Consider the following 161,783-nt stretch of genomic DNA (forward strand, 5'->3'; position numbering starts at 1 on the left):
ACCTGGCGATGATCCCGCCACCGCCGACCACCACCCTGCCGCGGTGGCAACAACGGCTCGATCACCGCCCAGGCCTTATCCGTCAACTCACCACGACCAACCACACCCGCAATCCAACCGAACCGCAGCTAGATCACTTACAGGACACGCCCTAGGCGACTTCCGGCTCGACGCCGACGAAGGCCGCCCGCAGTCTGCGGATCCGGGCCCAGAACTCGGCCTCCCGACCGGGCTGGAGAACACCTAGATACCCGCCCGGGACGACGCGGCCGACGAATGGACCGGAAGTCCACACCCGCCAGCCGCCCGTCGCGTCGTCACCCGAGGCGGACGCGGGATCGTCGGTCCCGCGTATCGCCGCGATCGGGCATGAAAGCCGTGTTCTGGCAGGCCCGCGGTAGGCATTCAGCAATTGGAGGTCGCCCAGCAGTAGATCCAGGGCGTACTCCCAGCTTTCGGGCGAATCGCGATAGCCCGCGACAGGGGTGAGCCCGGTGCGGCCGAACACCCGGCCGATGGCGGACGCGCCCGCCTTGGCGGTCTTTTCCGGTGAGAGCCGCTGCGGGGCACACGCGTCCACGACGATCAGCGCGCCCGGGGAGACGCCCAGCCGTTGAGCGGTTTCCAAGGCGACGAAGGCGCCCATTCCGAAACCGATGATCACAGAGCGGGAAAACCAGGCCCTCGGTGTCGCGCCGGCCACGAGAGTGGCGAGTTCTTCGAGGGACGACGCAGGCGTGTCCGCGAGTCGATCCCCGTGGCCGGGATACTCGACGCCCCAGACGTCCGCGCCCGCCGCCCCGGCGAGCGGACCGAAGGTCTGAAGTGTGCCGCCGGCGGGCGGAAACAGCAGGTGGCCGGGGCCGCGACTGTCTGATGTGGACAGTGGAATGAATGCGGCCTTCATGATCCGAAAGATACGCGCCGTTAACCCGAATGGGGTAACGGTTCGGCTTCGACCAAGATCAATTCACCCACCAGGGGGAGCTTTCTTCGAGAAGGGCGCCCGGCTGTGTCGTATCTGGCGCTCCCCGTTCGACGTCTTGTTAAGAGCCGGAAGGAGAAAGCGATGAACACCACGACACTGGCCTCGACCACGCGGCTGAACCCGGTGGGCCGCACCCTGCCGGTTCTGCTGGCGATGGAGGACGACGCGGAGGACGTCGGCCGCCTGGCCCCGGACGACCGCCTGACCTGCCACGTGCACGGCCGCTGGATCCACCAGTGCGTCGCTTCGCCGCTGCACGTCAACCCGATCACCCGGCACCGCTGGTGTCGTTCGTGCGCGACCGCGTTGACCGTTTCCGTCGACGAACTATCCGGCGACGTCACGATGTCCTGTCCTCGCTGCGGCCACGGCGAAAGCGCCGCCTCGGCCAAGCTGATCGCCGCGTGCCGGGCCAGCCTGGCCGCCGCTCGCCGTCACTCCGGCGCACGGGCCGCCTGACCGGCCCAGTCGAGGACACGCTTGATGACCAGTTCGCGGTCGTCCGGGCGGAAATAGAGGTAGTGTCCGGCGTCCGGCAGGATTTCGACGTCGGCATGGGGGAGCAGGCTTTCGAGTCTCGCGGCGGCGGCGGCCGAATCGTGTACGGCGCTGCGGCCGCCGAACAGGGCGAGGGTGGGAATTTCGATGGACCGCAGCGCCTCCTCACTGGGGAGGACTTGGAACGGCACCCGCGCGCGGTAGCACCGGATTCCCGCCAGTACCAGTTGGGCGGCGGGCTGGTCGAGGATGTCCTCCCCGGCGGACCACGTCACGAAACGCCGCCACAGGCGGTCGCCGTCGAGTAATGCCGCCGGCAAGCCGTAGCGGAACACTTTCCGGGCGAACGGTGCCGAAACGGTGGTCGCGTCCAGCAGTGTGATGGACGCGAGCCTGCCGGGTGCGTGGATCGCCTGGTTGGCCGCGTGCCAGCCGCCGGTCGAACCGCCGACGAGATGCACCGAGGGCAGCTCAAGGCTTTCGAAAACGTCGTCGATAGCGCTCGCGCGGTCACGGATGTCCTTGAACGGTGCCCTTTGCACGCTTCGGCCCGCCTCGCCGAGCGTGTCGATCGCGTAGACCGCGTGCCGGACCGCCATAGCGGGAAGCAGCGCCGCGAAACAGGCGGAAGTCGCCAACAACCCCGGCAGGAGGGCGATCGGCGGGCCCTCACCGCCGTAGCGGTAGACCCGCGTGCTGCCATGCCGGGTCTCGACGTCGAAGACTTGGGCCGGCTCCGGGCACTCGGCCATGGCGCGGTCGTAGGCGGCGAAATAACGCTTCTCGGCCGCCGGATTTCTGAAACCTCCGATTTTCGTCATGCTCCGGACGTTAGAACGGAGCCGCGTTCCCGGTCTTGAACGAAAGTAAGCTGGCGGCATGGGCGGTTGGGGTCTCGTGACACCGCGGCAGGACCTCCTTCGCGCACCCGGCGAGCGGATCCTCCGGTGGCCGCATCCCCGCCTCGCCGCTCACGTGTCGAGCTACGTCGCGCACGACCTTCCCGACGCCGGCGCGAACTCCTGGCAGGTCACCCCGCTGTCCGTGCTCACCTGGATGATCGACTTCGAAGCCCCGGATCGCGGTCCGGAGATCCCGGATTCACCCGTACTGGGATTGCGTGACGGGCCGCTGCGTCTCGAGCAATCCGGCGCTTCGCGCGGGATCCTCGTCACGCTGACCCCGCGCGGTTCGTACGCGTTGTTCGGGATCCCGTTGCGGGAGTTGACGAACGCGGCGGTCGCGGCGTCCGACCTGCTGCCGGCCGAGCTGTTGACCGAACAGTTGGCCGAGGCTCCGGACTGGCCGGAGCGCTTCCGGCTGCTGGACGAGTACCTGGCGGCGAGGCTCGCCCACGGTCCCGGACTGGCGGCCCCGGTCCGATACGCGTGGGACCGGCTGTCCGCCGGGCCGGTCCGGGTCGACGCCCTCGCCCGCGAGATCGGCTGGAGCAGGCAGCATCTCAACGCCCGGTTCCGTGAACAGATCGGGCTGAATCCCCGCACGGTCGGGCGGATCGCCCGGCTCAATCGCGTGCTGGCGCTGATGAACCGGGAGCCATCTCTTTCGTGGGCGGAGGTCGCGTACTCGGGCGGGTACAGCGATCAGGCGCATCTCGTCCGTGAGTTCCGGGCGTTGACCGCATGCAGCCCGACGGAGGCCGGGAAACCGGGGCTGTTCGTGTGGGCAGGACCGCTCTCCCCTCGAAAAAAGTGAAAGCGCGTGGAATTCCCCGAACCGGCGCTCCAGACAACGAGCGTTCACTCGATCGGCGGAGGTAGGTTGCGGGCATGACCCTGGTTTCGACGCCTGCCGAGGCTGCCACGCGGATCACCGGACGAGCCGTCGCAGAGCAGAGGAGTCTCTCCAGCGGAGTGACCGAAATGGTGCTGGACAGCGGCGACACGGTGGTCGTCAAACGGGGGCATGCCCGGACCGCGACGGCCGCGGAGGCGGCGGGGCTGCGTTGGCTGGGTACGCCCGGCGCCGTGCGTGTGCCCGAGGTCCGTGGTCACGACGGCGAATGGCTGGTCACGGAACTGGTCGGTGGTGGTCGGCCGACACATCACGCGGCGGAGCGGCTGGGGAGGGGGCTCGCGGCGTTGCACGCGGCCGGAGCGCCCGCGTTCGGCGCCGCGCCGCCGGACGGGCCTGTCGACGCGTGGATCGGCTTGGCCCCGATGGTGAACACGCCGGGGGAGGACTGGCCGCGGTGGTATGCCGAGCACCGGGTCCTGCCCTATGTCCGCCGTGCGGTCGACGAAGGCACTTTGAACGCTGACGAAACCGCTGTCATCGAGCAAGCCTGCGCGCGGCTCCCGGAGGTCGCCGGTCCGGCCGAACCTCCGGCCCGCCTGCACGGCGATCTGTGGAACGGCAACGTGCTGTGGGGTGCGGTCGAGGCCTCGCTCATCGACCCGGCCGCGCATGGCGGCCATCGCGAGACCGATCTGGCCATGCTGCAGTTGTTCGGCTGCCCGCTGTTCGACCGGGTGCTGGCCGCCTACCAGGAAGTCGCCCCGCTCGCCGACGGCTGGACCGACCGGATCGGTGCGCACCAGCTGTTCCCGCTCCTCGTTCACACCGTCCTTTTCGGACGGTCCTATGCCGGGCAGGCGGTCGCGGCGGCGAAGGCTGTCGGCCGGTAGCGACGGCCGGCCGGTACGTCTCGAGCTCGTTTCGCCTCACTTGCTCGATCGCGCGAGCCGGTCGAGCCATTCGGCGAGCATCGCGTGCTCGGCCGGGGTCAGGACGTCTCCATGTTCCTTCTCCAGTGCGGCTTTGAGCGCGATCGCACGGCTCGGGACGGCTGAATCCACTTTCGCGCTGTCGGTGGTGATCGCGGCGATCACGTGTTCGCGCGCGGCGATGATCAAGTCCGGATCGCGGTGCCCCGGAGGGCTCGCGAGGAAGGAGAGGATCACGCCCATCCCGGTCGCGTGCACCAGTTGCGCGGCTTGCTCGACAGGGACGCGCAGCCTGCCGGCCTCGGCGATGCGTTCGACGATGCGGCGGAGCATCGCGTCCGCCTCCTGGCGTGCCTCGCGGACACGGGGCTCGCCGTACATGAGCAGGTAGAAAGCCGGCTGGTGCAGGCCGAACTCGACGTGCAGGTCCCAGCCTCGCCGGAGGTCGCGTACCGGGTCGTCGGTTTCGCCGAGGGCGTGTTTCCCCTCCAGGTAGCTCTTGAAGCCATACGTCGCGACCGCGTCGAGAAGGCCGTCCTTGTCGCCGAAGGTTCGGTAGAGCGTCGGCGCCTGAACTCCGGCGGCGGCGCTGACCGCACGCGTCGACAACGCGTCCCGTCCGCCTTCCCGCAGGAGTTCCGCCGCCGCGCGGACCAACCGGTCTTTCGTCGTCAACGTCATGTATCGACGATAACACCGATCCGGTAGCGATGGTTCGTTATCGATGATACGGTGATCGGGTTAGCAACGGAAACGCTTGATGGGAGCACGTCATGACACGGGTAGCGATCGTCACCGGCGGGTCGCGGGGCATCGGCAGGCAGAGCGCCGAACGGCTGGCGTCCGACGGATTCGCGGTCGTCGTCGCATACGGCGGCAACAAGGACGAGGCGCAGGCCGCGGTGGAGGCGATCACCGACGGTGGAGGTCAGGCGATCGCGGCGCAGGCCGACGTCGCCGACGAGCAGGCTGTCGCCGCCGTGTTCGACACGGCGGAGAAGACCTTCGGCGGTGTCGACGTCGTGGTCCACGCCGCGGGCACCATGTATCTCGCGCCGGTGGCGGAACTGGATCTCGAGCGGCTGGACAGCTTGCACCGCACCAACATCCGCGGCACCTTCGTGGTCGATCAGCAGGCAGCCCGCCGCGTTCGTGACGGCGGCGCGATCATCAACTTCTCCACGTCGGTGCTCGGTCTCGCCCTCCCGGGGTACGCCGCCTATGCCGCCACGAAGGGCGCGGTCGAGGCGATCACCCTCGTCCTCGCCCGTGAACTGCGCGGCCGCGACATCACCGTGAACGCGGTCGCCCCCGGCCCGACCGCCACAGCACTGTTCCTGGACGGCAAGGACGAGGAGACCATCGTGAGGATGGCGGCGCAGCCCCCGCTCGAACGCCTTGGCACCCCGTCCGACATCGCCGAGGTCGTCTCGTTCCTCGCCGGCCCGGCCCGCTGGGTCAACGGCCAGGTGCTTCGCGCCAACGGCGGCATCGTGTGAGCTGATCTGCTACGACCGCTCACGACTCCCGTGGTTCCGTGTCGTCCACCCCGATCCCGCGAAGGTCGGCCGAGCTGAACACCGCGTCCGACCGCTCTCCGAGCAGAATGCCGAGCACCAGGTCCATCGTGTCGACGGAGGACTCCCGCAGCTTGTCGCACAGGTCGCGGCTCCGGCCCATCGATGCGAGCACAGGGCCGTCCTGCCCGGCCCGCTCCAGGACTTTGAGGAGCAATCCGCCTTCGAGGAAAGTCTGGCGCCTTGATCTCCAGGTGGTTCCGGGCCGCGCTTGAGAACAGCATGAACACGGCGGAGCCGCCGGTCCTGTCGGAGATGCCGTCCCAGGTCGGTTTCGAGTCCGAAGAGCGACTCCGGCCCCTTGACCACCGGCGAACCGTAGTGACGAAGCGGACGGGCCCGCCAACGAAATACGGGCCCGTCCAGTCCTTTATGGACAGAAGATCAGACGACGGTGCCTTCGGAGTCGTCGTCGGAGTCGGTCTCTTCGATCTTCCACTTCAGCTGGAACTCGACCTCTTCCTCGCCGTCACCGCGTTCGTGCTCGATCGAGAACTGCGCGCGGGCGGGGACGCGGAACCGTTCCCCGGCGATCTGGATGCGGAACGAGGTCTCGGACTCGAGCGCGTCGGCGAGGCGGCGCAGTTTCGCGACGACGTCGGCGGTGGAGTAGACGCGTTCGACGTCTCGGGGAGCGGTTCCGGTCACGGTTTCCTCCAGGGTCCGACACCCTGGCCGGGTGTCCGTGGCGTCATTCAATCGTGTGATCATCGCGTCCGGTCGGCGGGGTCACAGTGACCGGGCGAGGCGGAAGCCGACGTCGTCGACACGGAACGTCGGGTGACTGCGGCGCCGCACCGAAGCCCGGCAGCTCCAGTGCTCGTCGAACCAGCCGCCGCCCCGCAGGACCCGGTATTCGCCGTACACCTCGGCGTCGTACACGTCCCAGCACCATTCCCAGACATTGCCCAGCATGTCGTGCAGTCCCCACGCGTTGGGCGCCTTCCCGCCGACTTCGTGCGCGGACTCCGCCGAGTTCTCGCGGTACCAGGCGATCTCGTCGAGTGGTCCGTAGCGAGGGCCGGTCGTGCCGGCGCGGCAGGCGTGTTCCCATTCCGCCTCGGTGGGCAGGCGGTAGCCGTTCGCGGTCCGGTCGCAGGTCGACGAATCCAGCTCATAAGCGGGGGTGAGGCCTTCGCGCTGGGACAGGGTGTTACAGAGTCGGAGGGCGTCCGTCCACGAGATGTCGACGAGGGGAAGCCGGCCGGGCTCGCGGGTGACCGGAACCGGCGCGAGCAGGAACGACGCGACATCGACAGCCCAGCTCCGCTGCGTGCGCCGGTCCGAAAGCGTTACCTCGCCCGCCGGCACAGTGATCATCTCCATGGTCTGGCCGATGTTACCCAGGCCGAGGCCGCCGGTACGCCATGATGGGCGGGTGCCTCTGCTCATCGAGCCCGCCCTGCCCGCCGGTACGTTCCGGTCGATGCCGCAGCCGTGCCTGATCGTCGACGACAGGCTGGTGTTGCGACCTTGGTGCGCTGACGACGCGGAGGACGTCGAAGCCGCCTTCGCGTGTCCGGCCATCCAGCGCTGGCACGTCCGCCGTGTCGACGGAGCGGACGAGGCCCGCGAGTGGATCGCGGGCTGGGAACAGCGCTGGACGGACGAGACGGACGCGAGCTGGGCGGTGGTCGACGCGCGCGAAGACCGGCCGGTCGGGCAGGTCGGTCTCCGCGCCCTCTCGCTTTTCGAGGCTTCCGCACAGCTGTCCTACTGGGTTCTTCCCGCCGCCCGCGGCGCGGGGATCGCGGGCAGCGCGGTGGCGGCGTTGACGCGGTGGGCGTTCGAAACCGTCCGGTTGCACCGGTTGTTCCTTCTGCATTCCACCGCGAACGCCGCCTCCTGCAACGTCGCGGGCAAGGCCGGATACCGCCTCGAAGGCACCTTGCGTTCTTCGATGCTGCACGCGGACGGATGGCACGACGTCCACCTGCACGCGCGGCTCAGGAGCGGATCAGCACCTTCCTCCCCAGGACGAGCAGAAGCGGAACAAGGGCGATCGCCGCGCTGATCCAGATGGCGTGCCGATAGTCCCCGGTCGACTCCGTGACGAGACCGGCGAGCACCGGTCCCAGGAACGCGCCGGTGTTGAGCGCGACCGTCGCGAACGAACCACCGAGCGTCGGAGCTCCTGGAGCCACGTGCATCACCCGCGCCACGAGCGCGGAACCGCAACCGAACGACAGTCCACCTTGGACGATCGTCACGAGGAACAGGGCGACGGGCTGCGCGCCGGTCACCGCCAGCACCGCCCAGCCGACCGGAAGGACGCACAACGCGAGTACCAGGCCGCTCCGGAGTTCGCCGTCGCCCGTGCGGCCCGCCACCGTGACGCCGAGGAAAGCGCCGACACCGAAGGCCGCCAGCAACCCGGAAACCGCCCCGGCCGGAAGGCGGGCGACATCCGTCGCGATGACCGCGAGGAACGCGAACGTCGCGAAGGTCGCGCCATTGACCAGGGCGGCAAGGACCATCGCGTGTCGGACCGGAGGCGTTTTCAGCTCCCGTGCTTCGCGCTTGATCGAGATTTCCCGCGGGCCTGCCGCGTCGGCGGGTGCGGAGCGGAACACCAGAACCAGCGCGGGAAGGCATAGCGCGGCGACCGCCCAGAACGCGGAACGCCAGCCCGCGAGCTCACCCAGCACGGCTCCGGCAGGTACACCGGCGACACACGACAGCGTGATCCCCGCCAACAGGACCGCGGTCGCCCGCGTCTGCTTTCCCTTTGGTGCCAAAGCGATCGCGACGGGCATGGCCACGGCGAGGAATCCCGCGTTGACGACCGCCGCGACGACCCGGGTGCCGAACAGCAGCGGAAAACTCGTCGTCACGGCGCCGATGACGTGCACCACGACGAAGGCGGTCAGAAACCCGGCCAAGGCCCGGCGGCGAGGCCAGCGCGCGCTGAGTACGGCCATGGCCGGGGCGCCGACGATCATTCCGACGGCGTAGGCCGAGGTCAGCGCGGCGGCCGCGCCCACCGGGACGGACAGTTCACCGGCGATTCCCGGCACGAGACCGGAAGCCATGAATTCGGAGGTGCCTTGCGCGAAGACGGCAAGGCCGAGGACATAGACGAACAGGGGCAACGGACGACTCCCATGGAGAAAGTGAGCAGGAGGAAGCCGTGCGCGAGACAGGGAGAAACCCGGCCGGACGCACGGAACAGCGCTCCGGTCACCGGGAAGCGAGAGGGCCGATGCCTAACGGCCGGATACGACGACTCGCCGCCGGTCGACCGGCGGCGGGGTTCTGTCCGACTCGGGGCTCGTCACGGGAGCGCACATTACACACGGTCGTCGGCGGGTCTCAACCCCGTTGCCGGTCACCGACGAAAACGAGGCCGCGTTCCGCGCACCGGAACGCTTTCGTTGCCCACTCGAATGAACCCGAGTAATGCGTTCTGACCTGCGGTTTTCGTGATTGTTTCGGTACTGGGAACCGACCTTCGATTCGGTTAACCTCGACTTCATGATTCCCACAGTTGTCTGGGGTACAGGCAACATCGGCCGCGCCTCCATCCGGGCCGTCGACGCGCATCCGGCGCTGGAACTCACCGGTGTGCTCGTGCACGATCCCGCGAAGGTCGGTCGCGACGCGGCCGCACTCGCGGGAGTCGACGGCGATTCGGGTGTGGCGGCGACCGATGACGTCGAAGCGGTTCTGGCGGCCGGGCCGCGCGCGGTGGTGTACGCGGCGTCCGGCGACATCCGGCCCGCCGACGCGCTGGCCGACATCGTCCGCGCGATCCGGGCGGGAGCGGTGGTGGTGACCCCCGCGCTCTACGCGCTGTACGACCAGCGCAACGCGCCGGAGGAGCTGCGGGAGCCGATCCTCGCGGCGATCGCGGAAGGCGGCGGTTCGCTGTTCGTCTCCGGCGTGGATCCGGGATGGGGCAACGACATCCTGCCGTTGCTGATCAGCGGGCTCGGCACCACCGTGGACGCGGTCCGCTGCCAGGAGATCTTCGACTACTCCACCTACGACCAGCCGGATTCCGTCCGCTACCTGGTCGGGATGGGGCAGCCGATGGACTATCAGCCGCCGATGCTGGCCCCTTCGGTGCCCACGATGGTGTGGGGCGGGCAAGTGCGGCTGATCGCCCGCGGCCTCGGGGTCGAGCTGGACGAGATCCGCGAGACGCTCGACCGCCGTCCGCTCGAGGAAACCGTGACCACGCGGGCGATGGGCGAGTTCGAAGCGGGCACGCAGGGCGCGGTCCGGTTCGAGGTGCAGGGGATCGTGGACGGCGACCCCCGCATCGTCATCGAGCACGTCACCCGCATCCACGCGTCGTGCGCGCCGGACTGGCCGATGCCGCCCAGCGGCGACGGGGCGCACCGGGTGATCATCGAAGGCCGCCCCAGGATCGAAGTCTCGGTCGAGGCCACCGACGAGGGCGAGAACCGGTCCGCCGGCGGCAACGCGACCGCGGTCGGCAGGCTGGTCGGCGCCATCGACTGGCTCGTGGACGCCAAACCAGGCCTCTACGACGCATTGGACGTCCCCTTGCGACCGGCGACCGGCAAGCTCGGAAGGAGCGCGCGATGATCATCGACATTCCCGAGGGCAAGGACCCGATCGGCTACGTGTGGGGCGAGATGGTGCCCGGTATCGGCGTCGCGGCCTCGAATCTGTCCCTGGCGGTCTACTCGCACACCACGCTGGGGCTCCGCGAGTTCGAGGCGGCCCGGTTGCGGATCGCGCAGATCAACGGCTGCGTCTTCTGCCTGGACTGGCGGACCGAACGCGACGGGGTGAAGGTCGAGGAGGAGTTCGCCGACGCGGTGACCGAGTGGCGCACCACCGGCGCGTTCGACGAGCGGACCCGGCTGGCCGCCGAATACGCCGAACGCTACGCGCTCGATCATCACGGCATCGACGACGAATTCTGGAAGCGAATGGGCGAGCACTACAGCCAGAAGGAAATCGTCGAACTGAGCATGAGCATCGGTTCCTGGCTCGCATTCGGACGGCTGAATCGCGTTTTGGGAATCGACACCGTCTGTGTTCTGCCGAAGTTTTAGGCCGTGAGAAGTACATGAAGGACCCCTTCCTGTACCTAGGCGCAAGGATGGGGTCCTTCATGTACTAGGGAAGGGGCCCTTCACGGGCCTGCGATCCCGGCCCACTCACGGACCGGCCGGCGTCACAGATCGGTGGCGACGATCTTTTCGATATTCCGTTCCGCCAAGGCGGTGATGGTGACGAACGGGTTCACCGAGGTGTTGCCCGGGATCAGCGCGCCGTCGATCACGTACAGGCCCGGATATCCGTGGAGCCTGCCGTAGTTGTCGGTCGCCTTGCCGAGCACCGCGCCACCGAGCGGGTGGTAGGTGAGGTGGTCGCCCCAGATCTTGTACACGCCGAAGAGGTCGGTGCGGTAGATCGTGCCTTCCTTGGAATTGATCTTGTCGAAGATCGTCTTGGCCATGTTGATCGACGGTTGTTTCCAGGCGGTCTGCCAGTTGAGGTCGACCTTGTTCGCGGCCGCGTTCCACGAGAACGTCGCCCGGTTGGGGTTCTTGGTGATCGACAGATAGAACGACGCGTAGGTCTCGATGCCGGTCGGCAGGGGGGCGACCTCGGCGAAGGCGCCGCCCGCGGCCCAGTTGTCGATACCGGCGGTGGGGATGGACGACTGCAGTGCCCCGGTGGCGTCCCACATGTGGTTGGCCCGGCCGCACATGACGTTCCCGTTGTCGCCCCAGCCCTTTCCGACCTCGTTGTGGAGGTTGGGCAGCGCGCCGGTGGCCTTGAGTTTGACCAGGAGTTTGCTCGTGCCGACACTGCCGGCGGCGAAGAACACCTTGTCCGCTGTCACGGACTTGGTCGCGGTCACCGTGCCGCCGGTGTTCAGCTGCTCCATCACCACGGTGTATCCGCCGCCGGACGCGGGAGTGACCGAGGTGACGCGGTGCAGGGCCGAGATCGTCACGCGACCGGTGGCCTTGATCCGCGGGAGATAGGTCTGCTGCAACGATTTCTTGCCCGCGTTGTTGCCGTAGAGGATCTCCCCGGCCAACGCGGACCTCGGAACCGTGCCCGCCTGCTCCTTCTTCATGTAGTCCCAGTCGTAGACGTCCGGGACGAACAGGAACGGGAACCCGGAACGCTGCGCGTGTTTCCGGCCGACCCGCGCGTACTGGTAGCACTCGGCCGTTTCGAACCAGTTCGGATCGATGGTGGCGACGCCGAGGCCCGCGTTGGCGCGTGGGTAGTAGACGCCGTACATCTCGTCGGCGTTGACCGTGGGCAGGACCGCGCTGAAGTTCTCGCGCTTCGGCGTGACGGCCATCCCGCCGTTGACCAGCGAGCCCCCGCCGACGCCGCGGCCCTGGTAGACGGTGATACCGCTGAACTCCTCGGCGTCGAGGATGCCGGTGTGGCGCGGGACGTCCTTGTCCAGCGGGAAGCCGAGGAAGTTACTCAGCGGCTGCTTCGTCCGCGTGCGCAGCCAGAAGGACCGGTAGTCCGGGGTGGTGGTGTTGGCGAAGATCTTGCCGTCCGTACCCGGGGTGTCCCATGCCATGCCGAGTTCGACGAGGTGGACGTCGACGCCGGCTTCGGCCAGCCGGAGGGCGGCGACGCAGCCGCCGTAGCCGGACCCGATGACGAGCGCCGGGATGCGAGCGGCGTCGGCGATCGAGCTTTTCGCGTAAGCGGTCCCGCCGAGGGCCGCGGCTCCCAAGATAGAACCAGTTCCAGTGATAAAGATGCGGCGGGATAACTGTCCGGAAGCGCTTCTCCACATGGTTTCGTCGCTCACGTGATCTTCCTCACCGTTGAGGGATTTAGAACAAGTTATACCTGTGGCTATGTCGGGTGGCAATAATGGTGGGACTTCTTTCCGTGTACTTGGGGCAGGCAGGCGGGCATCGCGACGGCGGATGGGCCACTATGTACTGCTGTGGAGTCCACTCGAGTTGATCGCTGGCTGTGGGCCGTCCGGCTGACCAAGACGCGTCCGGACGCCGCGGCGGCGTGCCGCGGCGGCCATGTCCGCGTGAACGGCAAACCGGCCAAACCCGCGACCACGGTCGTGGCCGGTGACGAGGTCCGTGCACGGGTCAACGACACGACGCGGATCTTGGAAGTGACCCGGGTGATCCAGAAACGGGTCGGTGCCGCCGACGCCGCGACCTGTTTCCTCGACCGGACGCCCCCGCCGCCACCCGAGGCCACGGTGCCGGTCGCGCGACGGGAGCGGGGTGCGGGACGTCCGACCAAACGGGAACGCCGCGTGCTCGATCGCTTCCGTTCGGGAGACTAGGGACCGCGGCTCGTTCACATACATGGACGTTATTCACATCCGTTGACGGGCGACATGGACGTGAACTATAAAGACGGGGTCCGGGTGTACACGCCGCAACACCTTCCGTCAGTCCGTCACGGAGGTTTCGGGTGTCCCGAAAAAGTCCTCTTCGTCGTGCCGTCCTCCCGGCGGTCGCCGCCGTGGTCGCCATCGCCGCAATCCTGCAGGTGCCGCCCGAAGTGGCGGACGCGGCGCCGGGGCCCGGCGCGCTGACCGGCCTCGACCTCGGCGCCGTCGGTCGCCGCGCGCCGGTCGCGGGGCTCTACGACTGGTCCAAGGCCGGGTACCGGGGTGGCGCCGCGCTTCCCGGCTCCGGTGAAGTGAATCCGAACGCCACCTGCCAGGTCACCGCGGCGGAACTGGCGAGCCAGTACAACGTCAAGCCCGACGACGGCGTCGACGACACGAACGGGATCCAGGCGGCGATCGACGGGATCAAGAGCGCGTGCTCGCCGTCCGGGAGCTACACCAAGCTGAGCACGATCACCTTCCCGGCAGGGCGGTTCGATGTCACGCACGAGATCCACGTCGACGCCGACTACCTGATCCTGCGTGGAGCGGGCAAGGACGCCACCAAGTTCGTCTACAAACCCGACGCGAACACCCTCTATGACTCCCTCACCCCGGACGGTTCCGACTGGGACGAGGACGGGATGACCTCCGGCGCGGGCAAGGGCGGCTGGCTGTGGCCGGGCCGCGGGCTGTTCCGCGTCCAGTCCAGGGGAGTGCACACGTCCTACGCGAGCGACTACGCCTCGGCGCCCGCCAACCGCAAGGACATCTTCGAGGGCACGATCAACGTCCATTGGAAGGCAGGCGTGAAGCTGCGGGGCAAGCCGGGGGACACCGCGTTCGCCGCGCGAATGGGGGACAAGGTCGTCCACCTGGCGAGCAGCGGTGCCCTGACCTCGCTCGCCGCCGGGAACCTGGTCAACATCCGGGCGGCCAACTCCCAGAAGTTCTACGCGCAGCAGCAGGCCACCCCGACCACGTTCCCGCTGCTGAACATGCACATGCGCCAGCAGATCTTCACGGTCGCGGCACTCGACACCACGGCACGCACCGTCACCCTGGACAAACCGCTCGAGTACGACGTGCCGGTGAACTCCACTTCGGACGGTTCGGCCCCGATCGACGGCGCCACGTACGACTCGAAGGCGGCACCGCTGGTCGACCCGGTGGTCGGCGTCGGTTTCGAGAACCTCGGGTTCACGCAGGACATGCCGGGCTTGAATCCCGCCGAGGCGAACAACAACTACGGCAACATGGCGCCCGCCGCGGAGATGCACGGGATCGTGTTCAAGTGGGCGGCGAACTCCTGGGTCCGCGGCATCCGCGCGGATATGACCGGTTCGCATCCCATCGTCACCGAGGAGGCCAAGAACCTCCAGATCGTGGACAACGAACTCAACGGCTCATGGAACAAGGGCAAGGGTGGCAACGGCTACTTCCGCGGCTCACGGGTCTGGGATTCGCTGTACGCCGGGAACACTTCGACCCTGTTGCGGCACTTCACTTTCCAGTGGTCCGCCTCGGGCAACGTCGTGATCGGCAACTCCTTCGACTCCGACCTGAACCTCCACGGAGGCTGGGAGCGCAACAACCTCTTCGAACTGAACACGGTCAAGGTCCCGTACGCGCACCGTTCGGGGAACTGCCGGGCCAACTGCGGTGAAGAGGGCGGAGGCGGTCCCGACGACTCGAACTGGTTCCCGATCTGGTGGGGCGCGGGCAAGAAAGCCGTCAAATGGTCGGGTGCCACCGGCTATCGCAACGTGTTCTTCAACAACGCCATGACCAAGCAGCTCGCGGACAACGGCCCGTATAGCGACTTCTACGCCGACCGGCACCGCATCCATGTCTTCGGCTGGGACGGCGCCGCGTACAAGCACCTCGACGTCGGCGGCACCCCGATCGCCGACTGGGCGAAGAACGAGCAGCGGGACTACACCGGAGGGCACGGGGTCGATGCGACCAAGACCGACGCCGCGTCGTCGCTGTTCCTGAAGTCCGTCGACGGGACTCCGCCGTCCTCGACGACGGGTCAGACCTCCACCACGACCACGCCGACCACGACCAGCCAGACTCCCGGTGCTTGCCTGAACGCGACGTTCACCCGTAAGTCGGTGTGGGACAGCGGGTACGGCGGCGGTTTCACCGTCACCAACAGCTGCTCGGCCGTGGTGGGTTCGTGGGCGGTCGAGTTCGACCTGCCCGCCGGGACGACGATCACCGGTTCCTGGAGTTCGGTGCTGACCAAGACCGGGCAGCACTACCGGTTCGGGAACGCGACCCACAACGGAAGCGTCAAACCCGGAGGCACGGCGACGTTCGGCTTCAACGCCGCCGGTCAGGGGCTCCCGGTCGCGTGCACGATCGCCGGAACGAAATGCGGAGGCACGGAATGACGAGGAAACGACTGCTCGCCGCGATCGCGGCCACGGCGTCGGCGGCGGGCCTGCTCGGCGCCGTCGTCACCGCCGAGGCCGCCGCGCCCAGCCTGTCCGCCGCGTTCACCCAGAGCTCGGTCTGGGACAGCGGATACGGCGGCAAGTACACGCTGACCAACTCGGGGGACGCGAACAGTACACAGTGGACGATCGAATTCGATCTCCCCGCCGGCACCGCGATCACCACGTCGTGGAGTTCGGTGCTCACCCGCACCGGACAGCACTACAAGGTCACCAACGCGGGTTTCAACGGCACGGTCAAACCCGGTGGGTCGGCGAGCTTCGGCTTCAACACCTCCGGACTGGGCCTCCCGACCGGGTGCACGATCAACGGCAGCCCGTGCGGGGGAGGGGCGCCGACCACCACCACGGCGCCGACCACCACGACCACGAGCAAACCGCCGACGACCACCACCACGGTCCCATCGGGTGACGTTGTCGACGTGGGCACCGCGGCCGAGTTGCAGGCCGCGCTGGCCGCCGCGAGCCCCGGGCAGACCATCCGGCTGGCGGCCGGAACCTATCGGGGTTCGTTCGTCGCCACAAAGCCGGGGACGGCGGCCGCGCCGATCACGGTGACCGGACCGTCGACCGCGGTCCTGATCAACGATGGCCCGTCGGGGGAGGCGCCACCCTGTCCGGCTCCGACCGCGGGCTGGGACTCCGGGTACGGGTTCTGGCTCTACGGCGCGCCGTACTGGCAGCTCAAGGGCTTCACCGTGCAGGAGTCGAAGAAGGGCATCGTCGCCGACAACTCGCAGCACACGGTGATCGAGGGGGTGCGGGTGCACCGGATCGACGAGGAGGCCGTGCACTTCCGCCGTTCCTCGGCCGACAGCGTCATCCGCGACTCGACGATCAGCCACACCGGTCTCGTCCAGGCCGGCTACGGCGAGGGCGTCTACCTCGGCTCGGCGAACTCGAACTGGGCGTGCCACGGGAACTCCGGCGGAGTCGACCGTAGCGACCGGATCCAGGTGCTCGGCAATCACATCGGACCGTATGTCGCCGCGGAGGCCATCGATGTCAAGGAGGGCACCGCGGACGGCGTCATCCGGGGCAACACCTTCGACGGCCAAGGGGTTTCCGGGCAGAACTCGGCCGATTCCTGGGTCGACGTCAAGGGAACCGGGTACGTGATCGAGGGCAACACCGGCACCTTCGCCTCGCCGGGGACGTTCGCGAACGGCTACGAGACGCACAACCCCGGCACCACCCCGTCGTTCCCGAACGGCTGCGGGAACGTGTGGCGGAACAACAAGTCCGACCTCGGCGGCGTCGGCCAGTACGCCATCAAGATCACGTCGACGTCGAAGTGCTCGGAACGGCCCAACGTCGTCTACGCGTCCAACACCGTGTCGAGGGCGGTGAACGGGCTGACCAACGTCCCCGTCACGCCCTGACGGACGCCGGTGGCGGGAGCGGCGCGGCTCCCGCCACCGGCCGGTCAGTCCCGGACCGCGGTGATCGCGACGGTGGCGTAGCGCACGGTGAACCGGCCGCCCATCCTGTCGATCGCCGCTCCGACTTCGGCGAGGATTTCTTCTCGCACAACGGGTTCGACCCAGGTGAGCGAGCCGAATGTCGGGAGTTGATCGAGCCACTCGTCACGGGTGTAGACCCGTTCCCAGTCGTGACGACTTCGCGTCGGCTCGCCGAATCCGCTTGGTTCGCGCAGGCCGTCGGCGACCTTCGCGATGAGCGGTCCGTACGGGTCCGAAGGCTGCTTCGGCACGGTTTTGAGGTCGATCGGCGAATCCGGCACGAGCCGCCGGTACGCGTCCGCCAAGGCGTCGGCGACCTGGTCCGGTGGTTCGGGCACGTGCCAGAACGCGGCGAAGAGCCCACCGGGCCGCAGCACTTCGGCGGCCTTGACCGCGCCCGCGACCGGGTCGACCCAGTGCCAGGCCTGCCCGGAGACGAGCAGGTCGAACCGGCGTTCGGCGGGCTCCCAGGCTTCGAACGTCGCGACCTCGACGTCGATCCCGCTCCGGCGGGCGAATTCGGCCATCCGCGGGTCCGGTTCGATGGCCAGCACGTGACAGCCGGCCGCTTCGAACTGGCGCGCTTCGATCCCGGTGCCCGCGCCGACGTCGAGGACCTCGCGGCCGGGAGCGGCGCCGATGAAGTGGTCGATGAGTTCCGGGGGATAAGCGGGCCGGGTCCGGTCGTAGCGGTCGACGTCCACCCCGAAGGATTCCGCGGCCCGGCGATAGTGGTGGGGCTCCTGCCCCGAAGGTAGAGTGGGCATGCGCCCACCTTAAGTGGGCACTTGCCCACTCGTCAACGCAAGGGAGCCGTATGCCGACCGGGGTAGCCCTGCGCGCCGTCCGCGCGCAGCTGTTCGACGCCGCCGAGCGCGTCCTGCTTCGGGACGGGCCGAGTGGGCTCACCAGCCGCGCCGTGACCACGGAGGCGGACTGCGCGAAAGGTGTGCTGCACCGGCATTTCGACGACTTCGACGCGTTCCTCGCCGAGTTCGTGCTGGACCGGATCGAGAAGCTGGACGACAAGGGGCTTCGAGAGGCCGTCGGTATCGGAACGGTCGTGGACAACCTCACCGCGGCGCTCACAGCGGTGTTCGAGTCGGTCGCGGTCGCGATCGTCCCACTCGTGATCTTCCGCGACGAACTTCGCGCCCGATTGCGCCGCGAGTGGCCGGCCGGGGTCCCGGTGCTGACACAGGCCGCCGAGATGATCGCCGCCTACCTCGAGGCGGAGCGCGCGCAGGGCAGGATCGCCGAGCGTGCCGACGTCGAGACGCTCGCGGCCACGCTCATCGGTGCCGCACATCTGCTCTTCGCCGATCGCACGGGTGCCGCGCCGGAGACGGCGCAGGTGCGGAAGACCGTGGAAGCCGTGATCGGGACTTGACGAAGGCTAAGCCTGTGCCGCGAAAGCCACTTTCAGGACATCAGGCGTCCCGAAAGTGGCTTTCGCGACACGCTCCGGCGGCACCTTAGCCGACTGCTCCCGCTGACGTTGCGAAAGCCACTTTCGCAACGTTGAAGGTTGCGAAAGTGGCTTTCGCAACGCGCCACAAATGTCTTACCGCGCCAAAAAGCGGCGAGTCCTCAATGGACTCGCCGCCTGGCTCAGCGGATCAGGACTGCGCGGCGGTGACGGTGTGCCGCAGCAGCAGCGACGTCGTGACCGGACCGACGCCGCCGGGGACCGGCGTGATCGAACCCGCGATCTCCTCGACGGCCGCCTGGTCGACGTCGCCGACGAGCCCGCCTTCGGGAGTCGGGTTCGTGCCGACGTCGATCACCACGGCACCGGGCTTGACGTGGTCCGCGCCGACGAAGTGCGCGCGGCCGACGGCCACGACCAGGACGTCCGCGGCCTTGGTGACCGCCGCGAGGTCCTTGGTGCGGGAGTGGCAGACGGTGACCGTCGCGTTCTCGGCGAGCAGCAGCAGCGCGGCGGGCTTGCCGACCACGGTGGAACGGCCCACGACGGCGACCTGGGCACCGGGCAGGGCGACCTGCTCGCGCTTCAGGATCTCCAGCACCGCCGCGGCGGTGGCGGGGGCGTAGGTCGGGAGGCCGGCGGTGAGCCTGCCGAGGCTGACCGGGTTGGCACCGTCGACATCCTTGAGCGGATCGATGTGCGCGCCGACGTCGTCGAGCGTCACGCCTTCGGGCAGCGGGGTCTGGCAGATGATGCCGTGGACCGACGGGTCCGCGGACAGCTTGTCGAGTTCGCGGGTGACGTCCTCGCCGGAAGGCTTTTCGAGCTGGACCACCCGGCAGTCGACGCCGACCTTCTTCGCGGCGCGCTCGATCGAGCGCACGTACCAGGCGGTGGCGTCGTCGTCGGTCGGCACGAGCACGGCCAGCGTCGGGGCGGTGCCCGATTCGCGCAGCTTGGCGGCGGTCTCGGTGACCTCGGCGGTGATGGCGGCGGCGATCGCGCGCCCGTCGATCAGCGTCATCGGGCGATCCTCTCGCGAACCTCGGCGACGAGCGCGTCGGCGCGCCCGGCGGCGGAGACGTGCTCGGCGAGCCGGGCTTCGGTCTCCTTGCGCAGCTGCTCGTCGGACATCGACGCGAGGTTGACCTCGACGTTGACCACGGCCGATTCGAGCGCGGATTTGGCGGACGAGGCGGCGACCGCGATGTCGGAGATGACGTTGGTGTTGGCGCCTTCGAGGATCGAGGCGGCGACGGCGAGGACCTCGGCGGCGAGGGCGGCGGTGCGCAGCGGGACGTCGGCGGCGCCGACCAGTGCGGCCTGGATCGCGGCCGAACGGGCCTGCTTCTCCTCGTCGGTGGCCTTCGGGAGCTTGTAGGCCGAGACGACCGCGTCGAAGGCGGCGGCGCCGCCGTCGGCGAGGCCGAGCGCGCGACGGCGGAGGTCTTCGGCCTTGCCCAGCGCCTCGGTCATGGCGGCCTCGTGCTCGGCGTATTTCGGCTTGCCGATGGTCAGGTTGCACACCATGGAGACCAGGGCGGCACCGACCGCGGCGTTCATCGCGGCACCCGCGCCACCGCCGGGCGTCGAGGCCTTCGAAGCCAGCTCGTCGAGCCACTGACCGACCGGTTGAGCCTCCACGCGATGTTCCCTTCCCGCTGGTTTTGCCGTCGCGGGGAAGCCTACCCGGGGGTTCCCGGACAGCCCGAAGGCCACCTTCGCGGCGATCGACATCGACGAAGGTGGCCTTCGGCCAGCGGGATCAGGACCGCTGGTACTCCTCCCAAGTGAGCTTCGGCGTGACGGCGGGGCCGTCGTCGGAACCACGGCCGGCGAGGCCGTTGTAGCCGAGGTAGTAGTCGCCGGCCTGGTGCTGCGCACCGGAGGACAGGTCCGGATCGGACAGTGCGATGGCGTGGATGTGGTAGGCGAAACCCTGGGCCGGGGTCCGGACCCAAGCCGCGAAGCCCACCTGACGCAGCTTCCGTGCGACGTCGGTCCGCGTCGTCGACGACATGCCCTCGACACCGATGTCGAGCGCGCCGCCACCGTCGTGCGTCCCGGCCGAAGCGCCGACGCCGCCGGGGTTATACGAGCCCTGCGTGATGGTGAGCTGCCTGCCGAGCAGAGCCTCGGCCTTCACCAGCATCGCCTTGGTCCGGGTGTTCATCGTCTTGCCGTGGTAGGTCAGACGGCTACCCGCCGAGACCACCGCGGTGACGGTGTACCGGCCCTCGCCCAGCTTCTCGAGCGAGGTCTTGCCCGGCAGGCCGGAGGCGTCGATCCCGGTGTAGCCCAGCGACTTCTGGTAGCTGGAGTACCCGTTGATCGTCGAGGTGCCGAAGTGGCCGTCGACGTACTGCTGATCGAGCAATCCCTTGGCGGCCAGCGCCTGTTCCACCAGCAGCACACTGTCCTTGGCGCCAGGGGTCAACGCGCTGTCAGCGCGGCGCGGGTCGATCTGCGCGGCCTTGAGCACCGCTTCCATGCTGGCCGTGGGCAACGCGGTCACGGCCACTTCGGCGCCGGCCGGTGCGGCCACGCCGAAGGAGAGCGCGGTCGCTGTCGCGAGCACGGCTACCTTGGTCAACAATTCCTGCCTCCTGAACGGACTCGGTTGTCCGGTCAGCATGGGCAGCGCGAATACAAGGGCCGTACAAACGACCTTTGCCTTGTCGCCCGGTCGGGTGTCGCTTCGGCGAAATCGGGGAACGACCTGATAAGACTTCCGGTGGACGCCGAAAGGTCGAGACCCACATGGTGCTACGTACCCCGCCACCCTCAAGGGCTCATCTCAGACTGCTCGCGGCGGCGGACGCGTCCCCGCCGGGCCGGCGGCGGGACCGATACGGCGAGATCGCCGACCGGCGGCTGGCCGCGATCCTCGCCGCGGAAGACGTGGCGGAGGAACACGGGCTGAGCGCGCACGTCCGGACGACCTGTTACGTCCATCGCCGCTGGGTGCACCAGTGCGTTTCCGATCCGATGCACATCCTGGTCGTCACCGGCCACCGGTGGTGCCGCCGCTGCGATCGCACGGTGGACGTCGAGGTCGACGAGACCTTCCCGGGCTCGGTCGAACTCTTCTGCGACGGCTGCGGTGTCCCGCCGGACACGGCCGCGAACCGCGAGGTGCTCATGGCCTGCCGAGCCAGCCTGGCCGCCATGCACGGCGGGGAAGCCTCGACGCTCTACGTCGTCCCGGACCGCTGAACGGCACCCGATCGCCTCGTCCGATGACGCCGAACGGCCGTGTCCCATGCGGCCGTGCGGAGCAGTCAGTGGTTTGGACCATCACTGTTACCGAAGCGTGATCTGGACATATCGCACGGACGGCTACTTTGTTGTGGCGCGCAACGAATTGCTTCGCCCGTGGATTTCCAACGCCGGAGGTGTCACGACGTGGATCGGATCTTTGTGCAGCCCCAACGGCGGAAAAGGGTTCGTGGCGCGCTCGCCGCCGCCCTTTCCGCCCTCCTGATCACCGCCGGTCTCGGCGGTGCCACCGCCGCGGCCGCCGACTACAGCCAGAGTGCAGCGTCCTTGAACGCGAGTCAGGCGCAGTTCTCCTTCACGCCGGCGACGCCCGCGCGCTACGTCGACATCCACTACACCGGCGTTCCCGGCGTGGGCCAGCAGAACGTCCGCATGACCGACAACGGGGGCACGTGGCGGCACACCGTCGGCTCGCTCACGGCGGGCACGGTGCTCGACTACTGGTTCACGTACGAGAAGAACGGGCCGCAGTACGACACCCCGCATTTCGGTTACACCCATGGCGGAAGTGGCACGACCGTCGCCTCGCCGACGTTCGACCCGCCGGGCGGCAGTTATCCGAGCGCCCGCTCGGTGACGTTGTCGTCCGCGACCGCGGGCGCGACCATCCGGTACACAGTGGACGGTTCCACGCCGACCGCTTCGTCCACTCCGTACACCGGGCCGATCACGGTTTCCGCGTCCTCGACGATCTCCGCTATCGCGGTCAAGTCGGGCTCGGCGAATTCGCCGGTGACGTCGGCGAGCTACACGATCGGATCGACACAGGCGACCTGCCCGACGCAGGCCGAGGTCCCGGACTTCGGCCCGAACGTGCGGATCTTCGACCCCGGCATGTCGGCGGCGTCGATCCAGAGCAGGCTGGACGCGGACTTCAACGCGCAGAAGGACACGCTGACCGCGCAGTTCACCGAGCGCCGGTACGCGCACCTGTTCAAGCCCGGTGTGTACAACGGCATCCACGACAACGTCGGCTACTACACCTCCGTCGCGGGCCTCGGGCAGAACCCGGGCGACGTCGTGATCAACGGTGACGTGACCGTCGACGCCTTCAACGAGTCGGACAAGGGGGTGGCGCTGCAGAACTTCTGGCGCTCGGCGGAAAACCTCGCCGTGGTCCCGAGTAGCGGCTCCACTCGCTGGGCCGTCGCACAGGCCGCGCCGTTCCGCCGCATGGACATCCGCGGCGGGCTCCAGCTCTACCCGGCCAGCTACGGATTCGCCAGCGGTGGCTACACCGCCGACACCAAGGTCTCCGGGCAGACCGCTTCGATCTCGCAACAGCAGTGGTACACCCGCGACAGCAGCTACGGCAGCTGGGACGGCGGGGTCTGGAACATGGTCTTCTCCGGGACGAACGGCGCCCCCGCCAACACCTTCCCGAACCCGCCGGAGACGACGCTGGCCACCACGCCGGTGTCCCGCGACGTCCCGTATCTCTACCTCGACGGCTCCGGCAAGTATCGGGTCTTCCTGCCTTCGTTGCGCACCAACGCTTCCGGGCCGAGCTGGGCCAATGGCGGCACGCAGGGCAGTTCGCTGCCGATGAGCCAGTTCTACGTCGTGAAGGCGGGGGACACGGCGTCGTCGATCAACACGGCGCTCTCCCAGGGCTGCAACCTGTTCTTCACGCCGGGCGTCTACCACCTCGACCAGACGCTCAACGTGACGAAGGCGAACACCGTCGTCCTCGGTGTCGGCTACTCGACGCTGGTGCCCGACAACGGCGTCGAAGCGATGCGGGTCGCCGACGTGGACGGGGTCCGGATCAAGGGGCTGCTGTTCGACGCCGGAACGACCAACTCGCAGTCGCTGCTCACGGTCGGCCAGGCGGGTTCCACCGCGAACCACTCGGCCAACCCGACGACGCTGCAGGACGTGTTCTTCCGGATCGGCGGTCAGATCGCGGGGAAGGCGACGAACAGCCTGATCGTCAACAGCCGCGACACCATCATCGACCACATCTGGGCTTGGCGTGCCGACCACGGCAACGCGGGCACCTACGGCTGGACGGTCAACACCGGCGACACCGGGGTGGTCGTCAACGGCGACAACGTGCTGGCGACCGGTCTGTTCGTCGAGCACTACCAGAAGTATCAGGTGATCTGGAACGGCCAGAACGGCAGGACGATCTTCTTCCAGAACGAGATCCCTTACGACGTCCCGGATCAGGCGGGCTGGAAGAGTCCCAACGGGCTCAACGGGTACGCCGCCTACAAGGTGGGGGACAACGTGACCACGCACGAGGCGTGGGGCCTTGGCAGCTACTGCTTCTTCAACGACAACCCGTCGGTGAACCTGTATCACGCGTTCGAGGTGCCGAACCGCTCCGGCGTCCGGTTCCACAACATGGTGACGGTCTCGCTGAACTACAAGGGGACCATCACCCACGTCATCAACGACACCGGTGCGGTGACGCCACCGGGTACGACGCCGAGCAATCTGGTGAGCTACCCGTAACGCTTACCGAGGGCTGAAGGGCGCTTTCCCCGCGCGACATGCGAGGAAAGCGCCCTTCATACTTGCGTATAACGCCCTATACTACTCGGCAGTGAGCACCTGCTTCACCTCGCCGCTAGGCTCGGAGCCATGACCAGCAGTGATGCCTCCGCCGTCGTCAAAGAACTGCGTCACCTTTTCCGTTCCGGCGTCACGAAACCGGTGGAATGGCGCCGAGCGCAGCTCACGGGCCTGCGGAAGCTTCTGTCCGAGCGGGCCGACGTCTTCCTCGACGCGCTCTATGCCGATCTGCGCAAGAACACCGCCGAAGCCAAGCGCGCGGAGATCGCGCTCGTGCGCAACGAGATCGACCACACGCTGGAGAACCTCGACTCCTGGCTGGCTCCGGAGCCGGCCGAGCTCCCGTACCCGCTGCGGCCGGGGAACGGCCGCGTCGTGCGTGAACCGCTCGGGGTCGCGTTGATCATCGGGCCGTGGAACTACCCACTTCAGCTGGTGCTCGCGCCGCTGGTCGGAGCGCTGGCGGCGGGAAACTGCGCGGTCGTGAAGCCGAGCGAGCTGTCCCCGAACACGTCGGCCGCGATCGCCGAGCATCTGCCGGACTACGTCGAGGGCGTCCGCGTCGTCGAGGGCGCGATCCCCGAGACGACGGCGCTGCTGGAGCAGAAGTTCGACACGATCTTCTACACCGGGAACGGGACGGTCGGCCGGATCGTCATGGCCGCGGCGGCGAAGCATCTCACGCCGGTCACGCTGGAGCTGGGCGGGAAGAGCCCGGCGATCGTCGAGCCGGGCGCGGATCTCGCCGTGACCGCGCAGCGGCTCGCGTACGGCAAGTTCGCCAACGCGGGTCAGACTTGCGTCGCGCCCGACTACGTCCTCGCGATCGGCGACACCGGCCCGAAGCTGGCCGAGCAGCTGGCGGAGACCGTCGAAGCGATGTTCGGCGAGGACCCCGCCACCAGCGACTCCTACGGTCGCATCATCTCGACCCGGCACTACGACCGGCTCGCCGCGCTGCTGGACGACGGAACCGCGGTCGTCGGCGGCCAGACCGACCGCGACGAGAAGTACATCGCGCCCACCGTGCTCACCGGCGTTTCCCCGGACGCCCCGGTGATGCGGGACGAGATCTTCGGCCCGATCCTGCCGATCATCGAGGTGCCCGACGTCGACGCGGCGCTGGCGTTCGTCAACGAACGCGACAAGCCGCTGGCGTTGTACGCCTTCACCGAATCGGACGAAACGAAGCGCAGGATCGAGGGGGAGACGTCGTCGGGCGGCTTGGTGTTCGGCGCGGCGATCATCCATCTCGCGGCGCCGGAGTTGCCGTTCGGCGGGGTGGGGGAGAGCGGGATGGGCCGCTATCACGGCCGCTATTCGATCGACAACTTCAGCCACGTGAAGGCCGTGCTGGACAAGCCCCTCGCGGGCTGATCAGCGGCCCTCGCGGCTGCCTTCGTAGGCCCGCTCGCGGAGCCTGGCGAGCCAGCCGGGCCGCGGCTCCCACCCCCGTGGAGGATGCAGCATCGGATCGAAGGCGGGGCGGGAGGAGTCTTCGTCCACCTCGTGCAAGCTCAGCGTCGCGCAGGGCTTCCGATGCCCGTTCGCGCGGACGGTCTCGACGAGGTAGGACACCGGCCCTTCCGTCACCAGGCGCCTCAAGGCGTCGAGTGATGCTTCGGCGTGTCGCGGCGTCTCCGCGCGGGCCGAAAGCCAGACCAGTTCGCCTTTCGTGCGATAGGGCAGCAGGGTGCTGTAGCGCCCGGTGGTCCAGGCCCGCGACGGCCGCGGCAGTACCCGGCCGACCAGACCGGCACCCGAGCTCGTCAGCGTGAGATCCCAAGGATCACCGTCGGCGGAAGGAATCCGGACCGCCAGCCCCAGCGCGTCTGGCAGCCGTCCCGGGAGGCCTGCCCCCTTGGACATCCGCACGGTGACGGCCACCGGCTCGTCCGGCAGGGCGAGGTCATCGCACCTCAGGCCGTGAAATTCACCTTTGAGCAGTAGCCCATCCGGGTGGAAGGCTCTCGCGCCACGCAGGGCCGCGAGGGCGTGGAAGCCGGCACGGAAAAGCTTGCCGCCCGGCCCGGCCTGCGTTGCGGCGTTCTCAGCCACGATTCCGACCTCCTTGTGACGTGCGTGCTTCGCCGTGACTACCCCGGCCAGGCCGGGTTACACCTGAATTCCCACGAATTCATGAGCTCTGGATCCCTGGTGTAAACGGCATTCGCCCGGGTACTCGACGCGATGTTCGCACAGTTCCCCAGTCACCCGGATCGGAGGAAATCATGACTGCATCGCCGGCCACGGTTCGGCGGGCTCCGCGCCAGCTCATCGCTCTCGGCGTGAGCGCGGTCTTCCTGCTCGTCGGCATCCTCGGTTTCATCCCCGGCATCACGACGAACTACGAACAGCTGAGCGGCGCCGGTCACGAGTCCGGCGCGTTGCTGCTTGGCGTGTTCCAGGTGTCGATCCTGCACAACATCGTCCATCTGGCGTTCGGCGTCGCGGGCATCCTGCTGGCCCGGAAGGTGAGCGGCGCGAAGGCGTTCCTCGTCGGTGGCGGGGTGATCTACCTCGTGCTCTGGCTGTACGGGCTGCTGATCGACCACGGCTCGGCGGCCAATTTCGTGCCGGTCAACAGTGCCGACAACTGGCTGCACCTCGGGCTCGCCGTCGGGATGATCGCACTCGGCCTCATTCCGCTTTCCGGTTCGAAGGCGTCGATCGCCGACTCGCGCTAGCTCTGTTTCTTCCCTGAATTCTTCGGAGGTTGTCAGTGTTCCGTCATACCAAATCGCTCCAATTCGAGGCCAAGCCGGAAAAGCCGGACGCCTTGTACGCCCGCAAGCTGCAGGAACTCATCGGTGGCGCCTACGGTGAAATGACCGTCACCATGCAGTACCTGTTCCAGGGCTGGAATTGCCGCATCGAGGGCAAGTACAAGGATTTGATCATGGATACGGCGACCGAGGAGATCGGTCACGTCGAAATGCTCGCGACGATGGTCGCCCGGCTGCTCGAAGGGGCGCCCGCCACCACGGTGGCCGAGGCCGCGAAGGATCCGGCCACCGCGGCGATCCTCGGCGGGATGGATCCCCAGCAGGCGATCATCTCCGGTGGCGGCGCCACGCCGAGCGACAGCCAGGGCTACCCCTGGAACGGCCGCTATGTCGTGGCGTCGGGCAACCTGCTGGCCGATTTCCGGGCGAACGTCGCCGCGGAGGCGCAGGGCCGGTTGCAGACGGCCAGGTTGTACAACATGACCGACGACCCGGGCGTGAAGGCGATGCTGCAGTTCAACCTCGCGAGGGACACGGTGCACCAGAAGCAGTGGCTCGCCGCGATCGAGGAACTCAAGGCCGACGGCCTGGAAAGCGACATCGCGCCGACGGCGTTGTTCGACGAGGAGAACCAGGAGCACAACAACACCATTTGGCATCTGTCCGACGGCCCGGACGGTTCGAAGGGTGGCTGGAGCTTCGGCGAGGACGGGATCGAGTACCTGATGGATCCGGAGGCCCTCGGCGGACCTGGCACCGCTCCGAAGCCCGACCCGGCGCTCTACGGCACTTACGCGCCGGTCCAGGACGCGATCGGGACGGTCAAGGGCAAGGCCAAGGATGCGAAGAAGAAGGCCACCAAGTCGAGCAAGAGCTAGGAGAATCGATGGAGCCCTTCCCCGGTACCGCCGGGGAAGGGCTCTTCTCTTATGTGCGGGCGTCAGGCAAAGGTGTCACGTCAGGTGGTCGGTCCGTGAAGGAGGCCTTCACGGACCGGGGTTGACCTTCACCCGGTTGTCGGTTGTCCCCTGTGTCGAGGGGGTACCTCGGAAGCTAGTGAGGGGCTCCTTCACTACCTTCAGGGTAGGCAAGGAGGCCTTCACGGACTGGTGAGTGTCTCCACGGCCGGCCTGACGCCACCTTGGCCTTACTCCTCTTGTGTGCGGGAGTCAGTCGGTGGTCTTCGTCTCGACCGCGGCCGCTTCGTCGTCGTCCATCGCCGCGGTGTCGCGCGGTGGGAGGAACGGCTCGTCGTCGGCGGGGCGTCCGGAGGCACGCTCCTTGCCACGGGTGAGTTCCGCGTCCAGTTCGGCGCCGAGCAGGACGGCGATGTTCGAGATCCACAGCGAGATCAAGAACACGATGACCCCGGCGAGCGAACCGTAGACCTTGTTGTACGAACCGAAATTGCTCACGTAGAAGGCGAATCCCGCGGTGGCGGCGGCCCAGAGCAGCACGGCCACGAGGCCGCCGGGCGTGAGCCAACGGAACTTCGGCTGCCGCACGTTGGGACTCACCCAGTAGAGCATCGCGAACGCCAGCCCCGCCAGCAGCGCGATCACCGGCCATTTCGCGATGTCCCAGACGAGGACACCCGTCGAACCGAGACCGATCAGATCACCGAGGTAGCGCGCGACCCCGCCGGTCGCCACCACACCGGCGGCACACAAGGCGAGGACGATCAGCACGGCGACGGTGAGCCCGACCCGCAGCGGCACGGTCTTCCAGATCGGGCGGCCTTCGGGCATCGAATAGATGACGTTGGACGCGCGCATGAACGCGCCGATGTAACCGGACGCCGACCACAACGCGCCCACGAAGCCGATGATCGCCGCCGGTCCGGCCAGTCCGCCGGATTTGGACAGCTCCTCGATCGCGCCGACCAGGATGTCCCGGCCCTGACCGGGTGCGACCCGGCCGACGTTGTCGATCAGGGTCTGGGTCGCGGACGGTTCCGAGGAGGCCGAGGATCGCGGTCAGGACCAGCAGCCCCGGGAAGAGCGAGAGGACGCCGTAGTAGGTGAGGGCGGCCGCCCAGTCCAGCATGTTGTCGTGGTTGAACTGGGCGAACGTCCGTTTGAGCACCGCGAACCACGATCGGCGGGACAACTCCGTGGGACCGTCCGGGTTTTCCGTTGTGGCAGCCAAGGGAACCTCCTGAAGGGGATTCCCTCGCTTACCCGGGAGCGCCGGGGCGAAACAGCGGTCAGACCGCAATGCCATCCAGCTCAAGTTGGTCAACCGCTTTGTCGGTCGCCGGTCGTGGGGATGTCGTGAAGGGCCCCTTTGAGACGATCACCGTCTCAAAGGGGCCCTTCAGGACATGAGAGTTCGGCGCCGGGTCGGCGTACGGCGGGTGGGTCGGGATCGCAGGTCCGTGAGGGACTCCTTCCCTACCCTGAGAGTAGGGAAGGGGCCCTTCACCTCCACTCACGACTCACCACGCCACCTTTGCTCTACCCCTCACTAGGTCAGACCGGGCGAGGACGCGGCTGTGGTGGAGGCGGGACGGTCTTCGCGAGGACGATGTCCGCCAGCCGGATCGTCACGAGCCCGCGTTTGGTCTCCACCGCGCATTCCGCGTCGTCACGGGAGCGCAGGTAGCCGAGGGCGTCGGTGAACCCGCCTTCGATCCGGTACCGCACGACGACCCTCGTGCCGACCGGGACGTCCGGGAGGGTCACCGGTCCAGGTGCGCGGTGAGCTCGTCGTCGCTCGGCTCGACCAGGTGGGTGCCGTCCGGCCAGACGATGGTGGGGATCCGGCGCTCACCGTTCTGCAGCGCCCGCACGGTTTCCTCGGCGACAGTGTCCGCTTCGACGTCGATGTAGTCGTACTCGACGCCCTTCGCGTCCAGGAGGGCACGGCTGCGTTTGACGTCAGGGCACCAGTCGGCGCCGTACACGGTGAGGTCGCTCATGGATCACAGCATGCCAGGTCGCGGTCCGGCGGCGTGGTCGGCGAGGGCCGAACGGTCGGCGAGCCCGGTCTTGGCGAGCAGGCTCGCGACGTGCTTCTCGACCGTGCGGGGCGAGATGTGCAGCCGGGCGCCGATGTCCTTGTTGCCCATGCGCTCGGCGAGCAGTACCAGCACCTCGTATTCGCGGACGGTGACGCCGGACGCGCGCAGCTCACCGGGCACCCGGTCGACACCGGACCGGCGCTGCCGCACGGGTGCGCCGAGCTTGCGCAGCAGGCGACGGCAGGCGGCCGCGACCGCCTGGATGTCCCTGCCGTGGAAGTACTCCTCGGCCTCGTTGAGCCAGCCCGCCGGATCTCCCCAGCCGTCGGCGGCGGCCGGTTCGGCGATCAGCCTGAGCCCGAGGTGCCGGGCGAGGGGATAGGGCGCGGACGTCTCGAGTGCGGAGGCCACCGACCGTTCGGCTTCCGTCGTGTCACCGCGCCTGCCGTGCTCGACGGCGTGCGCGAATTCGACGAACTGCCGGTTCCATCGCATCCCGCTCACGGCGGAGCCCGCTTCCGGGCAGGGAGCGCCGCCGAGGGTGTCGACGAGCGTCCTGAGCCCGTGCTGTCCGGCGAGGTGAAACCGGCTCGGCCGCCGGTCCTCCAGCTCGATGACTTCGTCGAGTTCACGGCGTGCCCGCTCGAAGTCCTCCTCGAGGAGCGAACAGAAGACGCGTGCCAGCCCGATGCTCAGCACCATCTCCTGCGCGTTCTCACCGCCGCTTTGCCGGAAGTCGTCGAGCGCCCGCTCCATCGCCGGGCGGTCGGCGCGGTGCCCGGCCGACATCGCCCTGGTCATCTGCGCGTACTGCAGCAACGCGGTCAACCGGAGCCTGCCGAGCACGGCGAGGTTCTCCTCCAGCAGCGCGTGCGCGGTGTCGAACTCGCAGCGCAGGATCGCGTGCATGGTACGCACGGAATCGACCGCGCAGTGCAGCGTGATCGACCCGGTCCGCTGGGCGTCCGCGCGGGCGAGCAGCAGGGTCCGCTCGTCGCCGTTCATCAGCACGCGATGCCCGCCGAGCCTGACCAGTGCCTGAGTGCGGAGGTGGTGCAGGTGGTTGTCCTCGGCGGTTCGCCGCGCGAGCTGCATGTACTGCTCGGATTCGGTGAGGTCCCGCGACAGCGCGAGCATGCCGAGCACCTGCAGCGCCTGGCAGACGACGAACGGCTGCTCGGTCTCCTCGGCCACTTTCCACGCCTGACGCGCGAGCCGTTCCGCCGTGCCGGTCCGGCCGGGGACGTCGAGCCAGAGGTTCGCTTCGACGGCGTCGAGCGCGGCCTGCTGAGCGGGCGAGATCGCCGAACCGAGGGGAGCACGGGCGCGTTCGATCTGGCCGAGGCATTCGTCGTGCCGTCCGGCGATGTAGGCGGCCCAGGCGAGCTGGGTGTGCAGTTTGGCGGCCCGTTCGAGCGTGCCGATCTCGACGAAGCCCGCCGAAAGCTCGACGGCCCGGTCGAATTGGCCGGTTTGCCCGAGCGCGTACAGCAGTGTCTCCAGCACCTCGGCCCGATCACCCGCGTCGGCACCGGCGAGCAGGTCGACGGCTTTGGTGAGCATCGTGACCGCGGAATCCGCGGCACCGGCGTCGAGGGCGCGGCGACCGGTCCGCGCGAACAGGTGGCCCGCGGCCCGTTCGTCCATCGCGGTCAGCCGGAGCGACGCGACGAGCGCGCACAGATCGCCCGGCAGACCCGGGTACAGCTTCTCGACGGCGTCGGCGGCTTGACGGGCGAGTGCCGCCTTGCGGGCCGGTGACTGGCGTGCCAGCAACGCTTCCGCGGTCAGCGGATGACGGAAGGCGTACCAGCCCGGAGTCGTCTCGTCGGTGGTCACCAGGTTCGCCGAGACCGCGGCGCTCAGGTGGTTGTGCAGGGTCCGGTCGTTCGTGCCGATGACCGTCTGCACCACCGTCAGCGGGAAGCGGCGGCCGATGATCGCGGCGACCGACAGCAGTTCGCCCGCCTGCTCGCCGAGTTGCTCCATCCGGACGCCGATACTGGTGACCAGGGCGGCGGGTACGCGGGCGCGGAGTTCACCGATGACCCGCCAGCCGTCCCGGCCCTCGACCAGAAGACCCTCGTTCACCATGCCGTGAAGCAGTTCCTCGACGATGAAGGGCAGGCCGGCGCTGTTGCGCCACAACAGTTCCGCCGCGGGCGACGGCAGTTTACCGGGCTCGGTCTCCAGACAGGCCGCCGCGAGAGCGCGGGTGTCGGCGAGACCGAGCCTGCCGAGTTCGACGACGGCGCAGCTCATCCGCTGGGCACCGGAGGTCGCGAGGCGAAGGGCGTCGGAAGGTTCGTTGCGGAGCGTGCCGACGAACAGGGTCTGTGCCGCGGGCAGGTTGTCGACGAGGTATTCGAGGATGAACAGCGTTTCGGCGTCGGCGTCCTGGAGGTCGTCGAGGACCAGGAGCGCGCCGCGGTCGCGGCTGGTGACGGCCAGCAGCCGGAACACCGCTTCGGCGAGCACCAGCAGGGAGCCTGATTCCCGCGGCCGGTCACCTTGGCCCCAGTCGGGAACGAGCTGGGCGAGCACCGGGACGAACGGGTCGAGTTCGGCCGCCTCCGGCGGTCCGCCGCCGCGGAAATGCGACAACAGCGCCTGGGTCAGCGGCCGGAACGGGACGAGCGGACCGATCGAACCGGCCCTGCCCTGCAGAACCGGGATGTCGGCGGCGACCGCTCGCGACGCGGCTTCGGTGGCGAGGCGGGATTTGCCGATGCCACCTTCGCCGACGAGAAAGACCGCGCCGCCGCGGCCCGCGATGGCGCGATCGAGAGCTTCGGAAAGCTCGGTCAGTTCGGCATCGCGGCCGATCACCCGCGACGAACGGATCCCCACCAACGCGACTATAGCGAGCGGATTCCGCAGTCATGGGGAAAAGCGATCACGAAGGCGGGCGGCGCGAGCCCGCCTTCGTGAGCTTTTGTGGATCTGGTCGGCGGAGCTGTGACAGGCTCACGACGCGACCGAACGCGTGAACCCGCCCGGCCGACGTTGATCGCGGTCGCGGGTTCACCTACGGATGTAGCAAACCTCAGATCCAGCCGCCGGTGAAGACGCTGACGACGGACGGCGAACCGGGGTCCGTGGAAAGGGTGGCGAGCGGGTTGGCGCTCAGCCGCGGCTTGCTGCCCGCCAGCGCGTGGTTGCGCGAGCCGACCTCGAGGGCGCGCGGCAGGTTCACGGCGCCGAGGGCGTCTTCGGTGGCGGGCAGATCTCTTTCGTACATTCGGTTCTTCTCCTCATTCTCGGTTTACCGGCGGAACAACGGTGGCCGCGGGATGCGGCCGGTCGGGGCGGAGCAGGAGCGCGGACGGGACCCGGTCGCCGAATCCCAGCCGCAGCAGGCCGTAGCCGATCCCCGACAGGCCGCTCAGCAGTCCTGGCGAGGGGACCGCGCCGGGAGTCCCGCAGCGGGTACCGCGCTGATCGATGGCGGCGAGCAGATGACCGGTCCGGCGGCGCACCGCGGCGGCGGCGCCAGTGTGCCCGTTCTCCGCCAGCACGCACAACACGTCCAGCACTCCGGACTCGCCGTGGCAGAGGCTGAGATCTTTCAGCGGTGCCCCGTCGGCCAGCCGTTTGATCGTCCGGTCCAGGCCACGGGCGTATCCGGGATCCGGCAGGTGCGCGGCCTGCCCGAGTGCCTCGCCCGCGAGACCTTCGCACCAGCCGCCGGTGCTTTCCGCCCGATCGTCCGCCTTTCCGGGTGGTTCTTCGCCGGAACGGTCGTGTGCCCGGAGGACCCAGTCGATCCCGGCCGGACCGCGGGCGAAACCGGTCTCTTGTGGACGTTCGCGCTCGAGCAGCTGCCCGGCGTAGCGGTCCGCCCGCTTCAGGGCCGCTTCCAGTCCTGTTTGGACATACACCGAGCGCATCGACGCGACGCCGCCCGCCAGGCCCGTCGTGAATCCGGACGGCGTTTCGGGGGTGGCCTCGGGCATCAGATCGACGGCCTGCTCGATGAGGTCGCCCGCGGGAAGGCCGACCAGGGTGCTGAGCCGCGCGATCGTGTACGCGACGCCGCCGAGCCCGAGAAGCCCGCCGCAGCCGGCGGTGGCGGCCAGTCCGGGATCGGCGCGAAGAGTGGCGAAAAGACCGGGGAGCGGGCTGATCGCATACGCGGCCAGATCGCGGTACCGCGCGATCCCGGTCAGCTCGGCGAGCTGGGCGAGGAACAGCGCGACACCGCAATAGCCTTCGCCGAGTCCCGCCCCCATCGGCAGCACGGTCCAATAGCGGTCGTCGACGAGTTCGATGCCGAGCCAGTTCGAGCGGTGCTCGTCGGAGAAGGCGTTGGCGACGATGTGGTCGGCGATCCCGCAGGCGGTGAGCAGCAGGCGTTCCGGGTCGGGCGCCTGGTTCGGCACCGCCGTTTCCGCGGTCTCGCCGCCGCCGTGGTGGTCGCCGGTCGCCGTGCTGATCGCGAGGGTGGCCGAGATCAGCCATTCCTGGTCGCGCTGGTCGAGCGGATCCATGTCGGCGACCTTGGCCAGCACGGTGTCCAGCGACGCCCGGTCGACCACTCCGTCGACGCTGTCACCGCGCGAATCCAGCAGTGACGTCGAGCCGGGGTTCGAGGTGAACATCGGCACGTCGCCCGCCCACAGGTCGGCCCGCTCGTGCGGGACGAGCCGGAGCAGTTTCTCCTCATCCGCCGAGTCCGCTTCGAGCAGGTCGAACGCGTGGTCGCGGTCGGCGGCGTCACGCAGGAGGTCGGGGTGGGTTGTCTCGTCGAGCAGACGGAAGTAGAAGTTCGTCGGCCGGATGAGTACCCGGATGGGATCCTCGGCGCAGTGCCGGAGAAGCTCGGCGAGTTCGTCCCGTCCGGTGGAGATCGCGTCGTAGCCGAGCCGGAACCCGGCCAGCAGTGCCGCGCTGTGCTCGGCGGGGGTGACGTCACGGCCGCCGAGACGCGGAAGGTTGTTCCCGCCCGCGAGTTCGCCGGGGACCCTGATCAGCCGCATTCGGTCGGTGCCCGGATCGGCCCAATCGATCCGGTCGGTCGGCAGCTTGCCACCGTGGCCCGCCAGGCCGGAGATGTCGACGGCGCCGTGCTCACCCGCGAAGAGCTGGGGGAGCAGCAGCGTGCGCTGCACAGACCGCGCGAGCATCGCCGCGGCTGGGTCGCCATCCGCCGAATCGGATGGCGAGGGCTGGAACAGCGTCTCGATGTCGATCAGCACCGGCTGGTCGCCGCAGGCGATGATGTTCTCGTAGTGGACGTCGGTGGCGTCGAGTGCGTGCAGGAGCGCCAGGAGGATGCCCTGACGGCGGTAGAACCGGTCGACGTCGGCGATGTCGGCGCACGGCCGATGCTCGACGAACCGGAGCCAGCCGTACCCGTCACGCTGGAGTGCGTCGGCGGTCCGCAGGTGGAGACCGGGCAGTCGTTTGTTGAGCTGTTCGACGACGTCGGTGAACCGTTCGTGCAGGATCAGCGGGCGGGGTTTGTAGATCACCTTGGCGCCGCTGGAGAAGCCGAGCAGTTTGACCGAACGCCCGCGTGCGTGCGCGTCCCCGATCCCGCCCGCGACCTCGACGAGCGTGCCGAGCTCGCCGTCCACGACCGAGCAGGGCAACGCGGCGGCATCGGCAGAGAAGCGGGCCAGTGTTTCGGCGTGGGCTTCGGCGGCGTGGAGGCAGGCCTGGGCGAGGAGCCGGGCCAGTACCGGGTATTCGCCGAACAACCGGACGAGGCCGGCCGGTGTGGACTGCTGGCGCACGAAGTCCGAGAAGCGCTCTTCGGGTGTCTCGCCCTGAAGGATCCCGGCCTTGCGGGCGTGGTGGAGTTCCAGCACGAGCGTGCGGACCGAGAGCTTGAGCAGATGCTGGTCGAGTTGGGCCGCGAAACCCCGGCGGAGTGCTTCGACGTCGGCGTCCGCGAGATCGTCCGGGACCGCCTCACGAGTGGCGGCGTCGACGAACGACCTGAAGACCCCGGCGAACGCGGCACGCCAGTCACCGACTGGGGGACGCTCCGGCAGAAGCGCGGTGACGGTGTGTTCGGCGAAGTCCGCCCATACGGGCTTGGTCGTCGCTGCGCGTTCGCGCGGGGTCTGGCCGTGCACCCACCACTTCAGCGGCAGGGACGTCGCCGGGAGCTGGGGCGTCACGGCAGTCATGCTTTCAGTTCGGCGCGGGCCGCACATGGGGGCGACGCACCCACATTCAGCGCACGCACGAAGATGCCCGGAGAGTGACGGCCGGGCTCACCCGCGGTCAGCCACCCGTCGCGCCGGAATATGGGGGCCCTGCACCCATGCGCGGGCCCGGTCCCGGCCGCACGATGGTCGGGTGGAACGGGTCTCGCGGTGGCCGAGGGGAGTGCCGTGAGTGTCGGTCGCGGGCCGGTTGCTGGGGGTCCGGCCCGCGCCACCCCAAACCCGCACTCAGTTCCGGCGGGGGATCTTCTTGGCTTCCTTGGCACGGTTTCCGGACTGAGCGACGAGCAGCGGGCCCAGCTCGCCTCACTGCTGCGGGTGCTCCTCGGCGAGGGTCAGGCGCGCTGAACCCGGCCTCACGAGCTCAGTCGAGCCGCACGGGCGGGCTCCTTGGCCTGAGAAGCGTAGTGGGCGGTGACGATCGCGCCCGACATGGCCAGGATCAGGCCCGCGACCGTGAACGTGGCGAAGCCGTCGCGGACGCGGTCGTCGAGGAAGACCAGGCCGATGATCGAGGACAACGCCGTATTCGTGGTGAACATGATCGCGTTGACCGCCGTCGCCCCGCCCTTCTGCAGGGCGAGGGCGAACGCGACCGCCGCGGCCGAGCCGTTGAGGATCATCGCCCACACGGCCGGTTCCACCAGAATCGCCCAGCCGGACGAAGGTAGGTCCAGGGTGCGGGCGGAGACGCCGACCACGCTGAACCCGACCCCCGTCGCGAAGCCGAGCACCTGCGCGGCCCAGGGGCGATCGAAGCGCCGGAAGTACCAGGCGATCGACCCCACGACCAGCGCCATCGCGGGCAGAACCCAGCGCCACTCCGCCGGAAGCAGCTTGGCCGGACCCGGCTGCGCCGACAAGCCCAGCAGGATCAGACCGACCGCTCCGACGCTCAGAGCGGCCCAGCCCGCCGCGGCAAGGCGGGTGCCCATGAACGCGGAAATCGCGGCCGTCACGCCGACGCTGAACGCGAGCACCGACTGGACCAGGAACAACGGCAGCCGTTGCAACGCGGCCGCCGCACAGGCGAAGCCGACCAGGTCGACGCCGATGCCCGCGAAGTAAATCCATTGGCGCCGCAAGTGCACCAGGTCCAGTGCGCTGCCGCCGTACGCGCCCGCGCGGCGGACCCCGATCGACTCCAGCACCGAACCGCTACCCGAGGCCACCGCCGCCAGCAGCGCGAGGACGTATCCGACGATCACCCCCGCAGTCTGTCAGCCACGCCCTGGGACCCTTACCGGTCACCCGACATGGGGTGGGTCTTCACACGGTGTCCAGCACGCGGTGGCAGCGGGTCGGCGAGCTCCACCAATGGTAGGAATGCCTGGTGACCGAACCGAATTTGATCGAAGCAGCCGCCGAAGAGGCAGTCACGCTCACCAGTGAACTGATCCGCATCGACACGACCAACACGGGTGATCCCGACACGCTCGTCGGTGAACGCGCCGCGGCGGAGTACGTCGCCGAGAAGCTCACCGACGCGGGCTACGAGATCACCTATGTCGAGTCGGGCGGCAAGAACCGACACAACGTGATCGTCCGGTTGCCGGGCGCGGACCCGGCGCGCGGCGCGCTCCTGATCCACGGTCACCTCGACGCCGTCCCGGCCGACGCCTCGGAGTGGTCGGTCCACCCGTTCTCGGGCGCGATCCAGGACGACTACGTCTGGGGCCGCGGCGCCGTCGACATGAAGGACATGTGCGCGATGGCGCTCGCGCTGGCCCGTCACTACAAGCTCAACGGCATCGTCCCGCCGCGCGACCTCGTCTTCGCGTTCCTCGCCGACGAAGAAGCGGGCGGCAAGTACGGCGCGCAGTGGCTGGTCGAGAACCGGCCCGAGCTGTTCGAGGGCGTCACCGAGGCGATCAGCGAGGTCGGCGGCTTCTCGATCACGCTGAAGGACAACGTCCGCGCGTACCTCATCGAGACGGCCGAAAAGGGCATTCGCTGGATGAAGCTGCGGGTGCGCGGCACCGCCGGCCACGGTTCGATGATCCACCGCGACAACGCCGTCACCAAGCTGTCCGAGGCCGTCGCCAGGCTCGGCAACCACCGCTTCCCGCTGGTGATGACCGACTCCGTGCGCGAGTTCCTCGACGGCGTCACCGAGATCACCGGATGGGACTTCCCCGAGGACGACATCGAGGGTTCCGTCGCGAAACTCGGCAACATCTCCCGGATGATCGGCGCGACCCTGCGCGACACGGCGAATCCGACGATGCTCACCGCCGGGTACAAGTCGAACGTCATCCCCTCGGTCGCGGAGGCCTCGGTCGACTGCCGGATCCTTCCCGGGCGTCTTGAGGCGTTCAACGCCGAACTGGAGGAGATCCTCGGCCCGGACATCGAGAAGGAGTGGATGGAGCTGCCGCCGGTCGAGACGACCTTCGACGGCGCTCTCGTCGACGCGATGACCAACGCGGTCCTCGCCGAGGACCCGGGTGCCCGCACGCTCCCGTACATGCTCTCCGGTGGCACGGACGCGAAGTCGTTCCAGTCGCTCGGTATCCGCAACTTCGGGTTCGCGCCGTTGCGGCTGCCCGCGGACCTCGATTTCTCCGCGCTGTTCCACGGGGTCGACGAACGTGTCCCGGTCGAGGCGCTGAAGTTCGGCGTGCGCGTGCTCGACCGCTTCCTCCGCTCGGCCTGATGCCCGGTCTGCTGGCAGCCGACGGCACACCCCTGCACTTCGAGCGCTGGGGTGATCCGTCGGCGCCGGTGACCGTGGTGCTCCTTCACGGGTACGCCCTCGACAGGCGGAGCTGGCGCGGTATCGCGCCGGTGCTGGCCGAGGCGTCCGAATCCGCGGAGGAACCTGTCGCCGTGTTGGCCTACGACCAGCGCGGCCACGGCGAATCCGGTGAGGTCCGGGCCGCGTCGGCCACCATGGGGCAGCTCGCCGACGATCTGGCCGAGGTGCTGGAGAAGGTGATCCCCAATGGCCGGATCGTCCTGGTCGGCCATGACATGGGCGGCCTCGCGATCCTGTCGCTCGCCCAGCGGCATCCGGACGTCTTCGCCGCGCGGGTGGCGGGAATCGGGCTGCTCGCCATGTCCGCGGGCGGAGTCACCCCGGACGCGATCTGGCCGAACGCGCTCGGGAAACTCGGCAGGGACTTGGAGATGGTGTTCGGGTCGAAGCTGATCGGCCTGGTGCGGGAGCATACGAGCAAGGCCGTGACCGCCGGGCTGCGATGGTGGCTCTTCGGGGACGACCCGGTGCCCGCAGACGTCGAACTGACCGTGCGGATGATCCGCGGCAACTGGCCGCAGACTGTGTCCGCGTTCCGGCCCGCCTTGGACGCCTACACGCGGGAATCGGCGTTGTCGCAGGTCGGCGCGGTGCCGGTAACCGCGATCGTGGGGGAGCGCGACAAGCTGGTGCCCACGGCGGACGTCGAGGAACTGGCGGGTGCAGTGGAGAACGGCACGTCCGTGGTGCTGCCCGGCGTCGGGCACGTGGTGCCGCTCGAGGCGGCTCCGCAGGTGGTGCCACGCCTGCTCGCCCTGGTGACCGAAGCGCGCCGACAAGCCTGACGTTCTTGACAATTTCTCTTTTCGGTGGCACCTTCTTGCCATGTTCTCCGTTGCGGTGATCGAGGACGCGGAAGCGGCCGAAGTGTCGCTGGATCCCGTCCGGGCCCGGCTGCTCGCCGAACTCGCCGAACCGGCGTCGGCCACGATGCTGGCCGCGCGGATCGACCTGCCGAGACAGAAGGTGAACTACCACCTTCGCGCGCTGGAGAAGCACGGGCTGGTCGAGCTCGTCGAGGAACGGCGCAAGGGGAACGTCACCGAGCGCATGATGCGCGCGACGGCGTCTTCGTACGTCATTTCACCGACGGCGCTTTCAGCCGTGCAGCCCGATCCCGCCCAGTCGCCGGACCGGCTGTCCGCGCGCTGGCTGCTCGCCGTGGCAGGCAGACTGGTGCGCGACGTCGGCCTCCTGATCACCGGTTCGACCAAGGCGCGCAAACGGGTCGCGACCTTCGCGATCGATGGCGAGGTGCGGTTCTCGTCGGCCGCGGACAGGGCCGCGTTCGCCGAAGAGCTCACCGTCGCGATCACGAACCTGGTGAGCAAGTACCACGACGAAGGCGCCGAACAGGGCCGCGACCACCGGATCGTCGTCGCCGTCCACCCGAGCGTCAAAACCGAGCCCGAGGAGCGCTGAATGGGTCACGAATTCGAGCTCACCGACCGCCTCGAGGTCGACGCGACACCGGAACAGGTCTGGGACGCCATCGCCACCGGGCCCGGGATCACGTCGTGGTTCATGGGGCGCAATGAGGTCGACGGAGGCGTCGGCGGCACCGTGAAGACCGCTTTCGGCGGCTACGAACCCACGTCGGCGATCACGGCGTGGGACCCGCTGGAACGGCTCGTCTACGGCACGGAACCCGCGCCGGACGGACGATTCGTCGCCTACGAATTCCTCATCGAGGGCCGTTCCGGCGGCAGTACCGTGCTGCGGACCGTGACGAGCGGCTTCCTGCCGGGCGACGACTGGGAAGACGAGTTCGAGGCGATGACCGCCGGCGGCGAGCTGTTCTTCCGCACCCTGGTCGAGTACCTCAACGGTTTCGCGGGCAGGCGGGCGGTGCCGGTCACGGTGTTCGGGCCGATGATCGGGGACTGGGACAGCGCGTGGCTGAAGCTGGGCCGGGAACTGGGCCTGGCCGGGCGGCCGGAAACGGGGGACAAGGTCCGCCTTTCCACCGGTGCGGTGTCCACTGTGGACGGCGAGGTCTATTGCGCGAACGGCCAGACGGTCGGGATCCGGATCGGAGACGCGCTCCTCAGGTTCGTCCGCGGCTTCGCCGGCCCGATGGTCACGATGCATCACCTGTTCGGCGACGTCGACTCCGTGGAACAGGACGCGCTTTGGGCAGGCTGGCTCGGCCGGGTGTTCAAGAGCTGAAGGGGTCTTTCACCGCATCTCACGCGGTGAAGGACGCTATCCGACAGCTGGATATCCCTTTGATGCTTATCTGTCGGTTCGACAGGGGTTGTGAGTGGCGGTTCGGTTCTACTGAGGGGTAGGGCGATCGTGGCGTGTTGCGAAAGCCACTTTCGCAACGTCGGTGGACCAGCGGTTAGGTGACTTTGCCGGGACCCTGGCATCGTATGCGGGGAAGTCCCCTTCAGCTCAGGTGATGAGGCCGGGCAGCGGGGTGGCGGTGCGCTTGCGGCGCAACCACACCCTCCTGGTCCCATCGGAGTAGAGCCGGACGGTCGAGAGCTCCCAACCGGCGAATTCGGCGTGGATCGACAGCTGCGTCGCCGCCGCCCGCCGGGAAACACCGGGAGGCAGTTGCAGCCGCCGGTACTCCCAATCCCCTTCGACCACCGCCTCGTCCACAACTGTCATGGCGTGATCACCTGGATCCCTTCTCCGATAGCCGAGCCGACGACCACGCGGCCGCTCTGCTCGTCGACGGTGACCGAATCTGGCTGCCGCACGGTGGGGAACCGGTGTTTCTCGATCGGCTCCCCGCCGCGGACGTCGAAGCCCACGACCTCGTTGCGTCCCGTGAGCGTGACCCACACGAGGCCGCGCGGGCGGTCGTAGGCGAGGCCGTACGCCCCGCCGGGAACGGGATAGCGCTGGCGCAGCAGCAACGGCGTCGTGGAGAACGCCAGCAGCGCGCCCGCGCGCGCGTCGGTGACGAAAACGCGGCCGAGATCGTCGGTGACGGCGTTGGCCGCGCCGTCACCGGCACGAAGACCCTCGCCGATCTTGCCTTCGGTGAGGTCGACGGCGAACAAGGCGGTACGCAGCTTGTCGAGCACGACCACGCCGTCGCCGGTGTTCAGCACGTCGTCGGCGCTGTAGATCTGGCCGGTGATGGTCTTCGGGCCCGCGTTCTTCGACAGCACCTCGACGACCTTGCGGTCGCGGACGGAGACCAGCGTCGCGTCGCCGTCGGCGAGACCGGCCGACGGCTGTCCCGCGACCGGAACCGTCTCCAGCGCGCCACCGGGCAGGGAGACCTTCGCCAGCAGGCTCTTGCCGGGAACGCTGGCGAGCACCTGGGACCCCGACACCGTGAGCCGCTCCGCCGGACCGGGCAAGGCCACGGTCGTCTTCGGGGCGTCCAGAGCGGCGAGATCGTAGATGCGCAGGGAGGGCGGCTCCGAGACCGCGACGACCAGCGTCTTGCTCGCCTCGTCGGTCGCCAACGCCTTCACACCCGGCCCGGCGAACACCGAACCGGTGGGCTTGATGGTCACCGCGGGGGAGACCGCGGCGGTGGCCGCGACGGGGTTCTGCACGATCTGCAAGGTGTCGTTCGGTGTGTCATCCGTACTGCAGGACGAGAGCACCAGGGCGCCAGCGAGCGGGATCGCGATCCGGGAAACGGCGGACAGCCGACCCACCTTGGTGCCTCCACCTGCTAATCGTCGGACGGACCTGTCCAGCATCCTCCAGGAACTCCACCACGTCACGTCTGCGTCACCCAACAGTCACCTAATCCAGTATCCGAGACGGCTCACAGGCCGCGTTCCGGGTATCCGACCTCGATCGCGCTGACGTCGTCGAGCGCCGAGCGGATGGCGGGCGGGAGCATGATGTCCTCGGCCGTGAGCGAGCCGGTCAGCTGACCGGTGTCACGGGCCCCGACCACGGGCGCGACCACCCCGGGCCGGTCTCGGACCCAGGCCAGCGCGACGGCCAGCGGTGAGGTCCCGAGGCCGTCGGCGGCCGTCGCGACCGCCTGCACGATCCGGGCCGCGCGTTCGGTCCGGTGATGTTCGACATAGCCCGCGAAAACACTCGAAGCGCCGCGCGAATCGGCGGGTGTCCCGCTGCGGTACTTGCCGGTGAGCACGCCCCGGCCGAGCGGCGCCCACGGCAGGAGCCCGATGCCGTGGTGTTCCGCGGCCGGGACGACCTCGCGATCGACGCCGCGCTCCAGCAGCGAGTACTCGACCTGCGTCGACACCAGCGGGGCGGCGGCGGAACTGCGGGCCGCGGCGGTCGCCAGCTGCCAGCCGGAGTAGTTGGAGACGCCGACGTAGCGGGCCTTGCCGCTGGTCACGGCGTACTCGAGGGCGCCGAGGGTCTCGTCGACCGGCACTGTGGTGTCCCAGGCGTGCAGTTGCCAGAGGTCGATGTGGTCGGTGCCGAGCCGTCGCAGCGAACCTTCGAGCGCGCTCAGCAGGGCACCGCGTGAGGCGCCGCCGCCGAACGGGCCATCGGTGCGGCGGGCGACGGCCTTGGTGGCGAGCACGATGTCGTCGCGCGGGACGAGGTCGCCGAGCAGGGCACCGAGTACGCGTTCGCTCTCGCCTTCGCCGTAGATGTCGGCGGTGTCGACCAGGGTGCCCCCGGCGTCGACGAACGCGACCAGCTGGCTCGCCGCCTCCTCCGAGTCGGTGTCGCCACCCCACGTCATGGTCCCGAGGGCCATCCGCGAGACCCGAAGTCCCGACCGGCCGAGCTGTCGCTTTTCCACGACGGGCGAGCCTAGCCGGAAGGCAAGTGGGTGACGCGGAGCAGGTCAGCGTGTCGTGATCGAGTACCACCGTGCGGGTCATCGCCGTGTCAACACCCTGAACGGAGGAGTGACACTCCGATGGATACATTCACGCCGTGCGACTCGGACTGAACTTGGGCTATTGGGGCGCGGGAAACGACGCGGCCAACCTGGCATTGGCGAAGAAGGCGGACGAACTCGACTACGCGGTCGTCTGGGCCGCGGAGGCGTACGGTTCGGACGCGCCGACGGTGCTGGCGTGGGTGGCGGCGCAGACGTCACGGATCGACGTGGGCAGCGCGGTGCTGCAGATCCCCGCGCGGACACCGGCGATGACCGCGATGACCGCCGCGACCCTGGACACGCTTTCGGCCGGCCGGTTCCGCCTCGGCCTCGGCGTTTCCGGCCCGCAGGTGTCCGAAGGCTGGCACGGGGTGAAGTTCGCGTCGCCGCTCGGCCGCACCCGCGAATACGTCGAGATCGTCCGCAAGGCGCTGAGCCGCGACCGGGTCCGCTACGACGGCGACCACTTCCAGCTGCCCCTGCCCGACGGGCCCGGCAAGGCGCTGACCCTGACCGTGCACCCCGTACGCGAAGAGATCCCCGTGTACCTGGCCGCCATCGGCCCGAAGAACCTCGAACTGACCGGCGAGATCGCGAACGGCTGGCTGCCGGTGTTCTACTCGCCCGAGCACGCCGGTGAGCAGCTGAAGCTGATCCAGGCGGGGGCCGACAAGGCCGCGCGCTCGCTCGACGGCTTCGACGTCGTCCCCACCGTCCCGCTCGTGGTCGGGGACGACTGGGAGGCCTGCGCCGACGCGGTCCGCGGCTACGCGGCGCTGTACATCGGCGGGATGGGCAGCCGGGAGAAGAACTTCTACAACCAGCTCGCCTGCCGGATGGGCTTCGAACGCGAAGCGGCCGACGTCCAGCAGAAGTACCTGGGCAAGGACTACGCGGGCGCCATGGCGGCCGTCCCGCTCGAGTTCATCGACGCGACGTCGCTGCTGGGCCCCAAGGAGCGGATCGCCGACCGGATGCGGGCCTTCGCCGAGTCCGGCGTCACCACGCTGACCGTCGCCCCGTCCATGCCGGATCCGGAGGGCTCCGCACGCGCCCTCGAGATCGCGGCCGAAGCGATCGAACTGGCCGGTGTCGCCTGATGGGATGGTTCGAAGCACTGGTCCTCGGTCTCGTCCAAGGTCTCACGGAATTCCTGCCGATCTCCTCCAGCGCGCACCTGCGGATCACCGCGGCGCTCGCCGGCTGGGACGACCCGGGCGCCGCGTTCACCGCGGTGACCCAGATCGGCACCGAACTCGCGGTCATCCTGTACTTCTCGAACAAGATCGGGAAAATCCTCCGCGCCTGGTTCTTCTCGATCTACAAGAAGGACTGGCGCCGCGACCCCGACGCCCGGCTGGGCTGGCTGATCATCGTCGGCTCGATGCCGATCGTCGTACTGGGCCTGCTGCTGCAGGACGCCATCGACGAAACCTTTCGTGACCTGCGGATCACCGCGACCACGCTGATCGTGTTCGGGCTCATCCTGCTGGTGGCCGACCGCATCGGGAAACAGCAGCGCACGCTCGACCACCTGACCGTGCCGCACGGCCTCGGCTTCGGGTTCGCGCAGGCGCTGGCGTTGATCCCGGGCGTCTCCCGCTCCGGCGGCACCACCAGCGCCGGGCTGCTCCTCGGCTACACACGCGCGGAGGCGGCGGAGTACTCCTTCCTGCTGGCGCTGCCGGCGGTGTTCGGCTCTGGCCTGTACAAGCTGACCGACATCGGCAAGGACGGCGCCCCGGCACAGTGGGGGCCGACGATCCTGGCGACGTTGGTCGCGTTCGGCGTCGGCTACGCCGTCATCGCCTGGCTGATGTCGTACATCAAGACCAAGAGCTTCGTGCCGTTCGTGATCTACCGGCTCGTGCTCGGTGCCCTGCTCTTCGTGCTGATCTTCACCGGTGTCCTGGACCCAGGCGCCGGCCCGCACCTGTAACCCCCGACGCGATTCGGCACCTGCTTGCGGTCGTTGCCAGGCACGGTCCGTGAAGGCCCCCTTCCTTGCGCCAGGCGCAAGGAAGGGGGCCTTCATGTACTCGGGAAGGTGTGAAGGACCCCTTACCTCGGCTGAGCCGAGGTAAGGGGTCCTTCACACGCCGCCGTTGTGGCTGGTGGTGCTGCTGGGGCTCGTGATGGCTTTCACGGACCGGCCGCTACCCGGCTCACCCCAGCAGGTACCCAAACACCCTTGGCCAGAACCGTCCTCACCCACTCACGAGGTTTCGTAGCGGGGCAAAGCACGACACGTAGGGTGGGCCACGTGAGTACTGTGATCCTTCTGCGCCACGGCAAGTCCACGGCGAACGGTTCGGGTGTCCTGGCCGGGCGCACGCCCAAGGTCGGCCTGGACGACACCGGCCGGGCACAGGCGGCCGCGCTCGTCGAGCGCCTGGCGCCGGTGCCGCTCGCCGAGCTGGTGGTCTCGCCGATGCTCCGCTGCCGCCAGACGGTCGCGAAGCTGGCCGAGGCACGCGGTCTGGACAAGCTCAAAGAGCCCGGTTTGTCCGAAGTGGACTACGGCGAATGGACCGGTCGCGCGCTCAAGGATCTGTTCAAGGAACCTCTGTGGCGGGTCGTGCAGGCGCATCCCTCGGCCGCGGTCTTTCCCGGCGGCGAAGGGCTCGCCGAGATGCAGGCCCGGTCGGTCGCGGCCGTCCGCGCGCATGACGCCAGGATCACCGCGAAACACGGGGAAGACGCGGTGTGGCTCTTATGCAGTCATGGCGATGTGATCAAGGCGATCCTCGCCGACGCGCTCGGCCAGCATCTCGATTCCTTCCAGCGGATCGTGGTCGATCCGGCGTCGGTTTCGGTCGTCCGGTACACCGAGACTCGTCCGTTCGTGTTGCGCGTCAACGACAACGGCGGCGACCTGGCCGGTATCGCACCACCGGAACCCAAGGCCAAAGCCAAGCGGGGCAAGGGAAAGCGGAGCTCCGACGCGGTGGTGGGCGGTACCACCGGAGCGTGACCACGCCGTCGGTGGCGTCACCGCCACGGACGGCATCCACCGGCCCCTCGCTGCCCGTAAGGTGGCCAGACCAGCAGATTCGACGACCCGGGAGCAACACCGATGATTTCGCAGGACAACCCGTTCGCCGCGCCGAGTGAGCTGCCCTACGCCCTTCCTCCGTTCGACCGGATCGCCGACGAGCACTTCCTTCCCGCCTTCGAAGCGGGCTTGGCCGAGCACGCCGCCGAAATCGACGAGATCGCGAACTCGGCCGAGCCGCCGACCTTCGAGAACACCATCGTCGCGCTCGAAAAGTCCGGCAGGTTGCTGTCTCGCGTGTCCAGCGTCTTCTTCAACCTCGCCGGATCCAACGCGAACGACGAGATCCAGCGCGTGCAGGCCGAGATGGCGCCGCGGCTGGCCGCGCACGCCGACGCCATCAACCTGAACCCGGCGCTGTTCGCCCGGATCAACACCCTGTTCGAGCGCAGGCATGAACTCGGTCTCGACCCCGAGTCGCTTCGCCTGCTGGAGCGTCACCACACGGACGTGCGCCGTGCCGGCGCCGGGCTTCCCGAAGCCGAGCAGAAGCGCCTGCGTGAGCTGAACGAGCAGCTTTCGACCTTGTCGACCAAGTTCCAGCAGAACCTGCTCAAGGACACCAACGAACTCGCCGTGGTCGTCGACGACGTCGCGGAGCTCGCGGGACTGGGTGAGGCCGAGATCGCCACGGCCGCCGAGACCGCCGGCGAGGAGGGCAAGTACGTCCTCAAGCTGACCCTGCCGACGGCGCAGGCCGCGTTGGCCTCGCTGGAGGACCGCGCCTTGCGCGAGCGGATCTTCACCGCGTCGGTGTCCCGCGGCAACCGGGGCAACGAGTCGGACAACAACGAGATCGTGGCTCAGCTGGTCCGCTTGCGCGCGGAGCGGGCCGCGGTGCTGGGCTTCCCCGACCACGCTTCGTACGTCATCGAAGACGAGACCGCGAAGACCGCCGAGGCCGCGGTGGGCCTGCTGGAACGCCTCGCCCCGGTCGCGAGCGCCAACGCCAAGGCCGAAGCCGAAGAGCTGCAGCGCTACCTCGAAGCCGACATCCCGGGCGCGGTCCTGCGGCCGTGGGACTGGGCGTTCTACGCCGAACGCGTCCGCAAGGACCGGTTCGACGTCGACACCGCGGCGTTGCGCCCGTACTTCGAACTGAACCGGGTGCTGACCGACGGAGTCTTCTTCGCCGCGTCCAAGCTGTACGGCTTGAGCTTCACCGAGCGGGAGGACCTGCCGAAGTACCACCCCGAGGTCCGGATCTTCGAGGTCTTCGACGCGGACGGCACGGAACTCGGCCTGTTCCTGCTCGACTACTACGCCCGCGACTCGAAGCGCGGCGGCGCCTGGATGAACAACTTCGTCGACCAGACGAAACTCCTGGGCACCAAGACGGTCGTGGTGAACGTGCTCAACGTCGCCAAACCGCCGTCCGGTGAGCCGACCCTGCTGACCTTCGACGAGGTCGACACCGCGTTCCACGAGTTCGGGCACGCACTGCACTCGCTGCTTTCCGACGTCGAGTACCCGATGTTCTCCGGCACGAACGTGCCGCGTGACTTCGTCGAGTACCCGTCGCAGGTCAACGAGATGTGGATGCTGTGGCCCGAGGTGCTGGCCAACTACGCGAAGCACCACGTGACCGGTGAGCCGCTTCCGCAGGAGCAGATCGACAAGCTCCTGGCGTCGCAGCAGTACGGTGAAGGCTTCTCGACCACCGAGTACCTCGCGGCAGCCCTCCTCGACCAGGCGTGGCACGCGCTCGGCACCGAGGACCACGTGGAGGACGTCCAGCGGTTCGAATCCGAGGCGCTGACGAAGGCGGGTGTCGCGCTGGAGGCCGTGCCGCCGCGCTACCGCACCACCTACTTCGCGCACATCTTCAGCGGCGGCTACAGCGCCGGGTACTACTCCTACATCTGGAGTGAGGTCCTCGACGCCGACACCGTCCAGTGGTTCCGCGAGAACGGCGGGCTCATCAGGGAAAACGGTGACCACTTCCGCCGTGAACTGCTCGGCCGGGGCGGCAGCGTCGACCCGATGGCCGCCTTCCGCGCGTTCCGCGGCCGCGACCCGGAGATCGAGCCGCTGCTGAAGCGCCGCGGCCTCGCCGGGGCCTGATCCCTGACGGTTTCCCTGCCCGGACACCCCCAGCGCCCAGGCAGGGAAACCGCGTCAGGCGGCGAGTTCGGCGACGGCCGCGGCCACGTCGTCCACCTCTTGTTCCGTGTTGTAGTAGTGCGGGCTCAGCCGCAGGCACCAGTCGACGTCCTTGTCCCCGAAGTCGAACTGCGCGAACTCCCGGTAGCTGAGCGCCGAGTTGATCCGCCGGGCGTCCATCGCCGCCTTGAACGGCACAGCCTCCCAGTCCTTGATCGAGAACGTCACCAGTGCGCCCAGTCGCGAGCCGCGGTCGAGCACCTCGACGCCCGCGATGGCGCCGAGTCCGTCCCGCAGCCTCGCCGCGAGTGCGGGGGTGCGCCGTGAGATCGCCTCCAGGCCGACCGCGCGGGCGTACCTCGCGGCCGCGGCGCAGCCGAGCACCGTGGCGTACGGGAATTCCCATTCCTCGAACCGGGAGGCCGAAGCCGCGGGTTCGTAGTCGCCGGGCGCGCTCCAGCGGGCGCCGTGCATGTCGATGAACAGCGGCTCGTGTCCTGCTTCGAGGAACCTGTCGGAGACGAACAAGAATCCCGAACCACGAGGACCGCGCAGGAACTTGCGGCACGTCGAGGTGAGCAGGTCGGCGCCGATCTCCTCCACGTCGATGGGGTACTGACCGACCGACTGACAGGCGTCGACGAGATACAGCAGACCGAGTTCCCGGCAGTGCCGCCCGATCTCGGCGACCGGCTGGACCAGCCCCGAATTGGTCGGAATGTGCGTGGCGGCGACCAGTTTCGGCTTCTTCGCGCGCATCAGGGCCGCCATGGCCTCGACGTCGACACCGCCTTCCGGCGTGTCCGGCGCGTGCACGACCTCGACGCCGAAGCGCTTCCGCAGTGACAGGAACGCGATCTGGTTGGAGATGAAGTCGTTGCGGGTGGTGAGCACGACGTCGCCGGGTTCGAACCGGATCGAGGACAGCGCCGTGGAATAGGCGTGGGTGGCGCTCGCCGCGAAGGCGATGTTGCGCGGCCGCGCGTTGATGAGTGCGGCGATTTCACGGTAGAAGCCGTCGACCTCGGTCGCACGGGAGGCCGCGGCCTCGTAACCGCCGATCTCGGCTTCGAGATTCAGGTGATCGAGCATCGCCGCGAGCACCGGCTTCGCCAGCAGTCCGCAGCCCGCGTTGTTGAAATGGACGACCTTGTCGCTGCCCGGCGTGTCGGCCCGCAGTGCCGGAATGTCCAGTAGTGATTCCGTGCGATGTCCAGTAGCACTATCATGTTCCTTCATGTCGGATAGTAGCACTTCCGCGCTCGTGCTCCAGTTGCGTTCGCTGATCCGCGCCGCGGCAGCGGGGGACCGGCTGCCCAGTAGCCGCGAGCTCATCGAGCGCTACCGGGTCGGCCCGGTGACGGTCTCGCGCGCGATCGCCCTGCTCGCCGCCGAGGGCGCTGTGGTGACGCGCCCCGGCAGCGGGACGTACGTGGCAACGAAGCCGTCGACAGCGGGCGAACCACTCGATACGGCGTGGCAGACCGTCGCGCTGACCGATCGCAGCGTCGACACCAGATCCCTCACCGGCACCCTCGGCCCGCCGCCGGACGGCGCGATCCTCCTCGACGGCGGTTATCCGCACCGGTCGCTGCAGGCGACCCGGTTCCTGGGCGCGGCACTCGCCAGGGCGGGCCGCCGTCCGGACGCCTGGGATCGTGCACCCGCCGCCGGGCTGACCGCGCTGAGGTCGGTGTTCGCGGGACCGGCCGGCGCGTCCCCGGACGACGTCCTGATCACCGCCGGCGGGCAGAGCGGGCTCTCCATGGCGTTCCGGGCGATCGCGGCGCCGGGAAGCCCGATACTCGTCGAATCACCGACCTATCCGGGAGCACTCGCCGCCGCGCGGGCGGCGGGACTCCGCCCGGTGCCGGTGCCGATCGACGACGACGGGGTCCGCCCGGACCTGCTGGCCGAGGCCTTCGCGATGACCGGAGCCCGGCTTTTCTACTGTCAGCCAACCTTTCACAACCCGACCGGCACCGTGCTCGCCCCCGAACGCCGGACCCCCGTGCTGGAGGTGGCTCGTGCGGCGGGCGCGTTCGTACTGGAGGACGACTTCGCCCGGCATCTCTCGCACGGGACCACGGCGCCGCGTCCGCTGATCACCGACGACCGCCACGGCACGGTCGTCCACCTGACGTCGGTGACGAAAGCCGCCGCACCGAGCCTCCGGATCGGCGCGCTGATCGCACGGGGACCGGTCCTCGACCGGATGAAGGCGATCCGGCGGGTCGACGACTTCTTCGTCTCCCGCCCGCTGCAGGAGGCGGCCCTCGAACTGCTCAGCGCGCCTTCCTGGGAACGTCACGTGCGGAAACTCGGTGCGGAATTGCGGGAGCGATGCGGAAAGGCCGCCGCGGCGCTGGCCGGGGAGTGTCCTGAGTGGACTGTCACGCGGATTCCCGAGGGTGGGCTGCATCTGTGGGTGCGGCTGCCGGCGGGGAGTGACGCGAACGCGCTCGCCCGCACCGCGAGAGAGCGAGGAGTCGTGATCGGGACAGGGGAGCGGTTCTTCGCCACCGAGCCGTCCGGACCGTTCCTTCGGCTGGGCTTCGCCGCCGCTGCCGACATCGCCGAACTCATCGAGGGCATCCGACGGCTCAAGCAAAGTGTATAACGACCTATACTGCGCGGCTTAGGTCAAAACCGCTTCAAGCAGCAGAAGAACACCACCGCCGGGGACGACATGGCGCGTGGTCTTCTCGGGGATCGTTGCCGGAGCGGCTCCTGCCGGACTCGTGTCCGGCAGGAGCGACGATCATCGTCGCGGACCCCGGCGGCCCGCCCGCGCGAGGATGTCGGCGCCTGCCGGGACCGCTTGGACGGCCTCGTCGAAACTCTCCTTGGGCAGCAAGGTGTTCCCGGCCACGGTCACCGTCTCGGGCGGGGTGTCGTAGCCGTCGGGCAGGACGTCCCAGAAGTTGCCGACGAAGGCGACGTTCTCCATCGGCGGACCCACCTGGAGGACGATCGGAGTGTCGGCTCGGTGGACGATGTTGCCGAGGACCGTGATCCACGCCGCGCCGTAGTCGGCGTAGAGGCCGAAGTTGTACGAGGTGAGGACGTCGCGGATCACGTTGCCGCGGACCATCGCCCCGCCGGCGAACGACGAGCCTTGCGGTGCCGAGAGGTAGATGCCGCCGCCGTCCATCAGCTTCCCCATGCTGCGTTCGACGAGGTTCGAGATCACCTGGGTGCCGCCGGCTCGCTCGCCGCCGGTGATCACGATGCCGTTGTGCGGGACGTCGTGGATCTCGTTGTGGGCCACGGTGGTTTCTTCGGACTCGACGACGAGGACGGCGGGGGAGCCGCGGTACTCGGTGGCGATGTGGTGGACGAGGTTGTCCTCGACGGAGACCCGGGTGCTCGTGTGGACGGCGATCCCGCTCCCCGAGATCTCGTCGAAGACGTTCGCGCGGATCTCGATGTCGGTGCCGTCCTCGATCAGGAGTGCCCCGGCGCCGAGCCGGGTGAAGTGATTGCCCTCCAGTGTGACCCGGCGGGCCGAGGTGAGGCTGACGTTGGCGGGCAACTGAACCGGCTCCGCGGGCACGTGGACGTAGCCCACGTCCGCGCCGAGGTCGATCTTCTGGAATTCGCCCCGCTCGTAACGGGCGTTGCCGTGATAGTGCAGGTAACCACCGGTTTTGGTGGGACCGGACCAGGTCGCGTCGGTGAAGGTGAAGCCGCGCAGTACGAGGTCGTGCACGCTCTGTCCGCTGACGAGTGTCTCCAGCGCCGGGGCGACGACTCGGGTCTTGCCGATCTCCTCACCGGGGCGTGGACGGTAGTGGAGGACGTGGCCAGTCGGGTCGGCGCTGACGGCGAAGGTTCCCGGGTCGGTCAGGAAGGCCACGTTGTTCTCGAGTACGGAAGGTGCGGCGAGGCCGTCCCAGGTGCCGTCTCCGCCGGCGCCGTACCACTTGGAGTCGTAGAGGGACTTGGCGTCGTCGAAGGCGGGTTGGGCCATGGTGATCGTGGACGAGGCCGCGTCACCGGAGATCGACGCGACCGCGAGCCTGGCCTCGGACCATGGGTAGACGCCGGGGTACCCGAACTCCAGTCCGGACGGGTCCGGCCACGCCTGTGGCTCCGTGCTGTCTGTGACGTAACCGGTGGCTGTTTTCGTCACGCTCCCCGGAAGGCCGTCCTTGCGGGCCGCTCGTGTGGCGGGGCGGCCGTCGGCGGTGAGACGTCGCGGTGCCAGGTCGCCGATGGGTGCTGTCCAGACGCCGTCGTCGCCCGCGGTCCAGCCGGTGATCACCCGGCCACCGCTCACTTCGACCTCCGCCTGATCAGGGGTTCCGTAGCCATGGACCTGGTAGATCACGCGGAATCCGTTCCTGCCGGAATCGTCGAGCGCGTCGTCGAAGGCAAGGGGTTCTTCGAGGTGATGGACGCCTGCCGTGAAGGTGACGATGACGTCGCCGGTCATCTCGGCGGTGACGGCGCGGACGGCCTCTTGCGCTGCTTTCGGAGTGGCGAAAGGCTTATCGGCAGTGCCGGACCAGTCGTCTCTGCCGTCGGTGGATACGAAGAACCTGATTTCAGGCATGCTGAAGCGCTCCTGCGAGAGGTTTATGGGATATACTGAGGTTTATCAGCTAAACACGTTCGAGTGATGAGAGTCAAGGAGTAGCCCGGTGGCGGAAGACGACACGCAGCCGGATCCGGAGCGCGCGATCGAGCTGCTGTGGGGCGCCGCCGAGCCGGAGCGGCCCGGCTTGAGTCTCGGCCGGATCGTCGCCGCGGCCGTCGAAGTCGCGGATGCCGAGGGGCTCGCCGCACTGTCGATGCGCAAGGTCGCGGAACGGTTCGGCACCACCACCATGTCGCTCTACCGGTACGTACCCGGCAAAGCGGAGCTGGTGGAACTCATGCGTGACGCGGTGTACGGCGAGTTCCCGATGGAGCCCTCGGACGGGCTCGGCTGGCGAGCGGGCCTGGAACGCTGGGCGCGGCGGGCATGGGAGAGGTATCGCCGGCACCCATGGCTGGTCCACAGCGCCGGAACCCGTCGCCTGCCAGGGCCGAACATCATGGCCGGATACGACCACGCGCTCGATGTGGCGTCTCGGAGCGGCCTGGCGCCGGCGCAGGTGATCGCGGTGGTGAACCTGGTGGGTGGATTCGTCGAGTCCGTCGCGCGTCAAGCGGGGGAGACCGCCGAACTCCAGCGGCGCACAGGTGTGTCCCATGAGCGCTGGTGGAGCGAGCGCGAGTCCCTCTTCGAGCGCCTGGACGGCTATCCGGCGCTGGAGCGACTGTGGAAGGCCGGGGGAATGGACGTGCCGCTCGACCCCTTCGACTTCGGATTGCGGCGCACCCTCGACGGCGTCCAGGCGCTCGTCGACGGTCAGGGGAGTGAGGTAATGCGTGACGAAACCAGGGGAGGGGAGTGTGTCATCTGCGGTAATCCGCTGGACGGGGGAGGGCGGGGCAGGCCGCGAGACTACTGCTCACGGGCTTGCCAGCAGCGCGCTTACCGCAGGCGGCAGGCTCAGCTGGACTGACCTGGTCGGTTCGAGTGTATAACGACCTATTCAGCACGACAGTAGGCAAGATCAACTTCAACTACGAGATCAAAACCCGCATAGAGCGAGCCGGGGCTTGTCTGGGTGGAGGATTCGGGACAGTGAGTGTCCCGAATCCTCCACCGCCACATCGGAACGTTGTCAGGGAACGAGGATCGCCCTGCCCCGGATGCGCCCCGCGTCGAGGTCGTCGAGCGCGGTTTGGAACTCCTCGAGGGGGTAGCGCGCGGTGTGGAGTTTCACGCGGCCCTGTGCGGCGAGGACCATGAGTTCGCAGAGGTCGGTGTAGGAGCCGACGAGGTTGCCGATCAGGTTGATCTCGGCGGAGATGACGTCGATGGTGGGGACGTCGATGTTCTCGCCGTAGCCGACGACGTGGTAGTCGCCCGCGCGGCGCAGCATGGCGAGGCCGTCCGTCGTGGCGCCGCCTTCGCCGACGAAGTCGATCACGGTTTCGGCGCCTTCGCCGCCGGTGAGGTCGAGGACCTGGTCGATCTGGGTGCCGTCGGCGATGACGCCGTGGCCGCCGGCGAAGGTGACGGCGAGTTCGAGGGCGTCGGGGTTGCGGTCGACGACGATGAGCTCGGCGGCGGTGAGGGCTTTGAGGACCTGGATGCCGATGTGGCCGAGGCCGCCGGCGCCGATGACGACGCAGCGGTCGCCGGGCCGGAGCCTGCGGGAGGCTTTCGCCGCGGCGTGGTACGCGGTGAGGCCCGCGTCGGCGAGGGCGGCGACGTCGGCGGGTTCGAGGGAGTCGTCGATGCGGACGACGCTGCGGGCGGAGGTCTTGAGGTACTCCGCGTAGCCGCCGGCGGTGTCGATGCCGGGGAACTGCGACTGGGCGCAGTGGACGTCGTCGCCGGAGCGGCAGGCGCGGCAGAGGCCGCAGGTGATGAGGGGGTGGACGATGACCTTGTCGCCTTCGGCCACGTTCGTCACCGCGCTGCCGACGGCGTGTACCCAGCCGGCGTTTTCGTGGCCGATCGTGTACGGCAGGGTGACGCCGGATTTCTCGGCCCATTGGCCTTCGAGGATGTGGAGGTCGGTGCGGCAGACGCCGGCGCCGCCGATGCGGACGATGACGTCGTAGGGGCCGGTCGGTTCGGGTTCGGCGACCTCGGTCAGCTGGAGCTTTTCGTGGTAACCGATGACCTGGATCGCTTTCACGATGCGTGGACCTCCTGGGTTCGGGGTGTCTGGTCGGCGGCGGATTCCGGGTACCGGGTGCGGAGCAGGCCACGGCAGAAGTGGGCGTTGCCGTCGATCGAGATGCGGACGGAGCGGGCGAAGCGCAGCCGTAGTGGGACTTCTTCGCGGGGGTAGGGCTTTCCGTGGTCGTCGACGAGGACAGGCGCTTCCGGTGCGGTGCCGAGTCCGAGTGCGGCTCGCCGGCGCAGGAGTGCGTGGGTGGTGCGATGGTCGGGAAGGTCGCCGAGCGTGATGTCGTGGAGCCCGTCCTCGGTCAGCTCACGGTTTTCGCGCAGGAGCCGGGTGAGGGCGCGTTCCATGGCCGCGGTGCAGGCTTTGCGGCGGAAGGTGAGCCGGAGTTCGTCGAGGTCCTGTTCGGCTTCGTCGCCGAAGGTGCCGCGGTATCCGGCGTCGGCGGCGAGGCCGCGGTTGATGAGGTCGGAGTCGTGGTGGTCGTCGAGGACGACGTGGACCCGGGATACGCCGTCGAGCGCGGTGAGGACGTCTTTGGCGTCGGAGGCCATGAGGTAGGCGAAGTTCGGTGAGCAGAACGACGTCGGGAGCCTCAGGTGGACGGTGACCTCGGTTCCGTCGACGGTGAGGGAGCGGACGAAGCCGAGGTCGGTGATGGGTTCGTCGAGTTCGGGGTCGAAGACGGCGTGGAGTGCGGTGTAGGCGTCGTGTTCGCGCATGTCAGGCCACCGAGACGGCTTGGGTTTCGATGCGCCGGACCTGGAGTTCCTCGGGCACCGGGAGGTCGTACATCGCGGCGGCGTTGAGGCCGAGGATCTTGCGTTTCTGGTCGGTGGTCAGTGGCGCGTACTCGGTCATGTCCTCGGGGATCTGGAAGTCGACGAACCGTTCGACCAGCCATTTCGGGGTCCAGAGCGCGTAGTCGCTGGAGAACTGGATGCGGTCTTCGTCGAGCCAGTAGAGGAGTTCGCCGATGATCTGGGCGAAGTAGCGCGGGCGGGTGTGGATGAAGGGCATCGCGACGGCGAGGCCGGCGTGGACGTTGGGTTCCTGGGTGGCGATCCAGCAGAAGTCTTCGAGCCGGGGGAGTCCGCAGTGTTCGACGACGAAGTTGAGGTCGGTGTAGTCGGTGGCGACCTTGTCGACGTCGGCGACGTCGAAGGCGTCGCGGTCGAGGGGGCGGATGGTGGGGCCCTTGTGGATGTGGATGTTGCGGATGCCGAGTTCGAGGCAGGTTTCCAGGTAGCGGCGGCACCAGGGGTCGTCGAGTTTGTAGCCGCGGGAGTCGTCCCGCCATTCCGCGGTGTAGAGCTTGACGCCTTTGAGGCCGAAGCGTTCGGCGTCGCGGCGGAGCTGGTCGAGACCTGCCTGTTCGAGGCGTGGGTCGAAGCAGTGGTTGTAGGTGAGTTTGTCGGGGTGTTGCTTGGTGAGGGCGAAGGCTTCTTCGGTCTGGCCGAAGCCGGTTTTGTAGAAGGCGCCGAGGTGGGCGGGCTGGAAGATGGCGTGGTCGACGTAGCCGTCTTCGAAGAGGTCCTTCATCAGGCGTTCGCCGCCGTAGTAGAGGTAGTCCTCGTAGGGCCAGAGCTCGGATTCGGGGCTGAGGTTGCGGTGGTAGTCGTAGAAGCAGTCGATGAACTGTTTGCCGTGGATGTTGGCCTGGTTCTCCGGCCGGGCGTCCCAGAGCGCGACGTGCGCGTCCACGATGAAGTAGCTCTCGCCGTCCTTGGTGTACATGGGTTTCCTCCGCGTTCGTGACCGCCGTTGGCACGTTGAGGGTGAACGGTAGGGGTGTCGGCGCAGGTCAGGGAGGCGCTCGGTGTCTCAGTTTGAGACACCGACGGTCCTGTGTGCCGGTGGCCGTGGACGTACGCTTGGCGGAAGTCCGAACGCACTGTGGCGTCCCGGGAGGTCGATGTGGAGAGCGCGAACGCGGTCATCGCGCCGCGGTTGCGGGCGTCTTGGCAGCGCAGCGCCCGGTACGGCGCGCCCGAGGACGAGGTGCGGCCGGTGTTCACCGGTTCGCTGGACACCGGTTCGCTGTTGTACGAGTGCGGCAACGAGGTGCTGCGGGGGTTGCAGGCGACGCTGGCGAACGAGCCGGTCAGCCTGATGATCACCGACAGTGAGGGGCTGGTGCTGAGCAGGTTGTGCACGGACGCGTCGATCGTGCGGTCGTTGGATCGGGTCCACCTGGCGCCGGGGTTCTACTTCGCGGAGAGCAACGCGGGGACGAACGGGCTGGGGTTGGCGCTGGCCGATCGCGCGCCGACGCTGGTGCGGGCGGCGGAGCACTACTGCACGGGTTTGCGGGGGTATACGTGTGCGGCGGTGCCGGTGCTGGATCCGTTGACCGGTGCGCTGGCCGGGAGTGTGAACCTGACGACGTGGTCGGATCAGTCTTCGGAGTTGCTGCTGGCGTTGGCGCAGGCTGCGGCCGGGAACACGGCGGCGTTGATGCTGGCGCGGGCGTCGGGGCGGACTCCGCGGCCGGCGCCGCGTGGTGAGGTGTTCCGGGTGCACTCCGACCGGTTCGATCCGGCTGATGCCCCGAGTCTGTCGCCGGGCTGGTCGGATGCGCTCGATGAGGTGCGTTCGGCGTTGAGCCGCGGGCGGGTGGCCGCTGTCGTCGGTGAGACCGGGGCGGGGAAGACGGCGCTCGCGTCGGCCGCGCGGCGGGCGTTGCGGCCGAGGGATCGGGTGCTGAACGCGCGCCCGCCCGCGCCGGACGACGTCGACACGTGGCTGACGTTGTGGACTCCTGAGCTGGTCAAGGACGGGACGTGTGTGATCGTCTCGGGGGTGGACACGCTTCCGGCGTGGGCGGCCGCCGAGTTGGCCGGGTTGTTCGCCGAGGCTCGGCGGGAGGGGGAGCCGCCACCGTTCGTGCTCACCGCGGCGGACGCCGGTGCGCTTCCGGAGGCGTTGGCCCCGCTGGTGGAGGTCGTGGTCGAGGTGCCGCCGTTGCGGTTCCGGCCGGATGACGTGCTCCCGCTGGCGCATCATTTCGCGCGCCGTGACCGGGGTCGTGAGGTCGTGTTCACCCCGGCCGCGGTGCGGGCGCTGGCAGCCTGCGATTGGCCGGAGAACGCCAAGCAGCTGCGCCGGGTGGTGCGGGAGGCGGCGTCACGGTCGGACGTGGTCGACACGCAGCATCTGCCGGCGGAGGTGTTCTCCGGAGTGGGGCATCGGTTGAGCCGGTTGCAGGCGATGGAGCGGGACGAGATCGTGCGTTGTCTCGCCGAGCCGGGGTCCACTGTGGTCGGGGCGGCGGAGAAGCTCGGGATGGGCCGGGCGACGCTGTACCGGAAGATGAACCAGTACGGCATCACGGCGCGGCAGTTCCGGTCCGGGTCGTGAGTGGCGATTCGGGTTAGAACCCGAATCGCCACTCACGACCCCCGGTACCGACCACGCCACCTTTGCACTGGCTCTCACTGGAGTGCGGCGAGCCTGGCGAACCCGTCGGAGCCGTGGCCGGTGTCGATCGCTTGCTGTACTTGGGCTCGGGCCGCGGCGAGGACGCCGTTGTCGAGGCCTTGGGCGCGGATCGCGTCGAGGATGTGGTCCATGGTCGCCGCGGTGGCTTCGAGGGTGCCCGCGTCTCCGGCGTAGTTTTCGGCGGCGACTTGCCCGGCGAGCAGGTCGATCATGTCGGGGAAGAAGCCGAGCAGTGCTTTCGCGTGTGCGGCGATGTCGGTGGCGCCGATGTTCTCTGCTTTGGCGAGCGCGATCATATGGATCACGCCGCTCATGGCGGTCCAGAGCATGTCCTGCAGGGCCGCGTCGAACGCGGCGGCGCGGCCGGGTGAGTCGCCGACGTACTGGGCGTTCTCGCCGAGTGCGGCCAGTGTGGGGCGGTGTGTTTCGTAGACGTCGGCGGGTCCGCTGAAGAACAGGGCGGCGTTCGGGCCGCCGATCGCGTCGGTGGTCGCCATGATGACGCCGTCGAGGTAGTCGAAGCCGTGTTCGGTGGCCCACGTCGCCATCACGCGGGCTTGCCGTGGTGATCCGCCGCTGAGGTTCACGAGCGTGCGGCCTTTGAGTGCGTCGGCGTCGAGGATCGACTGCGCCACGGCGTAGTCGCGCACGCAGACGATCACGAGCGGGCTTGCCGCGATCGCCTCCGCCGCGGTCGTGGTGACGGTGGCGTCGAGGCCGTTTTCCTTGCCAGGGGTGCGATTCCAGACGGTGGTGGGGTGGTCGGCGGCGGTGAACGCGGTGGCGAGGGCGTGTCCCATGGGGCCGAGTCCGAGGACGGTCACGGTGGTCATGGCGGCTAAGCTAAACCTTGACATTGACGTGAGAGTCAAGTCTGGAGTGCGGATGCGGATCGGGGAACTCGCGCGGCGGACCGGCGTCAGTGAGCGCGCGCTGCGGTACTACGAGGAGCAGGGTCTGCTCGCTCCGGAGCGGCGGCCGAGCGGTTATCGCGTGTACGGGGACGTCGACGTGGCGGCGGTGCGGCGGATCAGGATCCTGCTCGGGGCCGGGCTGAACACCGCGCAGATCCTGGAGATCCTGCCGTGCATCGTCGACGAGGACGGCTGGTTGACCCCGGATTGCCCCGAGCTGGTCGATGCCTTGCGGCAGCAGCGTGACCGGATCGACGCGGCGATCGGCGAGCTGGAGACCACCCGCGGGAATCTCGACACGATCATCGGCAGCGAAAAGGCGGCCACGTCCCGGGGGACGCGGCCGCCTTCGTGAAGCAGATCAGGCTCAGATGAGGCCGAGCTTCTTCACCGCGTCGCGCTCTTCGGCCAGCTCGTTGACCGAAGCGTCGATGCGGGCGCGCGAGAAGTCGTCGATCTCCAGGCCTTGGACGATCTTGTACTCGCCGTTCGCGGCGGTGACCGGGAACGAGGAGATCAGGCCCTCCGGCACGCCGTAGGAGCCGTCGGACACGACCGCCGCCGAGGTCCAGTCACCCTCGGGGGTGCCGTTGACCCAGGTGTAGACGTGGTCGATCGCGGCGGAGGCGGCAGACGCCGCGGAGGACAGGCCGCGGGCCTCGATGATCGCCGCGCCGCGCTTGGCGACGGTCGGGATGAAGTCGTCGGCCAGCCACTGCTGGTCGGTGATGACCTCGGTCGCGGGCTTGCCGGACACCTCGGCGTGCGCGATCGACGGGTACTGGGTCGCGGAGTGGTTGCCCCAGATCGCGACCTTCTTCAGTTCGGTCACCGGCACGCCCAGCTTCTTCGACAGCTGCGCGAGGGCGCGGTTGTGGTCGAGGCGGGTCATCGCGGTGAAGCGGTCGGCCGGGACGTCGGGCGCGTGCGCCTGGGCGATGAGGGCGTTGGTGTTGGCCGGGTTGCCGACCACGAGGACCTTGATGTCGCTCGCCGCGCCGGCGTTGATGGCCTCACCCTGCGGCTTGAAGATGCCACCGTTGGCCTCGAGCAGGTCGCCGCGCTCCATGCCCTTGGCGCGGGGACGGGCGCCGACCAGCAGGGCGACGTTCGCGCCCTCGAAGGCCTGCTTCGGGTCGTCGAAGATGTCGATGCCCGACAGCAGCGGGAACGCGCCGTCTTCGAGTTCCATCGCGGTGCCCTCAGCCGCCTTGACCGCCTGCGGGATCTCCAGGAGCCGCAGCTTCACCGGGGTGTCCGGGCCGAGCAGCTGACCGGACGCGATGCGGAAGAGCAGCGCGTAGCCGATCTGGCCGGCCGCACCGGTGACGGTGACGTTGACAGGGGCTTGGGTCATTGCGGTTCTCCAGCTTGAGGCGACATCGACTTGTACCGCGATGCTAGTCCTGTCCCGAGTCGCCGTTCGGGTGCGTCCAGTCACTGTTTTCTTGATCGATGCCGACGCCGGGTGATCAGGCCCACGCTCTCCGGGCGTCGAGGTGGTGGGTGGGTGGCCGCGGGCGCCGTCGCTGTCTCACCGGGATCGTCAACGCCGAACCCGCGAAAGCCTTTTTCATATCGTGCGAATCGAATGGTGTTTTCTGGTCCGAGTGGCGTTCTCGCGCGCTCCGGAAAACGGTTACAGGCCATAATGTCATTTCATGAACCGATTGCCGTTGCGAATTGCGTCCGATCGGCGGGCGGCATCGTGAAGATCGTTTCGCTAACATGAGTCCGCCCAGTTCCCCGCCCCGTGTGAAAGTTTTCGGGAAGGACCCCATGCTCAATGCAGTGGTTGCCGCCGTATCGCTTTTCTCGTCGATAATAACGCCGAACAGCATGTCGCCGCCGCCGGTACCCCCGCCCGACCGGGTCGTCATCGACGTGGTCACCGTGAATGGTTCCGGCTGCCCGCCGGGTTCGTCGGCGGTCGCCGTCGCCAGGGACAACAGTTCCTTCACGGTCACCTACAGCGAATACACCGCCCAGGTCGGCGTGGGCGCGAAGCCGACCGACTTCCGGAAGAACTGCCAGCTCAACCTCAATATCCACATTCCGCAGGGATTCACCTACGGCATCGCCAGCGCCGATTACCGCGGTTTCGCTTCGCTCGAATCCGGCGCCAGGGGGCTCCAGCGGGCGAATTACTACTTCCAGGGAAATTCGCCGACCGCGCAGGTGAGCCACCCCGTCAATGGGCCGTTGTCGGACAACTGGCAATTCCGTGACGAGGCCGAAGGTGGCGTCATCATCTACAAGCCGTGCGGTGAGGACCGGAATCTCAACGTGAACACGGAGCTGAGGGTCGGCGCGGGTTCGTCGGATCCGAAGAAGACCACCAGTTTCATCACGATGGATTCGACCGACGGCGCGTTCAAGACCACCTACCACTTCTCGTGGAAGACCTGCCCGGCCTCCTGACCGCTCCACCAGGGTGACGGCCTGCTTCCCGGTCCGGAAGAAGGCCGTCGACCCCTGCTTGTTCAGGACCTTGGCCGCTCTGAACGACGACTCCACAGCTCGTCGCCGGCCCTGCCCGGTGGCGAGTCTTCTCGACGACCCCATTTTCGGCGGTCACCCCTGTGTCCGGTGACCGAATCCGTTTTCGTCCCGATCGGCGGGCGGGCCGGGAAAGAACGTCTCGCTGACCTCGAATCCGCCCAGTTCCGCCGTGTGGAAGCTTTGGGAAGGATCCCATGCTCAACGTGCTGGTCGCTGCCGTGACCCTGTTGTCCTCGGTCGTCACGCCGAACGCCTGGGTGCCGCCTCCGTTGCCGTCCGACAAGATAGTCATCGACGTCGTGACGGTCAACGGAACCGGCTGCAGACCGGGTACCGCGGCTGTTTCCGTGTCTCCGGACAACACCGCGTTCACGGTGACCTACAGCGAGTACACCGCCCAGGTCGGTGTCGGTGCGAAGCCGACCGATCTGCGCAAGAACTGCCAGCTCAACCTCTATGTCCACGTGCCGCAGGGCTTCACCTACGGCATCGCGGGCACCGACTACCGCGGGTTCGCTTCGTTGGCCGCGGGAGCGACCGGGCTGGAGCGAGCCAACTACTACTTCCAGGGCAATTCCCCGACGTCCTTCGTGAACCACAGCCTGAAGGGCCCGTTCGAGGACAACTGGCAGTTCACCGACGAGATCGAAGTCGGCGCCATCGTCTACAAACCTTGTGGTGAGGACCGGAACTTCAACATCAACACGGAATTGCGGGCCGCGGTCGGCACTTCCGATCCGAAGAAGACCACCAGCTTCGTCACCATGGACTCGACCGACGGCGCCATCAAGACCACCTACCACTTCTCCTGGAAGTCCTGTCCCAAACCGAAGAACTGATCACGAGCCACGAGCTCTTATGTCGTGAAGGGCCCCTTTGAGACGATCATTGTCTCAAAGGGGCCCTTCACGACACCCCACGGACCGAGCATCCTCACGACTTCCCGGACGGCGCCGGATCGGTGGCCTCGACCCCGAACACGCGGCCCAGCGCGATCACCGTCTCGTCGAGATGTCCGAGACTGGTGAGTACCGAACGAGCCTGCGGATCGTCGATCCGGTCGGCCACCGGCGTGCCGTCGTCGCGGATCAGCGTGCCGCGGGCGAGTCCGCCCGGATCACCCATGGCCTTCCTCAGCACCGAGGTGTTCTCCCGGATCCGCCCGGTGTACAGCAGCAACCGATCCGCCTCGTTGAGCAGCAGCCCTGGCTGTGATCGCGCCGCGACGTGCCGGGCGCGGAAGGCGATGGTCTCCACCGTCGTGAGCACATGCCAGCCGTAGTCGCGGCGGCTGCTGAGATTCACCGGATGGGTGAGCGGCTCGATCGTCGTGCGGACCTTGTCCACCGCCCGGTCGAGATCGCGCGACTTCTCGATGACGCTCACGTTCTCGGCACCGGAGAGCAGGCCCGCGGCCTTCTCGACGAACTCGTCCAGCTCTTCCAGCAACGCCGAGACGTCGTCCAGCATCACCGCCCGCGTGCGCACCGGCACGATCACCACCGCCGCCAGTACTCCGGCCGCCGCGCCCACGGCGGTCTCCGCGACCCGGATCCAGAGCACCTCGATGCTGAACGTGCCCAGCAGGCTGTACAGCAGCCCGAGCATGCTGGTGATGAAGAACGCCATGATCACCTGCGACACCCGCGCCATGTAGACCATGCCGAACACGCACACCAGGATCAGCGCCAGCGTCGCCGGCACACTGCCCGACACGAGCAGCGTCAGCACCAGCCCGCCGACGATCCCGATCAGCGTGCCGCCGAGCCGCCGGACGCCCTTGACGAAGGTCGCCCCCGCCGTGGACGAGCCGATGAACACCACGAAGACCGTCAACACCGCCCAGTACCACCGCTGGCTCGACACCAGCTCACCGCCGAGCACGGCGAGTCCGCCGCCCACCACGGCCTGGATGGCGCTGCGCGTCTGGTTGTCGTAGGCGAACGCCGCCGACTTCCCCTCGTCGGGATCTTCAGGGTCGTCGGCGGCATCGGAGACGTCGTGCTCGGCGACCCGCTGTGCCCGCACATCGGCCAGCGCGAGTTCGGCGAGCGCGCGGCGGACGCCGTCGCCGGGTGCGGCGTGTTCGTCGATCCGGCTGCCTTCCACCAGCATCTTGCTGAACTCTTCGGTCTCGCTGATCAGCGGCAGTTCACGGGGATCGCGTTCGATCAGCGACCGGAACCGCCGCATCCGTGCGATCAGATCGTCCCGGACGTCCTCGTCGAGATCTTCGGCACAGGTGCGCTGGACCGTGATCGTCAGCCATTGCACCGCCAGTTCGACCTCGATCGCCCGGCGGCGGAGCCGGTTCGCCGATTCCGCGCCGGTCACCTCCGGCGCGGTGTCCTCGATGAGCAGCACGGATTCGTGCATCCGGGCGTTCGTCCTGCGGAGCCGCTTGCGGGTGCGTTCGCTGCCGCCCACCGTGAGGTGATCCTCGGCCGCCATCACCACCGCGGCGAGCCTGGCCCGGAACGCCCGCCGGATCCGGAGGAACTCCGCGTCGGTGTCCCTGCGCACCAGGACGAACCGGACCACCGCGTTGGCCGCGATCCCGATGGTCAGCGCCAGCAGCAGCGCCGGAACCTGCTTCAAATGCGTCTGCAGGAACATCGCGAAGAAGAACAGGAAGAACGACAGCGAGCCCAGTGCGATCCCGCGCGAACCGAACCGCTGGGCGTAGACCGCGACGAAGATCAGCAGCACGAACACGACGCTGTCCAGCGGCGGCACCGCCGATCCCACACTGGCCGCGGTGAGTGACGCCGCACCGAGCAGCAGTCCCAGTACCAGCGTCACCGCCTGCTTCCCGGGGGTCTCGTCGTTGACGGTGAAGGCGGAGGTCATCGCGGCGATGGCGGCGACGAGGGTGACCGTGAGCGGCTGGTGGAACGGCAGGATGGCCAGCACCGCGACGACGATGCTGAGGACGGCCGAGAAGCCGAGCCGGAGCCGGACCAGGCCGGGATCGGAGGCGACCAGACGGTCGGTCGTGGCCTGGGTGATGCGGGTGATCATCGGGCGAGCAGCTCTCCTTGGGCGAGGGTGACCCGCCGGGCGGTGGACGAGGTGACGCGAAGACGGTATCGGGCGTGTCGTGCCGGCTCGGCGAGGGCGAACGGCCGCGTCTGGCGGCGCCATCGGAACGTCTCGCCCTCACGCTGGTCCAGCAGCGTCCAGCGCTCGCCGTCGTCGGATCCCTCCAGCACCCACGAACGCGGATCACCCCGGCGGCTTCCCGAGGTCAGCGTGTACATGACGACGTCGCGAGAAGCGTCCTCGACGGGGAACTCGATGACGGGTTCGCGCCCGGGGAAGGTGATCTCGGTCTTGGTGGTGTCGTCGAACAGTGGTCCGTCGCCCGCCGTGATGTCCGTGAGCGGTCGCGGGTCGGCGGGCTCGACGAGGGAGTGGCCCCAGTCCGACGGCCGCTCGCCCATCGTGAACTCCAGTTTCGCGCCCTCGGCCAGCGCGGAATGCGGGAGCGTGGTGCTCTCGTGCGGCCGTCCGTCGATCGTCAGCCCTTGGACGTACACGGTGTCGTCGGTGTTGCCGGGCGCCTCGACGACCAGGTCCTTCCCGTTCTCGAGGTGGACGGTCGCCTTCGTGAACAGCGGCGCGCCGATCGCGTACTCGGGGCTGCCCATCGCCAGCGGGTAGAACCCGAGTGCGGCGAAGACGTACCAAGCGGACATCTCGCCGTTGTCCTCGTCGCCGGGGTAGCCCTGGCCGAGGTCGCTCCCGACGTAGAGCCGCCGCAGGACCTCCCGCACGATCCGCTGCGTCTTCGGGGGCGCGCCCGCGTGGTTGTAGATCCAGGGAATGTGGTGCGAAGGCTGGTTGGAATGCCCGTACTGTCCCATCCGGACGTCGCGCGCCTCGGTCATCTCGTGGATCAGCCCACCATAGGAACCCGGTTTGCGGCCGGTCTCCGGCGTCGCGAAGAACGTGTCCAGTTTGGACTCGAGTGCCTCCGCCCCGCCGTGCAGTGCCGCGAGGCCGGCGCCGTCGTGGGGTACGGAGAAGGCGGTGTTCCAGGAGTTCGTCTCGGTGAAGTCGCCGCCCCACGCTTCGGGGTCGTAGCCCTCGGCGGCGAAGTGGCGGCTGCCGTCCCGGTTGCGGCCCTGGAAGAACCCGATCAGGTGGTCGAAGTGGTTCGCGTACTGCTGCGAGCGCTGGCGGAAGTAGGCGGCGTCGTCGTCGTGTCCGAGTGCCTCGGCGAAATTGGCCAGGCCGAAGTCGTTGACGCAGCCCTCCAGAGCCCACGACAGTCCCTCGTGGACCGACGTCGGCGTGAACCCGAGGAAGATCGACTCGTGCAGGCCCTTCCGGCCGACGCTCTGCCCGCGCGGCGTCACCGTCGCGTTCTTCAGTGCCGCTTCGTAGGCGGCCTCGACGTCGAATCCGCGCACGCCTTTGAGGTACGCGTCGGCGAACGCCACGTCGGAACTGGTGCCGGTCATGAGGTTGGCGTAGCCGGGGGAGGACCAGCGTGAGATCCAGCCGCCTTCGCGGTACTGCTGGACGAACCCGTCGATCATCCGCCCGCACCGGCCGGGGGTGAGCAGCGCGTACGCGGGCCAGGTGGTGCGATAGGTGTCCCAGAAGCCGTTGTTGACGTACATCTCGCCGTCCACGACCTTCGCGCCGGTCCGGGTGCGCGTGCTGGGCCAGAGGCGGCGGACGACCGGGCTCGCGTGGCGGACGCCCTTCGGGGTGTCTTCGTGCGCGGAGTTCGGATACAGGAACAGGCGGTAGAGATTGGAGTAGAACGTCGTGCGCTGCTCCTCGGTCGCTCCCTCGATCTCGACCCGGTCCAGCACCTCGGCCCACCGCGCGCGGGCTTGATCGCGGACCTGCTCGAAGGTCGTTCCGGCGGGGATCTCCCGGTCGAGGTTCCGCTTGGCCTGCGCGAGGCTGATCAGCGACGTCGCGATCCGCATCGTCACCTCGCCGGCCGCGAACTCCAGGAACCCGGTCACCGTGCGCCACACCGGGCGCCGGATCCTCCCGCCGTTTTCGGCGTGGACGTCGAACTCGGCGTGGACGAACATCCGCCGCGCCCCGGCCGACAACCGGCTGCGCACCCAGGTGTGACCGGTGAGGACACCGTTCGCCGGGTCGAGCCGCAGCCCTCCCCGGTTGCGGGCGTTGTCGAACAGCAGCCAGCCGCGGTCACCCGGGAAGGTGAACCGGAACAGCGCCGCGTGATCCGCCGGGGCGATGTCGGTGGTGATCCCGTTGGCGAACCGGACACCGTAGTGATGCGGCCGGTCGATCTCGTCGTCGTGGGAGAACGCGAGCGCGCGGCGGGCCCGGTCGGACTCGACCGGGCCGATCCCCGGCATCACCTGGAAGGTGTGCCGGTCGCCCATCCACGGGCTCGGCTGATGCGACAGCGCGAACGCCTGCAGCGCGGGACGGTTCGCGGCGTCGTTGTGCCGGTGGTAGCTGTAGATCCAGTTGGTGGCGCTCGCGTCGGTGACCGGGGTCCAGAAGTTGAAGCCGTGCGGGACGGCGGTCGCGGGGAAGTTGTTGCCCCGCGAGAACTTGTCGCTGGAATGTGTGCCGCGGGTGGTGCGGACGTGGTCCACCGGCTCGCGGATCTCGATGACGCGGTCGGTGATCCGGACGTCGTCCACCCAGCCCGCGCTCTCGCCGTCCGGGGGTTCGCTGATCAGGACGATCCGGGCGATCCGTCGTCCGGCGAACTCACCCAGCCTGCGGCGCACGAGGTTCCACTGGTCCACGTACAGCGTCTTGTCCATGCCCTGCCCGGCGGCGGTGAACCCGGTGGACGTCCCGTCGGTGAACTCGACGTCCAGGGCCACGAAGGTGCCGCTGTAGTCCGTCCCCGCTTCGGGGAAGACCACATAGGACAGTTCGGTGTCGCCGGTGACCTCGATGTCCACTTCGAACAGGGTGGCGCGCAGCGTGTTCTCGTAGCGGAGGGCGTGCGCGCCGGTGAACCCGACGCCGCTCTTCGCGGTCGGTGACGACCGCGGCCCGGTGCCGACGCTCAAGGCCGGATCCACCGGCTGCGGATCACCCGTTTCGAAGGAGGAGGAGAACCCGGTGATCGTCACCAGGCCACCGTAACTCGCACGCGTGAGCCCGGCTCGGTGTGCCGCGTGCAGAGGACTACACGCGTGAGGAGAGGAACTCCTCGAAGGTGCCCGCGCCGGTCGCGTTCTCCGGGGTCAGGTTGCCGCCCGCCCGGAACGCCCGCGCCGCCTTGCCAGGCAGCCACAGCGGCACGATCGGCTTCCGGCGCCCCACCGACCGCTGGTACGCCTCCGCCAGGTCACGGGCGCTCCGCACCTCGGGACCACCCATATCCGGCACCCTTCCCGACGGCACACCGGACGTCAGCTCGACCAGCCGGTCCGCGACGTCGCCGGTGCTGACCGGCTGGAACCGGAATCCCGACGGCATGAACGTCACCGGCAGCCGCCGCTGCGCCGACGACGCCCGCGCGACGAGCTCGTGGAACTGCGTCGCGCGCAGCACCGTCCACGGCAGACCGGACTCCTCGATCACCTTCTCCGAGGCCAGCTTCTCGTCGTAGTAGAAGAACCGGATCACGTCGATGCCGACGATCGAGATGTACACCAGATGCGGGCCGCCCGCGCGCCGCGCAGCCTCGACCAGGTTCCGGGTCACCAGCTCGTCCCCGCGACCCAGCGTCGACGCGCAATGGATGATCGCCGAGACACCGTCGACAGCCTCGGCGAGACCGGCACCGGTCTTCAGATCGCACCGCGCCCACTCGTTCGGTTCCGCCGCGGGACGCGGCCGCCGGCTCATGATCCGGACCGGCCGGTCTCCGGCGACCAGCCGCCGCACCACCTCACGGCCGAGGTCGCCGGTACCGCCGGTCACCAGAATCGGGTTCGTCACCTTGATCCTCCGTTCACGAGAGCTTCCACCCTCAAGAACCGGCCGGCCACCCGGAATGTGACAACTGCCCCGACAGGAACGTCAGTTTGTCCGGATTCCCGACCGCGCGGAGCCCCGAGATCCGGTCGTCCACCACCTCGAACCCGAGGACGCCGTACAGGACGTCACCGGCCGTCGCGACCACCGCCGGACCGCCGTTGACCTCGAGGATCTCGATCGACACCTGTCCGACGCCGGCGAACATCCCGGCGTACAACCGTGCGACCTTGGCCGCGCCGTGCACCGGACGCCGGGCGGCGGTGACGTTGCCGCCGCCGTCGGACCACGCCGTGACATCGGCGGTCAGCAAGCTCTCCAAAGCGGGCAGATCGCCGTCCCGCGCCGCCGACAGGAAGCTCTCGACGAGCTTCTCGAGGTGTCGCGGGTTCGGCGCCCGTCGCTCGTCCGACCGGTTCAAGGCCCGTCGCGCCCGGCTGTGCAGCTGGCGTGAGTTGACCTCGGACACGTCGAGGATCTCGGCGATCTCACGATGGCTGTATGCGAAAGCCTCCTTCAACACGAACACCGCCCGCTCGACCGGGCTGAGCTGTTCCAGCAACACCAGCATCGCCAGCGACACCGAATCCCGCTGCTCCGCCGTCTCCAGCGGACCGAGCGCGTCATCCGAGGTCAGGACCGGTTCGGGCAGCCACGGCCCGATATACCGCTCTCGCTGTGCCCTGGCCGAGGTCAGCCGGTTCAGGCAGAGGTTGGTGACCACTTTCGCCAGCCACGCCCGCGGCGACGCGATCGACCCGCGTTCGGCGCCCGCCCACTTCGGATAGGCGTCCTGAACGGCGTCTTCCGCCTCCGCCGCCGAACCGAGCAGGCGATAGGCGAGACCGAACATGGCAGGGCGCAGCCGCTCGAATTCTGTGGCGTTGTCCATCTTCCCCTACGAATCCCGCTGAATCCACTGTGGACGCCCAGGCGCGTGGGTCCCGCTCACCGGGAATTCCGTACCTGATCGGCGCTGACGTCGGCTGTGACTGTATCGGTACGAAGAGAACGTCTGCGTCACCACCGAGAGAGGGGTCTGGAGTGACGTCACGTTCGTCGCGTTCGCGTACCTCATTGTGCGCCGCGACCGCCATCACAGTATTAGCGCTGGTCACAGTGCCCCAAGCCGGAGCGGCACCGGCACCGGGCGCCGTGCACACCACACCGGACAGATCCGGAAAGGACATCGATGTCCGCGACACGGCGAGAACCAGCCCGCGCGTCCTCGGCGCGCACGACCGGCTCTCGGCGTCACGGGCGAATTCCGTCGCGAAGGCACGCGCGGAACTGGGCAACCAGGCCGTGCTCGACTTCGACGAGCTGACCGGCACACCCCGCGTCCTCGCTCGCACCGACGGGTTCCTCACCGGACCGAGCGGGAAATCACCCCGCGACATCGTGCTGAACTACCTGCGGGAGAAAGAAGGCCTCGTCGGTCTCAGCGCGGGAGACACCGCGAAGCTGAACCTGCGCAAGGACTACGTCGACGTCGAAGGCACCCATCACCTGTCGTTCACCCAGTCCGTCGGCGGGGTTCCGGTGTTCGGCAACGGCTTGAAAGCGCACGTGGCCAAGGACGGCAGGCTGATCCAGCTGGACGGGGCGCCCGTACGTGATCTTCCCGCGTCGCTGGGCGTGGCCACGCTGGCCGCCCCCGCACCGGACTCCGAAAAGGTCGCTTTCCTGACCGGCGACGGGCTCCGGCCCGCCTGGTACACGCTGGCCAAACCCGCCGTGGACAAGATGTTCCAGGAGGTGACCGACGCCGGCACCGGCAAGCTGCTCTACCGCAAGAACCTGGTGAACCACGCCAACGACGCCAACGACGCTGCCGGAGCCAAAGGCCTCGCCTGGGAAGCCCAGCCGGGCCCGCAGAAGCAGGTCGACCTGACCCAGAAGGGCTGGCTGCCCGCCGACGCCAAGACGCTGGACGGCAACGTCGCGCATGTCGCCGCCGACGTCAACGGCGACCTGAAGTTCCAGCCGCAGGAGGAGATCGGGCCGAACACCGACGGCACCTACCGCTACCGGTTCACCGACTTCACCGGCGTCGTCGGCCCGCCGTGCTCGACGGCGAGGCCGTGTTCCTGGGACCCGAAGACGCCGGGCTCGTGGGCGAAGAACCGCGAACAGAACGCCGTGCAGGCACTGGCCTACGTCGGGAGCTTCCACGACCACCTCGCCTCCTTCCCGATCGGCTTCACCCGCGAGGCGGGCAACTTCGAGAAGGTCGACGGCGACGCCGTCCAGGTCCACACCCTGCTGGGCGCGCAGGAACCGGGCTACTACGACAACGCGTTCATGGGCACCCCGCCGGACGGGCAGCCGCCGACGATGGGGATGTTCCTGTTCCACGACCCCCGGGACCCCACCGACCCGTTCCTCGCGGCGAACTCCGCCGACGACGCCACGATCATCCACCACGAGTACGGCCACGGCCTGTCCAACCGGCTGGTCGTCGACGCGCAGGGCAACTCCACGCTGAACTCCTTCCAGTCCGGGGCGATGGGTGAGGCTTGGAGCGACTGGTACGCCTTCGACTACCTCGTCGGGCGTAACGCGATCAAGGACACCTCGGCGCCCGGTGAACTCCTCGGCGGCGACTACGTGAGCAACGGCGTCCCCCTCGCCCGCACCCAGCCGCTGGACTGCCCGGTCGGCGCCGGTGCGCCACAGTGTCCCGGTACACCAGGGGCGGGGCCCGGCGGTTACACCTACGGCGACCTCGGCCGGATCGTCGGCTTCCCGGAGGTGCACGCCGACGGTGAGGTCTGGGCGAGCGCGCTGTGGGATCTCCGCTCCGCGCTCGGTGTGCAGCTGACGCGGGCGCTGGTCACCCGCGCGATGGAGCTTTCGCCCGCGTCGCCGTCGTTCCTCGACATGCGGAACGCGATCCTGCAGGCCGACACGGTGATCAACGGCGGCCGCGCACACGCCGAACTGTGGAAGACCTTCGCCGCGCGCGGCATGGGCTACTTCGCCGCGTCGATCACCGGCGCCGACACCGCACCGGCCGAGGACTTCTCCACTCCGCCGCCCGCCGGTACCCCGACCGGGACCGTGACCGGCAAGGTCACCGAACGCGAAAGCGGCGCCCCGATCGGCGGCGTCGCCGTCCGGTTCAGCGGGCACGACTCCGGATTCGGCGGCTCGCTGTCCGCGGTCACCGACACCGGCGGCGGCTACACCATCTCCGGCGTGCTCCCCGGTACCTATCCGAAGGTCTACGCCTCCGGAGGCGGCGCCGACAGCGAGACCCGCGCGGTCTCGGTGCGGTCGGGGACCACCAAGGTCGACTGGTCACTGCGGTTCAACTGGGCCTCCACCGACGCGGGTGCCGGTGTCACCGCGTTCAACGGCGAGGACTTCACGCCGTACGGCTGCGGTCCCGGTGACCTGGTGAAGTCGTCGGTGCTCGGCGGTGGTGGCTGGTCGACCGACAAGGTCGTCCGGGCCGACGGCACCGTCGAGACGCGATTCGTCACGATCAAACTCGGCAAACCGGTCAATGTCAGCGCCATCGAGATCGACCCGTCCAATGTCTGCGGCGACGACCCGCCCGCCGCGGCCAAGGACGTCACCGTCGAGACCTCGGTGGACGGCACGACGTGGGTGAAGGCGGGCACCGGCGACTTCGAACCCGCCGACCTGAACAAGCTCACCGCGCTCCAGCTCGCGCCGGGCAGCGCGACCGGGGTGCTGTTCGTGCGGCTGACCGTTTCGTCCAACCAGCTGTCGTTCTACCCGGGCAGGGCCTGCTCGCCGCAGCCCACGACGGCAGGCTGCCTGTACATGGACGTGCAGAAACTGGCGGTGCGGGGCGCTCCCGCCTGACACGCCCCGAGCGTGGAGGATTCAAGACGTTGAGCGTCCTGAATCCTCCACGCTCGACCCACTGCAGGCACTACCCCGGAAGACCTCAGCAGAAGACTTCGTCGAGCAGCTTGAGCAGCGCCGGGTTGGGGTCGCCCCCGGTCGGCGCGCTCGTGGCCGAGAGCTCCAGCCGCTTCTTGGTGTCCGGTGTGGTCAGCAGCTGCGAGGAGTAGCCGGGGATGCCGCCGCCATGTCCCCACACCTTGCTGCCGCACGGCAGGGTTTGCACCTGAAGGCCGAGGCCGTACTCGGGGCTGACCGTGGTGGTCTTGCTGAGCTCCCGCTGTTGCGCGGGCTTGAGCAGCTTGCCGCTCGCGAGCGCCACGACGAACGTGTCCAGATCACGCGTGGTGGAGATGATCTCGCCGGCGGCCCACGCGACCGACGGGTTGATGCGGGTGACGTCGTTCGGCTTGCCCGCCACGGTCACGTAACCGTGGGCGTGCGGGCCCCTGATCTCGACGTTGTCGCCAGGGACCTCGGTGCCGTCGAGGTGCAACGGCTTCAGGATCCTCTGCTCGACCGCCTTCCCGTACGGCTTGCCGGTCAGCTTCTCCACCAGCAGACCCGCGACCACGTAGTTGGTGTTGGAGTAGCTCCACCGGGTGCCGGGGTCGAAGTCGAGTGGCTTGTCGGTGGCGATCTTGAGCAGCTGCTCTGGCGCCCAGTGTTTGTAGCGGATCTGCTCGAATTCGTCCGGGTCGAGCGGTAACGCGCTGGTGTAGTTGTAGAGGCCGCTCGTGTGCTGCAGGACCTGGCGGACCGTGATGCGGCCGTCGATCCGGCCGGGCAGGTAACGGACGACCGGCGCGTCCAGGTCGAGCTTGCCTTCGCCCGCGATCTGCAACAGCACTGTCGACACGAACGTCTTGGTGATGCTGCCGACGCGGAACCGGCCGTTCTCCGGCACCGGGCGATTCGAACCCAACTCCGCCTTACCCGAGCGAGCGGTGAACCGCTGGACGCCGTCGGTCACCCTGGCCTGCACGCCGAGCGCTCCGTTCACGGTGATCTGGTCCAGTGCCTCCTGCACGACCGCGCGGTCGGCGCTGGTGTCGGCGAGCGCGGTACCCGTGGTGGCGATCAACCCGGCGACGGTGAGCGCGGCCACGAGCCGGGTTCTCAGCAAAGGCCGCGACGATTTTCTTTGCACCATAAGAAAAATCTCCCCTGTAAGCGCGAATGCTCTCCCCAGCCGACGCTAGCGTCCGGCGCTCCTTACCCGCAGTAGCGGGAAACACATCCCACTCGAACAGAGCAGCGATGGTAAGATCACGGTATCGGGGTAGAAATGTGCTGTCCGATCGGCACACGCACACGCGGTATCGAATGAACCGTCACTCCTTCCTAGTGAAGGAGTTTTTCTTTGCGTACCCACGTTCAAAGCCGGTCCTTGGTCGAAGCGTGGCCGGCGCTGGCCGGGCTCTCGGCCGTATTCCTGTTCGAGATGCTCGACAACTCGATCCTCAACGTCGCGTTGCCGACCATCGGCCGCGAACTCTCCGCCTCGACGACCACCCTGCAATGGGTGACCGGCGTGTATTCCGTCGTGTTCGGCGGGCTGATGCCTGCCTTCGGTGCGCTGGCCGACCGGATCGGACGGCGCAAGGTCATGCTCGCCGGGCTCGTACTGCTCGGCGTGGCGAGCCTGGCCACGATGTTCGTCACCGTCGCGTGGCAGCTCATCGCCGTCCGGGCCGTCATGGGTGTCGCGGCCGCGATGACGACACCGGGATCGCTCGCCCTCGTGTTCCGCCTGTTCGACGACGACGTGTTGCGCGTTCGCGCGACCACACTGATCTCGACCGTGGGCCTGGTCGGCCTCGCCATCGGCCCCACCGCCGGTGGCCTCGTGCTCGGTTTCGCGCCGTGGCAAGCATTGCTGCTGGTGAACGTGCCCGTCGCGGCGCTCGCGTTCCTCGGCATCCGGGCGGGTATCCCGGTAGATGACCCCGCCGGCCTGCACCGCGATCCGTTCGACCTCGCCGGCGCCGCGCTGGGGACCACGACGATCATCCTCACTCTTCTCGCTCCCACGTTCTTCGTCGAAGCCGGCACCGCCTCCGCGCCGCCCTGGGGCGTCGCCGCGGCCGCGCTCGTCACCGGAACCTGCTTCGTCTTCCGCCAGAAGACCGCACGGCATCCACTGCTGGATCTGAAGCTCATCGCCCGGCCACTCGTCTCCAGCGGCCTGGCGCTCAAAGCCGCGGCCGGACTCGCGACCGCCGGCCTCAGCTACCTCGTGACGCTGCACCTGCAGTTCGGTCTCGGCTGGGCGCCCGCCCAAGCGGCGATCGGGATGCTGCCCCAGGTCGTCGTGCTGATCGCCGGCGGCACCCTCGTCACCCCGCTGATCACCCGCGTCGGGCTCACCAAGGCCGCTTGGCTCAGCGCCTGCGCGGTCGTGTGCGGGCTCGCCGTCTACACCGCGTTCGGCGGGCTCGGCTACGTCTGGATCGCCGTCGCTCTCGCCCTCGTCGCGGCGGGTATGCGCGTGGTCGGTGTCGTGGCGGGCACCAACGTGATGCGTGGCCTGCCGTCGAACCGGACCGCCGTCGGAGCCGCACTCGTCGACACCGCCGGCGAGGTCACCATCGGGATCGGCATCGCGCTCAGCGGCACCATCCTGGCGCTGGTCTTCCCCGGTGCGCTGACGACGGCTCAGCAATCGGCCGACTTCCAGCACGCGATCACCTACGCCGGTCTCGCACTCACCCTGCTTTCCGCGGCTCTCGTCGGCTTCGGCATCCTCCGCGGCCGCAAGTAGATGACGAATTGCGACACGCCCTAAGTACGTGAAGGCCCCCTTCACGGCGCTAGACGCAATGAAGGGGGCCTTCACGTACTTACCGGAGGACTACAGCTTCGCGCACTGCCCGGCGGCCGGGCCGCGGACGGTGTTCTGCAGGTCGTAGTCCGTCGGAGCGGGGGAGTTGGCCGCGCACGCCAGAGGTCCGCCGACCGTGCTCGCGGTCAGCACCGGCCCCTTGTTGCCCGTCAACGCCACCGGCCCGCCGATCTCGGTCAGTTCGATCGAGACCGGACCGGTCGCCCCGGAGATCGCCACCGGACCGTTCACCTTGGTCCGGTCCAGCACGATCTGCGCCGCACCGTTCGCGGTCAGCGGACCGGAGATCGTCCCGCCGCGGACGATCAGGCTCGCGCCCGCCGCCACCGACACCGGACCGGACACCGTCGCACCGTCCACACAGGTCACCCCGTCCCGCACGATCAGCGGACCCTTGCGCTCGCCCGTGATCGTCTGCGTGCACGCCGCGTCGGGTTTGCCCAGCACCTCGAACTCCGACAGCGACGCCTCCCCGCCCGTGGTCGCGGTGACCTCGAGCCGGTAGTGGGCGTAGTGCGCCGGGTTCGCGATCTTGAACGCCCTGGTCTGCTGACGCCACGAGAACTTCTGGTCGGTCCGCTGATCCGCGACCGCCCACGTCTTCCCGTCGTAGGAACCCTTCAGCACCCAGCTCTTCGCGTCACCCGCGCCCTTGCCCGAAGTCAGCGTGTAGAACGAACCCGCCTCATTCGTCGAGGGCACCTGATACTGGATCGGCGCCTTCACCTTCGCCTCGGTCCGCGACGTGTTGTCGAAGAACGCAGCGTCCCCACCGGAGACCGGCTTGGTCAGATCGTGCACCGGCGTCGGCACCGCGTCGCCCTTGGTGATCGACTTCGGCGCGTCGTCCGGGCCGGTACCCCACGACGACGGGTTCGGGCCCATGTCGAAGTCGAGCGTCCCGCCTCCTCCGATCGCCGAATGCGCCAGCGACGTCGAGGTCTGCGGCTTGCCGTTCACCTTCAGGCCCTGCACGTAGACGTTCTTAGCGCTGTTCTTCGGTGCGTTGACCACGATCTTCTTGCCGCCCGGCAGGTTCACGGTCGCCTTGGTGAACAGCGGCGAGCCGATCGCGTAGTCCGAGCTGCCGACCTGCAGCGGGTAGAAGCCCAGCATGCCGAACAGCCACCACGCCGACTGCTCACCGTTGTCCTCGTCACCGCCGTAGCCCTGGCCCAGCTCACTGCCGACATACAGCCGGGACAGCGCTTCGCGGACCTTCGCCTGCGTCTTCGACGGCTGCCCCGCGTAGTCGTACATGTAGAGCGTGTGGTGCGCGGCCTGGTTGGAATGCGCGTACATGCCCATCCGCACGTCCCGCGCCTCGGTCATCTCGTGGATGACCCCGGGGTAGGTGCCGAACTTGAGCCCCTGTTCGGGTTTGGCGAAGAACTCGTCCAATTTGGACGCCAGCCCCGCCTTGCCGCCGTAGAGGTTCGCCAGGCCCTGCCCGTCCTGCGGGACCGAGAACCGCATGCCGTACGCGTTGGTCTCGGTGTAGTCGATACCCCAGACCTCCGGGTCGAACTCCTCCTTGCTCCGGGTGAACTTGCCCGCCGCGTCACGGCCCTGGAAGAAGCCGACACTCGGGTCGAACACGTTCACGTACTGCGTGGCCCGCTCGGTGAAGTACCCGTAGTTGTCCAAGTACTCCTGCTTGCGCGGGTCGTTCGCCGGAGCCTCGTCGTAGAGCTTCTTCGACATGTTCGCGATCGCGTTGTCGTTGACGTAGCCCTCGATCGCCCACGAGAACCCGTGGTCCGCGGTGTTCGGCGCGTACCCGAGGAACGTGCCCTCGTCGATGCCCTTGCGGCCGACCGCGCCGTTCGGCGGGGTCACCGTGGCGTTCTTGATCGCCGAGTCGTAGGCCGACTGGACGTCGAAACCCTTGACTCCCTTGAGATAAGCGTCCGCGAAGGCAGCGTCCGAACTCGTCCCGGTCATCAGATCCGCGTAACCGGGGGAGGACCAGCGCGAGATCCAGCCACCGTCGCGGTACTGCTGCACGAAACCGTCCACCAGCTTGCCGGTGGTCTCCGGGCTGAGCAGCGAGTACGCCGACCACACCGTGCGATAGGTGTCCCAGAACCCGTTGTTGACGAAGAACTCGCCGTCGACCAGTTTCGCCCCGGTCTGCGTCGGAGTGTCCTGGCCGGTCTTCGGCGACACCGGGCTCGCGTACTTCTTCACCGGTTTCTCGACCGTGCCGACGTTCTCGAAGCCCGAGTTCGGGTACAGGAACAGGCGGTACAGGTTGGAGTACAGCGTGATCAGCTGATCCTTCGACGCGCCCTCGACCTCGACGACCTTGAGCTTCTCGTCCCACGCCTTCTGCGCGGTGTCGGCGACCGACTCGAGCGTCGCGTTCGGGGCGAGCTCCTGCTCCATGTTCTTCTTCGCCTGATCGACGCTGATCAGCGAGGTCGCGATCCGCATGTTCACCGTCTTGTCGGCACCCGCGTCGAACTTCAGATAGCCGAGGACGTTGTCCCGCTTCTGGTCACCCGAACCGGTCGACAACTTCGAGCCGGCGGTCACCGGCTTGTCGAAGGTGGCGTAGACGAACATCCGGGTCGCACCGGCGGACAGCCCGCTCTTCACGTCGCTGTACCCGGTGATCGCCCGGCCTGCCGGGTCGAGGGTGAGCCCGCCGTTGTTGTTGACGTTGTCGAAGATCAGGTTCGAGTCCGCGCCGGGGAACTTGAAGCGGTACAGCGCCGCGTGATCGGTCGGCGCCACCTCGGTCTTGATCCCGTTCTCGAAGTCGACGCCGTAGTAGTGCGCCCGCGCGGTCTCGTTCGAGTGCTTGAACGGCAGCTTCCGCGCCTCACGGTCGGGATTCGGCACCCCGGACGCGGTCGAGGGCAGGAACTGGAAGGTCTGCCGGTCCGCCATCCACGGACTCGGCGCGTGGCTCGCGGAGAACGCCTGCAGCGCCGGGAGGTTCTGCTCGTTGTTGCGCGAGTGATAGGAGTACATCCAGCTCAACGTGCCCGCGTCGGTCGTCGGGATCCAGAAGTTGAACCCGTGCGGCACGGCGGTCGCGGGCATGTTGTTGCCCCGCGAGAACGACCCGTTCGACAGCGAGCCGCGCGTGGTCAGCACGTTGTCGGACGGGCGAAGGCTCGCCGGCGGCGTCGGCGTCGCCGAGACCTTGATGTCGTCCAGCCAGCCCTGCAGCGAACCCGGCCCGTCGGCGTTGTCGTAGCCGACCAGGACCCGGTCGATCGTCTTGCCCTTCGCGACCACGCCGATCTGCGAGCGCACCAGATTCCACTGGTTGGTGTAGAGCACCTTGCTCGCGCCCTGGCCCTGCGGCGAGAGCCCGAAACCGTACTGGTCGACCGCGCCGAGCTGGCTCAGGTACGTGCCGTCGGTGAATGCCAGGTCCACCGCGACGTTCGTGCTCGGGTACTTGAGGTCGCCGCGGATGAACTCCGGCTGCACCTTGTACGACAGCTCCGAGGTCGCCGCCACCGGGATGTCGACGTCGAAGATCTTGTTGTACGACCAGCCGTGCCCCTGCGCCTTGTGGCTGCCGGAGTAGCGGAACGCCCGCAGGCCGGTGAAGCCCACCCGGTTCTTGCTGGTGTAGCCGCTGCCCGGACCGCTGTCGGCGAAGCTGCGCATGTTCGGCAGCGCCGGCGGGGCCGGGTCCTCGTTGGCCAGCAGCAGCTCCGAAAGCTGCATGATCGGGCCGCCGTTGTTCTTGGTGACATCGAGCCGGAAGTACTTGTACGCGGCACTCCCGGCCGCGAGGCGGTACTCCTTCGTCTGGAACGGCTCGCTGAACTTCTGCCCGGTCTGCTTGTCCAGCTCGGTCCAGGTCCGGCCGTCGGCGGAACCCTGCAGCGTCCAGTCCTGCGGGTTGCGGTTGTCGAAGTCGTTCGCCGAGGACAGCGCGTACCGCGTGATCGACGTCGGCTCGGACAGCGTGACCTGCGCCCAGCCGGTCGGCGTCCAGGCCAGCCACTTGGTGTCGGTCGAGCCGTCGACGAGGTTCGAAACCCCCTCGTTGGGGGTGTTCTCGCTGTTGGCGGAGGTCTCGGTGACCTTGCCGCGGATGTCACCGGGGATGGTGGTGGCGTTCGCGCCGTCGACGCCGAAGGCCTTCGGCTTGCCCGACGGGTCGATGTCGACGGTGTCGCTCCACGTCGGCTCCGGTTCACCCGGCTCGAACGAGGAGTAGAAGTCCGGTGGGGCCTCTTCGGCCGCGGCGGTGGCGGGGAGGGCTACCAGCCCGGACGCCACGACCGTGGCACTCAGAAGGCTGCAGACCCAAGGTCTGACGCTTCGGGGCATCGTTGCACCAATGCTTTCTCGCAGGGGGACCGGTGACGCCAAGAGAGAAAAACTCGGTTGTGACATCGATGTCAAGACACCCGGACAAACCTGACCCGAAGTGGACAACCCGGATGTCTCCAAACCTGGTGGACAACGGACGGGAGCGGGGCCAGGGTGAATGAGCCAACTGAAGCCGATCCGGAAACTGGGGTGGGGAAATGCGGCGGTTGTCCATGCTCGGCGTGGCAGCGCTCGTCACGGCGGGCTCGATACTCACGGCTCCGGCGGCCACCGCCGGCGAAACGACCTTCCGCCCGGTGCGCACCTGCGCCGATCTCGTGCGGACCTACGACCTTCCCGGCGCGGTCACGCACGTCGAGACCGCGACCGTGGCGACGGCGACGGCGACCGAACCGGAGAACTGCGACGTCCGCGGCTACGTCGAACCGGCGGTGCGGTTCCAGCTCCGGCTGCCGACCAAGACCTACGCGGGCCGGTACCTGCAGTTCGGCTGCGGCGGGTTCTGCGGGGCGGTCAACACGCCGCCGTTCGCCGACTGCGGCCTCCCGCACGGCGGTGACGTCGCGGTCGCGGCCACCGACGACGGTCATGTCGGCAAGACCCCTTCGGTGGTCGACGACGGCAAGTGGGCCGAGAACGACCAGGCCGCCCGTGACGACTTCGCATTCCGTGCGCCGCACGTGGTCTCGAAGGCGTCCAAGCGACTGATCGCGGCGTTCTACGGCGCTCCGCCGAAGAAGTCCTACTTCAGCGGCTGCTCCGACGGCGGCCGCGAGGCGCTCCTGCTGGCCCAGCGCTACCCTCACGACTTCGACGGCATCGTCGCCGGCGCGCCCGCCGGATACTGGGGCCCGCTGCTCGGCGTCTACCAGACCTGGCTCGCGAAGGCGAACACCGGCGCCGACGGCAAGCCGATCCTGACCGCCGACAAACTCCCGGCCCTGCACGCCGCCGCACTGTCCACATGCGACAAGTCCGACGGCCTCGGCGACGGTGCCATCGACGACCCGCGCACCTGCCGCTTCGACCCGGCCACCATCGCCTGCCCGCCGGGCACCGACAACGCAGGCTGCCTCACCGCGGCACAGGTCCAGGCGACCAAGAAGATCTACGCGCCGCCGACCGACGAACGCGGCCGCAAGCTGTACCCGGGCGGCCAGACCGTCGGCTCCGAGCTCTCCTGGTACGGCTGGATCATCCCGTCACCGGAAACCGGCGGCGTCCCCTTCGCACAGGCGCTCGCCGACAACTACCTGAAGTACATGGCCTACCCGATCGGGACACCGCATTCGTCCGTCGAGAAATTCGCCTTCACCGCACGCGAATTCGACCGGCTGACCCCGGAAGGCATCCGCTCCAACGCGATGTCGACGGACCTGCGCGAATTCCGCCGTGCGGGCGGGAAACTCGTGATCTGGCACGGCTGGGCCGACCAGGCGATCCCCGCCGCGGGCAGCATCGACTACTACCAGCGGCTCACCCGCGCCAACGGCGGCCCCGCGGCGACGCAGAGCTGGGCGCGGCTGTTCATGGTGCCCGGCCTGTACCACTGCGCGACCGGCGACAAACTGACCGAGTACGACCCGCTGAAGGAACTGGTGTCCTGGGTCGAACGCGGCACCGCACCGGACCGCACCATCGCCACCGGCCGCGACGCGGACGGCAAGGTCTTCCGCACCCGGCCGGTGTTCCCGTACCCGCTGCAGGCCAAGTACGACGGCACCGGAAGCGTCGACGACGCCGCGAACTTCGTGCCGGTCCCGCCATCGCGGCCTTCGCAGGACATCGTGCACTGGGCCGGGAACGACCTGTACGGGAAGGCGGGTCCTGTCGCTCCTTAGCAGTCCCAGCAGCCGCGAAGGCAGCGCGTGAAGGCCCCCTTCCCTCGGCTGAGCCGAGGAAAGGGGGCCATCATGTACTTGGGGTGGGCACCTAGAGAGAACTCGCCAGAGCGACTCACAACCTCCCGAGGAAACGCTCACCGGTCCGGCACGACACCGCTCAATAACCGGTCAGGAAAGAACGCCGTCCAGCAGGCGGACCCGCCGGTCCGCGATCCGGTGCACGTCGTCGTCGTGCGTCGCCACGATGACCGCGGCGCCCTCCTCGGCGCATCGCCGCAGCAGCCGCAGCACCCGCGGCGTGCTCCCGGCGTCCAGATGCGCTGTGGGTTCGTCGGTGAGCAGGACCCGCGGCCGCCCGCTGACCGCCCTGGCGAGCGCGACCCGCTGCTGCTGCCCGAACGAGACCTCGAGCGGGTAGCGGTCGCCGAGTTCACCGATCCCGAGTTCCTCCAGCAGTCCCGAAACCCGCGCGTGGATGTCCTTCGCGCTGGGTTTGGGGACGTCGGAGCGGAGCCGCAAGGGCAGCGCCACGTTCTCCGCGATCGTCAGTTCGTTCGCGAGGCCGAGTGCTTGCGGCAGGACGGCGCACGTATGCCACGGCGGCGCGCCCGCTATCGGGATGCCGTCCAGCAGGACACTGCCGGAATCAGGCGAGTCGAAGCCGCACAGCAGCGCCAGCAGCGCGCTCTTGCCGGAACCGGACCGGCCGGAGACGGTGACCAGTTCGCCCGCGGCCACGCGCAGTTCGAGCCCGCGCAGGACTTCGACGTCGCCGCTGGGATGGGGGAACCGGCGGCGTAACCCGACGGCCTCGAGGGCGGGTTCCGCCATCACGGCACGACCTCCCGTTCTTCGACTTTTTCCAGTCTGCCCTTGTGCATCCGGGCGACCCGGCTGCCGAGTTCGATGAGCCGGTCGTCGTGCGAGGCGACGATGACGGCGAAATCCTGGCCCGCCAGGTACTTCAGGGTGTCGAGCACCCGGTCGGCGGACCCTTCGTCCAATTGGGACGTCGGCTCGTCGGCGAGGACGACGGTGGAGCGGCGAGCCAGGGTGCAGCCGAACGCGAGCCGCTGCTGCTGCCCGCCCGACAGTGCCGAGATCCGCCAGCTGCCGGTCCCGCCGAGACCGAGCTGATCGAGGATGTCGTCGGGCAGGCATTCGGTCCCCGCCGACTCCGCCGCCGCGCGGAGATTGTCGGCGACGTTCAGGTACGCGAGCAGGTTGTCGGTCGGGTTCTGGAACACCAGGCCGAGGTGGTTTCGCCGTAGCGCTCGCCGTTCGCGATGCCGAAGCTTGCCGGTTTCGGTGCCCTGGAAGGAGATCGTGCCCCGCACGGGCTGCTCGAACAGGCCGAGCGTCCGCAGCAGGGTGGACTTGCCGGAGCCGGACGGCCCCGCCAGCACGGTGATCCCGCGCGCGGGGATGTCGATGGTGACGTCGTCGACACCGGTGACGGTGCCCGCCGGGGTCTGGTAGTCGACGCCGATCCCGCGCAGCCGGAAGATGGGTTTCTCAGGCACGGATCAACTCCGCGGTCCGGGCGGTGCGCACCGAGCGCATCGCGATCCAGCCCGCCAGCGCCACGACGAGCACACCGACGGCGAGAACGGTCAAAGCGAGCGGGGTCGGGTCCGGCAGCGCCGACTGCGGCGGGAGAAAGGTCGCCGGATCGAAGCGTGGCACCGAAAGCCCCGCGACCGACACACCGCAGACGACACCGATGACCACGGCGAGCCCGCTGAGCGCGCCCAGTTCCATCAGATGACTCGCCAGCAGGGCACGCGGCCGCATCCCCATCCGCAGCACCAGCGCCCCGGCCAGCGCGTTCTGGCGTCGGCGGACTTCGACCGCGACCAGCAGCGACAGCACCGCCACCACCCCGAGCACGGCACCGAGCAGGGCCATGAACGAGAACGTCCAGGACACGACGTAGAACGGGAGCGCGTCGAGTGCGGACTCACGGGTGACGCGGTTGACCGCCGTCGCCACCCCCACGGAGCTCAGCGCCTCGGTCACCTGGGTCATCGACGAGCTGGACAGCACGCTCCACTTGGGCACGCCGCGCAGCTGCGTGGCGCCGAGCGAATCCCGGGAGATCACGTACCCGGCCTTGGTGCCGATGATCGGGAACATCGGCAGTTCGCCGATCTCCCTGGCGTCCCCGAGGCCGGCGGGCAGCGCGGTCTTCCGGGCGGCGTCGCTGCCGAGCCTGATCGCCGGGACACCGGCGCCGGCGCTGGACAGGCCACTCAGCAACCGGTCGACCTCGGCGCCGTCGAGCGGGCCGAGCGTGGCGGCGCGCCGGAACGTCCGCGGGTCCACGACCAGCACGACATTGCCGGTGCCGGTCAGTTCGCCGACGATCGTGGTGCTGTCGGCGACCGAGGCAGGCAGCCGGACCTGTCCGGTGCCGACGACGCTTTCGGTGTCGACCCTCGTCTCCGCCCCGACGAAAATGGCCGACTTCGTTTGCAGCGCCTCTTCCTGGCCGCGGGCGATACCGATCCCGGTCGCCAGTGTCCCGATCGCCAGCGTGCCGATCACGAGCACGCCGGTAACCGGCGCGCGGGCGCTGGCGAGCCGTCGGATGGCCAGTTGCAGCGCCGGCCGGGACCACAGCCGCGCGCGATGCGACGCGTGCAAGGCGAGCCAGGCCAGCCGTGCGGCGACGAGCCCGACGGTGAGCACGACGAACACCGGGTACGTGAGCGCCAGCGGGTCGACCTGGGGGAGCGGGTTGCCGATCCGGGATCCCTTGCTGTAGTCGACCAGCCGGTTCCAGCCGAGCAGGGCGACCCCGGCGGTGAGCAGTTCCCACGGGAAGAACGCCAGGAACTTCACCCGCCGGCGACCTCCCGAGCGGACGCGGCCGAGTTCGAACTCCCGATGGGTGCGGAGCGCGATCACCCCGGCGAGCAGCGCGAGCGAAACGAGCAGAATCGCGGCCGCGACGAGCGACCCCCACACCATCGCCCCGTCGTCCAGTTCACCTGGTGGTCCGTACACCCCGAGCAACAGCCGTGCGAGGACCCCGCCCGCGGCTCCACCGGCGACGATGGGGAGCCCGAGTTCGGCGACCGCGAGCAGGCCCAACGCACCCGGGCCGCTGCCCCGGGCGGACAGCAACCTCAGCTGCGGGTGCCGCCGCTGGTACCACTGCAACGCGACGGTGCCGATCCCCGCGCAGCCGACCAGGATGCTGATGGCCGCCAGCGGCAGGATCGAGATCAGGACATTCGATTCGGCCTGGTTGCTGATCTCCACCGAACGCTCGAACGGCAGCGAGCCGACGATCGCGTCACCGAGGCCTCGGGCACCCAGATCCGCCTTGACCGCGGCAATGAGGGCCTTCGAACGTTCCTGCAGGTCTTCGGCCTCGCTCACGGTCTTGGGAGGAGCCTCGTAGAACGACAGGTGCAGCGTCTTGATCACCGGGATGCCCAGTGCGCGGACCGTGTCGTCGAAGGTCTTCCCGTCGGTGGCGAACATGACCGAGTCGAGCGGGTCGTTGGCGAGCCTGCTGACGACGGCGTTCCGCTGCTGCGAGCACCACCAGCGCGGCGCCGGGTCGGCGAGGTCGCGGTACAACCCGGTCACCGGGGGCAACGGGGTGCCGCGGACGCTCGGCGTGGTCCCGGTTTTGATCCCTTCGGCCCCGGCCACGACGGTGCCGAGCCAGAATCCGGCGCCCGCCGACCCGTCCGTCAGGTCGAGATGGCCGGGAAGAGCCTGATCCCGGTGGGCGAGAACGACCTTGTAGTTCGGGTCGCCGTTGAACTCGGTGCCGGTGAGGTACGGCGTGTACCGGGAGGTGACCGGCGCGGCGAAACCGTGCGCCGGAGCGTTGCGGCGGACCGAGTCGACGACCTGCGGAGCGACCGCGGCGGGGACGGTGTCCTTGCTGAAGACGGGACCGTAGTAGTCCGGGCACGCGATGCCGGACTGGTACGTCACCGCGGCACCGCCCGCGGCCGAAGCCTGCAGGATGGCGGCGGTGCCGAGGAAACAGGCGAGTAAGGCGGTCACCGCGGCGATGATCAAAGTCAGAGGACTGGTCAGTGCCGCCCTCGGAGCCGCTCGCCACGGCATTGTCACCCTGGGCCCGCCGGGAGCCCCCCACCTCACCCGCATGGCTACGCACGCTACCGGTCGGGGGGCTTTGGCGACAGAAAGAAATCACCGTTTGTTGCTGACGTGAAGTAAGGCCTGGTCCATTGTGGTGATACGGGTGCGCGCCTACTGACTGTCCGTCACCAACTGATCGATCGGTGTCCGCTCACCCACCGCGTTCTCCGCCGAGAATGCGGTTTCTCCGAGCGCCGCCATCACGACGCCGGTGATCCTGTCGACGTCGCCACGTTCCCCCTTCGGCAGGGGAGCGCCCACCGATCGCCGCGAAGCCGCCGCGGCACCCAGCAGCCGCGCGGCCGCGCGATACGAGCCGGCTGCTGCCTCCGCCCCGGCCAGACCTTCCAGACCGAGGGCGATCGCACGGGGATCCTCGCTGTGACGGGCGATCACGAGGCCGTCCAGCTGGAGCCGCTTCGCCTTCGCCGTGTCTCCGCGTTGCTCGGCGATGAACCCGAGCTCGGCGAGGATGAGCGTGCTGCCCGCTTCGGACTCCACGCGGCGATGCCAGTCCAGTACGGACAGCAGGCGCTGTTCGGCCTCCTCGAACAGCCCCTGACGTCGCTCGCCGAGTGCGAGCCCTGTCTCGGCATAGACCTCGCCGGGTTTGAAACTGTGTTCGACGGCCAACGTCCTGGCCCGCTCATGGAACTCCTTCGCCCCTTCGAAGTCGCCCGTGAGCAGTGCCGTCCGGCCCAGCCATGACAGGTTGTAGGCGACCTCCGGCCACAGCTCGAGTTCCTCCGCGCGGCGAAGGCTTTCCCGATGGACACGGGCGGCGTGGTCGTAATTCCCGGCTATCGACGCCAGCACACCGACGACGAACGACGCTTGAAGCCAGCCCCAGCGTTCGCCGAGCCCATCGAAGACCCCAGCGCTCTGAGCGGCGATCCGGCCGGCGCCGGTGAGGTCCCCACCGGCGATCAGATGGGTTGCCCTGTCGCTCAGCGCGGCCGCGGCGCTCCAGTCTTCGCCAATGTCGCGGGCGGTTTCCAGCGCGCCGAGGGTGAGCTTCTCCGCCCGGCACAGGTCGCCGATCGTGGACCACGCGTAGCCGAGGAACCACAGCGTCCGTGCCCGCGCGACAGAATCGGCGATGCCCCACACGGTGTCCTCCGCCGCGCCCTCGGTGCAGGTGCCGTCGAGGACGGCGATGCCGGTGCACCAGCCGAGAGCCTGCGCGTACTCGTCGCCGGTGTCGATCTTCGTGTCGAGTACCAGGTTCAGCGAGCGACGGGCCTCGCTGAGCCGTCCACGGAGGAACCAGAACCAGGTCGTCGCGTTCACGAGCCGCAACGCGAGCCGGTGTTCTCCCAGCCTCAGCAGCGTTTCCAGCGCACGCCGGGTGTTGGCGCCCTCGGCGTCCAGCCTGTCGAGCCAGCGCCGCTGCTCCTTCCCACGCAGCCCCGTGTCACCGCGTTCGGCCAGTTCGACGTGGAAACGGGCATGCCGTAAGGACAGTTCGTCGAGTTCGCCCGCCCGTTCGGCGTGTTCCAAGGCGTACGCCGAAACGGACTCCAGCAGCCGGAACCGCGGTTCGCCGGATCTGCCCGGCCTGCTGACCACGAGCGACCTGTCGACGAGCCGGGACACCAGGTCCATGACGTCGGCGGCGGCGATTCCGCCGCCCGAGCAAACCGACTCGGCCGCGTCGAGCCCGCAGCCTTCGGCGTGGACGGCGAGCCTGCGCAGCACGATCTGCTCGGGCTCGCTCAGCAGGCTCCAGCTCCAGTCGATCATCGCGCGGAGCGTCTGCTGGCGGCGCGGCCCGCCCCGCCTGCCCGAGGACAGCAGGCCGAACCGGTCGTCGAGGCGGGCGAGGAGTTCGTGCACACCGAGCGTCCGGACCCGGGTGGCGGCGAGTTCGAGCGCCAGCGGGATGCCGTCGAGCGTGCGGCAGATGCGGGTGACGACGGCCGCGTTCTCGGCGTCCAGCGTGAACCCCGGAGCGGCCGCCGCGGCACGGGCGGTGAACAGCCGGACGGCGCTCGATTCCCGCACGGCGGCGAAATCCGCCTGCTCGGGCAGTTCGAGCGGCGGCACCGCCCAGACGTTCTCGCCGGGCAATCCGAGCGGTTCCTGGCTGGTGGCGAGCACACGCAGCCGCGGCGCCGCCGCGAGCAGCCGTTCCACCAGCGCCGCGACCGGTTCGACGACCTGTTCGCAGTTGTCGAGGACTAGCAGGATTTCCTTGTCTCGCAAGGCATCGGCCAGCGACTGCGTAACCGACTTCGCCGACGTGGCCTCCTCGCGGAGGTCCAGCACGGCCGCCAGGACGACGGCGACGAGGTCTTCGGGCGGGCACGTCGGGCACTCGACGTTGTCCAGGCCCGCGAGCTCGACGAGCCAGGTGCCGTCGGCCATCGCGTGCTTCGAGGCGGCCTCGATGGCGAGCCTGGTCTTTCCCACGCCACCGGGACCGGTGAGGGTGACCAGCCGCGTGTCGGTGACGAGCGCGCCGACCTCCTTGACCGCCGTGGTGCGGCCGATCAGTTCGGTGAGTGACTCCGGCAGGTTCCCGCGCACCGGCTCGGCGGCGCGGACGGGTTCGAGGTCCGGACTGCGGGTGAGGATCGCCTGGTGGAGGGCCGCGAGGTCCGGTCCCGGTTCGAGACCGGACTCGTCACGCAGACGAGCCCGGAGCTCGGCGTAGGACTCCAGCGCTTCGCTGTGCCGCCCGGCGGCGTACAAGGTGCGCATCAGCAGGCCGCGGAGCCGCTCGCGCAACGGATGCCGCGACACCAGGGCCGCCAGTTCCCCGGTCAGGAGGCCGTGTTCGCCGAGCGTGAGCCGGGCTTCGGCTCTGTCCTCTTCGGCGAGCAGCCTTTCCTCCTCCAGCCGCTGTGCCGCGGCCACGGCGAAGAGTTCGTCCTCGAATCCGGCATACGCGTGGCCTCGCCACAAGGCCAGCGCGTCCGCCAGCAGCGCGGCACGCGCGCGCGGATCGACGGTGTCACGCGCGCGGGCGGTGAGCGCGCGGAACCGGTGGACGTCCAGGTCACCGGCCTCGACGGCAAGGACGTACCCGGTCGGTTGATGCGTCACGATCTCCCTGGCACCCGGCTCGGCCCGATCCAGCGTGCGGCGCAGCTGGGAGACCTTGGTCTGCAGTGTGTTGCCCGGATTGCCCGGCGGATGCTCGCCCCACAGATCGTCCGTCAACGACGACACCGACGCCGCCCTGCCTTCCCTGCTGAGCAGCGCGGCGAGCAGGAGGCGGACCTTGGCCTCGGGCACGACGACGGGCTCGCCCGCGGTCGTCCACGCGGCGAGCGGTCCCAGTACTCCGAAACGCACGAAACCGACGTTAGCGCGGACCACCGACAAGACCGTGCGTGGACCCGCAGCGTTCCGTGCGCGGGCGGCGTCACGGTGGTCCCATGAGCGAACACGGCAAGACCCCGGTGACGGTACTGGGGCTGGGCGCGATGGGAACCGCGCTCGTAGAGGCATTACTGGCCGAGGGACATCCGGTCACCGCGTGGAACCGGACCACGAGCCGCGCCGAGGCGGTGGCGGCGAAGGGAGCTTCAGTCGCTTCGACCATCTCGGAGGCTCTCGCGGCGAACAACATCGTGATCGCCTGCCTGCTCGACTACGACTCGGTGCACGAGGTCCTGGACCCGGTCGCGGCCGGGCTCGCGGGACGGCAGCTGATCAACCTGACCAACGGCACCCCCGGCCAGGCACGCGAAATGGCCGCCTGGGCCGAAGACCTGGGCGCGGAGTACCTGGACGGCGGGATCATGGCGGTCCCGCCGATGATCGGCACTCCCGCGGCGTTCATCTTCTACAGCGGATCGGGCACCGTCTTCGGCCATGCTCGCACCGCGCTCGACACCTTCGGCGGCGTCAACTACCTCGGCGCCGACCCCGGGCTGGCACCACTGCACGACATCGCGCTGCTCAGCGGGATGTACGGGTACTTCATCGGCGTCATCCAGGCGTACGCGCTCGTCGGCTCGGCGGGGGTCAAGGCGCGTGAATTCGCGCCGCTGCTCCGCGGCTGGATCGACGCGATGAGCGGCTTCCTGGAGCGCGCGGCCGAACAGATCGACGACGGCGACTACCTGACCGACGTCGTGTCGAACATCGGGATGCAGGCCGCCGCCTACCCCAACCTGGCGCAGGCGGCGGAGGACCAGGGCATCAGCGCCGAGTTGCTCACGCCGCTCCAGCCGCTGATGGACAAACGAGTCGCCGACGGACACGGCACCGAAGACCTCATCGGCGTCATCGAACTCCTCAAGAAGTAAGGAAAACACAATGATCACACTGATCGGGCTCGGCCCGATGGGACAGGCCATGGTCCGCGTACTCCTGGAGAACGGCCACGGAGTGACCGTCTGGAACCGCACCGCCGCCCGTGCGGACGACCTCGTCGCCGCGGGTGCCGTGCGAGCCGGGACACCGGCGGAAGCGGTGGCGGCGTCGGAACTGGTGCTGCTGAGTCTCACCGACTACGCGGCGATGTACGACATCCTCGGCAAGGCCGAAGACGCCTTGGCGGGCAAGGTGATCGTCAACCTCAGCTCGGACACCCCGGAGAAGACCCGCGAAGCAGCCGACTGGGTCAAGGCCCGCGGCGGGCAGTTCCTCGCGGGTGGCGTCATGGTGCCGGCCCCGCTGGTGGGCAAGGAGGAGGCGTACGTCTTCTACAGCGGTCCCACCGACGTGTTCGAGAAGTACCGGGAGATCCTGGCGCTGATCGGGCGGCCGGACTTCCTCGGCGAAGACGTCCGGCTGGCGCAGCTGTTCTACCAGGCGCAGCTGGACATCTTCCTGAACGCGCTTTCGGTGTTCCTGCACGCGACCGCGCTCATCCGCTCGGCCGGGGTGCCGATCGCGAAGTTCCTCCCGTACGCCAAGGAGAACTTCGCGATGATGGGCTTCTACCTGGAAGCCGCCGCGGAGCAGGTCGAGAAGGGCGAGCACCCTGGCGACGAAGCCAACGTGACGATGATGGGCGCGTCCGCCGACCACATCGTGCAGGCCAGCCGGGACGCCGGGATCGACGTCGTCCTGCCGGAGGCGATCAAGTCGCACTACGACCGGGCGATCGCCGCGGGACACGGGCGCAGCTCGTGGACCAGCCTTTACGAGATCATCAAGGAAGGGCGCGAGTAGTCGCCTGACTCACGGCGCGCATCGCCGGTCCGTGAAGGCCTCCTTGAGGGACTCTGGGTCCCTCAAGGAGGCCTTCACGGAACGACCCGTTCGACACCGTTGGCCTGCGCCACGCCCAGTACGTCCAGGAATGCTTTCGCGGCCGGAGTGACCGTGGAGCGGTTCCAGACGAGGTGCTCGATCCGCGCGGGCGCGTCCCGCACCGGCACGGTGACGACGTCGGTCAGGCTCGGCACGTACTTCGACGGCAGCAGCGCCACACCCAGTCCCTGATGGATGAGCCGCGCCATGAAATCGGCGGCCGTCACCTCGAAGGCCACCTCCCGCGTGATCCCCGCCGCGGCGAAGGCCTGATCCGTCTGGGCCCGTCCCGCCGATCCGGCGGGGAAATCGACGAAGACCTCGGTCGAAAGCCGCTTCAGGTCCACTTCGGACTCGACGGCGAGAGGATGCCCCGGCGCCACCACGGCGATGAGGTCGTCGCGGCCCAGTTCGCAGGTGGCCACGCCTTGGGGCCGGTCGGACACCGGGAGGCCGAGGAACGCGACCTCGATCGCCCCGTCCCTGATCTGCTCCACCAACTTTTCGCTCGCCCCGACCCGCAGTCCGATCCGGACGTGGGGATACCGGCCGCGGAAGGTGTGCAGCGCCGCCGGGACGTCGACCGCCGCGACGGTCGGGATGACGCCGACGGTGAGTCGTCCGCGGATCTCGCCGACGGCCGCGGCGACCTCCGAACCGGCCCGTTCGGCGGCCTCGAGACATTGCCGGGCAGCGGGCAGGAAAGCTTCGCCCGCTGCGGTCAGCCGCACTCGGCGGCTCGTGCGCTCGAACAGCCGCGCGCCGAGTTCACGCTCCAGCCGCGCGATCTGGTGACTCAGCGCCGACTGCACGACCAGACAGCGTTCCGCGGCGCGCGTGAAGCTGTTCGTCTCCGCCACCGCCAGGACGTAGCGCATCTGCTGAAGCTCCATGGATCCATCTTGAATCACGATGGATCAAGTGACAAACATGTGTTGGACTCATTGATCGTCGGCGTCGAAGCTGAGAAGCGTGAAAACGCTGACGACCACACCCCTCGCCGCCGGTCTCGCCGGTACCGCGCTGACCGCCTTCGCTCCCATGGTCTGGGGAACGACCTACGTGGTCACCACCGAACTCCTCCCGCCAGGACATCCGCTGTTCGCCGGACTCATGCGCGCCCTGCCCGCGGGACTGATCGCGCTCGCCATCACCCGCACCCTCCCGCGCGGCACATGGTGGCTGAAGGCCGCGGCGCTCGGCGTCCTCAACATCGGGATGTTCTTCCCGCTGCTGTTCGTCGCCGCCGAACGGCTGCCCGGCGGGGTCGCCGCCACCCTCGGCGCCGCTCAGCCGCTCCTCGTCGCGATCCTCGCCGTGGCGGTGCTGCGGCAGAGCCCGTCCGCGTGGCGGTTCGCCTGGGGGATCGTCGGAATCGTCGGTGTCGGCCTGGTCGTGATCGGCCCCGCCGCGGGTTTCGACCTCGTCGGGGTCATCGCCGGACTCGGTGGCGCCGGCACCATGGCGCTCGGCGTCACCCTCACCAAACGATGGGGACGCCCGGCCGACGTCGGGCCGACCGCGTTCGCCTCGTGGCAGCTCACCGCGGGCGGGTTGTTCCTGCTGCCGGTGACCTTCCTGTTCGAAGGCGCCCCGCCCGCCATCGACCTGGACGCGGCTCTCGGTTACCTCTGGCTCGGCCTGATCGGCGGCCTGCTCGCCTACGTCCTGTGGTTCCGCGGCATCACGTCCCTGCCGGTCACGTCGGTCGCGGTCCTCGGCCTGCTCTCGCCGATGGTCGCCGCGGTGCTCGGTGCCGTGCTGCTCGCTCAGTCGCTCGGCCCGGTCCAGCTCGCCGGTTTCGCCCTCGCCCTTGCCTCGATCGTGGCCGGCCAGATCACCCCGAAGACCAAGATGGAAGGCATCGTCCGATGAAGATCGCCGTTGTCGGAGCGTCGGGAATGGCAGGCTCCCGGATCGTCACCGAGGCCGTTTCGCGCGGACACCACGTCACAGCCGTCTTTCGCCGCACTGCACCGGAATCCCCGCATCCGGACGTCGACGTCGTACGCGGCGACGTCACCGACGTCAGCCACATGAGCGCGGTTTTCGGGGGAGTCGACGCCGTCGTGGGCGCGACGAGACCCGCGCCCGGCACGGAAGACGCCGTCGCCGCCACGGTCACGGCCCTGCTCGACGCCGCGGCGGGCAGGCGTGTCCTGGTCGTCGGCGGCGCCGGACCGTTGCGGTCGCCGTCCGGCGGGCTGGTGATCGACGATCCGGCGTTCGTGCCGCCGGCGTGGCGGACCATCGCCTCGGCCAGCCTGAGTCAGCTCCTGGCCTGCGAGGCCCACACGGGCGATTGGGTGTACCTCAGTCCGCCCGCGATGCTGGAGCCCGGTGTCCGGACCGGGGCCTATCGGCGGGGCACGACGACCATCGTCACCGCGGAGGACGGTTCGTCCGGGATCTCGGCGGAGGACCTCGCCGTCGCCGTCGTGGACGAACTCGAGAATCCGGGCCAGGACCGGCATTTCACCGTCGGCTACTGAGGTTGTTGAGGGGTAAGGCACCCGACCGGAGAGCGCGCGACCCATAAGCCACATTTGCCTTACCCCAGGTTAGAGCCGCCACTTCAGCTCGGGCGGGTCTCCGGGCGATGGCGTCTCCGGGCTCCGTTCGGCCTCGATCTGGATCTCGATGTTGGTCTTGTGCGAGATCGGGTCCCAGATCTCCTCGATCGGCGCCAACAGCGACTGGCTGACGCCCGCCCGTCGGGCACGTGCCGCGTACCAAGCGAATCCGGCCAGGAAGAGGGGAAGGCTGAGAAACGCGGCCACGGGTGCCAGGAACTCCATGCACCGGACGATACAGTAACATCGTGTATCCAGAAACGTTCTGTTACTGAATTGGCGGGCGATGACCAGGCTGACGCGGGTCGAACAGCAGCGGCGCACCCACGAACACTTGCTGGAGGCCGGTCGGCAGGTCTTCCTGCGGCGCGGCTTCCTGGCGGCGACGGTCGAGGAGATCGCGGCCGACGCCGGGTACACCCGAGGTGCCGTCTACAAGCACTTCGGCGGCAAGGAAGGGCTGTGGCTGGCGATCATCGAAGCCGGCGCGGAAAGTCACCTCGCGGAGCTGCGGAGAACCCTCGCCCTCGCCACCGGCCGGGACGACGTGATCGCGGCACTGGCTCCTGTCGACGTGGTGGACAAGGATGCCGCCAAATGGAGCGCTGCGGCCGCGGAAGTGCTCGCCGCGACGGCACAGCAGCCCGAAACCGCCGCCCTTGTCGCCGCCATCCAGCAGCGCCACGACGATGAGGTCGTCGCTCTGCTCGTCGAACACGCGAAACGACTCCGCCTCGAACCCGCCCTGCCACTCCATGAGGCCGTCGTGATGCTGGGCGCCCTGGGCATCGGGCTCGCCCTGCGTCAGGCGGTCGCGCCCGCGGCCGACCCCGCCGCCATCCTCACCCACGTGCTGGACTCGGTGTTCTCTCCCGAGGCGACGTGAGAAACTCCAGCGCGTGATCGATTCCTTCACCACCGCCGACCTTGTCGACGAACACGGCGACCGGCTGCGCGTCTGCGACACCCAGTTCCGCCAGTTCGGCGGGCACCGGACGTTCTCGGGCCCGATCCGGACGGTCTCCTGCCACGAGGACAACGGCCTGGTCAAGAAACTGCTGGCCACCCCCGGTGACGGCGGTGTCCTGGTGGTCGACGGCGGCGGCTCGCTGCACAGCGCGCTGACCGGCGACATGATCGCGAAGTCCGCCGTGGACAACGGCTGGGCGGGCGTGGTCGTCAACGGCGCGGTCCGTGACAGCGCCGAGCTCGCCGGGCTTCCGCTCGGAGTGAAGGCGCTCGGCACCAACCCGCGCAAAAGTTCCAAGGCGGGCGTCGGCGCTGTCGACGTCCCGGTCGGTTTCGGGGGAGTGACCTTCACTCCCGGCGACACGCTCTACGCCGATGACGACGGCGTCGTGGTCCTTCCCTCGACCACCGCCTGAACCGGCTCAGACGACGATGACCCGGCGGCCGCGGGTGTGCCCGGCGTGGCTGTCGACGTGGGCCGCCGCGGCATCGGCCAGTGAGTAGGACTTCTCGACCGGGATGTGCAGCTTGGCCCGCGAGATGAGGTCGACGGCTTCGGCCAGTGCGTCCGGCACGCTCCCGGCCACCCCCGAGAACCGGACGCCGAGCTGAGGCGCACTGAGATCGGCGATGGTGAGCACCTTGTCCGGATCGCCCGTCAGCTCGACCAGTTCGGCGATCACGCCCGACCCGGCCAGGTCGAGGGCCGCGGCGACCCGGTCGCCGCGCCGCACCCGCTCCACCCAGCCCTCCCCGTAGGTCGTGGCGACCGCGCCCAGGCCGCGCAGATAGTCCTGGTTCGCGGCGCCCGCCGTGCCAATCACCGCTATGCCGCGCTCGTGGGCGATCTGCAGCACCGCCGAACCGACCCCGCCGGACGCACCGCTGACCAGCAGTGTCTCGCCGGGTCGCACGCCCACTTCGCGGATGAGACGTAGCGCGGTCTCGACCACCGAGGGATATCCGGCGGCCTCCTCGAACGTCAGTCCCTCGGGCATCACGGCCCAGGCCGTCAGCACGGCGAACTCGGCGTAGGTGTTCGAACCCTCGCCGAATACCGAGTCGCCGATCTCGACGCCGACCACGCCATCGCCGACCTCGTCCACCACGCCGGCGGCGTCCAGGCCCACACCGGACGGCAGCACGGTCGGATGCGCACCGAGGACCTGCCCCTCACGCACACGCCAATCGACAGGGTTCACTCCCGCCGCCCGCACGGCGATGCGCACCTGGCCGGGACCGGCGTGCGGATCCTCGGCGTCGACGAGCTGCAGAACTTCCGGACCACCGAACTCGGTAAAGATCACTTTCTTCATGCGATCGACCGTAGCACTAACGGTTAGGGTTTTGAAACCGTTAGTGTTTTGGATCTGATAGCGTCACCGCATGACCGTGCCGACCGGACGTCGTGAGCGCAAGAAGGCCGCGACACGCCAGAAGATCGCCGACACCGCACTCCGGCTCTTCTTGGAACGTGGATACGACGCGGTCGGCATCCGCGAGGTGGCCGCGGAGGCGGACGTCGCCGTCACCACGCTGTTCTCCCACTTCGCCTCGAAAGAGGCCCTGGTGTTCGAACAGGACGCGGACTTCGAGCAAGGTCTCACACGGGCGGTCACCGAACGGGCCCCGCACGAGCCGCTCATCCCCGCGGTGCGCCACGAGATCCACGCGATGGTGCGGCATTGCACGGCGGACGGCGCCGCTCCGATCCGGCGCATGATCGACGAATCGCCGGCGTTGCGGGAGTACGAGGACTCGATGCGGCTGCGCCACGCCGAATCGCTGGCGGCGGCCATCGCTGCAGATCCGGCCCTGGCCCGGTCGACGACGGCCTGTCGCACGATCGCGCGGTTCGTGATCGACGCCTATTCGATCGGCAGGGAGGCGGCCGATCCCGAGGCCGCGGTCGACGAGATCTTCCGGATGATCGAAGCGGCCTGGGAAACCGTCAGCCCTTCGGCATGACGCAAAGTTCCCTGGGCTGTCCCGACCTGAAGTCGTAGACGACGGGGTTGCCGTACTCGTAACCCGGCACGGACGCGCAGTCCGAACCGGATCCGGACGAAAGCTGTGCCATCACCGAGTAGTTGGCCGCGCTGTCCGAACAGTGGACCCGGACGGCGCTGGCGCTGAACGCACCGTTGCTCCCGGCGTCCTCGTCGGCCGAGATGCAGTCTCCGGCCTGCGCGGAGAACGGGTCGGGATCGACCTCGGGCGCGCTGCCCCCGGCGGCGCTGTCACCGGGGGTGCTGCCGCCGGTGGTGATCGCGACGGTCACCGCGATCGCCCCGCCGGTGACGACGAGCGCCGCGGCCGCGATCCCGGCGATCAGTCCGGTCTTCGGGCCCTTCTTGGGCGGCGCGACGGGGTACTGCTGCCAGATGGGTGGCTGTTGCTGAGGGTAGGTCACGTCACCATGATCGACCGCGTCGATGAAATTCCGATGACACGGCTCATTTGCGGGCGACGAGCCGTTCCACCAGCCCGAGTTTGAACCGTTCCCGGCGCTCCACGGCCAGGCCGAGGCCGCCGATCTTGTCGAGCGGGCGCCGGAGGAAGTGTTCGCCCGCCATCGGCACGGTGACCCGTTCGGCGAGCCACTGCAGACCGCGCACGGCACGCGACGAACTCGCGATGTGGTCGAGCAGGATGAGCCTGCCACCCGGCCGCAGGACCCTGGCCATTTCCCGCAACGCCTTGCCGTCGTCCGGGATGGCGCACAGCCCGAGCGTGCAGACCACGGTGTCGAACGAATCGGCGTCGAAGGGCAGGTCGTGCGCGTCGGCCCGCCGCAGCGTCACCGGATGGCCGAGGCGTTCGACGCGGCCGCGGGCGATGGCGAGCATGCCGTCACTGAGGTCGATGCCGGTGAGCGTGACGCCTTCGGGGTAGAGCGGCAGGTTCAGGCCGGTCCCGACGGCGACTTCGAGGACGTCGCCGGTGGCCTGGCCGCAGGCCCACGCGCGGGAATCGCCGAAGAGCTTGCGGTCCAGGAACTGCATCTCCCGGTCGTAGTTCTGGGATTTGCCGTCCCAGTAACGGTTCCATCGTGCGGGCCGGGTCATGACGGTCCTTTCAGCAGCAGTGCTCGCCGCGCCAGGCCTCGCGGCCTTCCTTGATCGCGACCGCGGCGATGACGAGCGCGACCAGCGGATCGGCCCAGTACCAGCCGAAGAGGCCGTTGAGCAGCAACCCGACGAGCAGCACACCGGAAAGATAGGTGCAGAGCAAGGTCTGCTTCGAGTCGGCGACGGCGCTCGCGGAGCCGAGTTCGCGCCCGGCGCGACGCTGGGCGTAGGACAGGAAAGGCATCACGAGCAGCGAGACCGCCGCCAGCACGATGCCGACGGGGGAGTGCTCGGCGTGGTCGGCACCGAACAGGGTGCGTACCGATTCGACGGCGACGTACGCGGCCAGCGCGAAGAACGACACCGCGATGACCTTGAGCGCGGTGCGTTCGCGGGCTTCGGGGTCCTTGCCGGAGAACTGCCACGCGACGGCAGTGGCGGACGCGACTTCGATGATCGAGTCCAGGCCGAAGCCGATCAGGGCGGTCGAGGAGGCGATGGTTCCCGCGGAGATGGCGACGACCGCCTCGATGACGTTGTAGGTGATCGTCGCGGCGACCAGGAGCCGGACCCGGCGCGACAGCACCACGCGACGATCCGGGTCCACTGTGGACTTCGTGGCGCAGCACCCGTCCGCGCAGGAACTCATCGGAGCACCTGAAGGGCGGCGTCGTCCACACAGGGCTCGGCGGTGTCGACGGCGAGTACGACCTGGACCAGTTCCCGCAGTGCGTGGGCCAGATGCGCGTCCGCCAGCGAGTAGCGGACCTGCCTGCCCTCGTAGGTGGCCACGACCAGTCCGCAGCCACGCAGGCAGGCCAGGTGGTTCGACACGTTCGAGCGGCTCAAGCCGAGCTCGTCGGCCAGCCTGCCGGGATAACTTACTCCGTCGAGCAGGGCGACCAGGATTCGGCAGCGGTTCGGGTCGGCCAGGGCACGGCCGAGCCGGGCGAGCGCTGCGCCCTGGGTCTCACATGTCAGCACAGGCAAGACAGTACAGCCACCGCTGACATGTCGGCAAGGGGGCTGAACCGTGACACGACGGAGTGTCCGAACGCGACCCTCTGTTTTGTCGCTGTCGGTCAAGTTGTCGCCGAACACGGGCGCGGAGGCGACCCGAAAGAGTTCCGCGCGTCCACTCCAACGGCCGCATCGCGGGTACACCCGGGAGTTCCGGCGCGGCTTCGCATAACACCTATGAACAATCGGTGGACCGATTGCGTGGCGGCTTTAAAGTGTCGAGTAACGTCGGCAAAAGTGTTACTGCGCAATGGGAAAAGCGGCATTCGGGTGGCGTTGGCGCATTACCTGAAAGTGCGCTTGTGCGGGAAAAACACCTTGCTATGTTGATCCTGCGGGGCCGCACTTCGGGGTACGACCGGCACGCCGCGACTTGTGGTTCTTGTTTGTTCGCACGACTATCGAAGGGTGGACCTTGCTGTGACCGTCACCGAATCGGGCACTGCCGCCGAAGGTGTCCAGGGGCCGGAAAATCCGCAGCTGAGCTTGGGCCGGGCCGCCGCGCGCAACCTGGCGACCACGACCAAATCCGTTCCGCAGATGCAGGGAATTTCGTCCCGCTGGCTGCTGAAAATGCTCGAATGGGTTCAGGTGAACGGCGGCGCCTACCGGGTCAACCGGCGGCTCAATTACGCGGTCGGCGACGGGCGGGTGACCTTCTCGAAGGCCGGCGCCGAGGTGAGGGTGATCCCGGCGGAACTGGGAGAACTGAAGCCGCTCAAGGGATACGACGACGAAGAAGTACTCGCCGAACTCGCCCGCCGCTTCGAACAGCAGGAGGTGGCGGCAGGCGACGTACTCGTCGAATTCGGCCACCGGGCCGATCGGGTCTTCCTGATCGCGCACGGCAAGATCACCAAGACCGGCCCCGGCCCGTACGGTGACGAGACCGCGCTCGGCGTGGTCAAGGACGGCGACTACTTCGGCGCGCAGGCCCTCGTCGCCGACGACGGCATCTGGGAGTTCACCGCCAAAGCGGCCACCGCCTGCACGGTGCTCACCTTGGCCCACCAGGACTTCGAGCGCGTACTGGAACAGTCCGAATCGCTGCAGGCCCAGATCGAGCAGGCGACGCAGGACTCCGGGCGTGCCAACGACTTCGGCGAGGCCGAGATCGACATCTCGTCCGGACACGACGGCGAGCCGCTGCTGCCTGGCACCTTCGTCGACTACGAGACCTCGCCGCGCGAATACGAACTGAGCGTCGCCCAGACCGTGCTCCGGGTCCACAGCCGCGTCTCCGACCTCTACAACCAGCCGATGGACCAGACCGAGCAGCAGTTGCGGCTGACCATCGAGGCGCTGCGCGAGCGCCAAGAGTACGAAATGATCAACAACTCGGACTTCGGCCTGCTCCACAACGCCGACTTCACCCAGCGCATCGCGACACGCACCGGTCCGCCCACTCCGGACGACTTCGACGACCTGCTCGCCTTGGTGTGGAAGGAACCCGGCTTCTTCCTCGCGCATCCGCGCACGATCGCCGCGTTCAGCCGCGAGTGCAGCAAACGCGGCATCTACCCGACCGGCGCCGATCTCGGCGGGCACAAGGTGCCGTCGTGGCGCGGGGTCCCGATCCTGCCGTGCAACAAGATCCCGGTGAGCCAGACCAGCACGAGTTCCGTGTTGTTGATGCGCACCGGCGAGAAGAGCCAGGGCGTGGTCGGCCTGCGTCAGATCGGCCTGCCGGACGAATACGAGCCCGGGCTGAACGTCCGGTTCATGGGCATCTCGGAGCAGGCGATCATCTCCTACCTGGTCAGCACCTACTACTCCGCCGCCGTGCTCGTACCGGACGCGCTCGCCGTCCTCGAAGCCGCCGAACTCGGCCGCGAAGGATGACCGCCACGACGCCGGAGGCCGACCGGCGGCTCAGTCTCGGCCCCGCCGCCGCGCGGAACCTGGCGACGACCACCAAGACGCGGCCGCAGATGCAGAGCATCACGCCGCGGTGGCTGCTGAAGATGCTGCCTTGGGTCGAGGCGAACGGCGGCACGTACCGGGTCAACCGGCGGCTGACCTACGCCATCGGTGACGGGCGGGTGACCTTCACCAACGTCGGCACCGAGGTGCGGGTCGTCCCGCAGGAACTCGCGGAATTGGCGCTGCTGCGCGGTTTCGACGACGAGGACACCCTCACCGCGCTCGCCGACCGGTTCGTGCAGCACGAGTACCGGCCCGGCGAGACCATCGTCAGCCACGGTTCGCCGCTCGACGAGGTCGTGCTGGTCGCGCACGGCAAGGTCGCCAAGGTGGCGCCCGGTGAGTACGGCACCGAAGCCACCATCGGGAGCATGGCCGATGGCGACCACTTCGGTGACGAAATGCTCGCCGGCATCGACCGGAACTGGCCGTTCACCGTCAAGGCCGTCACCCCGGTCATCGTGCTGACCCTGCGCGCCGACGACTTCGCCGACCTCAACGGCCGGTCCGAGGCGATGCGCCGCCACGTGCAGGACATGCTGGCGCACAAGGGAAAGCCGCAGAACGCCAAGGGCGAGGCCGAGATCGGGATGTCGTCAGGGCACGACGGCGAGCCGCTGCTGCCGGGCACCTTCGCCGACTACGAGATCTCGCCACGCGAGTACGACCTGGCCGTCGCGCAGACGGCGCTGCGGGTGCACACGCGGGTGACCGATCTCTACAACGGGCCGATGGACCAGTTCGACGAGCAACTCCGGCTGACCGTGTCGGCGCTGCGGGAGCGGCAGGAACACGACCTGATCAACAACCGCGAGTTCGGGCTGCTGCACAACGCCGATCTCAAATCGCGGTTCCAGACCCGGTCGGGCCCGCCGACGCCGGACGACATGGACGAACTCGTCAGCCGTCGCCGCAAGACGAAGTTCTTCCTCGCCCATCCGCGCGCGATCGCCGCGTTCGGCAGGGAATGCACGCGCCGCAGCCTGTATCCGGAAGGCACCACGGTCGACGGCAAGGTGGTCAACGCGTGGCGCGGGGTGCCGATCCTGCCCTGCGACAAGATCCCGATCACCGAAAGCGGCACGTCCTCGATCCTCGCCATGCGGACCGGCGTGGAGGACAACGGTGTGATCGGGCTGCACCAGACCGGCCTTCCCGACGAATACGAGCCGGGTCTGAACGTGCGCTTCGAGGGCATCAACGAACAGGCCGTCGCCAACTACCTGGTCAGCACCTACTACTCCGCCGCCGTGCTCGTTCCCGACGCGCTCGGCGTCCTGGAAAACGTCGAGGTCGCGCGTTGACGCCCCGGCCGGCCACGACGACGAACAACAAGGCTTCAGAAAGGACCACACACGTGACCATCGCCCGTACCCCCGCTCCCGCAAAGGTGCTGCGCACCGAATACCAGAAGTCGGTGGCGTCGTACTGGAACAAGGAGAAGGACCCGGTCAACCTGCGTCTTGGCGATGTGGACGGGCTCTATCACCACCATTACGGGATCGGCGAGGTCGACTGGTCGGTGCTGGAAGGCCCCGAGAACACCCGTGACGAGCGGATCATCGCCGAAATGCACCGACTGGAGACCGCGCAGGCGGACGTCCTGCTCGATCACCTCGGCGACGTCAAACCGGACGACCGGCTCCTCGACGCCGGCTGCGGGCGCGGCGGGTCCAGCATCATGGCCAACGCGCGGTTCGGCTGCCACGTCGACGGGATCTCGATCTCGGAGAAGCAGGTCGAGTTCGCCAATCACCAGGCGGACATCAGGGGCGTCGCCGACCGGGTGCGCTACCACTTCCGGAACATGCTCGACACCGGCTTCGAAACCGGTTCGCGCAAGGCGATCTGGAACAACGAAAGCACCATGTACGTGGACCTCCACGAGCTCTTCGCCGAGCACGCGCGACAGCTCGAGTTCGGCGGGCGCTACGTCACCATCACCGGCTGCTACAACGACGTGACCGGTGGCCGGTCCAAGGCCGTCGCGCAGATCGACCAGCACTACACCTGCAACATCCATCCGCGCAGCCAGTACTTCAAGGCCATGACGGCCAACGACCTGGTGCCGATCTCGGTGGTGGACCTGACGCCGGACACGATCCCGTACTGGGAACTGCGGGCGAAGTCCTCGGTGGCGACCGGGATCGAGGGCCCGTTCCTGGACGCCTATCGCGAAGGCAGTTTCCACTACCTGCTGATCGCCGCGGACCGCGTCTGATCCCGCGAGACCATCGGAGTAAGCGATGACCGAACAGGGTGCGCTCGCCACACTACTGGCCGGTCCGAGCGGACTGGGCACGTCAGCCGCTCGGCTGGTGGCCCGATTGACCGCTGTTCCCCAGGCGGTGGAGGAAACTCCGCCGCCGGGGGAACCCGCTCTCGACCCGGCGTACGCGTACCGGCCGTGGGGCGACGGGTCCGCGCCGCCGTTGTACTGCCCCGTCACCGAACGCATCAACGATCCGCTAGCCGAGGAGGTCGACCGACGGCTGATCCTGTGGGCGGGGGAGTGTGGGTTCGGCGAGGAGGAATGCGAGCAGATCGGGAAGGCGGGTTTCGGCAGGCTCGTCATGCTCGCCCACCCGGACTGCGAGGATCCCGACAAACTGCTGATCTCCGCGCGGCTCAACGCCGCCTGGTGGGCGGCCGACGACCTCTACGCCGATGACACCTCGCTCGGTGCGGTGCCGGCGGAGCTGCCGCCGAAGCTCGCGCTCGCGATGGCCGCCATGGACCCGGTGCCGTCACTGGGCGAATTCAGCCGAGACCTCGACGAAACGCTGCGAAACGACCGGGTTCTGGTGGCCCTCAACTCGGGGACGGACTTCCTGCGGCAAGCCGGGACCGCCGCGCAGGTCCAACGGGTCTGCTATTCGACCTTCGCGATGTTCGTGAGCTGGAGTGCCTACGCGGCATGGCGCCACAGCGGGAAATACCCGCCCGCCTGGGAGTACCTCGCTGCCCGGCAGCACGACAGCTTCTACACGTCGATGACGTTGATCGACGTCCTCGGCGGCTACGAACTGACGTCGAACCTCTACTACGACCCGCGGGTCCGTGAGGCGGCGATCCAAGCGGGCACGGCGTCCGTGCTGGTCAACGACGTGCACTCGGTCGCCAAGGACCTGGAGGATGAGTCGCCGCCCTGCAACGCGGTCCTGCTGATCGCCGACGACCGGAAATGCTCGATCGAAGAGGCCACGGCGATCACCGTCGAACTGCACAACGACGTCGTCCGGGACTTCCAGGCGGCGCACGAGAAGCTGAGCGCTGTGCCTTCCCTTGAACTGCAACGGTTCCTACGCGGGTTACGGGGATGGATGGGCGGCGGTTTCGAATGGCACTCGACGAGCCCGCGGTACCGGACGAAGCCCGCGGGGTAACGAGGGTTTGACCAGCTCGTACCAGTGTTCTTGCCCTCTTGAGTACATGAAGGACCCCTTCCTTGCGCCTGGCGCAGTGAAGGGGTCCTTCATGTACCTCGGCACGGTGTGAAGGTCGAGTTTCCTCGGCTGAGCCGAGGGAAGGGCCCTTCGATGGCTTCGAGGTGGGCAGGAGGCCTTCGTATCGTGGCTCTGGACCGACTACGGGTGCCAGCCGCGCCCTTGAGTGTCCACAAGGGACATTTTCGAGTGGTGAAATGTCTGGTTGATGCCTATATGAACGGTTTCGCGTGGGGGTCGTGAGTGGCAATGACGGTTAGAACCCTCATTGCCACTCGCGACCCCCACGCGAAGTACCCAAATGGACACCGTTGCCTGGTTGGCGTCCTTTATGGACGGTCAAGAGCGCTTCAGGCTCCTTGGCGACCCCATTCACGCCACCTTTGCCCTACCCCTCAATAGGACACCCTTGGCCAGAACCGTCCTTACCACTCACGAGATTCCTGCTAAACGACGCCCGCCTCGATCAACTGCTGCCAGATGACGCCCTGGTCCACGACCTCGACTTCGAGCTTTTCGGCCTTCGTCAGCTTGCTCGCCCCGACGTCGGCGCCGGTGATGAGCAGGTCCGTGTTCGCCGAGACCGACGACGCGATGCTCGCGCCCGCCTTTTCGCATAACCGCTGGAAGGTGGGGCGCGGCACCTTCTCTCCGGAACGGGGGTCGCTGATCGATCCGGTGACCACGACCGTCTTGCCTGCCAGCGGCGCGCCGGCCGCGACGACCGGCGGAAGGTCCTCTTCGCGCACGTCCAGTGAGACGTCGGCCTCCCGCAGCCGCTCGAGTTCCGGGCGCAGTCGGGTGAGGTGCTCGATCAGGGACGCGGCGACCTTCGGGCCGATGTCCTCCACGGCGACGAGGCCCTCTTCGCCCGCGTCGGCGACGTCTTCCAGCGAACCGAATCCCGCGCGGCACAGGCGCGCGGCGGTGCCTTCGGAGGCCATCGGGATCGCCAGCCCGATCAGCGCCCGGCGCAGACCGACGGCGCGGCTCTTGTCGATGGACTCGATCATGCGGGTCGCGGAGATCTCGCCGATGCGGTCGAACTCCAGCAGTGTTTCCTTGGTGAGCCGGTAGAAGTCCGACGGGTGTTCGAGAATCCCGGCCTCGGCGAGCCGCTCGATCCAGACCCCGCCGATCGCGTCGATGTCCGCGGCGGCACGCGACGCCCAGTGGATCAGCCGCCGGACGGTCTGTGCGGGGCAGGCGACGTTGGTGCAGAACAGCTCGCGACTGTTGCCCTGTTCGGTCAGCGGTTCTTCGCACGAGGGGCACACCGACGGCGGCACGATCTCCAGCTCCTCGCCCGTGCGCTTGGTGGCGTCGAGGACACCCGCCACGAACGGGATCACGTCGCCGGCGCGGCGCACCAGCACGGTGTCGCCGATCTTGATGCCGCGGGCGCGGATGACCTCCTGGTTGGCCAGTGTCGCCCGGGTGACGGTGGTCCCGCCGACGAACACCGGCTCCAGCCACGCGACGGGAGCGATCTTGCCGGTCTTGCCGACATCCCAGACCACGTCGGCGAGCACCGTGGTCTTCTCCTCCGCGGCGAATTTGAACGCGAGTGCGCCGCGCGGTGAGCTGGACCGGGTTCCGGCGGCCGCGTAGGCGTCGCGATCGGCCAGGCGCAGCACGGCACCGTCGAGGTCGTAATCGAGGTCGTTGCGCTGCTGCTCGATGGTCGTGATGACGGCCTGCGCCGCATCGGCGTCTTCGCAGTGCCGCATGTCGGCGGCGGCGAACCCGAGCGTCCTCAGCGCGCCGTCGAGATCGGTTTCGGCGCTGTCGGGTTCGGTGGAGAGGTCGAAGGCGAAGAACTGGAGGCGCCGCTCGGCGACGGTGGCCGGGTCCTTGGCACGCAGCGTTCCGGCGGCGGCGTTCCGCGGGTTGATCAGCGGTTTGTCCGGGTGGACCTTGTTGTAGGCGGCGAAAGTGGAACGCAGCATGACGGCCTCGCCGCGGACCTCGACCCGGCCTGGTGCGTCGACCTTGTCCGGGACGCCGTCGGTAAGCGCCCGCACCAGCATGGTCACGTCGTCACCGGTGGTCCCGTCGCCGCGGGTGACGGCCCTGGCGAGCCGCCCGTTCTCGTAGACCAGGGCCAGCGACAGGCCGTCGAGTTTGGGCATGACGACCACCGACTGCCCCGGGAAGCGGGTGAAGAACGCCGCGACCTGCTCAGGCTTGGTCGCCTTCTCCAGCGACAACATCGGGCGCGAGTGCCGGATGGGCGCGTGCAGGATGGCGGGCGCGCCGACCTGGTCGAGCGGGTTCGGATCCGGGGTCAGCTCGGGGTTGGCCTCGATGAGGCCGCGCAATTCGTCTTCGATCGCGTCGTAGTCGGCGTCGGACACCTTCGGCGAGCCCCGGTAGTAGGCGTCGCGAAGGACGACGATCTGATCGGCGAGTTCTTGGATGCGGTCCCGAGCGTTCACCGGGCAGAGATTACCCGCGACCACCGACAGAACACCGTCCGAAGAGGACTCGTGTCACGGATTGACGGCGAGGACCAGGAACGAGGCCAGCAGGACCAGGTGCACCCCGCCCTGCAGCCGGGTCGCGCGGCCGGGGACGACGGTGAGCACGCTGACCGCGATCGTCAGCGCCAGCAGCACGATATGTGTGGCGCCGAGGCCCAGCATCAACGGCCCGTCCAGCCAGATCGACGCCAGCGCGATGGTCGGGATGGTGAGCCCGATGCTCGCGATCGCCGAACCGTAGGCGAGGTTGAGGCTGGTCTGCATCCGGTCGCGTCGGGCGGCCCGGGACGCGGCCAGGGTCTCCGGCAGCAGGACCAGCATGGCGATCACGACGCCGACGAACGACTGCGGGAAGCCCGCCGCCCTGACCCCCGCTTCGATCGCCGGTGATTCGACCTTCGCCAGTCCGACGACGGCGACCAGCGCCACCAGCAGCAACCCGAGGCTGGTCAGCGCCGCCTTGTCGGTCGGCGGTTCCGCGTGTTCCTCCTCCTTGACAGAACCCTCGCTGTCGACCGGTAGGAAGAAGTCACGGTGACGCACCGTCTGGGTGAGCACGAAAAGGCCGTAGAGCAGCAGTGAGGCGACAGCGGCGAAGGTCAGCTGCGTGCCGTTGAAGGCAGGGCCGGGGGTGCTGGTGGTGAACGTCGGCAGGACGAGGCTGACGGTGGCGAGCGTCGCCACGGTGGCGAGCGCACCGCCGCTGCCCTCCGGGTTGAAATGCGTCTCGCCGGTGCGGCGAGCGCCGACCATGAGCGAAATGCCGGCGATGCCGTTCATCGTGATCATGACCGCGGCGAACACGGTGTCACGGGCCAGTGTGCCTGCCTCGGGGCCGCCGGAGGACATCATCGTCACGATCAGCGCGACTTCGATGACCGTGACCGCGATCGCCAGCACCAGCGAGCCGAAGGGTTCGCCGACGCGATGCGCGACCACTTCGGCGTGGTGGACCGCGGCCAGCACGGTCCCGCCGAGCGCCAGCGCGACGACGACCACCGGCACGGGGCCCAGTTCGCGGCCCCAGCTCAGCACCAGGACGACGATGGCGAGGACCGGCATGACGGTGGTCCAGGACACGGGGAATCGTCTGCGCGAAGCGGCCATGTCGTCACCATCGCACACTCAGCGTGACATCGCCGCTCCATGGGGGGAGCGGGTGACGAAGTTCCTAGTGGGCGGCATCGTCTGTGAAAAGCCTGTTCAGGGAACCGTGCGCCACATTCACGCCTAACTCATGCCTCATTCACGCTCTGGTCCGGCACGACGCTGCCCGGGATCGTTGATCGGGTGAACCGCCACCGATCCACTTCTCGGGCGCCGGAGGTCCCCGCCCCGATCGAAGGCGTCAAGAAGCAGGATGTGAGCGCGCCATCGTCGCGAAGCGGGCACTTGACGCGACGGAATCCTCATGGGCAGGGCGGACGCTAGCTCGCACCAACTCCACCCAGGAAGGGGTCGACGAGCAGATCCGCCGCACGCGGAGCGGCCATGTCCTCCTTCGAGGCAGATGGAGGGGCTGGATCAGCAGAGCGGTCCGCATCGCCAACGACTCGGAGTACGGGCTCTCCGGCGGTGTCTGGTCGGCCGACGAGGGTCGTGCGCTCGCCGTCGTACGGCGGATCCGCACCGGCACGGTCACGTCGACGGTGCATCTATCGGGTTCGACGGCCCCTTCGGTGGCTTCAAGGCCAGTGGCCTCGGCCGTGAATACGGTGCCGCGGGCCCTCGCTCTGTACGTCGAGCTCAAGACCGTCACCGTGAACGTCAGGGGAGCTTGACGGTGATCCGCTGGTCGGCGGCCACGATCCGCTGGAGCCGGAACCGGCAGAGGGTGTAGAACATCTCACCCAGTTCCTCGGGGTCGATACGTCCTTCGAGGTCGCGTTTGCTTGCGTTGAGCACCCGGCTGATCATGGTCGAGGACACGCGGCCGCCGAATTCGCCCGTCAGCCAGACACCGATTTCGCCGATCTCGTCCATGATCGTGCGCTGCGCGGTCATCAGCCGTACCCCTCTGCGTCGGAGTGTCGCCGGGATTGCCCCGGCGACACTCCGACGTGCGACCAAAACCCCCATGACGGGAAAGCCGTGAGATTGCTCTGCCCGGCCTAACGCCTGTCGGTTGCACGGAACCGTGCAGCGGGCCCCAGCGATCTCCGGGGAAACCCCGATGTGATCGACATCCGGGTGTGTCAGCCTCAATGGTGACCATTGTGGACAGTCGGAAAGGAGAGTTCACGCGTAGTGGCCCCAGCAAGGGATGAAGAAGTCGAGCAGTGGATAGCGGAGTTGACGGCCCTCACTGAGCTGTATCGGTCAGCGGAGACCGCGGGCTCGACGGAGGCGGTGTCACACGCCGGATGGCACACCGGCGCACGGCTCTTGGCGGGCAGCGCGAACGGGCGGCTGCTGGCCTACAACGATTCGGGCGCCGAGGCGGAGTGCGTCTTCCGGGAGGGAGAGAGCACGCTGTTCAACATCATGAGCAGAGGGTACGGAAGTGACACCGCCGAGCGCGGATTCGCGGTCTGGAGCAGCAGGCCGGGTGTGCTCGGAGCGATCGACGCCGGGGTGAGCCGCCTGGAGGTCGCCGATGCGGGTGGCGCCGTCGTCGGAGCCGACATCGTGGCTCATACCTTCGCGGTGGACGTCGACCTGGGGCCGGTGCCCCAGACGGTCGACGAAGTGTTCGCGCCGTGGGAGCCGCCGGAGTTGACGGTCCGGGTGTACGGCGAGGATGACTCGTTGCGGTACGAGGGTCCGTTGCTGACGTCCTGAGAAGTTATATGAAGAGGCCCCCTTCATCGCGTCTCGCGACGAAGGGGGCCTCTTCACGTACTCGAGGATCAGCCGTTCGGAGTGGTGATCACCGCGAACTTCGATCCCTGGCTCGCGATCCGCTCGCTGAGATCGGTGGTGATCGTCTCGATCGGCGCGTAGTTGTTCAGCTCACCGGCCTGGCAGGGGCCCGACCGGGACTGCTGGTTGCCGACCAGGATGCCCAGCGCCGCGTGATCGGCCTGGCTGAACAGCGGTCCGCCGCTGTCGCCGGGACGGGCGCACAGGTCGGTGTTGATGCCGACGTCCGTGGACAGGACACGACCGCAGCGGGTTCCGACCAGGTAGCCGGCGCCCGCGCCGCTGTCCACGGAATCGGGGTAGTTCACCGCGCTCGACGCGGTCCCCGAGGCGCAGACGACCCAGCCCGCCTTGATGTCGGCGAGCTTGTGCGCGCCGGTGATGTACTCGTCGACCGAGGTGGCCTGCGCGCCGCACGGGGTGTCACCGTTGCTGTCCATGCCACCGTTGCGGCAGTACTTCAGCACCCGGTTGCGGCCGGTCTGGCCTTCGAGCCAGTTCGTCGCCGCCGCGTCGTTGACGTACGGCAAGGCCGCGTAGTCGTACGGGTACGAGCTCTTCTCGATGCCGTGCTGCTGCAGCACATCGTTGCCGTTGTGCTGAGTCGGCGTGTTGTTGGTCTTCGTCCGCATGCAGTGTCCCGCGGTCAGCACCCAGCCCTTGCCGGGGAAACCGCCGCCGGTCGACCGCAGGTTGAAACCGCTGGTGCAGCCGCCCCAGGTGCCGTTGTCCCGCTTCATATCCAGCCGGATTCCGCCGCGCATCGGGCCGTAACCGGTGCAGTAAAGCGGATGACAGAAACCCAAGTCCACGTTCGGCGTGGAGAGCGCGTTGGGATTCGCCAGCACGCGCGACACGACCATGCCGGATTCCGCCGCCGCGGCCGTGCGAGCGGTGTCGACTTCGGCGGCCACGGCGCGCATGGCCGCCTTCTCCTGTGCCACCCAGCCGCGTTCCCACAGCACGACCCGGTTCTCGGACTCGCTCACCGCCGGAAGGTAGACGGCTTCCGGCCCGGCGCCGACCTTCGCGGCGACGCGTTCCTTCGCCGCCGTGAGCTGCTGCAACGAGTGCTGGACCCGTTGTGTGCGAACGTCGGAACGGGCGGGCATCGCCCGCAGATACGGTTCGGCGGCCGCGGGCTCGGTCATCGCCACGACCAGCTGCCCCTTTTCCTGGTCGAGCCACATGCCGCCGTACTCGGCGCCGCGATCACGGCGCAGCAGCTCGTCCAGCTTGACGCCGTCGGTCTGCAATTCCAGACGGCGTATCGCCTCCTGTTCGTCGACCTGGTAGTTCTCGACCAGGTAACGCACCGACTCCCGCACCGAAGCGGGGTCGAGCGTGGTGTGGAACGACTGCACGGTGCCCGCCGACGCCGGGCCGCTCAATGCCGTGGCCGCTGCCAGCACCGAAACGGCCACGGCCCCCAGTCTTCTAGCTGTCCGCACGAGATCTCCTCACATGTCGGGACTTCGCGATCATTCAACCGGAGGTCGCCGGCCGGATGTGGAGAATTTCCGACTATGTCGAAGCCCCGTGCCGGCGACGCGACCGGCACGGGGCGTGGGTTCGGGCTACAGACTCGGCTCGCGCCGGTGTTTTCCTTGGCGGGCTTTGACAATCCAGGCGCCGAAGAGGGTCAGAAGACCGACGAAGGTCCCCGCCGAAGCGCCGATCTCCGGTGTGCTGATCTTGATGACGCCGACGACGATCCCGCCGCCGATCGCCAGGAGGAGACACATCCGCAGCGTCGGCGCCCAGCCGGCGAGAACCGTCATCGCCAGGCAGAGCCAGCTGTCCCTGGTCTGCTCCTTGCGGTGGCGCCCGGGGCTCCTCAGGAGAGGCCGCGCCGCGCGGAGCATTTCCGCGGAGGTGGCGACCCGCCGCGCCGGCTTTTCGACGTGCTCGATGACGACTTTGACCCGTCGGGGCGGACCGTTGTCTGGTGTCTTCGCGTTATCAGGCTGTATGGTCACGGCTGTCCTGTCCTTGTTCTAGCGAGCGGGCGAATGGACATCCGCGTGGCCTCCTGTTACAGCAGGGGGCCACGCGTGCGTTACCGGTTCTTTACCGGTGCGGCTGAGAACATCTTGGCGAAAGCGGACTGTGACCGTTCAGTCGTACAGCGTGTGTCGCGCTGAACGGTATGCACGCGTCGCTCAACGGTCTGGGTGACCCAGAAAACTACTAAAAGTAGCGGGTGGCGCCGAATGGCCCAGTGACGTCGAGAGGCCTCGACGGCCCGGCGACTTGCCTTTCCGGTGTCGAGCCAGGTCGTGGCGCGATCTGCCCCCGAGCTGATCTTCGCAGGTGGAGTACCGAATATTCGTCGTCGTGCGCGACGATTTGGCACTATGCAGAATGCTGATCGCAAGAGCGGGTTACGGTCAATTTCAGCCAAACCCGAGCATCCGTGCTCACGGTGGGTTCACTCGATCGGTCGTCCCGCCACCTGTTGTGACCTCACTCGGCTCACCAACAGCGAGTGACTGGTCTGACCGGGTGGTCACCCCTCGGACAGGATCTGTTCGCGGAGGATGTCGCCGTGCCCGGCGTGCCGCGCGAAATCCTCGATCAAGAGCAAATGGACGAACCGCAGGCTCACGTCGCCGACGCGGGGATGCGTCTTGATCTCGTCGAGGTCGAAGTCCGCGGCGATCACGCGGGAACGCGCACTGGCGCGCTCGAACTCGGCGATCACCTCGGCCAGCGTCTCGTGGTCCCCGACGACGAAACTGGCGTCGCCCGGCGTCGTGTCACCGTCACATTCGTTCTCGGGCACGCCGCCGAGGACGTGGTGGAACCAGATCCGTTCGGCGACCGCCGCGTGTTTGAGCAGGCCGATCGGTGTGGTCATCGACGCGACGAGCCGCCGTCGGGAGTCGGCTTCCGACAAACCGCGCACCGAACCGACCAGTTCGGCCCGGTTGCGGTCCAGCATGGCTTCGAGCAGCCGGCGTTCGGCGCCGATGGTGATTCGCGGGAACGACCAGGTCATCGCCGGCTCAACCGAGCAGCAGGAGTGCGTAGTAGGCCAGGAAGTGTTCGACCATGTAGGCACCGCCGGTGGTCTGTGAAAGTGAGGCATGGGTGTGCGCGTGCGTGGTCCCGAGTATGGCGGGGATCCGGTCGTCGCCCTCGGGGAGGGTGCACGCGAGACGGTGCCAGCACCAGGCGCGATGCAGATTGAGGCCGTGCAGGTGGGCGATCTGCCCGTCGGAAGGATCGGTCACGGTCGCCGGAGTGAAAAGTGACAAGGGTTTCCGCTCGGCGATGCCGGGCAGGAACCTGTCCAGCCATTCGGCGAATTCGGTCGCGGGCAGCAGGCGGGACATGAGTTCGGCTTCGGCGAGGGCGGGGGACAGGAAGTCGGCTCCGGACGGTTCCCAAGCATCCGGGTAGTCGTGGTCGGATCCGAACCAGCGCCAGGCGGTCTCGACGATGACGTCGCGCAGTCGTGAGTCGCCCTGCTCGGCGAGGTGACAGGCGTAGGGCAGGGCGCGGGACAACCCGAACGCGCCGTTGTCGTGCACCCCGTACCGGATCGGGTACGTGGTGCGCGGCAGCCAGCCGAGGTAGCGGGTCACGAAGACCGCGCTCAACTCTTGTAACGCGGCTGACCAGCGTGCGGCATCCGGGTCGTCCCAGGTGGCGGTTTCGAAAGCGAGTTCCAGCAGCGCGGACCAGCCGTACGGCCGTTGGGTGGTGCGGTGTTCCTCGGGGGCGAAGTAGGCGACCTCACCCGCGAGGGCGTCGACGGTCAGGTGTTGGTCGAGGCACTCGCGGATCTCCTCGGCCGGTACGAGTTCGGCGTGGTGGCGCAGCAGACGTACGAGCACCCAGAACATCTCCACACAGGAATGCCAGTCGAAACTGCCGTAGAAGCACGGATGCGACAGGCGCGGGGAGAGGATGGGCACGCCTTCGAGATGCCAGTGGCTCTCGTGGTGCGGGTACTCGCGCACGACGTTCGACAGCGCGGTCCCGGCCAGTGCACCGGCATTCGCCTTCAACAGCTGGTCTCTTTCGACGTCCCATTCGGTCATCGGTCTGCTCCGGGGCTCGTGGGTGTTATCGAGGGGTAAGGCAAAGGTGGCACGGTCGGTGCCGGTGGTCGCACGAAGTATGTGAAGGGGTCCTTCACGTACTTGGGAAGGCCTTCACGCGCCATCGTGCTGCTGGGGCTAGTGGTTGACGGGACGGCACGTGTGATCAGACGGACGACACGCGTGACTGGATGGACGACACGCGCGCGGCCGGGTTTTTCCGTCAGGTAGAACAAGGGGCATGCTGGGTGCAATCGGATTCGTGCTGGTCATGCTGGGCGTCATCGTCGTGGTGAGCGCGATCAGTCACCGGATCGGCTTGCCGGATCCGGTGCTGCTGACCGTCGTCGGGCTCGTCTACGCCTTGCTCCCTGGGCCGAATCTGCATTTGGAACCAGAGTTCGTTCTCGACGTCATCCTTCCGCCGTTGCTGTACAACGCCGCGCTCGGTTCGAGTCTGCTGGCGATCCGCAGCAGGTTGCGCTCGGTCGTCAGTCTCTCGGTCCTGCTGGTGCTGGCGACGGCCTTCGCGGTCGGCGGGTTGCTGACCTGGCTCGTCCCGGCGATCCCGCTCGCGGCCGCGATCGCGCTCGGTGCGGCGGTGGCGCCGCCGGATCCGGTGGCGGCGCTGGCCGTCGGTCGCCGGGTCGGGCTGCCCGCGAAGCTGTCGACCCTGATCGAGGGCGAGGGGCTGCTCAACGACGCCACGGCGCTGACGGTCTACAAGATGGCGCTCGCCGTCGCGGTCGGCGGCAGTTTCTCGTTCGGGCTCGCGACCGGCGAATTCGCCTTGGCCACGATCGGTGGCCTGCTGGTCGGTGTGGTCGTGGCGTTCCTGGTGCGGTTGTCCCGCCGCGTCCTGGCGGATCCCCTGTCGGCGAACGCGGTCTCGCTGGCGACGCCGTTCACCGCCTACGTGCTCGGCGAGACCATCCACGGTTCGGGTGTCCTGGCCGTCGTGGTGGCCGGGTTGATCGTCGGACATCAGACGCCCCGCCTCCAGACGGGAGCGAGCAGGTTGCAGACGGGCGCGGTGTGGAGCCTGGTCAACTACCTCCTGGAAGGATTCGTCTTCCTGCTCATCGGCCAGCAGTTGCCCGCCGTCATCGCCGGGCTCGGTGGCTACCCGGCCGGTTCGGTGGTCTTGACCGCGGTGGTCACCGTGGGCGCGGTCCTGCTGGTCCGGCCGCTGTGGCTGGTGCTGACCCAACTCTTCCCGCGGCGGCTGCACGCCCGGCTCGGCAGCGCGGACGAAACGGGGGAGGCAGCGGAGCGGGCGCTGACGGGCAAAGAGATCGCGGGCCTGAGCTGGGCGGGCACCCGAGGGGTGATCACGCTCGCGGCCGCGTTCGCGATCCCCGTCGTGACCGCGGACGGCAGTCCGTTCCCCGCGCGCGATCTGCTGCTGTTCTCGGCATTCCTGGTGGTCTTGGTGACGCTCGTTGGCCAAGGGGTGACTTTCGGGCCGCTCCTGAAACGGCTCGGCCTGCGCGCCGACGTCCAGGATCAGGCCCGGCTGCGTAATCAGGCACGCAGCGCCGCCGTGGACGCGGCGCTCGCTCGTCTGGACCAGCTCGTCGAAGAGGACGACGTGCCGGACGAGGCGGTGGCGGCGCTGCGCAAGAACCTTCAAAGCCGTCAGCGGCGCTACCGGGCGCGGCTGGCCTACCTCGAGGACAACCCGCTCACGCCCCGGGCTCCGGGATACGAGGCGGCCGTCCGCGCCCGGCACAGCATCATCGAGGCGCAGCGGGAAGAGCTCCTTCGCTGGCGTGACGCCGGCCGGTTGCCCGATGCCAGCCTGCGGATCCTGCAAACCGAACTCGACCACGAGGAGAACGCGCTGATGCCGTCTTCGGGCAAATCGTGAGAATCGATCTACCATGCAGGGGTGGACGAACGACCGATCACCACGGCGCAGCGCAACTTCCGGCGGGTCGCCGAAGAGCTCGAAACCATGGGGACCCAGGATCGTTTCACCTACATTTTCCGCTCCCGGTTGTGGAGTTCCTCGTCGGTCTCCGGGCCGGGTTCCGAGTCGGTCCAGACGCGGGAACTGAGCGACCGGCTGCCCGGCCTCCTCGATCGTTTCGGGGTGCGCACCCTGCTCGACCTCCCGTGCGGGGACTATGGCTGGCTCTGTGAAGTGGACCTCGACCTCGACCGGTACATCGGCGCCGACATCGTCCCCGACCTGATCGAGATGAACGCCGCGCGGTTCCACGACGATCCGGTCCACGAGTTCCGGGTGCTCGATCTGACCGGTGATCCGCTGCCGTCTGCCGACCTCGTGCTGTGCCGGGATTGCCTGGTGCACTTGAGTTTCGCCGACATCGAGCGGGCGCTGCGAAATCTCAGGCGAAGCGGCTCCCGGTACCTGCTGACCACGACCTTCACCGAGCTGGGCACCAACACCGACATCGCGACGGGTGACTGGCGGCCGCTGAACCTGTGCCGGGAACCGTTCGGGTTCCCGGAGCCGCTGGCCGTGCTGGTCGAAGGGTGTACCGAAAGGGCGGGTCCTACGCCGACAAGTCCTTGGGATTGTGGGAGATCGCCGCGATCGTGGACTGATCGGCGAGAGGCCTCACCGGAGTGGGAAGTCGGTTCCGTGTTCCTCCTCCGGGCGCGGGCCGTGGATGCGCCGCTCGCTCTCGGAGATGGCCACGTCGTTGATGCTCGCCTCGCGACGGCTCATGAGCCCGTGCTCGTCGAACTCCCACAGTTCGTTGCCGTAGCTGCGCCACCACTGACCGGCGTGGTCATGCCATTCGTACTGGAACCGGACGGCGATCCGGTCGTCGGTGAACGCCCAGAGGTTCTTGCGTAGCGCGTAGTCCAGTTCCCGCTCCCACTTCGCGGTCAGGAACGTGACGATCTCCTCGCGGCCGCGGACGAACGTGTCCCGGTTCCGCCAGACGGAGTCCGGCGTGTACGCCGTCGCCACCCGGCGGGGATCGCGGGTGTTCCAGCCGTCCTCGGCCGCTTGGACCTTGCGCAGCGCCGTCTCCCGCGTGAACGGCGGGTAGGGCGGGCGATCTTCTGGCATCTTCGGCCTCCTCATGTTGAGAACGGGCGTTCTCTACGTCTGGCGCCTACGATAGGGAACGACCGTTCTCAACGTCAAGGGAGTCCCGATGCCGGCCGCCGTCACCGACGAGCAGAACCGCGTGGACCGCGAAGCCCTGCTAGACGCCGCCGAGGAACTCTTCTACGAGAACGGCATCCAGGCGGTCGGCATGGACCAGCTCCGCGCTGCGTCCGGCCTGTCGCTGAAGCGGATCTACCGGTTCTTCGAAGCCAAGGACGACCTCGTGGTGGCGATGCTCAAACGGCGTGATCAGCGGTGGCGGGGGAGCTTGGCCGCCCACGTGGAGCAGGTCCAGGATCCCCGCGAGCGGGTGCTGTCGATCTTCGACTGGCTTGGCTGCTGGTTCGCCGAACCCGGTTTCCGCGGTTGCGCCTGGATCAACGCCCACGGCGAGGTCGGTCCTGCCTCCGACGCGGTCCTTGCCGAGGTGCGAGCACACAAACAGGCGTTCCACGAGCAGATCGAGACCTGGGTGCTGGCCGCGGGGTCGGCCATGGCCGAGCCGGTGTACCTGCTCGCCGAGGGGGCGATCGTGACGGCGGGCATCAGCGGTGACCCGGCTCCGGCCCGGCAGGCGCGTCAGGCCGTCGCGGTGTTGCTCGGAAATCACACCGCGCGGGCGATCGCGATCGAGCCGTCCAGCCTCGCGCCGCCTTCGTAGAACATGTACTCCTTCCCGTCCATGGTCCCGAACGAAGGAGCCGCGCAGCGCCCGTTGTCCGGCGCGCCCGACATCGGGGCATGGAAGACGCCGAGGTGTTCGCGCTTGCCGAAATCGGTGCCGACCTCGGTGATGAGCATGTTGCCGCCGGCTTCGATGTTCTCGTGGTAGATGACGTAGGTCGAGCCGCCACGTTCGGCGATGGTCGGGGCGCCGATGTTGCTCGCACCGACTTCTTCGGGACGGATCAGCGGGGTCTGCGAGAACGTCCAGTTCCGTCCGTCGGCGGACCAGCCCCAGCCGATCGAACGATGGTTGCTCTTGTCGTTGATCATGAAGACCATCACGAACTTCGCGCCGCGCGAAGGCAGGCTGTGGCGGAACACCCGCGCGTAGGAGGTCTCCGTGGTGCCGGCGGGCAGCATCGCGGTGGAGAGCACGACCTTGTCGTAGGTGAAGTGGATGCCGTCCTTCGACCGGGCGAGCCGGGTCGTGGTGTTCTCACCGTGGAAGTACAGCCACAGTTCGCGTGCGTCCTCGTTCCACAGCACGTGCGACGACGAGACGTGTGAGACGTCGTAGTGCGGATTCCAGGTCCTCTTGACGATCGGGTTGCCCGGGTATTCGGTGAAGGGACCTTCGAGGCTGTCCGCGTAGGAAAGGCAGATCCCACCCGGAGCGTCGTGCGGCGCGTAGTACAGGTAGTAGCGGCCCAACGGGTTCGCGACCCGGCCCGCGACACCGCGGATGCACGGGAAGATCAGTTCGCCGGTGGGGTTGTACTTCAGGTTGCTCTTGTCGAACGCGGTGCGCAGGTAGCGGTACTCCGGGAATCCGGCCGGTGCCGCGACCGCGGATCCGGCACCCAGAACGGGTATCGCGGCCAGGCCGAGGCCTACTCCGGCGGCTCCGCGCAGAGCCGCGCGGCGGGACAGTTCGGTCATGCGGACACTCCCTCTCGTCGGCGTCGACGTGCTCGTCCAACCATTCGGAGCGCCCCGTGCACCGTCAAGGCGCTAATACGTATTAGTCCTGCTCAATGGCGACACCGGACAGGATCGGCCCGTTTCCTTGATTTCGCCGGATCTCGCACAGATGCTCGGCTAAACCGCATTAGCACACCCTGGAGGAGACGGAATGGCATCAGGACGCCGTCCGCCGCGGCAGGCGGACATCGCCCGCATCGCCGGGGTGTCACAGGCGACCGTTTCCGTGGTGCTCGGCGGGAACCGTTCCGTGCGGATGGCCGAGTCGACCCGGCGGAGGGTGATGGAAGTGGCTCAGGATCTCGGCTACGTGCCGCATCCGGTGGCCACCCGGCTCGCCCGGTCACGGTCGAACCTGCTCGGCCTCTACACGTTCCGGAGTGCGTTCCCTACCGACGAAACGGATACCTACCACCCGATTCTGTCCGGTGTGGAGGAAGAGGCGGCCAATCTCGGCCAGGACCTGATCCTGTTCACCGGCACCAGCGGACCGGGTGCCCGCCAGGAGGCCGCGATCCGCCGCACCCGGCTGGCCGACGGCTGTCTGTTCTTCGGCAGGCATGTGCCGGAGGGGCCGGTGTCGCGGCTGGTGGACGACGGGTTCCCGTTGGTCTACATCGGACGGCGTCCGGAACTCGGTGGCCGGATCCCTTATATCGGCGCGGATTACGTGACCGCGTCGGCGCTGGTGCTACGGCGACTGCTCGATCTCGGCCACCGCGAGATCCGCTATGTGCGCGAGGCCGACGAGGCGCCGTCGTCGGAGGACCGGCAGCGTGGAGTGCTGCGAGCGGCCCCACATACCGGCGTCGTCCGGTTACAGGGCATGGAGTTGACCGCGACGACCGTGCGTGGCTGGGTCGACGACGGGGTCACCGCCGTGGTGGTGGAGGGAACCGACACCGGCACGGCGTACCGGGCGGTCCAGCGTGCCGTCGACATGGCCGGACTGTCCACTCCGGACGATCTTTCGCTGGCGGTGCTCGGCGGACCGCCGGCCGTGAGCGGTTTCGAGGTCCCCATGCGGGAGATGGGCAGACGCGCGGTGCGGCTGCTGGTCGACCTCGTGACCGAAAAGACGACCGCGCCGCAGCAGTTGCTGCGGTGCCCACAGGTGGACGGCGTACAGGTCGGCCCACCTCGATCCCGATAGGACCAACCATGTTCGAACTCGGCACCGAGATACTCGTCGCGGGCGGCGGGGTGGGCGGCGTCGCCGCCGCGCTGGCCGCCGCCTCGGCGGGGCATCACGTCGTGCTGACCGAGGAGACCGACTGGCTCGGCGGTCAGTTCACCGCACAGGCGGTTCCCCCGGACGAGAACCCGTGGATCGAACGCTTCGGCGGTACGGCCACCTATCGCGCTTTCCGCGAGGGCGTGCGTGACTACTACCGGCGGCACTACCCGTTGCGTGCCGAGGCGGCCGCGTTGGCCGACTTGAACCCCGGAGCAGGCAGGGTGAGCAAGCTGTGCCACGAACCGCGGGTGGCGCTCGCCGTACTGGAGGCGATGCTGGCACCCCACCGGGCCGCCGGGCGGCTGACCGTCTTGCTGAGGCATCGGCCGGTCGCGGCGGAGGCGAGCGGCGACCGGGTCGACGCCGTCACCTTCGAGGGGCCGGGCGGGGAGCGCACCACGGTGCGCGCGGAGTACGTGCTCGACGCGACCGAGAACGGCGACCTGCTGCCGCTCACGGGCACCGAGTTCGCCATCGGTGCCGAAGCCCAGTCCGACCACGGCGAACCTCACGCCCCTGAGCAGGCCGATCGCGGCAATCTCCAAGGGATCACCTACTGCTTCGCCCTGTCGCACCACGCGGGTGAGGACCACACGATCGACCGGCCGGAGATGTTCGGCTTCTGGCGCGAATACCAGCCGGACTTCTGGCCGGGCCCGTTGCTCGGCTTCCTCGCCCCGGATCCGCGTTCGCTGGCGCCGGTCGGCCGCACCTTCGCCCCGAACCCGGACACCGATCCGCTGGCGGTGAGCGCGGACCAGAGCGCCGACGCCGGTGACAAGGAACTGTGGGGCTTCCGCCGGATCCTCGCCAGGAAACTGCACCGGCCGGGCGCGTTCGACTCGGACGTCACGCTGGTGAACTGGCCGCTCAACGACTACTGGCTGCGGCCCGCGGTCGAGATCGACGGCGTGAGCACCGCCGAGGACGTGGCGCTGGCGCATCACGAGGCCAAACAGCTCTCGTTGTCGGTGCTGTACTGGTTGCAGACCGAGGCACCGAGGCTCGACGGTGGCACCGGTTTCCCCGGGCTGAAGCTCCGCCGGGACATCGTCGACACGGAAGACGGCCTGGCCAAAGCCGCCTATGTGCGTGAAGCACGGCGGATCCTGGCCGTCACGACGATCGTCGAGCAGGACGTCTCACTCGACGTGCTCGGGCCGACGGGCCGCAAACGCCGCGAGGATTCCGTCGGCGTCGGCAGCTACCGGATCGACCTGCATCCGTCCACGGCGGGGGACACCTACGTCGACGTCCCGAGTGTGCCGTTCGAGCTGCCGCTCGGCGCGCTGCTGCCCCGGCGGATGCGGAACCTGTTGCCGGCGGGCAAGAACATCGGCACGACCCACATCACCAACGGCTGCCACCGGCTGCACCCCGTGGAGTGGAACGTCGGCGAGGTCGCCGGCCACCTCGCCGGGTTCGCACTGCGCGGAGGCGGCGAACCGCACGCGGTCCGCGAGGAGCCGGCGCGGTTCGAGGAGTTCGCCCGGGTGCTGGACCGCGCCGGTGTCGAACGGCGCTGGCCGGAAGTCCGCGGTTACTGACCCATTCCCCAGGAGGTGCGGACAGTGAGGTCCGAGTCGTCCCAGCCCACTCCGGTTCGCGTCGGCATCGACGTCGGTGGCACGTTCACCGACGCGGTCGCCGTCGACGCGCGTACGTTCGAGCTGCTCGGCCAGGTCAAGGTCCCGACCAGCCACGACCACGAAGACGGTGTCGCCCACGGCATCCTCGAGGCGCTGGAGAAACTCCGCGCCGACGTCGGCATAGGCGCGGAGGACGTCTCGTTCCTCGCGCACGGCACCACCCAGGCGACCAACGCGCTGCTGGAAGGCGACGTGGCGACGGTCGGGATCGCCGGGGTCGGGACCGGTTTCGACGCCTTCGCCACGCGAAGGCTGGGAGCGTTCGCGAAGACGGAACTGGCGCCCGGGCGGAAACTCCCGGTGCGGTTCGCGCCGGTGCGTGACCTCTCCGACGCGGGCGCGGCCGTCGAGGACCTGGTCCGTCAAGGGGCTGAGGTGGTCGTCGCCGTCGAACCGTTCAGTGTGGACGATCCGGAAGGGGAGCGGACGGTGGCGGCCGCCGCGCGGGACCGCGGTCTGCTCGCCACGGCCACGCACGAGATCACCGGCCTCTACGGCCTCACGAAGCGGGCTCGCACCGCCGTGCTGAACGCGGGGATCATGCCGCGCATGGTGTCGACCGCCGACCTGGTCGAGGCGAGTGTGCGCCGGGCGGGCGTGACCGCGCCGTTGATGGTGGTCCGCGGCGACGGCGGGGTCATGTCGCTGCCGGAGATGCGGCGCCGTCCGCTGCTGACGGCGCTTTCCGGACCTGCCGCGGGGGTGGCGGGCGCGCTGATGGGGGAGAAGCTCAGCGAAGGGCTGTTCCTCGAGACGGGTGGTACGTCCACCGACATCAGCGTGGTCCGCCGCGGCCGGGTGCTGGTGCGTCACGCCCACCTCGGCGGGCACGAAACCTACCTGCCCGCGCTCGACGTGCGCACGATCGGCATCGGGGGCGGTTCCCTGATCCGGTTCTCCGGACGCGCGGTGACCGACGTCGGGCCACGCAGCGCGCATATCGCGGGCCTGCCGTACGCGTGTTTCGCGCCGGCGTCGGCCTTGGCCGGAGCGAAATTGGTCGCCGTTTCTCCACGGCCGGACGATCCGAACGACTACGTGGCGCTGGAGGCGGCCGACGGCAAGCGGTACGCACTCACCTTGACGTGCGCCGCCAACGCGCTCGGTGTCGTGCCCGCCGACTCCTACGCGCGTTCCGAGGCGGAATCCGCGCGCTTGGCGATGGCACCACTCGCCGCGGCCATGGGCATTTCGGCCGAGGAAGCCGCGCGGGCGGTGTTGCGCCAGGCGGTGAAGCCGGTGCGCGCGGTCGTCGGCAGGCTCGCCCGGGAGTACCGGCTGGACCGGCCGACCCTGGTCGGCGGCGGAGGCGGTGCCGCCGCGGTCACCCCGTTCCTCGGCGAGGATTCCGGGCACGAGTGGCGGATCGCCGCGCACGCCGAGGTGATCAGCCCGCTCGGCGCGGCGCTGGCGCTGGTCCGGGAGTCGGTCGAGCGGATCGTGCCCAGTCCCTCCAACGCCGACATCCTCGCCGTGCGGACGGAAGCCGAGGCCGCGGTCGTTGCGCAGGGCGCCGATCCGGCCGGTGTCGAGGTCGACGTCACGGTGGACCCGCAGCGCAACCTGGTGCGGGCGGTGGCCACGGGCGCCACCGAACTGCGCACGAAGGATCGAGCGTCCACAGTGGACGAGGAGACGGTCGGTGCCGCGGTCGCGCGCAGCATCGGTGTCGGGCGTGACGGGTTGAGGCACGTCGCGGCCACCGCGCACCATCGCGTGTTCGCCGCGTCCGCCCGGCGCCAGGGCCTGTTCGGCCGGTTCACGAAGCCGGTCCGGCACGTACGGGTCGTCGATGGCGAGGGCGTGATCCGGCTGCACGGTGCCGGGGCCGTCGTCGAGACCTCCGACGCCGGTGCCGCTCAAGGGCGGCTGGCCACGCTCGCCGATCAGCACACCCGCTACGGCGACGGCGGTTCCCGCGCACCGGCGGTCTGGTTGCTCGTGGGACCCAAGATCGCGGATCTGTCCGGGGTGCTCGACAGGGACCAGCTGCTCGCACTCGCCGGAGCCGAGCTGAAGACCCGGGCGAGTGACGAGCCGGTCGTCATGATCATCCAGGACCGTCGATGAGTGACGTCGATCTGGCCGTCTGCCTGCTGCGGGCGACGCCCACCCACGAGAACCGTTCCGACGAACAGCTGCGCACCTGGGCGGAGATCGCGCTGGCCTACGGCGACGAGCTGGCCGCCGGGAGCGATTCCGGCGACATCGAGGTCGTGGAACGGGAAGGCGGCGTCGGCGACCATGTACTGCTGCTCGCCGAGCATCAGCGCGGCACCGTCGTGGTGTACACCGAGGCCTTGCGCCGGGTGGAAGAACTGGCACAGGCACGCGGATGGCCGGTCACCCGCGAAGCACTGCGCAGTGCCGCCGTGGCACACGAACTCGCGCACCATCGGCTCGACGTGCGCGAGCTGAACCGACGGCTCGGTCATCTGGCGATCCGGCTCGGCCCGCTGCGGCTGCGCGGACACGTCGCCGGTGCGGAGGAGATCGCCGCGCACCGGTTCGCCCATCACCGCAGCGGTCTGGCCGTCAGCCCGCTGCTCATCACCACCGCGCTCGCGGGAGGGAACTGACCATGGGTATCGCGATTCTCGTCCTGATGGCGGTGGGCGTGGTGCTCATGCTCACCCGGGTGCTGCCCACCGCGTTCGCGCTGGTGCTGCTGGCGCTCGGCATCGCCGTACTCGCCGGGGCGCCGCTGACCGGCGCGAAGGACAGCATCCTGACCGGCGTGCTCCAAACCGGCTCCGCGACGCTGGCGTCCACGATGATCGCCGTCCTGCTCGGATCCTGGCTCGGCACGCTCATGGACGAGACCGGTATCGCCGGCACGCTCGTGCGCAAGATCGTCGAGTTCGGCGGTGAACGGCCGTCGGTCGTCGCGCTCGGCGTGTTCGCCGTGTCGATCCTGTGCGGCAGCATCACCGGCTCCGCTCCGGCGGCCATGCTCGCCGGTGTCGTCGGCATCCCTGCCATGATCGCCGTCGGCGTCAGCCCGGTGGCCGCGGGCGGCACGGTGCTGATGGGCATTTCCGCCGGTTCGCCGCTCGAACTCGCCGTGTGGCAGTTCCTGTCCGACGCGCTGGGCTCGCCGGTCTCCGACGTCAAGTCGATCATGATCAAACTGTTCCCGCTGGCGCTCGTCGTGGGCATCGCGTACGTCCTCATCCAGACGCGGCGCGGCGCCCGGCACACGTGGGCGGTGAAACTGGACAGGCCGAAGGCTCGCGTCCGACGCGGCGACGCGCCCTGGTACGCGCTCCTGGCGCCACTCCTGCCGATCGTCCTCGCCCTCGGGTTCGCGGTGCCGATCGTGCCGTCCCTCCTGGCGGGCGTGGTCTACGCACTGGTGACGACGACCAAATGGGGCGAGCTCAGCGGACGCGGTCTGCGTTCGCTGTACAAGGCTTTCGACGTCGCGGCGCCGCCGATCGCGCTGTTCGTGGCGATCGGGATGCTTCTCGCCGCGGTGAAACTTCCCGGCGCGAAGGGCGCGCTGACGCCGATCGTGGCGGCGATCAGCCCGTCCGGCGCGGTGTGGTTCGTCGTGGTCTTCGCCGCCCTCGTCCCGCTCTGCCTGTTCCGCGGCCCGCTCAACGTGTTCGGACTCGGCGCAGGTGTCGCGGGCGTGCTGGTGACCGGCGGGATCTATCCGCTTCCGGCCGTCGTCGGGCTGATGGCGTCCTACAACCAGGTGTTCAGCGTCTCCGATCCCACCAGCACCCAGACGGTGTGGGCGTCCCAGTACGCCGGTGTCCGGCCTGAGCGCGCGATGGTCTCGACGTTGCCCTACACCTGGCTGGTCGGTTTGGGCGGCATGGTGCTCACGGCGGTGCTGTACCTGTGATCACGACGTCCGACGGGCTCCGGCTCGACCACGTCCGGCACGAAGGCGGCCCGGAGACCGTCGTGCTCGTCCACGGGATCACCGCGGACCTCGAGGAGAATGGACTCTTCACCGCGCTGGCCCCGAGGCTCACCGCGGCGGGATTCGCGGTGCTGCGGTTCTCGTTTCGCGGACACGGCCGCAGTGAGGGCCGGCCGAGGGACATGACCATCGCGGGCGAACTTCTCGATCTGCGTGCTGTGGTGGAATCGGCGGACGGACCCGTCTCGGTCGTGGCTTCGAGTTTCGGCGCGGTGAGCACGACACTGTCACTGGTGTCGCTACCCGTGTGTCGGATCGTGCTCTGGCAGCCGGTGCTCGACCTGCGGCGGACCTTCCTGGAGCCGGAGCTGCCCCGGGGTGTTGTCCTGTACTCGGACCGGACTTCGTTGGCAGAGAACGGGTTCCTGGACATCGAAGGACGGTTCGAGCTCGGGGCCGCGCTGTTCGAGGAGTTCGCTCGTCTCGACCCACGTGGCGGCTTCCTGGCGTCCACGATGCCCGCGCTCGTCGTCCACGGTTCGGGGGACGAGCACGTCTCCCACGACATCGCGCGGGAGACCGCTCTCGCGCGACCCGCGACGGATTGGCACTCTCTTGCCGGCGCGGGGCACGGGTTCGGGAGTACCGCGCGGGAAGCACTCGACGTCACCGCGAGGTGGCTTTCGCGGGTCAAGGCCAGCTGAGCTCGCCTTCGCTGATGACGGGATGCCGTTCGCGGTAGGGCAGTTCACGGTCGTGGACGTAGTTGTCGAGCCGCTCGGCGATCTCGTCGAGGATCTCGGTCACGCACGCCCAGTCGGACCAGTAGATCCCGTCGCTGGCGTACCACTCCATGACGCAACCGTGGTGCTCGCCCGGCCGGAGGTCGACGCACAGCAGGCCTCCGTCGATGGCCCGGCCGATGGGGAGAATGGCTGTGCAGAACGGGAATCCGTCCTGTCCTGCCTTCTTGCGGTGCGTTCCTTCGGCGGTGCAGCAGTCCGGGTCGGGGTACTGCGACTGCCTGGCGTACTCGTCCTCGGCTCGCGTCACCGAAGAGGCAGGTAGCCCTTCGGAATCAGGTACCCAGCTCCGCGGACGCGCTGGTCGTCGACGCCGTCCATGAGTGCCCACCAGGCGAGCAGCTCGGGTGGGAGTTCGAAGCCGACGCGGTTTCGGAGATGATCGAGGTCCGAGGCCGGCGCCGGGGGCCGGATCTCCCGCGCGGTGACCGGTGCGTGTTCGGACAACAAGGCCATGATGCGCCGCCACGTCTCTTCCACCGGTGCCCCCTTCACTCGGCGGACCACCCTAGCGAGAATCGGCGGCCTCCGGCGCGAAAGCGGGCGATTGGATGTGGGCAGGCAGGCCCCACGCTTCCGCCACGCGCTCCGGGGTCAGCACCGAAGCCGGCGCGCCTTCGCCGACGAGGCGGCCGTCCTGCAGCAGCAGGCAGTGATCGGCCCGGCCCGCCACCTCGAGGTCGTGCGTGACACGCAGGATCGTCGTGCCCTCGGCGACGGTGGTGCGCAGGGCTTCGTCGATCAGGCCGCGGGCGTGCAGATCGAGACCGGCCGATGGCTCGTCGAGCAGCAACAGTCCGGCTTGCTGGGCCAGCCCCTGCGCCACCAGTGCCCGTTGACGCTGCCCGCCGGAGAGGGTGCCGATCAACCGGTCCGCGATCGACGTGATCTCCAGCCGCTCCAAGCACTCTCCGACGATCTGCCGGTCCACCTTGGACAGTCGTCGCCAGTGACCGCGGTGCGCCCAGCGTCCCATCGTCACGGTGGCGCGCACGGTGATCGGCAGCGATCGTGACACCTCGCTCTGCTGGGTCACGTAGGCGACGCGCCCCGGATTCCGCCGGGTCACCGAACCGCTGGTCGGCGGCAGGACACCCGCGACGAGGTTGAGCAGCGACGACTTGCCCGCGCCGTTCGCGCCGGCGACGGCGGTGAGCCGGGCCGACGGCACCTGAGCCGTGATCCCGCGCAGCACTTCGCGGGGCCCGTAGTGCGCGTGCGCGCGGTCGATCGTGAGTGCGGTTGTGTCCGGGGTCATCCCACCCTCTTTCAGATAATGACAATCATTACCACTATAGTGTGACGCGTGGAGTGGTTGTTGATCCCCTTCGAGGTGTCGTTCGTGCAGCGTGCGCTGGTGGCGGGAGTGCTCGTTTCGGCGGTGTGCGCCGTCGTGGGTACCTGGGTGGTGTTGCGCGGCATGGCCTTCATCGGCGACGCGATGTCGCACGGCATGTTGCCCGGCGTGGCGCTCGCCTCGCTGACCGGTGTGAACCTGCTGATCGGCGCCGCGATCAGCGCCGGGGTGATGGCGCTCGGCGTCACGGCGCTCGGGCGTTCGCGGCGGCTGTCCGAGGACACCACCATCGGGCTGCTCTTCGTCGGCATGCTCGCGAGCGGCGTGATCATCGTGTCGCACTCGCGGTCGTTCGCGGTGGATCTCACCGGATTCCTGTTCGGTGACGTGCTCGCCGTCGGATCCGGCGACCTGGTGGGCCTCGCGATCACCCTGCTCGTCGTGGGGGTGGTGGCACTGGCGGGACACCGCTCGTTCACGGCGCTCACCTTCGATGTCCGCAAAGCGCACACGCTGGGGCTTCGGCCACGTCTGGCCAACGCGGTCCTGCTCGGGCTGGTGACGTTGACGATCGTCGCGTCGTTCCGCGTGGTGGGGACGCTGCTGGTGTTCGGCCTGCTCATCGCACCGGCCGCGGCGGCGCTCTTCTGGTCGCGGCGGATCACCACGATCATGCTCATCGCGGCGTTGCTCGGCGTCGCCGCCACGGTCGGCGGCCTGCTCGTGTCCTGGCATTGGGGCACCGCGGCGGGCGCGACCATCGCCGCCGGCGCGGTCCTCCTGTTCTTCCTTTCCGCGTTCCTGTCCTTCGTACGACAGCGATTCCGTTCCCTGACACCGGAGATCGAGTGCTCACGATGAAACTGAAAGCAGTGACGGCGGTCGTCGCGGCGCTGACCCTGGCGGCGTGCGGCGCGGAGCAGCCGAAGGAGGTGACCGCGGAAGTCCCGCACGGCTATGTCGAAGGCGCCGAAGAAGCGGCCGAGGCGCAGTCACGGCTGATCGTCGCCGACACGGACACCGGCGCGGTCCGCGTCGTGGACCTCATCACCGAGGAGGTGCACGAAGTCGGACGAGTCGACGGCGTGCAGGCCGTGACCAGCGATGGCCGCTTCGGCTACCTGACCGCTCGCGACGGCACCATCCGGTTGATCGACAGCGGTTCCTGGATGGTCGACCACGGTGACCACGTCCACTACTACCGGGCGAAGGTCCGGGACATCGGCGTGGCACCGGGCAAACAGCTTTTGTCGGCCTACAGCGATCCCGCCGTTTCCGCCCTGTCCTATTCGGACGGTACGACGACGTTGCTCGATCGGGCCGCGCTCGACAAGGGGTCCGTGACCGAACTGGGGAAGATCACGCGCGAACCGCACGCCGGGATCGCGATCCCTTATGGCGAGCACATCGTCGCCACGGTGGCCGACGCCGGAAAGCCGCTCGGTCGCGGAGTGCGCGTCCATGACCGTCAGGGCAAGGCCGTGGCGGAGATCGATCAACCGTGCCCTGACCTGCAAGGGCAGGCGGTGACCCGGCGCGGTGTCGTCTTCGGTTGCGCGGACGGCGCTTTGCTCGTGACCGAAAAGGACGGTGCGTTCGCCGGGGTGAAGATCCCGTACCCGCGCAGTGTCACGGCGCAGGAACGCGCCACCGCGTTCTTCCACCGGCCAGGTGGCTCCACGCTCGCGGCGCGGGCGGGGGAGTCCGCCGTGTGGTCGCTGGACGTCGCGCGCCGCAGCTGGCAGTACGTCGAGACCGGACCGGTCGCCGCGGTGAACGCCGTCGGGGAGGGCGGCCCGCTGCTGGTGTTGTCCCGTGACGGAAAGCTGCGCTCCTTCGACGGGACAGGGAAGGAACAGGCGGCGATCCCGCTCCTGACGCCCGAAGCGGCCGCCGCCGAAGCTCCCACGATCCAGGTCGATACGACCCGTGCCTATCTCAACAACCCGCTTTCGGCGGAGGTGTACGAGATCGACTACAACGACAACCTCCGTCGCGCCCGGACCCTGAAGGTCGGCGGCAAGGCGGGTCACATCGTGGAGACCGGCCGATGAGGCGGCGGGCGCTCGCCCTGTTCGCGGTGGCGCTGCTGGCGGCGGCCGGATGCTCCGCCGGCGGCGGAGGCGGCAAGTCGGTCGTCGTCACGACGAACATCCTCGGCGACATCACCCGCGCCATCGTCGGCGATCAGGCCGAAGTGACCGTGTTGATGAAGCCGAACGCCGATCCGCATTCCTTCGGCATCTCCGCACAGCAGGCGGCCCAGGTCGAGCGCGCCGGACTGATCGTCTACAACGGACTGGGACTCGAAGAGGGCATGCTGCGCACCGTCCGCACAGCCGAGGAAAACGGTGTGCCGTCGCTGCCCGCCGGGGAGCGGGCGAACCCGATCAGCTACGCCGACAACAAGCCGGACCCCCATTTCTGGACGGATCCGGCACGGGTGCGCGACACGGTGAAGACGATCGCCGACGAGGTCGTCGCGCATGTCGACGGCGTCGACGAAGCGGTGATCCGCGCCAACGCCGAACGCTATCGCGGCGAGATCGAGGCGCTCGACGCCATGATGGCCGAGAAGTTCAGCGGGATTCCGCGCGAACGCCGGAAGCTGGTCACGAATCACCACGTGTTCGGGTACCTGGCCCAGCGGTTCGGCTTCGACGTCGTCGGCGCGGTGATCCCCGGCGGGACCACACTCGCTTCCCCCAGTTCCTCGGATCTGAAAGCACTCGCCGACACCGTCCGTGCGGCGGGGGTTCCGGTGATCTTCGCCGATTCCTCGCAACCGGACCGGCTCGCGCGGGTGCTCGCCGAGCAAGCCGGGCTGCATGTCCAGGTGGCCCCGTTGTTCTCGGAGTCGCTCAGTGAACCAGGCCAGGGCGCGGCCACCTATCTGGAAATGATGCGCGCCAACACCGAATCGATCACCACCGGTTTGACCCGTTCCTGATCGGAACAGACGAAAGGCACAGTGAAATGGCACGGAAGACCCGATACCTCGCGCTGATGGCGACGACGGCGAGCACGCTCGCGCTCGCCGCCTGTGCGACCGAACAGCCGGCGGCGGAGGCCGGGAAGGGCGCGGCTCCGGCACCGGTCGTCGCCGATCCCGTGGCTGTCACCTATGACGGTGGCATCGTCCTCCTCGACGGGAAGACCTTGAAGGAGGCCAAGAACCTTCCGCTGGAGGGCTTCAACCGGCTCAACCCCGCCGGGAACGACCGGCACCTGCTTGTCTCGACGTCCACCGGGTTCCGGGTCCTGGACGCCGTCGGTGCCGTGCTGACGGACAACGAGGTGAAGGCGGCCAAGCCGGGACACGTCGTCCGGCACGCGGGCAAGACGGTGCTGTTCGCCGACGGGACCGGCGAGGTGACGGTCTTCGACCCGAAGACGATCGGCACCGCGGCCTTGCCCGCGCCGAAGCACAAGACGCCGGAAGCGCATCACGGCGTGGCCGTCGAACTCGCGAACGGCGAGCTGGTCACCACCGTCGGGAACAAGGACAAGCGATCCGGAATCGTGGTGCTGGACAAGGACAAGAAGGAGATCGCCCGCAACGAGCAGTGCCCCGGCGTGCACGGTGAAGCCGCCGCGCGTGGCGAAGCGGTCGTGGTCGGATGCCAGACCGGTGTGCTGATCTACCGCAACGGTGCCATCACCAAGGTGACCAGCCCGGATCCCTACGGCCGCATCGGGAACCAGGCGGGTTCGGACGTCTCCCCGATCACCTTGGGCGACTACAAGGTCGACGAAGCGGCCGAGCTCGAACGCCCGACCCGGATTTCCCTGATCGACACTGAGAAGGCGACGCTCAAGCACGTCGACATCGGGACCAGCTACACCTTCCGGTCGCTGGCCCGCGGCCCGCAGGGCGAGGCGCTGGTGCTGGGCACCGACGGTCAAATCCACGTCATCGACCCGGTGAGCGGTGCCGTGACGCGGAAGATCGCCGTCCTCGGAACCTGGCAGGAACCGATCGAGTGGCAGCAGCCGCGTCCGGCGATCTTCGTCCGGGGCGGAACCGCCTACGTCACCGATCCTGGCAAGAAGGAGATCCACTCGGTCGACCTCGCCTCGGGCACGAAGACCGCGACCGGCACGATTCCGGGAACGCCGAACGAGGTGAGCGGCGTCCTCGGGCACTGACCCACTCGTGAGTGGTAAGGAAGGTTCTAACCGTTCTTACCGCTCACGAGACGCGAGGATGTGCGGACGGCTCCTTCAGCGCTTCCGATGGTCCCGGCGCCGAGCTCTTATGTCGTGAAGGGCACCTTTGAGACCTTCATCGTCTCAAAGGTGCCCTTCACGACATCCCGACGACCGCGACCACTTACGTGAGCGCCTGACTGGAGTCCTTCACAGACTCGCGAGACCGGCTCACCTGCCGTAGTACCTAAGACAACCTTGGCTCTGACCGTCCTTACCACTCACGAGCCCTGACCGGTCGGTACCGGTGCCCTCTTGCCCGGCCTGAGGTACATGAAGGACTCCTTCCTTGCGCCTGGCGCAAGGAAGGGGGCCTTCATGTACTCGGCAAGGTGTGAAGGTCGAGTTTCCTCGGCTGAGCCGAGGGAAGGGGGCCTTCACGCGCAGCCGCTGTGACTTGCTGGTGCAGGTGGGGCATATGTGGCGATCATCGAGTCCGTGAAGGCCTCCTTGAGGGACCCAGAGTCCCTCAAGGAGGCCTTCACGGACCGGGCCCGAGATCAAACCGCAGCCGGAATCCACGGGACTCGCGAGACGTTCACCGGCGGATGAGGCCGAGATCGGTCGCGGTGGCGACGGCGGCGGTGCGCGAGTCCACGCCGAGTTTGGTGTAGCTGCGGGCCAGGTGGGACTTCACGGTTCCTTCGGTCAGGTGGAGCCGCTCGGCGATGGCCCGGTTGGACAGACCGTCGGCGACCAGGACCAGTACTTCGATCTCGCGCAGCGTCAGCGCGGCCGAGGGCATCCGCATCCGGTTCATGAGCCGGTCGGCCACGGTCGGGGCGAGTGTGGTGCGTCCGGCGGCGGCGGTGCGCACGGCGGCCGCCAGGTTTTCGGGAGGGGCGTCTTTGAGGAGATAGCCGGTGGCACCCGCTTCGATGGCGGGCAGCGTGTCGGCGTCGGTGTCGAAGGTGGTGACGATCAGGACGCGAGGTGCGTCCGGCCGCGCGGTGATCACCGCGGTGGCTTCGGCCCCGGTCATGCCGGGGCCGAACCGCAGATCCATCAGCACGACGTCGATGTCGCCCTCGGCGGCGCGAGCCACCGCTTCCTCCGCGGTCGCGGCTTCGGCCGTGACGACGAGACCGGGTTCGGTTTCCAGCAAGGCGCGCAGTCCCGCCCGGACGATGGGGTGGTCGTCGGCCAGGAGCAGCCGGATCGGGGGTGAGGTCACGGGCGTTCCTCCGAATCGACGGGCAGCCGCACGGACAGGGTCGTGCCGTGGCCGGGGGAGGACTCGACGGTGAGCGTTCCGTCCAGTGCTTCGGTCCGCGTGCGCATCGCGCTGAGCCCGAAGCCGCTGTGCTCCGGGTGGAAGCCGATGCCGTCGTCGACGACCTCGAGGGTGGCGTGTTCCCCGAGGTAGCTCAAGGTGATCTCGGCGGTGGACGCGTCGGCGTGCCGGACTGTGTTCGCGAGGGCCGCCTGGCCGATGCGCAGCAACGTGACCTCGTGCGCGGTCGGCAGCGGAACGGGAGCCCCGGCGAGGCGGAAGCGTGCGATGAGCCGGTGCCGGGCGCTCGTGGTGGCGCAGAGCCGTTCCAGCGCGTCGGCCAGTGTGGTGTCGTCGAGCGCGGGAGGGGACAGGGCGACGACGAAGCGGCGGGCTTCGGCGAGGTTGTCCGCGGCCGCTTGACGTGCCTGCTCGACATACCGGGCGGCGTTCCCGGCGGTGTCGGGGAGAGTTCTCTCGGCGGCCCGCAACAGGAGTTGAATGCTCGACAGCCCTTGGGCGAGGGTGTCGTGGATTTCGTGGGCAAGCCGCTCCCGCTCGGCGAGCACTCCTGCCGCGTGCTGTGCCTCGGCGAGGTCGGCACGGGTGGCGGTGAGCTCCTCGATCAGGTCGCGGCGTTGTTCACTTTCGCGGTACAGCGCCTGGTATCCCCATACGACGGCGACCGCGACAGCGGCGCCGAGTGCCGGCCCGATCGCCGCCGCCGGGACGAAGGAACCCTGGTGGGCGGCGAACGCGGCGATGGCGGCCAACGCGGTCGCGATCACCGCGAACAGACCTTGACGGCGCGGAAGCAGATGCAACTGCAGGAAATACAGCGGGAAGGCGAGCCAGACACCGTCGGCGGTCAGCGCCAACAGGACCAGCCACACGATGCCCACGGCGATCAGCCACCACAGGGCAGCCTGCCGTGACGACCTGACGCGGGGCAGGAGCGGCCCGGCCGCGTACACCGCACCGCACACCAGCGCCGTCGCGACGACGGCCACCGCGTGGGCAGAGCCGCCGGCCACCGCCCGCGTGGCCGCCAACGCGAGCAGCGCGACGAACAGCAGGTGCAGACACCAGGTCAGCACCCGGCTGGTCGGGGTCAAAGCAGGCGTGGTGATCACAATGCGTCCAGATTACGGAGCAAGTTCGGCGAGCGCCTCTATCCAAAGGTAGAGGCGGCGTGCCGTCTTCCGACGGACGAAGTGCCATCTCCGGCCAGATGTCCTCGCCGGTCCCGGCGGCGATCGTGGAGAGGTACCCAGCCCACCTGCCGGAGAGGACAGACCAGAACCGTGTTCGTCGCCTGGAGAGACCTGAGATTCGCCAAGGGGCGGTTCGCCCTGATGGGTGCCGTCGTCGTGCTGATCACCCTGCTGGTCGGCCTGTTATCCGGGCTCACCGCGGGGTTGGGCGAGCAGAACATCTCCGCGATCACCGGCTTGCCCGCGGACAAGATCGTCTTCGCCGCTCCCGGTGACGGGCAGAGCCTTTCCTACGCCAACTCCGCTGTCACCGAGACACAACGACAGCGCTGGGCCGAGACCCCGGGCGTCACCGGCGCCGAACCCCTGGGCATCGCCACCACCAAGGCCACCGCGGGGAACCGCAGCGCCGGGATCTCCGTGTTCGGCGTGCGGACCGGTTCGGCACTCGCCCCGGACGGCGGGAGGATCACCGGTGATTCGGTGGTGCTGTCGACGTCCGCCGCCGAAGACTTGGGCGTGCGAAGCGGGGACACCATCACCGTGGCCGGACGTCCGCTGACGGTCGGCGCCGTGACCGGGGACGCCTGGTTCAGTCACACCCCGGTGGTGTGGGCGGCCCTCGACGTCTGGGCGAAGACGGCGCCGCCCTCGGGCGGCGAGCCGAGTGCGACCGTGCTCGCGCTGAACACCACCGCCGATGCCGATCTCGCGGCCACCGACCGCGCCGCCGGCACCCAGACGGTTTCGAAGAGCGACTCGTTGTCCGCGATCGGCTCCTACACCTCCGAAAACGGTTCACTTCAACTGATGCGCGGCTTCCTGTTCGCCATCTCCGCCCTCGTGATCGGCGCCTTCTTCACCGTCTGGACCATCCAGCGCAGCGGCGATATCGCCGTTCTCAAGGCGCTCGGAGCGAGTACGGCCTTCCTGCTGAAGGACGCGCTCGGCCAGGCTGTCGTACTACTCGTCGGCGGCACCGCCGTCGGAACCGGACTGGCCGTCGGCTTGGGGGCGGTCGTCGGCGGCTCCGCCGTGCCCTTCCTGCTGACACCCGCCACCGTTCTCGTCCCGGCCGCCGTGATGATCCTGCTCGGCGCGCTGGGGGCCGCGCTTTCCGTCCGCCGTATCACCTCCGTCGACCCGCTGACCGCACTCGGGAGTGCCCGATGAGTTTGAACTTGACCGGCATCACCCTCACCTATCCCGACGGCGACTCCCGCCTCACCGCACTCGACAACGTCACGCTGGACGTCCCCTCCGGCGCGCTCACCGCTGTCGCCGGGCCCTCCGGTTCCGGCAAGTCCAGCCTGCTCGCCGTCGCCGCCACACTCATCAGCCCGGACAGCGGGACCGTCACGATCGACGACACGGTGACCACCGGCCGGTCCCGCGCCGAACTCACCGAACTCCGCCGCCGCAAGATCGGGATCGTCTTCCAGCAACCGAATCTGCTGCCCTCCCTCACGGCGGCCGAACAACTTCAGGTCATGGCCCGGATCGACGGCCGCTCCCCGGCGGCGGCACGGGGTGTGGCGATGGACCTGCTCGACGCCGTCGGGCTCGCCCCGCAGGCCGGACGGCGCCCGCATCAGCTCTCCGGTGGGCAACGGCAACGGGTGAACATCGCGCGTGCGCTGATGAACGAACCCACCGTGCTGCTGGTCGACGAACCGACGAGCGCCCTCGACCACGACCGTGGCGCCGCGGTCATCGAGCTGATCACCCGCCTCACCCGCCAGCGGGCCACCGCCACCGTCCTGGTCACCCACGACCGAGTCCACCTCGCCGCGGTGGACAGGATCGTCGAAGTCCACGATGGACGGTTGGGCATTCCCTCGACGGCTGCGAACACGTAAAAGGATCCCGCGACTTCCAGGGAAGGGGAAGATTCGTTCCTTGCCGCGGTCGCACTTTCGAATTTCGAAGGCAATGGGAATACGTCATTCTTTCGGCCCGATTCCATCGAACTCGGCTGTTCGCAGCTATAACGTTGCGCGATGCTGTCAGGTTATGACCTGCGAGAAATGGACGACCGGTCTTTCGTACTTACGGAGGTACCCGTTCAAAGTTCCTCGCACTACTTTCCATTCCTGACAGCCCGACCGCGCAGACTGAGTCACGGAAGTCCTCTCTGGCGGGGACTTCGACGCCGATGTCGTAGATCCCGCCCTGCGTGAAGAATATTCGTTGCGGGCTGATTGTCCGAATTCGAACCCGGCCGCCGCGGCGATCCACTAAGGAAACTGGTGAATTCTTCTCCGGACCTCGAGCTCAGCCTGGACCTGCCTTTACGGAAGACGCGAAGCGAAGGGCCGGTCATACGGAAATACGGTGGCTCCTCGCTGGCCACGCCGGCAATGGTGAGCGACGTGGCCGCCGAAGTGGCCGCGATCGCCGAAGCGGGGAACCGGTTGGTCCTGGTCGTATCGGCGATGGGGGACACCACGGACAGGCTGATCGCCTTGGCCGGAGAGTTCGCCGAGCCACCGCATCCTCGAGAACTCGACCAGCTGATGGCGACAGGCGAACAGGTCTCCGCGTCGGTGATCGCCATGGCGCTGGCCGAGCGCGGGGTGCGGGCCGTGTCGTTGTCCGGTGACCAGGCGGGAATCGAGGTGACCGGCGAACCCGGGGCCGGGACCATCGTGCGGGTCGACCCCGGCAAGATCCTCACACGGCTGAGTGAATCGCAGGTCGTCGTGGTCGCGGGTTTCCAGGGACGGAACGCCGACGGCGAGCTGCTGACCCTGGGCAGGGGCGGTTCCGACACCACCGCGGTCGCGCTCGCGGCCGCGCTCGGCGGTGCCGAATGCGAGATCCGCACCGACGTCCACGGCGTTCGCACGGCCGACCCCAGGATCGTCCCGGACACGCGTCCCGTCCGGACGATCTCCTACGACACCATGGCCGAGCTCGCCGGGCTCGGCGCCCGCGTGCTGCATCCCAGATCCGTCGAGCTCGCGCGCCGCCACGGGCTGGCGGTGCGGGTGATGCACTCCTCGGACCCCGGCCCGTCCACCGTCGTCACGGAGGAGGAACCGTCCCTGGAAGGCACTCCCCGGGTCATCGGCATCGCACACGAACGCGAGGTGCGGCTGGTCAGGGTCGAGGTTTCCGCCGACGGCCCGGATCGGTACGCCCGCGTGCTCACGATGCTCGCGAGGTGCGGGGTGAGACCGGACAACTTGAGCTGGCCCGATCCCGGCGAACTCCGGTTCACCGTCCGGGGTTCGAAGCCTCGCCTCCCGATCGCCGAACTCGCGATGGAGCTGGACGCCCGCTCCTCGGTTTTCGACGAGCTCGGCTCGGTCTCCGTGGTCGGCACCGCGCTGCTCGACCACCCCGGGTTCCTGCCCGAGTTGCTGCGAGTCCTCGCCGACCACCGGGTCACGGTGCCGTCGTTGACGACGTCGCAGTCGCGGCTCACCGCAGTGATCCCCGCAGACGCCATCGACATGACGGTCCGCGCCCTTCATGACTCGTTCGGCTTGGCGGAGGACAGGACATGAGCCCGTACGGACAGCCGTCGGGCCTGTTCACCACCGATGGCCTGGTCCTGACCTGCGACGGCCACGAACAGCGGGTTCGATGGCAGGCCGGTGATCGGCTCGAGCAGTTGTACGAGCGGCTTTGCGACCGGCTGCGCGCAGAAGGCCTCGGAGATCGCCTCGCGGTGGATGCCGGGGACACGAAGCTCACCTTCGCCGGACTGGACGAGCGGGCCAATCGTCTCGCCCGCCACCTTCGAGCGCGCGGAGTGCGGCCCGGCGATCGGATCGGGCTGCTCTTCGACGAACCTGTTCATCCCTACGTCGCGATGCTGGCCGTGCTCAAGGCCAACGCGGCGTACGTGCCCTTGGACGCGGGTTTCCCGGACGACCGACTGGCGTACATCGTCCGCGACGCCGATGTCCGGCTGGTGGTGTCGATCTCCGGTCTGCGTGACCGGTTCGATCCGGGCAGCGTCGAGCTGGTCTGCCTCGACGAGGACGCGGACCGGATCGCCGCCCTTCCGGGTGAGCGGCTCATCGCGGCCGAGAAGGGCGCTCCGGCGGACGAACTCTGTTACGTCGTCTACACGTCCGGTTCGACAGGGCGGCCGAAAGGCGTGACGATCGACCATGCCTCGATCTGCAACTTCGTCAGCGTCGCGGCCGACGTCTACGGCATCCGGGGCGCCGACCGGATGTACCAGGGCATGACGATCGCGTTCGACTTCTCGGTCGAGGAGATCTGGGTGCCGTTGCTGTGCGGCGCGACGCTCGTGCCGAAACCCGGCGGCGCGGCCCTCGTCGGCCACGACCTTCTCGAATTCTTGCGGGAGAACCGGATCACCGCGTTGTGCTGCGTTCCGACCCTGCTGGCCAGCCTCGACGAGGACCTGCCGCGGCTGCGGTTTCTCCTGGTGTCCGGTGAAGCGTGTCCCGAAGACCTCGTGCGCCGCTGGTACCGAGCGGGAAGGCGGTTCCTCAACGTCTACGGCCCGACAGAGGCCACGGTCACCGCGACGTGGTCGGTGCTGCGGCCGGACCGGCCGGTGACCATCGGGGTGCCGCTGCCCACGTATTCGGTCGTCATCCTCGATCCGGACGAGCCGCGGGCACTGGCCGCGGGCGAACTGGGGGAGATCGGCATCGCCGGGATCGGCCTCGCCGGGGGGTACCTGAACCGTCCCGACCTGACCGAGCGGGCGTTCATCCCGGACTTCCTCGGCATCGGGCACAACCCGTCCCACCGCATCTACCGCACCGGAGACCTCGGCCGGATCACCCCGGACGGGGAGATCGAATACCACGGGCGTGCGGATACCCAGGTGAAGATCCGCGGCTACCGAGTCGAGCTGACCGAGATCGAATCGGTACTGCTCCAGATCCCCGGGATCGCCCAGTCGGTGGTCGAGACCCACCATCCCGACCCCGGCACGACCGAACTCGTCGCCTACTACAGCCTGCGACACGACAGGGCGGACATCGATCCAGGGGAGCTACGCCGTCGCCTGGCGGAACTGCTGCCCGGCTACATGGTGCCCGCCTATCTCGAACGACTCGACCACATCCCGCTGACACCGGCGGGCAAAGCCGACCGCAAGAATCTCCCGGCACCCAGCAGCCCGCGAACAACCGCGAGCGACGTCGGCTACGTGGCACCGGCCACCGAGACCGAGCTCCACCTGGCGGAGGCCTTGGGGCGGGTACTCGGGATCGAGCGGATCTCGGCGACGGGACATTTCTTCGACGACTACGGCGCCGACTCTCTGCTGCTGGCCAAGTTCTGCGCCCTGGTCCGGGAACGCGGCGACGTCGCGCCGTTGTCGGCGAAAGACGTCTACCTCAACCCCACTGTTCGCGGTCTCGCCGAGTCGGTTTCTACGTCGGTCCAGGTCACGGTCGTTCGTGCCGAGGAGCCGCGCCGGGCTTCCACGGCGTCGTATGTCCTCTGTGGAGTGTTCCAGCTCCTGGCCTTCCTCGCCTACGCCGCCGGTTCCGGCTGGATCCTGGACACGGGATTCACCTGGCTCGCCGCCGCGACCGGACTCGTCGACGGCTACGCGCGTGCCGTCGGGCTCGGTCTCGCCGTGTTCGTCGTCCTCTCCGTGGTGCCGATCCTGGCGAAGTGGGCGCTCGTCGGACGATGGCAGCCGGCGGAGATCCCGCTGTGGAGCCCCGGCTATCTGCGCTTCTGGACAGTCAAGACACTGATCAGGTTCAGCCCGCTGATGCTGTTCACCGGCACGCCGTTGTACTCCTGCTATCTGCGGGCGCTCGGCGCGGACATCGGCAAGGGCGCCGTGATCCTGTCCCGGAACCTGCCGGTCTGCACCGATCTGCTCAGCATCGGCGACGGGGCCGTCATCCGGAAGGACGCCTACTTCTCGTGCTACCGCGCCAGGGCGGGCAGGATCCAGACCGGCCGGGTCACCCTCGGCGACAACGCCTTCGTCGGTGAGATGACCGTGCTCGACATCGGCACGACGCTGGGAGACAACGCACAACTGGGCCACTCGTCGTCCTTGAACGCCGGACAGTCCGTCCCCGACGGCGAGAGCTGGCACGGGTCACCCGCCCGTCTCTCGACCGTGGACTACCGGGCGTTGCCGATCGTCGCACGTGGCAGGCTCAGGCCGTTCGTCTTCAGCGCGTCCAGCCTGCTGCTCCTGCTGCTGGTGACGCTTCCCGTGACGCTGGGCGGCGCGGACGTGCTCGCCGAGCGACTGTTCACGAAGACGGTGGACTTCACGAGCTGGGCCTTCTACCGCGGCCAGATCGCCGACTCGGCGCTGGTGTACTTCGGGGCACTGTGCGCCGGGCTGGCCGTCGTCCTCACGATCCCACGTCTGCTCGGCCTGTTCCTCCGGCCGGACCGGGTCTACCCGCTCTACGGGAGGCATTTCGCGATCCAGCGGCTGATCGCGCGGCTGACAAACCTCCGTGCGTTCACCTACCTCTTCGGCGACAGCAGCTACATCGTGCACTACCTGCGCGCGTTGGGGTACGACCTGTCGGAGGTCCAGCAGACCGGATCCAACTTCGGGGTCGAGGTCAAGCACGAAACGCCGTTCCTCAGCACGGTCGGTACCGGGACGATGGTCTCGGACGGCCTTTCGCTGCTCAACGCGGACTTCTCGGCCTCGTCGTTCCGGCTGCGCAGGACTTCCGTGGCACCACAGGCGTTCCTGGGCAACGAGATCGCTTATCCACCGGACGCGCGGATCGGCCGGAACTGCCTGCTGGCCACCAAGGTCCTCGTGCCCTTGGACGGGCCGATCAGGGAGAACGTCGGCCTGCTCGGGTCACCCGCGTTCGAGATCCCCCGGACCGTCCGCCGTGACACCGGTTTCGACCATCTCAGTACCGGGGACGCCCTGCGCCGTGGCCTGCGAGCGAAAAACCGGCACAACACCGTCACCATCTTCGTCTACCTGCTGGTGCATTGGCTCCACCTGCTCGGGGTCCTGCTGATCGGCGCGGCCGCCGGTGCCCTGCACGAGCGGCTCGGCCCACTCGCCATCGGCGCCGGCATCGTGGCGACACTGGTGTTCTCGGTCTCCTTCCTCATGCTGGCGGAACTCGGCGTGCAGGGCTTCCGGTCGATGCGGCCGCGGTTCTGCTCGATCTACGATCCGGCCTTCTGGCGGCACGAGCGGTTCTGGAAGCTCAGCCCCGCTCGCTACCTCGCGTTGTTCGACGGGACTCCGTTCAAACCCTTCCTTCTGCGCTGCCTCGGCGTCCGGATCGGCCGGCGTGTCTTCGACGACGGATGCGCGATCCCCGAACGGTCCTTGGTGAGCATCGGCGACGACTGCGTGCTCAACCTGCACACCGTCGTCCAAGGACATTCGCTCGAAGACGGCCTGTTCAAGTCCGACTACGTCACCATCGGCGCGGGGTGCACGATCGGCACCGGCGCGTTCGTCCACTATGGAGTGACGATGGCGGACGGGGCGATCGCCGAGGCGGACGCGTTCCTGATGAAGGGCACCGCCGCCCTGGCCCGCACTCGCTGGCACGCCAATCCGGCGGTCGAACTCGACACGGCGGAAGAGAGCACCGCGGTGGCAAGGAGACTGTCATGACGCACGCCCCCACGGCGAGGCGGGCGCCGAGGTGATCGCGCGCCACAGGGCCACTGGTTGGTATTATTATACCGGCAAGTGCTAGGGTGCCGGTATAATAATACCACCGGCCACGCGAGGATCCCATGATCGAACTGAAGACGCCCGCCGAGATCGACCGCATGCACGTGACCGGGCGTTTCGTCGCCGAGGTGCTCACCGAGGTCGGCAGCATCGCCGACGTCGGCGTCAACCTGATGGACCTGGAACACCACGTGCGCGGCATGATCCAGCGGCGCGGGGCGGAGTCGTGCTACTGGGACTACGCGCCGTCCTTCGGCAAGGGCCCGTTTCGCAACGTCATCTGCCTGGCGGTCAACGACGCCGTCCTGCACGGCCTGCCCCACGACTACTCGCTGCGCGACGGAGACGTGCTCACCGCGGACCTGGCAGTGAAGATCGACGGCTGGGCGGCCGACTCGGCGCGCACGATCATCGTCGGGACGCCCGCCGAGGAGGACCTGCGGATCATCCACGCCACCGAGGAGGCCTTGGAGGCGGCGATCGAGGTGGCGCGTCCCGGCAACCGGCTGGGTGACATCTCCGCGGCCATCTGGGCGGTCGCCCGCGACTACGGCTATCCGGTGAACACCGAGTTCGGCGGCCACGGCATCGGCCGCACCATGCACGAGGAACTCCACATCCCCAACAAGGGCAAAGCGGGCCGCGGCCTGAAGCTCCAGGCGGGACTGACCGTCGCGCTCGAGCCCTGGTTCGCCCGCACGACGGACAAGATCATCTTCGACGACGACGGCTGGACCATCCGTTCCGCGGACGGTTCACGCACGGCCCACTCCGAACACACGGTGGCCATCACCGAAGACGGGCCCTTGGTGCTCACCCGGCGCTAGCACGAGACGCCCGTCGCCCCTCTGTCCACAAAGGACTCCGGGCGCGTCGAGTGATCTTCGGCACGCGCTTTGCCCTTTCGGGCAGCATCGATGTGCACAACAGGCAGCGTCACGGGCACGAACATCGGTGGCGTCTACAACATGTACTCGAGTGACACTCTGGGATATCGGCAGGGTGTCGGCTTCCCGGCACCGTGACGATCGCCTGAACCGGTGTCGACGGCGGTCGTTTCGGCTCATGCTTGAATCAAGTCATGAGCAATCCGTTGGTCGCGCCGGTCAAGGACTCGACGACTGCGGTGTCGGGCGTGCCGTTGCTGGAAGGCGCGCTCGACCTGAAGTCGGCGATCGAGAGCGGCGACTGGGCTTCGGTCGCCATGGGCGCGGTGGGCACCGCGCTGGACGCGCTGACGGCCGTGATGGACCCGTTCGGCGCGGTTCTCGCCGCCGGTGTGGGCTGGTTGATCGAGCACGTGGGCCCGTTGAAGGAGGCGCTCAACGCGCTCACCGGCAACGCGGACGAGATCGCGGCGCAGGCGGAGACCTGGACGAACATCGCCAAGGAACTCGGGACCGTTTCGATCGAGCTGGTGGATCTGGTCGAGAAGGATCTCGGTAGCTGGACGGGGGAGGCGGCCGACGCGTACCGCGAACAGGCCAAGAACACCTCCACGCTGATCGAGAGCGCGCAGAAGGGGAGCGAGGGCGCGGGCAGCGGGGTGAAGACGGCAGGGGAGGTCGTCGCCGCGGTCCGGACGCTGGTCCGGGACATCATCGCCGAACTCATCGGGCACCTGATCTCCTGGGCGCTGCAGGTGGTGTTCACGCTCGGCATCGGGTTGGCGTGGGTGGTACCGCAGGTGGTGGCGGCGGTGGCGAAGACCGCGTCGAAGATCGCCGGCCTCACCACGAAGCTGGTGAAGGCGCTCAAGGGCCTGGTCCCGTTGTTGAAGAAGGCGGGCGATCTGTTCGACGACGCCGGGAAGGCGTTGAAGAACCTCAAGGGCGGGACGGTCACGCCGTCCGGCAAGCCCAAGGACATCAACGTCAAATCCCCCGAGCCGAAGCCCAAACCCAAACCCGACGAGGAAGGCACCAGCCCCTCTGGCGACCACACCGGCCCATCCGGCGACAAGGGCGGCTCCGGCGGGGACAGAGGTGGTTCGGGCGGCGGGGACAGGAACGGCAACACCGGTCCGGCGGGGGACAATGTCACCCCATCGGGGGCGGGCGGCAGCCGTGGCGGCGGAAGCAACGGAAACCCGCCCCCGGCCCGCACCGACCCGCCGCCCAAGCAGTCCGCACCCGACGAGATGAACCTCTGTGGCGACCCGATCGACATCGCCACCGGCGAGGTCGTGATGGTGCAGGACGATCTGTCGCTGGCCGGACCGCTGCCGATCCGGATCCGCCGCACCCACATGTCGAGCTACCGGTCGGGCACCGGCTTCGGCCGCTCCTGGGCATCGACCGCTGATCTACGGCTGGAGCTCACCGCCGAACACGCCCGGTTCTTTTCCGACGACGGCACGGCGCCGACGTTCCCGTTGCCGGAGCCGGGGCGGCCGACGGAATCGACGGCCGGGCCTTCCCGAGCGCTGCTCGTGGACGAGGCCGGCACCTATCGGCTGGAGACCTGGGATTCCGGGATCACCCTGTACTTCGCTCCGGTCCCGGGTGCGCCGTCACGAGTGCTGCCGGTGACCGCGTTCGAGCTCGGCGAAGACGGGCCGCGGATCGAGGTGGACCACGACGCTGACGGCGCCGGCGCGCGCTGGCGGCATTCCGACGGGCGGGTACTGGAGATCGACCGCGCCCGCGGCCGGATCCAGGCCCTGCGGATGACCGATCCGGTGCACGGCCAGAACGTCTTCGTCATGCGCTATGGCTACGACGACGCGGGCAACCTCACCGAGGTGACCAACTCCTCCGGCCGGGCACTGCGGTTCGACTACGACCCCGACGGCAGGCTGGCGGAATGGCAGGACCGCAACGGGATCTGGTACCGCTACGTCTACGACGCGGCCGGACGCTGTGTGCGCACGGTCGGGGATCGCGGATTCCTCGACTGCACCTTCGAATACGAGCCGAAACGGACGCGCTACACGGATTCCCTCGGCCACGTCACGGTCTTCGAGCTCGACGCCGCGCATCACGTGGTGCGCGAGACGGATCCGCTCGGCGCGACCACCGTCTTCACCTGGGACGAGCGGGACAGGATGCGGTCGAAGACGGATCCGCTCGGCCGGACCACGCGGTTCAGCTACAATGCCGAGGGCGAGATCTCGAAGGTCACCCGGCCCGACAGCAGTGTGGTGCTGGTGAACCGGTCCGACGACGGCGCGGTCGACGGACTGGTGGCCGACGAAGGTGACCACACCCGTTACCGGGCCTACCCGGACGGTCTGGGGCCGGATCCGCGGCAGGATCCGGTCGGGGTTTCCGGCTCGATCAACCTCGAGACCGGCCCGGCATCCGACGACTCCGGGACCGAGGACCACGACCTGTTCGGCAGGCCGCGTTCGGTCCCGCACGGCAGGGGACGGGCCCGGATCGGCTGGACCGTGGAAGGGCTGCGGGCCTGGCGGGTCGGTTCGCTGAGCGAGCGGCAGAGCTGGCGCTACGACAGCGAAGGCAACGAGATCGAACACGTCGACCCGGCGGGGCGCACGACCCGCCGCGAGTACGGCCCATTCGACATGCTGACCGCGGAGATCGATCCGGCGGGTGGGCGCACCCAGTACACCTACGACACCGAGTTGCGGCCGGTCGTGGTGACCAACCCGAACGGGCTGACCTGGGCCTATGAATACGATCCCGCGGGCCGTCTCATCCGGCAGACCGACTTCGACGGCCGAGCGCATACCTACGCCTACGACGCGGCAGGCCAGCTGATCCGGTCCGTCGACCCCGCCGGGCGAGTCACGGAATACGGCTACGACCTGATCGGCAACCTGGTCCGGATCCGCACCGACGACACGGAGACCACCTACGCCTACGACGTGGTCGGCGAACTGGTCCGTGCGGACGACGGCGAGTCCGTAGTGGAGTTCGAACGGGACGACAACGGCCGGACGGTGCGCACGGTCACCGACGGGCTGGAAGTGGTCTTCGCGTACGACTCCGCGGAGGGGACGATCAGTCGTCGAACCCCTTCCGGCGCAACGAGTGTGTGGTCCTTCGACAAGGAGGAGCGGCCGAGCGCGCTGTCGACCGCCGAGCACGTCGTCGACTACGCCTACGACGCCGAGGGTCGTCCGATCGAGCGGCGCGTCGACCAGGGCGCCCGGTTGCGGCAGCAGTTCGACGCCGACGACCGGATCATCGGCCAGACCCTCACCGACGCGACAGGCGCCGTACTGCGGCACCGCGAGTTCGCCAGGTCGGCCGACGGCGACCTCACCGCGATCCGTGACGCCGCGGGAGGCGAATCCTTCGGACGCGACGCGGCCGGGCGGATCACCACCCACCTGGTCGACAACGTGCGCGAGGACATCGCCTACGACCAGGCGGGCAAGGTCGTGCAGTGGGCCACCACGACCATGGCTTATCCCGAAACCGGGCCGCGCACGTACGACCTCAACACGATCACCAGCGCCGGAGTGATCCGCTACGAGCACGACGGGAGCGGACGGCGTACCGCCCGGCACGAAGGTGACCGGATCTGGCGGTACGAGTGGGACGCGCGCAACCGGCTGACCGGGCTCACCACGCCGGACGGCCGCCGCTGGCGGTACCGCTACGACCCGCTCGGCCGTCGCACGGCGAAGGAACTGCTCGCCACGGACGGCCGGGTCGTCGAGCAGACGCGTTTCGTCTGGGACGGCAACTCGCTGATCGAGCAGGCGCACACCGGCCCGGCGGGTGCCACGGTCACTACCTGGGAGCGGCGGCCGGACACCGAGGAACCCGTCACCCAGACCGAACACGGCAACGCGCCGGCCCGGTTCCGCGCTTTCGTGAACGACTCCATCGGGACCCCGACCGATCTGCTCGACCCGTTCGGCACGCCGAGCTGGAGCGGCCGCTGGACGCTGTGGGGCTTGCCGTTGACCGGGTTCCCCGGCACGCCGCTGCGGTTCCCCGGCCAGTACCTGGACGCGGAAAGCGGACTGCACTACAACCTGCACCGCTATTTCGACCCGGCCACCGCGCGCTACCTCAGCCAGGATCCGCTCGGCCTCCCCGCCGGGCCCGATCCGGCCGGTTACCCGCATGACCCGACCTCGGGTTCGGATCCGCTCGGCCTGGTGTGGTGCGACAAGAAACGCAAGCACGTCGACGGTCCGGACACCAGCGGGACCGGGCACAACGCGGGCAACACCGGTGGCAGCGCGAAACGTCCGCGAACCGAGAACGACAACGCCAATCGCGGCGGCCGCACCAAGAACCAGGCGGGCACCACCGAAGAGGTCCGGGCCACCTACGACAAGAACTCCACTCGCGGGAAGGACTTTGTCAACACGCCTGACCCCAAGCAGGTCACCGACGTGGACGCGCTGAACAAGAACTCGATCATCCGCAACAAGACGGACCAGAACGGTGAGGTGTACGGGGAGAACAACCTGAGCGAGAAGCTGGTGGAGACCCTGGAGAACACCCCGAAGAAGAACCCTAAGCCGGGCGAGAGCCAGTTCCTCAGCGCCGACGAGAAGTGGATCCGCGGCCACCTCGAGAACGGTGACATGGGTGGGCCGGGCAACTCGGACAACATGATCCCGCTGACCCACACCGCGAACATGAACTACAAGAAGCTCGAATCGAGCCTCCAGACCTACGTCGACCTCAAAAACGCCCTGGGGAACCGGGACGCCTCCGACATCGGCATCGACTTCCGGGTCAAGCCCAGCGACGAGGTGAAGTTCCCCAAATCGGACAACGACTTCGAACGCGGCATCCGCGACCACGTCGAGATCAACACCCAGTACACCGGGATCACCCCGGACATCGCCAAACGGCTGATGGACAGCAAGATGGACGTCCCGCTGCCGGATCTGCCCCCGCTGGGGACCAAGTTCGACACCATCAGCGGCAAGTTCACCAAACCCGACGGCACCGAGTGGGTCAAGAACCCGAAGGGCCATGACCTCAGTCAATACCTGTGAGTGCGAGGCGCCCTGGAAAGTTTCGGCCGAAAGCTCCGAATACGGCCCGTCACCACGGCGGGGCCGTTAGAGTGAACGGTCGCTGTAGTCATCACCCTTGAGGAGTAGTAGTTCATGATCGCCGAGAGCGCGAACCAGCAGAGCGTGACCTTCCCGCAGGAAGCCACGCCGATCTTCGACCTGGTCGCGAAGATGGTGTCGCGCACGCAGACCGACGACGAGCACGACTTCGACCGCGAAGCCGGTCTGGCGACCACCGCGTAGCTTCCTGCCGAGAGAACGTCAATCAGACGGCGTGCCCGCGTGGACGCGGAGTTCCGCGGCCGTGCGGCGGGCGTGAGCGAGGCCGTCGAGGATCCATTGCGGGGGCTGCCGGTCGTTGGTCGCGATCCGCTCGTAGGCGGCGACCAGCCGTTCCGCGATCTTCAGCCGGGCGTCCGCGGCCGCCGGTTCGGGCCCCGTTTTGGTGTCGCCCTGCTCGGGCGGGATCGTGACCAGGGCGAGGTGTCCGGTCGGTGAAGGGGTCTCTCCCGTCGAGGACCCGGCGGTGGTGTCGGGATGCGGTTCCGAGCCAGACAACCGCCGGACGCGGAAGGACGTCCGCTCGGTGTTGTCCGGCACACCTTCACGGCGGGAGTCCTGTGACGGAAAAGGATCCGCCCGGAATCGCGCGACCGCGGGCCCGTAGCGGGTTCGCACGGACCGTGGTGTCTCCCCGTCGAGCCCGTACGCGACCTCCTGCCAGGTCTTCCCGTCGAGCCTCGCGGCGACCACGGCGGCCTCGACGATCTGCTGCGTCAACCCGACCAGACCGGAGTGATCCGAGGCGGAGTCCGCCCGGGCGGCGTTCGCGGCCAGGTCGGCGAGCTCCGCCGCGAGCGCGGCGAGGACCAGATGCGCCCGGCTGGCCGCGGCCGGGACCGAGTGCCGTGTGGTCACCGCCCACTCCTCGCGGACGGCCGGGGGATCGACAAGAGGCTCGCGGAATCCCGCATGCCGTGACTCACAGGTGTTCTCACCTTTCTCTGATGTGCAGATTTGCATAAATGTGCAATTTTTCGCGCTGAAGAAACGCGGCCGTGCCCTGATCGGGTGTGGTCGCTGCGGTTCCGCGCGGGGTGCGGTTCAGTGGACCGTGTGGTCGGGCACGATCGAGGTCATCCGGACGGCAGGACCTGCGAGGGAGGGATGCCGATGAACAGGCCCCTGTACCAGGCGAAGGCGGAGCTCTTCAAAACGCTGGGCCACCCCGTCCGGATCCGGGTGCTCGAACTGCTCGGCGAGCGCGACCATCACGTCTCGGAGCTGCTCGCCGACCTTGGCATCGAGCCGGCCAACCTGTCCCAGCAGCTCGCGGTGCTGCGCCGGGCCTATCTGGTGGTGCCGCACAAGGAGGGCACGACCGTGTCGTACTCCCTCGCCAGTCCGTCGATCACCGAGCTGCTCGCCGTCGCGCGCGGGATTCTGACCGGGGTCATCACCGGCAGGCTGGAGTTGCTCGACGATCTGCGGAATTCGGCGGATTTTCCCGGAGACGTGAATTCATTGGAAATCGACTGAAGGCGCGCACGTACGCGGTCGTCATCGATTTTCCTGAGCGGCATCGGTGTTGTTCTCGGTCAATTCGGAATTATCCTCGCCGCCGCGGGGGAGTCCGCCATCACCGGCGGCCGCCCTCCTCGTCTCCTCGACCAGGGAGTCGAAGATGGGGGTCCCGCACAGTTCCACATGATCCTCCGTCAGAACGGTTCTCGTGCCGGGGTCATCTTGCCTTGGAGTGGGTTCTTCGATCCAGTTCCGCCAGGCAATGCACTCGATTGAGCTCACCCTCTGGGGTGAGCTATTCGCCGATGCGAAAAGCAAGTGTAGGGCATGGCTCTTTCCGAGCTCGCACGGCATCGCCGGTTCGCGGAAATAATGATTCCGCTTTCCGGCGGGGCGCGGGAAAAGGATTTCTCAGTGGACAGCCGCACTGCCGGAGAACTCGACCCGGTAGCGGGTCGGTGTGGTGCCCAGCGCGGCGGCGAAGTGCTCACGAAGACGGGCGGGCGTCCCGAAGCCGGACTGCGCGGCGATGGCGTCGATGCCGAGCGCGGTCGTTTCGAGAAGGTGCCTGGCCCGCGCGAGGCGTTGTGCGACAAGCCAGTTGTGGACGGTGGTCCCGGTGCGGGCACGGAACGAGCGGGTGAAGGTGCTCCGGCTCAGATGCGCACGGGCGGCGAGCCCGTCGATGGTGTGCGGTACGTCCAACCGGGACTGCGCCCAGCTCATCACCTGGGTCAGCGGATCGTTGTCCGGCGCGGGAACGGGAAGCTCGATGAACTGGGCCTGGCCGCCGGGGCGATGGGGCGCGGCGACGATCCGGCGCGCGACGCCGTTCGCGACGACCTGACCGGCCGTGCGGGCGAGCAGGTGAAGACAGGTGTCGATTCCGGCGGTCGCACCCGCGCCGGTCACGACGTCGCCTTCGTCGACGTACAGCTCTTCGGGGCGCAGCTCCACGGCTGGGAAGCGCCTCCGGAACGTTCCGACCCATTTCCAGTGGGTGGTCGCGGCGCGCCCGTCGAGGATGCCTGCGTCGGCGAGCGCGAAGACTCCCAAGCAGAGTCCGACGACAAGCGCTCCGCGTTCGTGAGCGGCGCGCAAAGCGGCGGCGACGGGCGAAGGTGTCGGGGCTTCCGGGTCGGACCACCACGGCACGACGACGATGTCGGCCCTCGTGAGCGCGTCAAGGCCTGCGGGCACGTCGATCGCGTAACCGCCGCTCGTGGCGAGACGACCCGGCTCGACGGCGACGACCGTGATCGGCCACGGCTCCATGTCGCCCGCCGGAGTCTCAGGTCCCCACACCAGGGATGGCACGGCGAGATGGAACGGGCTGACCCCCTCGAACGCCAGGACGGCCACCTGTGGAGCACTCATCGATCTCTCTCCTCGCGGATGTCGGCCGATCTCGACCACAGCCGACCCGAATCCGTATCCCAGTATCGGATCGGGTCAGCCACGATGGTAACCGTACCGACGGAAAGCGAAGGAAACACGATGACCAGCACCACTCTCCGCGAGATCAGCACCCTGCCGACGACTCCCGCGACGCTCTCGGACGCGACGGTGATCCTCGTCGACTACCAGAACACCTACACGCGCGGCGTGATGGAACTCGACGGCTGGGAAGCGGCGCTCGACGAGGCGGCCACCCTGCTGGCGCGCGCCCGTGCCGAGGGCGCGACGGTCATTCACGTCAAGCACGACGGCGGCGAGGGCAGCCCGTACGACCTTCAGCAGGACATCGGCCAGATCCACGAACGGGTCGCGCCCGCGCCGGGCGAGGAGGTCGTGGTGAAGACCGCGCCGAACTCGTTCGTCGGCACCCCGCTGGGAGAATTGGTCGACGCGGCCGGACACCAGAACGTCGTCGTGGCCGGGTTCATGACCCATATGTGTGTCACGTTCACCGCGGAAGGCGCGTTCCTGCGTGGAAACGCCCCGACCGTGGTGGCGGCCGCCTGTGCGACGCGCGCGCTCCCGTCCGCCGTCGGCCCGGTGACCGCCGCGGAGCAGCATCGTTCCGCCCTCGCCACGATCGGTGATCTCTATGCCGTCGTGGTCGGTTCTTCGGCCGACCTAGCGCCCAGGTCCTGCGAGGCGGGGCACTCACGTGGATCATGAAGGACAGTCCCGCCGCCGGAGTATCGAAGGGGTCCTGATGGCCAAGCCCAACGTCGCCGAGCAGTTCGTCCAAGTCCTGGTGCAGGCCGGGGTGGAGCGGATCTACGGCGTGGTCGGAGACAGCCTCAACCCCGTCGTCGACGCCATCCGCCGCACCCCGGGCATCGAGTGGGTGCACGTACGGAACGAGGAGGCCGGCGCGTTCGCCGCGGCCGCCGAGGCCCAGCTGACCGGAAAGCTCGCGGTGTGCGCCGGCAGCTGCGGTCCCGGCAACACGCATCTGGTGCAGGGTCTTTACGACGCGCACCGCACCGGTGCCCCGGTTCTCGCGCTCGCCTCGCATATCCCGTCCGCCCAGATCGGGACCGGGTTCTTCCAGGAGACCCATCCCGAACGGCTGTTCGTCGACTGCAGCGGCTACTGCGAGCAGATCAGCAGGCCCGCTCAAATGCCAAGGGTGCTGCGGATCGCCATGCAGCACGCGTTGTCCCGCGGCGAGGTGTCGGTGCTCGTGCTGCCCGGCGACGTCGCGCACCTCGAGGCCGCGGCGCCCACCGGGAGCGGCGTGCCGGTCACCGAACACGGGACGGTCATGCCGCCCGAATCCCAAGTGGCACGGCTCGCCGAGTTGATCAACGAGGCCGAAACCGTCACGGTGTTCGCCGGCGCCGGGGTGCGCGGCGCCCACGCCGAGGTGATGGAACTGGCCGAGACCGTCCAAGCACCGGTCGGCCACAGCCTGCGCGGCAAGGAGTGGATCCAGTACGACAACCCCTACGACGTCGGAATGAGCGGGCTGCTCGGCTACGGCGCCTGCTATCGGGCCATGCACGGCGCCGATCTGCTGCTCCTGCTCGGCACCGATTTCCCTTACGATTCCTTCCTTCCCCAGGCCCGGACCGTGCAGGTCGACCACGACGCGACCCGGCTCGGCCGTCGCACCCCGCTGGAACTGGCGGTGCACGGCGACGTACGGGAGACGCTGCGAGCGGTGCGGCCGCTCCTGCGACGCAAGACCGATCGGACCTTCCTGGACCGCATGCTGCGTGAGCACTGCAAAACGCTGGAGCAGGTCGTGGACGCCTACACCCGCAACGTCGAACGGCACGTCCCCATCCACCCGGAGTTCGCCGCGGATCTGCTGGACGAACTCGCCGCGGACGACGCGATCTTCACCGTGGACACCGGCATGTGCAATGTGTGGGCGGCCAGGTACCTCACACCCAACGGGCGGCGCCGGGTCATCGGGTCGTTCCTGCACGGCACCATGGCCAACGCGCTGCCACACGCCATCGGCGCACAGTTCGCCTACCCGGGACGTCAGGTCGTGTCGATGTCCGGCGACGGTGGGCTCGGCATGCTGCTCGGCGAACTGCTCACCGTGGCCTTGCACGACCTTCCGGTCAAGATCGTGACGTTCAACAACTCCTCACTGGGCATGGTGAAACTGGAGATGCTGGTCGACGGCCTGCCCGACTATCAGACCGACCACCGGCCGGTCGACTTCGCCGCCATCGCCAGTGGCGCCGGTCTGCGAGCCGAGCGGGTGACCGACCCGACCCGGCTGCGCGCGGCTCTCAAGGAAGCGCTGAGCCACGATGGCCCCGCACTGGTGGACGTCGTGACCGACCCGAACGCGCTGTCCGTCCCGCCGCACATCACCGCCGGGCAGCTCGGCGGATTCGCGTTGGCCGCGAGCAAGGTCGTCCTCGAAGGCGGTGTCGGCCGGATGATCGACCTGGCCCGCGCGAACCTCCGCAACATCCCTCGGCCCTGAGCGGACACAGGTGCGTCCTATGTGGACGGTCTGCGGGCCGCCAGAAGTCCGTGAAGGCCTCCTTGAGGGACCCAGAGTCCCTCAAGGAGGCCTTCACGGACCTTCGGCAGCCGACCCGGCGCGTCAGGTTTGCTGCTTTCAGTAGCCTGAATTGGCCTCGTGAACCGCGCAAATCAGGCACCGGCCCCTCGAAAGGGCCTCTTGTGGACAGGGGAAAAGATGAGCAGCGTCAGGATCGGTCGGTGCCCATCCCACGCCACAGCAGATCGAGGAGACTCGCGACGTCGCGCCGCCACTCACCGTTCGGGTCGAGGTACAGCAGGCCGCCCAGTCCACGCAGGACGGTCTCGGGCTTCAGATCCGGGCGGACGGTGCCGGCGTCGATATTCGCCTGCAACAGCTTGAAGACCGCGCCGACCATGGCCTCGTAGGCCCCCGCGGGCAGCTCGCCGCGCGAAGCCGTCGCGGCGCGAAGGGCGTCGGCGAGCCCGCGTTTGGTCATCATGTAGTGCGCAAGGTGGTCGGTGGTCCACGTCCGGAAAGCCTGCTCTGGTGGGAACTTCTCGAGCAGGCTCGGCACGATGTCGACGAGCTGGCGTACTTCGCGCTGGTAGACCGCCAGGATGAGGGCTTCCGGGGTGGGGAAATGCCGGTACACCGTGCCGACACCGACCTCGGCCTGTTTCGCGATGGCGTTGAACGAGACCTCACCCGAGCCTGCCAGTGACTTCGCCGCGGTGGCGAGGATGCGCTCGTGGTTGCGCCGGGTGTCCGCGCGCCGGGGGTTGACCGATCCCGTCGTCATCTTCCCTCCCGTCCGCCGATCCCGTTCTCCGGTGAAATGTAGCCGAGGAACCCGGGCGACCTGGAGTGACTCCAGGGGGAGCATCGACATTGCCAAGCGGATTGTAATCCGCTAACTTGAAAATCGAAGCGGATGAATATCCGTTTCGGTTCGCGAACAGTCTCCCACCACCTCAACCTACGCCGTCGGGCCCGTGCCCGGACGATCTGCGGAAAGAGATCCAGTGGACATCTCACTCGAAGTCAACGGCAGGACGGAACACCTGAGTCTCGATCCCGGGGTGACCCTGCTGGACGCGCTGCGGGAGCGGCTCGCCGTCACAGGGCCGAAGAAAGGCTGTGACAGGGGGCAGTGCGGCGCCTGCACGGTGCACGTCGGCGGACGACCGGTGCTGTCCTGCCTCACCTTGGCCGCCACCGTGAAGCAGCCGGTGACCACGGTCGAAGGACTGTCCACGGAGGATCGGCTGCATCCGGTCCAGCAGGCGTTCGTCGACCGTGACGCCCTCCAGTGCGGATTCTGCACGTCGGGGCAGATCATGTCGGCGGTCGCCGCCGTCGAGCAGGACGTCGAGGACGTCCGTGAGTTCATGTCCGGCAACCTCTGCCGGTGCGCGGCGTACCCGAACATCATCGCGGCGGTCGAGCAGGCAAGGAGGGCCGATGCGTCCCTTTGAGCTGCTCGCACCCGAGACCGTCGAGGCCGCGGTCTCCTCGCCCGGCACCTTCCTGGCGGGCGGGACCACTCTCGTCGACCTGATGAAACTCAATGTCCTGACCCCACAACAGGTCCTGGACATCAACGCGGTGCCGCTGCGGGGTATCGACACCTCCGACGGGCTCCGGTTCGGCGCGCTGGAGCGAATGGGCGACATCGCCGCGCACCCCGGGGTGTATCCGGCGATCTCCCGGGCGCTGCTGCTCAGCGCCTCCCAGCAGATCCGGAACATGGCGAGTATCGGCGGAAACCTCATGCAGCGCACCCGCTGCTCGTACTTCCGGGACGTCGCCATGCCGTGCAACCGGCGGGTACCCGGCAGCGGCTGCCCGGCGATCTCGGGCGCCAACCGGATGCACGCGGTGCTGGGCACGAGCGATTCGTGCGTGGCGACGCACGCCAGCGACGTGGCCGTCGCACTGGTCGCCCTCGACGCGCGGCTCCGGCTGGTCAGCGCGACGGGAACCCGCACCGTCGAACTGGCTTCCTTCTACCGCCTGCCCGGTGACACCCCGGAAGTGGAGACCGATCTCCAGCCCGGCGAACTGATCGCGGAAGTCTTGGTCCCACGGTTGGATTGGGCATCGAACTCCACATACGTCAAGGTTCGGGACAGGCAGTCCTACGAGTTCGCGCTGTGCTCGGCCGCGGTCGCGCTACGGGTCGAAGGCTCGCGCATCGTCGACGCCCGGGTCGCGGCCGGCGGGGTGGCGACCGTGCCTTGGCGGCTGCCCGCGGTCGAGGCGGCTTTGCGCGGCGCGCCCGCGACGGTCTCGGCCTTCGAAGACGCCGCCGCGCTGGCCGCCGAGGGCGCGCGCCCGTTGGCCGCGAACGGGTTCAAGACGTCGTTGTTGCGGCGGACCATCGTCCGCGCACTGCTCGAACTGACCGAGGGGAGCCGCTGATGACCAGCCGGGTGGACGGACCGCTGAAGGTCACCGGCCGGGCCGAGTACGGGGCGGATCACACCTTCCCCGGGCTGGTCCACGGGTACGTCGTGCTCAGCACGATCGCTCACGGCGAGATCGACGCGATGGACGTCACGGCGGCGAAAGCTGCTCCGGGCGTGATCGGTGTGTACACGCCGTTCGATCCGCTGGAACTGCGCACCCCGGCCACACAGTTCATGGGTGAGACCTGGGTTCCTCTACAGGACAAGGAAGTCGCCTACTACGGCCAGCCGATCGGCTTCGTGGTCGCCGAGACCTACGAGCAGGCTCGGGACGCGGCGATGCTGGTCGAGGTCTCCTACCTGCCGAGGCCCGCGCTGACTTCGTTGCAGGACGGCCTGGCTTCGGCGGAAGACGCGCCTCCCGGTAGGGACGGCGGACCATCCACGCTCGCCATCCTCGCTCCCGGCGTCGAGTCCATCGAGGACGCGCTCACCGCGAGCCCGGTGGTCGTCGAAGCCACGTACTCCACCGCGCCCCAGACCCACGCCGCGTTGGAACCGCATTCCGCGGTCGCGGTGTGGGGGCCCGACGGCCTGACGGTCCACAGCGGCAACCAGGGATCCAACCTCCAAGCGGCGGAGCTGGCGATGGCGCTGGGCACGGAGCCGTCCGAGGTACACGCGGTGAACCCGTTCGTGGGCGGTGCGTTCGGCGGCAAGGGCCGCACGTCCACCCCGGCGTTCCTGGCCGCGGCGGCGGCCAGGGTCCTCGGCAGGCCGGTGAAAGCCGCGCTCAGCCGGGAACAGGTCTTCACCGCGACCGCGGGCCGGGCCGCGACGGTGCAGAAGATCGCCCTCGGCGCGGAACACGACGGCACGCTCAACGCCCTGCGTCACGACTCGTGGTGCAGCACGCCGCAGGACCGGTCGTTCGTCGAGCCGACGTCACACGGCACCTCGCGCGAGTGGTACGCCACCCGGAACCTGGCCATCAGCCAGAAGATCGTGCCGTTGAACATCCCGCCGACCACCTTCATGCGGGCGCCGGGCGAGGCGCCCGGGTCTTTCGCGCTGGAGAGCGCGATCGACGAGCTCGCGGTCGCGCTGCGCATGGACCCCATCGAGCTGCGTCAGCGGAACAACTCGACCGCTCCACCCGGCAAGGACCTGCAGTGGTCGAGCAAACACCTCGACGAATGCTTCCGCATCGGCGCGACGCGGTTCGGCTGGGCGGATCGCACGCCCCAAGGACGGGCCGACGGAGACTGGCTCGTTGGCATGGGAACGGCCACCGCAATGTTCCCCGCCTTGCGGTTCCCGGCGACGGTCGAGATCACCTTGCTGCCCGACGACACGGCCGTCGTCGCGACCAGCGGAGCGGACCCGGGGACGGGCTTGCTGACCGTGCTCTCCCTGGTGGGCGGGGAATCGCTGGACATCTCGCCGGATCGGGTGACGCCGCGGCTCGGTGATTCGAAGCTGCCGCCAGGGGGCATGTCCGGCGGCTCGACGGCCACCGCGAGTGCGGGGACGGCCATCATGATCGCCGCAGCCAAGGCGATCGACGAACTGCTGGCACTGGCGTCGGCCCCCGGCGCACCGTTCGACGGCATGGACGTGTCCTATGCGGACGGCCAGGTGCTGGCCGGAGACCGGACGATGACCTTCGGCGAGCTGTTGCGGGCACTGAAGCGCACCTCGCTGTCGGTGACCGGTTCCTCGGCGCCCGGCGAAGAGCTGACGAAACATTCGTTCAGCTCCTTCGGCGCCCAGTTCTGCGAAGTGCGCGTGCACAAGTGGACGCGCGAGATCCGGGTGTCCCGCATGCTCGGCGTGTTCGATTCCGGCCGCATCATCAACCCGGCGGCGGCGCGCAGCCAGATCATCGGAGGAATGATCTGGGGTGTGTCGGCCGCTCTGCACGAGGGGCTGGAGGTCGAGGACAACGGACGCTTCGCCAACGGTGACCTCGCGAGCTACCTGATTCCGGTGAACGCGGACATCCCGGAGGTCGACGTCCACTTCGTCGAGTACCCGGACACGTTGCACAACTCGGTCGGCGCGAAAGGGCTGGGCGAGATCGGCATCGTCGGAATGGCGGCGGCGGTCGCGAACGCCGTCCACAACGCCACTGGAATCCGGGTCCGGCACATCCCCATCCTGATCGAGGACCTCATCGACGAGGCGTAGGCGGGTGTGGAGATTCGGGACACGTGCGGTCCCGGATCTCCACACCCGGCATCCTGGGCTTGGTCGGGTTCACGTTGCCCGGCCGAGGCATGCTCGAGCGAGCAGATCGGCGATCGCCCAATCCTGCATGGCCACCCCGACACTCTTGAAGACCGTCCGGCCGGATCGCTTCGGGATCCCGTCGGTGAGCGCGGTGCCGAGCTCGATGAGGTCGTCCTCGGTGATGGCACCCGCCTCGAGTGCGTGGATGATCTCCCCGGACTCCTCGAGGACGGCGTCTCGTTCGTCGATGACGACGGTCGCTCCGGCGAGCAGCTCGTCCGGGAGTTCTCGCATGGTGGGGCGGAAGGCGCCGATGGCGTTGACGTGGGCGTGGTCGGCCGGCGACAGATGCGAGAACAGTGGCGTGGTGGACGTCGTGGCACAGCAGACGATGTCGGCATCGCGAACCGCCTCATCGACGTCGGCCTCGAGATGGACGGTGTCGAGGCGCAGCTCCTCGCCGAGGACCTTCGCGAGCGCGCGGGCGCGTTCGGGGCCGCGGGCGACGATCTTGAGCTCGGTCAGCGGCCGGACGGCGTGCACCGCGCGGATCTGATCGGCCGCCTGCCCGCCGGCGCCGATGAGGGTGCACGTCTTCGCGTCCGGCGGAGCCAGCAGGTCGGTCGCGACACCGACGACGGCACCGGTGCGGATGCGGGTCACTTCGGTGGCGTCGGCGACGAGATGACGGCCATGGCCGAGTTCGCTCCAGACGACGGTCCCGACGATGGCAGGTACGCGCCCGTCGAAGTCGAGGCTCAGAGTCTTGATCATCGCCGAGGCGGTCGGCCGGTGGTGCGTGGACATCACGAGGAATCCGCCGTCGCGCAGCACGGTCCGCGTCGGCATCTCGAACTCGCCACGTCGCAGCGCGAGAAATCCGTTCCGTACCGCGTCGATCGCGGCGGGCATGGACACGGCCGAACGGATCTCCTCCGGGCCGAGGGTGACGACGTCCATGAATCCTCCTGATTCCCCTCAGCGCAGTACGAAGCCCGGAACCAGGTCGTCGTCGGGATCCACGACGAACCGGTGGTGGCCGGTGGAGAACGCGCGGCCCGTCACCACGGCCATCACCGCGTTCCGCCCGGCGACTTCGGTCGTGTCCGCGATCCGGGCGGACCAGGTCGAACCGACGATCGACGAATGGACGAGTGCGCGATCCGCCGCCAGCCGCCCGGACGCGTGCAGCGCCGCGACGCGGGAGGCGGTCCCCGAACCACAAGGTGACCTGTCCACCTGACCATCGGCGAAGACGGTCACGTTGCGCTGACAGACGTTTCCGTCTTCGTCGTCGCCGAGATCGTCGAAGAAGATCACGCCGTAAACTCCGCTGAGTCTCGGGTCGAGCGGGTGCTCGGCGTACGCGCTCGTGTTGAGCTCGTTCTTGATCTTCCGTCCCAGACCGATCAGTTCGGGTAGCGAGGCCTTGTCGACGGAGAGACCGAAGTCCGCCGCGGCCACGTGGGCGTACATCGCGCCGCCGAACGCGATCACGCAAGTGGTGGAGCCGCGCGACGTCTCCACCACGACGTCCTCATGAAGGAGATAGCCGGCGACGCTGACGAAGTCGACCGCGGTGACCTTGGAGCCCGTCGTGGCCACCCGCGCGGTCACTCGTCCGGAGGGCACGTCGATGACCACATCGGTGACACCGCTGGGGTCTGTGGGCACCAGCCCGGTCTGGACCGCCCAGGTGCCCAGGCACATCGTGCCGTGGCCGCAAGCGGCGGAGAAGCCGTCCTTATGCCAGAAGAGAACGCCGAAATGGGCGCCCGGATCGTCCGGTGCCACGACGAAACCGCCGTACATGTCGGCGTGCCCGCGTGGCTCGGAGCAGAGCAGTTGCCGCAGTCCGTCGACTTCGGGGTCGACCGCGGCCGCGACACGCTTTTCGGCGACCGTCGCCCCGGCTGGTTCCGTTGTCTCGGTGACGATCCTGAACGGTTCGCCACCGCAGTGGTAATCCACCGCGTCGATCCCGTCGCTGGTCATGGTGAAGCAACGTAACATGTGACATTGTACTGACACAACGCCTGGTGAAAGGGAACGAGGATGGCTGGGGACGAACGTTCGATCACGGGGCTGCCCTTGATCGGCGGCCGTCGCAACCTTCGCGACGAGGTCATCGAAACCCTTCGCGGTGCCGTGATCTCGGGGGAGATGCGTCCCGGTGTCGTCTACTCCGCGCCCACGCTGGCCGAACGGTTCGGCGTGTCCGCGACACCGGTGCGCGAGGCGATGCTCGACCTCGTCAAGGAAGGTCTCATGGAAACCATGCGTAACAAGGGTTTCCGTGTCACTGAGCCCACCGAACACGAACTCGACGACGTCACCGAGCTGCGTGCCCTGATCGAAGTCCCCACCGTGCGCCGCATCGCCGAGGCGGGGGGCGACGCAGACGCGCTCAAGCGACTTCGTGAACTCGCGGCCGGGATCGAGCGGGCTTCCGTCGACCACGACCTCATCGATCACGTCAGGTTCGACATGGAGTTCCATCTCGCGCTGCTCGGCCTGGCCGGTAACGAACACCTCGTTGAAATCGTCCGGTCGCTGCGTGCCCGATCACGGATCTACGGTCTCAAGGTCCTGGCCGAACGCGGGCAACTCGTTTCCTCGGCGCGCGAACACGCGGAACTCGTCGACCTCATCGAGGCTCGAGACGCCGATGGCGCCGAGGCGCTCATGCGGCGTCATATCGGGCATGTCCGCGGTATCTGGGCGGCCGAGCCGTAACCATCGGAATCGACAGCGTCCGACTCTGCACCGTCTCGGGTCCACACAGGACGATTCAGCGCGGACCCGAGGCCATGACGCGGGCGTCGTCGAGGACCAGCGGTCGCCACTCGGCGGCGCCGGTTCGGCCGTGCCCTGGGTCGACACCGGTGAACACACGCCCTCCGACCCGCACCCGAACATGGCGGGCGTGCCAATCGACCGCCGCACGTTGCCGGACCCGTCCGGCACACCGCCAGATTCGGTCGGCGAACCGCACGACCGTGGAGTGCCCGTGGATCTGGCCGAAGGGGACGACGCCGCGATAGCCCATCCAGGGTTCGTGCAGCGCCGCACCCGATTCGGCCCACAAGGGACCGGCCCCTTCACCCCTCTCCCAGATCAAGTCCGGGCGGTCGTTGAGCAACTCCGCGGCCTCGGTCGCCGAGGTCGGTTCTCCCAAGCGTTGCCAAGCGGCGAGCGTCAAACCCGCGTGCGTGACCAATAGTTCTTCGCCCTCGGCGGTGCGTACGGCCTCGGCCACTCGCAGTCGTCCATCGGCCCACCAATCTCGTAGGCGGGTCACGTCGTCGTCCGCGAGAGGCTCGCGCCAGAAGACGTTTTCACCGGGCAGGTATTGCGTCTCGTGGTTTCCGGCGAGCTGGATCCAATGCCGCTCGTGCAGCAGATCCGCCACGATGTCGAGCACCCCCGCGCTGTCCGGGCCGCGATCGACGAGGTCGCCGACCTGGATCACGGTGAGATCGGGCGGAAGTCCTTCTTCGGTGGCGCCGAGCCAGGTCAAGGCTCGGCGCAGCTGATCCGGATGCCCGCCGACATCGCCGATGATGGCGACCTTTCCCATGCCCACCCCCAAGACAGCCGTTAGAAACCAGCGTACGGACTCTTAGGGCGGTCTCGTTTGCGATGATCGGCTGGACGGGAACACCCTCGTCTCCACGACGTCGTTCGTGCAGACGAGGGTGAGATCCTGTCCATGGCGGTCGATGTCGGCTTGTGTGCCGGAGTGAAATTGACGCCTCACTATGCCGTGGGCTTCGACGGTCTGGTCGAGTCATTCGCCGGGATGGCGAGCGGGTATACGAGTCCCTCGAGCACGACCTCCGGTTCCAACGTTCCGTGAAGGGGTCCTTCATGTACTTCAAGCAGGCGAAGGTGGGCCTCGCTCGGGAGGGTCGCCTGCTCCAGCGTGGCGCTCGTGAGCTTTCTGTCGTGCGATGAGGGCGTCGCAGGTCGCGAGTAGGTGCCT

At 68.4% G+C, this 161,783-nt stretch carries 138 protein-coding genes and 2 pseudogenes; 73 read left to right on the forward strand and 67 right to left on the reverse strand.

Annotated elements, in window-relative coordinates:
• Nucleotides 1-151 precede the first annotated feature (151 nt).
• Nucleotides 152-907 carry a thioesterase II family protein gene (locus tag DL990_RS38175; protein WP_125801587.1) on the reverse strand — a complete coding sequence of 252 codons (756 nt, stop codon included), beginning with the start codon at nt 905-907 and terminating at the stop codon, nt 152-154.
• Between the two features lie 162 nt (nt 908-1,069).
• Here DL990_RS38175 and DL990_RS38180 point away from each other — a divergent pair, with 162 nt between their 5' ends.
• Nucleotides 1,070-1,447 (forward strand): hypothetical protein, encoded by a 378-nt coding sequence (locus tag DL990_RS38180; RefSeq protein WP_125783015.1) that lies wholly within the window; start codon nt 1,070-1,072, stop codon nt 1,445-1,447.
• Here the strand turns inward: DL990_RS38180 and DL990_RS38185 are convergent.
• A complete protein-coding gene (locus DL990_RS38185) occupies nt 1,423-2,307 on the reverse strand; it encodes an alpha/beta fold hydrolase (RefSeq protein ID WP_125801588.1) in 885 nt (294 codons plus the stop codon). The two genes, DL990_RS38180 and DL990_RS38185, sit on opposite strands and share 25 nt — an antisense overlap.
• 58 nt (nt 2,308-2,365) lie before the next feature.
• Here DL990_RS38185 and DL990_RS38190 point away from each other — a divergent pair, with 58 nt between their 5' ends.
• Together DL990_RS38190 and DL990_RS38195 are read left to right on the forward strand one after the other, a co-directional pair.
• The gene (locus DL990_RS38190) at nt 2,366-3,202 is read left to right on the forward strand and encodes an AraC family transcriptional regulator (RefSeq protein ID WP_125801589.1); all 837 of its coding nucleotides are present in this window, start codon (nt 2,366-2,368) and stop codon (nt 3,200-3,202) included.
• A 74-nt stretch (nt 3,203-3,276) separates the two neighbouring features.
• Nucleotides 3,277-4,134: a fructosamine kinase family protein gene (locus tag DL990_RS38195; protein ID WP_125783021.1), complete on the forward strand. Its 858-nt coding sequence runs from the start codon at nt 3,277-3,279 to the stop codon at nt 4,132-4,134.
• A gap of 36 nt (nt 4,135-4,170) precedes the next feature.
• Here DL990_RS38195 and DL990_RS38200 read toward each other — a convergent pair whose 3' ends face one another.
• Nucleotides 4,171-4,854, reverse strand: a complete 684-nt coding sequence (locus DL990_RS38200) for a TetR/AcrR family transcriptional regulator (protein ID WP_125801590.1) — start codon at nt 4,852-4,854, stop codon at nt 4,171-4,173.
• 92 nt (nt 4,855-4,946) lie between these two features.
• On the opposite strand from DL990_RS38200, the gene DL990_RS38205 reads away from it, so the two are divergent.
• Nucleotides 4,947-5,672, forward strand: coding sequence for an SDR family oxidoreductase (locus DL990_RS38205; RefSeq protein WP_125801591.1), 726 nt, complete (start codon nt 4,947-4,949; stop codon nt 5,670-5,672).
• Nucleotides 5,673-5,691: 19 nt separating this feature from the next.
• Here the strand turns inward: DL990_RS38205 and DL990_RS38210 are convergent, their stop codons facing one another.
• The 3 genes from DL990_RS38210 to DL990_RS38220 all read right to left on the reverse strand — a co-directional run bounded on the left by DL990_RS38210 (nt 5,692) and on the right by DL990_RS38220 (nt 7,076).
• Nucleotides 5,692-5,907 (reverse strand): hypothetical protein, encoded by a 216-nt coding sequence (locus DL990_RS38210; RefSeq protein ID WP_125801592.1) that lies wholly within the window; start codon nt 5,905-5,907, stop codon nt 5,692-5,694.
• 227 nt (nt 5,908-6,134) lie between these two features.
• On the reverse strand, nt 6,135-6,398 hold the full coding sequence (locus DL990_RS38215) for an amphi-Trp domain-containing protein (RefSeq protein WP_125677397.1): 264 nt from the start codon (nt 6,396-6,398) through the stop codon (nt 6,135-6,137).
• Between the two features lie 81 nt (nt 6,399-6,479).
• Nucleotides 6,480-7,076, reverse strand: a complete 597-nt coding sequence (locus tag DL990_RS38220) for an SUMF1/EgtB/PvdO family nonheme iron enzyme (RefSeq protein ID WP_125801665.1) — start codon at nt 7,074-7,076, stop codon at nt 6,480-6,482.
• A gap of 52 nt (nt 7,077-7,128) precedes the next feature.
• Between DL990_RS38220 and DL990_RS38225 the strand changes: the two genes are divergently transcribed.
• Nucleotides 7,129-7,764, forward strand: coding sequence for a GNAT family N-acetyltransferase (locus tag DL990_RS38225; protein WP_125801593.1), 636 nt, complete (start codon nt 7,129-7,131; stop codon nt 7,762-7,764).
• On the opposite strand, the gene DL990_RS38230 is transcribed toward DL990_RS38225, so the two are convergent.
• A complete protein-coding gene (locus tag DL990_RS38230; RefSeq protein WP_125801594.1) occupies nt 7,697-8,842 on the reverse strand; it encodes a Cmx/CmrA family chloramphenicol efflux MFS transporter in 1,146 nt (381 codons plus the stop codon). The two genes, DL990_RS38225 and DL990_RS38230, sit on opposite strands and share 68 nt — an antisense overlap.
• Before the next feature lie 382 nt (nt 8,843-9,224).
• Between DL990_RS38230 and DL990_RS38235 the strand changes: the two genes are divergently transcribed.
• Together DL990_RS38235 and DL990_RS38240 are read left to right on the forward strand one after the other, a co-directional pair.
• Nucleotides 9,225-10,304 carry a dihydrodipicolinate reductase gene (locus tag DL990_RS38235; protein WP_125783033.1) on the forward strand — a complete coding sequence of 360 codons (1,080 nt, stop codon included), beginning with the start codon at nt 9,225-9,227 and terminating at the stop codon, nt 10,302-10,304.
• Nucleotides 10,301-10,780 (forward strand): carboxymuconolactone decarboxylase family protein, encoded by a 480-nt coding sequence (locus DL990_RS38240; RefSeq protein ID WP_125783035.1) that lies wholly within the window; start codon nt 10,301-10,303, stop codon nt 10,778-10,780. The genes DL990_RS38235 and DL990_RS38240 overlap by 4 nt, the downstream gene beginning before the upstream one ends.
• 122 nt (nt 10,781-10,902) lie before the next feature.
• On the opposite strand, the gene DL990_RS38245 is transcribed toward DL990_RS38240, so the two are convergent.
• The gene (locus DL990_RS38245; protein ID WP_125783037.1) at nt 10,903-12,444 is read right to left on the reverse strand and encodes a GMC oxidoreductase; all 1,542 of its coding nucleotides are present in this window, start codon (nt 12,442-12,444) and stop codon (nt 10,903-10,905) included.
• Between the two features lie 219 nt (nt 12,445-12,663).
• Between DL990_RS38245 and DL990_RS38250 the strand changes: the two genes are divergently transcribed.
• The 3 genes from DL990_RS38250 (at nt 12,664) to DL990_RS38260 (ending at nt 16,921) form a co-directional block, all read left to right on the forward strand.
• Nucleotides 12,664-13,026 (forward strand): RNA-binding S4 domain-containing protein, encoded by a 363-nt coding sequence (locus DL990_RS38250; RefSeq protein WP_125783039.1) that lies wholly within the window; start codon nt 12,664-12,666, stop codon nt 13,024-13,026.
• A gap of 131 nt (nt 13,027-13,157) precedes the next feature.
• Complete coding sequence (locus DL990_RS38255) at nt 13,158-15,476, forward strand: cellulose binding domain-containing protein (protein WP_233620695.1); 2,319 nt, start codon at nt 13,158-13,160, stop codon at nt 15,474-15,476.
• Nucleotides 15,473-16,921, forward strand: a complete 1,449-nt coding sequence (locus DL990_RS38260) for a cellulose binding domain-containing protein (RefSeq protein WP_125801595.1) — start codon at nt 15,473-15,475, stop codon at nt 16,919-16,921. The genes DL990_RS38255 and DL990_RS38260 overlap by 4 nt, the downstream gene beginning before the upstream one ends.
• A gap of 44 nt (nt 16,922-16,965) precedes the next feature.
• On the opposite strand, the gene DL990_RS38265 is transcribed toward DL990_RS38260, so the two are convergent.
• Nucleotides 16,966-17,706, reverse strand: coding sequence for a class I SAM-dependent methyltransferase (locus tag DL990_RS38265; protein ID WP_125801667.1), 741 nt, complete (start codon nt 17,704-17,706; stop codon nt 16,966-16,968).
• A 113-nt stretch (nt 17,707-17,819) separates the two neighbouring features.
• Between DL990_RS38265 and DL990_RS38270 the strand changes: the two genes are divergently transcribed.
• Nucleotides 17,820-18,392: a TetR/AcrR family transcriptional regulator gene (locus tag DL990_RS38270; RefSeq protein WP_125801596.1), complete on the forward strand. Its 573-nt coding sequence runs from the start codon at nt 17,820-17,822 to the stop codon at nt 18,390-18,392.
• A 229-nt stretch (nt 18,393-18,621) separates the two neighbouring features.
• On the opposite strand, the gene DL990_RS38275 is transcribed toward DL990_RS38270, so the two are convergent.
• The 3 genes from DL990_RS38275 to DL990_RS38285 all read right to left on the reverse strand — a co-directional run bounded on the left by DL990_RS38275 (nt 18,622) and on the right by DL990_RS38285 (nt 21,027).
• The gene (locus DL990_RS38275) at nt 18,622-19,455 is read right to left on the reverse strand and encodes a bifunctional 5,10-methylenetetrahydrofolate dehydrogenase/5,10-methenyltetrahydrofolate cyclohydrolase (protein WP_125801597.1); all 834 of its coding nucleotides are present in this window, start codon (nt 19,453-19,455) and stop codon (nt 18,622-18,624) included.
• Entirely contained in the window at nt 19,452-20,075 is a 624-nt protein-coding gene (locus DL990_RS38280; protein WP_125801598.1) for a cyclodeaminase/cyclohydrolase family protein, read from the reverse strand. The genes DL990_RS38275 and DL990_RS38280 overlap by 4 nt, the downstream gene beginning before the upstream one ends.
• A gap of 121 nt (nt 20,076-20,196) precedes the next feature.
• Nucleotides 20,197-21,027, reverse strand: a complete 831-nt coding sequence (locus DL990_RS38285) for a peptidoglycan-binding protein (protein ID WP_125783049.1) — start codon at nt 21,025-21,027, stop codon at nt 20,197-20,199.
• A gap of 164 nt (nt 21,028-21,191) precedes the next feature.
• On the opposite strand from DL990_RS38285, the gene DL990_RS38290 reads away from it, so the two are divergent.
• From DL990_RS38290 to DL990_RS38300, 3 genes are all read left to right on the forward strand, one after another.
• Nucleotides 21,192-21,647 carry a hypothetical protein gene (locus DL990_RS38290; RefSeq protein ID WP_125783051.1) on the forward strand — a complete coding sequence of 152 codons (456 nt, stop codon included), beginning with the start codon at nt 21,192-21,194 and terminating at the stop codon, nt 21,645-21,647.
• A gap of 189 nt (nt 21,648-21,836) precedes the next feature.
• Nucleotides 21,837-24,170 carry a chitobiase/beta-hexosaminidase C-terminal domain-containing protein gene (locus tag DL990_RS38295; RefSeq protein WP_199746779.1) on the forward strand — a complete coding sequence of 778 codons (2,334 nt, stop codon included), beginning with the start codon at nt 21,837-21,839 and terminating at the stop codon, nt 24,168-24,170.
• Nucleotides 24,171-24,269: 99 nt separating this feature from the next.
• Nucleotides 24,270-25,607 (forward strand): aldehyde dehydrogenase family protein, encoded by a 1,338-nt coding sequence (locus tag DL990_RS38300; RefSeq protein ID WP_370451411.1) that lies wholly within the window; start codon nt 24,270-24,272, stop codon nt 25,605-25,607.
• Here the strand turns inward: DL990_RS38300 and DL990_RS38305 are convergent, their stop codons facing one another.
• A complete protein-coding gene (locus DL990_RS38305; protein ID WP_125801599.1) occupies nt 25,608-26,288 on the reverse strand; it encodes a hypothetical protein in 681 nt (226 codons plus the stop codon).
• Nucleotides 26,289-26,461: 173 nt separating this feature from the next.
• On the opposite strand from DL990_RS38305, the gene DL990_RS38310 reads away from it, so the two are divergent.
• Nucleotides 26,462-26,917, forward strand: a complete 456-nt coding sequence (locus DL990_RS38310) for a DUF4383 domain-containing protein (protein ID WP_125783057.1) — start codon at nt 26,462-26,464, stop codon at nt 26,915-26,917.
• Between the two features lie 35 nt (nt 26,918-26,952).
• A complete protein-coding gene (locus DL990_RS38315; protein ID WP_125783059.1) occupies nt 26,953-27,834 on the forward strand; it encodes a manganese catalase family protein in 882 nt (293 codons plus the stop codon).
• A gap of 291 nt (nt 27,835-28,125) precedes the next feature.
• Here the strand turns inward: DL990_RS38315 and DL990_RS38320 are convergent, their stop codons facing one another.
• From DL990_RS38320 to DL990_RS38355, 7 genes are all read right to left on the reverse strand, one after another.
• Nucleotides 28,126-28,890 carry a YihY/virulence factor BrkB family protein gene (locus DL990_RS38320; RefSeq protein ID WP_370451412.1) on the reverse strand — a complete coding sequence of 255 codons (765 nt, stop codon included), beginning with the start codon at nt 28,888-28,890 and terminating at the stop codon, nt 28,126-28,128.
• 537 nt (nt 28,891-29,427) lie between these two features.
• Nucleotides 29,428-29,640, reverse strand: coding sequence for a ferrous iron transport protein A (locus tag DL990_RS38325; RefSeq protein ID WP_125783063.1), 213 nt, complete (start codon nt 29,638-29,640; stop codon nt 29,428-29,430).
• On the reverse strand, nt 29,637-29,876 hold the full coding sequence (locus tag DL990_RS38330; protein ID WP_125783065.1) for a glutaredoxin domain-containing protein: 240 nt from the start codon (nt 29,874-29,876) through the stop codon (nt 29,637-29,639). The genes DL990_RS38325 and DL990_RS38330 overlap by 4 nt, the downstream gene beginning before the upstream one ends.
• A 3-nt stretch (nt 29,877-29,879) precedes the next feature.
• Nucleotides 29,880-32,768: a helix-turn-helix transcriptional regulator gene (locus DL990_RS38335; protein WP_125801600.1), complete on the reverse strand. Its 2,889-nt coding sequence runs from the start codon at nt 32,766-32,768 to the stop codon at nt 29,880-29,882.
• Nucleotides 32,769-32,964: 196 nt separating this feature from the next.
• Nucleotides 32,965-33,159 (reverse strand): hypothetical protein, encoded by a 195-nt coding sequence (locus DL990_RS38340; protein WP_125801601.1) that lies wholly within the window; start codon nt 33,157-33,159, stop codon nt 32,965-32,967.
• A gap of 13 nt (nt 33,160-33,172) precedes the next feature.
• Nucleotides 33,173-36,055 (reverse strand): type 2 lanthipeptide synthetase LanM family protein, encoded by a 2,883-nt coding sequence (locus DL990_RS38345; RefSeq protein ID WP_233620696.1) that lies wholly within the window; start codon nt 36,053-36,055, stop codon nt 33,173-33,175.
• A 395-nt stretch (nt 36,056-36,450) separates the two neighbouring features.
• Nucleotides 36,451-37,302 (reverse strand): hypothetical protein, encoded by an 852-nt coding sequence (locus DL990_RS38355; protein ID WP_125801603.1) that lies wholly within the window; start codon nt 37,300-37,302, stop codon nt 36,451-36,453.
• Between the two features lie 125 nt (nt 37,303-37,427).
• Between DL990_RS38355 and DL990_RS38360 the strand changes: the two genes are divergently transcribed.
• The 4 genes from DL990_RS38360 to DL990_RS38375 are packed head-to-tail and all read left to right on the forward strand — an operon-like array spanning nt 37,428 to nt 41,021.
• A complete protein-coding gene (locus DL990_RS38360) occupies nt 37,428-38,750 on the forward strand; it encodes a M20/M25/M40 family metallo-hydrolase (protein WP_125801604.1) in 1,323 nt (440 codons plus the stop codon).
• Nucleotides 38,750-39,637, forward strand: a complete 888-nt coding sequence (locus DL990_RS38365; RefSeq protein WP_125787695.1) for an alpha/beta fold hydrolase — start codon at nt 38,750-38,752, stop codon at nt 39,635-39,637. The genes DL990_RS38360 and DL990_RS38365 overlap by 1 nt, the downstream gene beginning before the upstream one ends.
• Nucleotides 39,638-39,677: 40 nt before the next feature.
• A complete protein-coding gene (locus tag DL990_RS38370) occupies nt 39,678-40,274 on the forward strand; it encodes a helix-turn-helix domain-containing protein (protein WP_125787694.1) in 597 nt (198 codons plus the stop codon).
• Nucleotides 40,275-41,021 carry an SRPBCC domain-containing protein gene (locus tag DL990_RS38375; RefSeq protein WP_125801605.1) on the forward strand — a complete coding sequence of 249 codons (747 nt, stop codon included), beginning with the start codon at nt 40,275-40,277 and terminating at the stop codon, nt 41,019-41,021. It abuts the gene before it with no gap.
• A 228-nt stretch (nt 41,022-41,249) separates the two neighbouring features.
• On the opposite strand, the gene DL990_RS38380 is transcribed toward DL990_RS38375, so the two are convergent.
• The 3 genes from DL990_RS38380 to DL990_RS38390 form a co-directional block, all read right to left on the reverse strand.
• Complete coding sequence (locus tag DL990_RS38380) at nt 41,250-41,471, reverse strand: DUF5703 family protein (RefSeq protein ID WP_016334446.1); 222 nt, start codon at nt 41,469-41,471, stop codon at nt 41,250-41,252.
• Nucleotides 41,468-42,481: a YncE family protein gene (locus tag DL990_RS38385; RefSeq protein ID WP_125787692.1), complete on the reverse strand. Its 1,014-nt coding sequence runs from the start codon at nt 42,479-42,481 to the stop codon at nt 41,468-41,470. The genes DL990_RS38380 and DL990_RS38385 overlap by 4 nt, the downstream gene beginning before the upstream one ends.
• A 113-nt stretch (nt 42,482-42,594) precedes the next feature.
• Nucleotides 42,595-43,560 (reverse strand): aldo/keto reductase, encoded by a 966-nt coding sequence (locus DL990_RS38390; RefSeq protein ID WP_199746780.1) that lies wholly within the window; start codon nt 43,558-43,560, stop codon nt 42,595-42,597.
• 137 nt (nt 43,561-43,697) lie between these two features.
• Here DL990_RS38390 and DL990_RS38395 point away from each other — a divergent pair, with 137 nt between their 5' ends.
• From DL990_RS38395 to DL990_RS38410, 4 genes are all read left to right on the forward strand, one after another.
• Nucleotides 43,698-44,744, forward strand: a complete 1,047-nt coding sequence (locus DL990_RS38395) for an LLM class F420-dependent oxidoreductase (protein ID WP_125787691.1) — start codon at nt 43,698-43,700, stop codon at nt 44,742-44,744.
• Entirely contained in the window at nt 44,744-45,583 is an 840-nt protein-coding gene (locus tag DL990_RS38400; protein WP_125787690.1) for an undecaprenyl-diphosphate phosphatase, read from the forward strand. Before DL990_RS38395 ends, DL990_RS38400 begins: the two co-directional genes overlap by 1 nt.
• A 324-nt stretch (nt 45,584-45,907) precedes the next feature.
• Nucleotides 45,908-46,618 (forward strand): histidine phosphatase family protein, encoded by a 711-nt coding sequence (locus tag DL990_RS38405; RefSeq protein WP_125787689.1) that lies wholly within the window; start codon nt 45,908-45,910, stop codon nt 46,616-46,618.
• Nucleotides 46,619-46,720: 102 nt separating this feature from the next.
• Nucleotides 46,721-48,763: a M3 family metallopeptidase gene (locus DL990_RS38410; protein ID WP_125801606.1), complete on the forward strand. Its 2,043-nt coding sequence runs from the start codon at nt 46,721-46,723 to the stop codon at nt 48,761-48,763.
• A gap of 54 nt (nt 48,764-48,817) precedes the next feature.
• Here the strand turns inward: DL990_RS38410 and DL990_RS38415 are convergent, their stop codons facing one another.
• A complete protein-coding gene (locus tag DL990_RS38415) occupies nt 48,818-50,041 on the reverse strand; it encodes an aminotransferase class V-fold PLP-dependent enzyme (RefSeq protein ID WP_125801607.1) in 1,224 nt (407 codons plus the stop codon).
• On the opposite strand from DL990_RS38415, the gene DL990_RS38420 reads away from it, so the two are divergent.
• On the forward strand, nt 50,040-51,422 hold the full coding sequence (locus DL990_RS38420; RefSeq protein ID WP_125801608.1) for a PLP-dependent aminotransferase family protein: 1,383 nt from the start codon (nt 50,040-50,042) through the stop codon (nt 51,420-51,422). The two genes, DL990_RS38415 and DL990_RS38420, sit on opposite strands and share 2 nt — an antisense overlap.
• A gap of 141 nt (nt 51,423-51,563) precedes the next feature.
• Here the strand turns inward: DL990_RS38420 and DL990_RS38425 are convergent, their stop codons facing one another.
• The gene (locus DL990_RS38425; RefSeq protein WP_125801609.1) at nt 51,564-53,360 is read right to left on the reverse strand and encodes a right-handed parallel beta-helix repeat-containing protein; all 1,797 of its coding nucleotides are present in this window, start codon (nt 53,358-53,360) and stop codon (nt 51,564-51,566) included.
• A gap of 88 nt (nt 53,361-53,448) precedes the next feature.
• Here DL990_RS38425 and DL990_RS38430 point away from each other — a divergent pair, with 88 nt between their 5' ends.
• Nucleotides 53,449-54,318 (forward strand): TetR/AcrR family transcriptional regulator, encoded by an 870-nt coding sequence (locus DL990_RS38430; protein ID WP_125801610.1) that lies wholly within the window; start codon nt 53,449-53,451, stop codon nt 54,316-54,318.
• 162 nt (nt 54,319-54,480) lie between these two features.
• Here DL990_RS38430 and DL990_RS38435 read toward each other — a convergent pair whose 3' ends face one another.
• The 3 genes from DL990_RS38435 to DL990_RS38445 are packed head-to-tail and all read right to left on the reverse strand — an operon-like array spanning nt 54,481 to nt 57,234.
• A complete protein-coding gene (locus DL990_RS38435) occupies nt 54,481-55,506 on the reverse strand; it encodes an NAD(P)-dependent alcohol dehydrogenase (protein WP_125801611.1) in 1,026 nt (341 codons plus the stop codon).
• Nucleotides 55,503-56,219: an iron-sulfur cluster assembly protein gene (locus tag DL990_RS38440; protein WP_125801612.1), complete on the reverse strand. Its 717-nt coding sequence runs from the start codon at nt 56,217-56,219 to the stop codon at nt 55,503-55,505. Before DL990_RS38440 ends, DL990_RS38435 begins: the two co-directional genes overlap by 4 nt.
• Before the next feature lies 1 nt (nt 56,220).
• Nucleotides 56,221-57,234: an amidohydrolase family protein gene (locus tag DL990_RS38445; RefSeq protein WP_125787681.1), complete on the reverse strand. Its 1,014-nt coding sequence runs from the start codon at nt 57,232-57,234 to the stop codon at nt 56,221-56,223.
• A 180-nt stretch (nt 57,235-57,414) separates the two neighbouring features.
• Between DL990_RS38445 and DL990_RS38450 the strand changes: the two genes are divergently transcribed.
• Nucleotides 57,415-58,857 (forward strand): helix-turn-helix domain-containing protein, encoded by a 1,443-nt coding sequence (locus DL990_RS38450; RefSeq protein WP_125801613.1) that lies wholly within the window; start codon nt 57,415-57,417, stop codon nt 58,855-58,857.
• 74 nt (nt 58,858-58,931) lie between these two features.
• Here DL990_RS38450 and DL990_RS38455 read toward each other — a convergent pair whose 3' ends face one another.
• Complete coding sequence (locus tag DL990_RS38455) at nt 58,932-59,771, reverse strand: NAD(P)-dependent oxidoreductase (protein WP_125801614.1); 840 nt, start codon at nt 59,769-59,771, stop codon at nt 58,932-58,934.
• Nucleotides 59,772-59,823: 52 nt separating this feature from the next.
• Between DL990_RS38455 and DL990_RS38460 the strand changes: the two genes are divergently transcribed.
• A complete protein-coding gene (locus DL990_RS38460; protein WP_125801615.1) occupies nt 59,824-60,207 on the forward strand; it encodes a MerR family transcriptional regulator in 384 nt (127 codons plus the stop codon).
• Nucleotides 60,208-60,219: 12 nt separating this feature from the next.
• Here DL990_RS38460 and DL990_RS38465 read toward each other — a convergent pair whose 3' ends face one another.
• Complete coding sequence (locus DL990_RS38465) at nt 60,220-61,209, reverse strand: malate dehydrogenase (RefSeq protein WP_125787678.1); 990 nt, start codon at nt 61,207-61,209, stop codon at nt 60,220-60,222.
• 422 nt (nt 61,210-61,631) lie between these two features.
• Here DL990_RS38465 and DL990_RS38475 point away from each other — a divergent pair, with 422 nt between their 5' ends.
• Together DL990_RS38475 and DL990_RS38480 are read left to right on the forward strand one after the other, a co-directional pair.
• Nucleotides 61,632-62,273 (forward strand): DUF4360 domain-containing protein, encoded by a 642-nt coding sequence (locus DL990_RS38475; protein ID WP_199746782.1) that lies wholly within the window; start codon nt 61,632-61,634, stop codon nt 62,271-62,273.
• 275 nt (nt 62,274-62,548) lie between these two features.
• Nucleotides 62,549-63,193, forward strand: coding sequence for a DUF4360 domain-containing protein (locus tag DL990_RS38480; protein ID WP_125787677.1), 645 nt, complete (start codon nt 62,549-62,551; stop codon nt 63,191-63,193).
• A gap of 94 nt (nt 63,194-63,287) precedes the next feature.
• Here the strand turns inward: DL990_RS38480 and DL990_RS38485 are convergent, their stop codons facing one another.
• From DL990_RS38485 to DL990_RS38500, 4 genes are read right to left on the reverse strand one after another with little or no spacing between them, the layout of a single operon-like run.
• A complete protein-coding gene (locus DL990_RS38485; RefSeq protein WP_125801616.1) occupies nt 63,288-65,375 on the reverse strand; it encodes an FUSC family protein in 2,088 nt (695 codons plus the stop codon).
• Nucleotides 65,372-68,443 (reverse strand): GH92 family glycosyl hydrolase, encoded by a 3,072-nt coding sequence (locus DL990_RS38490; RefSeq protein ID WP_125801617.1) that lies wholly within the window; start codon nt 68,441-68,443, stop codon nt 65,372-65,374. The genes DL990_RS38485 and DL990_RS38490 overlap by 4 nt, the downstream gene beginning before the upstream one ends.
• 55 nt (nt 68,444-68,498) lie before the next feature.
• Nucleotides 68,499-69,257, reverse strand: a complete 759-nt coding sequence (locus DL990_RS38495; protein ID WP_125801618.1) for an SDR family oxidoreductase — start codon at nt 69,255-69,257, stop codon at nt 68,499-68,501.
• A gap of 31 nt (nt 69,258-69,288) precedes the next feature.
• Entirely contained in the window at nt 69,289-70,185 is an 897-nt protein-coding gene (locus tag DL990_RS38500) for an RNA polymerase sigma-70 factor (RefSeq protein WP_125787673.1), read from the reverse strand.
• A gap of 227 nt (nt 70,186-70,412) precedes the next feature.
• On the opposite strand from DL990_RS38500, the gene DL990_RS38505 reads away from it, so the two are divergent.
• Nucleotides 70,413-73,130, forward strand: coding sequence for a M36 family metallopeptidase (locus DL990_RS38505; RefSeq protein ID WP_233620697.1), 2,718 nt, complete (start codon nt 70,413-70,415; stop codon nt 73,128-73,130).
• Nucleotides 73,131-73,215: 85 nt separating this feature from the next.
• Here DL990_RS38505 and DL990_RS38510 read toward each other — a convergent pair whose 3' ends face one another.
• Nucleotides 73,216-74,325 carry a serine hydrolase gene (locus DL990_RS38510; RefSeq protein WP_125801620.1) on the reverse strand — a complete coding sequence of 370 codons (1,110 nt, stop codon included), beginning with the start codon at nt 74,323-74,325 and terminating at the stop codon, nt 73,216-73,218.
• A 210-nt stretch (nt 74,326-74,535) separates the two neighbouring features.
• Here DL990_RS38510 and DL990_RS38515 point away from each other — a divergent pair, with 210 nt between their 5' ends.
• Entirely contained in the window at nt 74,536-75,936 is a 1,401-nt protein-coding gene (locus DL990_RS38515) for an MFS transporter (protein WP_125801621.1), read from the forward strand.
• Nucleotides 75,937-76,026: 90 nt separating this feature from the next.
• Here DL990_RS38515 and DL990_RS38520 read toward each other — a convergent pair whose 3' ends face one another.
• Nucleotides 76,027-80,319 carry a GH92 family glycosyl hydrolase gene (locus DL990_RS38520; RefSeq protein ID WP_125801622.1) on the reverse strand — a complete coding sequence of 1,431 codons (4,293 nt, stop codon included), beginning with the start codon at nt 80,317-80,319 and terminating at the stop codon, nt 76,027-76,029.
• A gap of 215 nt (nt 80,320-80,534) precedes the next feature.
• Here DL990_RS38520 and DL990_RS38525 point away from each other — a divergent pair, with 215 nt between their 5' ends.
• Nucleotides 80,535-82,163, forward strand: coding sequence for a tannase/feruloyl esterase family alpha/beta hydrolase (locus DL990_RS38525; protein ID WP_125801669.1), 1,629 nt, complete (start codon nt 80,535-80,537; stop codon nt 82,161-82,163).
• A 171-nt stretch (nt 82,164-82,334) separates the two neighbouring features.
• Here the strand turns inward: DL990_RS38525 and DL990_RS38530 are convergent, their stop codons facing one another.
• The 4 genes from DL990_RS38530 to DL990_RS38545 all read right to left on the reverse strand — a co-directional run bounded on the left by DL990_RS38530 (nt 82,335) and on the right by DL990_RS38545 (nt 89,594).
• On the reverse strand, nt 82,335-82,997 hold the full coding sequence (locus DL990_RS38530) for an ABC transporter ATP-binding protein (RefSeq protein WP_125801623.1): 663 nt from the start codon (nt 82,995-82,997) through the stop codon (nt 82,335-82,337).
• Nucleotides 82,997-83,689, reverse strand: coding sequence for an ABC transporter ATP-binding protein (locus DL990_RS38535; protein WP_125801624.1), 693 nt, complete (start codon nt 83,687-83,689; stop codon nt 82,997-82,999). The genes DL990_RS38530 and DL990_RS38535 overlap by 1 nt, the downstream gene beginning before the upstream one ends.
• Complete coding sequence (locus tag DL990_RS38540; protein ID WP_125801625.1) at nt 83,682-86,258, reverse strand: FtsX-like permease family protein; 2,577 nt, start codon at nt 86,256-86,258, stop codon at nt 83,682-83,684. The genes DL990_RS38535 and DL990_RS38540 overlap by 8 nt, the downstream gene beginning before the upstream one ends.
• 147 nt (nt 86,259-86,405) lie before the next feature.
• The gene (locus tag DL990_RS38545) at nt 86,406-89,594 is read right to left on the reverse strand and encodes a BTAD domain-containing putative transcriptional regulator (RefSeq protein ID WP_125787665.1); all 3,189 of its coding nucleotides are present in this window, start codon (nt 89,592-89,594) and stop codon (nt 86,406-86,408) included.
• 83 nt (nt 89,595-89,677) lie between these two features.
• Between DL990_RS38545 and DL990_RS38550 the strand changes: the two genes are divergently transcribed.
• Together DL990_RS38550 and DL990_RS38555 are read left to right on the forward strand one after the other, a co-directional pair.
• A complete protein-coding gene (locus DL990_RS38550) occupies nt 89,678-90,553 on the forward strand; it encodes an NAD(P)-dependent oxidoreductase (RefSeq protein ID WP_125801626.1) in 876 nt (291 codons plus the stop codon).
• A gap of 10 nt (nt 90,554-90,563) precedes the next feature.
• Nucleotides 90,564-91,424, forward strand: a complete 861-nt coding sequence (locus DL990_RS38555; RefSeq protein WP_125787663.1) for an NAD(P)-dependent oxidoreductase — start codon at nt 90,564-90,566, stop codon at nt 91,422-91,424.
• Nucleotides 91,425-91,498: 74 nt separating this feature from the next.
• On the opposite strand, the gene DL990_RS38560 is transcribed toward DL990_RS38555, so the two are convergent.
• Nucleotides 91,499-92,398, reverse strand: coding sequence for a LysR family transcriptional regulator (locus DL990_RS38560; RefSeq protein ID WP_125787662.1), 900 nt, complete (start codon nt 92,396-92,398; stop codon nt 91,499-91,501).
• A 79-nt stretch (nt 92,399-92,477) separates the two neighbouring features.
• Between DL990_RS38560 and DL990_RS38565 the strand changes: the two genes are divergently transcribed.
• Together DL990_RS38565 and DL990_RS38570 are read left to right on the forward strand one after the other, a co-directional pair.
• Nucleotides 92,478-93,380: an EamA family transporter gene (locus tag DL990_RS38565; protein ID WP_125801627.1), complete on the forward strand. Its 903-nt coding sequence runs from the start codon at nt 92,478-92,480 to the stop codon at nt 93,378-93,380.
• Nucleotides 93,377-93,997 carry an NAD(P)-dependent oxidoreductase gene (locus tag DL990_RS38570; RefSeq protein WP_125801628.1) on the forward strand — a complete coding sequence of 207 codons (621 nt, stop codon included), beginning with the start codon at nt 93,377-93,379 and terminating at the stop codon, nt 93,995-93,997. The genes DL990_RS38565 and DL990_RS38570 overlap by 4 nt, the downstream gene beginning before the upstream one ends.
• 69 nt (nt 93,998-94,066) lie before the next feature.
• Here the strand turns inward: DL990_RS38570 and DL990_RS38575 are convergent, their stop codons facing one another.
• Nucleotides 94,067-94,303 carry a hypothetical protein gene (locus tag DL990_RS38575; RefSeq protein ID WP_034318480.1) on the reverse strand — a complete coding sequence of 79 codons (237 nt, stop codon included), beginning with the start codon at nt 94,301-94,303 and terminating at the stop codon, nt 94,067-94,069.
• Nucleotides 94,304-94,364: 61 nt separating this feature from the next.
• Between DL990_RS38575 and DL990_RS38580 the strand changes: the two genes are divergently transcribed.
• Nucleotides 94,365-94,964, forward strand: a complete 600-nt coding sequence (locus DL990_RS38580) for a TetR/AcrR family transcriptional regulator (RefSeq protein WP_125801629.1) — start codon at nt 94,365-94,367, stop codon at nt 94,962-94,964.
• 13 nt (nt 94,965-94,977) lie between these two features.
• Nucleotides 94,978-95,463, forward strand: coding sequence for a ribonuclease E activity regulator RraA (gene rraA / locus DL990_RS38585; RefSeq protein WP_125801630.1), 486 nt, complete (start codon nt 94,978-94,980; stop codon nt 95,461-95,463).
• A gap of 6 nt (nt 95,464-95,469) precedes the next feature.
• On the opposite strand, the gene DL990_RS38590 is transcribed toward rraA, so the two are convergent.
• Nucleotides 95,470-96,363, reverse strand: coding sequence for an NADP-dependent oxidoreductase (locus tag DL990_RS38590; protein WP_125801631.1), 894 nt, complete (start codon nt 96,361-96,363; stop codon nt 95,470-95,472).
• Nucleotides 96,364-96,433: 70 nt separating this feature from the next.
• Between DL990_RS38590 and DL990_RS38595 the strand changes: the two genes are divergently transcribed.
• Nucleotides 96,434-97,015, forward strand: a complete 582-nt coding sequence (locus DL990_RS38595) for a TetR/AcrR family transcriptional regulator (RefSeq protein ID WP_125801632.1) — start codon at nt 96,434-96,436, stop codon at nt 97,013-97,015.
• On the opposite strand, the gene DL990_RS38600 is transcribed toward DL990_RS38595, so the two are convergent.
• From DL990_RS38600 to DL990_RS38615, 4 genes are read right to left on the reverse strand one after another with little or no spacing between them, the layout of a single operon-like run.
• Entirely contained in the window at nt 96,999-97,460 is a 462-nt protein-coding gene (locus DL990_RS38600; RefSeq protein ID WP_125801633.1) for a hypothetical protein, read from the reverse strand. The genes DL990_RS38595 and DL990_RS38600 overlap by 17 nt on opposite strands.
• A 43-nt stretch (nt 97,461-97,503) precedes the next feature.
• Complete coding sequence (locus tag DL990_RS38605) at nt 97,504-98,115, reverse strand: class I SAM-dependent methyltransferase (protein WP_125801634.1); 612 nt, start codon at nt 98,113-98,115, stop codon at nt 97,504-97,506.
• 10 nt (nt 98,116-98,125) lie between these two features.
• Nucleotides 98,126-98,767 carry a cation transporter gene (locus DL990_RS38610; protein WP_125801635.1) on the reverse strand — a complete coding sequence of 214 codons (642 nt, stop codon included), beginning with the start codon at nt 98,765-98,767 and terminating at the stop codon, nt 98,126-98,128.
• Nucleotides 98,764-99,102, reverse strand: a complete 339-nt coding sequence (locus DL990_RS38615) for a helix-turn-helix transcriptional regulator (RefSeq protein WP_125801636.1) — start codon at nt 99,100-99,102, stop codon at nt 98,764-98,766. Before DL990_RS38615 ends, DL990_RS38610 begins: the two co-directional genes overlap by 4 nt.
• A 456-nt stretch (nt 99,103-99,558) precedes the next feature.
• On the opposite strand from DL990_RS38615, the gene DL990_RS38620 reads away from it, so the two are divergent.
• The 4 genes from DL990_RS38620 to DL990_RS38635 are packed head-to-tail and all read left to right on the forward strand — an operon-like array spanning nt 99,559 to nt 104,447.
• Nucleotides 99,559-100,980, forward strand: coding sequence for a family 2B encapsulin nanocompartment shell protein (locus DL990_RS38620; RefSeq protein WP_125801637.1), 1,422 nt, complete (start codon nt 99,559-99,561; stop codon nt 100,978-100,980).
• Nucleotides 100,977-102,365: a family 2B encapsulin nanocompartment shell protein gene (locus DL990_RS38625; RefSeq protein WP_125801638.1), complete on the forward strand. Its 1,389-nt coding sequence runs from the start codon at nt 100,977-100,979 to the stop codon at nt 102,363-102,365. Before DL990_RS38620 ends, DL990_RS38625 begins: the two co-directional genes overlap by 4 nt.
• Nucleotides 102,366-102,418: 53 nt before the next feature.
• Nucleotides 102,419-103,282 (forward strand): geranyl diphosphate 2-C-methyltransferase, encoded by an 864-nt coding sequence (locus DL990_RS38630; RefSeq protein ID WP_125787649.1) that lies wholly within the window; start codon nt 102,419-102,421, stop codon nt 103,280-103,282.
• Between the two features lie 25 nt (nt 103,283-103,307).
• Nucleotides 103,308-104,447 (forward strand): family 2 encapsulin nanocompartment cargo protein terpene cyclase, encoded by a 1,140-nt coding sequence (locus DL990_RS38635; protein ID WP_125801639.1) that lies wholly within the window; start codon nt 103,308-103,310, stop codon nt 104,445-104,447.
• A 506-nt stretch (nt 104,448-104,953) separates the two neighbouring features.
• Here DL990_RS38635 and ligA read toward each other — a convergent pair.
• Both ligA and DL990_RS38645 read right to left on the reverse strand, forming a co-directional pair.
• The gene (ligA, locus tag DL990_RS38640; RefSeq protein WP_125787647.1) at nt 104,954-106,945 is read right to left on the reverse strand and encodes an NAD-dependent DNA ligase LigA; all 1,992 of its coding nucleotides are present in this window, start codon (nt 106,943-106,945) and stop codon (nt 104,954-104,956) included.
• Nucleotides 106,946-106,999: 54 nt separating this feature from the next.
• Complete coding sequence (locus DL990_RS38645) at nt 107,000-108,097, reverse strand: calcium:proton antiporter (protein ID WP_125787646.1); 1,098 nt, start codon at nt 108,095-108,097, stop codon at nt 107,000-107,002.
• A 425-nt stretch (nt 108,098-108,522) separates the two neighbouring features.
• Between DL990_RS38645 and DL990_RS38655 the strand changes: the two are divergent.
• Nucleotides 108,523-108,771 (forward strand): annotated as a pseudogene (locus DL990_RS38655) (aldehyde dehydrogenase family protein); the annotation flags it as partial.
• Here DL990_RS38655 and DL990_RS38660 read toward each other — a convergent pair.
• Nucleotides 108,758-108,994 carry a hypothetical protein gene (locus DL990_RS38660; RefSeq protein WP_125787645.1) on the reverse strand — a complete coding sequence of 79 codons (237 nt, stop codon included), beginning with the start codon at nt 108,992-108,994 and terminating at the stop codon, nt 108,758-108,760. The pseudogene DL990_RS38655 and the gene DL990_RS38660 overlap by 14 nt on opposite strands.
• A gap of 345 nt (nt 108,995-109,339) precedes the next feature.
• Between DL990_RS38660 and DL990_RS38665 the strand changes: the two genes are divergently transcribed.
• The gene (locus tag DL990_RS38665; protein WP_233620699.1) at nt 109,340-109,771 is read left to right on the forward strand and encodes a hypothetical protein; all 432 of its coding nucleotides are present in this window, start codon (nt 109,340-109,342) and stop codon (nt 109,769-109,771) included.
• Nucleotides 109,772-109,839: 68 nt separating this feature from the next.
• Here DL990_RS38665 and DL990_RS38670 read toward each other — a convergent pair whose 3' ends face one another.
• The 4 genes from DL990_RS38670 to DL990_RS38685 form a co-directional block, all read right to left on the reverse strand.
• A complete protein-coding gene (locus DL990_RS38670; protein WP_233620700.1) occupies nt 109,840-111,303 on the reverse strand; it encodes a trypsin-like serine protease in 1,464 nt (487 codons plus the stop codon).
• 126 nt (nt 111,304-111,429) lie between these two features.
• Entirely contained in the window at nt 111,430-111,831 is a 402-nt protein-coding gene (locus DL990_RS38675; protein WP_233599056.1) for a hypothetical protein, read from the reverse strand.
• 530 nt (nt 111,832-112,361) lie between these two features.
• Complete coding sequence (locus tag DL990_RS38680) at nt 112,362-112,853, reverse strand: DinB family protein (RefSeq protein ID WP_125787643.1); 492 nt, start codon at nt 112,851-112,853, stop codon at nt 112,362-112,364.
• Between the two features lie 7 nt (nt 112,854-112,860).
• Entirely contained in the window at nt 112,861-113,901 is a 1,041-nt protein-coding gene (locus tag DL990_RS38685) for a DUF2891 domain-containing protein (protein ID WP_125801641.1), read from the reverse strand.
• Nucleotides 113,902-114,142: 241 nt separating this feature from the next.
• Here DL990_RS38685 and DL990_RS38690 point away from each other — a divergent pair, with 241 nt between their 5' ends.
• Together DL990_RS38690 and DL990_RS42055 are read left to right on the forward strand one after the other, a co-directional pair.
• Entirely contained in the window at nt 114,143-115,771 is a 1,629-nt protein-coding gene (locus DL990_RS38690) for a Na+/H+ antiporter (RefSeq protein WP_125801642.1), read from the forward strand.
• Nucleotides 115,772-115,858: 87 nt separating this feature from the next.
• A pseudogene (locus DL990_RS42055) lies at nt 115,859-116,203 on the forward strand (class I SAM-dependent methyltransferase); the annotation flags it as partial.
• Nucleotides 116,204-116,488: 285 nt separating this feature from the next.
• Here DL990_RS42055 and DL990_RS38700 read toward each other — a convergent pair.
• A complete protein-coding gene (locus DL990_RS38700; protein ID WP_125801643.1) occupies nt 116,489-116,950 on the reverse strand; it encodes a nuclear transport factor 2 family protein in 462 nt (153 codons plus the stop codon).
• 88 nt (nt 116,951-117,038) lie between these two features.
• Here DL990_RS38700 and DL990_RS38705 point away from each other — a divergent pair, with 88 nt between their 5' ends.
• Nucleotides 117,039-117,653, forward strand: a complete 615-nt coding sequence (locus tag DL990_RS38705; protein ID WP_125801644.1) for a TetR/AcrR family transcriptional regulator — start codon at nt 117,039-117,041, stop codon at nt 117,651-117,653.
• Here the strand turns inward: DL990_RS38705 and DL990_RS38710 are convergent.
• Nucleotides 117,599-118,597: a hypothetical protein gene (locus DL990_RS38710; RefSeq protein WP_125801645.1), complete on the reverse strand. Its 999-nt coding sequence runs from the start codon at nt 118,595-118,597 to the stop codon at nt 117,599-117,601. The two genes, DL990_RS38705 and DL990_RS38710, sit on opposite strands and share 55 nt — an antisense overlap.
• Nucleotides 118,598-118,790: 193 nt before the next feature.
• On the opposite strand from DL990_RS38710, the gene DL990_RS38715 reads away from it, so the two are divergent.
• Genes DL990_RS38715 through DL990_RS38740 form a run of 6 tightly spaced genes read left to right on the forward strand, consistent with a single transcriptional unit; the run spans nt 118,791 to nt 126,103 of the window.
• On the forward strand, nt 118,791-119,792 hold the full coding sequence (locus DL990_RS38715) for a LacI family DNA-binding transcriptional regulator (protein WP_125787636.1): 1,002 nt from the start codon (nt 118,791-118,793) through the stop codon (nt 119,790-119,792).
• Nucleotides 119,793-119,800: 8 nt separating this feature from the next.
• Nucleotides 119,801-121,423, forward strand: a complete 1,623-nt coding sequence (locus DL990_RS38720; protein WP_125801646.1) for an FAD-dependent oxidoreductase — start codon at nt 119,801-119,803, stop codon at nt 121,421-121,423.
• Between the two features lie 24 nt (nt 121,424-121,447).
• On the forward strand, nt 121,448-123,595 hold the full coding sequence (locus DL990_RS38725; protein ID WP_125801647.1) for a hydantoinase/oxoprolinase family protein: 2,148 nt from the start codon (nt 121,448-121,450) through the stop codon (nt 123,593-123,595).
• Nucleotides 123,592-124,104: a hypothetical protein gene (locus DL990_RS38730; protein ID WP_125787633.1), complete on the forward strand. Its 513-nt coding sequence runs from the start codon at nt 123,592-123,594 to the stop codon at nt 124,102-124,104. The genes DL990_RS38725 and DL990_RS38730 overlap by 4 nt, the downstream gene beginning before the upstream one ends.
• A 2-nt stretch (nt 124,105-124,106) precedes the next feature.
• A complete protein-coding gene (locus DL990_RS38735) occupies nt 124,107-125,378 on the forward strand; it encodes a transporter (protein WP_125801648.1) in 1,272 nt (423 codons plus the stop codon).
• Nucleotides 125,375-126,103, forward strand: coding sequence for an alpha/beta fold hydrolase (locus DL990_RS38740; protein ID WP_125801649.1), 729 nt, complete (start codon nt 125,375-125,377; stop codon nt 126,101-126,103). The genes DL990_RS38735 and DL990_RS38740 overlap by 4 nt, the downstream gene beginning before the upstream one ends.
• On the opposite strand, the gene DL990_RS42060 is transcribed toward DL990_RS38740, so the two are convergent.
• Genes DL990_RS42060 through aztA form a run of 3 tightly spaced genes read right to left on the reverse strand, consistent with a single transcriptional unit; the run spans nt 126,090 to nt 127,460 of the window.
• Nucleotides 126,090-126,452 (reverse strand): hypothetical protein, encoded by a 363-nt coding sequence (locus DL990_RS42060; protein WP_233620701.1) that lies wholly within the window; start codon nt 126,450-126,452, stop codon nt 126,090-126,092. The two genes, DL990_RS38740 and DL990_RS42060, sit on opposite strands and share 14 nt — an antisense overlap.
• Nucleotides 126,449-126,682, reverse strand: a complete 234-nt coding sequence (locus DL990_RS42065; RefSeq protein WP_233620702.1) for a hypothetical protein — start codon at nt 126,680-126,682, stop codon at nt 126,449-126,451. The genes DL990_RS42060 and DL990_RS42065 overlap by 4 nt, the downstream gene beginning before the upstream one ends.
• A 28-nt stretch (nt 126,683-126,710) precedes the next feature.
• Nucleotides 126,711-127,460, reverse strand: a complete 750-nt coding sequence (gene aztA, locus DL990_RS38750) for a zinc ABC transporter ATP-binding protein AztA (RefSeq protein WP_125801650.1) — start codon at nt 127,458-127,460, stop codon at nt 126,711-126,713.
• Nucleotides 127,461-127,508: 48 nt separating this feature from the next.
• Here aztA and aztB point away from each other — a divergent pair, with 48 nt between their 5' ends.
• Genes aztB through aztD form a run of 4 tightly spaced genes read left to right on the forward strand, consistent with a single transcriptional unit; the run spans nt 127,509 to nt 131,648 of the window.
• Entirely contained in the window at nt 127,509-128,360 is an 852-nt protein-coding gene (gene aztB / locus DL990_RS38755) for a zinc ABC transporter permease AztB (RefSeq protein WP_125801651.1), read from the forward strand.
• Entirely contained in the window at nt 128,357-129,553 is a 1,197-nt protein-coding gene (locus DL990_RS38760) for a hypothetical protein (RefSeq protein ID WP_125801652.1), read from the forward strand. The genes aztB and DL990_RS38760 overlap by 4 nt, the downstream gene beginning before the upstream one ends.
• Nucleotides 129,550-130,449: a zinc ABC transporter substrate-binding protein AztC gene (gene aztC / locus DL990_RS38765; RefSeq protein ID WP_125801653.1), complete on the forward strand. Its 900-nt coding sequence runs from the start codon at nt 129,550-129,552 to the stop codon at nt 130,447-130,449. Before DL990_RS38760 ends, aztC begins: the two co-directional genes overlap by 4 nt.
• A 26-nt stretch (nt 130,450-130,475) precedes the next feature.
• On the forward strand, nt 130,476-131,648 hold the full coding sequence (gene aztD / locus DL990_RS38770) for a zinc metallochaperone AztD (protein ID WP_125787626.1): 1,173 nt from the start codon (nt 130,476-130,478) through the stop codon (nt 131,646-131,648).
• A 598-nt stretch (nt 131,649-132,246) separates the two neighbouring features.
• On the opposite strand, the gene DL990_RS38775 is transcribed toward aztD, so the two are convergent.
• Nucleotides 132,247-132,882 (reverse strand): response regulator transcription factor, encoded by a 636-nt coding sequence (locus DL990_RS38775; protein WP_125801654.1) that lies wholly within the window; start codon nt 132,880-132,882, stop codon nt 132,247-132,249.
• Nucleotides 132,879-134,054, reverse strand: coding sequence for a sensor histidine kinase (locus tag DL990_RS38780; protein ID WP_125801655.1), 1,176 nt, complete (start codon nt 134,052-134,054; stop codon nt 132,879-132,881). Before DL990_RS38780 ends, DL990_RS38775 begins: the two co-directional genes overlap by 4 nt.
• A 171-nt stretch (nt 134,055-134,225) precedes the next feature.
• On the opposite strand from DL990_RS38780, the gene DL990_RS38785 reads away from it, so the two are divergent.
• The 7 genes from DL990_RS38785 to DL990_RS41625 all read left to right on the forward strand — a co-directional run bounded on the left by DL990_RS38785 (nt 134,226) and on the right by DL990_RS41625 (nt 147,970).
• A complete protein-coding gene (locus DL990_RS38785) occupies nt 134,226-135,308 on the forward strand; it encodes an ABC transporter permease (protein WP_125787623.1) in 1,083 nt (360 codons plus the stop codon).
• Nucleotides 135,305-135,994, forward strand: a complete 690-nt coding sequence (locus DL990_RS38790; protein WP_125787622.1) for an ABC transporter ATP-binding protein — start codon at nt 135,305-135,307, stop codon at nt 135,992-135,994. The genes DL990_RS38785 and DL990_RS38790 overlap by 4 nt, the downstream gene beginning before the upstream one ends.
• A gap of 390 nt (nt 135,995-136,384) precedes the next feature.
• Nucleotides 136,385-137,647 (forward strand): aspartate kinase, encoded by a 1,263-nt coding sequence (locus DL990_RS38795; RefSeq protein ID WP_255431432.1) that lies wholly within the window; start codon nt 136,385-136,387, stop codon nt 137,645-137,647.
• Nucleotides 137,644-141,711 carry a Pls/PosA family non-ribosomal peptide synthetase gene (locus tag DL990_RS38800; RefSeq protein WP_125801656.1) on the forward strand — a complete coding sequence of 1,356 codons (4,068 nt, stop codon included), beginning with the start codon at nt 137,644-137,646 and terminating at the stop codon, nt 141,709-141,711. Before DL990_RS38795 ends, DL990_RS38800 begins: the two co-directional genes overlap by 4 nt.
• A gap of 125 nt (nt 141,712-141,836) precedes the next feature.
• On the forward strand, nt 141,837-142,601 hold the full coding sequence (map, locus tag DL990_RS38805; protein ID WP_125801657.1) for a type I methionyl aminopeptidase: 765 nt from the start codon (nt 141,837-141,839) through the stop codon (nt 142,599-142,601).
• Between the two features lie 254 nt (nt 142,602-142,855).
• Nucleotides 142,856-147,706, forward strand: coding sequence for a DUF6531 domain-containing protein (locus DL990_RS38810; protein WP_125801658.1), 4,851 nt, complete (start codon nt 142,856-142,858; stop codon nt 147,704-147,706).
• Between the two features lie 114 nt (nt 147,707-147,820).
• The gene (locus DL990_RS41625) at nt 147,821-147,970 is read left to right on the forward strand and encodes a hypothetical protein (protein ID WP_199746781.1); all 150 of its coding nucleotides are present in this window, start codon (nt 147,821-147,823) and stop codon (nt 147,968-147,970) included.
• A gap of 18 nt (nt 147,971-147,988) precedes the next feature.
• Here the strand turns inward: DL990_RS41625 and DL990_RS38815 are convergent, their stop codons facing one another.
• Nucleotides 147,989-148,645, reverse strand: a complete 657-nt coding sequence (locus tag DL990_RS38815) for a hypothetical protein (RefSeq protein ID WP_125787618.1) — start codon at nt 148,643-148,645, stop codon at nt 147,989-147,991.
• A 255-nt stretch (nt 148,646-148,900) separates the two neighbouring features.
• Between DL990_RS38815 and DL990_RS38820 the strand changes: the two genes are divergently transcribed.
• The gene (locus tag DL990_RS38820) at nt 148,901-149,266 is read left to right on the forward strand and encodes a helix-turn-helix transcriptional regulator (protein WP_125801659.1); all 366 of its coding nucleotides are present in this window, start codon (nt 148,901-148,903) and stop codon (nt 149,264-149,266) included.
• Nucleotides 149,267-149,662: 396 nt separating this feature from the next.
• On the opposite strand, the gene DL990_RS38825 is transcribed toward DL990_RS38820, so the two are convergent.
• Complete coding sequence (locus DL990_RS38825) at nt 149,663-150,628, reverse strand: helix-turn-helix domain-containing protein (protein WP_125801660.1); 966 nt, start codon at nt 150,626-150,628, stop codon at nt 149,663-149,665.
• Nucleotides 150,629-150,748: 120 nt separating this feature from the next.
• Between DL990_RS38825 and DL990_RS38830 the strand changes: the two genes are divergently transcribed.
• A complete protein-coding gene (locus DL990_RS38830) occupies nt 150,749-151,375 on the forward strand; it encodes a cysteine hydrolase family protein (RefSeq protein WP_125787615.1) in 627 nt (208 codons plus the stop codon).
• A 37-nt stretch (nt 151,376-151,412) separates the two neighbouring features.
• The gene (locus DL990_RS38835) at nt 151,413-153,152 is read left to right on the forward strand and encodes a pyruvate dehydrogenase (RefSeq protein ID WP_125801661.1); all 1,740 of its coding nucleotides are present in this window, start codon (nt 151,413-151,415) and stop codon (nt 153,150-153,152) included.
• A 229-nt stretch (nt 153,153-153,381) separates the two neighbouring features.
• On the opposite strand, the gene DL990_RS38845 is transcribed toward DL990_RS38835, so the two are convergent.
• On the reverse strand, nt 153,382-153,957 hold the full coding sequence (locus DL990_RS38845; RefSeq protein WP_125787613.1) for a TetR/AcrR family transcriptional regulator: 576 nt from the start codon (nt 153,955-153,957) through the stop codon (nt 153,382-153,384).
• A 223-nt stretch (nt 153,958-154,180) separates the two neighbouring features.
• Between DL990_RS38845 and DL990_RS38850 the strand changes: the two genes are divergently transcribed.
• From DL990_RS38850 to DL990_RS38860, 3 genes are read left to right on the forward strand one after another with little or no spacing between them, the layout of a single operon-like run.
• Complete coding sequence (locus DL990_RS38850; RefSeq protein WP_125787612.1) at nt 154,181-154,633, forward strand: (2Fe-2S)-binding protein; 453 nt, start codon at nt 154,181-154,183, stop codon at nt 154,631-154,633.
• Entirely contained in the window at nt 154,620-155,579 is a 960-nt protein-coding gene (locus DL990_RS38855; protein WP_125787611.1) for a xanthine dehydrogenase family protein subunit M, read from the forward strand. The genes DL990_RS38850 and DL990_RS38855 overlap by 14 nt, the downstream gene beginning before the upstream one ends.
• Nucleotides 155,579-157,756, forward strand: coding sequence for a xanthine dehydrogenase family protein molybdopterin-binding subunit (locus DL990_RS38860; RefSeq protein WP_125787610.1), 2,178 nt, complete (start codon nt 155,579-155,581; stop codon nt 157,754-157,756). Before DL990_RS38855 ends, DL990_RS38860 begins: the two co-directional genes overlap by 1 nt.
• A 69-nt stretch (nt 157,757-157,825) precedes the next feature.
• On the opposite strand, the gene DL990_RS38865 is transcribed toward DL990_RS38860, so the two are convergent.
• Together DL990_RS38865 and DL990_RS38870 are read right to left on the reverse strand one after the other, a co-directional pair.
• A complete protein-coding gene (locus tag DL990_RS38865; RefSeq protein ID WP_125801663.1) occupies nt 157,826-158,758 on the reverse strand; it encodes an ornithine cyclodeaminase family protein in 933 nt (310 codons plus the stop codon).
• An 18-nt stretch (nt 158,759-158,776) separates the two neighbouring features.
• Nucleotides 158,777-159,793 (reverse strand): proline racemase family protein, encoded by a 1,017-nt coding sequence (locus DL990_RS38870; RefSeq protein ID WP_125801664.1) that lies wholly within the window; start codon nt 159,791-159,793, stop codon nt 158,777-158,779.
• Nucleotides 159,794-159,853: 60 nt separating this feature from the next.
• Here DL990_RS38870 and DL990_RS38875 point away from each other — a divergent pair, with 60 nt between their 5' ends.
• Nucleotides 159,854-160,534, forward strand: a complete 681-nt coding sequence (locus DL990_RS38875) for a GntR family transcriptional regulator (protein WP_125787607.1) — start codon at nt 159,854-159,856, stop codon at nt 160,532-160,534.
• Between the two features lie 55 nt (nt 160,535-160,589).
• On the opposite strand, the gene DL990_RS38880 is transcribed toward DL990_RS38875, so the two are convergent.
• Nucleotides 160,590-161,378, reverse strand: a complete 789-nt coding sequence (locus DL990_RS38880; protein ID WP_125787606.1) for a metallophosphoesterase — start codon at nt 161,376-161,378, stop codon at nt 160,590-160,592.
• Nucleotides 161,379-161,783: the final 405 nt, after the last annotated feature.

The sequence above is a fragment of the Amycolatopsis sp. WAC 01416 genome, from assembly GCF_003947485.1.
GTDB lineage: Bacteria > Actinomycetota > Actinomycetes > Mycobacteriales > Pseudonocardiaceae > Amycolatopsis.

What these genes read in the sequence shown, in the direction of transcription:
- DL990_RS38175 (WP_125801587.1), bottom strand. Translation starts at nt 907, where the DNA reads ATGAAGGCCGCATTCATTCCACTGTCCACATCAGACAGTCGCGGCCCC.
- DL990_RS38180 (WP_125783015.1), top strand. Translation starts at nt 1,070, where the DNA reads ATGAACACCACGACACTGGCCTCGACCACGCGGCTGAACCCGGTGGGC.
- DL990_RS38185 (WP_125801588.1), bottom strand. Translation starts at nt 2,307, where the DNA reads ATGACGAAAATCGGAGGTTTCAGAAATCCGGCGGCCGAGAAGCGTTAT.
- DL990_RS38190 (WP_125801589.1), top strand. Translation starts at nt 2,366, where the DNA reads ATGGGCGGTTGGGGTCTCGTGACACCGCGGCAGGACCTCCTTCGCGCA.
- DL990_RS38195 (WP_125783021.1), top strand. Translation starts at nt 3,277, where the DNA reads ATGACCCTGGTTTCGACGCCTGCCGAGGCTGCCACGCGGATCACCGGA.
- DL990_RS38200 (WP_125801590.1), bottom strand. Translation starts at nt 4,854, where the DNA reads ATGACGTTGACGACGAAAGACCGGTTGGTCCGCGCGGCGGCGGAACTC.
- DL990_RS38205 (WP_125801591.1), top strand. Translation starts at nt 4,947, where the DNA reads ATGACACGGGTAGCGATCGTCACCGGCGGGTCGCGGGGCATCGGCAGG.
- DL990_RS38220 (WP_125801665.1), bottom strand. Translation starts at nt 7,076, where the DNA reads ATGGAGATGATCACTGTGCCGGCGGGCGAGGTAACGCTTTCGGACCGG.
- DL990_RS38235 (WP_125783033.1), top strand. Translation starts at nt 9,225, where the DNA reads ATGATTCCCACAGTTGTCTGGGGTACAGGCAACATCGGCCGCGCCTCC.
- DL990_RS38240 (WP_125783035.1), top strand. Translation starts at nt 10,301, where the DNA reads ATGATCATCGACATTCCCGAGGGCAAGGACCCGATCGGCTACGTGTGG.
- DL990_RS38260 (WP_125801595.1), top strand. Translation starts at nt 15,473, where the DNA reads ATGACGAGGAAACGACTGCTCGCCGCGATCGCGGCCACGGCGTCGGCG.
- DL990_RS38270 (WP_125801596.1), top strand. Translation starts at nt 17,820, where the DNA reads ATGCCGACCGGGGTAGCCCTGCGCGCCGTCCGCGCGCAGCTGTTCGAC.
- DL990_RS38275 (WP_125801597.1), bottom strand. Translation starts at nt 19,455, where the DNA reads ATGACGCTGATCGACGGGCGCGCGATCGCCGCCGCCATCACCGCCGAG.
- DL990_RS38290 (WP_125783051.1), top strand. Translation starts at nt 21,192, where the DNA reads ATGGTGCTACGTACCCCGCCACCCTCAAGGGCTCATCTCAGACTGCTC.
- DL990_RS38310 (WP_125783057.1), top strand. Translation starts at nt 26,462, where the DNA reads ATGACTGCATCGCCGGCCACGGTTCGGCGGGCTCCGCGCCAGCTCATC.
- DL990_RS38330 (WP_125783065.1), bottom strand. Translation starts at nt 29,876, where the DNA reads ATGAGCGACCTCACCGTGTACGGCGCCGACTGGTGCCCTGACGTCAAA.
- DL990_RS38340 (WP_125801601.1), bottom strand. Translation starts at nt 33,159, where the DNA reads ATGTACGAAAGAGATCTGCCCGCCACCGAAGACGCCCTCGGCGCCGTG.
- DL990_RS38345 (WP_233620696.1), bottom strand. Translation starts at nt 36,055, where the DNA reads ATGACTGCCGTGACGCCCCAGCTCCCGGCGACGTCCCTGCCGCTGAAG.
- DL990_RS38365 (WP_125787695.1), top strand. Translation starts at nt 38,750, where the DNA reads ATGCCCGGTCTGCTGGCAGCCGACGGCACACCCCTGCACTTCGAGCGC.
- DL990_RS38370 (WP_125787694.1), top strand. Translation starts at nt 39,678, where the DNA reads ATGTTCTCCGTTGCGGTGATCGAGGACGCGGAAGCGGCCGAAGTGTCG.
- DL990_RS38375 (WP_125801605.1), top strand. Translation starts at nt 40,275, where the DNA reads ATGGGTCACGAATTCGAGCTCACCGACCGCCTCGAGGTCGACGCGACA.
- DL990_RS38380 (WP_016334446.1), bottom strand. Translation starts at nt 41,471, where the DNA reads ATGACAGTTGTGGACGAGGCGGTGGTCGAAGGGGATTGGGAGTACCGG.
- DL990_RS38400 (WP_125787690.1), top strand. Translation starts at nt 44,744, where the DNA reads ATGGGATGGTTCGAAGCACTGGTCCTCGGTCTCGTCCAAGGTCTCACG.
- DL990_RS38410 (WP_125801606.1), top strand. Translation starts at nt 46,721, where the DNA reads ATGATTTCGCAGGACAACCCGTTCGCCGCGCCGAGTGAGCTGCCCTAC.
- DL990_RS38420 (WP_125801608.1), top strand. Translation starts at nt 50,040, where the DNA reads ATGTCGGATAGTAGCACTTCCGCGCTCGTGCTCCAGTTGCGTTCGCTG.
- DL990_RS38415 (WP_125801607.1), bottom strand. Translation starts at nt 50,041, where the DNA reads ATGAAGGAACATGATAGTGCTACTGGACATCGCACGGAATCACTACTG.
- DL990_RS38425 (WP_125801609.1), bottom strand. Translation starts at nt 53,360, where the DNA reads ATGCCTGAAATCAGGTTCTTCGTATCCACCGACGGCAGAGACGACTGG.
- DL990_RS38440 (WP_125801612.1), bottom strand. Translation starts at nt 56,219, where the DNA reads ATGCGCGAACACGACGCCTACACCGCACTCCACGCCGTCTTCGACCCC.
- DL990_RS38445 (WP_125787681.1), bottom strand. Translation starts at nt 57,234, where the DNA reads ATGTACACCAAGGACGGCGAGAGCTACTTCATCGTGGACGCGCACGTC.
- DL990_RS38455 (WP_125801614.1), bottom strand. Translation starts at nt 59,771, where the DNA reads ATGACCACCGTGACCGTCCTCGGACTCGGCCCCATGGGACACGCCCTC.
- DL990_RS38460 (WP_125801615.1), top strand. Translation starts at nt 59,824, where the DNA reads ATGCGGATCGGGGAACTCGCGCGGCGGACCGGCGTCAGTGAGCGCGCG.
- DL990_RS38465 (WP_125787678.1), bottom strand. Translation starts at nt 61,209, where the DNA reads ATGACCCAAGCCCCTGTCAACGTCACCGTCACCGGTGCGGCCGGCCAG.
- DL990_RS38475 (WP_199746782.1), top strand. Translation starts at nt 61,632, where the DNA reads ATGCTCAATGCAGTGGTTGCCGCCGTATCGCTTTTCTCGTCGATAATA.
- DL990_RS38480 (WP_125787677.1), top strand. Translation starts at nt 62,549, where the DNA reads ATGCTCAACGTGCTGGTCGCTGCCGTGACCCTGTTGTCCTCGGTCGTC.
- DL990_RS38485 (WP_125801616.1), bottom strand. Translation starts at nt 65,375, where the DNA reads ATGATCACCCGCATCACCCAGGCCACGACCGACCGTCTGGTCGCCTCC.
- DL990_RS38500 (WP_125787673.1), bottom strand. Translation starts at nt 70,185, where the DNA reads ATGGACAACGCCACAGAATTCGAGCGGCTGCGCCCTGCCATGTTCGGT.
- DL990_RS38510 (WP_125801620.1), bottom strand. Translation starts at nt 74,325, where the DNA reads ATGGTGCAAAGAAAATCGTCGCGGCCTTTGCTGAGAACCCGGCTCGTG.
- DL990_RS38520 (WP_125801622.1), bottom strand. Translation starts at nt 80,319, where the DNA reads ATGCCCCGAAGCGTCAGACCTTGGGTCTGCAGCCTTCTGAGTGCCACG.
- DL990_RS38525 (WP_125801669.1), top strand. Translation starts at nt 80,535, where the DNA reads ATGCTCGGCGTGGCAGCGCTCGTCACGGCGGGCTCGATACTCACGGCT.
- DL990_RS38530 (WP_125801623.1), bottom strand. Translation starts at nt 82,997, where the DNA reads ATGGCGGAACCCGCCCTCGAGGCCGTCGGGTTACGCCGCCGGTTCCCC.
- DL990_RS38540 (WP_125801625.1), bottom strand. Translation starts at nt 86,258, where the DNA reads ATGCCGTGGCGAGCGGCTCCGAGGGCGGCACTGACCAGTCCTCTGACT.
- DL990_RS38550 (WP_125801626.1), top strand. Translation starts at nt 89,678, where the DNA reads ATGAGCGAACACGGCAAGACCCCGGTGACGGTACTGGGGCTGGGCGCG.
- DL990_RS38555 (WP_125787663.1), top strand. Translation starts at nt 90,564, where the DNA reads ATGATCACACTGATCGGGCTCGGCCCGATGGGACAGGCCATGGTCCGC.
- DL990_RS38560 (WP_125787662.1), bottom strand. Translation starts at nt 92,398, where the DNA reads ATGGAGCTTCAGCAGATGCGCTACGTCCTGGCGGTGGCGGAGACGAAC.
- DL990_RS38570 (WP_125801628.1), top strand. Translation starts at nt 93,377, where the DNA reads ATGAAGATCGCCGTTGTCGGAGCGTCGGGAATGGCAGGCTCCCGGATC.
- DL990_RS38575 (WP_034318480.1), bottom strand. Translation starts at nt 94,303, where the DNA reads ATGGAGTTCCTGGCACCCGTGGCCGCGTTTCTCAGCCTTCCCCTCTTC.
- DL990_RS38580 (WP_125801629.1), top strand. Translation starts at nt 94,365, where the DNA reads ATGACCAGGCTGACGCGGGTCGAACAGCAGCGGCGCACCCACGAACAC.
- DL990_RS38590 (WP_125801631.1), bottom strand. Translation starts at nt 96,363, where the DNA reads ATGAAGAAAGTGATCTTTACCGAGTTCGGTGGTCCGGAAGTTCTGCAG.
- DL990_RS38595 (WP_125801632.1), top strand. Translation starts at nt 96,434, where the DNA reads ATGACCGTGCCGACCGGACGTCGTGAGCGCAAGAAGGCCGCGACACGC.
- DL990_RS38605 (WP_125801634.1), bottom strand. Translation starts at nt 98,115, where the DNA reads ATGACCCGGCCCGCACGATGGAACCGTTACTGGGACGGCAAATCCCAG.
- DL990_RS38610 (WP_125801635.1), bottom strand. Translation starts at nt 98,767, where the DNA reads ATGAGTTCCTGCGCGGACGGGTGCTGCGCCACGAAGTCCACAGTGGAC.
- DL990_RS38625 (WP_125801638.1), top strand. Translation starts at nt 100,977, where the DNA reads ATGACCGCCACGACGCCGGAGGCCGACCGGCGGCTCAGTCTCGGCCCC.
- DL990_RS38635 (WP_125801639.1), top strand. Translation starts at nt 103,308, where the DNA reads ATGACCGAACAGGGTGCGCTCGCCACACTACTGGCCGGTCCGAGCGGA.
- DL990_RS38645 (WP_125787646.1), bottom strand. Translation starts at nt 108,097, where the DNA reads ATGGCCGCTTCGCGCAGACGATTCCCCGTGTCCTGGACCACCGTCATG.
- DL990_RS38660 (WP_125787645.1), bottom strand. Translation starts at nt 108,994, where the DNA reads ATGACCGCGCAGCGCACGATCATGGACGAGATCGGCGAAATCGGTGTC.
- DL990_RS38680 (WP_125787643.1), bottom strand. Translation starts at nt 112,853, where the DNA reads ATGACCTGGTCGTTCCCGCGAATCACCATCGGCGCCGAACGCCGGCTG.
- DL990_RS38685 (WP_125801641.1), bottom strand. Translation starts at nt 113,901, where the DNA reads ATGACCGAATGGGACGTCGAAAGAGACCAGCTGTTGAAGGCGAATGCC.
- DL990_RS38690 (WP_125801642.1), top strand. Translation starts at nt 114,143, where the DNA reads ATGCTGGGTGCAATCGGATTCGTGCTGGTCATGCTGGGCGTCATCGTC.
- DL990_RS38700 (WP_125801643.1), bottom strand. Translation starts at nt 116,950, where the DNA reads ATGCCAGAAGATCGCCCGCCCTACCCGCCGTTCACGCGGGAGACGGCG.
- DL990_RS38705 (WP_125801644.1), top strand. Translation starts at nt 117,039, where the DNA reads ATGCCGGCCGCCGTCACCGACGAGCAGAACCGCGTGGACCGCGAAGCC.
- DL990_RS38710 (WP_125801645.1), bottom strand. Translation starts at nt 118,597, where the DNA reads ATGACCGAACTGTCCCGCCGCGCGGCTCTGCGCGGAGCCGCCGGAGTA.
- DL990_RS38715 (WP_125787636.1), top strand. Translation starts at nt 118,791, where the DNA reads ATGGCATCAGGACGCCGTCCGCCGCGGCAGGCGGACATCGCCCGCATC.
- DL990_RS38720 (WP_125801646.1), top strand. Translation starts at nt 119,801, where the DNA reads ATGTTCGAACTCGGCACCGAGATACTCGTCGCGGGCGGCGGGGTGGGC.
- DL990_RS38730 (WP_125787633.1), top strand. Translation starts at nt 123,592, where the DNA reads ATGAGTGACGTCGATCTGGCCGTCTGCCTGCTGCGGGCGACGCCCACC.
- DL990_RS38735 (WP_125801648.1), top strand. Translation starts at nt 124,107, where the DNA reads ATGGGTATCGCGATTCTCGTCCTGATGGCGGTGGGCGTGGTGCTCATG.
- aztA (WP_125801650.1), bottom strand. Translation starts at nt 127,460, where the DNA reads ATGACCCCGGACACAACCGCACTCACGATCGACCGCGCGCACGCGCAC.
- DL990_RS38760 (WP_125801652.1), top strand. Translation starts at nt 128,357, where the DNA reads ATGAAACTGAAAGCAGTGACGGCGGTCGTCGCGGCGCTGACCCTGGCG.
- aztC (WP_125801653.1), top strand. Translation starts at nt 129,550, where the DNA reads ATGAGGCGGCGGGCGCTCGCCCTGTTCGCGGTGGCGCTGCTGGCGGCG.
- aztD (WP_125787626.1), top strand. Translation starts at nt 130,476, where the DNA reads ATGGCACGGAAGACCCGATACCTCGCGCTGATGGCGACGACGGCGAGC.
- DL990_RS38790 (WP_125787622.1), top strand. Translation starts at nt 135,305, where the DNA reads ATGAGTTTGAACTTGACCGGCATCACCCTCACCTATCCCGACGGCGAC.
- DL990_RS38800 (WP_125801656.1), top strand. Translation starts at nt 137,644, where the DNA reads ATGAGCCCGTACGGACAGCCGTCGGGCCTGTTCACCACCGATGGCCTG.
- map (WP_125801657.1), top strand. Translation starts at nt 141,837, where the DNA reads ATGATCGAACTGAAGACGCCCGCCGAGATCGACCGCATGCACGTGACC.
- DL990_RS38810 (WP_125801658.1), top strand. Translation starts at nt 142,856, where the DNA reads ATGAGCAATCCGTTGGTCGCGCCGGTCAAGGACTCGACGACTGCGGTG.
- DL990_RS41625 (WP_199746781.1), top strand. Translation starts at nt 147,821, where the DNA reads ATGATCGCCGAGAGCGCGAACCAGCAGAGCGTGACCTTCCCGCAGGAA.
- DL990_RS38820 (WP_125801659.1), top strand. Translation starts at nt 148,901, where the DNA reads ATGAACAGGCCCCTGTACCAGGCGAAGGCGGAGCTCTTCAAAACGCTG.
- DL990_RS38825 (WP_125801660.1), bottom strand. Translation starts at nt 150,628, where the DNA reads ATGAGTGCTCCACAGGTGGCCGTCCTGGCGTTCGAGGGGGTCAGCCCG.
- DL990_RS38830 (WP_125787615.1), top strand. Translation starts at nt 150,749, where the DNA reads ATGACCAGCACCACTCTCCGCGAGATCAGCACCCTGCCGACGACTCCC.
- DL990_RS38835 (WP_125801661.1), top strand. Translation starts at nt 151,413, where the DNA reads ATGGCCAAGCCCAACGTCGCCGAGCAGTTCGTCCAAGTCCTGGTGCAG.
- DL990_RS38845 (WP_125787613.1), bottom strand. Translation starts at nt 153,957, where the DNA reads ATGACGACGGGATCGGTCAACCCCCGGCGCGCGGACACCCGGCGCAAC.
- DL990_RS38855 (WP_125787611.1), top strand. Translation starts at nt 154,620, where the DNA reads ATGCGTCCCTTTGAGCTGCTCGCACCCGAGACCGTCGAGGCCGCGGTC.
- DL990_RS38860 (WP_125787610.1), top strand. Translation starts at nt 155,579, where the DNA reads ATGACCAGCCGGGTGGACGGACCGCTGAAGGTCACCGGCCGGGCCGAG.
- DL990_RS38865 (WP_125801663.1), bottom strand. Translation starts at nt 158,758, where the DNA reads ATGGACGTCGTCACCCTCGGCCCGGAGGAGATCCGTTCGGCCGTGTCC.
- DL990_RS38870 (WP_125801664.1), bottom strand. Translation starts at nt 159,793, where the DNA reads ATGACCAGCGACGGGATCGACGCGGTGGATTACCACTGCGGTGGCGAA.
- DL990_RS38875 (WP_125787607.1), top strand. Translation starts at nt 159,854, where the DNA reads ATGGCTGGGGACGAACGTTCGATCACGGGGCTGCCCTTGATCGGCGGC.
- DL990_RS38880 (WP_125787606.1), bottom strand. Translation starts at nt 161,378, where the DNA reads ATGGGAAAGGTCGCCATCATCGGCGATGTCGGCGGGCATCCGGATCAG.